Source organism: Providencia sp. PROV210 (assembly GCF_028479445.1).
GTDB classification, from domain to species: domain Bacteria; phylum Pseudomonadota; class Gammaproteobacteria; order Enterobacterales; family Enterobacteriaceae; genus Providencia; species Providencia rustigianii.
In genome coordinates, this window is sequence record NZ_JAMPNQ010000018.1 from 1 (window position 1) to 180,662 (window position 180,662).

Annotated in this window: 155 protein-coding genes and 2 pseudogenes; 110 read left to right on the forward strand and 47 right to left on the reverse strand. The window is 41.6% G+C overall.

The features are described from left to right. Window positions 1–420 precede the first annotated feature (420 nt). The 4 genes from metA (at window position 421) to aceK (ending at window position 6,562) form a co-directional block, all read left to right on the forward strand. On the forward strand, window positions 421–1,350 hold the full coding sequence (gene metA, locus PR761_RS14150) for a homoserine O-acetyltransferase MetA (RefSeq protein ID WP_006816093.1): 930 nt from the start codon (window positions 421–423) through the stop codon (window positions 1,348–1,350). 364 nt (window positions 1,351–1,714) lie between these two features. Then, window positions 1,715–3,313: a malate synthase A gene (aceB, locus tag PR761_RS14155; RefSeq protein ID WP_154610882.1), complete on the forward strand. Its 1,599-nt coding sequence runs from the start codon at window positions 1,715–1,717 to the stop codon at window positions 3,311–3,313. A gap of 73 nt (window positions 3,314–3,386) precedes the next feature. Continuing rightward, a complete protein-coding gene (gene aceA, locus PR761_RS14160) occupies window positions 3,387–4,694 on the forward strand; it encodes an isocitrate lyase (protein WP_006816091.1) in 1,308 nt (435 codons plus the stop codon). Window positions 4,695–4,819: 125 nt separating this feature from the next. Further along, window positions 4,820–6,562, forward strand: a complete 1,743-nt coding sequence (aceK, locus tag PR761_RS14165) for a bifunctional isocitrate dehydrogenase kinase/phosphatase (protein WP_154610881.1) — start codon at window positions 4,820–4,822, stop codon at window positions 6,560–6,562. Between the two features lie 45 nt (window positions 6,563–6,607). On the opposite strand, the gene PR761_RS14170 is transcribed toward aceK, so the two are convergent. Beyond that, complete coding sequence (locus tag PR761_RS14170) at window positions 6,608–7,249, reverse strand: bifunctional 4-hydroxy-2-oxoglutarate aldolase/2-dehydro-3-deoxy-phosphogluconate aldolase (RefSeq protein WP_126436286.1); 642 nt, start codon at window positions 7,247–7,249, stop codon at window positions 6,608–6,610. A 25-nt stretch (window positions 7,250–7,274) separates the two neighbouring features. After that, window positions 7,275–9,125 carry a phosphogluconate dehydratase gene (gene edd, locus PR761_RS14175; RefSeq protein ID WP_112836041.1) on the reverse strand — a complete coding sequence of 617 codons (1,851 nt, stop codon included), beginning with the start codon at window positions 9,123–9,125 and terminating at the stop codon, window positions 7,275–7,277. A gap of 316 nt (window positions 9,126–9,441) precedes the next feature. Here edd and PR761_RS14180 point away from each other — a divergent pair, with 316 nt between their 5' ends. From PR761_RS14180 to PR761_RS14190, 3 genes are all read left to right on the forward strand, one after another. Beyond that, window positions 9,442–10,236, forward strand: coding sequence for an N-acetylmuramoyl-L-alanine amidase-like domain-containing protein (locus tag PR761_RS14180; RefSeq protein ID WP_112836043.1), 795 nt, complete (start codon window positions 9,442–9,444; stop codon window positions 10,234–10,236). A 399-nt stretch (window positions 10,237–10,635) separates the two neighbouring features. Further along, complete coding sequence (locus tag PR761_RS14185) at window positions 10,636–10,899, forward strand: helix-turn-helix domain-containing protein (RefSeq protein WP_006816086.1); 264 nt, start codon at window positions 10,636–10,638, stop codon at window positions 10,897–10,899. Window positions 10,900–11,224: 325 nt separating this feature from the next. Next, a complete protein-coding gene (locus PR761_RS14190) occupies window positions 11,225–12,112 on the forward strand; it encodes an N-acetylmuramoyl-L-alanine amidase (protein WP_006816085.1) in 888 nt (295 codons plus the stop codon). Between the two features lie 39 nt (window positions 12,113–12,151). On the opposite strand, the gene iclR is transcribed toward PR761_RS14190, so the two are convergent. After that, window positions 12,152–12,982, reverse strand: coding sequence for a glyoxylate bypass operon transcriptional repressor IclR (gene iclR / locus PR761_RS14195; protein ID WP_006816074.1), 831 nt, complete (start codon window positions 12,980–12,982; stop codon window positions 12,152–12,154). Window positions 12,983–13,238: 256 nt separating this feature from the next. On the opposite strand from iclR, the gene metH reads away from it, so the two are divergent. The 4 genes from metH to PR761_RS14215 all read left to right on the forward strand — a co-directional run bounded on the left by metH (window position 13,239) and on the right by PR761_RS14215 (window position 19,902). Further along, window positions 13,239–16,922 carry a methionine synthase gene (gene metH / locus PR761_RS14200; RefSeq protein WP_112836047.1) on the forward strand — a complete coding sequence of 1,228 codons (3,684 nt, stop codon included), beginning with the start codon at window positions 13,239–13,241 and terminating at the stop codon, window positions 16,920–16,922. A gap of 51 nt (window positions 16,923–16,973) precedes the next feature. After that, a complete protein-coding gene (locus PR761_RS14205; protein ID WP_006816072.1) occupies window positions 16,974–17,564 on the forward strand; it encodes a hypothetical protein in 591 nt (196 codons plus the stop codon). Window positions 17,565–17,758: 194 nt separating this feature from the next. After that, complete coding sequence (locus PR761_RS14210; RefSeq protein ID WP_006816071.1) at window positions 17,759–19,321, forward strand: SEL1-like repeat protein; 1,563 nt, start codon at window positions 17,759–17,761, stop codon at window positions 19,319–19,321. Between the two features lie 347 nt (window positions 19,322–19,668). Next, a complete protein-coding gene (locus PR761_RS14215) occupies window positions 19,669–19,902 on the forward strand; it encodes a hypothetical protein (RefSeq protein WP_006816070.1) in 234 nt (77 codons plus the stop codon). A gap of 88 nt (window positions 19,903–19,990) precedes the next feature. Here the strand turns inward: PR761_RS14215 and lysC are convergent, their stop codons facing one another. Further along, window positions 19,991–21,358, reverse strand: coding sequence for a lysine-sensitive aspartokinase 3 (gene lysC / locus PR761_RS14220; protein ID WP_006816069.1), 1,368 nt, complete (start codon window positions 21,356–21,358; stop codon window positions 19,991–19,993). Window positions 21,359–21,746: 388 nt separating this feature from the next. Here lysC and pgi point away from each other — a divergent pair, with 388 nt between their 5' ends. The 3 genes from pgi to ubiA all read left to right on the forward strand — a co-directional run bounded on the left by pgi (window position 21,747) and on the right by ubiA (window position 25,115). Further along, window positions 21,747–23,393, forward strand: a complete 1,647-nt coding sequence (pgi, locus tag PR761_RS14225; RefSeq protein WP_006816068.1) for a glucose-6-phosphate isomerase — start codon at window positions 21,747–21,749, stop codon at window positions 23,391–23,393. Between the two features lie 290 nt (window positions 23,394–23,683). After that, on the forward strand, window positions 23,684–24,187 hold the full coding sequence (gene ubiC / locus PR761_RS14230) for a chorismate lyase (RefSeq protein WP_006816067.1): 504 nt from the start codon (window positions 23,684–23,686) through the stop codon (window positions 24,185–24,187). Window positions 24,188–24,260: 73 nt separating this feature from the next. Next, window positions 24,261–25,115, forward strand: coding sequence for a 4-hydroxybenzoate octaprenyltransferase (gene ubiA / locus PR761_RS14235; protein WP_006816066.1), 855 nt, complete (start codon window positions 24,261–24,263; stop codon window positions 25,113–25,115). An 82-nt stretch (window positions 25,116–25,197) separates the two neighbouring features. Here ubiA and plsB read toward each other — a convergent pair whose 3' ends face one another. Then, on the reverse strand, window positions 25,198–27,702 hold the full coding sequence (plsB, locus tag PR761_RS14240) for a glycerol-3-phosphate 1-O-acyltransferase PlsB (RefSeq protein ID WP_039855773.1): 2,505 nt from the start codon (window positions 27,700–27,702) through the stop codon (window positions 25,198–25,200). Window positions 27,703–27,827: 125 nt separating this feature from the next. Here plsB and PR761_RS14245 point away from each other — a divergent pair, with 125 nt between their 5' ends. Then, window positions 27,828–28,202 (forward strand): diacylglycerol kinase, encoded by a 375-nt coding sequence (locus PR761_RS14245; protein ID WP_126458423.1) that lies wholly within the window; start codon window positions 27,828–27,830, stop codon window positions 28,200–28,202. A gap of 118 nt (window positions 28,203–28,320) precedes the next feature. Further along, window positions 28,321–28,938, forward strand: coding sequence for a transcriptional repressor LexA (lexA, locus tag PR761_RS14250; RefSeq protein WP_006816063.1), 618 nt, complete (start codon window positions 28,321–28,323; stop codon window positions 28,936–28,938). 117 nt (window positions 28,939–29,055) lie between these two features. Here lexA and zur read toward each other — a convergent pair whose 3' ends face one another. Beyond that, window positions 29,056–29,571, reverse strand: a complete 516-nt coding sequence (gene zur / locus PR761_RS14255; protein ID WP_006816062.1) for a zinc uptake transcriptional repressor Zur — start codon at window positions 29,569–29,571, stop codon at window positions 29,056–29,058. 1,068 nt (window positions 29,572–30,639) lie between these two features. Between zur and PR761_RS14260 the strand changes: the two genes are divergently transcribed. The 9 genes from PR761_RS14260 to PR761_RS14300 all read left to right on the forward strand — a co-directional run bounded on the left by PR761_RS14260 (window position 30,640) and on the right by PR761_RS14300 (window position 39,742). Next, the gene (locus tag PR761_RS14260; protein WP_039855771.1) at window positions 30,640–31,197 is read left to right on the forward strand and encodes a fimbrial protein; all 558 of its coding nucleotides are present in this window, start codon (window positions 30,640–30,642) and stop codon (window positions 31,195–31,197) included. 72 nt (window positions 31,198–31,269) lie between these two features. After that, the gene (locus PR761_RS14265; RefSeq protein ID WP_039855769.1) at window positions 31,270–31,998 is read left to right on the forward strand and encodes a fimbrial biogenesis chaperone; all 729 of its coding nucleotides are present in this window, start codon (window positions 31,270–31,272) and stop codon (window positions 31,996–31,998) included. Continuing rightward, window positions 31,973–32,551, forward strand: coding sequence for a fimbrial protein (locus tag PR761_RS14270; protein WP_112836049.1), 579 nt, complete (start codon window positions 31,973–31,975; stop codon window positions 32,549–32,551). Before PR761_RS14265 ends, PR761_RS14270 begins: the two co-directional genes overlap by 26 nt. Window positions 32,552–32,566: 15 nt before the next feature. Beyond that, window positions 32,567–33,130, forward strand: coding sequence for a fimbrial protein (locus PR761_RS14275; protein ID WP_006816058.1), 564 nt, complete (start codon window positions 32,567–32,569; stop codon window positions 33,128–33,130). A 10-nt stretch (window positions 33,131–33,140) separates the two neighbouring features. Continuing rightward, on the forward strand, window positions 33,141–33,863 hold the full coding sequence (locus PR761_RS14280) for a fimbrial biogenesis chaperone (RefSeq protein WP_050767651.1): 723 nt from the start codon (window positions 33,141–33,143) through the stop codon (window positions 33,861–33,863). Between the two features lie 94 nt (window positions 33,864–33,957). Further along, window positions 33,958–36,513, forward strand: a complete 2,556-nt coding sequence (locus tag PR761_RS14285; protein ID WP_039855768.1) for a fimbria/pilus outer membrane usher protein — start codon at window positions 33,958–33,960, stop codon at window positions 36,511–36,513. 52 nt (window positions 36,514–36,565) lie between these two features. Next, the gene (locus tag PR761_RS14290) at window positions 36,566–37,774 is read left to right on the forward strand and encodes a hypothetical protein (protein ID WP_006816055.1); all 1,209 of its coding nucleotides are present in this window, start codon (window positions 36,566–36,568) and stop codon (window positions 37,772–37,774) included. A gap of 38 nt (window positions 37,775–37,812) precedes the next feature. Next, on the forward strand, window positions 37,813–38,589 hold the full coding sequence (locus tag PR761_RS14295; protein ID WP_006816054.1) for a fimbrial biogenesis chaperone: 777 nt from the start codon (window positions 37,813–37,815) through the stop codon (window positions 38,587–38,589). Window positions 38,590–38,680: 91 nt separating this feature from the next. Continuing rightward, window positions 38,681–39,742, forward strand: a complete 1,062-nt coding sequence (locus PR761_RS14300; RefSeq protein ID WP_154610879.1) for an isoaspartyl peptidase/L-asparaginase family protein — start codon at window positions 38,681–38,683, stop codon at window positions 39,740–39,742. A 123-nt stretch (window positions 39,743–39,865) separates the two neighbouring features. On the opposite strand, the gene PR761_RS14305 is transcribed toward PR761_RS14300, so the two are convergent. The 8 genes from PR761_RS14305 to PR761_RS14340 form a co-directional block, all read right to left on the reverse strand. Continuing rightward, entirely contained in the window at window positions 39,866–40,342 is a 477-nt protein-coding gene (locus tag PR761_RS14305; protein WP_112836055.1) for a FidL-like protein, read from the reverse strand. Then, a complete protein-coding gene (locus PR761_RS14310) occupies window positions 40,343–41,314 on the reverse strand; it encodes a winged helix-turn-helix domain-containing protein (RefSeq protein ID WP_112836057.1) in 972 nt (323 codons plus the stop codon). Window positions 41,315–41,764: 450 nt separating this feature from the next. Beyond that, the gene (locus PR761_RS14315; protein ID WP_112836059.1) at window positions 41,765–43,777 is read right to left on the reverse strand and encodes a TonB-dependent receptor plug domain-containing protein; all 2,013 of its coding nucleotides are present in this window, start codon (window positions 43,775–43,777) and stop codon (window positions 41,765–41,767) included. A gap of 138 nt (window positions 43,778–43,915) precedes the next feature. Then, a complete protein-coding gene (gene modD / locus PR761_RS14320; protein ID WP_154610877.1) occupies window positions 43,916–44,761 on the reverse strand; it encodes a ModD protein in 846 nt (281 codons plus the stop codon). Beyond that, the gene (locus PR761_RS14325; RefSeq protein WP_006816048.1) at window positions 44,758–45,576 is read right to left on the reverse strand and encodes a class I SAM-dependent methyltransferase; all 819 of its coding nucleotides are present in this window, start codon (window positions 45,574–45,576) and stop codon (window positions 44,758–44,760) included. The genes modD and PR761_RS14325 overlap by 4 nt, the downstream gene beginning before the upstream one ends. An 11-nt stretch (window positions 45,577–45,587) precedes the next feature. Beyond that, entirely contained in the window at window positions 45,588–46,355 is a 768-nt protein-coding gene (locus tag PR761_RS14330) for an ABC transporter ATP-binding protein (RefSeq protein ID WP_006816047.1), read from the reverse strand. Continuing rightward, window positions 46,352–47,356: a FecCD family ABC transporter permease gene (locus tag PR761_RS14335; protein WP_006816046.1), complete on the reverse strand. Its 1,005-nt coding sequence runs from the start codon at window positions 47,354–47,356 to the stop codon at window positions 46,352–46,354. The genes PR761_RS14330 and PR761_RS14335 overlap by 4 nt, the downstream gene beginning before the upstream one ends. After that, window positions 47,353–48,384 (reverse strand): ABC transporter substrate-binding protein, encoded by a 1,032-nt coding sequence (locus PR761_RS14340; protein ID WP_006816045.1) that lies wholly within the window; start codon window positions 48,382–48,384, stop codon window positions 47,353–47,355. The genes PR761_RS14335 and PR761_RS14340 overlap by 4 nt, the downstream gene beginning before the upstream one ends. 193 nt (window positions 48,385–48,577) lie before the next feature. On the opposite strand from PR761_RS14340, the gene gntR reads away from it, so the two are divergent. From gntR to gntU, 3 genes are all read left to right on the forward strand, one after another. After that, window positions 48,578–49,573, forward strand: coding sequence for a gluconate operon transcriptional repressor GntR (gene gntR, locus PR761_RS14345; RefSeq protein WP_039855762.1), 996 nt, complete (start codon window positions 48,578–48,580; stop codon window positions 49,571–49,573). A gap of 188 nt (window positions 49,574–49,761) precedes the next feature. After that, on the forward strand, window positions 49,762–50,304 hold the full coding sequence (gene gntK, locus PR761_RS14350) for a gluconokinase (protein WP_006816043.1): 543 nt from the start codon (window positions 49,762–49,764) through the stop codon (window positions 50,302–50,304). Further along, the gene (gene gntU, locus PR761_RS14355; RefSeq protein ID WP_112836061.1) at window positions 50,301–51,659 is read left to right on the forward strand and encodes a gluconate transporter; all 1,359 of its coding nucleotides are present in this window, start codon (window positions 50,301–50,303) and stop codon (window positions 51,657–51,659) included. The genes gntK and gntU overlap by 4 nt, the downstream gene beginning before the upstream one ends. 100 nt (window positions 51,660–51,759) lie before the next feature. On the opposite strand, the gene PR761_RS14360 is transcribed toward gntU, so the two are convergent. The 8 genes from PR761_RS14360 to PR761_RS14395 all read right to left on the reverse strand — a co-directional run bounded on the left by PR761_RS14360 (window position 51,760) and on the right by PR761_RS14395 (window position 60,902). After that, window positions 51,760–52,986, reverse strand: coding sequence for an SGNH/GDSL hydrolase family protein (locus PR761_RS14360; RefSeq protein WP_112836063.1), 1,227 nt, complete (start codon window positions 52,984–52,986; stop codon window positions 51,760–51,762). Then, window positions 52,937–54,121 carry an SGNH/GDSL hydrolase family protein gene (locus PR761_RS14365; protein ID WP_112836065.1) on the reverse strand — a complete coding sequence of 395 codons (1,185 nt, stop codon included), beginning with the start codon at window positions 54,119–54,121 and terminating at the stop codon, window positions 52,937–52,939. Before PR761_RS14365 ends, PR761_RS14360 begins: the two co-directional genes overlap by 50 nt. Then, window positions 54,108–55,526, reverse strand: coding sequence for an MBOAT family O-acyltransferase (locus tag PR761_RS14370; protein ID WP_112836067.1), 1,419 nt, complete (start codon window positions 55,524–55,526; stop codon window positions 54,108–54,110). Before PR761_RS14370 ends, PR761_RS14365 begins: the two co-directional genes overlap by 14 nt. Window positions 55,527–55,915: 389 nt before the next feature. Further along, a complete protein-coding gene (locus PR761_RS14375; protein WP_039855758.1) occupies window positions 55,916–56,722 on the reverse strand; it encodes a protein bax in 807 nt (268 codons plus the stop codon). Between the two features lie 471 nt (window positions 56,723–57,193). After that, on the reverse strand, window positions 57,194–58,345 hold the full coding sequence (locus PR761_RS14380) for a DUF4056 domain-containing protein (RefSeq protein WP_006816036.1): 1,152 nt from the start codon (window positions 58,343–58,345) through the stop codon (window positions 57,194–57,196). After that, window positions 58,345–59,490, reverse strand: a complete 1,146-nt coding sequence (locus PR761_RS14385; RefSeq protein ID WP_112836069.1) for a BamA/TamA family outer membrane protein — start codon at window positions 59,488–59,490, stop codon at window positions 58,345–58,347. Before PR761_RS14385 ends, PR761_RS14380 begins: the two co-directional genes overlap by 1 nt. Continuing rightward, window positions 59,490–60,476, reverse strand: a complete 987-nt coding sequence (locus tag PR761_RS14390) for a hypothetical protein (RefSeq protein ID WP_112836071.1) — start codon at window positions 60,474–60,476, stop codon at window positions 59,490–59,492. The genes PR761_RS14385 and PR761_RS14390 overlap by 1 nt, the downstream gene beginning before the upstream one ends. Window positions 60,477–60,719: 243 nt before the next feature. Next, on the reverse strand, window positions 60,720–60,902 hold the full coding sequence (locus PR761_RS14395) for a hypothetical protein (RefSeq protein ID WP_006816033.1): 183 nt from the start codon (window positions 60,900–60,902) through the stop codon (window positions 60,720–60,722). Between the two features lie 253 nt (window positions 60,903–61,155). On the opposite strand from PR761_RS14395, the gene PR761_RS14400 reads away from it, so the two are divergent. The 7 genes from PR761_RS14400 (at window position 61,156) to arnT (ending at window position 71,483) form a co-directional block, all read left to right on the forward strand. Then, entirely contained in the window at window positions 61,156–62,607 is a 1,452-nt protein-coding gene (locus PR761_RS14400; protein WP_112836073.1) for a DUF4026 domain-containing protein, read from the forward strand. Between the two features lie 53 nt (window positions 62,608–62,660). Then, the gene (locus tag PR761_RS14405; RefSeq protein ID WP_112836075.1) at window positions 62,661–63,116 is read left to right on the forward strand and encodes a regulatory protein RecX; all 456 of its coding nucleotides are present in this window, start codon (window positions 62,661–62,663) and stop codon (window positions 63,114–63,116) included. 236 nt (window positions 63,117–63,352) lie between these two features. Further along, window positions 63,353–64,771 carry a carbohydrate porin gene (locus PR761_RS14410; protein WP_006816030.1) on the forward strand — a complete coding sequence of 473 codons (1,419 nt, stop codon included), beginning with the start codon at window positions 63,353–63,355 and terminating at the stop codon, window positions 64,769–64,771. Between the two features lie 213 nt (window positions 64,772–64,984). Beyond that, window positions 64,985–66,343, forward strand: a complete 1,359-nt coding sequence (gene dcuC, locus PR761_RS14415; protein ID WP_006816029.1) for an anaerobic C4-dicarboxylate transporter DcuC — start codon at window positions 64,985–64,987, stop codon at window positions 66,341–66,343. 312 nt (window positions 66,344–66,655) lie between these two features. Continuing rightward, window positions 66,656–67,915: an aromatic amino acid transport family protein gene (locus PR761_RS14420; protein ID WP_006816028.1), complete on the forward strand. Its 1,260-nt coding sequence runs from the start codon at window positions 66,656–66,658 to the stop codon at window positions 67,913–67,915. A 228-nt stretch (window positions 67,916–68,143) separates the two neighbouring features. After that, the gene (locus PR761_RS14425) at window positions 68,144–69,418 is read left to right on the forward strand and encodes a bifunctional O-acetylhomoserine aminocarboxypropyltransferase/cysteine synthase (RefSeq protein WP_154610876.1); all 1,275 of its coding nucleotides are present in this window, start codon (window positions 68,144–68,146) and stop codon (window positions 69,416–69,418) included. Between the two features lie 418 nt (window positions 69,419–69,836). Beyond that, complete coding sequence (arnT, locus tag PR761_RS14430; RefSeq protein ID WP_006816026.1) at window positions 69,837–71,483, forward strand: lipid IV(A) 4-amino-4-deoxy-L-arabinosyltransferase; 1,647 nt, start codon at window positions 69,837–69,839, stop codon at window positions 71,481–71,483. Between the two features lie 63 nt (window positions 71,484–71,546). Here the strand turns inward: arnT and PR761_RS14435 are convergent, their stop codons facing one another. From PR761_RS14435 to PR761_RS14445, 3 genes are read right to left on the reverse strand one after another with little or no spacing between them, the layout of a single operon-like run. Next, window positions 71,547–71,732 (reverse strand): hypothetical protein, encoded by a 186-nt coding sequence (locus PR761_RS14435; protein ID WP_006816025.1) that lies wholly within the window; start codon window positions 71,730–71,732, stop codon window positions 71,547–71,549. Further along, window positions 71,729–74,827 (reverse strand): MexW/MexI family multidrug efflux RND transporter permease subunit, encoded by a 3,099-nt coding sequence (locus PR761_RS14440; protein ID WP_126436314.1) that lies wholly within the window; start codon window positions 74,825–74,827, stop codon window positions 71,729–71,731. The genes PR761_RS14435 and PR761_RS14440 overlap by 4 nt, the downstream gene beginning before the upstream one ends. Before the next feature lie 11 nt (window positions 74,828–74,838). Beyond that, window positions 74,839–75,948, reverse strand: coding sequence for an efflux RND transporter periplasmic adaptor subunit (locus PR761_RS14445; RefSeq protein ID WP_154610875.1), 1,110 nt, complete (start codon window positions 75,946–75,948; stop codon window positions 74,839–74,841). Between the two features lie 84 nt (window positions 75,949–76,032). Here PR761_RS14445 and soxR point away from each other — a divergent pair, with 84 nt between their 5' ends. From soxR to PR761_RS14485, 8 genes and pseudogenes are all read left to right on the forward strand, one after another. After that, window positions 76,033–76,530, forward strand: a complete 498-nt coding sequence (gene soxR / locus PR761_RS14450; RefSeq protein ID WP_112836083.1) for a redox-sensitive transcriptional activator SoxR — start codon at window positions 76,033–76,035, stop codon at window positions 76,528–76,530. Window positions 76,531–76,725: 195 nt separating this feature from the next. Beyond that, window positions 76,726–77,511: an SDR family oxidoreductase gene (locus PR761_RS14455; protein WP_039855798.1), complete on the forward strand. Its 786-nt coding sequence runs from the start codon at window positions 76,726–76,728 to the stop codon at window positions 77,509–77,511. Between the two features lie 35 nt (window positions 77,512–77,546). Next, window positions 77,547–78,794, forward strand: a complete 1,248-nt coding sequence (locus PR761_RS14460) for a styrene monooxygenase/indole monooxygenase family protein (protein ID WP_006816020.1) — start codon at window positions 77,547–77,549, stop codon at window positions 78,792–78,794. A 10-nt stretch (window positions 78,795–78,804) separates the two neighbouring features. Then, the gene (locus PR761_RS14465) at window positions 78,805–79,341 is read left to right on the forward strand and encodes a flavin reductase family protein (RefSeq protein WP_223844753.1); all 537 of its coding nucleotides are present in this window, start codon (window positions 78,805–78,807) and stop codon (window positions 79,339–79,341) included. A gap of 14 nt (window positions 79,342–79,355) precedes the next feature. Next, a complete protein-coding gene (locus tag PR761_RS14470) occupies window positions 79,356–80,138 on the forward strand; it encodes a cyclase family protein (RefSeq protein ID WP_006816018.1) in 783 nt (260 codons plus the stop codon). Window positions 80,139–80,141: 3 nt separating this feature from the next. Beyond that, window positions 80,142–81,755 (forward strand): phytoene desaturase family protein, encoded by a 1,614-nt coding sequence (locus PR761_RS14475; protein WP_154610873.1) that lies wholly within the window; start codon window positions 80,142–80,144, stop codon window positions 81,753–81,755. A 93-nt stretch (window positions 81,756–81,848) separates the two neighbouring features. Then, window positions 81,849–82,745: a SphA family protein gene (locus tag PR761_RS14480; protein WP_154610872.1), complete on the forward strand. Its 897-nt coding sequence runs from the start codon at window positions 81,849–81,851 to the stop codon at window positions 82,743–82,745. Window positions 82,746–82,889: 144 nt separating this feature from the next. Then, window positions 82,890–83,188, forward strand: a pseudogene (locus PR761_RS14485) (helix-turn-helix domain-containing protein). Between the two features lie 66 nt (window positions 83,189–83,254). On the opposite strand, the gene PR761_RS14490 reads toward PR761_RS14485, so the two are convergent. After that, window positions 83,255–84,262 carry an AraC family transcriptional regulator gene (locus PR761_RS14490; RefSeq protein ID WP_039855752.1) on the reverse strand — a complete coding sequence of 336 codons (1,008 nt, stop codon included), beginning with the start codon at window positions 84,260–84,262 and terminating at the stop codon, window positions 83,255–83,257. A gap of 721 nt (window positions 84,263–84,983) precedes the next feature. Between PR761_RS14490 and PR761_RS14495 the strand changes: the two genes are divergently transcribed. The 10 genes from PR761_RS14495 to PR761_RS14540 all read left to right on the forward strand — a co-directional run bounded on the left by PR761_RS14495 (window position 84,984) and on the right by PR761_RS14540 (window position 97,879). Next, window positions 84,984–87,182: a thiamine pyrophosphate-dependent enzyme gene (locus tag PR761_RS14495; protein ID WP_006816013.1), complete on the forward strand. Its 2,199-nt coding sequence runs from the start codon at window positions 84,984–84,986 to the stop codon at window positions 87,180–87,182. A 10-nt stretch (window positions 87,183–87,192) separates the two neighbouring features. Continuing rightward, entirely contained in the window at window positions 87,193–88,701 is a 1,509-nt protein-coding gene (locus PR761_RS14500) for an indolepyruvate oxidoreductase subunit beta family protein (protein WP_112836087.1), read from the forward strand. A 10-nt stretch (window positions 88,702–88,711) separates the two neighbouring features. Then, window positions 88,712–89,134: an acyl-CoA thioesterase gene (locus PR761_RS14505; RefSeq protein WP_039855749.1), complete on the forward strand. Its 423-nt coding sequence runs from the start codon at window positions 88,712–88,714 to the stop codon at window positions 89,132–89,134. Between the two features lie 29 nt (window positions 89,135–89,163). Beyond that, window positions 89,164–91,479, forward strand: a complete 2,316-nt coding sequence (locus PR761_RS14510; protein ID WP_154610870.1) for a bifunctional salicylyl-CoA 5-hydroxylase/oxidoreductase — start codon at window positions 89,164–89,166, stop codon at window positions 91,477–91,479. 29 nt (window positions 91,480–91,508) lie between these two features. Beyond that, window positions 91,509–92,636, forward strand: coding sequence for a cupin domain-containing protein (locus PR761_RS14515; RefSeq protein ID WP_112836089.1), 1,128 nt, complete (start codon window positions 91,509–91,511; stop codon window positions 92,634–92,636). Window positions 92,637–92,704: 68 nt separating this feature from the next. Then, window positions 92,705–93,616: a fumarylacetoacetate hydrolase family protein gene (locus PR761_RS14520; RefSeq protein WP_006816008.1), complete on the forward strand. Its 912-nt coding sequence runs from the start codon at window positions 92,705–92,707 to the stop codon at window positions 93,614–93,616. 18 nt (window positions 93,617–93,634) lie between these two features. After that, window positions 93,635–94,666, forward strand: coding sequence for a carbon-nitrogen hydrolase family protein (locus tag PR761_RS14525; protein WP_006816007.1), 1,032 nt, complete (start codon window positions 93,635–93,637; stop codon window positions 94,664–94,666). Continuing rightward, window positions 94,663–95,418, forward strand: coding sequence for a maleate cis-trans isomerase family protein (locus tag PR761_RS14530; protein WP_006816006.1), 756 nt, complete (start codon window positions 94,663–94,665; stop codon window positions 95,416–95,418). Before PR761_RS14525 ends, PR761_RS14530 begins: the two co-directional genes overlap by 4 nt. Window positions 95,419–95,503: 85 nt before the next feature. Further along, window positions 95,504–95,956 (forward strand): MarR family winged helix-turn-helix transcriptional regulator, encoded by a 453-nt coding sequence (locus tag PR761_RS14535; RefSeq protein ID WP_039855745.1) that lies wholly within the window; start codon window positions 95,504–95,506, stop codon window positions 95,954–95,956. 276 nt (window positions 95,957–96,232) lie between these two features. After that, the gene (locus PR761_RS14540) at window positions 96,233–97,879 is read left to right on the forward strand and encodes a Na+/H+ antiporter (RefSeq protein ID WP_115163934.1); all 1,647 of its coding nucleotides are present in this window, start codon (window positions 96,233–96,235) and stop codon (window positions 97,877–97,879) included. 2 nt (window positions 97,880–97,881) lie between these two features. Here PR761_RS14540 and PR761_RS14545 read toward each other — a convergent pair whose 3' ends face one another. The 3 genes and pseudogenes from PR761_RS14545 to PR761_RS14555 form a co-directional block, all read right to left on the reverse strand. After that, entirely contained in the window at window positions 97,882–98,457 is a 576-nt protein-coding gene (locus PR761_RS14545) for a PIN domain-containing protein (RefSeq protein ID WP_112836092.1), read from the reverse strand. After that, complete coding sequence (locus tag PR761_RS14550) at window positions 98,457–98,918, reverse strand: helix-turn-helix domain-containing protein (RefSeq protein ID WP_112836094.1); 462 nt, start codon at window positions 98,916–98,918, stop codon at window positions 98,457–98,459. Before PR761_RS14550 ends, PR761_RS14545 begins: the two co-directional genes overlap by 1 nt. Window positions 98,919–99,108: 190 nt before the next feature. Beyond that, window positions 99,109–99,729: pseudogene (locus PR761_RS14555) on the reverse strand (flavin reductase family protein). Window positions 99,730–100,479: 750 nt separating this feature from the next. Between PR761_RS14555 and PR761_RS14560 the strand changes: the two are divergent. The 9 genes from PR761_RS14560 to PR761_RS14600 all read left to right on the forward strand — a co-directional run bounded on the left by PR761_RS14560 (window position 100,480) and on the right by PR761_RS14600 (window position 108,032). Continuing rightward, window positions 100,480–100,824, forward strand: coding sequence for a helix-turn-helix domain-containing protein (locus tag PR761_RS14560; RefSeq protein ID WP_006815999.1), 345 nt, complete (start codon window positions 100,480–100,482; stop codon window positions 100,822–100,824). A 120-nt stretch (window positions 100,825–100,944) separates the two neighbouring features. Then, on the forward strand, window positions 100,945–101,496 hold the full coding sequence (locus PR761_RS14565) for a fimbrial protein (RefSeq protein ID WP_006815998.1): 552 nt from the start codon (window positions 100,945–100,947) through the stop codon (window positions 101,494–101,496). A gap of 24 nt (window positions 101,497–101,520) precedes the next feature. Continuing rightward, window positions 101,521–102,141 carry a fimbrial protein gene (locus PR761_RS14570; RefSeq protein ID WP_006815997.1) on the forward strand — a complete coding sequence of 207 codons (621 nt, stop codon included), beginning with the start codon at window positions 101,521–101,523 and terminating at the stop codon, window positions 102,139–102,141. 72 nt (window positions 102,142–102,213) lie between these two features. After that, a complete protein-coding gene (locus PR761_RS14575; RefSeq protein WP_006815996.1) occupies window positions 102,214–104,715 on the forward strand; it encodes a fimbria/pilus outer membrane usher protein in 2,502 nt (833 codons plus the stop codon). A gap of 35 nt (window positions 104,716–104,750) precedes the next feature. Then, complete coding sequence (locus PR761_RS14580) at window positions 104,751–105,470, forward strand: fimbrial biogenesis chaperone (RefSeq protein ID WP_039855738.1); 720 nt, start codon at window positions 104,751–104,753, stop codon at window positions 105,468–105,470. 17 nt (window positions 105,471–105,487) lie between these two features. Further along, a complete protein-coding gene (locus PR761_RS14585; RefSeq protein ID WP_039855736.1) occupies window positions 105,488–105,895 on the forward strand; it encodes a hypothetical protein in 408 nt (135 codons plus the stop codon). Continuing rightward, window positions 105,888–106,421, forward strand: a complete 534-nt coding sequence (locus PR761_RS14590; RefSeq protein ID WP_006815993.1) for a fimbrial protein — start codon at window positions 105,888–105,890, stop codon at window positions 106,419–106,421. Before PR761_RS14585 ends, PR761_RS14590 begins: the two co-directional genes overlap by 8 nt. Beyond that, entirely contained in the window at window positions 106,421–106,954 is a 534-nt protein-coding gene (locus PR761_RS14595; protein ID WP_006815992.1) for a fimbrial protein, read from the forward strand. Before PR761_RS14590 ends, PR761_RS14595 begins: the two co-directional genes overlap by 1 nt. Before the next feature lie 13 nt (window positions 106,955–106,967). After that, window positions 106,968–108,032: a hypothetical protein gene (locus PR761_RS14600; RefSeq protein ID WP_006815991.1), complete on the forward strand. Its 1,065-nt coding sequence runs from the start codon at window positions 106,968–106,970 to the stop codon at window positions 108,030–108,032. On the opposite strand, the gene PR761_RS14605 is transcribed toward PR761_RS14600, so the two are convergent. From PR761_RS14605 to PR761_RS14635, 7 genes are all read right to left on the reverse strand, one after another. Further along, window positions 108,012–108,809, reverse strand: a complete 798-nt coding sequence (locus PR761_RS14605) for an AraC family transcriptional regulator (protein WP_039855796.1) — start codon at window positions 108,807–108,809, stop codon at window positions 108,012–108,014. The two genes, PR761_RS14600 and PR761_RS14605, sit on opposite strands and share 21 nt — an antisense overlap. Window positions 108,810–108,928: 119 nt before the next feature. Beyond that, window positions 108,929–109,636, reverse strand: a complete 708-nt coding sequence (locus PR761_RS14610) for a fimbrial biogenesis chaperone (RefSeq protein ID WP_006815989.1) — start codon at window positions 109,634–109,636, stop codon at window positions 108,929–108,931. Between the two features lie 11 nt (window positions 109,637–109,647). Continuing rightward, window positions 109,648–110,079, reverse strand: coding sequence for a fimbrial protein (locus PR761_RS14615; protein ID WP_272519366.1), 432 nt, complete (start codon window positions 110,077–110,079; stop codon window positions 109,648–109,650). Further along, entirely contained in the window at window positions 110,046–110,723 is a 678-nt protein-coding gene (locus tag PR761_RS14620) for a fimbrial protein (RefSeq protein ID WP_272519367.1), read from the reverse strand. The genes PR761_RS14615 and PR761_RS14620 overlap by 34 nt, the downstream gene beginning before the upstream one ends. Before the next feature lie 11 nt (window positions 110,724–110,734). Continuing rightward, a complete protein-coding gene (locus PR761_RS14625; protein WP_112836102.1) occupies window positions 110,735–113,239 on the reverse strand; it encodes a fimbria/pilus outer membrane usher protein in 2,505 nt (834 codons plus the stop codon). 14 nt (window positions 113,240–113,253) lie between these two features. Then, window positions 113,254–113,946 (reverse strand): fimbrial biogenesis chaperone, encoded by a 693-nt coding sequence (locus PR761_RS14630; protein ID WP_006815986.1) that lies wholly within the window; start codon window positions 113,944–113,946, stop codon window positions 113,254–113,256. A 54-nt stretch (window positions 113,947–114,000) separates the two neighbouring features. Beyond that, on the reverse strand, window positions 114,001–114,594 hold the full coding sequence (locus tag PR761_RS14635) for a fimbrial protein (RefSeq protein WP_154610865.1): 594 nt from the start codon (window positions 114,592–114,594) through the stop codon (window positions 114,001–114,003). Window positions 114,595–115,296: 702 nt separating this feature from the next. Here PR761_RS14635 and PR761_RS14640 point away from each other — a divergent pair. Then, window positions 115,297–115,719 (forward strand): DoxX family protein, encoded by a 423-nt coding sequence (locus tag PR761_RS14640; RefSeq protein ID WP_006815984.1) that lies wholly within the window; start codon window positions 115,297–115,299, stop codon window positions 115,717–115,719. Between the two features lie 173 nt (window positions 115,720–115,892). After that, window positions 115,893–116,807, forward strand: coding sequence for a ribonuclease Z (gene rnz, locus PR761_RS14645; RefSeq protein ID WP_115163941.1), 915 nt, complete (start codon window positions 115,893–115,895; stop codon window positions 116,805–116,807). A 50-nt stretch (window positions 116,808–116,857) separates the two neighbouring features. On the opposite strand, the gene PR761_RS14650 is transcribed toward rnz, so the two are convergent. Together PR761_RS14650 and deoC are read right to left on the reverse strand one after the other, a co-directional pair. Continuing rightward, window positions 116,858–117,640: a DeoR family transcriptional regulator gene (locus PR761_RS14650; protein ID WP_039855728.1), complete on the reverse strand. Its 783-nt coding sequence runs from the start codon at window positions 117,638–117,640 to the stop codon at window positions 116,858–116,860. A 46-nt stretch (window positions 117,641–117,686) separates the two neighbouring features. Continuing rightward, window positions 117,687–118,355 (reverse strand): deoxyribose-phosphate aldolase, encoded by a 669-nt coding sequence (deoC, locus tag PR761_RS14655; RefSeq protein ID WP_006815981.1) that lies wholly within the window; start codon window positions 118,353–118,355, stop codon window positions 117,687–117,689. 183 nt (window positions 118,356–118,538) lie between these two features. Between deoC and rbsK the strand changes: the two genes are divergently transcribed. The 10 genes from rbsK to PR761_RS14705 all read left to right on the forward strand — a co-directional run bounded on the left by rbsK (window position 118,539) and on the right by PR761_RS14705 (window position 129,107). Further along, complete coding sequence (rbsK, locus tag PR761_RS14660) at window positions 118,539–119,459, forward strand: ribokinase (RefSeq protein ID WP_039855726.1); 921 nt, start codon at window positions 118,539–118,541, stop codon at window positions 119,457–119,459. A 162-nt stretch (window positions 119,460–119,621) separates the two neighbouring features. Next, window positions 119,622–120,929 carry an L-fucose:H+ symporter permease gene (gene fucP / locus PR761_RS14665; RefSeq protein WP_006815977.1) on the forward strand — a complete coding sequence of 436 codons (1,308 nt, stop codon included), beginning with the start codon at window positions 119,622–119,624 and terminating at the stop codon, window positions 120,927–120,929. Window positions 120,930–120,992: 63 nt separating this feature from the next. Beyond that, on the forward strand, window positions 120,993–122,009 hold the full coding sequence (locus tag PR761_RS14670; protein WP_039855794.1) for an aldose 1-epimerase family protein: 1,017 nt from the start codon (window positions 120,993–120,995) through the stop codon (window positions 122,007–122,009). Between the two features lie 227 nt (window positions 122,010–122,236). Next, window positions 122,237–123,250 carry a mechanosensitive ion channel family protein gene (locus tag PR761_RS14675; protein WP_006815975.1) on the forward strand — a complete coding sequence of 338 codons (1,014 nt, stop codon included), beginning with the start codon at window positions 122,237–122,239 and terminating at the stop codon, window positions 123,248–123,250. Window positions 123,251–123,522: 272 nt separating this feature from the next. Further along, window positions 123,523–125,682 carry an ornithine decarboxylase gene (locus PR761_RS14680; protein WP_006815974.1) on the forward strand — a complete coding sequence of 720 codons (2,160 nt, stop codon included), beginning with the start codon at window positions 123,523–123,525 and terminating at the stop codon, window positions 125,680–125,682. A 99-nt stretch (window positions 125,683–125,781) separates the two neighbouring features. Beyond that, a complete protein-coding gene (uriH, locus tag PR761_RS14685; protein WP_006815973.1) occupies window positions 125,782–126,717 on the forward strand; it encodes a uridine-preferring nucleoside hydrolase UriH in 936 nt (311 codons plus the stop codon). 287 nt (window positions 126,718–127,004) lie between these two features. Then, window positions 127,005–127,325, forward strand: a complete 321-nt coding sequence (locus tag PR761_RS14690) for a type II toxin-antitoxin system RelE/ParE family toxin (protein WP_006815972.1) — start codon at window positions 127,005–127,007, stop codon at window positions 127,323–127,325. 36 nt (window positions 127,326–127,361) lie between these two features. Beyond that, window positions 127,362–127,694 carry a HigA family addiction module antitoxin gene (locus PR761_RS14695; RefSeq protein WP_039855724.1) on the forward strand — a complete coding sequence of 111 codons (333 nt, stop codon included), beginning with the start codon at window positions 127,362–127,364 and terminating at the stop codon, window positions 127,692–127,694. A gap of 112 nt (window positions 127,695–127,806) precedes the next feature. After that, window positions 127,807–128,832, forward strand: a complete 1,026-nt coding sequence (gene dusA / locus PR761_RS14700; protein WP_154610863.1) for a tRNA dihydrouridine(20/20a) synthase DusA — start codon at window positions 127,807–127,809, stop codon at window positions 128,830–128,832. 101 nt (window positions 128,833–128,933) lie between these two features. Beyond that, complete coding sequence (locus PR761_RS14705) at window positions 128,934–129,107, forward strand: hypothetical protein (protein ID WP_006815969.1); 174 nt, start codon at window positions 128,934–128,936, stop codon at window positions 129,105–129,107. A gap of 45 nt (window positions 129,108–129,152) precedes the next feature. On the opposite strand, the gene PR761_RS14710 is transcribed toward PR761_RS14705, so the two are convergent. After that, complete coding sequence (locus PR761_RS14710; protein WP_006815968.1) at window positions 129,153–130,136, reverse strand: quinone oxidoreductase; 984 nt, start codon at window positions 130,134–130,136, stop codon at window positions 129,153–129,155. A 209-nt stretch (window positions 130,137–130,345) separates the two neighbouring features. Here PR761_RS14710 and dnaB point away from each other — a divergent pair, with 209 nt between their 5' ends. The 3 genes from dnaB (at window position 130,346) to PR761_RS14725 (ending at window position 134,353) form a co-directional block, all read left to right on the forward strand. Then, entirely contained in the window at window positions 130,346–131,755 is a 1,410-nt protein-coding gene (dnaB, locus tag PR761_RS14715; RefSeq protein ID WP_006815966.1) for a replicative DNA helicase, read from the forward strand. Window positions 131,756–132,009: 254 nt separating this feature from the next. After that, window positions 132,010–133,092 (forward strand): alanine racemase, encoded by a 1,083-nt coding sequence (alr, locus tag PR761_RS14720; protein ID WP_006815965.1) that lies wholly within the window; start codon window positions 132,010–132,012, stop codon window positions 133,090–133,092. A gap of 64 nt (window positions 133,093–133,156) precedes the next feature. Further along, window positions 133,157–134,353, forward strand: coding sequence for an amino acid aminotransferase (locus PR761_RS14725; RefSeq protein WP_039855722.1), 1,197 nt, complete (start codon window positions 133,157–133,159; stop codon window positions 134,351–134,353). Window positions 134,354–134,410: 57 nt separating this feature from the next. Here the strand turns inward: PR761_RS14725 and uvrA are convergent, their stop codons facing one another. Then, complete coding sequence (gene uvrA, locus PR761_RS14730) at window positions 134,411–137,245, reverse strand: excinuclease ABC subunit UvrA (protein ID WP_112836106.1); 2,835 nt, start codon at window positions 137,243–137,245, stop codon at window positions 134,411–134,413. A 302-nt stretch (window positions 137,246–137,547) separates the two neighbouring features. On the opposite strand from uvrA, the gene PR761_RS14735 reads away from it, so the two are divergent. From PR761_RS14735 to ilvN, 4 genes are all read left to right on the forward strand, one after another. Next, entirely contained in the window at window positions 137,548–138,069 is a 522-nt protein-coding gene (locus PR761_RS14735; RefSeq protein WP_006815962.1) for a single-stranded DNA-binding protein, read from the forward strand. A 265-nt stretch (window positions 138,070–138,334) separates the two neighbouring features. Further along, window positions 138,335–138,424 (forward strand): ilvB operon leader peptide IvbL, encoded by a 90-nt coding sequence (gene ivbL, locus PR761_RS14740; RefSeq protein WP_112837526.1) that lies wholly within the window; start codon window positions 138,335–138,337, stop codon window positions 138,422–138,424. Window positions 138,425–138,524: 100 nt separating this feature from the next. Then, window positions 138,525–140,222, forward strand: a complete 1,698-nt coding sequence (gene ilvB / locus PR761_RS14745; protein WP_154610862.1) for an acetolactate synthase large subunit — start codon at window positions 138,525–138,527, stop codon at window positions 140,220–140,222. Between the two features lie 2 nt (window positions 140,223–140,224). Then, window positions 140,225–140,509 carry an acetolactate synthase small subunit gene (ilvN, locus tag PR761_RS14750; RefSeq protein WP_006815960.1) on the forward strand — a complete coding sequence of 95 codons (285 nt, stop codon included), beginning with the start codon at window positions 140,225–140,227 and terminating at the stop codon, window positions 140,507–140,509. A gap of 44 nt (window positions 140,510–140,553) precedes the next feature. Here the strand turns inward: ilvN and PR761_RS14755 are convergent, their stop codons facing one another. Beyond that, a complete protein-coding gene (locus PR761_RS14755; protein WP_272519368.1) occupies window positions 140,554–141,111 on the reverse strand; it encodes a helix-turn-helix domain-containing protein in 558 nt (185 codons plus the stop codon). A 281-nt stretch (window positions 141,112–141,392) separates the two neighbouring features. Here PR761_RS14755 and PR761_RS14760 point away from each other — a divergent pair, with 281 nt between their 5' ends. After that, window positions 141,393–142,589, forward strand: a complete 1,197-nt coding sequence (locus PR761_RS14760; RefSeq protein WP_006815958.1) for an MFS transporter — start codon at window positions 141,393–141,395, stop codon at window positions 142,587–142,589. 50 nt (window positions 142,590–142,639) lie between these two features. Here PR761_RS14760 and PR761_RS14765 read toward each other — a convergent pair whose 3' ends face one another. Beyond that, window positions 142,640–144,325 carry an ArnT family glycosyltransferase gene (locus tag PR761_RS14765; RefSeq protein WP_154610860.1) on the reverse strand — a complete coding sequence of 562 codons (1,686 nt, stop codon included), beginning with the start codon at window positions 144,323–144,325 and terminating at the stop codon, window positions 142,640–142,642. Between the two features lie 532 nt (window positions 144,326–144,857). Here PR761_RS14765 and PR761_RS14770 point away from each other — a divergent pair. The 3 genes from PR761_RS14770 (at window position 144,858) to PR761_RS14780 (ending at window position 149,100) form a co-directional block, all read left to right on the forward strand. Then, window positions 144,858–146,204: an NCS2 family permease gene (locus tag PR761_RS14770; protein ID WP_154610858.1), complete on the forward strand. Its 1,347-nt coding sequence runs from the start codon at window positions 144,858–144,860 to the stop codon at window positions 146,202–146,204. A gap of 293 nt (window positions 146,205–146,497) precedes the next feature. Next, window positions 146,498–148,147 carry a Na+/H+ antiporter gene (locus PR761_RS14775; protein ID WP_112836113.1) on the forward strand — a complete coding sequence of 550 codons (1,650 nt, stop codon included), beginning with the start codon at window positions 146,498–146,500 and terminating at the stop codon, window positions 148,145–148,147. A 68-nt stretch (window positions 148,148–148,215) separates the two neighbouring features. Continuing rightward, the gene (locus PR761_RS14780; protein WP_006815954.1) at window positions 148,216–149,100 is read left to right on the forward strand and encodes a carboxylate/amino acid/amine transporter; all 885 of its coding nucleotides are present in this window, start codon (window positions 148,216–148,218) and stop codon (window positions 149,098–149,100) included. On the opposite strand, the gene metR is transcribed toward PR761_RS14780, so the two are convergent. Further along, entirely contained in the window at window positions 149,000–149,956 is a 957-nt protein-coding gene (metR, locus tag PR761_RS14785) for an HTH-type transcriptional regulator MetR (RefSeq protein ID WP_006815953.1), read from the reverse strand. The genes PR761_RS14780 and metR overlap by 101 nt on opposite strands. Before the next feature lie 108 nt (window positions 149,957–150,064). Between metR and metE the strand changes: the two genes are divergently transcribed. After that, window positions 150,065–152,344, forward strand: coding sequence for a 5-methyltetrahydropteroyltriglutamate--homocysteine S-methyltransferase (gene metE, locus PR761_RS14790; RefSeq protein ID WP_154610856.1), 2,280 nt, complete (start codon window positions 150,065–150,067; stop codon window positions 152,342–152,344). A 48-nt stretch (window positions 152,345–152,392) separates the two neighbouring features. Here metE and PR761_RS14795 read toward each other — a convergent pair whose 3' ends face one another. Further along, window positions 152,393–152,782, reverse strand: coding sequence for a YidB family protein (locus PR761_RS14795; RefSeq protein WP_006815951.1), 390 nt, complete (start codon window positions 152,780–152,782; stop codon window positions 152,393–152,395). A gap of 364 nt (window positions 152,783–153,146) precedes the next feature. Here PR761_RS14795 and ltnD point away from each other — a divergent pair, with 364 nt between their 5' ends. From ltnD to tatC, 17 genes are all read left to right on the forward strand, one after another. Continuing rightward, entirely contained in the window at window positions 153,147–154,043 is an 897-nt protein-coding gene (gene ltnD, locus PR761_RS14800; protein ID WP_006815950.1) for an L-threonate dehydrogenase, read from the forward strand. Then, window positions 154,040–155,317, forward strand: coding sequence for a 3-oxo-tetronate kinase (gene otnK / locus PR761_RS14805; protein ID WP_006815949.1), 1,278 nt, complete (start codon window positions 154,040–154,042; stop codon window positions 155,315–155,317). The genes ltnD and otnK overlap by 4 nt, the downstream gene beginning before the upstream one ends. Next, on the forward strand, window positions 155,310–155,954 hold the full coding sequence (gene otnC / locus PR761_RS14810) for a 3-oxo-tetronate 4-phosphate decarboxylase (protein WP_006815948.1): 645 nt from the start codon (window positions 155,310–155,312) through the stop codon (window positions 155,952–155,954). Before otnK ends, otnC begins: the two co-directional genes overlap by 8 nt. A gap of 10 nt (window positions 155,955–155,964) precedes the next feature. Beyond that, a complete protein-coding gene (otnI, locus tag PR761_RS14815) occupies window positions 155,965–156,744 on the forward strand; it encodes a 2-oxo-tetronate isomerase (protein WP_154610855.1) in 780 nt (259 codons plus the stop codon). Window positions 156,745–156,753: 9 nt separating this feature from the next. After that, complete coding sequence (locus PR761_RS14820) at window positions 156,754–157,521, forward strand: DeoR/GlpR family DNA-binding transcription regulator (RefSeq protein WP_006815946.1); 768 nt, start codon at window positions 156,754–156,756, stop codon at window positions 157,519–157,521. Between the two features lie 57 nt (window positions 157,522–157,578). Beyond that, entirely contained in the window at window positions 157,579–158,538 is a 960-nt protein-coding gene (gene denD, locus PR761_RS14825; RefSeq protein WP_115163951.1) for a D-erythronate dehydrogenase, read from the forward strand. 11 nt (window positions 158,539–158,549) lie between these two features. Continuing rightward, complete coding sequence (locus tag PR761_RS14830; RefSeq protein WP_006815944.1) at window positions 158,550–159,926, forward strand: GntP family permease; 1,377 nt, start codon at window positions 158,550–158,552, stop codon at window positions 159,924–159,926. A 268-nt stretch (window positions 159,927–160,194) separates the two neighbouring features. Continuing rightward, window positions 160,195–160,950 carry a uridine phosphorylase gene (gene udp / locus PR761_RS14835; protein WP_154610853.1) on the forward strand — a complete coding sequence of 252 codons (756 nt, stop codon included), beginning with the start codon at window positions 160,195–160,197 and terminating at the stop codon, window positions 160,948–160,950. Window positions 160,951–161,244: 294 nt separating this feature from the next. After that, window positions 161,245–162,027: a tyrosine-protein phosphatase gene (locus PR761_RS14840; protein WP_006815942.1), complete on the forward strand. Its 783-nt coding sequence runs from the start codon at window positions 161,245–161,247 to the stop codon at window positions 162,025–162,027. Between the two features lie 107 nt (window positions 162,028–162,134). Continuing rightward, the gene (locus PR761_RS14845; protein ID WP_126436344.1) at window positions 162,135–162,665 is read left to right on the forward strand and encodes a DedA family protein; all 531 of its coding nucleotides are present in this window, start codon (window positions 162,135–162,137) and stop codon (window positions 162,663–162,665) included. A 106-nt stretch (window positions 162,666–162,771) separates the two neighbouring features. Then, on the forward strand, window positions 162,772–164,127 hold the full coding sequence (rmuC, locus tag PR761_RS14850; RefSeq protein WP_126436346.1) for a DNA recombination protein RmuC: 1,356 nt from the start codon (window positions 162,772–162,774) through the stop codon (window positions 164,125–164,127). 75 nt (window positions 164,128–164,202) lie between these two features. Next, window positions 164,203–164,958 (forward strand): bifunctional demethylmenaquinone methyltransferase/2-methoxy-6-polyprenyl-1,4-benzoquinol methylase UbiE, encoded by a 756-nt coding sequence (gene ubiE / locus PR761_RS14855; protein WP_006815939.1) that lies wholly within the window; start codon window positions 164,203–164,205, stop codon window positions 164,956–164,958. Window position 164,959: 1 nt separating this feature from the next. Beyond that, entirely contained in the window at window positions 164,960–165,613 is a 654-nt protein-coding gene (locus PR761_RS14860) for a ubiquinone biosynthesis accessory factor UbiJ (protein ID WP_006815938.1), read from the forward strand. Beyond that, window positions 165,600–167,234 carry a ubiquinone biosynthesis regulatory protein kinase UbiB gene (gene ubiB, locus PR761_RS14865; protein WP_006815937.1) on the forward strand — a complete coding sequence of 545 codons (1,635 nt, stop codon included), beginning with the start codon at window positions 165,600–165,602 and terminating at the stop codon, window positions 167,232–167,234. Before PR761_RS14860 ends, ubiB begins: the two co-directional genes overlap by 14 nt. Before the next feature lie 113 nt (window positions 167,235–167,347). Further along, complete coding sequence (tatA, locus tag PR761_RS14870) at window positions 167,348–167,635, forward strand: twin-arginine translocase TatA/TatE family subunit (protein WP_039855708.1); 288 nt, start codon at window positions 167,348–167,350, stop codon at window positions 167,633–167,635. A gap of 3 nt (window positions 167,636–167,638) precedes the next feature. After that, window positions 167,639–168,175 carry a Sec-independent protein translocase protein TatB gene (gene tatB, locus PR761_RS14875; protein WP_006815935.1) on the forward strand — a complete coding sequence of 179 codons (537 nt, stop codon included), beginning with the start codon at window positions 167,639–167,641 and terminating at the stop codon, window positions 168,173–168,175. A gap of 3 nt (window positions 168,176–168,178) precedes the next feature. Then, on the forward strand, window positions 168,179–168,946 hold the full coding sequence (tatC, locus tag PR761_RS14880; protein WP_006815934.1) for a Sec-independent protein translocase subunit TatC: 768 nt from the start codon (window positions 168,179–168,181) through the stop codon (window positions 168,944–168,946). 76 nt (window positions 168,947–169,022) lie between these two features. On the opposite strand, the gene rfaH is transcribed toward tatC, so the two are convergent. Continuing rightward, a complete protein-coding gene (gene rfaH, locus PR761_RS14885; protein ID WP_006815933.1) occupies window positions 169,023–169,517 on the reverse strand; it encodes a transcription/translation regulatory transformer protein RfaH in 495 nt (164 codons plus the stop codon). A 175-nt stretch (window positions 169,518–169,692) separates the two neighbouring features. On the opposite strand from rfaH, the gene pepE reads away from it, so the two are divergent. The 3 genes from pepE to fre all read left to right on the forward strand — a co-directional run bounded on the left by pepE (window position 169,693) and on the right by fre (window position 172,715). Then, on the forward strand, window positions 169,693–170,418 hold the full coding sequence (pepE, locus tag PR761_RS14890) for a dipeptidase PepE (protein WP_006815932.1): 726 nt from the start codon (window positions 169,693–169,695) through the stop codon (window positions 170,416–170,418). Window positions 170,419–170,530: 112 nt separating this feature from the next. Then, a complete protein-coding gene (gene ubiD / locus PR761_RS14895; RefSeq protein WP_006815931.1) occupies window positions 170,531–172,003 on the forward strand; it encodes a 4-hydroxy-3-polyprenylbenzoate decarboxylase in 1,473 nt (490 codons plus the stop codon). A gap of 10 nt (window positions 172,004–172,013) precedes the next feature. Then, complete coding sequence (gene fre / locus PR761_RS14900; protein WP_112836119.1) at window positions 172,014–172,715, forward strand: NAD(P)H-flavin reductase; 702 nt, start codon at window positions 172,014–172,016, stop codon at window positions 172,713–172,715. A gap of 275 nt (window positions 172,716–172,990) precedes the next feature. On the opposite strand, the gene fadA is transcribed toward fre, so the two are convergent. Together fadA and fadB are read right to left on the reverse strand one after the other, a co-directional pair. Beyond that, complete coding sequence (gene fadA, locus PR761_RS14905) at window positions 172,991–174,157, reverse strand: acetyl-CoA C-acyltransferase FadA (protein WP_006815929.1); 1,167 nt, start codon at window positions 174,155–174,157, stop codon at window positions 172,991–172,993. Between the two features lie 4 nt (window positions 174,158–174,161). Continuing rightward, a complete protein-coding gene (gene fadB / locus PR761_RS14910) occupies window positions 174,162–176,354 on the reverse strand; it encodes a fatty acid oxidation complex subunit alpha FadB (RefSeq protein ID WP_112836121.1) in 2,193 nt (730 codons plus the stop codon). Between the two features lie 258 nt (window positions 176,355–176,612). Between fadB and pepQ the strand changes: the two genes are divergently transcribed. The 4 genes from pepQ to hemG are packed head-to-tail and all read left to right on the forward strand — an operon-like array spanning window position 176,613 to window position 180,601. Next, window positions 176,613–177,947, forward strand: coding sequence for a Xaa-Pro dipeptidase (gene pepQ, locus PR761_RS14915; RefSeq protein WP_115163957.1), 1,335 nt, complete (start codon window positions 176,613–176,615; stop codon window positions 177,945–177,947). Continuing rightward, complete coding sequence (locus PR761_RS14920) at window positions 177,947–178,561, forward strand: IMPACT family protein (protein WP_006815926.1); 615 nt, start codon at window positions 177,947–177,949, stop codon at window positions 178,559–178,561. Before pepQ ends, PR761_RS14920 begins: the two co-directional genes overlap by 1 nt. A 28-nt stretch (window positions 178,562–178,589) precedes the next feature. Beyond that, window positions 178,590–180,041, forward strand: a complete 1,452-nt coding sequence (gene trkH / locus PR761_RS14925; RefSeq protein WP_006815925.1) for a Trk system potassium transporter TrkH — start codon at window positions 178,590–178,592, stop codon at window positions 180,039–180,041. A gap of 35 nt (window positions 180,042–180,076) precedes the next feature. Then, a complete protein-coding gene (gene hemG / locus PR761_RS14930; RefSeq protein ID WP_006815924.1) occupies window positions 180,077–180,601 on the forward strand; it encodes a menaquinone-dependent protoporphyrinogen IX dehydrogenase in 525 nt (174 codons plus the stop codon). Window positions 180,602–180,662: the final 61 nt, after the last annotated feature.

Consider the following 180,662-nt stretch of genomic DNA (forward strand, 5'->3'; position numbering starts at 1 on the left):
GGGTGCTTGGTGACAGTTGAAGAGGTTCAATCGTTTTCCAATTTTAAGTTAGTGAAAGTACTGAAACTTATCCGTCATTGAGCCCCTAGGTGATTTTTTCTTTCGATTTCCTTTCTTTCTTACTTTCTTCTGTTCTTCCTTTTCTTTCTTGTACTTTTCCTGGCGTATATCTTCTTGTGCTGAGTCAGTTCTGATTAATGACGAAAAAATATAAGCGATTTGGAATATTAATGTGTAATAAAAATAAGAGAGATCAGTGAGTTATTACTTTGCTAGACTTTGAATTGTAAAACGACCATATGAATAGCTTGAATTTATTTCAACTAGCTTTGAAATGCTCGACAAACTTAGCAACATTGGTTAGATTATTTAGCATTCTAGAAGTCTAAACGTATAAAAGTATATTTAAGGGGATAAGGGATGCCTATTCGTTTACCAGATGAGCTACCGGCAGTTAATTTTTTGCGCGAAGAGAATGTTTTTGTCATGACAACGACAAGGGCAAGCCTTCAGGAGATCCGTCCCTTGAAAGTACTGATATTGAATCTGATGCCAAAAAAAATAGAAACTGAAAATCAGTTTTTACGTTTACTGTCTAATACACCACTACAGGTCGATATCCAACTTCTACGTATCGACCAGCGCGAATCTAAAAATACCCCAGCAGAGCATCTCAATAACTTTTATTGTGACTTTGAGGATATACAGAATCAAAATTTTGATGGATTGATTGTTACTGGCGCGCCACTAGGTTTAGTTGATTTCAGCGATGTATGCTACTGGGATCAGATCGAGCGAGTGATTGCATGGGCTAAAGAACATGTAACGTCGACCTTATTTGTCTGTTGGGCAGTGCAAGCTGCGTTAAAAGTACTCTATGATCTACCTAAATTTACACGCAAAGAAAAACTTTCAGGGGTTTATTCCCATGAAACGGTAAAACCTTTTGCGTTGTTAACTCGCGGCTTTGATGCCTCATTTTACGCTCCCCATTCCCGATACGCGGATTTCCCTGAAGATTATATTCGTCAAAATACAGATTTAGATATTTTAGCGAGCTCTTCAGAAGCTGGAGCGTATTTATTTGCCTCTAAAGATAAGCGGTTAGCATTCGTGACTGGGCATCCAGAGTATGATGCTGAAACACTATCTCAAGAATATTGGCGTGATGTAGAGGCCGGACTTACTCCCGAATTACCCTGCAATTATTTTAAAAATGATGATCCTAATAATGATCCAGAAGTTCGTTGGCGTAGTCATGGGCATCTACTATTTTCTAATTGGCTCAATTATTATGTGTACCAGATCACACCGTTTGATCTTACTCATATGGCACCGACGCTCGAGTAAAAAACGTATTTACTGCCAAGTAAAGATGAAATTTTAAAATTAAAGACTAATTAATAGCACATTTTTAGCCTATAAATCACAATATCCTCCCTATTTAAAGATAAAAAAGTAGCCGATAAACGGCTTCTTTTTTATTTATCTTTTCTGGAATGAAAAAATTCTTCAGCCTACAACTCTATGATTTAACTAATATTTAACAAATACATTTTATAAATAGAAATAAAAAACAAAAATGATTTTATTGAAAAAATCATAAATATCAATTCGATATATTGATTTTAAATTAAAATGGAAACCGTTTTTGATTTATTTTTGTTTTGGGCTTACTCTTAATTCATAGCCAGCCATGAATGAGGGTAAGACAATGGAACAGCAGTTATCTATATCAGATTTAACATTTACAAAAGATATTACTCAGCAAGATGAACAGGTTTTACATGCTGATTCTATTGCTTTTCTTTCTTTTTTAGTTGAAGAGTTTTTACCTCGTCGAGAACAATTACTGAAAGACAGAATTGAGAGACAAAAATCAATAGATGCAGGAATGTTACCGAATTTCATTATGGAATCGAATTCCATTAAAAATTCAGAATGGAAGATTCAAAATATTCCTGATGACCTCATGGACCGTCGAATTGAAATTACAGGCCCTGTAGAACGTAAAATGGTCATTAATGCTTTGAATGCAAATGTAAAAGTGTTTATGGCTGATTTTGAGGATTCACTATCACCTTCATGGGAGAAGTTGATCGAAGGGCAGATTAATTTAAGCGATGCGATCAAAGGTGAGATTTCCTACACCAATGAAAACGGAAAAGTTTATCAACTGAAATCAAATTCTGCGGTACTTATTGCTCGTGTTCGTGGCCTTCATTTGGATGAAAAGCATGTACTCGTGGATGGAAAACCTATTTCTGGGGGGCTGTTTGATTTTGCACTGTATTTTTTCAATAACTACCAAGCGCTACTCGCAAAAGGTAGTGGCCCTTACTTCTACATTCCGAAATTAGAATCTTGGCAAGAAGCACAATGGTGGAGTGACGTATTTAGTGCTGCTGAGGATTTTGTTGGGCTGCCAAGAGGCACGATCAAAGCAACTGTATTAATTGAAACGTTACCTGCGGTTTTCCAAATGGACGAAATTCTTTACCACATGCGACACCATATTGTAGGGCTGAACTGCGGTCGTTGGGATTATATTTTCAGCTATATCAAAACATTGAAAGAGCATGCTGACCGAGTACTTCCTGATAGACAAGTCGTCACCATGACGCAGGAGTTTTTAAGTGCCTATTCTCGTTTACTGATTAAAACCTGTCATCACCGTGGAGCATTTGCGATGGGGGGAATGTCGGCCTTCATCCCAAGTAAAGATGAGTTAGAGAACCAAGCTATTTTAGCCAAAGTTAAAGCAGATAAAGAGTTGGAGGCGAGAAATGGCCACGATGGTTCGTGGATTGCTCATCCTGGTTTGGCTGATACGGTGATGGATGTCTTTAACATGGCTCTTGGCGATCGTAAAAATCAGTTAAATGTACGCCGTGAGAATGATGACGAAATTACCGCTGAACAATTATTGAAGCCTTGTGCTGGGGAACGAACGGAAGCAGGAATGCGTGCCAATATTCGTGTCGCAGTGCAATACATTGAAGCGTGGATCTCAGGGAATGGCTGCGTCCCTATTTATGGGTTAATGGAGGATGCCGCAACCGCAGAGATCTCTCGTACCTCGATCTGGCAGTGGATCCGTCACGGTAAATCGCTATCAAATGGAATGAAAGTCACCAAAATCCTATTTGAAGAGATGCTAGATGAAGAGCTGCAAGTTATTCAAAAAGAACTCGGTGACCAGCGTTTTCAGAGTGGGCGTTTCCGTGAAGCCGCCGAATTAATGCGCCGAATCACTACTCAAGATGAGTTGATAGAGTTCCTGACCATTCCTGGTTATCAGTTATTAGATTAGTCATATTTTGTTTATTAAAACAATAAATACAACATTCGATGAATCCTACACATTATTAGAAAGGAAGTGAATCATGACCACATCACGTTTAGAACAAATTGCTCAGTTAGAAAACGAATGGAAAAAACCTCGTTGGAAAGGGATCACCCGCCCTTATACGGCAGAAGACGTGATTAAGTTACGTGGCTCTGTTAATCCAGAACACACATTAGCGCGCAAAGGGGCTGAGCGTTTTTGGGCTCAACTCAATGGTGGTTCGAAAAAAGGGTATGTAAATGCACTGGGTGCATTAACGGGTGGGCAAGCATTGCAGCAAGCTAAAGCCGGTATTGAAGCTATTTACTTGTCCGGTTGGCAGGTGGCTGCGGATGCGAATACGGCTTCTAGCATGTACCCAGACCAATCGTTGTACCCTGTAGATTCCGTTCCTGCGGTAGTTGAACGCATAAATAATACATTTCGACGTGCAGACCAAATCCAGTGGGCGAATGGAATTGGACCTGATAATAAAGAATATATCGATTTCTTCTTACCGATTGTGGCTGATGCTGAAGCTGGTTTTGGTGGTGTTTTGAATGCCTTTGAATTGATGAAACATATGATTGAAGCGGGTGCGGCAGCTGTTCACTTTGAAGACCAGCTGGCAGCCGTGAAAAAATGTGGTCATATGGGCGGTAAAGTACTCGTTCCAACCCAAGAAGCGGTTCAAAAATTATCTGCGGCGCGTTTAGCTGCCGATGTTTCCGGGATTCCGACCATTTTGATTGCAAGGACAGATGCCGATGCTGCGGATTTATTAACATCGGATTGTGACCCTTATGATGCTCAATTTATTACAGGGGAACGTACTGCTGAAGGTTTTTTCCGAACGAAAGCCGGTATAGAGCAAGCGATTAGCCGTGGCTTAGCTTATGCGCCGTATGCAGATTTAGTTTGGTGTGAAACTTCGAAACCCGACCTTGAAGCCGCACGTCAATTTGCAGATGCCATCCATGCAAAATACCCGGGTAAATTGTTGGCGTATAACTGTTCACCATCATTTAACTGGAAGAAAAACTTAGATGACAGCACGATTGCACGTTTCCAAGATGAATTATCAGCAATGGGATATCGCTTCCAGTTCATTACGTTAGCGGGTATTCACAGCATGTGGTTCAACATGTTTGACCTTGCTCACTCCTACGCTCAGGGTGAAGGAATGAAACACTATGTTGAAAAAGTTCAAGAATGTGAATTTGCAGCAATTAACAAAGGCTATACCTTCTCTTCTCATCAACAAGAAGTCGGAACCGGTTACTTTGATAAGGTCACAACGGTTATTCAAGGAGGAAGTTCATCCGTTACCGCATTAACGGGTTCAACTGAAGAAGAGCAATTTTAAATAAGTGAAATCGCTTAATTTGGTGTGACCGCTACATTTTGTGTGTGCTCTGTGTCTATGTTGACTTTGGTGTATCTATCTATTTTTCAGGCACGTAAGTGCCTGTTTTTTATTGGAGAGAGAAAATGACCCTAGAAACCGAACAGATTATCGCCCAAACTATTTTGCAGGGATTCGATGCCCAGTATGGACGGTTTTTAGAGATTACGTCAGGAGCGCAGGAACGTTTTGAACGTGGGGATTGGCATGCAGTGCAAAATGCCATGAAACAAAGAATCAAATTGTATGACCATCATGTAGGCTTGGTGGTGGCACAGTTGCAATGTATGGGACTGGTTCAATCTTTAAGCCCCTATAGTTTGGCGAGAATTAAACGGGTTTATACCACACTGTTACCCGATTATCCTCGATTTGAAATTGCAGAAAGTTTTTTTAATTCAGTCTATTGCCGCTTGTTTCAGCATCGAGAATTAACCCAGGATAACCTGTTTATTTTTACCTCTCAGCCTGCAAGGCGTTTTAATACATTACCTCGCCCATTAGCGCGTGAATATGCGCTAGAGGCAAATATAGAGGATGTATTGTTGGGAATTCTAAGTGGGCTACCCTTAAGATTACCGTGGAAAAATTTATCGTTTGATATCCAATGTATCGTTACCATCCTGACAGAAAAATTTCCAGACATCACTGAACAACCTGCACGATTACATGTTGCTAATGAACTTTTTTATCGAAATAAAGCGGCGTGGTTGGTAGGTAAATTGTATGTTAATCAACAAGTTTATCCATTTTTATTGCCAATTCATCATGATGAACAAGGTCATATGTATGTGGATACCTGTCTAACGGCATTGGATGAAGCCAGCATTGTGTTTGGTTTTGCTCGATCATATTTTATGGTTTATGCGCCATTCCCTGCGGGATTAGTTTTTTGGTTGCGGGAAATCTTACCAAGTAAATCTATTGCTGAATTGTATATGGCAATTGGCTGTCAAAAGCATGGGAAAACAGAGTACTACAGAGAATATTTGGCTTATTTGAATTTTTCACGGGAGCAGTTCTCACTGGCTCCGGGTGTAAAAGGGATGGTCATGCTGGTATTTACCGCCCCATCTTTTGATCGTGTTTTTAAGATTATCAAAGATCAATTTGCGCCACAAAAAGAGGTCACTCAGGAGCGGGTTCGCGAATGTTACCGATTGGTCAAGGAGCATGATCGCGTTGGGCGAATGGCCGATACCCAAGAATTCGAAAACTTTGTCATTGAAAAACGTTTTGTGAGCGATGAATTAATGAATGAATTGCTCACGGAAGCTGCATCCCAAGTGGAAGATTTGGGGGATAAAATTCTAATTCGCCATCTTTATATGGAACGTAAAATGATCCCACTAAATCTTTTCATTGATGGAGCAACGGACGAGCAGTTATACCATGCGATTGAAGAATATGGTTGTGCGATTAAACAGCTAGCCGCCGCAAATATCTTTCCGGGAGATATGCTATTTAAAAACTTTGGGGTGACCCGCCACGGGCGAGTTGTATTCTATGATTACGATGAAATTTGTTACATGACTGAGGTGAATTTTCGCCATATTCCTGAGCCTCTTTATCCTGAACAAGAACTATCGGGAGAGCCGTGGTATAGCGTGAGAGAGCAGGATGTTTTTCCGGAAGAATTTGCTCAATTTCTTTGCCAAGATACTAAAATTCGCCACTATTTACAGCAATATCATAGTGAATTATTTTGCGCAGATTATTGGCAGAAATTACAAAATCGGATTATTAGTGGGCATGTTGAAGATGTGTATGCATATCGTGAGGAGCTACGTTTTTGTCGACGATTTAGTGAAGTCGCTTCTGTCGCTTAGGAAAATCAAGTAGGTCACCTCAGTATTAGGTGACCTACCATTCAATTATGCGCTCGCGCCTTGCACCGCTTCTTGCGCTAACTGAGTAATTCTTTCATAGTCGCCAGCAGCCAGTGCATCTTCCGGTACTAACCAAGAGCCCCCGATACATAACACGCTATCGAGCGCGAGATAATCGCGGTAATTAGCAAGAGAAATTCCACCCGTTGGGCAGAAGCGAACTTGAGAGAATGGACCTGAAATCGCCTTTAACGCTTTGACTCCACCATTGGCTTCCGCTGGGAAGAATTTAAATTCTTTCAGTCCATAATTCATACCAGCCATCAGCTCTGATACGGTTGAAATACCTGGAATTAATGGAATAGTGGCTTTGGTTGCAGCTGCAAGTAGTTCTTCGGTTAGCCCCGGGCTGATAGCAAATTGAGCACCCGCTTTAGTCACTGCATCTAATTGTTGAGCATTGATCACGGTTCCTGCGCCAACAATCGCTTCTGGGACTTCTTCAGCAATTAAGCGGATCGCGTCAATCGCACATTCTGTGCGTAATGTGACTTCTAAAACTTTAACGCCGCCTTTAAGTAAAGCTTTCGCCAATGGAACGGCTTGTTCGAGTTTATTGATCACAATGACAGGAACAACAGGACCTTGTTTTAGAACATCTTCAGCGGTCATTTTCCAATTATTCATATTTAATCCTATTAAGCTTAGAGTGCTAAAAATTGAGACTACAAGCGCCTTCTTCAGCGCCTGATAAATGTGTTCTTAATGCACCAAATAATTCTCTACCGCAGCCGACACGCTCAGCGCTAAGGTCTGGTTGGTATGGTTGGCGAGCCGCCAGTTCATGCTCATCCACTAAGAGTGAAATCTCGCCAGTCAAAGCATCAACACGGATGAGATCCCCATCTTGGACTTTAGCAAGTAACCCGCCATTATAAGCTTCTGGAGTGACATGAATTGCAGAGGGAACTTTACCGGAAGCCCCGGAAAGTCGTCCGTCAGTCACCAGCGCCACTTTGTAGCCTTTATCCAATAATACGCCAAGGGGTGGCATCAATTTATGCAATTCAGGCATTCCGTTAGCAGAAGGGCCTTGGAAACGCACGACGATCACGCAGTCGCGATCTAATTCTCCGGCTTCGAAACGAGGTGCAATATCGTTCTGGTTATTGAATACGATAGCTGGCGCTTCAATCACTTGATTTTCGACTGGCACCGCAGATGTTTTCATCATTGCACGGCCTAAATTTCCGGACAGTAATTTCGTACCGCCATGGGCAGAAAATGGCTGATTGATATCAGCTATGACATCAAGATTGTAAGACGCTTCAGCACCTTCGCGCCATGCGAGTTGCCCATTATCTAGCCATGGCTCCATAGTATAGCGAGATAATCCAAATCCAACGACGGTATTGACATCATCATGTAATAAACCTTTCGAGAGTAATTGGCGGATCAATAATTGCACGCCGCCAGAGGCTTGGAATTGGTTAATATCCGCCTGCCCATTTGGATAAATCCGGCAAATGAGTGGAACAATCGCAGAAAGGTCAGAGAAATCATCCCAATTGATGATAATCCCCGCAGCTCGTGCAATGGCCACAAGGTGCATAGTTAAGTTAGTCGAGCCGCCGGTTGCTAGTAACGCAACAATCCCATTGACGATCACTTTCTCATCGACCAGCTGACCAATTGGCAAGTAGTTGCCAGATTGCTCAGTCAATCGTGTTATTTGACGAGCCGCAGCGATATTTAATGCATCGCGCAGTGGAGAGTCTGGTGGTACAAAAGAGGCGCCGGGTAGATGTAGCCCCATCACTTCCATCACCATCTGATTTGAGTTGGCGGTACCATAAAAAGTACAGGTTCCAATACCATGGTAAGAGGCAGCTTCGGCTTCAAGCAGTGCGCTACGATCCACTTTTCCTTCTGCGTACAGCTGGCGGATGCGAACTTTCTCTTTGTTTGGTAAGCCTGTACTCATTGGACCCGCAGGAACAAAAATGGCGGGAAGATGCCCAAAGGAGAGTGCGCCAATCATTAATCCGGGAACGATTTTGTCGCAGATCCCTAAATACAGTGCGCCATCGAACATATTATGGGATAACCCAATGGCGGTAGACATAGCAATCACATCACGGCTGAGCAATGAGAGTTCCATCCCATCCTGCCCTTGGGTCACCCCATCACACATCGCTGGAACCCCAGAAGCAACCTGACCGATAGCGCCATTTTCTAATAAGGCTTGCTTAAGTTTTTCTGGATAGCTGTCATAGGGACGATGTGCGGAAAGCATATCGTTGTAGGAGGTGATGATCGCGATATCTGAGCGAGTCATGCTTTTGAGAATTTGTTTTTCTTCACTTTGGCAGGCGGCAAAACCATGAGCCAGATTTCCACAGGCAAGTTCGGCACGATGAACGGTCGTTCTACGGGCATTCTCAATTCGCTCTAAATACGCTTTTCGTGTTGGTTGTGAGCGAGAAATTATGCGCTGGGTGATCTGCTGAATGACATCATTGACCTTACTTGAAGGCGTTACTTTTGGAATATTATTGCTCATGATAATGGCTCCACAATGCAGGCAGTATTGTTTCTATACGCTTGTATTAAGTGTTTTTTATTGATTCTTACCAATTCTCGTTATGGCATAGACCACTTTTTGTTACTTCGTATGTTACCGGTAACATTGTTCAATGAAAATACATGGGTTGCAATGATCAAATTGAATATTTCCACTTATCTGTGATCTGTGTCAAAAACAAACAGCTTGGGGGCTTTTGAGATTAGTCGCGAACATTTATCCATTGAGGTGGATAAATAATGGCTATAATGAGCTTATTCACTGAAATCATGATGGTATTTTGAGTAGGAAATGTATGAGCATACTGAAATCGATAAAGCGTATCGGGCTATTTTTTGTCTCATTCCTACTTTATTCAGGGTGTATTCAATCCAATGAGTTGAATGAAGTGGTGCTCACCGCGGGCTCTTATAAACTATTAGAAAATGTCATTTCAGCTGGGCAGAACCAGAGTACAGAGCAGAAGGTTATTAATGCGACTACAATCTTGTTAGGAACGCCTTATAACAATCGTACATTGAATATGAATCCATTATTACCGGAGAGATTAGTTATTGATTTAAAAGCGATGGACTGTATGACATTCATTGAATATAGCGAAGCTTTTAAGCATGCAGATAACCTTGAGCAGTTCTCCCAGCATTTAGAGAAAGTACGTTATATCGATGCTAAGGTCGCTTTCGATAGTCGCCGCCATTTTTTTACTGATTGGTCCCAGGAGCATGATCGCCTAGTAGATGATATTACTAGTCAGCTTAGCCCTCATACAATATCTATAAATAAGCAATTGAATTTAAAAGAAAATGGAGGTAAGTATATTTCAAGTTTAGACAGTAAATCACGGGTTATTCATTATATTCCGGTAAGATTTATTGACCATCGAGTATTATCGCAGTTAAAAACTGGGGATTATATTGGTATTTATTCACCGTCTTCCGGACTCGATGTTACCCATGTAGGGATTGTGATCCGTGAAAATAATAAAATCCTGTTTCGGCATGCGTCTTCACAGCACAAAAACTTTCAAGTTATTGATACTGAGCTTTCGCAATATTTGAAAGGAAAAGAGGGGATTTTAGTCTTTAGATAATCATGCTCGACCATAGAAGATTGAAGTTTAGAGCTATAAATCTTGTAAAATTGCAGGTTAGATCACTGATATAAATTAATTTATAAAAATTAAACTTCATTTTAAAGCGGTTTTTAGTTACGAATCATTTCTGGAACTAATGAAATTGTAAAATTTTATTAAAAATACAAAGTTAAAACTAAGATGTTAAATATGAATTTTAGTGTTTATGGAATGAGAAAAATATTAAAAAGCAATGAATTACAAATTAGACAAGCTAAAAAGACATTTTAATTATTTACTATCCACCTTATTCCCTATCAATTAATATACTTTCAATTGTTTATAACTATTTCAAAATGGATGAATTATTTTTATAATAATTAAAAGAGTTAATTTTTACTTATATAAGGGGTAAATATGTACGTAGTGGGAAAACAAAATATCTATGCAGTATTAGGTAACCATTTACGCAAAGCACGAGTAAGTAAAGGGTTGTCTGGACAAGAGCTAGCCGGAATTATTCAATTAAGTCAGCAGCAAATATCTCGTTATGAACTCGGTATTAATAAACTTAGTTTAGATAAATTAATCGAAATAGCGATATTTTTGGATATTGATATTAACGAGATCACAAAAATGATAATAAAACAATTTGAATGGGAAAGAGAAATTGCTGCATAAGCGGCATAATAATCAAATAGTCTTAATGTTAAAATATACTACGATAGCATTAATGTGATTTTTTATAGTGAAAATTAATTATATTATTAATCGTAATAATATAATGAGTTTATTGGTTGAAATAATAAAGTAAATAAAAACACTATTAGGTTAAAATATTTCACTAAAATGTTTTTATTTTCTCTATTTCTGATAATTCTATTTCATTATTTATTATAAATTTTGTTTATATTTAATACCTCTATTGAGAGACGTTTTGATAGTGTTATCGATAGCGGTGTGATTAAATGAGCGACAATTCAAGATGGAATAAGGGTCATTTCAAATGTATAGGGCGATATGGATATCTATTATATTCCTACTCGTTGGCTGTTCAACAACACCGTCAAAAACGGGTTACTTCCTAGACCAAAGCCACCCATCACGGAATACCAGTGAGCGCATTCAGTATATTGTTTTGCACTACACGGTTTCTGATGATGCCCATTCGATTAAGATTTTGACCAAAGGAAAGGTGAGTTCCCACTATCTTATCCCGAGCCAGCCTGAACAAAAAAATGGACAGCCTGTTATTTTACAACTCGTTCCTGAGCGTTTGAAAGCTTGGCATGCGGGAGATAGCCGTTGGCAATATCATCATAGTCTGAATGATAATTCGATAGGCATTGAAATCGTTAATGAAGGCTTAGTGAGAAAAAATGGTCAGGATATTTGGCAACCTTTCAATGATTCCCAGATTGATGCTCTGATTCCATTACTCAGTGATATTATGCAGCGCTATGGTATCCCGCCTGAAAATGTGATTGGACACAGTGATATTGCGCCATTACGTAAGCAAGATCCTGGGCGGGCATTTCCATGGCAAGCATTAGCATTGCATGGCATTGGTGCATGGCCAGATCCACAAACGGTGACAAAGCATTTAGCTGGACGTCAGGTTAACGCGCCTGCGAATGTCTTGCGTCTGCAAAAAGCTTTGAAATTTTATGGGTACGCAGGGATACCGCAAACGGGTAAGCTAGATGCGGAAACTAAAAGAACGCTGCGGGCATTTCAATTGCATTTTCGCCCAAGAGATATTGATGGGTTAGCCGATGCAGAAACTGAAGCAATTGCTTTGGCGCTGATTGAAAAATATCGCGATATGCCGAAATTTATGCACGTTTTGAAGTCGAATAAACCGGATAATTCATCTAATCAGCAAGGTGATTAGGATGTCGAGTGCGGGGGATCCCGCACTGTTTAGTCAGTCTTAGCGGTTTGCGCCATACTCATGGCTGATCTCTTTAGCGGCTTTGATCACCATCGCGCCTAATTCCGTAATACGATCGTCAGTGATCCGCGATAGCGGTCCTGAAATCGAAATCGCAGCAAATGCTTCTTTATGCTCATCATAAATACACGCACCGATGCATCTCAATCCTAGTGCATGCTCTTCATCATCATAAGAAAATCCCTGTTTTTTAGCTTGTTGTAGATTCTCTTTGAGCGCAGATGGATTAGTCAGTGTGTGTGGCGTATAGCTATGGAGACCTTTTTTACTAAGTAATGGAATTAATTGATCTTCAGGAAGATTGGCAATAAAGGCTTTTCCGGCTCCAGAAGCATGCAATGGTAATTTCCCACCAATCGGCGCAGACATTCGCATTAATGCATTACACTGTACTTGATCAACAATAACCGCATCGTATTCGGTGTAGTCTAAAATCGCTAAATTAACCGTTTCCCCTGATTCATCCATTAATCGGCGTAATATCGGGTGCACTAAGGCTAATAAATTACGACTCTCAAGGAAGCTACTGCCGATGATAAATGCATGGGAAGCGATGACCCACAAACCGAGATCCCCTGTTTGGCGCACAAAACCATGCTGTTCAAGCGTCATTAACAAACGGTGGGTTGTGGAGTTAGGAAGCCCGGCTTGTAATGCGAGGTCAGTTAAGGCGATCCCCCCAGTAGATTCAGAAATATATTCCAAAAGTGTCAGCCCGCGACTTAAAGATTGGACTTGCCCGGCTGCCGTGGCACCGCTAGCGGGACCTTTTGCCTTCTTTATTTTTTTAGTAATTGGTGAAGCCGCCATTAGTGTCTCCTGACAGGAATGAATATTCGTTTCTATTATGAATGATTTCACTGCAAAATACTCATCGGATCAGTGAAAAGTTAGATCTGCAACAACCTGAAAAAGTCTCATCATAAGCAAACATTTTATGGCAATAAGTTATGGTAGGATGTGATTTATACAAATTTAACTTATTTCTAATTCAATTAATCATCAGGTCGTTGACACTCTAGAGCTTATTGAGTCGAAGGATTTTAACTTTCAGGAGGACAGTGCAGTGTCCAGCAAGAAAAATCAATTAGAACAACAATTAAAAAACCGAATTTTAGTCCTAGACGGCGCAATGGGCACCATGATCCAACGCCATAAACTCACAGAAGAACAATTTCGTGGGGAACGTTTTGCCGATTGGCCCAGTGATGTAAAAGGCAACAACGACCTACTCGTCCTTACCCAGCCTGATATTATTCGCGATATTCATCATCAATATTTTGCGGCGGGTGCTGACATTATCGAAACCAACACATTCAACTCCACGACGATAGCGATGGCGGATTACAAAATGGAATCCCTTTCTGCTGAAATCAACGAAGTGGCAGCACGAATTGCCCGAGAATGTGCGGATGAATGGAGCCGTAAAACCCCTGAAAAGCCACGTTATGTTGCGGGTGTTTTAGGTCCAACAAACCGTACTGCATCGATCTCTCCAGATGTTAATGATCCCGCATTTCGAAATGTGACATTTGATCGGCTGGTGGAAGCTTATCGCGAATCTACTCGCGCATTGATCAAGGGCGGTGCCGACTTGATCATGATCGAAACCATTTTTGACACACTGAATGCCAAAGCGGCGATCTTTGCGGTAGAAACGGAATTTGAAGCGTTAGGGACTCATTTGCCTGTGATGATCTCAGGGACGATCACTGATGCCTCCGGCAGGACATTATCGGGGCAAACCACGGAAGCATTTTATAATTCATTGCGTCACTCTCAGCCGCTATCTTTTGGCTTGAACTGTGCTTTAGGTCCCGATGAATTACGCCAATATATTGCCGAGCTATCGAGAATATCGGATTGCTATGTGAGTGCTCATCCTAACGCAGGGCTACCAAATGCCTTCGGGGAATATGATCTTGATGCACAAAACATGGCACAGCAAATTCGTGAATGGGCGGAAGCGGGTTTCTTAAATATTGTTGGCGGCTGCTGTGGGACAACGCCTCTTCATATTCAAAAAATGGCGGAAGCCGTTGAGGGTATCAAACCTCGTCCATTGCCTGAATTACCCGTGGAATGTCGTCTTTCCGGTTTAGAACCACTGAATATTGGTGCTCAGTCTTTGTTTGTTAACGTAGGCGAACGCACAAACGTCACTGGCTCAGCTAAATTTAAGCGCTTAATTAAAGAAGAAAACTACCAAGAAGCGTTAGATATTGCGCGCCAGCAAGTGGAAAGTGGGGCGCAAATTATCGACATCAACATGGATGAGGGGATGTTAGATTCCCATGCCGCCATGGTGCGTTTCCTTAATTTGATCGCCGGTGAACCCGATATTGCCCGTGTGCCGATTATGATCGACTCCTCGAAATGGAGCGTGATTGAAGATGGACTGAAATGTATTCAAGGTAAGGGGATCGTAAACTCAATCTCTATGAAAGAGGGTGTGGATACCTTTATTGAGCATGCCAAATTAGTCCGTAAATACGGTGCCGCAATGGTAGTCATGGCATTTGATGAGGTTGGTCAGGCAGATACCCGAGAACGTAAAATCGAAATTTGCCGTCGGGCTTACCAAATCCTCACTGAAACGGTCGGTTTTCCGCCAGAAGATATTATTTTCGATCCAAATATTTTTGCTGTCGCAACCGGAATTGAAGAACATAATAATTATGCTGTTGATTTTATTGAGGTGTGTAAAGACATCAAACAGCAGCTTCCTCATGCGCTGATTTCTGGTGGTGTCTCTAACGTATCTTTCTCATTTCGCGGAAACGATCCCGTGCGCGAAGCGATCCATGCGGTATTTTTATACTATGCGATCCGTAATGGGATGGACATGGGGATAGTGAATGCGGGACAGTTGGCGATTTATGATGATCTTCCCGCAGAGTTAAAAGATGCGGTAGAGGATGTGATCCTTAATCGTCGAGAGGATGGCACCGAACGCCTGTTAGATCTTGCGGAAAAATACCGTGGAACGGGCGGGCAAGAGCAGCAAGTCCAACAAGCGGAATGGCGCAGTTGGGAAGTAGAGAAACGCTTAGAATATTCTTTGGTTAAAGGGATCACCGAATTTATTATTCAGGATACTGAAGAAACCCGTCAACGTGCCGCGAGTCCAATTGAAGTCATTGAAGGCCCGTTAATGAATGGAATGAATGTGGTGGGCGATCTGTTTAGTGACGGGAAAATGTTTTTACCGCAAGTAGTGAAATCTGCGCGAGTCATGAAACAGGCGGTTGCTTACCTAGAGCCTTATATTCAAGAGCTAAAACAGTCGGGAAGTAGTGCTGGAAAAGTGTTGCTTGCCACGGTTAAAGGCGATGTTCACGATATCGGCAAAAATATTGTCGGTGTGGTCTTGCAGTGTAATAACTATGAAATCATTGATTTAGGCGTGATGGTGCCTTGCGAAACAATCTTAAAAACAGCCCGTGAAAGAAATGTGGATATCATTGGATTATCAGGATTAATTACTCCATCTCTTGATGAAATGGTGCATGTGGCGAAAGAGATGGAAAGGCAAGGATTTACGCTGCCACTATTAATTGGTGGCGCGACAACCTCAAAAGCGCATACCGCGGTAAAAATTGAGCAAAACTATTCTGGCCCGACGACATACGTACAAAACGCCTCGCGCACCGTCGGTGTTGTTGCCGCTTTACTGTCGGATACCCAAAAAGAGGAATTTGTGGCGCGTACCCGCCGTGAATATGAAACCGTGCGCCAGCAATATGCACGTAAAAAACCAAGAACGCCACCCGTTGAGTTAGAAGTCGCTCGAGCAAATGGTGTAAAAATCGATTGGGAAAACTATCAACCACCTACGCCGAAGTTTTTAGGTGTGCAGGAAGTCACGGCTTCTATTAAGACGTTGCGTGAGTATATCGATTGGACACCATTCTTTATGACGTGGTCGCTGGCAGGTAAGTACCCACGTATTTTACAAGATGAGGTAGTTGGTGAAGAGGCGCGCAGAGTCTTGGCTGATGCGAACGCCATGCTGGATGAACTCGATCGCCAGAAATTGCTTACGCCGAGAGGTATTTTTGGTATTTTCCCTGCGAACCGAGTGCAAGACGATATAGAGATCTATGCATCATCTGCCCGTGATTCAGTGAAAGCAGTTTCCTTGAATTTACGCCAACAAACCTTAAAAACTGATTTTCCAAACTATTGTTTATCGGATTTTGTTGCACCAAAAGAGAGCGGAAAAGCGGACTATATTGGCGCATTCGCGGTTACGGGAGGGTTAGAAGAAGATGCGTTGGCTGAACAATATGAAAATGCTCATGATGATTACAACAAAATCATGCTCAAAGCGCTGGCGGATCGTTTAGCTGAGGCCTTTGCGGAATATCTTCATCAGCAAGTGCGCATCCACTATTGGGGTTATGCGGCAGAAGAAAGCTTAAGTAATGAAGAGTTGATCCGTGAAAATTATCAAGGGATCCGTCCTGCCCCAGGTTATGCGGCTTGCCCAGAACATACTGAAAAGGAAAAAATCTGGCAACTACTGAACGTTGAAGAGAACATTGGTATGCAGCTCACCAGTTCTTACGCAATGTGGCCGGGGGCATCGGTATCAGGCTGGTATTTTAGCCATCCTGATAGTAAATATTTTGCAGTTGCTCAGGTACAAAAAGATCAAATCGAAGATTATGCGAAGCGTAAGGGAATGAGTGTCACGGAATTAGAACGTTGGTTAGCGCCTAACTTAGGATATGATCCAGAGGATTGATTTTTAAATCATTCGCCTCCATCTTATAGGTAGTATATTTATTGGGAGCAAATGATGAGCTATGAATTTATAATTGAAGGAAAACTGCCATCATCGGTAGTTTATCCTTACCAGATCCAAAATAACGCTGCGCCAGATACCTTTATGATGAGTGAAAACGCAGTGAGCGCCATGATGAGTATTTTACAAATCATGGATAAATTGGATACTGATGATTCATTGACGGAACATTGTTTTAATCGGATTTGGTTGAAAAGCGAACTTACCCCTGCTCGAGCAGAAGAAGTTTATCTTTTCTTAGAAAATCAGGAAAGCGTCGAGCCGGTGCCTTCGGAAGAAGAAATTGCTGCTTTTCATCAAGCTCAGCAGGATGAAGACAAGTTATTGTCCCAAGAAAGTCCTAAAGACGGAATGGTTCCTGTCCATAAATTTGCTACAAATGATGGTTGGTTAGTGACAGCAAAAGAGTGTGCATTAATTGCTGAAGTATTTTCTGCGGAGTTGGTGAGTGAAAACCATTTTGTGGTTTCTCAAATATCGACCCTGTGTAAAATGAGCCATCAAAAATTAGAATTATTATTAATTGAATGGGGTAAATTTAATTTATTTGCCAGCAAGCATGGCGGATATAGAGTTAATTAAATATCTCGTTCAGATAATTCAATTATTAATCTTTGGGTGATCAGTTCATTTTATGACCAATGATGATGATCACCCAAATTATTTTCTTAAAATAACCCTTCAATTGATTATTTTCTGCTTATAGTCCTTATGATTTTTGTATGGTAATGATATCTTATATAGCTCTGGTCAATGCCAAGCTGTGAGTAAATGTCATGAAATTGCCTTCTCTATTATTCGGTATCTGCGCTATTTATATTCCCTATGTTAATGCAGAATCTGTAGAGATAAATATGACGAATGAGAAACTCTCAGCGGCATCGTCATCAATACCTTCCTCATCAACGATCTTACCTGTTGTTTTAGCGCCACAAACGGATGCTGTAGTGGTTGAACCATTACCCAAAGTGACAGAGCAAATAGATCAAAGCCATCTTCCTGTTGATTTTCAAAATAGAATTAAAGAAGCGAATAATGGAAAAGTCGACGCGATGATCGATGTGGGTGTGGCTTATTTAGATGGTGCAGAGTTTCTAGAGGCCGATGAGAAAAAAGCGTATTACTGGTTCAAGAAAGCCTCTGATTTAAATAGTACAGATGGTGATTATTATATTGGTATGTTAGCTCAGCGTAAAAATGACTATGAACAAGCTTCAAATTGGTATCGTAAGTGCGCAGAAAAAGGGGATGCATACTGCCAATATGCCATGGGATACCTGTACGAACGCGGTCTTGGTGTACCAAAAGATTATAAGCAGGCGCGGGCGTGGTATTTTGAAGCCGCAGAACAAGATCAAGAATATGCTCAGTTTGCTATCGGTTTATTTTATCACGATGGCTTAGGGGGCGATGTTGACTATGCTAAAGCCTATACGTGGTATGAGCGTAGCGCTCAAAATGGAGTCGCTTCCGCGGTCAATAACCTTGCTGTGATGTATGAAAATGGCGAGGGTATGGAAAAAGACGATGAGTCTGCCATTTATTTGTATCGCGAAGCAGCGAATATGGGGTCGTCAATAGCTCAAAAAAACATGGGAGACTTTTACCAAAAAGGTCATCCATTAATAGAAAAAAATAGCTATCAAGCGGTCTACTGGTATAAGCGAGCGGCGAATCAAGGAGAGCTAGGGGCTCAATATGCATTAGGGCAAGCCTATGAAAAAGGTGATGGCGTCGGGCAAGATTTGGCTGAAGCTTTCGCATGGTATCAGTTGGCAGCAGATAATGAATCGGCAGAAGCGGCAATGAGAGTTGCTGAGTTTTATGAAAAAGGCTTAGGCGGTGTCAAGCAAGACATGGCTAAAGCTATCCAATGGTATATGGAGTTGGCAGAATCAGACATTACTGCCGCTCAATTAAAAATGGCAGATTTATACCTTTCTGGTCAGTTAAAAAATGTGGATATTCAGCAGATTGTTAAATGGCTACAAATGACTGAAAAGGACAACATGGAGGCAAAAAATCAGTTAGCGATTTTTTACCTCACAGGAAATGGGGTTGCTCAAGATAGTCAAAAAGCGCGTGAACTTCTTGAAACCGCCGCATTTAAAGAAAATAGTGATGCACAGAATAACCTTGGGGTGATGTATGCCAGAGGGGAAGGTGGCACTAAAAATATTTTCCGGGCGATTATGTGGTTTGAGCGAGCGGATGCGTTGGGAAATATCACGGCCAAAAATAATCTCAAATTATTGCAAGAAGAGAGCGCCACTAAAGGAAGTATGTTGCAGTACACAGAAAGTGTGAAAAATTCCGTATCTACTCAATTGGTTCATTAATCAATAACATAATCATCCTAAGCCAGCAGTAATATTAAAATTGCTGGCTTCCAATCCATAAATTCATTATTTGATTTCTTATTAACCGCCTATAAATATCATTTTGATGCCATTTGTAAATATCTTTCTTTGATATTTTCTGAGGCGTTTTTTAGAATAAATCCGTAATAACCTTTGATGAAATAAGACTATCCATAAATTATGGCTTAAGGATATACGTTAAATTTATTTTCATAATGAAGTATAGTTTTATAAACTAGAAAGTCGTTGAACATTTATTGTAATTGTCTCCATTAGATTAATGTCATTAAAGTAGTCGTTACTGAGTATGAAAAATGAGGTGTTACATGAGCACTTATTGTTTTTTTACTAAATCCGATGAAGTTGTGGCTTTAGATGTTAGAAATACCGAGAGGGTCTCAGCGCTTCTCCAAGCGGGTTATCAACGTCAGTTTGAAGAGCTAGAAGCTAATTCGGAAGAGCTTGCGGTAAAGCGCTTTGCAAGTATTCGTAGCGGAGAAGAGCAGAGTGTCAGCGAGTCAGTGTTTCATGGGCTAATTACGTCGTTTTTAAGCCGATAGGTAGTTTATCTTCAGGAATAGCATCCCTTGCGGTTACATGTTTAACGGGCAATGACGCCATTGCCCGTATCCATCCTAAATCATCGTCTTATTCAAATAAATTACTGTGTAAAGTACGCACAATCTCTTCTGCATCGTCACCGGGGACTAATAAACAGATATTGTGGCTGCTGGCTCCATAACTGATCATGCGAATATTAAATGACTCTAAGACGCCAAAGATTTGTTTGCCTAACCCATTAACTTGAGATAGCTGGTTACCAATAATCGCGACTAGAGCGAGATTTTCTTCAACCTCCACACGGCACAGAGCAGACAATTCCGTCATTAATGCATTGGTCAGTAAGCTGCCATTGGTGCCCGTCGACCCTGTAGTATCTAAGGTTAGCGCCACACTGACTTCTGATGTCGTAATCAAATCTACTGAAATATTGTGGCGCAATAAGATAGTGAAAATCTCGGCTAAGAAACCACGGGCATGGAGCATTTTCAGACTATGCAATGTCAGTAATGTTTGTTTGCGGCGCAGTGCCAACGCTCTAAATTGTGGTGGGTTGACGGTTTGGTCACAGACGATAGTTCCACCGGCTTCAGGTGCTTTGCTCGATCCCACAAAAACTGGAATGCCCGCACGTACGGCTGGCAACAAGGTGGCTGGATGCAGAATTTTCGCGCCAAAGGTTGCCATTTCAGCGGCCTCATCAAAGGCGATTTCATCAATACGCTGTGCATTTGGCACGACACGAGGGTCGGTGGAGTAAATCCCTGGAACATCAGTCCAGATATCCACTCGGGATAGATTTAAAACTTCAGCCAATAGTGCAGCGGTGTAGTCACTGCCCCCACGACCTAATGTTGTGGTGCGTCCTTTGGCATCGCGACCAATAAATCCTTGCGTGATGACAACGGAATCAGGCAAACGAGGCAGTAAGTGTTGCTGGGCTAGCGCTTTAAGCTGTTCGAGATCAGGTTCCGCGCGACCAAACTGTTCATTTGTTCTCATGACTTTACGCACATCAAACCATTGCGAATGGCTATTACGCTGGCGCAGAACTTCGACAAATAGTAGCGTCGACATAATTTCGCCGTGGCTGACCATCTCATCCGTTAATGCATCGGATGTGGCTAAGGATGCGGAATCAGCTAAGTGGGCAATATTTTCCAGTAATCTATCGATCTCTTCGCGGATCACATTTGCGGTTTGCAGATGATCTATAATGTCATATTGGATCTGTTTAACTTTTTGCAGTAGCTCGTTGCGTTTGTCGGTATCGCAACCTTCCGCAAGCTCGATCAATAAGTTAGTCACTCCCGCACTGGCTGAGAGTACGACAACGCGAACATGGTTATTTGCCAGTACGATATCCGCACTTTTGTTCATAGCCTCAAAGTTGGCGACACTAGTTCCACCAAATTTCGCGATAACAAACTGATGACTGTCAGCTACTGTATTCATGATCCCAATCCCTTTAATTAAACCGCCTGCCTTAAATAATTTATGATCCCAATATAATTCATGTGGAACTTGCGGAATAAGTCGCTCATCAACAGCTTGAAATATGTTGGACTTATAGATTTATCCAGTTTGGCACTTATCGTCAATGATGAATCGAGGTAAATCAGTAATTCTAATGATGAGTAATAGATTATCGGTTTTTTCAATGTCGATCTTATTCATCTGACTAAATTATTGCAGAATGAATAATTTTGAGGACAGTTGCGGCGAGGTTTGGGAGAATAGGCCTAACAGCAGTAGATAATGAGAACGCAGAAAACCGATAAGCTTCGTTTTCTCGACGAGTTACAATCTATTTTAATTTGAAATCGTTTTGGGAGTGTTATCCATGAAAAGTATCAATCCAAGCCAAACGGCAGCATGGCGGGCGCTAGAACAGCATTTTGCACAAATGAAAGATGTGCATATGCGAGATTTGTTTGCACAAGATACACAGCGCTTTACGAAATTTTCAGCCACATTTGATGACCAAATCTTAGTGGATTTCTCCAAAAACCGCATTACACAAGAAACATTGGACAAACTTTTGGCATTAGCCAAAGAGACAGAACTTGAAGATGCAATCAAAAGTCTGTTCAGTGGTGAAAAAATTAACCGTACTGAAGATCGTGCCGTATTGCATACCGCACTGCGTAACCGTGATAACACACCGATATTTGTCGATGGCAAAGATGTGATGCCGGAAGTGAACGCAGTACTGGAAAAAATGAAGCAATTCAGTACCCGCATCATTAGTGGTGAATGGAAAGGCTATACCGGTAAAGCCATTACAGATGTGGTGAATATTGGGATTGGTGGTTCAGATTTAGGCCCTTTCATGGTGACTGAGGCATTACGCCCTTATAAAAACCATTTAAATATGCATTTTGTTTCTAACGTTGATGGCACACAAATCGCAGAAACGTTGAAAACGCTGAATCCAGAAACAACGCTATTTTTGATCGCTTCAAAAACATTTACTACACAAGAAACCATGACCAATGCGCATTCTGCTCGTGATTGGTTAATGACGTTTGCCAAAGATGAGAAACACATCGCCAAGCACTTTGTTGCGTTATCCACTAACAGTGAGCAAGTGGCGAAATTTGGTATCGATACCAACAATATGTTCGAGTTCTGGGACTGGGTAGGCGGTCGTTATTCTCTGTGGTCTGCAATTGGTTTATCGATTATTTTATCTATTGGTTATGATAATTTCGTTCAGTTACTGAGCGGTGCACATGCGATGGATAAACATTTCAGCCAAACGCCACTGGAAACAAATATCCCAGTATTATTAGCACTGATTGGCATTTGGTATAACAATTTTTTCGGTTCAGAAACTGAAGCGATTCTGCCATACGATCAATATATGCACCGTTTTGCTGCCTATTTCCAACAAGGTAATATGGAATCTAACGGCAAGTACATCGACCGTAATGGCAAGGCGGTGACTTATCAAACCGGACCAATTATCTGGGGCGAACCGGGAACCAATGGACAACATGCATTTTACCAGTTGATCCACCAAGGTACTAAAATGATCCCATGTGATTTTATTGCGCCAGCCGTGACCCATAACCCATTGGGAGATCATCACGACAAACTACTGTCTAATTTCTTTGCTCAGACGGAAGCATTAGCTTTTGGTAAAACCCGTGAAGTTGTGGATGCTGAATTTGCCGCTCAAGGTAAAAGTGCTGAAGAGATGGAATATGTTGCACCTTATAAAGTTTTTGAAGGTAATCGCCCAACCAACTCCATCTTACTGAAAGAGATTTCACCATACTCTTTAGGGGCATTGATTGCGATGTATGAGCATAAAATCTTTACCCAAGGGGCAATCTTAAATATTTTCACTTTTGACCAGTGGGGTGTGGAATTAGGTAAGCAATTAGCGAGCCGAATTTTACCTGAATTGGAAAATAGAGATTCAGTAAATAGTCATGATAGCTCGACGAATGGGCTGATCAATTGCTATAAAAACTGGCGTTAATGTTGGTTTTTTAATCCATTAACAGCCTGTGTTAAGCAGGCTGTTAGGATCCTAATAAAAAAGAGAAAATTCGCTAACTCATTATAAATAAAATAATTTTTACAAATTTTTTACAAATTGTGTTGAATTCACGAATTTTTATATAAATTGTTATCTATCTTTAACCTTGCTCTATGACAACGTGATATTCTATCGCCCAAGAATTAAGATGAACGCGACTGGAAACCTTTTCAACTCAATTGAATTGCAAGCAGTAGGTAACCATAAGTTCTATGGTGGAATCAGATTGAATGCATGAAACAATTTTTACCCATCATCCCATTGATTGGCTAAACGAGGATGATGAGTCAGTTCCTAACAGTGTACTAGATTGGCTGCAAGAGCGTGGTTCAATGACTAAACGGTTCGAGCAGCATTGCCAAAAAGTCACGGTAATTCCCTATTTAGAGCGCTATATCACTCCAGAGATGCTGAGCGCTGATGAAGCCGAGCGTTTACCCGAAAGTCAACGTTACTGGTTGCGAGAAGTCATTATGTATGGGGATAATATTCCGTGGTTGATAGGCAGAACATTGATCCCTGAAGAGACCCTCACCAACGATGATAAAAAGCTGGTGGACATTGGTCGTGTGCCATTAGGGCGTTACCTTTTTAGTCATGATAGTCTTACCCGAGATTATATTGATATTGGCACCAGTGCGGATCGTTGGGTGCGACGTTCTCTGCTGAGATTATCTCAAAAGCCCTTATTATTAACTGAAATATTTTTACCTGAATCACCTGCATATAGATAACTATCTAACATAATCAAATGACATTTATGGGTAAAATAGAAGCGTAAAGGAGCACGAAAACGTGGAGGGAAGTATGGCGCTAAGTAAATGGCATGCATACAGCCGTTTAATGCGTATTGATAGACCCATTGGTTCATTATTATTACTGTGGCCGACGTATTGGGCGCTGTGGATTGCCGCTCAAGGCACACCTAGTTTGCACCTTTTGATCGTCTTTACAGCCGGCGTATTCCTGATGCGCGCTGCGGGATGCGTAATCAATGACTTTGCGGACCGTAATTTTGACGGGTATGTGGAAAGAACCAAGCATCGGCCTTTGCCTAGTGGTGACGTCACAGAAAAAGAAGCAAAAATCCTATTTGCTTGTTTAGTGGGCTTCTCCTTCTTATTAGTCCTGACACTCAATTCGATGACTATTTGGCTATCCGTAGCGGGTTTAGCATTAGCGTGGATTTACCCCTTTGTTAAACGAGTCAGTAACTTACCGCAAGTTGTGTTGGGTGCTGCTTTTGGGTGGTCGATTCCAATGGGGTTTTCGGCAGTAAGTGAGTCCTTACCTCTTGTTTGCTGGTTACTGTTTTTGGTTAATATTATTTGGTCAGTGATTTATGATACCCAATATGCGATGGTTGATCGTAATGATGACTTAAAAATTGGCATCAAATCGACCGCGATTTTATTTGGAAATTACGACAAGCTGATCATTGGTTTACTGCAAGTTGTGATGGTTGGATTACTGGTGGTGATTGGGTTTCTTGCAAATTTAGGTATGGTTTATTATGCCGCACTGGTACTAACGTCAGCCTTGTTTGTGTATCAACAGCAATTGATGGTTAATCGCGAACGTGCACCCTGTTTCAAAGCATTTATGAACAATAACTATGTGGGTTTTATTCTGTTTATTGGCATGGTTATTAGCTATTTATAATCACTAAAATAGATGCGATAAAAAAGGGGTAATGCTTAGGCATTACCCCTTTTTGTTACGGTTAGAGAATCAACTCAATCAGTTAATCCTGCTTATCGTCTGACTCGCTAGAGGTATCTTTGAGTGTGTCTTTTGAACTTACCTTTGGTGCTGAAAGTTCCTCGGTTTGGCTCACACTTTCAATAGTTAAGCGAATCTCTGGTGACATTAAGCGAGCAAGCACGGCATACAGTTTTTTCGCATTTGTCGCAAAAATATCCGTCTCATCATTATCGATATAACCTTCTTCTTTCAAGGTATCGACCAGTGTTGAGAAGACCGCTTTATCAAAGAACTCAGGGGCATTAATACCATGCAGAACAGATAGACGCTGGGCAAGCATGCGACTCTCTTTTTCTAAAGTATTACGGCTGACTTCTGGGCTAGCATTGAGTAATGACAGCGTAATTGCATAGCGCTGTAAGGTTTCGCGTACGCCAGCAGCCAATAATTGCAGTGGGCGGATACGGTGTGGGTTTAATGCCACACGATCGCCATCTTTCAAGCTGATCAGTTTTTGGCTATTTAACTCGTCAATTAAGGTGTCCACGGTGCTGACCAGAGCATCATTGTCATAACGCATAAATAGCTCAGCTTTCAGGAATGGGTAAATCAGCCCAACCTGCTGGTGGATTTCTTGGCGACTAATTTGCTCATGATGCAGAACAATACTGGAAATCAGTGATGGAAGAACCAGTAAGTGGTGGATATTATTGCGATAGTAAGTCATCAAGACGGCATTTTCGCGAGGCAGAATAATAATATCCCCCATGCTGTCTTTTTCGACTTCGAATTTATCCATTTGCAGTGCATGTTCGAGAAGCTCTTCCGCCGTTTTATTTGGCGTCGTTGCATCTGCGGTATAAGGCACATTGCGCAGTAATTGCAGGTAGCAATCCACTTGTTCAATCAGCTGTTCACGAGTAAGTGAGCGCTGACGTGATGCCAATAATGCTGTCGCACATAAGTTGATTGCGTTAGCTGCGGCAGCATTATTGATATTGACCATAATGTTATCTGCTAAGCTACTCACGGTTGGGTTTAACCAACTTGGACGCTGAGGCTCAATAGGATCGATAGATTCACGCCAATTAGGTACGCGATTATTTAAGTATTGCGGTAATGAAATAGGTTGCCCAAAATTCACATAACCTTGACCTAAATTACGAAGTTTACGCAAACCACGGATCATCGAGATAAAGCCTTCTTTCTCTTTTTCCGCACCGCGTAATTCTTTGGCGTAAGTACCCACTTCCATAACATGTTCATAGCCAATATAGACAGGCACGATGGTAATTGGGCGAGAATCCCCGCGTAGCATGGCTTGCAAGGTCATCGATAAAGTACCGGTTTTCGGTTGCAGTAAGCGACCTGTGCGGGAGCGCCCACCTTCGACAAAGTATTCAATGGAATAGCCGCGAGCAAATAGCTCACTGAGATACTCACGAAAAATAGTCGAGTAAAGCTTATTACCTTTGAAAGTTCGGCGAATAAAGAATGCACCAAGGCGGCGGAATATCGGACCTGCTGGCCAGAAATTGAGGTTGATCCCCGCTGCGATATGTGGAGGAACTAGCCCTTGGTGATACAGAACATACGAGAGCAACAGATAGTCCATATGACTACGGTGAGATGGCACATACACAATTTCATGACCATCTTGAGCCAATTGGCGAACGCGCTCTGCATGCTGAACATTGATGCCTTGATACAGGCGATTCCAAGTCCAGCTAAGTACGCGGTCACTCAGACGAACAGCTTCGTAAGAAAAGTTGGCAGCAATTTCTTCCATCATCGCCACGGCATTTTGCTGGGCTTTTTGTAATGGAATTTTTTTGCTGCGGGCTTCATCTTCAACGGCTTTTTCAATCGCTTTTGAAGCGAGAAGCTTATTGAAGAGCTCATAGCGAACAGGTAGTTTAGGACCAACAGCAGCCAGACGCTGGCGAGAATAGTGGATACGAGCAACTCGAGCGAGTTTATTCGCAATAATCGTATCTGTACCATGCTCTTGCGCCATTTTCCCCAATGAGATACTGGGTGAAAAACGGACGAAGCTATCACGACCTAACCATAGGATAGCAAAGAATTTTTGAACACCATTTAGGAGTTTCAGTGGTGCGGGCTTATGACCTTCACGACCCGGTGAACGACCGAACATGACGGAGGCCGGTAGCATCTGGATATCAAGATTTGGGTTATTCTTATGTAAATCTAGATACGCATGGAATACTTTCACTGACTCTTTACGTGGATCTGGTGAATAGTAGCGAAAAACTCTCGGACCATCATCAATAAAGACGTAAGCTGGAAGTTTTGTTCCATTAATGTCGTTATCGACCAGCGGATCAGGAAGACCGATGGCTAAACATTGGTGTCGTAATGTTAGCAAGTCAGACTTTGAATGGTATGGCAATACGTAGAGAGTTGGCTTGTTAGTATCAAGCTGCAGCTCTGCGATTGGGTCTGACGGAATTAGTTTACTTTTTACCAATAATTTTAGTGGTAAATTCAACATGTTGTAATATATTTTACGCCATAGTGACATAAATGATTATAGCCTCTTGTTAAAAATGCTGCGTGATCATACCAGAAAGCAGCGTTCAGATCTGTTATCGATAATTCACTTTGACCGCAAAAGTTGATTATTGTTTAGAAATTTAAGGAAAAAATATGGCAAGTGAAACCAAGGGATTTACACGCGTTATTAAAGCAGCTGGATACTCTCTTAAGGGTTTAAAAGCTGCATGGGTCAATGAAGCCGCGTTTAGACAGGAAGCAGTTGCTGCTATCATAGCGATAATTATAGCTTTTTATTTGGATGTTAGCCAAATAGAGCGGATTTTATTGATTGGCTCGGTGGTGCTTGTTGCTATTGTCGAGCTAATTAATAGCGCTATTGAAGCGGTAGTTGACCGGGTGGGGACTGAATATCATGAACTCTCTGGGCGGGCAAAAGATATTGGTTCAGCAGCGGTTTTTGTGACTATCGGTTTAGCACTGTTTATTTGGGCAACCATTTTATGGTCACGTTATTTTGCCGTTTAATGATGAAAACACAGAAATATCAGTAAAAAATGCGGATATTGAGTGATTTAACGGTTCCCAATCCCTATTTACCTGTATATACTCACAGTCTGACTGTATAAACAAACAGGGGAATGGAATGAAAGCACTGACGGCTCGACAACAGCAGGTTTACAATCTGGTGCGTGACCACATTTCGCAGACAGGTATGCCACCGACTCGCGCTGAAATAGCAGCAAGCCTTGGTTTTCGTTCGCCTAATGCGGCAGAAGAACATTTAAAGGCCTTAGCGCGTAAAGGGGTTATCGAAATTGTCTCTGGTGCTTCCAGAGGAATTCGTCTGCTTTTAGAAGAATCTAATGATGATATTGGGTTACCTCTCATTGGCCGAGTTGCTGCCGGTGAACCATTACTCGCTGAAGAACATATCGAAAGCCATTATCACGTTGACCCAGAATTATTTAAACCACATGCGGATTTTTTACTGCGCGTGAATGGCATGTCAATGAAAGATATTGGAATTATGGACGGTGATTTATTAGCAGTACACAAAACTCAGAATGTCCATAATGGACAGGTTGTTGTTGCTCGTATTGAAGATGAAGTTACCGTAAAACGCTTTAAGCAGCAGGGTAATCGCGTTGAGCTGATTGCAGAAAATCCTGAGTTTGCACCTATTGTTGTTGATTTACGTCAGCAGAATTTTACCATTGAAGGTTTGGCTGTTGGGGTTATTCGCAACGGTGATTGGTATTGATGTTGAATGATTGAGTCTGGAAGCAGACTCAATAGTTTTTAAATTTCTCTTCTTCTATATAGCTTCCTTTATATAGAAAGACATTACTCCTATTTTTTCTCACTTATCTCTTCTTTATTACTTCTTTTTTAAATTTATCGGTATCTGATGGTCGTGACCACAATGTGCGTGATCTTGGCAAATTGCAGTTTCATAGCAATTTTTGCATAGGCCATGATTTTCAACAACGGTATGCCTTAGATGAAAATGATGCTTTTCCGCTAAATCCATAATCGCTTCTTCAATTGCCACGCCGTCACTTTCCGTTACATTCCCACAGTTATCGCAAATTAGCATTACAGAAGTATGGCTTGGATTATCAACGTGATGACAGACGATGTAGCTGTTGGTTGATTCAATTTTGTGGATAAAGCCTTGTTCCATCAGAAATTCAAGACCACGATAAACGGTAGGTGGCTTTGCTTGCGGTTCTATTTCACGTAATAAATCCAGTAGGTCATACGCACTGATAGCTCGAGACTGCTGAGCAATTAAACGTAATACCGTTTCTCTTTGTGGGGTCAAACGAACGCCTTTGGACTCACAAATACGTTTGGCTGTTGCAAGTAACATATCTGCACTCATTTTTTTCATTAACTTGACTCCATCTAATCTCAAGAATATGTCCAATGTTTATTAGTTTATCATAATTTTTTACTGATAGAGGGGAATGCATAGGATGAAACTAGATTTAAGGTGGTTATGTAAAAGCTAAGTTATTTTTTGTCGTCACTAAAAATCTAAAATAAACTTTAATGTAAGTATGGGTATCAGTATAAATACTCAAATAATGGAAAATTTAATTTAAGTTCCATTATTTTGAGATAGGTAAGTTAACAATATGAACACATATAATCCTTTATTCTAACAGGCTTTAACTCAAATTTTAATTAAGACTTATCTTAATTAGACTAATCCAATGTAGATTATAATATTTTCAATTTCCCGTTTATAGAATTAAATTCTGGATAATGACTTTAATTATGTTTTTAATGTCATCAGTAGAGTAAAATACATAATTATATATTTTTTGAATTTAATCGATAACTGTCATTTTTAAAGAAATTATGTAAGTGGTCGGATGTGAATTTATATAAATAATTCAAAAAAACAAATGTAAAGATATGATTAGATTCGTAATGTGAAATTAAAATCTATTGAATTTCGATTTTCATTTATTATCGACTGATTGATTGGCTGTATGTGCGTATTTTTGACAATATATATTGCCTGAGTGGAATTAACCGCAGAAAGTAACAGAAAGTAACAAGCGATATAAAAATTTAATGCAACGCTCAGTTTATTATTTAAAGTCAGTTTGAATTAAAGAATTAAATTAAGTTATTAAATAGTTCGTGATGCTTTCCAATGCTTTAATCTTTGTCCATTTAACTATTTCTATATTGGTGTTGGTCTCTAATGTGTAGGTATAGAAATAGTTTCTTTTTTAAAGTCAGTAATGGAAAACGGGCGACTTTAAAAAAGAGGATTAAAAGGATCTTTAATGCTCTCTAATGTTGGTTTGAGAAAGCCAACAAAAAATCCACCAAGCTTCAATGCATGAATTTAGGGACAACGATATAAGGATATTTTGGAACTTGGTACTTAATAAAAAAATTGTGTCTTTCACTACTACATGACATGAATACAGAGGTATTTAATATGTTATTCAATAAAAAATTAGCAACAATCGCAGTATTAGCAAGTTCAATGATCGCTGGTTCTGCATTTGCAGCTGATGAGCCAAGCAAACAAGGTACAACAGTAACTTTTAAAGCACAATTACGTGCAGCATCTTGTGATGTTAAATCATCTGCAGCTGGTTCTGTTGTTGATTGGGGTGTTTTCACTGCGGACCAAACTACGGGTAAAAACCCTAAAGATCAGTTAGGTGTTACTAAAAACTTTGATTTAGTTCTTTCTAACTGCTCTAAAGCAGCAGCGAAAGATGCTGCCATCTTCGTTCGTGCAGACGGTGATGCTTCTACTCGTTATAGCGAATTCTTCGCAAACGCAGCAGCAAATGCATTAGCAGTACAATTAACTTCTGGTGCAACTCCAATTTTGCCAAACACAGATAACGAACTGAAACTGGCTAACGATATTGCTGCTAACGGTACAGCTGCGATTCCAGTTGCTGCTAAATTAGTTCTGACTCAAATCGGTGTTCAAACTGATACTTTAAACGTACCAGTAACTTTCACTGTATCTTATAACTAATTAGTTTAGTTTTTATTGTGAAGAGGCTTTTTTAAAAGCCTCTTATTTAATCTTAGATATATGGATAAGATAATGAAAACAAAAGATGTAAAAAAGATCTCAGCAACAAAGATTTTAGGTGTTAGTTTAACTCTATTGTTTTCATTAACGACTCTTCCTGCCTATTCTAATGGTGTGGGGCTGAATGCGACTCGCATAGTTTATATACAGGATGAAAATAGTGCATCAATTGGTGCAAGAAATAAAACAGATATAAATTATTTAGCTAAATTTTCTGTAAGTCAAAAAGCTGATGGCACTGGTCCAGCCCCATTTACGGTTACGCCACCGTTAATCAAGATTGATGCTGGGAAATCTCAAGATATTCGAGTTTTTGCGCAGCAAAATTCATTACCAAGAGATAGAGAATCTGTTTTCTATTTTAGCGGCATTATGATTCCAGCAACAAATGGACCGGCAGATCGTACAGCATTAAATATTGGTTATAATAACGTAATAAAATTATTTTATAGACCAAGTCATTTAAAAGTTTCACCTCAGGAAGCTTATAGCCAGCTAATTATTAAATCAACATCAACCGGTGTCGTTGTTGAAAATAATTCACCTTACTATATCTCACTAAATGAATTAAAAATAAATGGTGTGAAGGTCGAGTTAAGTTTGAAAAAGAATAATACAATGGTTTCTCCATTTAATTCATTTAGTTATATAGTTCCTGCTAATGGACGTAAAGGTATAGCCACTTGGACGGTGATAAATGATTTGGGAGGCGAAGATGTTTATAGCGGGCAAGTTAACTAAACAATTAATGTGTAAAATTTATATTTTATTCTTTATATCCGTCAGTTATTTTGGTGTAATCAAAAATTCACAAGCTGCTGAAATGCAAGTAATTGGTAATGTTATTAAAGGAACTTGCGTTGTTTCAGTCGATAAAATGGAAGTACAGTTTAAACCTATTTTTATTCCTAATGTAAAAGAAGATATTAACGATAAAACATTTTTGAAGCCATTCTCATTGAGATATACCTGTTCTGAGTTTGATTTATCGACAGGAAGTGCTCCTTATTTAATGAAGGTTGCAGCAAGTACGGGAACTTCAGTAGATCCTAGTAATAAAATTTATCCGACAACTAATAATACAAAAGCTGCTTTTGTTTTAAGAAAATGTGATAGCAGCAAAGCAAATTGTAATATTGTAGACATTAATGGTGGTGGCGTTATTCCTTTTCAAGTTACGGCAAATGCTAGCTTAGAAAGCCATTTTGAAGTCAGTGTTGTTCAATTAGGAACAAGTCGACCAACGCCTGGAGAGTTAGTTGCTGCGGTTGATATTACATTGCTTCAACCATAATAAAAGGAATGAGTTATGAAAGCGTTACATTTATTAATCGGTGGAAGCTTATTTTTATTCAGTAGTATATTTAATAGTACTCAAGCTAGGGATGATGGTTTGCACGATTTTACATTTAACCTTACTGTTCCTAAGAATACTTGTGATATTAATATTGAAGGAACTTCAGCTAATAAAGTGGATTTTGGTAATATTCCAATTAGTAAATTTAAGAGTGACGTTCCAACAGGGAATTTGAAATTACCATTCAAAGTGACTATTCAAAATTGTAAAACTAAAAATCATGATGGTGCATATATTTCCCTTACGGGTAATTATAAAGCAGAGCAAAATGGATTTTTAGATGATGCTGGTAAAACATTTGCCATCAGAATATCGAATAAAAATAATGCAACTCAAGGTGATGCTGATTTTGTTACTGAGCAAAATAATAAATTATTTCCAAAAATAGAAGAAACAGCGTTATCAAAAACTTTTTATGCTTATGTTATGTGCAAAACTGGAACAACGGAATGTGCAGATGATGTCAACGTAGGCGGCTTTAAAGCAACATTAACATTGACTTATGTTTCTGATTAAGAGAAATAATATGTTACTTCGATTATTTATAATATTGATTACATATTCAATGACATTTATTGCACATGCGGATGGTGTGTCTTTGAATCAAAGCCGTATCATATATTCACAGAAAGATAAAAGTCAGGTTATGCAAGTTCATAACGATACTGCATCACCAATTTTAGTTCAAACCTCTATTTTAGATGATGTTGATGGTAAAATTGTTGATAATTTTATTTTAACCCCCCCGCTTTTTAGAGTTGATGCAAGAAGTGAGTTTGCAGCAAGAGTTTTACCCAATAACATTGCAAATTTGCCAAAAGATAGAGAGTCAATTTTTTATTTAAAAGCCAGAGCTATTCCTGCAATAAAAAAAGAAGAAGAGAAAGATAAGCCTAGCTTAGTATTTGTAACTGCATTTGTAATTAAATTAATTTATCGGCCGGAAATAATTAGTGAACCTAATCTAAATGATTATAAAAAAATCAATTTAGTTAAAAAGAATAACAAATGGCAGTTTGAAAATACAACTCCATATTATATGACGTTGGTGGGATTAACTATCGATGGGGAAATGAACCAAGAATCATTGTTATTAAAGCCATTTAGCCACTATGAAATTGGCAAAAATATTAATAATCCATCGACGGTTAGTTGGTATTTTTTAAATGACTTTGGTACCACAACAGAAAAGCAAGTAATAAAAAAAGAAACTGAAATAGTGAAGGACTCGAAGATTAAGGATAAATAGGGTCATAGCTAATACTTAGGTACATATATAACAGTTAATTTTTAATTAGTCTGTTGATGTGAAACCAATATAAAGATGAATAAAGGCTATAGAAATGGACAACAAATTATTTAAAATCAGCTTATTATCTTCATTGATATGTCTATCTCTATATTCTTATGGCGATGACTATTTTGATCCGAGCATGTTAGAGAGTCAACTAGGGGTAGATGCTAGCCAGTTAGACCTTTCTCAATTTAGTCGCTCGAATAGTATTCCAGCAGGGGAATACCATGTTGAACTTGAAGTGAATAGAAATAACTTAGGCGATAATCTACTTACATTCGCACCTAATAAGCAAGGGGATATTGTTCTTGTTGTTACTCCTGCGTTACTTGCTGAGTGGGGGGTGAATGTTAAAGCTATTTCAAGTTTAAATGCGCTAGATCCAAATACTAAAATTTTTAATCTTGATGAATATATTAAAGATGCATCTGTTACCACGGATATGTCTAAGTTAATCGTGCGTGTTGAAATTCCACAAATTGCAATGCTAACAAAAGCTCAGGGATACATCAGTCCCGAATTGTTGGATGATGGCGTTTCAGCTCTGTTTTTTAACTATTTTGTGAGTGGTAACAAAAATCGCTACGATTCCAATTATTCAGGCTCAAATACAACAGATAATATTTTTGCAACTGTGGCGAGTGGATTAAATATAGGGGCCTGGCGACTACGTTCGAATATGTCTTATTCTCGTAGCAGTGGTGACTACGGTTCACAATCTTCGACAGAATTTAATAACACTTATGTGATGCGAGCAATACACTCTATTCGTTCAACATTGATGATGGGTGAAATTACCACAGGTAGTGACGTTTTTGACAGCATTCCATTTAAAGGGGTTAAGTTAGCCTCTAATGAGGAAATGCTACCAAGTAGTGAGCGTGGCTTTGCGCCTGAAATTAATGGAATCGCGTCATCGAATGCACGCGTTACCATCAGACAAAATGGTTATATTGTTTATCAAACCTATGTTTCTCCCGGCGCATTTAAACTTAAAGATGTTTATGCAACAGGAAACGCGGGTGACCTTGATGTAACAGTAACTGAAGAAAATGGTACTGAAAAAACGTTTACAGTGGCTTATTCCTCTTTACCTGTCATGGTTCGTCCTGGTGGTTATAGATATGAAACCAGTGTAGGGCGTTATAATGGCGGCTATACGGTTAGTTCAAAAGAATCTGATTTCTTTTTAGGTTCATTTATTTATGGTTTACCAACAAATACTACGCTATACGGCGGCTTATTGATGGCGAAAGATTACGCCTCAGCTGCAGCAGGTTTAGGTATTTCTCTTGGTACTTTTGGTGCACTCTCTGCGGATATTACTCATGCTACAGCTGCTATGGGTGGAGACCTTGGGGATAAATCCGGTCAATCTTACCGGATTCGTTATTCAAAAAGTATGACCACAACAGGGACATCTGTTGACTTAACCGCTCTGCGTTATTCTAGTCGTACTTACTTTAGTTTTGCGGATTTTAATAACTATGATCGCCGTTTAAAAGATGATGTGGCGCCATGGCTGAATCAACGTCAGCGTGCAAGCTTTACGACTTCAATCAGCCAATCACTAGGTAAATACGGTAGTTTATTCTTATCTGGAAGCATTTCTGATTACTGGGAAATTGACCGTGAAGTACGTCAGATTGCATTTGGTTATAACGGAAGTTTAAATCAGATAAATTACTCGATTCGTTACAGTATCGACAGAATGAAAGGTGAGTCTTCCTGGCCTGAAAACCGCCAAATTTCGATTAACGTGAACATACCATTTAGTATTTTCTCTAACCATGAATTGGCTAGAAATATGAGTAGTAGCTATATATTTACTCAGGATAATGAACATAGAATGACAAATCAGCTCTCAGTTAATGGTAGCTTCTTAGACAATAAACTGGGGTATGGTATTTCTCAAGGTTATGAGAATAAAGGTGTAGGGAATAATGGGTCACTTAATGCGAGTTACTCCGGTTCAAAAGGCGATATCTCCGCAGGCTATAATTACAGTAAGGACAGTAATAGTGTTAATGCGAGTATGAGTGGTGGGATGTTAATTCATTCTGGCGGAGTATTGCTAGGTAAGCCAATGGGGAGCAGTTTGGCAATTATCGAAGCTGATGGTGCTACGGGTGCTGAGGTGGGAAGTAAAGATACCGTCATTAATAACTCAGGTTATGCACTTTATCCTTATACGTCCCCATATAATGCAAACATTATTAATATGGATGTGAATACGTTACCTCATGATGTGATCTTAAAGGAAACCAGTAAAACAGTTTATCCATCAGCAGGTTCGATCGTGAAAGTGAAGTTTAATACTAAGCTGGGTTTACAGGCCATCATTAACCTACAAACGCCGTCAGGTAAACCTGTGCCATTCGGTGCTGTGGCATCTTTGAATGGATCTGATGCAACAGAAGAGAATACTGGAATTGTCGGTGATAATAATCAAGTGTTCATGAGTGGATTACCGGCAAATGGTAAATTAAATATTAGCTGGGGTAGCAATGATAGCCAGCAATGTACCGCAACTTTCTCTGGTTTAGATGCTATGCAAGTTAGCCCATCACAGCCAGTTCGTACAATTTCGGCAGTTTGCCAGTAGATTTATAATAGCGAAATCTGTGTTTAATATAAAAAACATGTAAGGGTGTAATATGGCAGGTAATGATTCTAAAATCTATTGTAAACTCAGTATGTTTGCGCTTCTGACGGGGTTGTTTTCAGGCCAAGCCCATGCAGTGATGAATATTGTTTTAGAAGGGTTGCTGGACTTAGATACACCGGTAGCTTCTACTGAGCCCTATTTAGTTGAAGCGCGTTTGACAGGCACGACATCTTTAAGTACTTCTGGAACCTATGGAAACGGAGGGTTCTGGAGTTCAGAATGGGCACTTGTTGGTTTATCTGATGGTGATAGCTATTGCAAATCAGCAAATTCAGGATTTGTGGTCACAATACCCGGCACAAGTAAAAAAGGTTTTGCATTAGATTTTTTCCTTCCTGATGGAAGTAAACCTGCAGGATCACAAGCTTGGATTATTCCGACTATTAACTACAATGTAAGCATACTTGGAAGTGATGCTGATTTTAAAAAACAATGGCGTGGATTAGAGCGAAATTATACCGGAACTTTTTTTAGGCCAGCTACCGGACTCATTGATACTTTTAGTCGTGCTGATATCTGTATGTATCCTCCCAATGCATATCAGGAAGGGTATGACACCATGAGAAAATTTATTACGTTTAATACAAGTTCTCGATTTGAACTGTATACTAATTTTCAATTAGTACCCGGGCGCTTCCGATTACAAAAAAGAGTAAGTGTGATAACTCAAGGACCTCGTGTAAGCCCCAATGGTGCGAATTCTTCTGAGCGTATTGAATTTATCACCAATATTCGAGTGGTACGTATTTGTAAAATCAAAAATGTTACCCAATCAACATTTGATATCGTGATGGGGCGAAGCAATCAAGAAACGCGAGAATCTCGCTTTCAATACACCTGTACCGCAGATAATAAACCTATTTATATTACCGCAATTTCTCGTGAGGGGCGTGTAGATACCAGTAACCCAAGAAAATTGTGGTTTAATAAAGTTGATGGAACGGAAATTAATAATGCTAAAGCGCCTTGGTTATTAGCGCTGCCGTACAAAGATGGGGATGATTCAACTCTGTTATGTAGCAATGATACAAATACTAAGCTATTGAAATTTAATAATGAAGACCAAGAAATTGGTAAAAACTCAGTAGCAAATCAACAGGAAAGCCTGAATATTAAATGGGCTATTTGTGCCAATAATAATGTTGATCCTGGTAAATACCGAGCGCGTGTCGAAGTGGCGGTTTATACAAAAATTTAATCTATCCTCAGCATTTAATAAATTATAAAGGTTTATCAATGAAAAAATGGGCCAGCATTCTGATAACGGGTTTAACGCTATCATTATTATTCGGTGTAATGCCATCGTTTGCATCTGATTTCGAGAGTGCTAGCTCAGATACCATTGTTTTTCCCTATGAGCGTAAAACCTTTATTGAAGGGGAGAAAAGTGTTTCCTTTCGTTTGCGCAATGCAACCACTAAAACACCATATTTAATGCAAGCAAGTGTTGAAAAGTTAGATGAAGACACAGGGGTAAATACACTGGAAAGTACCGATAATTTTCCTTTTATGATTACTCCTCCTTTATATAAGTTAGAGCCCGGTCAGCGTTATGATTGGCGTGTAATGTTTGTGGGTGATACTGCTAAAATGCCAAGTGACCGTGAAACGGTCTATATTGCAAAATTTAGAGCGATTCCACCTTCAATACCTAATACAGAAGAAAAAAAAGACAGTGCTGAGTTTGATGCCATTCAAGCTTTGCACTTTAAAGTGTATTACCGCCCTAAGAACTTAGAAAGTTTAACGTTCGAAGAGGCACAAAAAAAATTAAGTTTTAGGCGTGAAGGCAATGAGTTAATTGTTATGAATAATTCTCCGATTTATCTTTCATTTGATAGTGTGAATGTCGGAGGGAAAGAAATAAACAGTAATGAGTTATTCAAACCACTAAAACCATTGAGTGAGCAACGCTTTAAATTACCAAGTGATATCAATGGTAATCAAGTGAAATGGGCTATTTTGGATGACTTGGTATTACCGATGGAAGAACAAGTGAGTACATTGCAATAAATTTATTTTTTATCAAATAATGAAATATTGGCTTAAGGGAAAAATAAAATCTTCGAGCCAATAAAACTTATTGCATAAAATAAGGTTAATCATGAATAACCTAGCTAAGAAAATAAAATCAACCAAATATACCTTTAGTATAATTTTTTTATCTGCAATTATTTTTTCCTCATCAACAACTGCACAAAAAAATAATTTCCGTTTAGTTATCCATGGTGGAGCTGGCGATATTACTGAAAAGCTGCTTTCTCCTGAATTACAAAAAGAGCATGAAGAGAAATTAAAAGAAGCACTTCAAGCTGGATACACTATTCTTGCTCAAGGTGGTGATAGTGTTGATGCCGTTCAAGCTGCGGTGATCGTGATGGAAGATTCCCCTCTGTATAACGCAGGTAAAGGCGCATCATTAACCACCGATAATAAGGTAGAGTTGGATGCTTCGATTATGGATGGGCGAACTCGTAAGGCAGGTGCTGTCGCTGGAGTGTCGAACGTCAGAAACCCAATAATGGCAGCTTACCGTGTTATGACGAAAAGCCCCTATGTGATGATGGGGGGAGCTGGTGCTGAACAATTTGCTAAATCAGAAGGGTTAGATATTGTTGACCCATCTTACTTTATCACTGAAAAACGAGCAGAACAGCTTAAAAAAGTGAAAGAAATCAGCCACAAAATAGATCAAGAAAAAGGGATTAATGCTGCTTTATTCGTTGATCCTCTGATGTTCGATTATAAATACGGTACAGTTGGTGCTGTTGCAATCGATAAAAAAGGCAATTTAGCTTCTGCGACCTCCACGGGAGGAAGTACAAATAAGCATTATGGCCGCATTGGTGACTCCCCTATTATTGGCGCAGGAACTTACGCTGATAACAACACTATTGCTATTTCAACGACAGGACTAGGGGAATTGTTCATTCGATCTGTTGCTGCTTATGATGTTGCCGCTCAAATAAAATATAAAGGTATCACGCTTTCTGAAGCATCAACAAATATCCTTAATACGGTGCATAATATGGGGGGAGCTGGTGGACTGATTGCGATTGATAAAGATGGAAATTATGTTATGGATTTCAATACGAAAGGTATGTTTAGAGGAACGATAGCTCAAGATGGTGTTCCTTTCGTAGAAATTTATGAACCTAAAAAATAATTAATACTTTGTTTGAATGTTATATCTATAGATTTAATACCCTTTAATTGCGCTTATATTATTCAAATTTTCCCATGTTGACGATTTTTACCTACTTAAACGTAATTGTTGGTAGGTATTTTTTTATTCAATAAAACAAGTGAATGAGGTATATGCTTCATCTTTAAGGATATAAATATTATCTTCCATTTTTTTCACTTGAATGTAGTAGTTTATTTTTTCTCTATCTACATTAAAAAAAGTAGAAAAAATATTATTTGGCGTATTATCTGAAGTCATTATTGAGGATGATTTGAATCTAATCGCATAATGTCCTTTATTATCCACAGGATTATATTCAAAATATACTGCTCTATCTAAGCGATACACTGTATCTTGCTCTTTTATATAGCCATAAAAGTTCATACGCCCACTATGGTTATCTGCAATTTGAAGGCTCATTTTAGATTTAAGAATAATACCATCAGGCGTGCCATTTTCTTTTATCCACACGATTTCCGAGTGACAAATTGTCATTTCGTCTTCTTTTTTATTGGTAAATACAAACGCAATCGAAACTATAGCAACGAGAAGAATCGAGGCAGCTATATACTTTTTCATTTAAATTCTCTGGTCATTAATGGACACGCATTCAAATCGGTTATTTTTTTCTTTACAAATACTTAGAGCAATATTTTTATCAAATGAGTAGGCTGAATTGACATCAGATAATAGGATGATTCGTTTGGGTTCATCACAAGAAATATTATATTTTTCAAGTTTTTTATTAACAAAGTCGATAGTGTCGCTAGTCGTTTTTTCACTCATCTCTATCGGTGTTTGTATAATACAATTCTCTCTGGTACTCACTGTATGGTATGTATTTTCTTGATTATTAATGTATTTGTTATTATTTGAGATTATATAAATTGAGATAAGGATGATAGCGATAATGAATGTGATAACTGAAAATTTAATTAATTTTTTATTTTTACTATCATTGTAGCCCTGAGAAATGGCATTTTTATTTTCTATGATTTCTTCTGTATTTAAAGATGTACTATCATTTAATAATGAACAGCTATTAATTAATGTATCTTCAGTAGGTTGGGAGGATGAATCAAATATGCTTTTATGATCATCTGCCAATACAAAATGAGATGGCACTAAAGAGGGGTGAAGAGAGTCATAATCATCTTTAGTGATAATTTCATTAGATATTATTTCAGCATCATCATCATCAATCTTAAATTTTGAAAGATGACTATCAATTCTAAAGCCTTTTTTAGGAACCGTAACGATAGTTTTTGGATCAATACCGACTTGCTCGAGTTTTTTTCTTATCTCGCTAATATAAGTATTTAAATTATTATTTGAACCAACAAGTCCATACTCTTCCCAAACGTTGGTAAGTAATTCATCACGAGTAGCAATCCCTTTTTTAAAATTTAATAAAAGGATCTCCCCAAATAAGCGTGCTGCTGGTTTTGATAATTCAACAGATTGATCTAGGTCACCTTTTAGGTAAATTAGACATTTTCGTTGCTCAAAAATAAATTTTTCATCAATAGTATAATCATGTTTTTCGATCATGGTTACCGCCAGTTCTCTCAAATTCAAATAATTCAATAAGCTAAGCCACCATTATTTATTGGCTAAGTAAAATTAAGTTAAATTTATTTAGGTGTTTTATATTTTTATAATTTTAATAATGTATATAGTCTAAATAGTGAAATGAATTACTGCAAGTATTGCTCGATGAGCTTTTTTGCGATCAATTAGCAAAATTATTGATTTGAATGTCTGGTTAGAATTTTTACCTGTACATATTGAAATTTACAGTCTAATTATATAATTTCGTCGCTTATTTTGAGTGTAAAAAGTTAATTAATCTATATTTTAAATGAGGGTTTAATTGAATTTATAGGATTTATCTTAGGTATAATTGCTTAATTTAATTTATGGATAAACCTAATTTATATAATAGATTATTTTTTATATTGTTAGGTAAGAACGTCAATTCTTACCTAACCTAATTAAGTACTAGTATTTATATTCAATACCTAACCAATAGTTACGACCTTCCTCTATATATCCATTGGTATATTCGTAAGATTTGTCGAATAGGTTATTCACTGAACTATTTACGGATAAGCCATGCCCGAGTTCGTAATCTAAGCGGATATCGGTTTTGGCAAAGCCGCGAACCTTATCTTCGCTATCTATATAGTTAAATGCCCAGCTTCTGGCCTCTTCGGTTACGGTAATACTCATTGGTTCATACGGTGTGAACTTGAGCCAAGCAAAGGCTTTATGAGTTGGTAACTCAGCGACATGGCGTACGCTATAGTGTTTTGGGTCTGCGTGAATATAGCTATAGTTTACGCCAGCTTCTAGCCAGTCGGTAATTTGCCCTGTGGTACCTAAGTCCATCCCCATATAATCCACTTTTCCACTATTACGGTTTTGCAGTAAATCGGCACCTTTTTTATTCACACCCACATGATGTGCCATGATGGCATCAGAAACTTGGTTATAGTAAGCGCTCGCCGTGTAGTTCCAAGCGGGAGTAAAATGACCTTTATAGGTTAAATCAAAGGTTAATGCGCGTTCAGCATCTAAATGAGGGTTAATGAGAAATGAATCATTATTCTTCATTTTATTTTCGGTATAACGCTCTTTTTGGGTTGGGAATCGCGTTCTTTCTGATACTGAGAATTGCACGGTATCTTCATTTTCTAAGTGATAGCGTGCCATGGCTTCCCAGTTAAAGGCATGTTGGCTATTATCATCGTAATGTTGGACCCCCTCCATAGCGCCACTTTTTTTATTATAAAGATAGCGCTTACCTTCATCGCTGTTACGCCAGTCATAGCCAATCCCGCCGATAATATCGAGTTTATCCGTGGCGACCCATTGGTATTCTGTTGCGACAGACCAAGTTTGATCTTTATAACGATCAAATGGATTGGTTTTATTGCTACGAGAACGATGAATATCTTCTTTCCAGTGAGCAGCGAATGACAGCATATCTAATTCACGTACAGTGAAATCAGCACGTAAATCTGCACCATTACTGTAGTCATCATAGCGGCTATAGTTAAAATCGCCTTTTTGGTAATCTTTGACAGATTTGTACTGATGCAGCGTATTTTTAAATGAGTCATGGTACACACGGCTTTGTAACGCGATTCCATCGGTTATCTGAGTCGTGCCATTAAAATAAATACTTTCTTTATCATAGGCTGGCCATTGCCAAATCTGTTGTTTATCTGTATTCACATTCGGCGCGCTGTTTTTGTCGCCATCCTGCTTAATATAGGTGAGGACATACTCATCGGTTTCTCGCGGCGTCCAGCCCATTTTTAGCATTAAGCGTTTATCATCGGTGGCAGAGTTCGTTCGGCGACCATGGCTTCCTGCCAGTGAATTATTATCTTCTGAACTCGGTAATCCCATAAAACGCTGTTTATACTGGCTACCACTGACTTGGATAAAACCGAGATCATTGCGCCCTCCAAGGCGTGCGCTGATGTTATGGGCATTATCAGCACCCCGAGCGAAACCTTGATTGAGACTAATATTGGCTTCAAGGGTTTTTTTTGGTGTCGCAGTGGTTAAGTTAATCGCGCCACCCATCAAGTTTGGGCCTTGCAATAATGAGGTGTATCCCGTGGACAATTCAACGCTAGCCAGCTCACTGGTCATAAAGCGCCCCAGATCGAGCGTGCCATCATAAGGAACATAAGTGGGGATACCATCGAAGAAAACAGGCACCTGACGGCTATCAAAACCTCGTACGTTCACTTGGGTTTCATTGCGATTACCAGATTTTTGAATTGCCACACCCGGTAAAGTGCTTAATGCCTGTGCGACGTTGGTTTTGTTGAGCTGCTTCATTTGTGATTCAGTGATCACATTGGCATCAGCCGCTAGCGGCGTACTCCATACTGACATGACATCACGGTTAGTTTCTGTTGAAGTTACCGAAGCCGCTTGCCCCTGCGTTGCGAATAATGCCATTCCTACAAAATAAGGTATTTGTTTTATTTTCATTATTAATGTCCAGTTAGTTTTTATCACGACAACCATCGTTATGTTTAATTTTATATAGCGATATCCGTCGTTTATGCCATAAAACACCATCCCGCTATTTTTCGCAGGACAGGTTTTAAATCTCTATTTTAAAGATGATTAAGATTTAAATAGGTGAACTTTGATATCTCTCGGTGCAGCGTAATAAGGGGCTGAAGTGACTAAAATCGACACGCCCGTTTGGGAATACGCCTCAATGGTCTGAAGATTAACTCCGCCCGCAATAGAAAGCCGGCAGGGTGAATTTTGCTGTTGGATATATTGCTGTAATGCTTGAATTTGCGGAATCGGCAATTTATCCAACTGAACAATATCGGCATTAGCTTTAATCGCTAATATCGCTTGTTGTTCATCATCAGCCTCTACAATAATGAGTTTCTCTGGTGCCGCCGTACGCAAAGTCTTTACATGGGACTGCCAATCATCAGGATTTGCTAAACAGTTGCGATGATTGGTAAACAGCAAGATTGTTTCCGCGCTGCCTGCGCGATGAATAATGGCGCCGCCAGCTAAAATTGCCGTGAGGGCAAGCGGCTTGGTCATTGGGATGGTTTTGCGAGTACAGGCGAGTTGCCCATCAGGTTGATATTTTTTCAATATCGATACCATCTGGTAAGTGTAATGACTGACTCCGCCACACCATTCAAGGACGTTTTGTACTGCTTTCCAGCCCTGATGTAAGGCTTCGCAGGAACCGGATGCTTTAATTAAGCAGCTCTGAGGTTCGACAATATCCCCATCATGGAATAAGCATTCACAAGTCACACCGAGCTTAGTTAGCATTCTCTCGGCGATATTTAACCCACTGACACAGCTACCTAGTTTTGATGTAAAAGTCATGGTGCCTTGTTGTGACTGTAAACCAAGGGCACGAGTTGTTAAATCGCCGTATTGAATATCGTCAAGAAGTAACTGATCAATCAGGGCATCCGGTAAGTAGATCATAAAATCAGTTCCGATTCATCGACTACATCCCATGACACCATCGCCCAATCTCTTGATGGGAATGGGAGAACTCTACCGGAAGCCGTTTGTTCATCATAGTAGTGACGGAGTTTTTCAATTTCGTCTTCGGTGAGATCTTTCAGTGACCAATTCACGCTATCTGCAAAAGCAGCAAAATTATCAAATCCCCCTTTATTAGGGCTTTTAATAAAATCGACTCGCGCATTGATCCCCATTTGATGCAGGATATTTACGGCATAAATATAGGTCGGTAGAGAAACAACGTTTCGTCCAATCGCCTTGATAACCTTTTCATCAATAAAAGTAGGGTTGATGGTATGGGTGGTATAAACCCGTAAATTAGTCTGGCGGTTCAACTTCAATAATGCGCCCTTCAAGTCATCGACCAGTGTAGAGCGAGAAGCCACCGAGATATCCACTTTCGGTAACGAATCCCAGTTATCTTCCCATGCCAATGGTTCGAAACGTGCATTGGTGATATTCATCTCTTTTGCGCGAATTTCTGCCATCTCTAGCATGCCTTGGCTATAATCGATACCGATAACGGATTCAAATTGATTGGCTAGCGCCAAACTGATAGAACCGGGGCCACAGCCAACATCCAATAATGTTTTAGCTCCGGTAAAATCCATTAATTGGCGGAAACCAACTAAGTAAGGATCGTTTGGATTGGCACAGGTTTGCGCCATTTGTTGTGCTTTTTTATCCCAATGTTCTGGCTCTTTTCGAGAGCGCTGAGCTTGTTGCATATGCTGTTGGTACATTTTTGCAAAATCGAGTTGATTGATAAGCATGACGCTTGCCCTTAACAAGTAAAATTGGATGGAAGCTGAAAATGAGCCATGATACTTGGCTCATCGATATTATAAAGCTCTGCCAAGTTAGTGAGTGTTAACATACTTTGAGCAGAGCCATGTCTGGCTTGCTGTTGCCTATCCAACAACACCACATGGTCAGCAATGGCCGCTGCATGTTGTGGGTGGTGGGTGGACATTAAAACCGTCATTCCATGCTGTTTTAGATTTTCTATTTGTTGTAATAAACGAATTTGATTACCAAAGTCTAAGCTAGCAGCCGGTTCATCCATAATCAGCAATTTGGGCTTTTGAATTAATGCTCTAGCAATGAGAACCAACTGTTTTTCACCACCACTCAAGGTGCTATATAAGCGCTCTCGGAGGTGATCAATACCTAACTGTTGGAGTTGTTGCATAGCGGCGATTTGTTCTTTTTCTCTTGGAAGTGAAAATACAGAGCGGTGGGGAGTTAGCCCCATTATCACCATATCCGTCACCGAGAAACTGAAGGGCGTATCGTGGGCTTGTGGTACGTAAGCAATTACTTTCGCAATATCTCTTGGTTTTAAGCCATTCAGGGATTTACCCTGTAGCAGGATCTCTCCCTGTATTGCGGGTAGCAACCCTAACAATGTTCTCATCAAGGTGGTTTTACCACATCCATTGGCACCCAGCAGACACGTTATCGCCCCCTCGGGCAGTGAAAAATTAATATGTTCAATAATGGCATGATGGTGATAACCAATCGCGAGGTTATTGAGTGTCAAAATACTCATTTGACCCGCCTTGTTTGCAACAAAATGGCTAAAAAGAACGGTGCCCCCACGGCTGAAGTTAGGATGCCCAATGGAAGTTCAATAGCCGCAATGGTTCTTGCTAGTGTGTCAGTGATCAAGAGTAAAATTGCACCAATTGCTATGGATGCCGGAAGTTGATGACGAAAGTTAGCGCCCACTATCATTCTAGTGATATGGGGCACAATCAATCCAATCCACCCAATAATACCCGCAATCGAGACGGTACTTGCGGTAATCAATGTGGCGCAAATAATAAAAATCCCACGGTTCAAGCTGACATTGACACCGAGGCTTTTGGCTTCCTCATCGGATAGGCTGAGCAAATTCATACGCCAACGTAGGAGCAGCAAAGGGATAATGCCTATAACCATAATGGGGAGAACAGAGAGTAAATCCTGCTGGGTAATGGAGGATAACCCTCCTAATAACCAAAATGTGATAGAGGGTAGCTGGGTATAAGGGTCGGCTAGAATTTTCATCAAAGAGATGGCGGAGCCACAAATCGCACTAATCGCCACGCCAACGAGCACCAGCGATAAAATAGGATCATGCTGGCGTGCCATTTTGGCAATCAAACACACGGCGGCGACAGCCAGTAATCCTCCAGCAAAGGCAAATAGCTGGATATACACCAAAGATTGCCCAAAAAATATGCCAAATACCGCCCCCACGCCTGCCCCTGCAGAAACGCCCAATATATCGGGAGAGACTAATGGATTACGAAACATGCCTTGATATGCTGCCCCAGCAACAGCTAATCCACCACCGATTAATATCGCAGCAAGTACTCGAGGGAAACGAATTTGCCAAAATACCGTGTTATTGCGAGGGTCACCCGTTGTATCTTGGAACACGAGACGATACAGCTCCCCCAAGGTTAGTGAGTATTTACCACTGGTTAACGCTATCAATAGGCAGGTCAAAAAGATCATTAACAACAACAGAGGCTTAGCTTTGTTATTCAGAAGCCCACGAGTCATGACATTTCCATCAACATATCAACCTGTTGTGGGCTTAATGGTGAATGATAAAACAGTTCAAAGAACTGTAAAATATCCTGTTTGATGGTTTCCTCGACACTCTTATCAAAGTGACTTTGTAGCCTTCTCATACCGAGTAAGCGATTAATACCGGGAGGTCCATCTAGCCAACCAAAAGGCATCCCGCTGAAAACAAATAAATTATTGGAGGTAATGGCGCTGAGTCCTTCCCATAACGGTGAGGTTGTCATTAATTCAACGGCTTCATCATATTGCGTAATAATAATGTCTGGCTCCCATTGATAAAGTTGCTCCATGGAGACATCCGTTAATCCGTGAAATCCTTTGATATCAACGACATTACGTAAACCTAGCATTTCAATAGCTTCAGTATGAATCGAGCCTTTTGTTCCCGTTTGCAACCCTTTAGCCCCCCGAGCCAGATAAAAACTTAGGGGATTTTGTTGGCGACTTTGGGCAAACAGTTGGGCATTTTTTAAATAGCGTTCTGCTAGTGCACTGAGTTTTTCTGCTTGCTGGTGGACATTGAGGATTTTGCCTAATTGGCGCAACTGCTGTGGTGCATCGGCAAGCCCCCCTTCCATTAATAAATAGGGGATCCCCGTCTGTTTAGACACTTTTTCTGCTTGAGAGCGATAAGTCTCATCGAGGTTTCCCGTATCTATAATTAAATCGGGGTGATAGGCCATCAACTGTTCTAGGGATAAGGTACTTCCTCGCCCAGCAAGACGACCATAAATGGGAAGCGAAAGCCATTGTTCGGAAAATAATCCAGTTTTCCCTTTATTGAGGGAAATCGATGCAAATCCCACCATTTTCTCAGGTGCAAGTGCAAATAAGAGTAAATCCGCGGGTGGTCCTGCGCTGATCACTCGCTGAAGGTTTTCAGCGGTTGGTAACTGACCGAATAGTGCTTCGGCGATTTTTTCACGGCTGAATGCAGGTAAATAGTAAAATACAGCCAGTGCCGCACAAGATTGTAGGAAGCGTCGTCGATTCATAGTCATAGCCGATGATTGAGTATCGTTATACTTATAATTATATAACGCGGAAATTAACGAACTCGGGGAAGAGAGTCAACTACTTTGAGGAAAACTCGATATTTATGTGATTTAAAGCAATAACAAGGGATTGCTATCCACCAACAGATCGCAGAACATAACGCAAGATAACTGCGTACATATTGAAAATATGGGATATATGAAGAATAAAAGACCCTCTTTGCAAGACGTTGCCGACCTTGTCGGTATCACAAAAATGACGGTGAGCCGCTTTTTACGCAACCCGGATCAAGTTTCTGAGTCTTTGCGTGGAAAAATTGCTAATGCGGTGGAGGATTTGGGATATATCCCGAACAAAGCACCAGATATTCTCTCTAATGCAACCAGTCATGCGATTGGGGTATTGTTACCTTCATTGACCAACCAAGTGTTTGCCGAAGTGATCCGCGGTATTGAAGCAGTTACTGACCGCCACGGTTATCAAACCATGCTCGCCCACTATGGTTATCGTGCTGAAAAAGAAGAAGAGCGATTAACCTCGCTACTTTCTTATAATATTGATGGCGTGATTTTGGCCGAGCGTACCCATACAGAACGCACACTGCGTATGTTGAAAACAGCGGGTATTCCCGTGGTGGAAATCATGGACAGTATTTCCCCTTGCCTTGATATGGCGGTGGGTATCAATAACTATGAAGCTTCTCGCCAAATGACCGAAGCGATGATCGCCAGAGGCTGTCGTAAGGTTATCTACTTGGGAGCTAGGCAGGATGAGCGAACCATTATCCGCTTAAAAGGCTACGAACAGGCAATGTTAGATGCCAAATTAACGCCTCGAAATTTAATGACTCAGGAAAGCTCCTCTTATTCTCTAGGTGCCCAATTACTTCAAGAGTGTCGCGAAAAATACCCTGATGCGGATGGGTTATTCTGCACAAACGATGACTTAGCAATAGGCGCTATTTTTGAGTGCCAACGTTTAGGGATCAAAGTGCCGACGGATTTAGCTATCTCAGGTTTCCATGGTCATGATGTCGGGCAGGTGATGACGCCAAAATTAGCAAGTATTTTAACCCCTAGAGATCAAATGGGGCGTAAGGCGGCTGAAGTCCTGCTGGCAAGAATGCGTGGAGAAAAATTAGCGCACAAACAGTTTGATGTTGGTTTTAAGTTACTGACAGGTGAAAGTATCTAGTTTGCTGCTATCGAGTCAGCTAAATATTATTGCGAGTATCATCACAATTCCGCTTTTTTCTTCACCGATCTAATTGCTAAAAAACCCTCAATACAGATAATGTTACCCGTAACCTGTTACCGGTAACATAAACCTAAATTTTAATAAAATATTCAGATAATTTCTTTTCAACACCCGAGGAGATTCCTATGAGTGATACCCAAAATCAAAACTATACATTTGTCCTAATGGGGGTATCGGGTAGCGGCAAATCAGCAGTCGCTAGCGGCGTTGCTCAGCAGCTACAAGCTGCTTTTCTTGATGGGGATTTTTTACACCCTAAAGCTAATATTATGAAAATGGCATCAGGACACGCGCTGAATGATGATGACCGTCGCCCTTGGTTAGAAGCACTGAACGGTGCAATTTTTGCTATGCAAAGAACGAATCAAATTTCATTAGTAGTTTGTTCTGCTTTGAAAAAAAGCTACCGCGATATTCTTAGAAACGATAATAAAAATCTCTATTTCATCTACTTGAAAGGGGATGCAATAGTGATTGAAGAGCGTTTGAGAGCGCGTCGTGGTCATTTCTTCAAACCAGAAATGTTGAAATCACAGTTTGAGGCATTACAAGAACCAAATGAACAAGAAACTGATGCGTATGCGATTGATATTCGTCCATCTTTGGATGTAGTCATCGATAATACGTGCTCAACTATTCGTCAAATCATGGCTGGGGATAAGGTATGAATGCTCCTGTAGAAACATTAAGTACCCTTACGTTAGTACTGACCGCTGTTGGCTCGGTAGTCTTACTATTATTCTTAGTAATGTATGCCCGCTTACATGCGTTCGTGGCATTAATGATTGTATCCATTGGCGCTGGATTATTTTCTGGGATGCCAATCCAAGATATCACCGCAACTATGCAAAAAGGAATGGCGGGAACACTTGGTTTCTTAGCGATAGTTGTCGCTCTAGGTGCCATGTTCGGGAAAATCTTGCATGAAACTGGTGCGTTGGATCAGGTGGCACATAAGTTACTGACAGCTTTTGGTGAAAAGCGAGCGCATTACGCTGTGGGCGTGGCAGGTTTGATTTGTGCATTGCCTCTGTTTTTTGACGTTGCGATCGTATTGTTGATTGGGGTGGTCTTTGCGGTAGCAAACCGTACTGGTCATAACGTGGTTCGTTTAGCTATTCCTCTATTTGCAGGTGTTGCCGCTGCGGCAGCATTCTTATTACCGGGTCCTACACCGATGCTAGTTGCATCACAAATGGGCGCTGATTACGGTTGGATGATCCTGATTGGTTTATGTGCAGCTATCCCAGGTATGATTTTAGCCGGACCACTGTTTGGTAACTTTATCAGCAAATTCGTCCATATCGATATTCCGGCTGACTACGAAGCACCTCAAGCAGCTAACGGTAAAGTACCAAGCTTTGCATTCAGCTTAAGTTTAGTGCTGTTCCCGCTGCTGTTAGTGGGATTAAAAACCATTGGTACCCACTTTGTTGAAAAAGGCTCTAACGTAGAACATTGGTTAGAATTTATTGGTCACCCATTCACTGCATTATTATTAGCATGTTTACTGGCAATTTATGGCCTCGGTTTCCGCTACGGCATGGATAAAGAGCGTGTGATGGCGGTATGTTCTGCGGCAATTCAACCCGCGGGTATTATCCTGTTAGTGACCGGTGCAGGTGGTGTATTCAAGCAAGTGTTGGTTGATTCTGGCGTTGGTCCTGCATTAGGCGACTCTTTGATTGGCGCTGGCTTGCCAATTGCCATTGCGTGCTTTGTCTTAGCGGGTGCGGTTCGTGTGATCCAAGGTTCTGCTACGGTGGCATGTTTAACGACGGTTGGCTTAGTCTTGCCTGTTATCGGTGAACTGGGCTATTCCGGAGCTCAATTGGCAGCGCTATCTATCTGTATCTCCGGTGGTTCATTAATTCTGAGCCATGTGAACGACTCCGGTTTCTGGCTATTCGGTAAATTTACGGGCGCAACAGAAGCTCAAACGCTGAAAACATGGTCTGTAATGGAAACTATTCTAGGTACCACGGGTGCCATTGTTGGGATGGTTTTCTTTAGCTTCCTGTAAGTTTTCTTCCTCAGCTCCACTCAAAAGAAAAAGCCAGCTTATTTCGATAAGCTGGCTTTTGTAGTTTTGACTGCTGCTCACACAATACGAGCTTTATTCATTACTTCAACATCTGATTAAACTGGCTGTAAAGAGCCTGAGCGCTTTTCTTATAGCCATCCGCAGAGAAATGCACATTGTCTGGGCGCGCTAAACCTTGGGCTGCCCACGAACGAATAGAGCAAGGACCGCCCATGTAGGCCTGCCAATCCCAAAATAGTGTGTGCTCTTGAGCTGCAACCGCTTTTTGAATGCGGATAACATTCATCAAATTCACAGGCATTTGTGCTGTACAGCCTGCGGCGCTACTAAACTTAATTGAGTCGCTTGGCCCCACTAACATAATCACCGCATTCGGCATTTGCTGGCGAATTTGACGAATTTTCTCTCTGAGGCTCTGCTCATAAGCCGTCAAGTTCAATGTATCGTTAAAGGCTTCATTGGTACCGAAAGCTAAAATCACCATGTCAGGAGATATTTCAGCTAATGTGGCACTCCATTGAGATTGCCATTTATCCAACATATTGATGGTGGCACCATTTAACCCTACCGCAGATAACATGACTCCCGGCTTGTTTGAACGCACTAACCATCCACCGACTTTCAGGTTACCTTGTTGGCTCATTGATACTTGAGAGGGTAACTGTGTATTCACTGGTGCCGAAAATTGCCAATTATTACCGGTCGCAGGTAATGTCACCATGGATGACGACGACGGTGATACCTTCATCTGGCTATTTGCCGAACTCTGATAAAGCGCTTGTAGACGGTAACTGTTCTGTACTGGTTGCAATGGTTTTAACAGTACATTGCTGCTATTGGAGTGTGGCTCGGCAATCAACCCACCCAGAGGGTAGTCAAATCGCTCATCTTTGCGACTCGATGCGAGTGTCCAATCAGCTTTATCACTCACCCGATTAATCGTGGCAGTACGTTGGCCGGGTACCGAAATAGGCGGTACAAATCCTGGCCCCGCATCACCATAGCGTTGCTGAAATAATGTGCGTAACTCCCCGCTGAAAAAATCTGCCGCTGTGTGCGAATCGCCGATTTGAACGATATGCACTTGTTGGCTACCTTGGCGTAATTTAGACGCCAAAAGACCCAGATTGGGTTCCCCATTATTCACCAATTGCCCTTGCTCTGTAGATGCAGACCATTTTGGTTGTGAGGTTTTACCACGTTGATTGTCAGGCGTTTGGCAAGAGATTAAACCTAATGCCAACAACGTGACGACGCTAGTCGAGAGTAGCTTGCTCTTGGCTTGACGCAAGTTGTTCAGTTTCATGAGGCTCCTTGTCTCCCTCTTCGAAATGGATCAGTGAAAATACACGTTCGGCAATCATTTGTTGCCCTTTACCACTGAAATGGATCCCATCACCACTGCGCAATTTTATAGCATTGCTGCCATCACCAATATAGTCAGAATAGTCGTCATTTTTATACTTAAAGACATCGTTGGCAGAAATGTACATTTCGCCATACTTTTCGACTTCGGACTGATAAAGACTGCGTAGGAACTTCATGCCATCGGACAGGTTATTTTTGCGCATATTCGGCGGACCGACCCAAATAACATCGACGTTATGTTGGCGAGCGGTGGCTAATATATCATTGATGCGCGAGCGGTACACTTGCTCCCACTCTTCACTCTTGAACTTCACATATTTATAGCCTGTCTGCGGCGGCATATCCCATGGGTCATTAGGCCCTAAAAAGACCACTAACACCTTAATATTGGGATTATCATTTAACGCTTTGGCGATAGTTTCTGGCCAGTTAAAGAAACGCGGGTAGGCAAGACCCGTACTCTGCTTACTCAAGTTAATGCTGTCTATATTATACTTTTTCAATAGCATGTTTTTAACATGGGGAGCGATACCCTGCATCATGGAGTCCCCTGCAAATAGCACTTGATCTCCCGCAGTAATCTTAGCGATATGTTTTGGGGTAATAGGTCCTTCTGGACTCGCCAGATTGACCCCAACGAAAGCGCGTGTTGAATTCTTGGCTCGTGCTTGTGGCCGTTTTAGCAATTCTGGAAACGTCACTGATAAACTTTCGGCTGGGTAGATATAGCCGTTAACAAAGTGTAGCCCAACCCGGAAATCATCAGGAAATTTTAACGCGTCATTACTGTCAGCTATTTGAGCGGCTTGTTTATCATCTGCGGCTTTTTGTCCAGAAGCGTGATAGGCAAAAGTGAGCCCCGCTTCTTGCACCCCATCGTGTAACGCGCTGCCGTAGTCCCAAACGGGATTGCCCATCATTTTCGACCATGGGGTATCTTGATGGTACTTTTGCTGCCAGAATCGTTCCAGTGAGCCTTGGTTCAACCAAATCAATAGCAAGCCCGTAATAAGGACGATAAAAAGGACTTTCCCTGTTTTTTTCAGGTTATTTTTAAACTCAGAAGTTAGCATAGATAAATCCTGGCATGCCTGAAGGTGAAAGCATAAACATAATAGTCAGAACAATGGCTAATGGGATAGGGTAATAATACCAAGCGATATCTTGATGTTTTTTGGCAACATATTGGTAGCCTTGAACAAAATAAGGATAGGCAAGGAACAATAGCCAAAATGGGATCAGTAATCCAAGGTTAGCGCTAATCGAGGCGATAAATCCGGGTTCAATAAATTGATTCAGCATCACCATCGCATCATCGAAGGACGGGCTACGGAAAAATATCCAAGCAAAACAGACAAAATGAAACGTAATAATACGTGATAACCAAGTTGATAATGTTTGATTTGGTAGCGACCAATTCCAACCTAGCTTTTGCATGCAGAAATTCTTAAGGCTCAGGAATACAATCCCTAAACCGTGAATCGCTCCCCATACAACAAACGTCATTGCTGCACCGTGCCATAAACCCGAAATCACCATGGCTAAGAATGCGTTAATGTTCATTCGGGTAAATCCCTTACGGTTACCACCCAATGGAATATACACATAGTCGCGAATGAAGGTCGATAAACTAATATGCCAGCGCTTCCAAAAATCTTGTAAGTTAGTCGCTAAATAAGGGGCATTAAAGTTTAGAGGTACGTTGAAACCTAACAGTAATGCAATACCGGTGACCAGATTGGTATAACCGGAAAAGTTAAAGTAGATATTCCACGCATAGGCATAGGTAGCAATTAATATTTCGCCCGCGCTATAGCCTGTTGGGGCATCAAAAACGGGGTTAACATAATTTTCAGCCAGATAAGAACTAAACAGAAAAAGCTTCACCAGCGCTAAGCTAATCAGCAAAATGGCGCGTCGAGAATCAAGGATGTTGCGACTTTCTGCCTGAATTTGTGGTAGAAAGTTTTTTGCGCGATTAATTGGACCCGCCACAATACTTGGGAAGAAAGCCAAATACAGTACCACATCAAAAAAATCTGCTTTTTCAATTTCTTTACGGCACACAGACACCGTATAACTTACCGAATGGAATGCGTAGAAAGAAAGACCTAACGGAGCCAATAATTCAAGGATCGGTAACCCAACACTGAATCCAAATTTATCGAGAGTCTGTTGTATGGTTTCTTGAAAGAAAGAATAGTATTTAAATGCGGTAAAGCAGCCAATGATGGCAATACCTAAAAGGGTGTAAATCCAGCGATTGGATAACCAAACGGTTGCCCAATTGGTTAGTAAATAGATAAATAATGTGTAGCCAAATAGAATATAAGCAAAATCAGGGCTAAAGGAATAAACAAAAAAATAGCTAGCGGTGATTAGCAACCCATTTTGTAATTTTGCGCTGGGTTGGCAGCCCCAATAAATAAGAAAAAAAACCAAAAACGAGCCAAGAAACTCAAATGAGAAAAAATTCATAATAGACTCAGATGTTAATTGTTATGGTGCACCATAATATTTATTCTTTTCCCCTATGCAATCGGAATTTCGTCATATTTCAATTTACTCGTCATACTTCGAATTCTAGGGGTGTTGGCTACGCTCAGCTACTCTAGTCACATACTTATGTATGCTCCTAGAGATATCTTCTCTTGCCGCCTACCTAAAATCCGAATTATTTAGAGTAAAACGGAGGATGAAAAGAAAAATAAACGATTCAAGATTCAAGATTCAAGATTCAAAGTCTAAGAAGTATAGCTGGGGTGGGGTGGGTTGTCATATTTCGAGTGGATGAGAAAAACTGCAAAAAAAATCCACTTCCGAAAAAGTGGATTTTTATATTGTTGTACCTGGTGTGTTGATACAAATTAACTGCGAGTCGCTGCTCTTTTTTGAGCTTGTGTAATCAATTCTTCGTTGCTCGCGTACATCTCTTTCAGATAGCGGTTATATGACGAACCTAATTCTGAGTACCCTTTCATGTCATTAATCAGCTTGACTGAGTCTAGCTCATCTTGCGATTTACGCTGCTTAGCGCGTGAATGACGTAATGACTCATACGCATTATGGGTATTCATGTTCTTCATATAGGCTGTTACTGTCTCTTCCACTGAAGAGTACGTTGAATAGCCTTTAATCTTTCCTTTCTTGGTCTGACAGCCGCTACCACAGCGCATCCCAAATAAATTTCCATTTTGTTGAGCAAGCTGAGATGTACCCCAACCAGACTCTGTTGCTGCTTGTGTCGCAACTAAATGTGTTGGCATGATATCAACACGACTTAACAGTTTATCCCAATTAATACGTTTTGGGTTGCTGCAGTTAATGCCATAGCTATCACAGATCTGAGTCAGGCGACGTAGTTCTTGTGCGCTCCATTTGGCATTTGTACGTACTGACAGTAGCCAGTTACGTTCTTCCATGATCTGTTGATTGACTTTTTCAATCACAGGGACAACCGTTTTTAAAAACGCTTTCTTACGTGCAGTACCAGACGGGTATTTACGCAAATCAGGCAATGGTGTTTGTGCTTGATTTGTACTTTGCGCTTGCTTCAGTGCAAAGTCTTTTTTCAGCATCGTACTAGTACTGGTTGAGCCAAAACTGAGACTCGAAAATAAAAGTAAAAATAAGAAAGCGAAGACGGCGTTTGTCCTCATCGTTCGAGAGGGCATTTGCTTCTCCTATGTATCTCTGAACAAAAATCGAGCGAATGGTATCAGAATAATTTTTCACGAGCTACTTTTATCCGACTCACATTAGCTAAACTTCTGTATTATTTTGTATTGAATGGTTTATTTTTATTAACTTATTGATTTTAATTGGGTGATTAATTTCTTTATTTATATTTTAGAATGTTTATTTATCACTTTTGGTTACTTATTTCAAAATGAAATCATCTGTTTTAAGCTAAATTCGTTTAAAATACAATCAATTAACTTTGTTTTTATAAGGTTATTATGGTTAAAATATAACCATTAAGGTGGTTATTTTTAGCTCAAATCACCCGTTTTCGCATTTTATGAACACTTATGGTTTGTATGAAAATCAAATGAAGGCAAACTATGATGACTAGAAATGGCCAAAAAATATGGGCTTTTTTGACCATAGATGACGAATAATGTGACAAAATTAGACTGGAAATTTTACTTTTTCAAAGTACGAGTTTGTTGTTTTTGATCTTCAATTTTAGCTTGTTCTGCGAGAGTCGAAAAATCATCAATCGTCCAATATTTTTCTGGAACAGGAAGTTGTGCCATTTTATCCGTAGGTACCAACCGGAACTGCGCTAATTTTGCTAATGAATATCCCGCATATTCGTCAGGTAAACTGAGTTTTAACCCTTTGTGAGGGATTGTTTGTGTGGGTAAAAATGGGTAACGGCTATCTGCCACATCATAATCCCGGGTTAATAACAAAAATTTATTTGGAACGCGTTTTGAACTATCCCACCATATTCCATCGACTCGATCAAAAACTTCTCGAGTTTTTTCTTTATTAAATGCGCCAAGCTCATTTAAAGCAACAGGGAGTATCGTTTCTAAGGAATGTGAGAAGATAGCTAAGGATTCTGCTCGCCCCTGTAATATCAATGAACTGGCTAAGCGAGCCCCAAGGAGGTTGGAATATAAATCTTCAGGAGAAAAAGCGGACACGCCTTCAGAAAAGCCAGGAACAGACTGATAGCCATACCATTGTGCGATTTCATGCCATGCCGCTAATTGAAAAGCCAGTTTCGCGGCAAGGTAAGTACTCAACGTATAGCGTTCTACCGCCGATTCAGGTGGGGTAAACGAGTTAAAGTGAATTTGCCGGCTAGCCAGTTCATCACTGAGTTTTAATGTCCATTCTTTACCCAAATTTGGGTAGATTTGGCTGAATAAGTATAAAGTATAGTCAGCGGTATCACGTACGTGGGCAATATCAATAAAGCCGCCGTCTGTGGTATAGACGAGCCCCACTTTTTCGCTATTTAACCCGACAATATCTGCCGTTGCGGCAAGGTAGCTATCATTATAATGATGCTCACCAAGTTTATTGGCCTCAACGATATTGTCGATAAGATAGAAAGGAACTGGGACGCCAGAGATCTCTGCTCGAATATTATAACCAAATGCACAACAAGCTCTTAGCCCTTGAGGGGCACCTAGAGAACTAAGAACTGGCCAAATTTGAGAGGCTTCCTCAATAGGAATACTGGCAAGGTCCGTCGTCGCGGTAGGGAGCTGAAGTTGTTCGCGGTTTTGACAAGCCACTAACGCGAACAAAATGCACGAGATAATAATGTATTTGAGCATTAGAAAGATTCACCTACTTGAAAATAGAATCCGGTACTGTTGCGACCGACACCAAAATCTAACCTAACATTCATTCGTGGTTTAAATTCAAAACGATAACCCACTCCCGCCGTGGGGAGCCAGTGACCACTGCCGAGTTCTGATGGCGAGTTACTCATGGTGCCTGTTCCTAGCCAACCTACAACACCATGGCGCCAATCTAATTTATGCCGCAACTCGACTTGGCTCGTCAAAATATTATTATCTCGATATCGTCCTTCGTAATAGCCACGCATGCGGTTACTATTACCTAATAAAGATAGCTGGTTCCATGGTACTTCACCTGTTGAGAAACGGGCATAGTTATCAATGGCAATGACCGTTTTTTCAGAAAGCTCATGGTAATAGGCATATTGCAATTGTGTGGTTTGAAAACGCGTATCACTACCCAAACTCGGTGCAAAATAAGTATAGATAACTTCGAGAGCTTGGCCATTATGTGCATTAGGTAAGAAATCACGCGTGTCATAACTGTAATAAGCACTCACGCCCGAATTAATGGTAGAGCGCCCCCCAGTGGATTGGGAAAAGTATTCTTTTGCGCCATCATCGGGATCGCTCGCATTAATTGATGAAAAATTCCAACCTAGGCCAACATAGGCGGAATCACCCAACTTATATAGGGCGCGGGGGGTAATCTGAAATTCTTGGGAATGATACTTTTCTTTATTGCTGTCTTTTTTGCCCGCGGTATAACCTTTGCCCCAATAATAGGTCGGAATATTATTGATAGTGCCGGAAACAAACAGACGCCATTGGTCGTTATCAATGAAATTATAATTGGTAAAGTTAACACCAAAGGCACCGGTTGAGGATGCAAAGCCACTCACGCCAATAGAGGATGGCTGAGTCAATGTGTCTTGTTTGTCGATACGGTATAAGCCAACGAGAGCAGTACCAATACCGATACCCATTTCAGGCGTATAAAATGGTCCGGGTAATACACCCCAGTCGATAGTTTTGCTCTCATCAAAGCTATTTTCACCGCCAAGCTCGCTTAACCAGCCATCGATGGTGTTACGCTCGGGAAGTATTTGAGCCTGTGGGGCGAAAGAAATAAAAAGGCTGAGTAATATCAGCCTTTCTAGACAGTGATGTCGCAGCATTAAAAACGGAATTCCCCAGAAATAAAGAAGCTATTACGGTTGTTAAAACCGATTTCTGTGAGGACGTTAAAGTTGCGAGTTAATTCCACTCGGGCGCCGACGGTATTATTCCATTTATGGGCGAGATGTTGTTCGACGTCGAATTTAGTGTCAGGAGGTGCTAATGCCATCCATTTATTTAATTCTGGAGGTAGATCTAATTTGCTTACATCACCTTTAAAGCGTTGGGTAATATCTTGGTACATGGCTCCAGTCCAAACCTGAATTTTGGTATTACCTTGCCCTGCAATCAATGGTTCAAATATAAATTCATAACCAATACGCGGTGTTACAACAAAAGCAGTAATATCACCATCTAGGATATCAAGGCTTGTTCGTGTGTAATTCATATCTAATGTACTGAAAAATTGGTTATAGCCACCTGCAAAAGTGACTCCACCACCATAAGATTTACCTTCATAATCTAATTCGAATGGAAGATTTTTTCCAATTGGAAGTTTAAAAGGACCTAATTTCGCTTCTACGTTAGTTAAGTTGGTGGTTGATGAACCTTTCGTTTTTCCATATACACCATAGACATTCATAAAAGGAAATACCCAAGTATCGAGTTTTAACATATGGGATTGGTTTTTACTGCGAGTATGGCCAGTTTCAATAGTTAGAATTTTACCTAAATCTAAGCCAGAGTTGGAACTAAAACCAATTTTATCCACTACGACATCTTGACGCAGGTTCATGTAGCCATAGCTCACCCCAAAAGGTTCTGGAATATCGTAACCTTGGGCGCGTGCCTCATCTCCCCAAATGGGTAACACTCGGGATTCCGTGCTGGATGAGCGAGTCACGCCACCTTCAGCATTATTTTTTGGAACACCCGATTCTGTCATACTGACAGAGAATAGGGGAGTATCGCTATCGGCAAAACTTGTTGGAATTACCAAGCAAGATGAAATAAGCAGCACTGTGCTGAGTTGATTGCGTGTCATAGTGGACTCAATTATCTAATAAATATAAAGGCGTGAATGATAAATAAAACGAAAGAATAAAACTTACAATAAACGCCAAAATTTTAGCATATATTGCGAATTTTAATATGTTCCATAATGCGATTCTAAAAAGATTATGTTTTAAATCAAATGATTCTTATTATCGATATAATAAAGGTAGGAAAATATGCAGGTAAAGATGCCGAGGCCCAAGAAGACATCGGCAGAGGGACAAGTTAAATATTATTTCTTATTATTTTTGTGAAATTGGACACGTTCATGGAAATAATTTTTTAAATGGGCTTCCAGATTATGAATTTTCTGCTCTAACGCGTTAACCAGTACATCATCATTATTCATATCAAAGACTTGTTGCATGGCGAGGTCGTCAACGTATTGTTTTTGCTTTTCGGTTAAATCAGTCATATTTCATAACCTATATATAAGAAAGAATGTGTTTCACTGCCAACCCAACATGGCAGAAATGTCATTCTCATTGTGCCTCAGAGGATAACGGATGAAAAGTAGAATAACCAACCGCAGAATAATGAGGATTGATTAACTTAGCAAAAATGAGGCGGATTAAATCACTATCTGAATTGGTTAAGAATATTCACAATATTCTTACGGAATATAAGCTGATATCCTCGATAAAGATAATAAATTACAGGGCAAAATAATGAGTAATAAACAACAATACCTTGATATTGCAAAAGGCGAAGGGGAAAGAGAAGCCTCGATGATGGTGGCTATCCCTGCTTCTGAACTGACTTCACTACAACTTGAGCAACGATTAGAAGAACAAACCTATTTTACTGACGGTGATATTGATTATGTATCTGAAGAAGATGGTGGCGGTTTTTTCTTCACCTGCAAAAAAGGTGAACAAGATTTACGCTTTTATATCTCTCTCGTAGAAAGTGATCCGGAATATACAATTAACCCTTATTTTGCCACCGATCCGATTAGCCAAGAGCTATACGCAGAAGCGACTGCTGCCCCCCAAGCGGTGGTCGTTGAATGTTTATTCCAAGACCAACCACTCGTCAATTACTTACAGCAACTGAAAATCATCCAAATTTTAGTCCCTGACTTATTATTAGGATTGGATATTTCGGCGGCGGGTAAAGTCTTTACACGTGAATGGCTAAACTTCCAATTGCTGGATGATTTGATGCCAAGTATTGATTCTTTGTATGTAGTGCATGCTATTTATGACCACGATAAAGACGCGGGCGAAGATTCTGCACCGACCATGTATTGGTTCCATACTCATGGTTTAGCGCGTTGTGGGCTATCCGAAGCAGAAATTATTATCCCACACCCGATTGCGTCTTATTATGGGATCCCTGAGCTATTCTGGAGTTTTGTGAATAACAGCATTACCCAAGGAAAAATTGACTTCAATGAGCCGATTTTCATTGGTCAAACCCAAACAGGTTATGAATATTTGGTGGCAGTCCCATTTGAAGAAGGACTACGCCATGTGGGGCAATCAACCCCTGTTGATAACTTAAAACCATTGGAAGAGATGAATTTTGAATTTGGTGATGCCAGTTCAGAGCGTTTTATGGGAGATTGGCATGATCGTGACGAATCTCACCAACATCCATCCGTGATGCTATTTCGCGTGACCCAAGAAAATCCAACATTAGAAAGCTTCTTTGAAGGTTTTGAAGATCAAAATGCGATGATGTTTATGCGTACTGATGAAGAAACCGCGGATATGTCTCGTAAAGCTAGGCTACGTTGGGAATATTTTACCCACATGCTGGATAACTACGGTCCAAAACCCGTCGCGCCGAAGAAAGGATTGTTTGCCAAGCTGCTCGGAAAAAAAGAAGACGAAACGGATTCAGAATGGCGCTTCCTTGTGAAATGTGGCATTAGTTATCAGGATGAAGACGGTGATGAAGGGCATGAACACATGTGGTTTGAGCCAATTTCATGGAAGGGTGACCAGTTTGAAGGCCGCTTAATCAACCACCCTTTCTATGTGCAAACCATGCAGGAAGGGGAAACTTACCCGCTTACTCGTGAAGATATCACCGATTGGACTATTTATTACCAAGATGGTAGCTATACACCTGATACAATCTATAAACTCTTAAGCGGTGCCCAAGTTCATTAATATAGATTGGGCACGTTAGTCAGTGCCCAATTTTAATGACCAACGAGTAGATAATGACACAGCCCGAACTCTATCAGTACGCTCTATTTCTGCTTTCCCGACGTGATTATGGAAAGGCAGAGCTATTCGCCAGAATGAAGCGCCGAATGTATGAAAAAAATGACGGCATTATTGATGAGGCGTTGATTGAAGGCGTACTCGATAAACTCAATGAGCAACATTTTTTAGATGATGACCGAGTGGTGGGGTTATTAATGCAAGGCTATGTTCGCAAAGGCTATGGTCCTTTGCGAATTAAACAAGAAATGCGCCAAAAAGGCTTTGCAGAAACCTTAGTGGACCACCACTTTTCGCAATTAGACGTAGACTGGTTTGATATCGCTTCAGAGGTTCGCTGTAAAAAATTTGGCGATGAAATTCCAAAAGATTTTAAAGAAAAAAGTAAGCAAATTCGTTATTTGCAATATCGAGGCTTTTTTGGGGATATGGTGTTTGAACTCTTCAAATAACGCCTTTCAGGCTCTCAATGATGAATAAATCCTCTCATCGTTCACCTCCCATTGTTTTCTAAATGATGTTCATAAAGTGTGACGCTTTTATCCTTTTAAAGAATATTTTGTTAACGTTAACATTGCGTGGGGATATACTGCGACAGTACTTAATTTGAGCATCTGCTCTAAACGCACCTTTAACGATTAAAAAATACTTAGTTGCTTTGCTTCGGTTTAATTCAACAGGATAAAAAATGAAAAAATTTTATTTATCAGCGATTGCGGTGGGATTCGCTGCCATTTCTCCTACTCATAGTCAGGCAGAAACTGATTTGAGTAAAATAGAAGCTCGGCTTCAAGCATTAGAAAAAAGAGCGGAGCAGGCTGAGCAACGGGCAAATGTAGCGGAACGTAAAGCGGAAAAGCTTGAGCAAATTATGATGGCGAATAGTTCCCCTGCCTTACCTCCCACCCAGCAAGTTGCGCTATCAAACTCGGAACCACCTGCTCTGGTCAATACACCAAGTAAGAATGCGCCGGGTATTCAATATAATCATGAATATGGTGAATTAAAACTTTATGGAGATGTGGAATTTAACCTTGATAGCGCAAGCCGAAAAGGACAAATTACCTCAGTTCGCACCGCATTAGGTAAAGATAAAGAACCCAATAAATCTGATAACTGGGATATTAATGGGCGGATCTTGATTGGACTGGATGGAAAGCGCATTAATGAAAATGGTAATTACGCAGGTTTCTCTGTACAGCCATTGGCGGATATGACGGGAAAAATGAATCTGGATGACGCGGCGTTTTATTTTGGTCAACAAAATAGCTGGCAAGCCAAAGTTGGGCGTTATGAAGCTTATGACATGTTCCCGTTAGGGCAAGACACCTTCGTTCAGTATTCGGGGAATACGGCCAACGATTTATATGCGGACGGTTTCGGTTATATTTATATGATGAAAGAAGGGCGGGGGCGCTCAGGGGATGGTGGGAGTATTCAATTATCTAAATCATTAAATGATTGGTATTTTGAAGTGAATGCGTTGGTGGAAGATGGTACTGCATTATTTGATAGTGGCTCATATCATGGGTATCAATTAGATAATAAAAAAAATGTCATTTATGTTAGGCCGGTCATTGCTTGGAAACCCAATGAATTTAAAGTGGCGGTGGCAATGGAGTCCCAAGTTATCAATAATGCTTATGGGGCTAATGTGGATGACAAATGGCAAAATATGTCAAAACGCAATGGCTATGGCATGACGATGGAATGGAATAGCCTAGAGAAAGATCCTGACGAGGGATTACAATTAACATTCAGTACTGCCTATTTAGATGCTTCATCGGAAAAAGATTTATCCATTGGTGGATATGGGCTTTGGAAGCGTCTGCAATTAGGCTATATCTATGCACATAATGATATTCAAGATTTTAATGCAGATAAAATATCGAATGATCCGAATTCAGTGTTAAATAGAGCACCCGGTAAATACGATATTCATACAGTATACACCTCTTATGAATTACCTCAGATTTTAGACTTAGACAATTATAAAATCTATTTAGGGGCATATTACTCAAAAATTAACGCTGATGATAATAACATGATTAATCATCACGATGATGATCGTTATGGTGTTCGTGCCCGCTTCAAATATTTATTCTAAAAATAAAACCCGTTAATTCCCTCTATTCTTTTGAGCAATAGAGGGAATTTGGCTTAAGTTAAATCGAAAAAATAATTATTAATTTTTAGCTTGTCTTTTTATCTATTTCTAGATTAAAAATATTGTCCAACATGATCATTATCAGAGTATTTCGCTTTTTTTTTAGGCAGAGTACCTTCAATAATTACAAAATGAGACGGGCAGGAAAAATAAATGATTGAGCTTTTAATCGGCGTGATAGTCGCCATTGGTGTCGGGCGCTATATAATAAAAGGCTACTCTGCGACAGGGGTGTTACTGACCGGCGGTATCTTACTTTTAATCATTTCTGCCTTAATGGGAAAAAGTATTTTACCCGATTCAGTAAAGCCTACGGGATGGCGCGTTACTGATATTCTGGAATACATTAAGTTCCTATTAATGAGCCGAGGTGGCGACCTTGGCATGATGATTATGGTGCTATGTGGTTTTGCGTCTTATATGACCCACATTGGTGCTAATGACGTGGTGGTGAAAATTGCGTCTAAGCCACTGAAAATGATCAACTCCCCTTACTTACTGATGGTTGCGGCTTATATTGTTGCCTGCTTGATGTCACTTGCCGTTTCCTCGGCTACGGGGCTTGGTGTGCTATTAATGGCGACGCTGTTCCCTGTGATGGTCAATGTCGGGATCAGTCGTGGAGCTGCTGCGGCAATCTGTGCTTCTCCGGCGGCGATTATTCTAGCGCCAACATCCGGTGACGTTATTTTAGCGGCGAAAGCAGCAGAAATGCCATTAATCGATTTTGCTTTTAAAACGACCTTGCCTATCTCGATTGCAGCCATTGTGGCGATGTCTATCGCACATTTCTTCTGGCAACGTTACTTAGATAGAAAAGAGCATGTTAAGACTGAAATGCTGGATGTAAATGAGATCAAAACTCATGCGCCAAGCTTCTATGCAATCTTACCTTTCACGCCAATTATCGGCGTTCTCGTTTTTGACGGTAAATGGGCACCAGAATTACACATCGTCACGATTATTGTCGGCTGTATCATTCTGGCGGCAGTGATTGAGTTCCTTCGTAGTTTCAGCGCTAAGCATGTCTATAGTGGCTTAGATGTTTGTTACCGAGGAATGGCTGATGCATTTGCGACGGTGGTGATGCTGTTAGTCGCTGCGGGTATATTTGCTCAAGGCTTGAGTACCATTGGTTTTATTCGTGGCCTCATCGATTTAGCCCAATCTTTCGGTTCTGGTGCCATTATCATGATGATTGCTCTGGTCGTGATTACGATGCTGGCAGCGATGACAACTGGCTCAGGTAACGCACCGTTCTATGCTTTCGTCGAATTGATCCCACACTTAGCGAAGCAAATGGGAGTCAACCCAGCTTACTTAGTGATTCCTATGCTACAGGCTTCCAACTTAGGTCGTACATTATCCCCGGTTTCTGGGGTGGTGGTAGCCGTTTCAGGGATGGCAAAAATTTCACCGTTTGAAGTGGTGAAGAGAACTTCCGTTCCTGTATTAGTTGGTTTAGTGGTCGTCGTGATAGCAACAGAAATTTTAGTCCCTGTTTATCTTTAAATTCGCCTTTTAAATAAAAAAATGGCTAGCAAAATAATGCTAGCCATTTTTTATGGATGTTTATTTTTGATGATAATTTGAGTGAAAAGTAAATAAATATGAATTCATTTTAATGGCATGAAATTTTTATTTTTAATCAATTGATAAACTTTTATTTGCGAATATTAACAAATTGTCATTATTTAACGTTCAGTAATGAGATCTACACCAAAAAGCCAGAAAGATTCTAAAAATTAAGCTAGGTGCTCTTCATCATTTCATGCAGAATTCGCCCATCTTTTTTATCCCTTTTTATAATCATTAAGCGACAATATGAGCACAATAAAAACCGCAGTAAGCACAACGGAAAAATCTGCTAATAAGTGGACCTACAAGGACTTCACTTGGGTGTTATCCCTTTTCGGTACCGCAGTAGGTGCTGGTGTTCTTTTTCTTCCAATTAAAGCAGGTGCAGGTGGTTTCTGGCCATTAGTGGTACTGGCTTTAATTGCAACACCAATGATTTGGTTAGCCCATAAAGGACTTGCGCGTTTCGTACTGTCAGCCAAAAAACCGGATGCGGATATTACTGATACCGTTGAAGAACATTTTGGTAAAGTAGGTGCAAACATCATCACGTTTGCTTATTTCTTTGCTATTTATCCTATCGTATTAATTTACGGTGTGGGTATCACCAATACCGTCGATTCATTCTTAGTGAACCAAATCGGTATGGATCCTATTCCTCGTTGGTTACTGTCGGGCGTTTTAATTGCGGCGATGACGGCTGGGGTCGTGTTTGGTAGGGATTTAATGCTGAAACTGACTTCAATGATGGTTTATCCATTAGTCTTGATTCTGCTAGCACTGTCTCTGTATTTGATTCCTGAGTGGAATACTTCGATGTTAGAAGTTGCACCAGACTGGAGCGCAATGCCGATTGTGGTATGGATGGCAATTCCTATTATCGTGTTCTCTTTTAACCACAGCCCAATTATCAGCCAATTTGCGAAAGACCAACGTCAACAGTTTGGTGACCAAGCAGTGATTAAAACTGACATGATCACCGGTGGTGCAGCATTCATGTTGACCGGTTTTGTCATGTTCTTTGTCTTCTCTGTCGTGCTGTCTTTAAGCCCAGCGGAATTAGAAATTGCGAAAAAAGAAAACATCAGCGTGTTATCTCATATTGCAAACACCAACCCATCTCCAATCCTGTCTTACTTAGGTCCAATCGTGGCATTTGCTGCTATCGTTTCGAGCTACTTTGGGCACTTCTTAGGAGCTCATGAAGGTCTGGTTGGGTTAATAAAATCTCGCTCTTCTGTTTCTGTGAAGAAGATTGAACTCATTTCTCTGTTATTCATTGTTATCACAACGTGGATTGTCGCAATCATTAACCCAAGTATCTTGGGTATGATTGAAACCATGGGTGCGCCAATGATTGCGGCAATCCTGTTTATTCTGCCTGTTGTTGCAATGCGTATGATCCCTGCGATGAAACCATTTAGTACCTCTAAAGCAGCGCAAATCTTTACGATGATTTGTGGTTTAGGGTCGATTACCTCTGTTATTTATGGCGCATTTGCGTAATTAAATTCAGTCGTAACGGAACCCATATTGCTTCGGCAGTATGGGTTTTTTTATATCTGTAGGTTGGAAAATAGATCGATAGATTATGTTGAATGAAATAATTTCAAGTTAATCCGGTTGTTTGATAACTCTACTTGGGGGATATTTATTGGCGTAACAGTGAGATAACAAAAACAAACCCTTGAATCTAGCAGTGCGGGTGTAGTGCATTATAACAAGGATAAAACAATGAAATTAGAAACATTATCGATCCACGCTGGCTACTCTCCAGACCCTACAACCAAGTCTGTTGCTGTTCCTATTTATCAAACGACATCTTATGCTTTTGATGACACACAGCACGGCGCTGATCTGTTTGACCTAAAAGTCGCGGGCAATATTTATACGCGCATTATGAACCCTACCAATGATGTTCTTGAGCAACGGGTGGCAGCGCTTGAAGGCGGCGTTGCGGGCTTGGCTGTCGCATCAGGTATGGCGGCGATTACTTACGCTATCCAAACTTTAGCTCAAGTTGGCGATAATATCGTTTCGGTTGCCAAGTTATATGGTGGAACCTATAACTTACTGGCTCATGCTCTCCCGCGTCTTGGAATTCAAACCCGTTTTGCTGAACACGATGATTTAGCCGCTCTTGAAGCCCTGATTGATGACAAAACCAAAGCTGTTTTTTGTGAGTCGATTTCTAATCCCGCAGGTTTTATTGTGGATATTGCTGCACTTGTACAAGTGGCTCATCGCCATGGTGTACCACTGATTGTCGACAATACCGTTGCGACTCCTTATCTCTGTCGACCCTTTGAACATGGTGCGGATATCGTGGTTCACTCATTGACTAAGTATATTGGTGGGCACGGAACGTCACTTGGGGGGATGGTGATCGACTCAGGTAAGTTCCCGTGGGCAGAACACCCTGAGCGTTTCTCGCTGCTGGTGGAGCCGGATGTGGCATACCATGGTGTCAGCTATACCGAACATTTTGGCGCTGCGGCATTTATTGCTCGTTGCCGAGTTGCTCCGCTGCGTGGTACTGGCGCGGCACTATCACCATTTAACGCATTTTTAATTCTACAGGGCCTAGAAACCTTGGCATTAAGAATGGATCGCCATACTGAAAATGCGTTAAAAGTTGCACAATATTTAGAGTCCCATCCGCAAGTGGCATGGGTTAAATATGCAGGGCTACCAACGAATCCAGAACACAAACTGGCACAGAAATACATGAATGGTAAACCCGCCAGTATTATGTCATTTGGTATCAAAGGTGGACTGGAGGCTGGCGCTCGTTTTATTGATGCGCTGAAGTTGATTGTCCGCTTAGTTAATATTGGAGATGCTAAATCCTTAGCGTGTCACCCCGCTTCAACTACCCATCGTCAATTGAATGATGCTGAGTTGGCACAGGCTGGTGTTTCTCGGGATATGATCCGCTTATCTATCGGAATTGAACATATTGATGATATTTTAGAGGACTTAACCCAAGCATTGGATGCGGCTAAGTAAAAACCGATAAACTAGAGGTAGTTTTTGATAAGTCGATTCATCAATAGCTGCCTTTAGTCTCAAATTTATTATTAAACTTTTCTCAATTTTGCCTTTCTAGAATTAATAACTATTCTCAAAGCTACAGAATGTTTCATTTACTTATTAAATTGTTAAAAATAAATGGAAAATGCTGAACTATTGTTTTTTAATCTAGTCTTAACTTTCGATTGATTTTTATATATTAAGCTAAAAAAGATAGTCTCATTTATCGATTATTTATCTAGGGCAGCGGTTGAGAAATTAAAAACGTTCATTGGTTTATGTTGGGTTTAGCTAATAACATGATAATAAAGCCAATTGAAGATTAATGAATGTTAGTCCGATGATTAAAAATAGATAATTATTAAATATTTATTACAAGAATGGTTGAGATTAAATGATGATGGCAAATAATAAAGTTGCCTACTTTAAGTGGTGCTTGTTATTCGGTTTTGTGCTTGTAACTTATTTCCTTCCACTCAATGGGCGCTTACTTTGGCAACCTGATGAACTGCGCTATGCTGAAATTAGCCGCGAACTAATTCTGAGTAGTCATTGGAGTGTGCCTGAGCTGCTAGGTATTCGCTATTTTGAAAAACCTATCTTTGGCTACTGGGTAGGCTCCTTCTTCCAATTGTTATTCGGCGAAAATAATGTTTCCGTGCGGCTAGGTGTGGTTTTTAGCACCTTAATTAGCGGGCTATTTGTTTATCTCAGCGCAAAAATGGCATGGAAAAAATCGGATATCGCATTTAATGCGGTATTAATCTATCTCTCCATGTTCATCGTGTTAACTATTGGAACTTACAATATTTTAGACCCGATAGTCACCGCATTTATTACGATGATTATCTTCTTTTTCCAATGGGGTATTACGACTACAAACTTCACCCACAAATTATATGCATATATTCTGATTGGCGTTGCATGTGGTTTAGGGGTGATGACAAAAGGCTTTTTAGTACTGGTGTTACCGGTACTGGTTTGCTCTGTTAGCGCCATTTACTTTAAACGTTTTAAAGAAGTTTGTGTGCTCGCGTGTTTATCCATTGTGACCTCGGTGCTGGTGTGTTTACCCTGGGGATTAGCCATTGCGAGTCATGAAGCCGATTTCTGGAATTATTTCTTTTGGGTTGAACATATTCAACGTTTTATGGCAGATAACGCCCAAAATAAATCCCCATTCTGGTTCTATGTCCCTATTCTATTAGTGGCAGTGATCCCATGGTTAGGCTACCTGTTTGGTGCAATTGTGCATGCCATACGTACAAAAGGCATGAATCTCTATTTCTTACTGTGGGCAGTTTTACCCTTCTTATTTTTCAGTATTACTAAAGGTAAATTACTAACCTATATTCTGCCTTGTATTGCTCCACTCGCCATTATTATGGCGTCCTATCTGAATCAAGTTTTAGAAAGTAATAAAGTGGCGATTATTCGCCTGAATGCCTTAATTAATATCACGATTGGCGTTGCTGCTGCGGGTGCATTTATCGTCTCCCCTTATTTTCCTAAAATGAACCTGTATCAAGGGGATGAGAGCTATAAGATCTGGCTTGCGGCTGGGGCTTTCTCATTCTGGGCATTAATGGGAGTTGTCTCCTTCAAACGGAAATATTGGTCTCTTGCTGCCGCTTGTACGCTGGTGCTGAGCTTATCAATTGGGCATGTGATCCCTAAATATATTGAAAGCAACAATACGCCACAGGGCGTGCTGACAAAATATAAAGATCAACTGCAAAACCGTGCAATATTGTTAACTAACAATGTAGGCTTAGGGACATCATTGGCTTGGGTGCTTAAGCGCAGCGACATTACGATGTTGTATCAAACCGGTGAACTGGGTTATGGGCTTAATTACCCTGATGCAGAAAATCGATTCTACCGTTTAGAGCAATTGCCAAGCCTGCTGGCGAGTCAGGGAAATCGAAATGTTGCGGTGGTGGTTGATGCATCACAAAATGAGGTGTTAGACGCCTTACCCGGTAACCCGATTATTATTAAAGAAGGCAAGTTAGTAATGGCTTTCTACGAAGGCCAATAACCAGTAAGTCAAATAAATAGTGAAAATGAGCCGCACATTGATGATGCGGCTCTTTTTATGGGGCTATTTATAGCATGAGCTTTCTGCACTTTTTTGCTCAGAACGCGCGGGGTAACAGTGGTAAATCATCATCATTGCGCTATTACTCATTGGGTTACCTGAAAACGCTTGCTGCTTATCTTCACGGTTACCGCGTTTATCTTTGCGATTGGTGGTTAATGAAATAGGGTTTAATGAAGAATAATTCATTTTGCATCTTCCTCTTTAATTAGACGATCCGCTTCTGCGAGTTCATAGCGTCTTGGGGTCAATGCATTTGCGCTATGGTTACGAGCCAATAATGAATAAATTGTTGGCAGTACAAATAAAGTAAACAGGGTACCAATCAGCATTCCTGTGACAATAACCAGCCCCAATCCAAAGCGGCTATTGGCGCCAGCGCCCGTGGCGAACAGCAATGGAACCAAGCCAATCACCATGGCGGCAGTGGTCATCAAGATAGGACGCAGACGAATTTGTGCCGCTTTCAAAATTGCTTGGCGTTTATCAAGCCCTTCATTAGCTTGCAGTTCATTGGCAAATTCCACCATCAAGATCCCATGTTTACTGATCAAACCAATCAAGGTGACTAAGCCTATTTGGGTATAAATATTCAAGGTGGCATAGCCCAATGCGAGTGGGATCAAGGCGCCGCAGATAGATAACGGAACGGTGATTAAAATAATCAATGGATCAACAAGGCTTTCATATTGTGCCGCTAATACCAGATAAATAATGACCAACGCAGCCATAAAGGCAAAGGCGAGCGTATTGCCTTCTTGCTTATATTGGCGAGAATCTGATTGCCAGTCATGGCTAAAGCCCGCGGGTAATTCGCTCGCAATCTCATCTAAGTAGGCGACCGCTTGCCCTAATGTCACCCCCGGTGCCGGAATAGCTTGGAAAATAGCCGCATTTTGTTGGTTAAATTGCGTCAGTTTATTAGGTTCAACTTGGGTTGAAATCTCAACCACCGTTGATAGCGGTATCATGCTGCTATCTTGTGCTTTCACATAGTGGCGAGAGAGTGCTTCCGGCGTTAAACGCTGATTGCGCAAACTTTGAGGGATTACATCGTAGGAACGGCCATCCATCCCAAAGCGGTTAATGTAGTTTTCACCGACTAACAAGGTCAGGGATTCCCCAATATCCTGCATACGGATCCCCAAACTGTTCGCTTTAGAGCGGTTAATTCGCACTTCAACGACGGGGTTGTTGTAGTCAAGATCGCTATCCACCACCATAAACAATCCACTTTCACGGGATTTTTGTTTGATCTCTTCCATGGTGCGATACAGGACAGGGTAATCTTGCGGGCTTTTTATCACCATTTGAACGGGCAATCCACCCGTAGAACCCGGTAATGCAGGGAGTTGGAACACAAAAATACTGTTGCCTTCTACCTCGCCGACTCGCGCTTGTAAGTCGGATTGAATTTCGGAGGCTGGGCGATTGCGTTGCTCCCAAGAAGAGAGATTGGTTCCCCCAAAACTGGCGGAAGGCCCATCTGTCCCGTTAATTATCCACGTACTTTCAGTTTCTGGTAGATCCATAAATACATCGTGTAACTTGCGAGAAAAACGCTCCACATACTCAAGATTGGCATGTTGTGGAGACTTAATCGCTGTTAAAACACTGGATTGGTCTTCAACAGGGGCTAATTCACGAGGGGCTGATTGATACAGCATAGGCAAGCTAATCACCACGCCCAACGCTAAAATGCCCGTGATCCAACGGTTTTTCAGGGAGAAATTTAAAACGGCGGTGTAGTAGTTGGCGAGGGTATTAAAAAAGGTTTCCGCCATGCGCGCCATACGCCCTTCATTTTGTTTTGAGTTCAGCATAAACGAACTCATGACCGGCGAGAGGGTCATGGCGACGACGCCTGAAACGATCACTGCACCTGCTAATGTTAACGCAAATTCTTTAAATAATGCCCCAGTTAGCCCAGACATCAATCCAATGGGCGCATACACTGCCGCTAGCGTGATGGTCATGGCGATAACAGGGCCTGCCACTTCACGAGCACCAATTAATGCAGCAAGTACGGGCGATTTTCCCTCTTCAATATGTCGATGGACGTTTTCTACCACCACAATGGCATCATCGACGACCAAGCCAATCGCCAGAACCATGGCTAATAGCGTCAATAAATTGATGCTAAAACCAAATGCCATCATCAGCGCAGCGGCACCCAACATGGATAAGGGAATGGCGAGAATGGGAATGATCACACTGCGGATGGATCCTAAGCATAAATAGATCACTGCGATCACGATCAGTAATGCTTCGACTAAGGTATTAATTACTTGATCAATGGAGGCTTTGATAAAACGAGAGGTTTCAAACGCCATCTCGATCTTGACTCCCGGTGGCAGGGTTTTGACGATATCAGGCATTAAGGCGTTCATACCATCGACAATCACCAGTGGGTTTCCTGTGGGGGTTGCGAACAGACCTAAATAGATTGCTGGTTCACCATTCATCAAGCCGCTGGTTTCAGTGGAAGATGCGCCGAGTTCCACGGTTCCAACATCTTTCAGGCGAACTAATCCATTTCCATCGTTACGGATCACTAAATCACGGAACTCTTCTACGTTGGTTAAATCGGTATTCACATACACGTTGGAAATAACATATTCACCTTTTACCTTACCGGGGGCGGCTTGGTAGTTATTTTGGCGTACGGCTTGCGCAACTTCAGCGGCAGAAATACCCCGTCCCGCAAGTTTATCCGCATCTAACCATAGGCGCATGGCAAGTTGCTGCCCACCAAAAACTTGCACTTTTGCGACGCCATCGATTGACGAATACATCGGCTCAACGACCCGAGAAATATAGTCAGTTAGGGCGGGTATTGATAATTCGGTGCTGGCGAATCCAATATAAGCAACCGCAGTGGATTCCCCTGAAGAAAGCTCAATCACGGGGTCATAGGCTTCTTTTGGTAGCTTATAACGCACCTGATTTACCTTTGCCATGACTTGGGTAAGGGCTTGAGTTGAATCGCGGTTTAACTCCATCCTGACGGTAACAAGGCTACTACCTTGAACGGAAGAAGAGGATAAATAATCCACACCTTCTACAGAAGAAACCGCTTGTGCAATAGGTTGGGTCACAAAGCCTTGCATCAACTTGGCAGAGGCTCCGGGGTATTGAGTACTAATCGTGATGGTGGCACTTTCTAACTGTGGGTATTGGCGAATAGGTAATTTACTCAGCGCAAATAAACCGATTAATACGATCAAGGCACTTACCACCAGCGCGAGAACAGGTCGACGTACAAACAGATCCGTGAATTTCATAGCGTCCTTCCTTATGACCCTTGAGCGGTATCTAACGTAGATTTAGCCAATGTATCTTGGGAAATTGGCGTAATCGCTGAGTCATTATTTAGGCGCAATTGACCGGATGTGACCACCTGATCGCCAGTATTTAAACCGTGCTCAATTTCAATTTTCCCATCAAACCGTTGACCCGTTTTCACAGAAATACGTTTGGCGGTCATCGCTTCACCGCTGCCTTCAGCGATAAAAACAGTATCGCCATAAGCGGTATAAGTGACGGCAGTTTCAGGAATGGTCAGCACTTGGTTATTGGCTTGGCGCACCACATTAACGTTGGCATACATACCCGCTTTAAGCTGACCATTGCTGTTATCGAGAGTGGCTTGCAAGGCGACGGTTCGGGATTTACCAATCAACGGATCAATCGCGGTGATCCGTGCAGGGAATGGGGTGTCAGGATAAGCGTCGACGGTAATATCGACCACTTGTCCTTGATGTAATTCCGGGGATGCTTGCTCATCCAATGAGAAATTCAGTTTCAGAGTTTGCGTATCGACAAGGCTGGCGATAGCTTCTCCCGGACTCAAATATTGGCCCTCATGGACTTGACGGATACCAATGGTGCCATCGAAGGGCGCATGAATGGCTTTTTGGGCAATTAACGCTTGAGTCTGTTGGATCAATCCTTGTGCCATATCTCGTTCGGCACGGGTACTGTCCACTTGCGCTTCAGCCACTAAATGTTGGGTAGATAATGAGCGTGTTCGCTCATGCAACCGAGATGCATTGCGGTATTGGGCTTGATAACGGGCGAGATCGGCACGCTCTACGGCGTCATTGAGCTGAACCAGTAATTGCCCTTTTTTAACCTGTTGCCCAGATTCAAAACCAATTTTAGTGATCCTCCCGCTGGTTTCCGCAGCTACAAACACTTGGCTTCCGGCTTCTAATTCTCCGACGCCATAAAACGTTCGTGGTGCATTATCGAGGGTGACAGGGGCTAGAGCCACTTTCACGGGTGGATATTGATAAGCGGCCTGTGGCTTATTATCAGTGTTGGCGTAAGTCGAGTAAATCACTGCGCCGCCGCCAACTGCAATGAGCGCAGCACATAGCAGAGTGAGGTGTCTTTTATTCATTATCATTGAGCATCTTAAATTGACAAACTGTGGCGGGCACTATAAAACCTTAAGTTAAGTTGAGGTCAATAGGGACAAGTGAAAATGGCAGATAAAGGCACGAAAACGATAAAAACGGGTAAAATCAAACAAGAACAAATAGATTTTACGCGTGCATTAACGGTGGGTGAGGTCGCTAAACGCTCAGGAGTCCCGGTCTCTACGGTGCATTTTTACGAGTCAAAAGGGCTGATTCAAAGTGCTCGAACTCAAGGAAATCAGCGCCGTTTTCCGCCTGTCGTTTTACGCTATATTGCAATTATAAAAGTGGCACAAAGCACCGGAATCCCTCTCAAAGAGATCCAAGATGCATTAGGCAAATTCCCAGCGAATAGCAAGTTAACGTCAGAGGAATGGAAAGGAATGTCGACAGAATGGAAAAGTTCATTAGATAGGCGAATCAAACAGTTAACTCGGTTACGCAATGAGTTAGATCACTGCATTGGTTGTGGCTGCCTTTCCCTTAGTGACTGCCCTTTGCGCAACCCTGAAGATGTCCTCGGCAATAAAGGCTCAGGAGCTCAGATCCTAGAACGTCCTTAAATCACACTTTTCATTATCTGGATAGTCACTGCAAAATGTGGCTATTTCTCCAATATTATCATTACCTTATTAATCAAATTGCCGCGCTGAGCGGATAATCTTTGCGCATATAGGCTACAGCTTTTTGCTGGTTTTGCGTAATGATGCTTCATGTTAATTTTTTGTGAATGCATTGTGAGCAAAGAGGGCACAGCGATGAAAGGTTTGAATAACAAAATTGCCATTGTCACGGGTGGCGCAACTAAAATCGGCGCAACAGTGGCAAAAATATTATGTTCTTATGGTGTCAAAGTTACCATTTTTGATATCGATAAGGTTAACGGTGAAAAGGTGGCTCAGTCAGAGCCTAATATCGATTTCTTACCGGTAGATATCACCGATGATCAGCAGCTCAAACAAGGAATTGACCGCGTTGCGCAAAAATATGGGCAACTCGATTTTTTGGTTAATCTGGCCGCGACCTATCTGGATGACGGTCAAGCATCTTCACGTCAAGATTGGTTAACGGCTTTAAATATCAATGTGGTCAGTGCAGTAATGGCCGCGCAGTTTGCTAAACCGCATTTAGCCAATGCTGAAAAAGGCGCCATTGTTAACTTTACCAGTATCTCCTCATCGGTTGCGCAAACAGGTCGTTGGCTCTATCCCGCATCAAAAGCCACTATGTTGGAAGTCACTCGCAGCCAAGCCATGGACTATGCGCCAGATGGCATCCGAGTGAACTCGGTTTCTCCGGGCTGGACATGGTCTCGCGTGATGGATGAAATTACGGGCGGCGACCGCCAAAAAACTGACCGCGTTGCAGCGGATTATCACCTTTTACAACGTGTTGGCGACCCTGAAGAGGTTGCTCAAGTTGTCGCATTCCTACTTTCTGATCTGGCGAGTTTCGTGACTGGCGCAGATTACGCTGTCGATGGCGGTTATTCCGCTATGGGGCCTGAACAGGCTAAACCCGCAATTCCCCGTCTTGCTGAATAAGACACCGTTATTTTAATCTCATCGAGGAAACAACTATGCGTCGTATAGCAATCGTAGGTGGTGGTCAGGCGGGTATGCCATTGGCATTAGGGCTATTAGATAAAGGCTATGAAGTTACTGTTGCCACCAATCGAACCCCAGATGATGTCAAAAATGGCCGCGTGATGTCCAGCCAATGCATGTTTGATATCTCGCTACAATTTGAGCGCGATTTAGGGATCAACTTCTGGGAAGACAAATGTCCACCTGTCGAAGGGATTGGTTTTACGGTTCCCCATCCAGAAAAACCGGGTGAAAAAGCCATTACTTGGCGCTCCCGTTTAGATAACTATGCGCAAGCGGTGGATCAGCGCATCAAAATGCCGTATTGGATGGAGCTGTTTGCTGCCCGTGGCGGTGATTTGCGTATCGAAGATGTTGGCGTTGCCGAATTAGAACGTTTAGCAGAAACCCACGATTTGGTGATCCTTGCGGGTGGTAAAGGGGAAATTGTGAAGCTACTAGAGCGCGATCCTTCTCGCTCGCCATATGATAAACCCCAACGTGCTCTGGCTCTGACCTATGTTCACGGCATGTTGCCAACCCCTGAATATTCCCAAGTTTCCTTCAACTTGATCCCAGGTGTTGGCGAATACTTTGTCTTCCCATCTCTGACCAACAGCGGCGATTGTCACATCATGGTATTTGAAGGTGTACCGGGTGGACCGATGGATCAATGGGGCGAGGCGCGTACACCGCAAGAGCATCTGGCATACAGCAAAAAGATCATTGAAACCTATTTACCGTGGGAAGCTGAACGTTGCAAGCATGTGGAATTAACCGATGAAAATGGCATCTTAGCCGGACGCTTTGCTCCAACGGTACGCAAGCCCGTATTGACTCTGCCATCAGGCAAAATTGTGTTTGGACTCGGCGATGCATTAGTCACCAATGATCCATTAACGGGCCAAGGTTCTAACAACGCCACTAAAGCCTGCAAAGTTTACTATGACGCGATACTCGCCCACGGCGACAAGCCATATACCGCACAGTGGATGAACGAAACATTCGAACAATTCTGGAAATACGGTCGCCATGTGGTGGAGTGGACAAATGCACTGTTAGCACCACCAGAGCCCCATGTTCTTAACGTGTTAGGTGCAGCGCAACAATTACCAGCTTTAGCTCACACTGTCGCAAACGCCTTTAACTACCCACCCGTACTTGCGCCATGGTGGCACGATGCCCATGCCTGCGATACTTATATTCAATCGTTGATGCAAGAAGAAGTTCGCGCTTCGTAGGAGAATCAGTATGTCGATGATTGCAGAGGATACGCTCATGTGTGATAGCGAATGGGGTCATACCGAATTTGAATCAAAAACCTTACGCAATTTATTGGGTTGCTACCCAACTGGGGTCGCAATTGTAACCACGCGCACGGCAGACGGGCGTGATGTGGGGCTAACCATCAACTCATTTGCATCACTCTCTTTGGATCCACCGTTGGTGCTATGGAGCTTAGTCAATCACTCTCCAAACCTTGCGGTATTTCGTGATTGCCAGCATTTCACCATCAATATTTTGGGGAAAGATCACCAAGAGCTTGCAATGCGTTTTGCTAACCCGCGCATTGAAAACAAGTTTGACGATGTGGCAATCCACATCACTCCAGAGGGTATTCCCGCATTACATGGGGCATTAGTGACCTTAGTTTGTGAAAACCACAAACAAGATCATATCGGAGATCATTTATTGATGGTGGGTCATGTTCGTCGCATCGGTAGTGAAACCGGTAAGCCTTTAGTTTTCCACAGCGGTTCATTTACCGCTCTACATGAAGCGCAATAAGCGCAGGAGAGAGTATGGAACAGCAAACTTTGATGTCATTCGCCAGTGAGTTACAAAAAGGCAATATTCAAATTATTGACCTGACGCAAACCTTATCGCCTTCATTTCCTGCGTTACAGCTACCTGCTGAGTTTGGGCAAGTATGGTCATTTAAGATGGAGCAAATCTCACGCTACGATGAAAATGGTCCGGGTTGGTATTGGAACAATTTTAGCTGTGGAGAGCATACTGGGACCCACTTTGATGCGCCTATTCACTGGGTTAGTGGCAAAGACCAACCCAATAATACGGTAGATACCATTCCGCTAAAAAACTTCATCGCTCCTGCTGTGGTGGTGGATGCGAGTAAAGAAGTGGCACAAAACCCAGACTGGGTACTGACGGTGGATTTTTTACAAAAGTGGGAAGAAAAACACGGCAAAATTCCCCAAGCGGCATGGGTACTATTACGCACGGATTGGTCTAAAAAATCTGACAATCCAGAAGCCTATGTGAACATGCGTGAAGATGGTGCCCATACTCCGGGTCCTTCACAAGAGGCGGTGGAATGGCTGATTCATCAGCGTAATGTTAAAGGTTTTGGCGTTGAAACAATCAATACGGATGCTGGTCAATCGTATGGCTGGCCAATTCCCTATCCATGCCACACCTTGATGCATGGTAATAATAAATATGGTCTGCAATGCTTAAAAAATCTCGATAAATTACCAGCCACTGGGGTCGTGATTGTCGCGGCACCACTGAAAATTGAAGGTGGTTCGGGTAGCCCATTGCGTGTGCTAGCGCTGGTGGGGTGAGGTATGACAACCTTATCTAACCCCCAAGTGATTGTCGTGGGTAGTGGGATGAATTCGCTGATGTGTGCCGCCTTATTAGCGGTGCGCGGAAAATCAGTATTGGTACTGGAACGTAATGACCGCCTTGGCGGCTGTATTCGTACCGAAGAACTGTTTGCCGGTTACACCCACGACCTCCTTTCCTGTTGGTATTCGCTGTTTGTTGGTAGCCCAGGTTATCAAGAGTTAGAACCGTATTTAAAACCCTATGGACTGGAATTTGCGCAATGTGACTATTCCACGGGATTGGTGCAGCCAAATGGTCAGTCTATTGCCTTAAAACGGGATATTGGCGAAGCCGCAAAACAGCTGGATGCTATTGCTCCCGGTGACGGTTTAGTGTTTCGCAAAATGGCAGAAAAACTGTTTAGCGAAGATGCGGCACTGACGTTTGGTTTACTCGGACAAAACCCGTACAGCGGCGGGATGTTCAAATTACTGTTTTCTGAGTGGCGTAAACGGGGCGTCGATGGGTTACTCGATTTCGCCAAATCGGGTGTGGAAAGCTTTCGTCGCTGGTCTGAGCGCGAATTACAGCACGATTTTAGTCGCGCATTAATGTCCCCATGGGTATTACATACGGGATTAGGGCCTGATGAAGCCAGCTCCGCATTAATTGGCAAACTGACATTTGCGGCAGTGGTCGCTGGTGGAATGCCGGTGGTGAAAGGCGGCAGTTATCGCATTGTTGAAGCCTTTGCCAAGGTCATTGAACAACATGGTGGAGAGTTGCGCACAGGAACCCATGTTGAAAAAATTATCACCCAAGGTAGTGGCAAAAATAGCCGCGCTGTCGGCGTTAGTGTTAATGGGCAAGTAATCCATGCCAACGAAAGTGTGGTGTGCAATGTGACTCCGACTCAATTATATGGATCTTTACTCGATGAGGTTTCTCCGCAAGTTCAGCAACGGGCGAAAGGCTACCGCTATGGACGTGGCGGAATGCAAATTCATTTTGCGCTGAGTGCGCCTCCACCATGGTGCAATCCTGAACTGCTCAACGTTCCATTAGTTCACTTTACCGAAAGCATGGAGCAAGTCTGCTTATCGGTCACTCAAGCCAACAATGGCTATCTACCCAATAAACCGACATTTGGTATTGGTCAGCCGACAACATTAGATCCGAGCCGCGCACCTGAAGGTGGATGGATTCTGTGGATACAAATGCAGGAACTTCCACGTCGCTTAAAAGGTGATGCAGCGGGAGAGATCGAAATTCCGGAAGATGGGCGTTGGAATGAAACGGTTCGTGAGGCAGTAGCCGACCGTATTCAGCGACGTCTGGAAACGGTGATGCCAGGTTTTTCTCAATTAATTATCGGTCGCAAGGCAATTTCCCCTGCGGATCTGGAAAATTACAACTGTAACTTGGTTGGTGGTGATCCTTATTCAGGAACCTGTTCCCCTGACCAATTCTTCTGGTTACGACCTTTTGCGGCATCAGGGCAAACCAAAGCCCATCAAACCGCGGTCAAAAACTTATTCCATATTGGAGCTTCAACGCATCCGGGTCCCGGCCTTGGCGGGGGTTCAGGGTATTTAGTTGCTGAGAAATTAGCAGCGAAAAAAAAGCGGTAATGGGCGTTACAACATCATTGGCAAGACAAACACAGTAATACATTTTTAACCATAAAAATAACTACCATAAAAACAACAATAGCGGCAGGTAACATGATGAATAAAGAAATGGTCAATAAGCTTCTCGTCGGCTCGTGCTTAGGTGCACTGTCATTTGGTGCTGTCGCAACGGAAGGGGGTGGTCTTGGGATCTACCCTGATGGGTTGGAAAACTTTATGTCAGGGGCGCTGCCACCGCAGGGTGTGCATGTCCTAATGTACGGTGGAAATGCCCATTACGACAGTGTTCGTGATAATAAAGGTGACAAAATTCCTATTCCCGGATTTAGCGTCAATGTTAACGTATTAGCACCACGCCTTATCTGGGTTACCGATCAAAAAGTGTTTGGTGGCGATCTTGCCTTTCATACCATTATTCCTTTACTGGATGTCACGGCAAAAGCCGCTGGAAATAAAGAAACTAGCCGAGGATTAGGGGATGTCACGTTCGGTCCCGCTTTAGGTTTTCATCCTTCTGCTGACTTACATTATGTGGTGGGATTGGATGCCTATGCGCCAACAGGAAAATACAGTAAAACTGACCCATCGAGTTTAGGTAAGAATTACTGGGCATTACAGCCAGTGTGGGCGATCAGCTATATTCCACCCGTGGGTGTGAATGCGGATTTAAAAATGATGTATGACTTTAACTTCCGCAATAACGATACGGATACACGTTCGGGGCAAGCTTTCCATGCGGATTATGCCCTAGGCTGGGGCTTCGGTAATGGCTGGGTCGCGGGGATTGGTGGATATGGGTTTATGCAAACTACCAATGATAGCGGGCCAAACTCGGCACAAGGCAAGGCACAAGCCTTTGCCGTCGGACCGTCAATTCGCTACGCAAATCCACAAGGCTGGCTGTTTACTGCCAAGTGGGAAAAAGATTTTGCAGTTGAAAACCGCCCTGAAGGTTCACAGATTTACCTCAAAGCTTCTATTCCGTTTTAATCTCCCTATCTTCAATTAGCAGCCGAAAGGCTGCTGATTTTTGAGTTGTTCGAGCTTATAAATTCGGTTTTTATCATTTTGAATTTGACATATAAGCTATGGCTTATATGTCTCGCATAAGCTAAAACTTATATGAGGGTAATAATGAAAAAGTTAAAACAAGCCATTGCTGAGCGTTCTCAAGAAAGCCAGGAAAGAATCAAAAATCTTACTGATACATTGGTGTTAGAGACGGGATTACAGCTTTAAGGGAAGAGCTAAATATTTCACAGAAAACGTTAGCAAATAATCTTGGCGTATCTCAACCTGCGATCACCCAGATAGAGCAAAGAGGGAATGATATTAAACTCTCAACGTTGAAGCGCTATATTGAAGCGATGGGGGGAAAAGTGAGTTTAACGATAGAGCCACCCACTGGAGATGACCGAGTTTTTCATATCTGAAAAGTAAAGCGCTGGGCGCAGACAACCAGCGCTGTCGATTTAATGACTGTGTATGATAGTTGTTCACTAAGCCTTTTTCATACTTTGGCTCGGTGTTTCCCCATAGCGTTGTTTATATTCCGCACTAAAACGGCCCATATGCGCAAATCCCCAACGCAACGCAACGCCAGTCACGCTGGTGGCTTCCCCTGACATCAATTCAGAACGGACTCGCTCCATGCGCAAATCCCGTAAATATTGCATTGGGCTGATATCCAAGAACTCTTTAAAGCCAGCGTATAAACTGCGCAAACTCACACCGGCAATATGAGCGAGTTGTTCAACCGTAATGGGCTCATGAGCATGCGCCTCTAAATATTCCTGAACACGGCGCACATGACGTGGGCGGATTGTGGCTCGGCGCATACCAGAATCTTCTAGATAGTTATGTTGATGGGTCGATAATAAGGTCACGGAAACTAACTGCTCAACTTGGGTGGTAATCAATTTATGTTGCAGCAAATCAGGGGTTCTCGTTGCGCACTCAATCAGATAATTCATCAAGGTGCGCCACGCAATGCAAGATTGCCACGCAAATCCCAATTCAAAAACTAAAGGCTTATCTAATGTATGCCCAAGCTGACCAACTAAACTACGTTCCAGTAAAGAACGCGAAATACGCAACATAAACTGGTCGTTATCCCCATTCCAGCGCATCACCGTTGACTCTTCAGGACTGAGCAAAGAAGCCATGTGTGGCGTAGATTCGATACTTTTCCCGCCACTTTCGATCGTGGCACTACCGGATAGCGGCATTTGCACGAGAAAAAAATCTTCGAGTTGCCCCGGAGTGATAGCGACATCGGCACCATAACGTAACCGACTGAGAGAAATATCCCCCATCGGAATGTAATGCATTCGGGCATCAAGCCTTTGATGTTGATTAAGTAATTTAAAATCATGGGGTTTCATCACTCTTCCCACCATGGATTTAATTTCTTCAGGATCCGTAGAACTAAACAATAATCGTTCAGAAGAGCAGAGTTGATTCTCTATCTGAGGTGCCGGTGTATAAGGCCATGAGTTGCTCAACATAAGGAGGTGCCTCCAAAGTAAACACAGTACCCTTGGTTGACCATGTTATTGGCGGTGTGGACTAACCGATTTCATGGTGCTTTGTGAGGGTATCTACGGGATATTTAAATATCTTATTGTTTTCATGATTTCCGACCTTCTTATACGGGTCGATTTGTTAACATTTTATTAAACTATCTGTAACTAATTGTGTTTCGAACATAGCATAAAGAAAATGGCTTACCTAGGTATATTTGTGCAAAAACTATCCAGATAATGCAAAAAATTATAAAGAGTTTACTGATTGTGATTTCCATAACAATATAAAAAATAAAGTGATTTTATTTTGATTTCAGCTCTAAATATATGATCTTTCATATTGTTATCTGTATTTGTCTGCTTATTTGTTAGTCATGACAATTTCTATCTGGTTATTGCGTTTTTTATTGGCATAATTCTCTAAATCCACTTGCATTGTAAGGATTTATTGAGAGTAAATACGAATTTTCAATTTTCATTTAAACAGCCATATCTAGCCTTAAATCACCGTTACTTGGGGCCGTGCGAATAATTTTTTCATTGTTTTACAATGATTTTGTCCATTACATGCATCTCCTATCCACTCTCTGCAAAAATCTAATATCCATGATTAATCATGTATTGACCGATTATTAACAAATGGGATACAAGAAAGAAACACAAAAAAGATAAAAACGGTCTGACGTTGACTGGTGAGGTTAAAATGGCTGAGCGCTCGTTTGTTCAAGAAGTTCAAAAATTACGGCAAGGCGAAGGTGAAATCTTCAGTGGCGAAGGGATCCTTGCTGTCACTAAAGCATTACTTGAATCTGGTGTTTCCTACGTTGCTGGATATCAAGGATCGCCGATTTCCCATCTAATGGACGTGCTTGCGGACGCCCAAGATATTTTATCCGAATATGGCATCCGTTTTGAAAACAGTGCCAGTGAAGCAACCGCAGCGGCAACGTTAGCGGCTTCAGTTAACTACCCATTACGCGGTGCTGTGACGTTCAAAGCCACGGTTGGGACAAACGTCGCTTCCGATGCGTTAGCAAACTTAGCGTCTGGTGGTGTGCTAGGCGGGGCTTTGATCATCGTCGGTGAAGATTACGGCGAAGGCTCCTCCATTATGCAAGAGCGCAGTCATGCTTTTGCCATGAAATCCCAAATGTGGTTACTCGATCCTCGCCCTAATTTACCGTCGATTGTTCAGGCGGTAAAAGATGGTTTTGATCTGTCTGAAGCCAGCAACACCCCCGTTATGCTACAAATGCGCATTCGTTCTTGCCATGTCCACGGACAATTTACATGCTCAGAAAACCAATATCCTAAATTTACGATAAAGGATGCGTTGGAAAATCCGACCAGAGATGTGAGCCGTATCGTACTACCTCCCGCCAGTTTCTTGCATGAAAAAGAGAAGATAGAGGCGCGTTGGCCAGCTGCGATTAAATTTATCCAAGATCGTAAACTTAATGAATTTTTTGCTGAAGGTGCTGATGATGTCGGCATCGCCTTGCAAGGAGGATGCTATAACACCTTAATTCGTGCGCTGAATAAGGTTGGACTAGCTGATGTGTTTGGCAATAGCAAAATTCCCTTATATGTCATGAATGTGGCATACCCACTAGTCGACGAAGAATTCGAACGTTTTTGCCGCAATAAAAAAGCTATTTTAGTTTTGGAAGAGGGGCAACCAAACTTTGTTGAGCAGAATGTGGCGAACATCTTACGCCAGCGGAATATTGATATCGCACTTCATGGCAAAGATATGCTGCCTTTGGCGGGCGAATACAATACCGCGACGGTATTAGCGGGGCTGCGCTCCTTCTTTGAACGCTACGGAAAAATTGAACCACAAGTTAAAGCTGCGACAAACCAAATTCGTATTCCAACCATTAATGTGGCCGCAGTAAAAGCTGACGATGATTTGCCTGAATATATTAACGCAGCAGAACCCACTTTAAATGAAACTGTACATGCGCGCCCACCCGGATTTTGTACGGGTTGCCCTGAACGACCAATTTTTACTGCCATGAAGCTGGTTGAGCGTGAATTAGGGGAACATCACATTAGCGCTGATATTGGCTGCCATCTGTTCTCTATTCTTCCTCCATTTAATCTCGGCAACACTACGATGGGCTACGGTTTAGGTGGTGCGGGAACTGCTGCATTAAATGCCAATGCAGGAAAGCGTGCAATTGCAGTGATGGGCGATGGTGGTTTTTGGCATAACGGTTTAACCAGCGGGATTGCCAATAGTGTTTTCAACCGCAGCGATAACTTAACTATCGTGATTGATAATAACTACACGTCAGCAACGGGTGGGCAAGATATTCTCTCTTCAACAGCCCTGAATCCAACGCGTAGCACAGGTCATGAAATTGAAAATGCGGTGAAAGGTGTGGGGGTCAGTTGGGTAAAAACGATTAAGCATACCTATGACTTAAAGACGATGACGAAGACGTTGCGTGAAGCGCTGACGACTACAGAAAAAGGCCCCAAAGTTCTGATTGCGCAAAGCGAATGTATGTTGAATAAACAGCGTCGTGAAAAGAAAAAAGTTCGTCATGATATTTCTACGGGTAAACGTGTTGTCCGTGAACGTTTCGGCATTGATCCTGATACCTGCACTGGGGATCATTCCTGCATTCGTTTATCGGGCTGCCCATCATTATCGATCAAGCCAAATCCAGATCCACTGCGTACCGATCCTGTCGCAACGGTGATGGACAGTTGTGTAGGGTGTGGTTTGTGCGGTGAAGTTTCCCACGCCGCAGTGTTGTGTCCATCATTCTTCAAAGCTCAAATTATTACCAATCCAAATGGTTGGGACAAATTGCGCCACCGTGTTCGCGGCTGGTTTATTGGCTTCTTACAGCGTCGTGATGCACGCCGCCGTGAACAACTGAGTTTCTAAGGGGCAGCAAATGACACAACCTTTAATGGCATTACAGCCGATAAAAATCGCCATTCTCGCCATGGGTGGCGAAGGTGGCGGCGTTCTAGCCGATTGGATTGTTAATCTTGGCGAAGAAAACGGCTATTTTGCGCAAACGACGTCGGTTCCTGGTGTTGCTCAACGTACAGGGGCAACAATCTATTATGTGGAGCTATTTCCCGGGGCTGATAACCCAGAAACTCCGGCGCCTGTGTTGGCATTAATGCCAATGCCGGGAGATGTCGATATCGTTTTAGCATCCGAGTTGATGGAAGCGGGGCGTGCGGTACAGCGTGGTTTTGTGACTCCTGAACGCACCACGTTGGTGAGCTCGACCCATCGGGTTTACTCCATTGCAGAAAAATCGGCAATGGGAGATGGACGTGTTGATAGCCAAGCATTGATACGCCATACAGGGCAAGCAGCGCGCCAATTTATTCATTTTGATATGGCTCAAGCAGCTCAAGACAGTGGTAGTGTGATCAGTGCGGTTCTGTTTGGTGCCCTGTTCGGTTCCGGTGTGTTGCCATTTAGCCGTGAACAATTTGAAGAAACCATTATGCGAGGCGGCGTCGGTGTTAAACCTAGCTTGCGGGCATTTTCTCTGGGGGCAGAAAAAGCTGCACAGCCCGAAGAAGCTTACCAAGCTGAAGTGGCTGAAAATGTAGTAAAAACACCCCAAAATAAGCATGTTATAGAACTCCTTTCCCGTATTGATAACCAATTCCCTGAGCATGTTCATTACTTAGCAACTGAAGGCGTTCGTCGCCTTATTGACTACCAAGACCCTGCATATGCTGAGCAGTATTTAGATCGGCTCGAGAGTTTGTTTGCGCAAAAAGGCGGTGATGACCCACGCCTGCAACGTGCTTTGGTGCGCCACTTAGCGTTATGGATGTCTTATGAAGACACCATCCGTGTGGCAGATCTCAAAATTCGTGATAGCCGCTTTGCTCGGGTTCGTAATGAAGTGCAAGCCAAAGATAGCCAACTGTTAGACATCAATGAATTTATGCATCCGAGAATTGAAGAGATTTGCGAAACGCTTCCCAAAAATTTAGGTAACTGGTTGATGAAGCCACATTGGGTTCACAAAGCCGTTCGCAAATTTGCCCAAAAGGGGCGCACGATCACTACCAGTTCATTATGGGGCTTCTTACAGTTATACGTGCTTGCAGCATGGCGACGGGGAAGACGCTCAACATTACGTTATCAACTTGAAAATAATCGTATTGAAAAATGGTTAGCGGTAGTGGTTGATGCGGCGAAAAATAATCCCGCTCTTGCGACTGAAATTGCGCAATGTCAGCGGGTGGTTAAAGGCTATAGCGATACTCATGCCCGTGGATTGCGCAACTTCCAAGTATTGATGGACATTGTAGAGCGCCAAGGCAGCCAGTTAGCCCCTATTAATCTGCGCGAATTACGTGAGGCCGCATTAGCGGATGAGCACGGAAAAGAGTTGCAAAAATGTCGCCAGCGTTTGGCGATGGAATAAGGACAACATCATGAGCTTACTGAAATTTTCACGGGAACATCGGATTCATTTTTCAGAATGTGACCCCGCAGGGATCGTGTTTTACCCACAATATTTCGTGATGTTTAACAACTTGATTGAACGTTGGTTCGATGAGCTGCTTCCTGAAGGATTTGCAGGTTACATTCTCGACCAGCGTTTTGGCTTACCAACTGTCCATTTAGAAGCCGATTTTAAAGCGATTAGCCGTATGGGGGATGATGTCCAGCTAGAGCTACAAGTTGAGCGTATAGGAAGTAAATCACTGACTCTATGCCAACGTTGTATCAGCCTCGACGGTGAATTACGTATGCAAGTGACTCAAACCTATGTCACGACATCCCTTATCACGCATCAGGCGATCCCTATTCCTGATGCACTGTATAGCGCCTTAACCCAGCAGCAACCTGTGTAATGGCAAAACGTCATTAAAGGAGAAATTCCATGAATATCGTTTGTATCGGCGGCGGTCCCGCAGGGCTTTACTTCGGGTTGCTGATGAAATTACAGAACCCAGAAAATCGTGTTGTGGTGGTTGAACGTAACCGCCCTTATGACACCTTTGGCTGGGGTGTGGTGTTCTCGGATGCCACATTAAGCAATTTACGCAAAGCAGACCCTGTTTCAGCAGAAACTATCAGCGCAGAGTTTAGCCATTGGGATGATATCGACATTCATTTTAAAGGTAGCTGTAATCGCAGTGGTGGACACGGTTTTATCGGGATCGGGCGTAAAAAATTACTCAATATTTTGCAAGATCGTTGTCTTGAAGTGGGCGTAGAACTGGTGTTCGAAACTCAAGTGACAGATGACCAAGAAATTGCTCGCCAATATAACGCCGATTTAGTCATTGCTTCAGATGGGATCAACAGCGCGGTACGCACTCGTTATGAAAATATCTTTAAACCGGATATCGATCAGCGTCGTTGCCGTTTTGTTTGGTTAGGAACTAAAAAGATTTTCGACGCATTTACCTTTATTTTTGCTGAAAATGAACACGGTTGGTTCCAAGTTCATGCTTATCAATTCCAAGATGGACTTTCTACATTTATCGTAGAAACGACGGAAGAAACGTGGTTAAAAGCCGGTATTGACCAGATGTCCCAAGAAGATGGCGTCGCTTACTGTGAAAAACTGTTTGCGCCATGGCTTGATGGGGAAAAATTGATGGCTAATGCGGCTCATCTGCGTGGTGCCGCCATTTGGATCCGTTTTCCTCGTGTTATTTGTGATAAGTGGGTGCATTGGACTCAACCAGCTGAAAACAAAGACGTACCTGTCGTACTGATGGGTGATGCTGCCCATACCGCACATTTCTCAATTGGTTCAGGAACTAAGCTCGCATTGGAAGACGCTATCGAGTTGTGTGAAAGTTTAAAAACCACTCAGGGTGATTTGCGCAAAGGCTTAGAGCATTACCAAAAAGTTCGTAGTGTTGAAGTATTGAAAATCCAAAATGCGGCACGTAACTCAACTGAGTGGTTTGAAAATGTTCAGCGCTATGAAAACCTCGACCCAGAGCAATTTGCTTATTCATTATTGACCCGCTCTCAGCGTATTTCCCACGAAAATTTACGCGTTCGCGATGGCAGTTGGTTAACGGATTACGAAAACTGGTTTGCCGAAAAATCAGGATTACCTACGAATATCACTAACCAAAAAATCGCCCCGATGTTAACGCCTTATCGTTTGCGTGATTTGGAATTGAAAAATCGTGTGATCGCCTCACCAACATTATTGTATTGCGCAACCGATGGGGTTGTCAGTGACTTCCATTTAGTCCATATCGGGAGCCGTGCTCTTGGCGGTGCGAGCCTGATCATGACTGAAATGACTGCAATTTCTCCAGAGGCTCGGGTGACAACGGGATGCCCAGGAATTTGGAACGATGAGCAAGTGGCTGCATGGAAAAATGTGACTCAGTTTGTGCATCAAAAAACGGATGCAAAAATTGGAATTCAACTCGGTCATGCAGGGCGTAGAGGTTCCACTCAACGTGGCTGGGAACAAGAAAATCATCCAATGAAACACGGTAATTGGCCACTGGTTTCTGCCTCACCATTACCTTACTTACCGAACATTTCAGATACGCCTGCGGAACTGACTGAAGCGCAAATGGCAATAATAATTGACCAATTTGTTGCGGCGGCAAAGCGCGCGGATCAGGCTGGATTTGACTGGTTGGAACTGCAAGCAGGGCACGGTTATCTATTATCCAGCTTTATTTCGCCATTGACGAACCAACGTACCGATGGTTTCGGTGGCTCACTGGAAAATCGCCTACGTTTTCCATTAGCTGTAGTGAGTGCAGTAAGAAAAGTATGGCCAGAGGGTAAGCCGCTTTCAGTGCGTATTTCTGCAACCGATTGGGTTGAGGGTGGCACCACGGTTGATGAAGCGGTCTTGATTGGGAAAGCTTTACACCAAGCTGGTGCTGACATCATTGACTGCTCGTCGGGCGAAGTTTCGCCTCTGCAACAACCTGTTTATGGGCGCATGTACCAAACCCCAATGGCAGATCGAATTCGTAATGAAGGTTCGGTTCCAGTGATTGCTGTTGGTGCAATCACTGATGCGGATCAGGTCAACAGCATTATCGCTTCAGGGCGTGCAGACCTTTGCGCTCTATCTCGTCCATTGCTTGCTGACCCTGCTTGGTTACTTCATGAATGTGCCCGCTTTGGATGGAATACCGTAAATTGGCCTGCGCCATATGAATATGGTCGCCAGCAATTGATCCAACAATCGAAAAGTCGCTAATTGTGCTAGCTATATAGGAGCTAAAACCGATGACAACTCAGTCCCATGAACAGTATAGAGAAAATGTCGCAGGACGCGCAGATGTGGCCGACACTCCTGAATTGTTGGCGTATTACAAGCAATTAGATGAATTAAAAACCGGCGCGTTATGGACGGTTGCTAACAAGATTGAGCCATGGCAGCCAAAATCCCAGTCGGTGCCCGTGTTATGGCGCTACCAAGATTTACGGGAACATGTTTTACGTTCAGTGGATTTAGTGACGCCAGAAAAAGCTGGCCGCCGGGTTATCTATCTCAATAATCCTGGTCGTCAAGATGTCGCGGCAGCGGTGGGTTGGTTGTATTCCGGATTACAAGTTATGCATCCAGGAGAAGCGGCCTCAGCACATGCGCATTCTTCATCAGCATTGCGTTTCATTATGGAAGGGCGTGGAGCTTATACCATTGTGGAAGGGCAAAAAATGATGCTAGAAGCCAATGATTTTGTGCTGACACCGAATGGAACTTGGCATGAGCATGGTGTTGCAGAGGATGGCTTACCGTGTATTTGGCAAGATGGGCTCGACATTCCACTAGTCAATGCGATGGAAGCCGGCTTTTATAAAGTGCATCCAGATTTAAACCAAGTACAGACTCGTCCGGTTGATTACCCAGTGGGTATGTGGGGCGGAACGGCATTGCGCCCACAGCATATTGGTTGGGATAAGCCTTATTCACCCCTGTTCAAGTATCAATGGGGACCGACTTATGAAGCGCTACAACGTGCAGTAAAAGTTAGTGAGGGCTCACCCTTTGATGATGTGCTGATGCACTACACCAATCCGCTAACCGGGGGACCAGTGATGCCAACGATTGGGGCGAGTATGCAGCTGCTGCGCCCAGGTTTTGTGGGTAAAGCCCATCGCCATACAGGCAGCTTTATTTACCAAGTAGCGAAAGGAAAGGGTTATTCGGTTATCAATGGGCAACGCTTTGACTGGCAAGAGCGGGATATTTTCTGTGTGCCGTCATGGATGTTCCATGAGCATGTGAATACCTCGCAAAGTGAGGATGCTTGCTTATTCTGTTTTAACGACCTGCCAGTGATGAACTCCCTTGGCCTCTATTATGAAGAGGCATTAGTGGAAAATGACGGGCACCAAAAAGTTATTGGCTAATTATTTATTCTAACTATTTACGTGAAGATTTCAGTCAGGCATATCGACCTGACACAAGGAGAAGAATTATGCGTCTTATTACTTACCGTTCAGATGTTACCGCAGCAGCACGTTTAGGTGCGATCGTTGATAACCAAGTAGTTGATTTAGCCAGACTTGCTGAAGAAAACGGCCAATATTTACCAGACAATATGTTGGAATTTATTGATTTAGGCCCTCAAGGGATCCGTGCAGGTACTGAATTATTAAACGCACATAAAGGTCAATTCCCTGCGGGAACTGCATGGCCAGTACAGAACGTAAAAATTTTAGCGCCAATTCCACGTCCAAGAAAAAATATTTTCGGGATCGGCCTGAACTATGTTGAACACGTTGCTGAGTCTAGCCGTACTTTGGATACCTCGAAAGAATTACCTAAAGAGCCTGTTATTTTCTCTAAGCCGCCAACAACGGTGATTGGGCCGGGTGATGCGATTGAGCATAACAGCCAGATCACGCAGCAATTAGATTGGGAAGTGGAATTAGCGGTGATTATGGGAACGCGTGCAAAAGGGGTTTCTGAAGCAGACGCACTGAATTATGTGTTTGGTTATAGCCTCATGATCGATATGAGTGCGCGTGATTGCCGCCGTGCAGGCCAATGGATTTACTCGAAAGGGCAAGATACCTATGCGCCGTTTGGCCCTTGCATTGTCACCGCAGATGAAATTCCCGATCCTCATTCCCTTAATTTGAGTCTGAAAGTGAATGGCGTGACTAAACAAGATTCCAATACTCGTCATATGCTGTTCAATGTTAACGCATTAATTGCAGATATCAGCAAAGGTATCACGTTAGAGCCGGGAGATATCATTGCTACGGGAACTCCTGAGGGTGTTGGTGCTGGGCGTTCTCCACAAGAGTGGGTATGGCCAGGAGATGTGATTGAAGCTTACGTGGAAAAAATTGGTGAGCTACGTCATCCAGTGGTTGCGGTATAACCCAAGGGAGATAAAAGTATGTTAAATCTACCTCAGTTTAAGGCGGCGGCGGTACAAGCCGCGCCTGTTTTCCTCGATACCAATGCAACGGTTGACAAAGTGTGCCGGTTAATCGAAGAAGCGGCAGATAACGGGGCTAAGTTAGTGGCATTTCCCGAGGTTTTTGTTTCTGGTTACCCTTATTGGAGCTGGGTGATGAACCCTATCGATGGTAGTCCATGGTTTGAAAAACTGTGCAAATCAGCGATTGAAGTTCCGGGGCCAGAAATTAAGCGCATTGCGCAAGCTGCGGCTCGTCACCATATTAATGTGGTGATTGGGGTGAATGAACGTAATCCCAACGGAATTGCTACTTTGTACAACACCCTTGTGACTATCTCGGATGAAGGGCGAATTCTCGGTCGCCACCGTAAATTAGTTCCGACTTGGGCTGAGAAATTAACGTGGGCAAATGGGGATGCGTCGTCACTAAAAGTCCACCAAACCAGTATTGGTCCTTTGGGCGCGCTGGCTTGTGGGGAGAATACCAATACGTTGGCACGTTTCTCATTATTGGCTCAAGGGGAGTTGGTGCATATCGCGAGTTATATCGCTTTACCCGTTGCGCCAAAAGATTACGACATGGCAGAGGCCATTCGCCTACGAGCGTCGGCACACTGCTTTGAAGGGAAAGTGTTCACCGTTGTTTCTTGTTCAACAGTTTCTGATGAAATTATTGAGGCGATGGCAGATTCTCATCCGGAATCTCGTGAATTGCTCGCGCGTCCTAATAGTGCATTTTCCGGCATTATCGGTCCAGATGGACGCGTAGTGGGTGAACCACTGATAGATAAAGAAGGGATTGTTTATGGTGAAATTGATTTAAATCGCTGTATTCAGCCACGTCAGATGCACGATATTACGGGGCATTATAACCGCTTTGATATCTTTGATTTACAGGTTAATCGTCGCCCACTGACTGCAGCTCGTTTTCATGATAGTGGGCAGAATGTGGATGAATTGAACCAATTTGCCGAAGCAGATGAGCAATCTTTGGAGAAAGGACTATGACTTTAGCGCGCACTTTTCGTATTGGGCAGATAGTGCCTTCATCCAACACGACAATGGAAACAGAGATTCCGGCGATTTTACGTGCCCGTGAAGCGATGTTTGCCGAACGTTTTACATTTCATTCCAGTCGTATGCGTATGCAAAAAGTGACCAAAGATGAGCTGGCAAAAATGGATTTTGACAGTGACCGCTGTGCGATTGAGCTCTCTGATGCAGATGTTGATGTTTTAGGCTACGCTTGCTTAGTTGCGATCATGAGTATGGGAAAAGGTTATCACCGTATATCGGAAAAGCGCCTTCACGAACGTACCATCGATAATGGTCATCCAGCTCCGGTTGTCACCAGTGCAGGGGCATTGGTTGATGGGCTACATGCGATTGGGGCGAAAAAAGTCTCTATCCTAACGCCATATATGAAGCCGTTAACTCAGTTGGTGATTGATTACATTGAAAGTGAAGGTATTGAGGTTGTTGACAGTATTTCTCTCGAAATTCCTGACAATCTTGAAGTGGGAAGACAAAATCCATTAGCGCCAGTGGAGATCACTAAAAAACTCAATACCAATGTGGATGTCATCGTTGCCTCAGCTTGTGTCCAAATGCCCTCTTTGCCGTCAATTCAATTAATTGAAGATAGAGTCGGGCTACCTGTTTTATCATCATCGGTAGCAACCACTTACATGATGTTGAAGAAGCTGGGGCTGGATACCCGCGTGGATGGTTTCGGTTCATTACTTAGCGGAAAGTTTTAGTTAAATTATGTTAAGAGTTAGGTTTCCTTCTGCTACTCTGCTAGCTTCCAGTGTGATTAAACTTGAAGCTAAACATGAGGAACTGATGCCTGAATCAAAAGTTTTCGTGGATAATTATCTGCCTGCCCTATTGGGGCAGGCGTGGATGCTTGTATCATCTGAATTTCATGCGGTGGTCGAAGCCCATGGGCTATCAGTATTGGAGTGGCGAGTATTGTCGACGTTGGCGAATAATGGGTCGATGGGGATAACTGAACTTTCCCAAAAAACTGTCAGTAAGCAACCGACTATCACACGAGTGCTGCAACGATTGGAACAGCAGGGGCATGTTATCCGTCATAATAACCATACAGGCAGCGATCGCCGGGTTACACTAGTCAGTGTGACATCAAGCGGAGTTGCTTTAGTGGAAGGATTATTAGTGGCGGCTGAAGAGCATGAAAAATTAGTATTAGCACCTTTAGGTACACGAAAAAGTAAAATGTTAAAACAGATTTTGCAGGAGCTTATTGATAGACACAGCCCTGAAGTTAAATGAGTAAATCACCATGAAATGGTAGGATTTATCTGTTTTTGATGTGTTTTAATCGTTTGCCAGTAAAGCTATTATTTAAGCCTTATAAAACATTGAGATATTCATTATTTCTATGACGTATTTTAAATTGAGTAATATCCTGTAACACAATGATTGATATGGTTGTTTTTGATTTTCTGGTTATTTTTAAAAGATTATAAATTGCTACTTTACATTGATTTGATTTATCTATTTACTGCAAGACAGAAAACTAATAGATAAACCATACTGGAGCACTCAATGTCAGTAGTGACACTTGTACTCGTTTTTTTACTTGCAGTGGTGGTGAGCGTTTTTGTTTCACGCTTACTTAAAGATATTATTCCGTTACCTATTATTCAAATAGCGTTAGGTGCAGCCTTATCGTTTTATGGGTTTACGGTAGAGTTCGAACCGCATTTATTCTTATTTCTATTTATTCCTCCTTTACTATTTCTTGATGGCTGGCGAATTCCCAAAGAAGCCTTATTTCAAGAAATTAAACCGATTATATCGCTAGCTATTGGGTTAGTCGTCGTCACCGTTATTGGGATGGGCTTCTTTATTCATTGGTTAATTCCGACATTTTCGTTAGCGGTGGCGTTTGCGCTGGCAGCAATTTTATCGCCAACAGACCCCGTATCGGTTTCTGCAATGACCGTGAATTCACCTTTACCATCGCGTATGGCGCATATTCTAGAAGGTGAATCACTGCTTAACGATGCAACGGGTTTAGTGTGCTTTAGTTTTGCAGTTGTTGCGGCGCTGACAGGGGAATTTTCACTGACATCCGCCGCTGGGCAATTTGTTTTGGTGGCATTTGGCGGGATCGCGATTGGCTTACTGGTGGCATGGGCGATTGGCTGGATTAACCAATTTTTGGTGAAACGGACCGGTGAAGAACCCTCGATTCAGATTATGATCAGCTTGTTAATGCCATTTACGGCTTACTTGTTAGCGGAACATTTGCATGTTTCCGGTATTCTTGCTGCTGTTGTTGCGGGTATTGCAATGCACTACGAGAAAATTGCAGGACGTATGCAAGCGGCAACTCGGATGCAGAGCAAGGCAGTATGGGATACGGTACAAACCGGTTTAAATGGGATGATCTTTATTCTATTAGGTGAGCAGCTACCGGGAATGTGGACTAATATGCCGGAGGTTGCAGAAGCGGCAGGAGCCAGTCATCCGTGGATGCTATTTGTCTATGTCGGTATTATTACCGTGGCATTAGGCGCGTTGCGTTTTGCGTGGGTATGGATTTCGATGACGTTAACGGTATTCCATAATCGTCGTCGTGGTAAGCAGGCGGATGAAGTTCGTATTCGTATGATGGCAGTGATGGCAACGGCAGGCGTGCGTGGTGCGATTACGCTAGCGGGTATTTTGACATTGCCATTATTGATGCCGAATGGCTCAATATTCCCTAACCGTGACGTGGCAATTTTCATTGCGATGGGGGTTATTCTATGTTCATTGCTTATTGCCAGCATTGCGTTGCCGATTTTAACTAAAGGTTTAGTGCAAGATTTACCCTATGATAATGATGAAATTCGTGCTCGTCTGGCACTGAATGAAGCCGCAATGGCACATATTCGGGAGCTAATGAACCACCCTTCAGAAGATGTTGATGAAATTGCGATGCGTACAGAAGTGGGAGCTCAGTTATTAGAGATTTATGGTCGACGTTTAGATAACTCTGATGAAACTGAATCTGATGTATTTGATTTACATAGAATGATTGAGATGGAGCGCTCAATGTCGGGCTCTGCATTGAAAGCGAAACGAGATGCGTTATATCAGATGCGTAAAGGGAAGAATATTAATGAGCGAGTGTATCACCGTTTACGTGATGAGCTTGATCTTAAAGAAGAAACCCTTAACCATAATAAGAGTTCGAAGCATTAGCTTTAAATCATACATTGATATTTTTCGAGTGCTTTGACTGTCATTGGTAGCCCTTGCCGTAGTAATGCATCAAAGTACTCGCGAGTATTTATCTTTGGTTTTTTTAGGTTGATTCGTTGTTTACGAACTGCTGATAAAGCTAGAGCATGATTTAAATCGAATAAATCTGAGATAAATTCATCAGGATGAAGCGCTTCCATATCTAGGCGCTTTAAATATTTTTTCGGAAAATCTTTCAAATTCAATGTAACGATAATTTTTGCATTGCTCTTTATTGCCGCCGCTACAACATGTCGGTCATCTAAGTCTGGTAATTCGAGTCCATCAATCAATGGTTCATATTGTTCAACTTTGGCATCGGGCAAAGCAATATTCATTAATGCACTGGTTCGATTTAATTGGCTTGTAGATAAATCAGGTCTATTAATTAGAAGATTACGTTGCCATTCATTATGAATTACATCTGTCCATTTTGCTTGATACAAACCTGCTATTGCTAGATGCATGAGTAAATCTCGTAGAAGCGATGGGTATAAAACACATGCATCTAATACAACAGGAAAAGGGGAATGGATCATCAGTAAAGACCAAGCTCCTGACTTTGGTCTGCCAACGCTTGCATGGCTTGCAAACTTTCTTCTTCTCTTTGAGCTTTGAACTGCATTAAATCAGCGAAAAGAATACGACGATGACGACCTGTTTTATGAAAAGGAAGTCTGCCTGCTTCTAAAAGTTTCACCAAGTGAGGGCGAGATACATTAAGAATATTAGCCGCTTCCTGCGTTGTTAATTCAGCATGCACTGGAACAATTTGTACTGCATTACCTGCGGCAAGCTCACCTAAAATTGCCATGAGTAATGTTAATGCTGATGTAGGTAATTCAATTTGATGAACTTTATTATCTGCATCTTTAATCGATATTTGTTGAGTTTCTAATTTGGTGGACAAGTAAGTTGCAAGTTCCCTTTGTCCTTTAACTGCCGCCTCAATCTCCTTTGGAGCCGGGAGGCTCATACCTTTAAGAATTGAGTATGTCATTGCTGTTCCTATCTATTAAGGTTGATTACTCTATTTTCAGCATTTCAGCTCATTACTGGCAGTCATAAACATTCGCCTGCACTGCTTTAATAAGTGTAAACGAAATAAACGAAATATTCAATATTCGAAATAAACGAAACTCAATGTGGAGATATAGCCTACTATTATCGTAGGCTAACTGAAAGAAAGGTTATTTAGGACGATACATTTCCAGTTTTTGTTGCTCTTCTATCCAATAGTAATCGGCAGGTCCCCCTGCGCGCATCAGCGGTTTTTGTCGAGCACTATTGTATAAGCCATTTTCTAGTGTCTCCTCCGCAATATGCACCATCACAACTTCGCCCATAACCATCTATGTATCCAATAGCGTGCCATCAGCGCGTTTTAATTGCTGATATTCAGTGACGATGCACTCCATAGCGACGGGGGTTTGTGCAATTCGCGGTGGCTTTATTAAGGTGGATGGCGTGGTAGACAATGCCGTTAAATCGAATTCGCTTTCTCCATAGGCTAAAGTCGCGCTACTCAAATTAACTTGCTCTCCCAAATCGAGAGTGGCGAGGTTGTAGACAAATTCTCCGGTTTCAATGGCATTGGTGACGGAGTCTTTTTTTCCAACACTGGAAAATACTAAAATTGGGGGCGAGTAATTAAAAATATTAAAAAAGCTATAAGGTGCGAGGTTGGTTCTTCCTTGTTTATCACAAGTAGAAATCCAGCCAATTGGGCGTGGACCAATTAATGATGGGATTGGATCATGGGGAAGTCCATGACCTTGTTTTGGTTGGTAGCTGTAGAACTGGTTTTTCATAATTAGCTCCTTTTTAGCACTATCCTAGCGGATAAATATTCTCGGTGTAAGGTAAGCAAATGAAAAATGCAGTATTTGTATAATCTCAGCGTGATATGGATAGAAAAGAATTATTTTAAAAGGATGATGATTTTTATTGGTAACTATTAAATACCTATTTTTGATGAGTTTTTGATCTCTACTAAAATGGATAATTCATTTTTAAGGTTTAATTCTATTTATTTTTAAAATTACGAATGAAATTTTAGCATACTCTTAAAGTGTGTTATTTAAGACTGATTGATAATTTTAGGCTAATACAAGGTTTATAGTTTTTATTATTTTATTTTTTTGGTTTAATTAATTTTTTATATTTAATTATATTATTCTTTTGATTTAATATAGTTTCAATTCAATAATAAAAAAATAAGGTTATTTTTATTCATTTTTTAATTTATAGTGCGTGATATTAATCATAATTAGCTAATTATATGTTTTCATGAAATCTATTTAATTATATGTAATTAATGAATATTTTATTTTTCAAATCAATCAATAGAAAACAAATAAATTAATTCGATAGGTATTAGCTATTGAATTATATAAATTCGATCGATATAAACGTATTTACAGTGTTATTCCTTGTATCTATATTTTAATAAATTATGTTTCCTGCAATTCGGATATATCCATTTTTATTGAGCTGTTTATTCATTGTTATTGACTCTCTGTGAATAAATAAAATTAAAGCTATCTAACGTTGGTTTTAATATGATTAAAAATAAAATTTTATTACGTAAAGAAGTGGGTTTGTTTTTACGAGATGCTAGAGTAAATAGTTCTTTAACGGGCGAGCAATTGGGTAAAATGCTTCATATTAGCCAGCAGCAAGTATCTCGATATGAAAGAGGGATCACCAGTATTAGTATTGAAAATCTTGATGCTTTACTAAATATGCTAGGTAAAGATTGGTCTGAATTTTTCTTTAAAGTTATTGCTAATTACTCTGATGAAATAGCAGAGATAAAGCGACAGGATAATTTTTTATTTCAAGATAAAAAATCAAAATATTCTTACTATGAAAAATTAAAATTAAGATCAATAAGTGAATTTTAATTTGCTTTTTATTCAACAGTTATGTCTTGAATTATTTTATTAAGATGTTGTTTATGCCATTAATTATTTTAATGGTGATATTTGTTTCCCTCATTTTTTAAATTAAAGGAAAGTCATATTATGAAACTAAATACATTGGCATTAGCCACAATTATGGCTGCCTCAGTCACATCTTTTGGTGTGATGGCAGAAAATACAGGCACAATTAATTTCATCGGAACCGTAGTAACGTCGCCATGTAATATTGGGCAATCATCACTGAAACAAACCGTAGATTTTGGGCAACTATCTCGTCGAGGGCTAGAAAATGGCCGCTCTGCCGAAGTGGATTTTAATATTGAATTTACGGGCTGTGATTTTTCTGACTTTACTAAAGATGATGCCGGTACTCCTGCTGTGGTGAAATCAATGGAGCTTGTGTTTACAGGGCAAAATTATGCCGATGCAACGAACACATTACTTTCAACTTCGCCAGGTAATCTCAATAACGTAGGTATTGCAATTGATGGCTTTGAATTTGGTAAAGCCAAAGATATCTTGTCACGTATCATCAATAAAAAAGGCGATAATACTTTATCATTCAAAGCACTAGCTAAGGCTATTGATACAACTAAAGATGTCACTGAAGGTAAATTCAGCGCCATCACGAATTTCCGAATTACTTATCAATAAGAGTGTGGAGATACCGTCAGCAGTGTGCTGGCGGTATCACTGATCGAATTGAGGGAGGGAATTGTGATTGTTTATCAACGGCTAGCTCGCCAATTAACACGATTGATAACCACAGTGATTTTGCTGTGTCCTGTGATATCGAGTGCCACCAGTAATAAAAAAATTGAGCTTAACGCGAGTACAACCTTCAAAGGGATCGTTGTCGCTACTCCTTGTTCTGTGGTGATAGAGAATCGTTTCCAATCTATTGATTTTTCTCCATTAGCATTAACGATGCTAGGAACTAAAATTCAGCGAGAGCAGCATAATCAACCTTTTGTTATTGAGCTTCGTGATTGTGGCAGTTTGCACTCTTCTCTCGATCCTAAAACCTGGTCAATTCGTTTTGTCGGTCAAGCCGCTGAGCATATTGATGCCTTTGTATTACAGGGAGCATCTCAAGGGCTTGCTGTTTCCGTACTAGATAATCACTTAAACACGCTGATACCGGGTCAATACTACCTCTTGTCAGATAATGTCTTACGACAAGACAAATCAGAAAAAGCACTTTTCTTACGTTATTTCTTACGGTTAGAGCTGACAGGACAGCCGATTCAGGCGGGTAGTTATCAAGGGCTGATTCGGTTTTTTATCGATTATCAATAGGTTGCAAATATATATGCTCTCGAAATCATTTTCGAGAGGGGCACACTTGTCGCATTTGGGATGGTATAGAGCATGGTGTTCAAACATAGCAAACTAAGACAGGCAGTTTTGTTAGCGCTGAGTATGGGCATAGGAAATGTGTATGCCGCTGAATTTAATACCGATGTATTAGATGCTAGCGATATTAATAATATTGATATGAGCCAATTCTCCGTTGCTGGGTATGTTCCTCCCGGCGATTATATTCTCACCGTTTTTGTCAATGGTCTGCGCTTAGGAGCACCTCGAGATGTGGCTGTTTATGAAGATAAAAGTGTACAGAAAATACAGTCTCAATTCGTGTGTATCGCACCGGAATTACTGGATTTGATGGGTTTTAAGCCATCATCAATAGAAAAAATAACCTTATCTCATGATGGGAAATGTTTAAATTTCTCAGCACTTGCGGGGGTACAAAGTAAAGTCGATTTACCCTCAATGTCCCTCAAAATGACCATTCCACAGATGTGGATGGAATACCGGGACCCTTATTGGGTGCCTCCGAAGTTATGGGAAGACGGTATCAACGGAGTATTTGTAGATTACAACGCAAATATTTCGGCGACTAAAGAAAGCGAAGGCAATAAGCGTATCTATTTATCCGGCAATGGAACTTCTGGTGTGAATATTGGTGCGTGGCGCTTACGTGGTGATTTTAATGGCACGTATCAAAAGCAGCATGGTGGGGATTATGACCAAGAAAAGCATAATTTTGATTTTAGTCGGTTATATGCCTTTCGTTCCCTAAAAGATTCTGCGGCGATCTTAACTCTTGGTGAAAATAACTTTTATTCGGATGTTTTTGAATCGTGGCAATACACGGGGATCTCGATTGAAAGCGATGATCGCATGTTGCCTCCTAAGTTAGTTGGTTATGCACCAGAAATTATTGGGGTGGCTAAAACGAATGCGATTGTGATCGTGCGCAGTCAAGATCGGATCATTTCAGAAACCTCAGTGCCACCGGGGCCATTTCGTATCCAGACGTTAGATAGTGGCGTTCGAGGCCTTTTAGATGTGATCGTGCGAGAGGAAAATGGTGAAGAGAATAAATTTAGCCTTAGTACCGCTTCATTACCGTATTTAACGCGTCCTGGAAGAGTCGTTTATAAGACAGCAGTAGGTAAAACACGTTATGACAATCGACATTTAACGGGGGAGCCGGTTATTAGTGGTGAATTGTCATACGGTGTCTCCAATGCATGGTCGCTTTATGGGGGGGCTCAGCTCAATGCCTATTATCAAAGCGCAGCACTCGGTATTGGGCGAGACCTGTTTTCTCTCGGGGCGATTTCTGTGGATGTCACTCAATCTTTTGCTGATTATTCAGATGATAAAGACCGCTTACAAGGGCGCTCTTATCGCGTCAATTATGCTAAATCATTTGATGATTTACGCACAGATATTACCTTTGCTGGCTATCGGTTTGCGGATAAAGAGTACCGCACTTTGACGCAATATATGGATGAAGATAGAACGGGCGCCACGCCAAGAGCGACCAAAGAAAACTACCAAGTTTACCTTAATAAGTATTTTGATAATTTTAATGTGTCGCTCAATTACCAATACAGTACGTATTGGCAGGATGATCCTCAAACTCAATATGGTTTATATGCCAATACTAATTTGAGTTTTCCATCTCTCTCTCAATACAACGGAAATATTGCGTTATCCGCGACACGTACAGAGCGCAGTAACGGCTATGAAGATGATTCCATCAATTTGTACTTAACGATTCCACTGTATAGCGGACATAGTCTGACATTCTCCGAGCTTTATTCGCGGTCAGCCAAAAAGAATCAATATAACCATAACGTGGGTTATAACGGCTATGGAGATAATGATAGCTATAGCTTAACTATGGGTTACAACCATGGGCAGGCTATGGATAGCCAAACCAGTTTCAGTGGTTTCTATTCCCGCGATCTCTCGGATGCCAATGTTTCATTCAACGGTAGTTATGTACCTCATCAATATCGCAGTGTGGGGGCATCTATTAATAGCGGTATTACTGTCACGGGTAAAGGTGCTGCATTACACCGTTCCGCGAATGGCGATACGCGCTTAATGGTAGAAACCTCCGATATTGGTGGCGTTCCCTTGAATAACGGTGTGACCAAAACTAACGCATTTGGGCTCGCAGTGATCCCGAATGTGAATAGCTATCGAAAATCAACAGCCACTATCAATACCAGTAAGTTACCTGAAAATATTGAAGCGTTGAGTTCAACCAGTGATATCACGCTGACAAAAGGTGCCATTGGTTATCGCAGCTTCCCTGTGATGAAAGGGGAAAAAGTGTTTGCCGTGATCACCCTGAAAGGAGGTAAAACACCGCCATTTGGTGCCAGCGTTCGTAATGAAGCTAACCAAGAGTTGGGGATCGTTGGGGAAGATGGGGTGACTTGGTTAGTTGGCGTTTCTGGAAAAGAGCCTTTGTGGGTGTATTGGCGTAATCAAAAACAGTGTCAGTTGATGCTGCCAGACACACCGAATGCCTCTTCTTCCATGCTGTTACTGCCATGTGGCCAATAATCTTTTCGTCAATAAATCATTCTATGAGGTTGATTATGTCTAATTTTCGCAGATCACTGATGGGGCTACTTGCCATCACTTCATTTGCATCTTATAGCGCAGTAACACTGGATAGAACTCGGATTATCTTTCCGGGTAATGAGAATTCAATCAATATTCGCATATCCAATGATAATCCAGAAGAAGCCTATCTAGCCCAAAGCTGGATTGAGGATTTACAGGGGAATAAATTAACCAAAGGGGCCATTTTAGCAACGCCACCATTGCAGCGTATTGAACCTAATAGCCACAGTTTAGTCCGTCTGAGTAAAACGCCTTTATTTAGTCAGTTACCCGATGATAGGGAATCAGTTTTTTATTTTAATCTACGTGAAGTTCCGCCGAAGTCGACGGAAGAAAATACACTACAAATTGCCCTCCAATCCCGTGTAAAGCTGTTTTATCGTCCCGCTAAAATTATCGGCGAATCCGAAACGAAATGGGCGCATAAAGTCACGTTGGTCAAAACACCAAAAGGCTATCGTTTAAACAATGTTACCCCATTTAATCTCACGATTATTGGGGTGGGAAATAATCGTAAACAGTCTGAAGAGAGTGCGTTTGAGGTGGTGATGATTGCGCCGAAGTCGACGCTGGATATTAAATCAAATCCACTTAATACCCCCCATCTTACCTACATCAATGACTATGGCGGTAAACCCACACTGGAATTTCGTTGCCAAGGGGATACTTGCACCGTTTCTGGGGAACAGTGAGTGATAGGGGAAAGCACATGAAAAATATCTCATTGTGGTTAGGGTTAGTCGCAATAAATCTAGTAGCCAGTGTAAATGTGGTGGGTGATGAGTTTGTGGGAAGCGTACCCATCAATGAACCCCGCTATGAATCATCGCAAACGGGATGGTTATTGGTCAATGCGACGGTATTTAATGCACCCTGTGATTTGCAGTTGGCGGGAAAGTTAATGCTGACTAATTGTGGTGCTGGTACCAGTTTTAGTGAGGTTGGAACATTTAACCATACAGCTAAAACTCCCATTATTTTGCAAGTAGTCGATCTTTCTACTGGGCAAAAAGTAGTGCGTTATCCAATGGCATTAATGAATGGCAATAACCTTATTCAGCTGCCAAATATCAGCGAAAGATCCCATCAATTCAGATTGGAGGTTAGCTATGAATAAGTCGCTTACCCTCTGTAGCACTTTGTTGATGGCTATTTTGTGGATCTTTTCAAGAGAAGCAAATGCTCAGGTTCTTGATGTCGAGTTCGGTGGAGAACTGATCAATTTATCTTGCCGGGTGAGTTCGACATCCGTGAATAAAGAAGTTCGTTTAGAAAACTTACGGTTACAGACTCTTAATCAAGAAGACCGTAGCGAAATTACGTCTTTTTCTATTGGCATCGATAATTGCCAGCCTAGTGATTTGGACAAGCTAATCAAAATGACATGGCACAGTTCCCAGCTAGTGAATATTGATGGGCACGATTATGTGGCGACTCAAGGGGAAAGTGGAGTTGTTTTAGGGCTATTGACCCATGACGAAAAACCCATCGAGTGGAATACCCCGATGGAGGTGGGAAAAGTGACCGAAGCGGATTGTGAACAAGAACTTTTCTTTGGTGTATTTGCTCGTAAACCACAATCTGGTTTAGTCAAAGAAGGTGATTTTTCTGGTTGGGTGACTTTTGCTCTGGAGTATGAATAGTGAAAAGAATCAATAGAATAAGTCTATATCTCTGGGGTTTTTTATTACTGAACTCCCCAGCGATATACGGGGATGTGCTGGTGGATGTGACAGCTACGATGGTTGATCCGGCTTGTAATCTCCGTGGTGAGGACGGCAATTCTCCATTACAAATCCATTTTGGAACCATCGAGACCCACAATCTAAATGAAATTTCATTGGCAAAAGATTTTCCGGTGTATATCAGCGGGTGCAATGGTGGAAAGGGGTTATCGATATTGCTAAATCCTAAAGGGTATGGAACTCAAGAATACAGTGGCAAGCAGATCCTATCCACCAGTACAAAAGGGCTTGGTGTTAATCTCTATGATGTCACTGGGGGAAAAACAGATTCTCTGGGGCTTAATCAGCTTCAGCCGATCAATCCGGAGCTAATTAGTGAGACAGAGCACCGAATTAATCTACAGGCTCAGTTGGTTAATACCTTGCCTGTCAGCCAGTTATCTGTAGGGAAATTCACATCTGCGATGATGATTTCAGTCACTTACAACTAGTGAGAACACCGGTATGTTGAAGATTAAACCCATAGCTAAAGTATTTTACTTAGCTGGGAGCCTATTATTACCTATGACGGTACATGCGGATTATGCCGCTCAGATTATTGATCCGAGCTCAGGGTACGTGCTTAAAGTCGATAACAATAGTACGGTAGATCCGACTCCCTACAAAGGCAGTGATGGTCAAAATTATTATCAGGTGGGAGACCCAATTACCTTAGATAGCACCTCCGCTCAAGCGTCGGGAATGGTTAAATGTGTCGGGAGACGCTGGGGGGGGAACAGTACACAAATTCTATCCACCAATTCGTTTCATCGATTATTTATGTATGTCCCAACCACTGGCATTTCCATTGGTGGAAAAGAGACTTACCGCATTAACAGTAACGTAGTGATGACCGTCGAAGCGGATATTATGCAGTGGACAAATCGAGGTGCGGGGGTTTGTTCTCTGGCTTATGAAGATACCAAGTACGAAGTTCCTATGTTTAATAGTCAGTTCCCCATTACGATGACTTTCTATATTAATGAGCGAATTATTGATGGTCAGTTGATGATTTATGGTATGGATCTCGCGGGGTATGTGCGTGCATTTACCGATCCCTTGTCGACGCCACCCTTTAATAGCTGGCCGCTGAATGAAGTTTCAGTGCCACTGCGATTAGCAACATCACAAATCAATGTGGGAGCCATGTGCTCAACCAGTACTAGCTCGGGTGATAAAGCGGTATTGAACTTACGTCATGGGCAATTAAACAGTTTGAATTATGACAGTCGAACTAACGGACAAGTGACTTACAGTTGCTTATTTAGCTCCTCAACGAAAGTGCGTTTGCGCCTAGATTATGCTTCAGATGAAGATCCTCAAAAGCGGCTACCAATGACCAATAATGCCAATGATAAAATTTATAGCGCGCTCACGATTATAGATCAGGAGACCGGTCAATCGGGTCAAGAGTTAAGGACAGAAATTTATGCCAACAAAACATTTGAAATTATTAGCCACCTACAAGGGGAAAATGCCGCAGCCGGTGATTATCATGGGTCTGCGTGGTTAATTGCAACCTATGAGTAGGGATGACTCATCAATTTGCTGGATAAAGCTTGATGGGGGTTGTCCTAACCATTTTTTGAACATGGTTGAGAACGAACCCACGTTACAATAACCGAGATCAAAGGCGACTTCGGTTATTGATTTGCCCGCAGATATATTTGTAATTGCGTTTAATAGGCAGGCTTGTTGTCGCCAATTGGAGAAAGATAAGCCTGTCTGCGCGCTAAAAAAACGGCTAAATGAGCGCTCACTTTTATGCAGTTTTTTCGCCCATTCTTGGGGAAGGGACGTGATATGCGGAGCCGTTAAAAACTCACGACACAGTGTTGCTAAATGCGTATCACGGGGAATGGGAGCAAAGAAAGGCAGCGGTTTGGCTCGTGCTACCTCATGTAATATTAACTGAATTAAAATTCCCTCTCGCCCATGAAGGTCGTATTCCAAAGGAATATCGACAGCTTCCAGCAATAATTGACGCAGTAGCCTAGAAACCCGCAGAACTTCACACTTACGGCTTTGGCGAGGTGCGACAGTAGGTTCAATATATAAGCTGCGAGTACTGACGTTGAGCATACGTGTTTCATGGAGTGTTTGAGCCGGTATCCACACGCCACAATCAGGGGGAATAACCCATTCTCCATCAGCAGTACTGACCTCTATAAGCCCAGTAGCCCCATATAAAAATTGCGCTCTGCGATGTTCGTGAGCACTTAATAGCACATTCGGGGGGTAATCTGTACCGATGGCTAAAACATCACGAGGCACAGCATCAATTGTGTTCAGTGAAATATTTCGCATGTGGGTTCTACTTGGCTGAGATTCAAACATCATTATCTATTTTTTGAAGTTTGGCAATTCAGGGCCGTTCTTAATATTAGATCAACATAATTCACAGGTTTTACGGACGGCAAAGTTTATCAGAGAGACGCTCTTTTTATTTTATGGCTAATAAGGTTTCCTTGGTCATTAATAAATACAACCACAATATCTTGTTTGTATTCGTTATTTTCATGGATATTTTGTTCCGAAAATGGTGCAACCATAACGCTTTTTGCTATTGGGTTCTGTTGATTTTTTTCATAATAAACTTCTGAAATATTTAAAAAATAAGGCGTTGGATTTTCAATAATGAGTTGTTTATCAGAAGATGAAAGTTTCACGAGGTCAATAACAGATTCAATGTTACCCGAGAGTATTGTGGGGCGGTAAAAAAGTTTAATGCGTATTTGTAATGCGAGCTGTATCAGATTCATACCCTGTTTATTTTGGGGTTTGGGAGAAATATCGAGAACGTTCAAGTAAAATACGGACTCCCTATCTTGCGGGAGATCTTCTCCAATATATTGAATGCGCAGTTGAGCCCCTTCATTGGCCGCAATCTTGGCAACGGGTGGGGTGACAATAAACGGCGCTTTTGTTGTTTCTGGTGTTGAATGAATATCGCCTTCATCAATCCAACTCTGAATCAAACTGGCTTGCTCGCTATCATTAACCGTTTGAATGCTAATCCGTTCCTTGTCGCCTGGATAAATAATTCGAGTGCCTTTTAAGATTAAACTTGCGTGGGTTTGATGGCTCAACAAGAGTAGCACTAAGCTGTAGATGATTTTCTGGATATGCCTCATGATGTTAACCCTCAATTATATGACATGACAACAGTCGCAGTGCTAGAAACGGCGCCTTGAGTGACGCTGTTCGCGTTATAAGGATAATAATAAGCCCCCATGTTGATGGAAAATGAAGGGGCTATTGGGTTGCCTTTGTTCACACTAAAAATTGAAGTGGCATTACTTTGAGCTGAGGTACTATTAGACAAGGTTAATGGTGTATTGATATTGCTTGCTGTAACGAGCCTAAAACCAACACCCGCAGCACCTTGATTTGCTGTGTTATTTAATACTGTTTTATCGCCCGCGAGTAAGCTATTACTGGATAAAAATATAGAAATATCCCGTGAGGCATTACCACCCGCAAGGAAATCTTTGCAGGCAAAGTTAAGATTGAATGGGGTATAACCCGCTCGAGGGGTATTTTTTACTGTATTGATACTAACTGGAGGAAGAGACACAACCAAACCTTGGTTAGAAAATTACAGGTGGTTAGTATGGGATTATAGGTAATTTGGACGGGTTGTAAGAAAATATCATCGGGTTGGGTTGTCCATACAAATCCCAGTAAAAATGCAAGAAGCCTTGCAACAACGTCAATGAGCCATTCAACGAGCCCGAGTGTTGAAGCATCAGAGGCAAAAACGACAGGGGTAATTGTGGTGGTACTACCTGGCACTTCAATGTAATTTGTCGCAGGCTTGCTATCAACTAAAGTAAATTGCATCGTAAAATTAGCATCAAGATCTGACGCAGGATGTGACCCCGCAGTAATATTAGATACATTATTTTTCTCCAAAGTGGTTACTGTAATAGACACAAACTGCTTTCCGCCATTGAACCCTACGGTTGCTGTTCGGTTTTGAAACGGTGATGCTATCCCAACGGTATTTGGGAAAACACCACGTGGAGTACACGTAAAATTACCCGGATATGTCGTGCGAGTCGCTTTCGATATAGGCGTAGATGTGCTGGTTAGTTCCGTTGATAAATCAAAAGAAATCGCAGGTGCTGTCACGGTTGAGGCCTGCCGACAATTTGCAGATGCATATTGACTTGTTGCTAGTAAGGCTGAAAGCAATAATGCCAATTTCGTTGTTTTCATCATTTTTTCCTTTATCGGCAGAGATTTTTGTTTTTATCCATCGTATTCACTGGATGGTGGATAACACATGTTTTATTCCCTTTAAGTTTGATATAGATAGCCGATGGGAATTGATCGCTTTTTAGGTACAGCACACCTGATTGCCCGACATAGCCAATGCTTTGTTGTTGTGCATCCATAATTTCAGTGCCGAACGGTAGATTTTTTCCATCTGCGAGTTCACCGCGTAAAATAAAGGTTTGTCGAGTATCCGTTTCTAGCTGGATATAATTAACGGCGCCTTGGTATGGACTGATATTGGCCATATTACCAATGACTTCAGCTCCAGAGGTTTTTTCGGTATCAGATAGGGTATAAGTATTTGCTCTGTATGGCGTGGTGTTAGTCAGCAGGACTACACCTTGTTGATTAGTTAGCGCTGTTTTATCCGAGTTAACCATCATATTATTCGCCATTGGGGCATCAATAATGGTGTAGGTCTGCCCGGTATCACCGGATAAGGCAATATGTCCGGGGATTGCCACAATCGTGCCTCTCATACCTAATCCAGCTTGGCGATAATCATTGGCTTCGGTATAAGACCCGGACAGGGTTGTATCAGGGTGCTTATAGCTGACATTTCCACCGACTAAATTATTACCACCAGATTGATTGGTACCATTAACAGTATAATTAGTTTGATTATTTTCCCCTGCAATACCACTGATACTCAGTGTGGCTTGTTGATAGCGTGAATCGGTAAAGTAACTGCCCATACTGATGTTTGCGCGTTTTTCAAATAACTGAATAGGGACGCTCACATTCATGTATAAGCGAGTTTCTTCATTGTTATCATAATTACGAATACGTGATACGGAGACACTGTAGGAAATATCATGATAGTTGTTTGAATAACCGACTTGATACTCGCGGCTATTACCGTTGGTATTCCAGTAATCGCGGTGGGTACCGGAGACGAAAATGGAGCCAAAATTTTCACCCAGTTGCTGATTCAAGTTTATGGTAAAGGTATTTTTAGCTCGGGAACCACGTAGTGCATCGAACGTACTTAATGAGATATCTGAATTATTGTTATTACCAATTTGATTTGAGTTTTCATCTTGATATCTTTTCCATGCTTGGTAGTTATCATGGGAATAAATAGAATCAGTAAAGCTATAATAGCCACTGGTTGAATAACGATAAGTGGCAAGGGTTAAATTGGTTGAGGTTGAATTAATAAATTTACTATAGGTTAGCCGATAGCTTTGCCCACTTTTATCGCCACTATCGAGAGTGGTATTTGCATGGGTAATATCCGCAGAGATAGCCCCAAAACGAAAATTCCATCCACTGCCGATCACAGCAGAACGATACTTTTCACTAAACAAAATACCGGAATAGAGAGTGACAAGATTATTTAGCCCGTAGTTAATTTCACCTTGCACAAATTTAGGTTGATAGGATGTATTATCAATTTTTGATTGCCCAGCTAAAAGGTTGTAATTGTAAATCCCCTCTTTGAGCATATTTGGTACCGTTGAGTATGGGACTGTAAAAGTCTCTTTTCTGCCATTAGCTTCTTGAATAACCACCAATAAATCACCGCTCCCTGCACTGGGTTGAATATCATTAAATGAAAATTCACCAGGAGGAACATTTTCCTGAAAGACTAAATAGCCATTTTGGTAAACGGTAACGAGGGCGTTAGTCTGCGCCACTCCTCGAATAATCGGCACAAAATTCTGGCTGGAATTGGGGAGCATCCCCATTTCAGTTGCTAACATCATGCCTCGAATGCGAATACTGTTAAATAAAGCACTGGGGGTATAGAAGTCACCCACTTTCAAGCCCGAATTAATTTGGCTGATGGGGCGATAGCCATAGCGAGTGTTATTTGTCCATTTTTGAGCGCTGTGGGAAGTATAGCGATAGCTGGATTCATCACGAAATTGCCATGCACCTAAGTTGATGCCCGAGTTTAATGTTGCATAAAAACTGTCATTATTACGCTTCTCATTTTGTTTTTCTTTATAGCTGTAATAGTTTGTATTATAAGAAAAAATAATAGCAGGAACACCGTAGTTCCATAAGCTAGGGTCAACGTAACCTGATTCAGATTGTTTGAGCGATGCTTGTGGAACCATCATATCTAAACGTAATTCGTTGATTTTGAATTTGTAATGAATATTAGATGCGAGTGAATCAATTAATACATAGTGATTATCTTGTACTGGCTCAATGTTTCTCGGTGATGGTTTCAAGCCTAATTTGGTGATATCGCTTTGTGGAATACTGATTTTTTTACCATTATCTTCGATGCCAATTTCAAATTGCCCTCGCCAAACCTGATTAACATAGACATCTGCCAATTGTTTTCCTGATGGTATTTTCCCTTCAGCGTAGAATCGAGAAATATCCCCTTTTCCAGATTCACCCACCAATAAAGAGGTATCAAATTCATCTGAAAGTGAGTTTTTTGAATATGTTTGTAGCCCTATTAAGATCAGGATGTAGAAATAGTTTTCTCTTTTCATGATGATTTCTTCTATTAAGGCTGAATATTTTTAGATCTGAAAACACCATAGTCGTCAACATAGCTGAGTATGAGATTGTGATTTTTTAACTTTCCTTTTAAAGGTAACTCTTTTGATGATAAAGGCGGGATCATTTCTGAATCAACAAGAGCTAGGTTTTTATCTTCAGGTGTTGTTATCGTCACAATAGTAAAATGGTATTGTGAGTTGTTTTTAACTAATACATTATTGCTATTTATTTGATAACTGATTTTTTCCGTAATATCTTCGGATCTTTCAGTTAAGGCTTTTGGACGATAAAATATTTTAATTCTTGAACGTGTAGCTAATTGAATCGTATTTTTTCCTATCATTGAATCAGGTGTTTTAGGAATATCTAAAATATTTAAATAGAAAACGCTTTCAACATTATTAGGAAGTTTTATATCAGTTTTTTTAATTTTCAATTGCTGCCCTTGTAAACCATCTACTTTGACTATGGGAGGATAAAGATAAAAAGGGGCATTTGAATTTTCTGGTGTTGAATTTATATCTCCACTATCAATCCATGACTGAATTAATGAAGGTGATGTACTGTTATTGGTTAATTGAACTACCATGCTATCAGCTGCTTCTGGATATATAACTCGAGTACCCGTGATAATTACATTTGAAAATGTTTTTAATGGAAATGATAAAGCAAGTAAGAATAAGAGTATTATTTTCATCGTAATTTCTCACTAAAAGCTAGGCTCAGAGAGCCTAGCTTTATTCATTAGTTGTTATAGATATGAAACGGTATAAATTACGTTTGATTGCAAAGCTCCAACTTGGGCAGCAGTAGCATTTGTTTTGTAGTAGCTAGCGATTAAGCTTAAGGTTGAACCCGCGGCTGATGTTGTATTTGTAGCGGTTAACTGAGTGTCAAAGGTTGAATTTAATGGAATCGCAACGGTTGGTGTCGTTGTTTGTGACAGGCTGAAACCAACGTTTCGTGCGACTGATGGGTCGTTTTCATTTGCGGTTGTATTCATTAAATACAAACCAGAGGGAGAAATAGTACTTGATGAGAAATGCAGTTTTAATGTGCCAGTTGGTGTTCCTGCACCAACAAGTGCGCAATTTGAAAATGTAAGAGCAAACGTTTTTTGGTTTTTAGTTATCACCGTATTAGCCGATGTACCAGCATCAGCTGGGACAATTGGATCTAATGCGATCGCCATGTCAGCACTATTACCACCATTAATCGTGCAGGTAGTATCACTAATAGCACCTGAGAAAGAAATAATGCCTCCAGGGCTATTCGTTGCTGCAAGTACTGAACCCGATATCATAGATAAAGAAAATATCGACAGAGAAAGTATATGTCTAGGCATAATTAATCCCATTGAGGTTATGTATTAGTAAAATACAGATGCGATTTAGCTAGTAGAATTACTTAGCTTTGTTAAGCGTAGTTAATGAATTAAGAACTTCAAGATTAATCTTATTTAATTTAATAGAATATTTATCTAATAAAAAAGGGAGTAAAAGAATAAATGATTAAAGATGCTAGTGATATTGTCAGGTGTATCTAGTAAAGATAAAAATAATAAATAAAATTATTAAGATATAAGTTTTATATTGTTTATGAAAAATATTCATCTCTACTGTTTGTTTTTTAAACTGCCGCTGTTTCTATTTTTAGAATAAATTAATTTAAAATTAAAAAAATAATCAAAACGATTAATAACATTAATTATCATGAAAATGATTTCATCAGATTTAATTTAACTAACGTTACAGTTTCATGAAAAACATTTTAAAGGCACCAATGTAGTGCAATTTAATACTGAATGTTTAAATTTAAGGATAAAAATGCTTATTAGTTTTTAGTGATAATTTTAAAAATTGAGACTTGTTCAGTTTTTTTGTTTATATATCGAATTAATAAACGCTATTTTTGAATAAGTGGTTATGATTTTTTTATTATTGAAATAACCTTGATATAGATGTGGTAAATCTAAATTAAAATAATTCTCATTTTGAATTTCTCGGTCATAATGATAAATAACGTAACTTAATAGGGCGGGTATAAAATGATCGGACTATTCAACCGTTGTTTGTCACATGAAGATGCAGGAAAATTGCTATTGCGCTTAGCTGTGGGTGGATTAATGCTATTTCACGGAATGAGTAAGCTATTAACGGGGGCTAGTGGTATCAAAGGATTGTTAGCCTCATACGGTTTGCCCGAATTCATTGCCTACGGCACAATTGTCGGTGAAGTTATTGCGCCTATTTTTATTATTTTAGGGATTCTGACCCGACCTTCTGCTTTGCTGGTCGCATTCACAATGTTTATTGCATGGCTAATGATTGGGCTAGATAAAACGTTTATACTCGATAAAACGGGTGCATGGGCAATTGAAAGTATTGTGTATTTCTTTGTTAGTGCGATTGCTATCGCACTAATGGGGGCAGGAAAATATTCTGTTATGAAAAATGAATGCTGGCGGTAGGCATTGATCGATAAAGAATGCATAGGGCATCAATCTTGATGCCCTATTTTACTGTTTCTCGGCAGCCGTAAAGACAGCCTAATGATGCTGATCGATTACGTAACTAGTTGGTGAAGTTCGGGTTAGATTGGGGGCATATCTAATAAAAAGAACAATATAAATAAGGAATGGGAATGGAATTAACGTTTCTAGGAACCAGCGCGGGTGTACCGACAAAAGATCGAAATGTCACCAGTATGCTGCTGGATTTGATTGGAATTCGCAAAAATTATTGGGTATTTGATTGTGGGGAAGGAACTCAGCACCGAATTTTAAACAGTCCATTTAAACCCTCAAAAATTGAAAAAATCTTTATTACACACTTACATGGTGACCATATTTTTGGGCTACCGGGGTTGCTATGCAGTCGCTCTATGGGGGGATCAACTGACCCATTGACGATTTATGGGCCTAAAGGATTGAAACAGTATATAGAAACCGCATTGTCGCTCAGTAGCTCCTATATGACTTATCCTCTTGAGATTATTGAAATCGAAGAGGGGCAGTTATTTGATGATGGAAAACTGATTGTGACGGCATATTCTCTCGATCATCGGGTGGAATGTTATGGCTATCGCATTGAGGAATACGCGAAACTAGGAGCTCTAAATGCTGACAAACTGGCTCGAGATAATATCCCCCGAGGGCCATGGATGCTGGCGTTGAAGCAAGGGAAGCAGATTCAATTAGATGATGGGCGAGAGGTTAATGGCACCGATTATCTGGAGGAACCAAGAAAAGGTAAAGTCGTTGCCATTTTTGGAGATACTATCCCAACGCCGAATGCCTTACTGTTGGCCAAAGATGCGGATGTCATGGTCCATGAAACAACCTTAGAGGCTGAATTTGAAGATAAAGCCAATGAGCGTGGGCATTCAACAACTCGCCAAGCAGCATTGCTTGCTAGGCAGGCAGGAGTAAAACGCTTTATCGCCACCCATATAAGTGCACGTTATGGGCCTCAAGACATCCCCAGATTATTAGCCGAATGCCAAGCTGAATTTCCGGCAACAGAAATAGCGGAAGATTATCTGACGATTAAAATCTGAAAAACGTGTCGATTTTTGTTATCAAAATCGACACATAAGGAAATCCCATTTTAATAAATCACCTTCACAAACCCATTTCGGCAATACGTTTCATACTCATCAGTAAGTTGTCGATTAGTCACAATCACATCAAACTGGGATAACTCCCCCATATTGGCTGTCGCAACTTCATCGAACAAATTATAAGGCGCCAACAAAATCTTCCGGATAGATTTTTCCATTCCTTTCTTTTTCATCGGCAAATCATCGATATTGTAGCAAGTTACGCCATAGGTGCTGTGGACTCCAGTGGCGGACATAAAGGCTTTTTTGGGATTAATTGAATCCAGTAATGAAGGCAGTGTTGGGCTATAAAAAGAGTCACTTTTAGGACGATATTCCCCACCACAGAGCAGTGCAGTAGCATTTTTTTTCTGGCTCAGAGCAAGAAAAACGTTATGGGAATAACAAATTCCGGTGAAACTGATCTCTTCGGGGATTAGGGAAATCAAGGTTGCCATTTCGATCCCATTATCAAAAAAGATCACATCGTCTTCACTGACCATACTGGCTGCGAGATTAGGGATGTAGAGTTCTTCTGTTTGATCGGGCGTGAAAATATCAGCGTGGTGTTCGGTTGGTGATAGGTGGGAAGTAGGTTGAGTGACAGAAACAATGTAGCCACCAAGCAGTGACATAGGGATCGGGCCTTCAGTATCCGCATTGAGATCTCGGCGAATGGTCATTTCAGAGACTTCAAGTATTCTAGCGGCTTCTTTGAGATGAATGCGTCCTGAACGTTTGATACATTCACTTAAGCGGCGAAGGCGTTCTTTTTGTTTAGTTTCTATCACCCTACAATCCTTTTTATAATGGCGCGGACGAACCGCGCCCCGTTGTTTAGTACTCACTTGGAGTGGTTTCATCTCCAGTCACAATTGAGACACTTGCGCTTGCGCCAACACGGTTAGCACCGGCTTCAATCATTTTAATCGCTGTTTCACGAGTACGAACACCGCCAGAGGCTTTGACGCCGATTTCGTTACCAACGACTTTACGCATCAATGCGACATGATGCTCAGTTGCACCCATTGTACTGAATCCTGTTGAAGTTTTCACAAAACCAACTTTCATTGTGCGGCAAATTTCACAAACTTGTGTGATTTCTTCATCAGTTAACAGGCAATTCTCTAAAATAACTTTCAAAGTGGCATTTCCGCAAGCGGCAAATACAGCTTCAATATCACGGCGAACGAATTCTAAATCACCACTTTTAAGCATACCAACGTTGATAACCATATCGACTTCATCGGCACCACGGCGAACAGCTTCTGCTGCTTCAAATGCTTTTGCTTCTGTTAAGCATGCGCCTAAAGGAAAGCCTACCACACAGCAAACTTTTACATCACTGTCTTTTAAGCATTCGCTTGCAAGAGGCACATAGCCTGTATTAACACAAACAGAGGCAAAGTGATATTGTGCAGCTTCTGCACATAACGTTTTGATATCATTAACAGTTGCGTTTGCTGCGAGTAAGGTGTGATCAATATATTTCGCTAAATCTTGCATTTTAAACCTTCCTATATGATGTGAATTAGGATAAACGTGGGTTAGGTAACAAAGAATGAGGAAATGTGGCAGATATAACACTTGATCATTCGTTATTCGAGATCCTAATCACAAATGATATTTTTGCAACATGATAATGTTAGTATTATATCATTATGTGATTTATTTAACACGAGGGACATTATGGATATAGCAGTTATAGGTTCAAATATGGTCGATTTGATCACTTACATCGATCAAATGCCAAAAGAGGGGGAAACCCTCGAAGCGCCAGCGTTCAAAATTGGTTGTGGCGGTAAAGGTGCTAACCAAGCGGTTGCTGCGGCAAAACTGAACTCAAAAGTGATTATGTTAACCAAAGTCGGTGACGATATTTTTGCTGATAATACCATTCGTAATCTTGAGTCTTATGGCATCAATACCCGTTATGTAGAAAAAGTGCCTTGTACATCCAGTGGGGTTGCGCCAATTTTTGTGAATCAAAACTCCTCTAACAGTATTTTGATCGTCAAAGGTGCGAATAAATTCTTATCTCCAGAAGATATCGATCGCGCTGCTGAAGATCTGAAAAAATGTAAGTTGATCGTACTGCAATTAGAAGTACAGCTGGAAACGGTGTATCACGCAATTGCATTCGGGAATAAGCATAACATTCCTGTGTTGCTTAACCCAGCCCCAGCTCAGCGTTCATTGGACTTAGATTTTGCGTGTCGTTGTGACTTCTTTGTACCGAACGAAACGGAGCTGGAAATTCTCACCAATATGCCAGTAGATACCTTGGATAATGTTCGTCGCGCAGCCCAATCTTTATTAGATAAGGGACTGAAAAACCTGATTGTTACATTAGGTGATAAAGGCGCGCTATGGATGACTCGTGACAGTGAGTTGTTAATCCCTGCAATCAAAGTGAATGCTATCGACACCAGCGGTGCAGGTGATGCCTTCATCGGTTGCTTCTCCCATTACTATGTTCACACCGGAAATATCGAAGAAGCAATGAAAAAAGCCGTTCTGTTTTCTGCATTTAGCGTAACAGGCAAAGGTACTCAATCCTCTTATCCGAGTATTGAGCAATTTAGTGAATTTGTTCAGTTAAGTAATTAGTCCTTATCGTCTTTCAAGCACCAGATGCATTGCCTGTACCCGCAATATTTGCTCTGAATTTGAATGATGTTGAGCATGACCGGTTGAAATGAATGCCGCCAATAGAGCGATAAAGCAACGTTTAACCGGTTAAAAATATTATAAAAATTATTAAGGGTTACCATGAACATTAAGAACATCACTCAGTTACCTGATGGGTACCTGAATAAGACACCTCTATTTCAATTTATCCTACTTTCCTGCTTATTCCCGTTATGGGGATGTGCAGCTGCACTTAATGACATTTTAATCACACAGTTTAAAAGCGTTTTTGAACTCAGTAACTTTGCGTCAGCATTAGTGCAAAGTGCGTTCTATGGTGGCTACTTTTTGATTGCGATCCCGGCTTCACTCGTGATCAAAAAAACCAGCTATAAATATGCGATCATGATTGGATTGATCTTGTATATCGTGGGTTGCACCATGTTCTTCCCAGCTTCACACATGGCAACCTACACCATGTTCTTAGCGGCGATCTTTGCGATCGCAATCGGTCTAAGCTTCTTGGAAACCGCAGCGAATACCTACAGTTCGATGATTGGTCCAAAACAGTATGCGACCTTGCGTTTGAACATCAGCCAAACTTTCTACCCAATCGGTGCCGCTGGCGGGATCTTGCTGGGTAAATATTTAGTGTTCTCAGAAGGTGAAAGCTTACAAAATCAAATGGCGGGTATGGATGCGACGCAGCTTCATGAATTCCGTCTGGCAATGTTAGAAAATACCCTCGAACCTTACCGTTATATGATTATGGTGTTGGTCGTGGTAATGATTCTGTTTTTAGTGACTAAATTTCCAAAATGTAAAGTGGCTGAAACGGTGGAACATAAACGTCCATCAGCGATGGATACTCTGAAATACTTAGCGAAAAACAGTCGTTTCAGAAAAGGCATTATCGCTCAGTTCTTATATGTGGGGATGCAAGTTGCGGTTTGGTCATTCACCATTCGTTTAGCGCTTGAAATGGGCGATATCAACGAGCGTGATGCCTCTAACTTTATGGTGTACAGCTTCGCTTGCTTCTTTATTGGTAAATTTATTGCCAACATTCTGATGACCCGTTTCAATGCGGATAAAGTGCTAATTATCTATTCTATTATCGGCGTGCTGTTCTTAGTGTATGTCGCCTTTATGCCAAGCTTTACCGCTGTTTACGCTGCTGTATTAGTGAGTATTTTGTTCGGACCATGTTGGGCAACTATCTATGCAGGAACCCTCGAGACTGTTGATAACGAACATACTGAAATGGCGGGAGCGGTGATTGTGATGGCGATAGTCGGCGCGGCAGTGGTTCCAGCGATTCAAGGCTATGTTGCAGACCTCACTCATTCACTCCAGCTTTCTTTCTTAGTTTCTATGTTGTGCTTTGTATATGTGGGCATTTACTTCGTTGGTGAACGCCGCTTCAAAGCAAAACAAGCCGCTAAATAAACCAAAAAGTATATTGGGTAGGCTTGCCTGCCCAATTCTCATTATCAAACCGTGAGTATGACCATGAACACAATGATCCCGTTACATAAAAGCTTATTTACGGAAAAACCGACATTAATCGTTAAAAATAGCCAGTTTTCCGTTTCCGCATTTGTTTATCACTCTGGGGTTCAAGGTTTACGCGTTGAAAACCAGCAAGGTCACCTGACAATTTTGCCATTTTTAGGGCAGATGATTTGGGATGCGGAGTTTTGTGGGCAAAACCTGAAAATGGAAAATATGTTTTCAGAGCCTAAACCCGTCCCCACCGTGATTGAAACGTATGGATGTTTTGCATTCCATTCCGGCTTAATCAGTAATGGCTGCCCATCACCAGAGGATAATCATCCATTACATGGAGAAATGCCTTGTGCATCCATGGATAGCGCATGGCTTGAACTGACTGAAAATAGTCTGAAAGTGTGTGGCGAATATGAGTATGTGATGGGGTTTGGTCATCACTATCGCGCAGCACCTTCCGTGCAATTACATGCTGGCAGCTCGCTATTTGATATTCATATGTCGGTGACGAATTTAGCATCGGTGCCAATGCCGCTTCAATATATGTGCCATATGAATTATGCCTATGTGGATAATGCAACACTGACGCAAAACATCCCAGAGCAAGCTATCAAGCTACGTGAGTCTATTCCTGGACATGTCCATCCAACCCAAAAATGGCTCGATTTCAATCAAGCATTGAAATCAGGCGAAATCACCTTGAATCAGCTTAACCAGCCACAAATGTGCGACCCGGAAATTGTCTTCTTTATGGATAATTTGAGCCAATATACGGCTAATCCAGAGTTTAGAATGACATCTCCTGCGGGTAATACTTTTGTGACTCGCTTTAAATCAAATGAACTTAATTATGCGACTCGCTGGATTTTATATAATGGCGACCAAAAGGTTGGGGCGTTTGTACTACCAGCAACATGCCGTCCTGAGGGGTTTCTTGCTGCAAAAAATAACCAAACATTGATTTGGTTAGATGCGGGGGAAAATCGTCAATTTACAGTGACGACGGGTGTAGAAAAGTAATTTTTAATTATTCTTTTCGTGAAGGCTGCTGATTAGTAGCCTTTTTTATTGCTGAATAACGGCAATACTCAGTATTGTTTGTCATGAATAATTCATTATTGGACTATATGAAAAGTAATTGATAATTATTAGGAAACTTAAGTGAATAATTGCTATCTTAGCGATTATTCACTCATAATTTAGAGTGTTATTTTTCATACAGCAAGTTGATTTTAGGGCAATAAACCATGATTCAAACACTACTCGAAAAATATGCTGTCGGTATGACTATCATTACCGTCTGTTTGGTTGTGTATTTAATTTTCGAGATTTTACATAAAAGACATAAACATAAAAGAAAAAGTATTCTGGTTCATGTAATCCAAACTATTGTGTTGTGTGTGATTGTTTTAGCCATTGCTCAGACCGTGGATATGGCAGCCAGTGATTTCGAGCTCAGCTTTATTTCTACACCATTAATTAATTTAGTGGCGATATCGGCGATTACATTAATTATTATGCGAAAGCTGTTTCAGTTAGCAAACCGCCTTGAAAAACAACAAATTAAAAAAGGTAGTGACCCAACTTCAGCACGAATTATCGCTCGTATATTTAAAACCACCGTTTTTGTCATCATCGTCCTATTGTTTGGTGAACACTTTGGCATGAGCCTCTCAGGCTTAATGGCATTTGGTGGGTTAGGTGGTATCGCGATTGGTATGGCGGGTAAAGATATCCTGAGTAACTTTTTCTCTGGGATTATGCTCTACTTTGATCGCCCCTTTAATATTGGGGACTGGGTGAGTTCTCCAGATAGAAATATTGAAGGTACAGTAGTCGAAATTGGCTGGCGGTTGACCAAAATAGTCACTTTTGACCATCGTCCTTTATATATTCCCAACTCGTTATTTTCATCAATTAGCGTAGAAAATCCTGGGCGCATGACCAACCGACGAATTAAAACGGAAATTGGTTTACGCTATGAAGATTCTGACAAAATTAGTGCCATAGTGGATGATATCCGCACGATGCTGAAACAAGATGAAAATATCGATACAGGGCAAACGTTATTGGTTTATTTTGATGCTTTTGCAGATTCATCATTGAATATTATGGTGTACTGTTTTACCAAAACAACTGTGTGGGCTGAGTGGTTAGATGCACAGCAAACGGTCTACTTAAAGATTATTGAGATCGTTAAAAAGCACGGTGCAGACTTTGCTTTCCCATCTCAAACGTTGTATGTGGAAAAAAACCAGTAACTTCCCAATCCTGTAAAATTAACCGACTCATTCACTGTAATATAAATGTGAATTAGTCGGTTAATCTGCAAACTATTTCTATGTTATGTTTTAATGCTGATGAGTCGTGAGTCCTCCTTTGAAATTTTTATGCTATTAACCAGCAAGTTATAAAAAAGATTCAACTTAGGTCAATTTGAATTTTTCTGCTCACGCTTCGATTGTTTCAATCTCGTTATCTATCAAGTATATTGACCGCCTCTTTACCTCAGCTAACCAAGAGCCAGACTGCTATGAAGAAAATCAATGTGGCATGTAGCCAGGGGGTCGCTATCTATTTTACTGGTGCTTTTCAGTGGGTAGATATTCGCGATGCACAGTTAAACAATATTGCTGCGGTTGTGCTATCTGAACAAGATGCCAACCAAGGGCTGTGGAAGAGGGTTGCTGATAGTAAGCTCAGTATTCCACTGTTTATCATTAGTGATAAACAGCTACCAGAACATGGAAATAAACCACCCTATTTAACCGCATTATTGCCACCAGCCCCTGCGGCTCGTGAAGAAAATAGCCGTCAGTTACGTGAGGCGGCGAATCAATATCTTGAGCAGTTATTACCCCCATTTTTTGCTCGAATGATGGATTATGCTGCTGGGCACAATGTGACTTTTGCATGTCCGGGGCATCAAGGCGGACAATTTTTCCGTCGCCATCCTACCGGAGAGCAATTCTATCAATTCTACGGTGAAAACTTATTTCGTACTGACCTGTGCAACGCCGATGTCGCTATGGGAGATTTGTTGATCCATGAAGGAGCGGCAAAAGAAGCACAAAAATTTGCAGCGAAAGTGTTCAATGCCGATAAAACCTATTTTGTGCTCAATGGTACTTCATCATCGAATAAAGTGGTTCTGAATGCCTTGCTCACACCGGGAGATTTAGTGCTCTTTGACCGAAACAATCACAAATCAAACCATCACGGGGCGCTTATTCAAGCAGGAGCAACCCCCGTTTATTTGGAAACTGCCCGTAACCCATTTGGGTTTATTGGCGGCATTGATGCTCATTGTTTCGCGGAAGAGTATCTGCGTGAGTGCATTAATGAAGTGATGCCAGAAAAAGCGCAAGCTGAGAAGCCATTTCGTCTGGCAGTGATCCAGTTAGGAACCTACGACGGTACGGTCTATAACGCAAGGCAAGTGGTCGATAAAATTGGGCATCTTTGCGAATATATTTTGTTCGATTCTGCATGGGTTGGTTACGAACAATTTATCCCAATGATGCGCCAATGCTCCCCATTATTGCTGGAATTAAATGAAAATGATCCAGGAATTATGGTTACGCAGTCGGTACATAAACAACTCGCTGGTTTTTCCCAAGCCTCGCAAATTCATAAAAAAGATAATCATATTAAAGGGCAGCAGCGATTTGTATCCCATAAAAAACTCAATAATGCCTTTATGATGCATGCCTCGACTAGCCCATTTTACCCGTTATTTGCCGCTTTGGATGTGAATGCACGTATGCATCAAGGAGAGGCTGGAGAAATGATGTGGATGGAGTGTGTGAGACAAGGGATTGAAGTCCGTAAATCCATAATTAAGCATTGCCGTTACTTTAAACCGTTTGTGCCTGAATTCGTCGATGGTAAACCGTGGGATGAATACCCTACCGAGCAAATTGCTTCGGAACAGCGTTTCTTTAATTTTATTCCAAAAGAACGTTGGCATGCCTTTGATGGATACGCACAAGATCAATACTTTGTTGACCCTTGTAAATTAATGCTGACCACTCCGGGAATTGATGTGGAAAGTGGTGAGTATGAGTCTTTCGGGGTTCCAGCCACCATTCTGGCGCACTTCCTGCGTGAGCATGGGGTGATCCCTGAAAAATGCGATTTAAACTCCATTTTGTTCCTGTTAACCCCCGCAGAGTCACAAGAAAAGCTTGAGCTGCTGGTTTCTCATTTGGTGCGTTTTGAGCAACTTTTAGATGAAGATGCGTTATTAGAAGAGGTTTTACCTTCAGTTTATCAGCGTTATCAAGAACAATACCAAGGCTATACTTTACGTCGCTTATGCCAAGAAATGCACCAGTTAAGTGTGGATTTCAATATTAAACAGCTACAAAAACAGATGTTCAGGAAAGTGCATTTCCCGCAAGTGAAAATGAACCCACAACAGGCTCACGTTGAATTTATTCGTGGAAATGTGGAGTTATTGCCATTGAATGAATTAGAAGGGCGCATTGCCGCAGAGGGAGCATTACCTTATCCTCCGGGAGTACTGTGTGTGGTGCCGGGAGAAGTGTGGTCAGGCCCTGTCCTGCAATACTTCAAAGCGTTGGAAGCGGGGATTAATGCGCTACCGGGCTTTGCTCCTGAACTACAGGGTGTCTATATCTCGAAAAATGAAGATGGGCCTAAACGCGTGTATGCGCATGTTTTGAAATAATTTTCTTCGTATTCAGATACTAATCATAGATTTTGCCTTATGAGATAGCTAAATTGGGATCAGTAAAATGCTGATCCCAATTAACGACAAGGTAACGCTATGACAAAAAAGATTATTCTTGATTGTGACCCAGGGCATGACGATGCTATCGCCATGTTATTGGCTTACGGTAATCCGGAGATTGATTTACTGGCTGTCACCACGGTAGCTGGCAACCAAACCCTCGAAAAAGTCACCTATAATGCTCGAGCGATTGCCAAAATGGCAAATATTTGCGGCATTCCGTTTGCGGCGGGATCGGCTCGTCCATTAGTGCGTGAAGTTGAAGTTGCACCAGATATTCACGGTGACTCAGGGCTTGATGGACCTGAGCTTCCAGTTCCCACATTACAGTTAGATGAGCGCCATGCTGTCGCGCTAATCATTGAAACGATTATGGCCCATCCGCCAAAAACCATCACATTAGTGCCAACAGGCGCGCTGACCAATATTGCTCTAGCGGCGAGATTAGAACCCCGCATTGTGGAGAGAGTGAAAGAAGTGGTATTGATGGGTGGCGGTTACCACGTGGGTAATTGGAGTCCGGTCGCGGAATTTAATATCAAAATTGACCCTGAAGCAGCACACATTGTTTTTAATGAAACATGGCCGTTAACCATGGTGGGATTGGATCTTACTCACCAAGCCCTAGCAACCCCCGAAGTTGTCGCAAAAATTGCAGATATTGGGACTAATTGCTCGCAATTTGTTGTCGAACTATTAGATTTCTTTGGAAAAATGTACAAGCAGGCTCAAGGCTTTGATGCACCCCCAGTTCATGATCCTTGTGCAGTTGCATATGTCATTGATCCGTCAGTCATGACGACTCAGAAAGTACCTGTGAATATTGAATTAACCGGTACATTGACTCTCGGTATGACGGTGGCGGATTTTCGTTATCCTATTCCTGAAGATTGCCATACCCAAGTCGCGGTGAAATTAGATCGTGATAAGTTTTGGAAAATGGTCATTGATGCACTGAAAAATATTGGTTAATAAAAATCGTATTCTGATCTAGTCGTGAATAAGTCAAACGCCCTTTTTATCATTGATAAAGAGGGTGCTTCATTCAACCTTTTCAAATTAATGATTAGCTTCCTAAGATTTATTAGGAAAAAGTGTTTTTCTAAATAGCCTATATTTCTCCATCTCATCAATTAATTTATTATTTTCCTATAGGTCGCTATTAATAAAAATGGTGCGCATCTATGCACTGTGCTATTGTGCATTCAATGCCGTAATGCTATTTTAGTCATTGCTACCTACAGGATCATAAATGACTCATGGAGGAGGTTTATGTGAATGAAGATAATGATTGTCGTTTAATTTTTAGAGATGAGTATTTACGACTATTTTATGTCTATGGCAAGTTACATCGTCTAATTCCGTCTATCATCTGCACTGTTTTAGCCCGAAAGTTAGACATGCTAAATGCAGCAAAAACATTACAGGATTTTAAAAGTCCCCCAGGAAATCGGTTTAAGCAGCTGAAACCACCGTTGGAAGAATTTTACTCAATTAGAGTTAATGGGCAGTATCGGCTTATATTTAAATGGAAAGATACAGTCGAGGGATTGTATTTGGATCCTCATAAAGATGTTTAGCTAGATGATTTATTTGGAATAGAAAAACCGGAGGATTTGATGCAAGCGACGAGAAAACCTGCAAGTGTGGGGGATATTTTGTTATATGAATACTTACTCCCTACAGGGATGAAAATTCATGAGCTGGCAGAATTATTAGGTGTTCATAGAAACACGGTAAGCTCTTTGATTAATAATAATCGAAAGTTATCAACTGACATGGCATTTAAGCTCGCAAAAGCGTTTGGAACCAGTAAGCAATTTTGGATAAATTTACAACAGGCTCTAGATATCTGGGAGGTTGAAAATGATCCTCGATTGCAGGAAGAAATTAGTCATATTTTGCATTATGAAGATTTTCTAAAACAAAAATCACAGAAAGTCGCCTAAACAACCGCACAGTTTATTATGACAAAAGAAAGCTAGCTGCTAAAATGCGGCTTTCTTTTGCTATTTCACAAAGCATAAGCCTTAAATTCGATACCAACACCAAAAGACCAGCATGCAACAAAATCAAACGTTAGAACAAAATACCCCATCAACAACCGATGGTGACAAAAATCTTAACCGCTTCTCGGTTGCGCCGATGTTAGATTGGACAGACCGTCATTGCCGTTATTTCCATCGCTTACTGACTAAAAATACGTTGTTGTATACCGAAATGGTGACCACTGGTGCGATTATTTTTGGTAAAGGTGACTATCTTGCGTATAGCGAAGAAGAGCATCCAGTTTCCTTACAGCTTGGTGGTAGTGATCCTGCGGCACTGGCTCAGTGTGCCAAGTTGGCGCAAGAGCGCGGTTATGATGAAATCAATCTTAACGTGGGTTGCCCGTCGGATCGCGTACAAAATGGGCGTTTTGGTGCTTGTTTGATGGCTGACGCCCAATTAGTGGCAGATTGCGTGAAAGCGATGCGTGATGTGGTGTCGATTCCCGTGACAGTCAAAACTCGTATTGGTATCGACGAGCAAGATAGCTACGAATTTCTCTGTGATTTTATCGATACAGTTTCGACCAAAGGTGACTGCGATACATTTGTTATCCATGCTAGAAAAGCATGGCTATCAGGTCTTAGTCCGAAAGAAAATCGTGAAATCCCGCATTTAGATTACCCGCGAGTTTATCAACTAAAACGTGATTTTCCTCATCTGACAATGGCGATAAATGGCGGCGTTAAAACCCTTGAAGAAGCCAAAGAACATCTCAAGTATTTAGATGGTGTGATGATGGGGCGCGAAGCCTATCAGAATCCATCAATTTTAACGGCGGTTGATAATCAACTGTTTGATGAAACAATGCCAATTGTGGACAGCATTGAAGCGGTACGTCGCATGTATCCGTACATTGAAAAAGAGCTGTCTAATGGTGCCTACTTAGGGCACATGACCCGCCATATGCTAGGGATTTTCCAAGGTATTCCGGGAGCTCGTCAATGGCGTCGTCATTTAAGTGAAAATGCTCACAAAAAAGGGGCAGACTTGACGGTAGTTGAACAAGCATTAGCCTTTGTCACTCGAGGCGAGTAAATACCAATTAAACGAAATAACAGTTTCTGTATTTACACCAAGGTATCAGATTATCTGCATGCTATGCTTAAAATAATGTTGATAAATAAAATAGGTGGTAAATGAAACTGTTATTAATGGCTTCATTAATTTTAGTTGTTGCTGGTTGTTCAAATACAGGTGGTAAACCTGCTGATCCTCCAAAACAAGATCCCTATGAGGGCAGTGTACTGAATACCATCAAAGAAAATCAGCAGAGATATAAAGAGCAGCAAGCTCGCAAAGGTATTTACTAATCAAAAAAGCGCCGAGTTATCAATCGCTCGGCGCTTTTTTATTGCTTAAGGGATTAGCAGGCTAGAACCTTGCGTTTTTCTCTGTTCCAGCGTTTGGTGTGCTTTTTGTGCATCTTTTAGTGCAAAGATTTGTGATGCAGGAACATCCACATTGACCTTACCACTTAGAATCATATCAAACAGTGCATTACTGGCTTGATCTAACTCAGCTCTGTTAGTCACATAGACGCCGAGTGATGGGCGGGTAACATATAGCGCGCCTTTTTGGTTAAGAATACCAAGGTTTACACCAGTTACTGCCCCCGACGCATTTCCAAAACTCACCATTAATCCTCTGCGTTTTAGTGAGTCTAAAGAAGCTAGCCAAGTGGCTTGCCCGACCGAGTCATAAACCACATTCACTTTTTCGCCGTGAGTGATTTCTTTAACTCGCTCTGCAATATTTTCAGTTTGGTAGTTGATCACTTCCCAAGCACCCGCAGCTTTGGCGCGTTGTGCTTTCTCTTCTGAGCCAACAGTGCCAATCATTTTTGCGCCTAATGCTTTTGCCCACTGACAGGCAATTAATCCCACACCACCCGCTGCGGCATGGAATAAAAACACTTCATCTTTTTGAATTTTATAGGTTTGATTTAGGAGGTAGTAGACGGTCATTCCCTTGAGTGAGCTGGCGGCAGCTTGTTCGAAGGAGATATCGTTTGGCAAATGAGCCACTGCATTAACCGGGACATTATGGACTTCACTATAGGCACCTAAAGGGCTTTGAGCATAAACCACTCGATCTCCTGGCTTGAAACCAGTGACTTGAGAGCCTGTCTTGACGACCACACCCGCCGCCTCGGTTCCTAAACCACTCGGTAAAGCTGGCACTGGGTACAATCCACTGCGAACATAGGTATCGATAAAATTTATACCAATGGCGCGGTTTTCGATTTGGATCTCGTGCTCGGCGGGCTCTTTTGGGGAATAGTCAACAAAATTGAGAACTTCAGGACCACCATGCTGCGAGAATTCAATACGTTTTGCCATGATTATCTCCAATGCTTTAGTTTATTTTATTCACAGTACCAATTGCGCCATCATAACGCGATGCTTTAATAATAAGAATTATCGGTTTGTGCGTTGTGTTGGTGATGATGGCAATAATATCTTGTTGAGAGATTGATAAAGACGCCACACGACATCACAGATTGGCGTATACTAACTGTTGGTTAATTATAGACGTGGATATTTTAAGTATGGCTAAAAAACCCTCCTCAGATTACAAGACAAATACACCGCGAGATCGGCAAATGGAAGGGCTCAAACTTCCACCGCACTCTATTGAAGCGGAGCAGTCTGTTTTGGGGGGACTGATGTTGGATAATGAGCGCTGGGATACGGTTTCAGAGCGCGTCACATCGGCAGACTTTTTTAGTCGTCCTCACCGTACTATTTTTTCGCAAATGCAATTTTTGCTGGAGCAAGGCAAGCCCATTGACTTAATCACGCTTTCTGAATCCCTTGAACAACAAGGGGAATTAGATGGTGTTGGCGGCTTTGCTTATTTAGCCGAATTATCAAAAAATACGCCAAGTGCGGCGAATATTAATGCTTATGCTGATATCGTTCGTGAACGTGCAGTTGTTCGCGATATGATTTCTGTGGCAAATGAAATTGCCGATGCGGGTTATGATCCGCAGGGGCGCAGTAGTGAGGACTTGCTTGATTTAGCAGAAAGTAAAGTTTTCCAAATCGCAGAATCTAGAGCAAATAAAGAAGATGGTCCAAAAGGGATCGAAGCGATTCTGTCTGAAACGGTAGAGAAAATCGAACAGCTATATCAGCAGCCCCACGATGGGGTAACCGGCGTCTCGACGGGTTATCAAGATTTGGATAAGAAAACCGCGGGATTACAGGGCTCTGACCTGATAATTGTGGCTGCGCGTCCATCAATGGGTAAAACGACTTTCGCGATGAACTTATGCGAAAACGCAGCGATGACGGAAGAAAAACCGGTACTCATTTTCAGTTTGGAGATGCCCGGTAACCAGATCATGATGCGTATGTTAGCGTCCCTTTCTCGCGTCGACCAAACGCGTATTCGTACGGGGCAATTAGATGATGAGGATTGGGCGCGTATCTCCAGCACCATGGGGATCTTGATGGAAAAACGCAATATGTACATCGATGATTCGTCTGGTTTGACACCAACGGAAGTTCGTTCCCGTGCACGACGTATTTATCGTGAACATGGTGGGTTAAGTCTCATTATGATCGACTACCTTCAGTTAATGCGAGTGCCCGCGTTATCGGATAATCGTACATTAGAAATTGCAGAAATTTCGCGTTCATTGAAAGCGTTAGCAAAAGAACTCAATGTACCCGTTGTAGCACTATCTCAGTTAAACCGTAGCCTTGAGCAACGAGCAGATAAACGCCCTGTGAACTCCGATTTACGTGAATCTGGGTCTATCGAGCAAGATGCTGACTTAATTATGTTTATCTATCGTGATGAGGTTTATCACGATAATAGTGACCTCAAAGGGGTTGCAGAGATTATTTTGGGTAAACAGCGTAATGGCCCAATAGGGACGGTGAGGTTGACGTTTAATGGGCAGTGGTCGAGGTTTGATAATTATGCCGGGCCGGCCTATCAGGACGAGTAACCTTGGTCACCTCGTCATATTTTGAGCTGTAACTGTGTTGGTTTCTCTCAGCTACCCTAGTCACATACTTATGTATGCTCCTAGGGATAGCTTCGTTTACCGCCTTGCTACAGTTCAAACTATTTAGAGGCTGGTAATCTCGTCATATTTTGAGCTTATAGAAGATTAAAGATTAAAGATTAAAGATTATTTCGGTTAATTTAAGTTTTGGCAGTTGGTTGATAAATTTTAAAATGAATAATTAAGAGGAAGAAATGAAAGCGGCAACAGCATTAATAAACCGCCGCGCTCTGCGACACAACCTGCAACGAGTTAGAGAGTTGGCACCAAATAGCCGCCTGATTGCAGTTGTTAAAGCAAACGCTTATGGTCATGGGTTAGTGGGAGTGGGCACTGAAGTTCAAGAGCTTGTGGACGGGTTTGGTGTTGCGCGTTTAAATGAAGCTTTGCTCCTGAGACATCAAGGTATCAATAAACCGATTGTTTTACTTGAAGGTTTCTTCGAGCAATCGGATTTACAGCTGATGGTAGAGTACAATATCGATACGGTAATCCACTGTGTTGAACAGCTGGAAATGCTAGAAAGTGCTCAGCTTGCCAAACAAATCAAAGTGTGGATGAAGTTGGATACCGGCATGCATCGTTTAGGCGTACTTCCTCAACACGCTGAAAGTTTTTATCAACGTCTACAAAGCTGCCAGAACGTTGACCTGCCTATCAATATTGTCAGTCATTTTTGCCAAGCAGATGCTCCTGAACTGCCTACTACCGCGAAACAAATCGAATGCTTCCAACAGTTTGTATCCGATAAACCGGGTGAAAAATCGATCGCGGCTTCAGCTGGGATCCTACTATGGCCAGAAGCACATTATGACTGGGTTCGCCCGGGAATTATGATGTATGGCGCATCTCCTCAAGAAGGCAAAAGTGCCGCAAGCTTCGGTTTACTCCCCGTTATGACCTTAAAATCGAGCCTGATTGCCGTGAGAGAGCATTCTGCTGGGCAGTGTGTGGGTTATGGCGAAACATGGCGCAGTGAACGCAATACTCTCTTGGGCGTGGTCGCAATTGGTTACGGAGATGGTTATCCACGTAATGTTCCATCAGGTACGCCAGTGCTGGTTAATGGAAGAAAAGTCCCAATTATTGGGCGAATTTCCATGGACATGACTGTGGTGGATTTAGGTCCAGATTCCACAGATAAAGTGGGTGATGATGTCATTCTATGGGGTAATGCACTGCCAGTGGAAGAAATTGCAGCGCAAACGGGCATTATTAACTATGAGCTTCTCACTAAGCTCACCTCGCGAGTCGCAATGGAATATGTAGACGAATAGATCATAACGGGTTATTTTCACAAGACAAAAAGTAAAAAGATAACCTACAAGTGGGAGATATCCTGTGTACCAACATGTTGATGCTTATCCGGGCGACCCAATTTTATCGCTGATGGATGAATTTAATAAAGATACTCGTGAAGGCAAGATTAACCTGAGTATTGGTCTTTATTATGATGCAGAAGGGAAAACCCCTGAGCTGGAAACCGTCGGCACAGCGAAAGCTGCACTGCGTAAACTCCCAGCGAGTGCTTCACTATATCTGCCAATGGAAGGTTTGAAAGACTATCGTACTGAACTGCAAAAGTTAGTATTTGGTGAAGATTGCCCGCTGATTGGCCAAGAGCGTATTGCAACAGTCCAAACTATCGGTGGTTCTGGTGCATTAAAAATCGGTGCAGACTTTTTACATCACTATTTCCCAAACTCTGAAGTCTGGTGCAGTGACCCAACATGGGAAAACCATGCATCTATTTTTTCGGGCGCAGGAACCAAGGTTCACTATTATCCTTACTTTGATGAAAAAACCAAAGGTGTGAAATTTGATGAAATGCTGGCAACTTTTAAGAAGTTACCAGAAAATAGCATCATTTTAATGCACCCTTGCTGCCATAACCCAACAGGTTCCGATCTAACGCCTGCTCAGTGGGATGAAGTCACCAAAGTCGCATTAGAGCATAAACTAATTCCATTCTTAGATATCGCTTACCAAGGTTTTGCTGAAGGTATCGATGAAGATGCTTATGCCATTCGTACGATGGTTAAAGCTGGTTTACCGGTATTTGTCAGTAATTCATTCTCTAAAATCTTTGGTATTTATGGGGAGCGTGCTGGCGGTTTATCCGTTATCTGTAAAGATAAGGATGAGCGTGACCGTGTGTTAGGTCAGTTGAAAGCGGGTGTTCGTCGTCTATATTCAAGCCCACCATCAAATGGTGCAAAAATTGTTGCAGCGGTGCTCACTGATAGCCAACAAAAAATGAAATGGCTGGAAGAAGTTGAAGCAATGCGTTTGCGTATTTTAGAAATGCGTACCGTATTAGTGGATGAATTGAAGAAAGCCCTGCCAAATAAAAACTTCGACCATCTGTTAAAACAGCGCGGTATGTTTAGTTATACCGGTTTTTCTCAGCAACAAGTTGACCGTTTGAGAGATGAATTTGCAGTGTATTTGGTAGGAACAGGACGTGTCTGTATGGCTGGAGTTAACCGTCATAACGTGAAACGTATTGTCGAAGCGTTCACGGCTGTAAGCCAATAATGCATTATTTTTGATATAAAAGGGGAACTCAGTTCCCCTTTTTTAATACGATTTTGCTTAGTATCCGCGTTCTAAAATTGGTTTTAAGAATCGAGCTGTATGTGATTTTTCACATTCCGCAACCTGTTCTGGTGTACCGGCAACAAGGATCTCACCACCGCCGCTACCACCTTCTGGGCCTAAATCCACAATCCAGTCAGCAGTTTTGATAACATCGAGGTTGTGCTCAATCACAACAATAGTATTGCCCTGATCACGTAGTTGATGAAGCACCACTAACAGTTGTTGAATATCGGCAAAATGTAGGCCAGTAGTCGGTTCATCCAGAATATAGATGGTTTGCCCAGTCCCGCGTTTAGACAATTCACGCGCTAATTTCACACGCTGTGCTTCACCACCCGAAAGGGTTGTCGCAGATTGCCCTAAACGGATGTAAGACAGACCAACATCCATCAGTGTTTGTAGTTTACGCGCCAGTGCAGGAACCGCATCGAAGAATTCACGGGACTCCTCAATAGTCATATCCAACACTTCGTGAATACTTTTACCTTTGTATTTAATTTCCAAGGTTTCACGGTTATAGCGCTTCCCTTTACATTGGTCACAAGGCACGTAGACATCCGGTAGGAAATGCATCTCAACCTTAATGACTCCATCACCTTGGCAGGCTTCACAGCGACCGCCTTTGACGTTAAAACTAAAACGTCCAGGATTATAGCCTCGGGTACGAGACTCTGGAACACCTGCAAATAACTCACGAATCGGTGTAAATATTCCAGTGTAGGTCGCAGGGTTAGAACGTGGTGTCCGCCCAATTGGGCTTTGGTCAATATCGATGACCTTATCAAAATGTTCTAAACCTTCGACTTCTAAATAAGGCGCTGGGGTAATTACCGTCGCACCATTCAGTTGGCGTTGTGCAATGGGAAAAAGTGTATCATTGATCAGTGTTGATTTGCCTGAACCGGAAACCCCTGTAATACATGTAAATAAGCCAACAGGAATATCTAAGGTGACATTTTTAAGGTTATTGCCTGTCGCACCAACGACGGTCAGCATTTTATCTTTATTGATTGGCACGCGTTGCTGAGGGATCTCAATTTTGCGTTCACCACTTAGGAACTTACCGGTCAGTGAATCTGGATTTGCGACGATATCTTCCAGTTTACCTTGTGCCACAATTTGCCCACCATGAACCCCTGCACCGGGACCAATATCAATCACATGGTCAGCAGCACGGATAGCGTCTTCATCATGCTCGACGACAATCACGGTATTACCTAAATTACGTAGGTGGATTAAGGTTTCTAATAGGCGATCATTATCACGCTGATGAAGCCCAATTGATGGCTCATCCAATACATACATAACACCAACTAGACCTGCACCAATTTGGCTTGCAAGACGAATACGTTGAGCTTCACCACCCGACAATGTATCTGCGGAGCGAGAAAGGCTTAAATAATTTAGTCCTACATTGACTAAAAATCTCAAACGCTCACTGATCTCTTTTAGGATTTTTTCGGCAATTTGAGCACGCTGCCCGCTTAATTTTAAGTTTTGGAAGAACTCCATCGCATGACCAATGCTGTAATTAGCAATTTCTGGCAATGTGGTATTTTCAACAAATACAAAGCGTGCTTCTTTACGTAAGCGAGTTCCATCGCATGTTACGCAAGGACGGTTACTAATATATTTCGCTAACTCTTCACGTACCGCAGTAGATTCGGTTTCTTTATAGCGGCGCTCCATATTATTCAGAACGCCTTCAAACGGATGGTGACGAACAGTGATATCACCACGATCATTACGATATTTGAACTCAATGCTCTCTTTGCCAGAGCCATATAAAATAACTTTGTGTATTTCAGGGTTTAATGTATCAAAGGGAGCTTCAACATCGAATTTATAATGCTCCCCTAAGGACATCAGCATTTGAAAATAATAAAAATTACGACGATCCCAACCGCGAATGGCTCCACCTGAAAGGGAAATTTCGGTATTCTGGATTACACGCTCAGGATCAAAAAATTGTTGAACGCCTAAGCCGTCACAGCTTGGGCAAGCCCCCGCTGGATTGTTAAAGGAAAATAGGCGCGGTTCCAATTCCATCATGCTATAGCCACAGACTGAACAGGCAAAATTGGCAGAAAAGATTAATTCTTCCGCTTTTGGATCGTCCATATCGGCGACGACAGCAGTTCCTCCCGAGAGCTCTAATGCGGTCTCAAAGGATTCGGCAAGGCGCTGGGCAATATCATCGCGGACTTTAAAGCGATCGACGACCACTTCAATAGTATGCTTTTTCTGTAATTCGAGTTTTGGTGGATCGGAAAGATCACAAACCTCACCATCAATTCGCGCGCGAATATAGCCTTGGCTAGCTAGGTTATCGAGTAATTTAACATGCTCACCTTTACGATCTTTCACGACAGGCGCAAGTAACATCATTCGACGATCGGTCGGTTGTGCGATCACATTATCTACCATCTGACTGACAGTTTGTGCCGCTAACGGAATACCATGGTCAGGACAGCGCGGCTCACCCACACGGGCAAACAACAATCGCAAATAATCATGAATTTCCGTGATTGTCCCCACCGTTGAACGTGGGTTATGGGAAGTGGATTTTTGCTCGATAGAGATGGCTGGAGATAGCCCTTCAATATGGTCAACATCCGGTTTTTCCATTAAAGAAAGAAACTGGCGAGCATAAGCCGATAAAGATTCAACATAACGACGTTGACCTTCAGCATACAAGGTATCAAAGGCTAAGGATGATTTACCTGAGCCAGATAACCCTGTAATAACTATCAGCTTGTCTCGGGGGATGATGAGATTGATGTTTTTTAGATTATGTGTGCGAGCACCGCGGACTTCGATATTCTCCATTTACCACTTCCCGAATGAATTGATAGTGAACAAGCGGAGAAGTATGACATATTTTTCCCTGAATGAATATACAGTATATGTGCTGTTTCTATTTCGTCGTCTCGTTAGATTATCTGGAAGTTATCTGCAATTTAGATTAATTAGTGTCTATACTAAAAACCAGTAATGCAGATTTCACTTAAATTTGGAAAGCCCTTCGCAACTTCAATTAAGCAATTTCAATTTATGGTGCAATACAGATAGGTCGTGGTAAACTTCACGGCTAGTCCAGAGATTAAAATTCAATGCATCAGGAGTAATAAATGGCCAGCAGAGGCGTAAACAAAGTAATTCTTATCGGTAACCTAGGACAAGATCCAGAAATCCGTTATATGCCTAACGGCGGAGCTGTAGCTAACCTGACTCTGGCGACTTCTGAAAGTTGGCGTGACAAGCAATCCGGTGAAATGCGTGAAAAAACAGAATGGCACCGTGTTGTGATTTTCGGCAAATTAGCTGAAGTTGCCGGTGAATATCTGAAAAAGGGTTCACAAGTTTATATTGAAGGTTCATTGCAAACACGTAAATGGCAAGACCAAAGCGGTCAAGATCGCTACACCACCGAAGTTGTTGTGAACATCGGCGGTTCAATGCAGATGCTGGGTGGTCGTGGTGGTGATGCGCCATCACAAGGTCAAGGTGGGCAAGGCGGTTGGGGTCAACCACAACAGCCAGCAGCGGCTCAACAGTTCAGTGGCGGCGGCGCAGCTCCTGCACGTACTCAAGCACCTGCACCTCAAACTAATGAACCACCAATGGATTTCGATGACGATATTCCGTTCTAAAATTGATTTTAGATAACTGATATCATTGATTAAAGCCCTTAATTTTAAGGGCTTTAATTTTTTCTACTGAAGATTATAAAGTTAAAATGACATTCTTACATGAGCATGTGATGAATGTCTCGTTTAGCATTCACAACCAAGAAAAATAGAAAAAAGGGTTGTGGGGATTAGTTTTTTATGGTTTCTTAGATGCAGCAAACACAATAATGAAAAAATCAGACAGAATTTAGCTAGACTAATTTAATTACAGGAAGATCCCGTGAAAATGACCGCTAACCGTTCAAACCTACTACTTACCGCGCCACTGGCCGCGGTAGTCGTGCGTGTGGTGGTGGTCGTGGGCATAGCGCCGTAACGGGAACAAATCACACGATTTAGAAACCCCGCCGGCGCAAACCGAGCGGGGTTTTTTATGACCCAAAGCTCAGTTCCGCAGGCTAGTGAAGGAAAAAATTATGAGCGAGTCGGGCAATACATCATCACAAAAAACCTGTTACACAGGTGCAGAATTAATCGTCCATTTGCTGGAAAAACACGGAATTACAATCGTCTCCGGAATTCCCGGTGGCGCAGCATTGCCTTTCTATGATGCATTAGGTCAAAGTAAAAAAATCCGCCACATATTGGCTCGTCATGAGCAAGGTGCTGGTTTTATCGCTCAAGGCATTGCTCGTACAACGGGAAAGGCTGCGGTATGTATCTCTTCCAGTGGCCCCGGTGCGACTAACTTAGTCACGGCCATTGCAGATGCAAAATTGGACTCTATTCCACTAGTTTGTATCACGGCTCAAGTTTCTTCCTCTATGATTGGTACGGATGCATTTCAGGAAGTCGATACCTACGGAATTTCAATTCCAGTGACTAAACATAATTATTTAGTCCGCAGCATTGAAGAATTGCCGGGCGTTATTTGTGAAGCTTTCCGTATTGCAGAGTCAGGGCGTCCCGGTCCGGTATGGATTGATATCCCTAAAGATGTTCAAACCGCGACGATTCAATTAGAGGCTTTACCTGATGTCATGCCGAAGGATAAAACACCAAGTTTTGATATGGAAAAAGTTATCCAAGCGGCAGAAATGATTAACCACGCTAAGCGTCCTGTACTTTACTTTGGCGGCGGTGTTATTAGCTCTAACTCTACGCAAACAGCGATAGCATTTGCAGAAAAAGCCTCTTTACCGACCACGATGACATTGATGGCATTAGGGACGATCCCGATGCGTCATCCGCTGTATTTGGGAATGTTAGGAATGCATGCGGCGCGCAGCACGAATATGATCATGGAGGAAGCGGATTTATTGATTGTTATCGGAGCACGCTTTGATGATCGTGCGATTGGTAAGGCGGAGAAATTTTGCTCGAATGCAAAAATCATTCACGTTGATATTGATAAAGCTGAAATCAGTAAAATTAAGCGCCCAGATATCGCTATTCATGCAGATGCAGGGCAAATTTTAGAATTATTATTACCTTTGATTGAACGCGATGACCGTGAAGAGTGGATTACACAAGTTAATGACTTAAAGAAAAACTATCCATTAAATTTAGCGAATGCAGAAGATCCACTGGATCATTATGGTTTGGTATTAGCAACCGCGCGTGCCGCGGGTGAAGAAGCGATAGTGACCACCGATGTTGGACAGCATCAAATGTGGGCGGCTCAGGTGTATCCGCTATCGCGTCCACGCCAATGGTTAACGTCGGGGGGATTGGGAACCATGGGATTTGGTTTACCAGCGGCAATTGGAGCCGCATTGGCCAATCCCGATAAAACGATTGTTTGTTTTTCAGGTGATGGTAGCTTGATGATGAATATTCAGGAATTAGCCACCGCAGCTGAGCATCAATTAAATATCAAAATTGTTTTAATGAACAACCAAGCCTTGGGAATGGTACATCAGCAGCAAGATTTATTTTTTGAAAATCGTATTTTTGCTGCGGCTTATCCATACCAAACTGATTTTATTAAAATTGCAGCGGGTTTTGGTTTACAAACTTGCGATTTAAATCATGAAGCCGACCCTGAGATGGCGTTAGACGCGGTGATGAATACTAAAGGCCCTTGTTTAATTCATGCCCTGATCGATGTGAATCAGAAGGTATATCCAATGGTTCCTCCTGGAGCTGCTAACATTGATATGATCGGAGCGTAATTATGGAATTTGAAAATCACCCAATCGCCTTAGAATTAATTGTTCGTAACCACCCAGGCGTCATGTCCCACATTTGTGGGCTATTTGCGCGTAGGGCTTTTAACGTTGACGCTATTTTATGTTTGCCAATTAAGGGCAGAGATGAAAGCCGCATTTGGCTGTTAGTTGAAAAAGACGACCGTTTATCTCAGATGGTGAATCAGGTAGAAAAGTTGGAAGACGTGCGTGAAGTGCGTTTTAGTGATGACCTCAGAGTCTTCGAAACCATGCAGAATTATTTGCAGTAATTCTTAATTGAATTTATCAGCCTACAATCGTTGTGGGCTGATAATTAAACACCATCACTTAAATGGGAATAGGTCATCACAACCGTTGCGTGTAAATCCCCTTCAATGCATAAATAAGAGTGGGGCAAGTCGCCACTAAAAGCATAAAAATCCCCCGCATCTAAAACCATATTCTGCTCATTATTAAAACGTAACATTAATGAACCGGAATGCAGCATGATGTGTTCATGAGTTCCGCTCATATGGGCAGGGCTATTAATAATCGCCCCTCTTTTCATACTAAGTTTCCAAATTTCGGATACATTTCCCATGCTAATGCGAAATTTAAATTGCTCTAAGTAATCCCCTTCTTGCGGTATTGCTTTGACAAAATAAGGGTAAGATTCATTTTGACGAGTAAATAAGTCACTGAGTGGAAAACGCAGCGCGGCAGCAATAGATTCCAGAGTATCGATACGCGGGTTTGAATCGCCGGACTCCAGTTTTGACAGGGCAGCTTTAGATATCCCGGAGAGCTGAGAAAGTTCATTTAGGGAGAGATTCCTCGCTTGACGAAGCAATCGTATTTTCTGTCCAATTTTTATATTTATTTTGTTACTCACAATAAACCTTCCGTGATATCTAAATTATGCTGATAATTCTATCATTTTGAAAATGAAATGTCAGAAATCAGCTAATATGGAAATAATGTTTTGTTGATATAGGTTAAGCTAAAAATAATTTGGTTTTTCAGTCTGTTATTATTATCGAATAAATACATGGTATAATCATTTTTGCATTATTCTATTATCTGAATTTTCAATAATATTTTATTTCAATCAAATAATAAACTTCCGGAGTTTATATCTGTTAATTAATTTAAATTAAGCAGATTAATACAAAAATGAGCCCTGACAATCAGCGTTTTCAACACTTTCGACGTTCTGCTTCCTTTGCTATTTTTACGATTACAACCAGTATTGCGGTCATCGGCATTGTTATCGGTCTTAGCATTCCAATGGTCGCCCTGAGATTAAATAATTTTGGGGTCAGTGAGTTATATATTGGCGTTATATCCGCGGCACCAGCTTTAGGGATGTTTTTGATTGCCCCTATGGTGCAGCGAATTGTGCAATGGTGCGGTAAACGCAAAGCGATGTTGATTGCGACAATTATTTCCGCTATCAGCCTGTTGCCGTTATTAAGCTCTTTACCGCTATGGTTACTGTTTCCTCTGCGTTTAATTACTGGCTTAGCAAGTGGGGTCTTGATTTGTTTGGGTGAGACGTGGATCAATGAATTATCATCTGAAAATAAGCGCGGACGCATATTGGCGATTTACACTACCGTATTTACAGTTAGCCAATTATTAGGACCTTCGTTTATTGCGTATTACGGCGTAGAAGATAAATCGCCTCTATTTATTTGTACATTGATTCATTTAATTTCAGTGGCACTATTTTTAGTGATGGATCAGAAAATTGGAGACCGTCTTGCAGAAACGGCTTCAAAATCGAATTTTTCTATTATTCAATTTGTTAAAGTGGCTCCCGGTATCTGTGGTGGGATACTATTTTTTGCTTTTTTTGATGGCACAATTTTATCCATGTTCCCGATTTATGGTATGGGGATGGGTCATACAGAAGCGATAGCTGCGCTAATGATTAGCGCCATATTAGCGGGTGATGCCATTATGCAGATGCCGTTTGGGTGGTTAGCTGACCATATGAATCGAGAAAAATTGTATCGTATCTGCGGTGTTATTACGCTAGGTGCGAGCATGCTATTGCCGTTACTCATTACCCACACTTATTTAATTTGGGTGTTACTGTTCGTACTCGGCGCAACGGCGGGGGCAATCTATACCATTGCCTTGGTACAAATTGGTCAATACTTTAAAGGTAACGAGCTAATTATTGCGAACGCAGCAGCGGCTATGTTATGGGGAATTGGTAACCTTTCAGGTCCATTATTGGCCGGTGTTGCAACGACAATTTCGCCGTCGGGATTACCCGTATTATTGATCTCAGTCGCTGGGCTATTTCTATGGTTTACACGAGAAAAATACGGTGCTCAGGCAATTCAGCAACAATCGCAATAAATTTCAATGAAAAAAATCCCCGAATAGTCTGTCGGGGATTTATCAAGCAGTTATTCAATGACACGGTAAACCACTAAATTTTCACGAAATTCATCAGGACGATGGTTAGCCCAAAATATTTTCATACCTTCTGGGGCCGGTTTTATCTCTTTCGAGTGCACAATCAACCAGCGGCAGTGGGCGGGTTTTTCAAAGGTATCCTGCCGTTGATGTAATACGCCGGTGTAGTAGTACAACATGGGAGCTTCAGATTCGCCGATGTTATCGGATGCCATACAATCCTGTGCGGTAAATTGCCCCGTGAGATGTTGGTTGAGGTCAGTAAACACCCCTTCATATCCTTTCGAATAGTCCACCCAGCCGACGAATAAACTTAAAATAATTCCCCATACTGTGACCATGCCAAGTAACCAATTTTTCATGCTTTGCAAGGCTGTCTCTGAGGTAGGAATTATGGTGTTACGAAAGCACCAAATTAGCGTAATGAATAACGCCCAAATAAATGCAATTGCAGAAAAATGCATCTGATAGGTCATGGGAAGCCAGCGAGAAAAAATCGTTAGCCACTCTCGATGATGGTTAGATAACGCAATGAAATAGCAAACCCACAGGATAATTATCAGTAAAGACCAAAAAATGGTAGCAAAGTGCGAGAATAGCCGAAGAAGTCTATCTGAAAACTGCTGAATAACCAGTGAGGCTAAAATGGCTATTGGTGCAATAAACGGCAATAAATAGAGTGCTCGACCACTGGCGGATAGCTGTAAAAATACAATACCCAGTAATGGAAAAATAGTGACCAAATACTCATTTTTATCGAAAAGGCGTTTGAGTGGATTTCGAAGAAAATAAGCGGTCGCTAACAGACCTGAAGGTAGGGCAAAAAAGGTAATCGCCGCAGGTATTCGGGTATGGTTGGCTTTTGCGCCTAATTTTTCAACAGAAAAGCCCAAGAAACGCCCAATATTATTTTCCCAAAACCAGGTTACGAATAGCTCAGGGTGCTTTAGATAAAGAATAATTGGCCATGGAAGAATTAATACTAATGCGACAGCTCCCGCAATTATGGTGGGTATCCAAAATTGTTTTCGTCGACATTCAGTTAGGAATATGGGGGCTAAAAATAAGCTAATCCATAGCACTCCGGGAATAAATATCCCTTTTGACAGCATTGTAATAACTGTTCCAAGAGATAACCAGCAAGTAGATGCGATAATTTTTTGTTGTTGAATTAGCCCTAATAACCCATATAAACCGATGGTTGCTCCCGCCATTAATGCCACATCAGTGAACATTTCATGGGAGTGACGTAATATTCCTGGAGCGCAGGCATATAAAGCAAATGCAATCCAAATTCGTGAGTCGGATAAATTTTTTGCGTTAAAAAAACGACGAGCAAGTAAAACAAAAAATGAAAAATTGATTATGGAGAAAATGAGTGTTGCGCTTCTAGCGGCATCATAAAGTGGCATGATACCGGAGAATAAATGTGCAGTCAGGGTCGCTACCCAATAGTATATTGGGGGCTTCTCCATAAAAGGTTCACCTGCGTTCGTCGGGACTAGCCAGTTTCCTGTTTCATACATCGTTTGGATAATACCAAAACTGTAGTTTTCATCTTGCTTCCATGGGCTATGAGCATAAATCCCAGGTAAAAGATAAATGAGTAGAAATAGGAAAAAAAGAATTACAATTCTTTTTTCGGATGCTTTAAATAATGAAGTAATAATTGACATTTTTATTTTAAAAATTAAATGGATTAATAAAAGCGTTATTGTTTATATAAAGTAATATTATTTTTAATTTTTATTTAATAAATATTAAAAATAATACGTTATAAAAATGATTTATTTAAATAAACAAATTTGGATTGAGAATACTAGCAAGATAATCAAAATTGTATTTAAACAAAGAGTATATAAGGAAGAATAATAAGTATATTTGCTTGTTTTTTGTGAGGGATAGTCGCGTTGTTTACGTTTTTAGTCGCTGTTATGGGCATCATAAAACACTTGATTAACCCACCGCTTTAGAACGATAATTACGCCCTTCACAATTTGCCGCATTTTATTCAAAAAGCCAAACGATTGCGCGCTGTATCCAGTACATGATTTTGTATCGAAAAATATGTCGGTTCAGTTAACTTTATTAAAAAAGTAATCGTTTACGTGGTTTTTAGTGAGTCGGTGAAAATAACTAGACAATAAAAATTGTATAGTAAAATTAGTGGCATAGATTACTTTCGAAAATTAATAATAGAGGTAGACCATGGCAAGCCAGCAGGCGTCATCCAATTGCAAGTTGGATTCATATTTTAAGATAACAGCGCGTGGCTCATCAGTACGCCGCGAAATCATTGCGGGATTAACAACATTTTTAGCGATGGTTTACTCGGTTATTGTCGTACCGGGTATGTTAGGACAAGCAGGTTTTCCTCCAACAGCGGTATTTATTGCAACCTGTTTAGTGGCAGGTTTCGGTTCCCTATTAATGGGCTTGTGGGCAAATCTGCCGATGGCGATTGGTTGTGCAATCTCATTAACAGCATTTACCGCGTTTAGTTTGGTTCTGGGTCAGCACATTAGTATTCCTGTGGCCTTAGGCGCGGTATTCTTAATGGGGTGCTTATTCACTCTTATCTCTGTAACAGGTATTCGTAGCTGGATTTTACGCAATATGCCAATGGGGGTTGCCCATGGTACGGGTATCGGTATCGGGTTATTTTTATTGTTGATCGCAGCAACCGGTGTGGGCTTAGTAATTAAAAACCCAAATGCCGGCTTGCCTGTGGCGCTGGGTGAATTTACCTCCTTTCCTGTTTTAATGTCATTGATTGGCTTAGCGGTTATTTTTGGCTTAGAGAAACGCCGTGTTCCAGGTGGGGTTTTATTGGTCATTATTGCCATTTCAATTATCGGTTTGATTTTTGATCCGGCAGTAAAATATCAAGGCTTTTTCAAGTTGCCATCGTTGGGTGAAGATGGCTTGTCTCTGATGTTTAGTATGGACATCATGGGCGCATTACAGGCAGCGGTATTACCAAGCGTATTGGCATTAGTGATGACGGCAGTTTTCGATGCGACGGGAACTATTCGTGCAGTTGCAGGACAAGCGAATCTGCTAGATAAAGACGGCCAAATTATTGATGGTGGAAAAGCATTAACTGCGGACTCAGTGAGTAGCATTTTCGCTGGTGCTATCGGGGCTTCTCCTGCAGCGGTATATATTGAATCCGCCGCAGGTACCGCAGCAGGTGGTCGCACAGGCTTAACCGCGGTTGTTGTTGGTATTTTATTCTTATTTATCTTGTTCTTATCACCGTTATCTTATTTGGTTCCAGCTTATGCAACGGCACCTGCGTTGATGTATGTTGGTTTGCTGATGCTGAGCAATGTGTCTAAGTTAGATTTTGACGATTTCGTTGATTCTATGTCTGGCTTACTGTGCGCAGTTTTCATCGTATTAACTTGTAATATTGTTACGGGCATCATGTTAGGTTTTGCTGCACTCGTTATCGGGCGTATTTTTGCTGGTGAATGGCGCAAGCTGAACATCGGAAGTGTTGTTATTGCGGTTCTTTTGGTAGCGTTTTATGCTGCGGGCTTAGCGATTTAAAGGTAATTCTAGTTATGGGGTGGCAGCATTTGCCACCCTTTAATGGATTATGGCGATTAATCTCAAAGTGCAAATTATTTTCCCGTCAGATAGCTGGTTGAGGATAGAATATAGATAAGGCTGTAAATTAGGTGAAATAACATGTATTCGGCTACTTACTGCCTTGATTGAAAACATCATGGTCTGGACGGTGCTATCTCTTACTATGCGGCGGCAGGCAAAATTTGGGCTATCGCGTTATACTTTAAGTTGCATTATTTAGGGTATGCATTGAGTCAATAAGTAAGGGCAACATGGAAATTTTCTTTACTATTCTTATTTTGATCTTGGCTGTCTCTGTTTCTGGCGTTGTGACGAAAGTCCTTCCCATCCGTATTCCCCTTCCTCTGATTCAAATCGCCATTGGTGCTTTATTAGCATGGCCTCAATTTGGGTTGCATGTCACTTTTGACCCTGAACTGTTTATGGTTCTGTTGATCCCGCCATTGCTGTTTGTTGACGGATGGAAAACCCCAACTCGCGAGTTTTTCCAAAATGGGCGGGAAATATTCATTTTAGTTTTGGTTTTAGTTCTTGTGACCGTTGTGGGGATTGGCTATTTAATTTATTGGTTGATGCCGGGTATTCCGTTAATTGCCGCGTTCGCATTGGCAGCGGTACTTTCACCAACGGATGCGGTTGCTTTATCCTCTATTGTCGGGAAAGGGCGCATTCCTAAGCGCATGATGAGTGTGCTGGAAGGTGAAGCATTAATGAATGATGCTTCAGGCCTAGTCGCACTAAAATTTGCGGTAGCCATTGCTATGGGAACCATGGTCTTCAGTGTATCTGAGGTCACTATTGAATTCTTTAAAGTAGCTGTCGGTGGCTTGCTAGCCGGGGTTGCAGTTACTTGGCTATACAGTAAATCACTTCGTTTAATGAGCCGTTGGAGTGGGGATGATCCTGCGACTCAAATTGTTTTTATGTTACTGCTGCCATTTGCATCCTATATGATTGCAGAGCATATCGGTTTTTCTGGTATTTTAGCGGCAGTCGCCGCAGGTATGACAATTACAAAATCCGGCGTGATCCGCAATGCGCCTTTAGCTATGCGTTTACGAGCGGATAATGTGTGGTCGATGCTTGAATTCGTTTTCAACGGATTAGTCTTTATCATGCTCGGTTTACAATTGCCGGGGATCTGGGAAACGTCAGTTATTCAAGCTGAGTTAGACCCGAGCGTTGAAACGTGGATGCTGTTTGCGGCGGTAGTAATTATCTATTTTGCTTTGCTACTTTTACGCTTCTGCTGGCTGTGGCTGATGAAGAGATTCAGTCGGCTCTTTTTGAAGAAAAAGCCATTACAGTTTGCTAACTATACGGTTCGTGAATTATGGCTTGCCTCTTTTGCAGGCGTTCGTGGTGCGATTACTCTCGCCGGTGTGCTATCGGTGCCTTTATTCCTTACGGATGGGTCACCGTTCCCTGCTAGGTATCAGTTGGTATTTATTGCGGCAGGGGTCATTTTATTCTCTATCTTTGCTGGGGTAGTGGCTTTACCGCTGTTGCTACGAAACTTCCAAGTGGGTGATAAAGAAGCCGATATTAATGAGATCCGCATGGCTAAATCCGCAATGGCGGAAGTCGCCATTGTCAGCTTAAACAAAATGCAAGAGCGTTTATCTGCGGATGTTGAAGAGAAGTTGGATTCGGAAGATATCAATGAGGTGGCGACACGCGTCATCGGTTATTTACGACGCCGAACAGCAGGCCAAGATGAGATTGAGCATAATCTACTGATTGAAGACCTTGAGCGCCGTTTCCGCTTAACGGCACTGCGTGCTGAACGTGGTGAACTTTATCACTTACGTGCAACCCGTAAAATCAGCAATGAGACTCTGCAAAACTTGCTGATGGATTTGGATTTGCTAGAAGCAGTATTGATTGATAAAGAGCATTAAGCGGAAAAAACGCGTATTCTACTGAGCATTCTTGTGTGAAATATAATTGTGCTTGAGATTGAATAATAATGTGGCTACTGGTGATAACGACGCTGCTATGGGCAGCGTCTTTTAGTCTAATTGGGGAATACCTTGCAGGGCAGGTGGATAGCTGGTTATCTGTCTTAATTCGCGTTAGCCTTGCGGCCTTAGTCTTCCTTCCTTTTCTACGTTGGCGTAACTTCAGCGCTAAAGTCATTTTGCTGTACATGCTGGTGGGTGCTTGCCAACTGGGGATCATGTATTTCTTTGTTTTCCAAGCCTATAAATACCTTAGCGTTGCAGAGTTTTTACTCTTTACGGTATTAACACCGTTGTATGTGACATTGATTTATGACCTCTTAGAGCGTCAGCGCCTACGTAAAGGGTATTTATTTAGCTCTTTGCTGGCAGTAATTGGGGCGGCGATCATTCGTTATGACCATTTAAGTGAGTCATTCTGGTTAGGTTTATTATTTGTACAGCTCGCGAATATTTTCTTTGCGATTGGTCAGGTCGGCTATAAGCGCCTGATGGAAATACACCCTATTCCTCAGCATCAAGCTTTTTCGTGGTTTTATATTGGGGCAACATTGATTGCGCTGATTGGATGGTTACTATTTGGTAATAAAGCGTTAGTTCCAACCTCGAATGCACAGTGGATTGTGTTGTTATGGTTGGGGATAGCGGCGTCGGGAATTGGCTACTTTATGTGGAACTATGGTGCCACGAAAGTGGATGCCGGAACCCTTGCTATTATGAATAACATGATGGTTCCAGCTGGTTTATTAGTGAATTTTGCACTCTGGCAACAGCATCCTGATTGGCTAAGTTTTACCATAGGCTCGAGCCTGATAATTGCGTCTCTGTGGGTGCATAAGCGTTGGATCCTCGCACCGACTTCACGTAAGACAAATTCTCCACTGCGTGATTAGTCGCGGTATTGATAAATGTCTCAATCGCTGGCTGGCGCTGCTCCCCCTCACGGCATGCAGCGTACAGTCGGCTCCATAACCCACTGCCTAAGGTTTTTGTCTTAATTAATCCTTGTTTTTCAAAGGAGTCTACCGCCCAGTGAGGCAGTGCGGCAATGCCCATTTTAGCGGCCACCATCTGTATTAAAATCAGCGTGTTATCTACGGTTTTTACATTCGGTGAAATCCCCGCTGGTTGTAAAAAATGGCGCCAAATATCAAAGCGTTGACGCTGAACAGGATAAAGAAGCAAGGTATCATCAGCCAGATCCTGTGGCTCAATTAACGGTTTTTTTGCCAATGGATGGTCATTGGCAACCACTAATTTCACTTCATAATCAAACATTGGTGTGTAGTGTAGTTCTTGCTCTGGCAGGATATCTGAGGTCATGACGATATCGAGCTCCCTTGAGAGCAGCTCTGGCTGCGGCTCAAAAGTGACACCAGATTTAAAATCTACATTTACTTGCGGCCATGTTTGCCTAAATTGCTGTAAAGCCGGTGTTAGCCATTGGATGCAACTATGGCATTCAATCGCAATGCGCAGCGCACATACGCTGGGTTCATTACAGACACGAATGGCATCTTTTACCATTGGCAAAACTTTCTGTGCTAGCTGAAGCAGCACTTCTCCTTGCGGTGTAAAACGAACAGGTTGGCTTTTACGTATAAACAGTTTGTAGCCTAAGCGATGCTCTAAATCACTAAATTGGTGAGATAGCGCAGACTGAGTCTGATGCAGGTAGGTTGCGGTGGCGGCTAATGATCCGTGTTGGCTTAGCGCCTGCAACGTTTTTAAGTGTTTTAATTCGATCATGAGAAACCTTCAAGTTTGCGATGAATAATTTGCGCTTGTGCTTTATACAGTACCTGTTGATTATGGATGTGTAAACATCTAGACGGCTAAATATTTTAAGGGGTCAATATGTCTGTTATAAATCATATACTTGGTTTTCCACGTGTCGGACTGAAAAGAGAGTTAAAGCGTGCTCAAGAGGATTATTGGGCAGGCAAGATTGATCAACGTGCTCTTCTTGAAACGGGATATCAATTACGTGCTCGTCACTGGGAACAACAAAAAAATGCGGGCGTTGAACTGCTACCCGTTGGTGATTTTGCATGGTATGACCAAGTATTAACCACCAGTTTATTACTGGGGAACGTGCCGCCTCGCCATCAAAATGAAGATGGCTCTATCGATTTAGATACGTTATTCCGTGTAGCCCGCGGTCGTGCACCGACGGGGACTCCCGCAGCAGCCGGAGAAATGACGAAATGGTTCAACACTAATTACCACTATATCGTGCCAGAATTTCAACAAGGGCAAACATTCTCACTGTCATGGACGCAATTGTTTGATGAAGTGGACGAGGCGTTGGCATTAGGACATAAAGTAAAACCCGTGTTGATTGGACCGATGACTTATTTATGGCTAGGAAAAGTAAAAGGACCGGCTTTTGAGCGATTATCATTACTTAATGAATTACTTACGGTATATCAGGAAATTTTGTCTCGTTTGGCACAAAAAGGTGTGGAATGGGTGCAAATTGATGAGCCTGCATTGGTGCTTGATTTACCGATTGAGTGGCAACAGGCTTATCTGCAAGCCTATCAGGCTCTATCAGGTAAAACTAAGTTACTACTGACCACTTATTTTGATGGTATTAGTCATCATCTGGATGTCATTAAGCAACTTCCTGTACAAGGTTTACATGTGGATGTTGTGGCTGGCAAAGATGATATTGAGAAACTGCATCAAGCTTTACCTGCCGATTGGGTATTGTCTCTCGGGCTGATTAATGGACGTAACGTGTGGAAAGGGGATCTTGGCGAGAAATTCCAACGTGTGAAGCCGTTACTTGGTCTGCGTGAATTGTGGATTGGTTCATCATGTTCACTGTTGCATAGTCCAATCGACTTAAATGGTGAAACTCGCTTAGATGCGGAAGTGAAAAGCTGGTTTGCATTTGCGCTACAAAAATGTGAAGAGCTAGCCTTACTGACGAAAGTGCTGAACCAGCCTACGGCGGATAATATTGCCAAACTTGAAGCTTATAGCACGCCAATTCGTGCGCGTAAGACATCTTCTCGCGTCAATAATCTAACCGTTTCTCAACGCTTAGCCGCAATTCAACAGAATGATGTGGAGCGTGCTAGTGCATACGAAAGTAGAGCAGAGCGTCAGCGTCAACGCTTTAATTTACCATTATTACCAACGACGACGATTGGCTCATTTCCTCAAACGAGTGAAATCAGAACGTTACGTTTAGATTTCAAAAAGGGAAATGTGGATAAACTGAGTTATCGCACCAACATTAGTGAACACATTAAGCAAGCCATTAAGGAACAAGAGATTTTAGATATTGATGTTTTGGTGCATGGAGAAGCCGAACGTAATGACATGGTGGAATATTTTGGGGAACATTTCGATGGCTATATTTTTACGCAAAATGGCTGGGTGCAAAGCTATGGCTCCCGTTGCGTAAAACCGCCTGTAATTATTGGTGACATTAGTCGCCCCGAAGCCATTACGGTTGAGTGGGCCAAATATGCACAATCCTTAACGGAAAAACCGGTCAAAGGGATGTTAACTGGCCCTGTCACGATATTGTGTTGGTCATTCCCTCGCGAGGATGTTAGCCGTGAAACTATCGCGAAGCAGATTGCATTAGCCTTACGTGATGAGGTGGATGATTTACAGAAGGCGGGAATTGGGATTATCCAAATTGATGAACCTGCGTTACGTGAAGGTCTACCATTACGCCGTGATGAGTGGGCAGAATATCTGACTTGGGCTGTGGATGCTTTTAAACTAAGCGCTGCTATCGCCGAAGATGACACGCAAATTCACACCCATATGTGTTATTGCGAGTTCAACGATATTATGGATTCTATTGCTGCGCTGGATGCGGATGTTATCACCATCGAAACTTCACGCTCTGATATGGATTTATTGGATGCATTTGAACACTTTGATTATCCAAATGAAATTGGGCCGGGGGTTTATGATATTCATTCACCAAACGTACCAAATGTGGAATGGATTGTGGCATTACTGCGCAAGGCTGCGAAACGTGTACCTGTGGAACGTTTATGGGTGAATCCTGATTGTGGATTAAAAACGCGAGGTTGGGAAGAAACTCGCCAAGCGTTAGCCAACATGGTGGAAGCCGCGAAAAAATTGAGAAATGAGTATCAGCGTTAATGAAGGAAGCAAAAGCCCACGAATGAGTGGGCTTTCATTATATAAAACTTAGCCAAACAGTTTTTGTTTAAGTAGATTCATGCCAATAGATGCTAAGTCAATATTCTCAGGTAAGACGCCATCTGGCGTTGCACCGTCGACTAATGTAGGCAGGTATTTAGCAACTAAATCAGATGTTTGTTGCGGGTCTAACCCGACATGCTGTGCTAATTCTTCAATTCCTAAATTGCCGAATACTTCAGTTAATTGGCTAGCATCAATCGGTAAATTTTCACCTTCACCAATCCACGATGCTGCAATATTGCCTAACCCTTCTTGGTTAAACTTATCGACCACACCTGAAAGTCCACCTTGGTTTTCAACCCAATCAATAACAGATTGAAACTGCTGCATTTTATCACCAGCAACCAGACTTAACATTTGATCAAACAGACCCATTTAGATTCCTCGATAAGGTAATTATGTGCTCAATACAAAGTATGGAACATTTTATAAAAATTAATAGGCGGCTATTTTGAGTAATTTGTATCACACGTCAATGAAAATAAAGAATTAGGTGAGAATAAAACTGGAGGAAAAGCGCGATATTAGAAAAACGGTATGAAGATCACAAATTTTATCACATGACGTTGTGAATGTTATTTGGTTGTCCTGTATTTAAAATGCCATTAAATATCAATATGTTGAGGTGTTTATTGTTGATTTTTATATTCTCGTCAATGTGATGATTGTCATATGTTTGTGAATTTTGTTATGTGAAAATTCACAACATTCACGAGAATTAACAATGTCAGGGGTCACAATGAAAAATATTGGTGTTATTGGCCTTGGTTCCATGGGGATGGGGATAGCTCAGTCTCTTATAAGAAAAAATATTCCTACCTATGGATTCGATTTAAATCCACAAGCTTGCAATGCGTTACTTGAGTATGGCGCTAAAGCTGCTGGAGCCAGTGCAATTGAATTTGCTCAACAACTTGATGCGTTGCTGATGGTGGTCGTTAATGGTCGCCAAGTCGACAATATTCTATTTGGTGGAGAGAAGCCGCTGGTTGAGCAGCTTCGTCCAAATACCATTATTGTATTGCATAGCACCTTAGCCGCTGAGCAAACTAAAAATATTGCTGCGCGCCTTGCACCATATCAGTTACCGCTTGTTGATGCGCCTATCTCCGGTGGAGCCGTTAAGGCAGCTGAAGGTAAGTTAACAGTAATGGCATCCGGTGAGTCGCAGCTATTCGATCAACTTGCTCAGGTATTCGATGCAATTTCAGAGCGTTTATATCGCGTGGGCGATGAGGTTGGCTTAGGTTCTACAGTAAAAACTATCCATCAGCTTTTAGCGGGGGTGCATATTGCTGTAGCAGCTGAAAGTATGGCTCTTGCCGCTAAGGCAGGCATTAATTTGGATGTGATGTATGACATTGTTACCCATGCTGCGGGCAATTCATGGATGTTCGAAAACCGAATGCAGCACGTTCTTGATGGTGACTACACACCAAAATCCTCGGTTGATATCTTTGTGAAAGACCTTGGTTTAGTAATGGAAACAGGCAAAGCATTGAATTTTCCATTACCTCTAGCAGCAACAGCACATCAAATGTTTATTTCAGCCAGTAATGAAGGTTTTGGCTTACAGGATGATAGTGCGGTGATTAAAACCTTTAAAGGCATTACTTTACCGGAGAAAAAGGCATGACAGTGAAATTAGGTGTGATTGCTGATGATTTTACCGGAGCCACCGATATCGCAGGTTTCATGGTTCAAAATGGCTGGAAAGTGGTTCAGTTACTGAATGAACCCACTGAGCATACCCAAGTACCACACAATGTGGATGCAATTGTTATCAGTCTAAAAAGTCGTTCTTGCCCAGTAGATGAAGCGGTAAATGCGTCGGTAAATGCGTGTGATTGGTTGAAGAATAAAGCGAATTGCCAGCAAGTATTTTTTAAATATTGTTCTACGTTTGATTCAACGGAAAAAGGCAATATTGGCCCTGTGACTGACGCGCTAATGAAGCAACTTGGTACCGACTTAGCGTTAGTTTGCCCTGCTTTACCCGTAAATGGTCGTACCGTTGTGCATGGTCATTTGTTTGTTAATGGGCAGCTACTTAATGAAAGTGGCATGCAGCATCATCCTGTGACGCCAATGACAGATGCAAATCTGATGAGAGTGATGGAAAAGCAGTCATCAGGAAAAGCAGGACTGATCAAATTAGTGGATGTTCAAGCAGGAAGTGCGGCAATTAAAGAACAATTAGATTCGTTACGTCAGCAAGGTGTGAGTTATGCCGTCGTTGACACGCTGACGATGGATGACTTACTGCCAATTGCTCAAGCGACTAAGTCAATGCCGTTATTAACAGGAGGGTCGGGTTTAGGTGCTGCAATAGCCAATATTGATAGTCAATCAACTTGGGGGGCAGGAATAAGCCATGGTAGCAAACCTACTGGGCAACATCGTAAAACGGTGATTTTGTCAGGTAGTTGCTCGTTAATGACTAACAAGCAAGTACAACATTACCTTCAAGTTGCGCCAAGTAAGGCTTTGGATGTTGGTGAGTGCTTGAATAACCTAGAGTATGCGAAATCACTGGCAGCATGGGTTATGTCCCAGAAAACAACGGGTTTAGCCCCTTTGCTATATGCGACTCAATCACCAGAGCTATTGAAGCAAACTCAAGAAAAATACGGTGCATCTCAATCCAGTTTAGCGGTAGAAAACGTCTTTGGTGATGTGGTCAAGTTACTCGAAGAACAAGGCTATAACACGTTCATTATTGCTGGTGGAGAAACCTCAGGAAAAGTGGTTCAAAGCCTTGGGACTGAACAATTAAGTATTGGTTCGCCTATCGCACCGGGAGTGCCATGGGTACAGGATTTAGCAAATGGTAACTGGTTAGCACTGAAATCCGGAAATTTCGGTCAGGAAAATTTTTTCCAGTTAGCACAGGAGATGTTTAATGAGTAGTCACGAACAGACGCTACGCCAAGAGCTAGTCGATTGGGCTAAATCGATGTTTAACCGAGGCTACAGCAGTGGTGGTGCAGGCAATATTAGTGCTCGTTTACCTGATGGTTGCATTATTGTCACGCCAACCAATTCAAGCTTTGGCGACCTTGTTCCCGAGCGCCTGAGTAAGCTTGATGCGCAAGGAAATTGGATTGATGGTGATAAGCCCACAAAAGAAGTTTCCATGCATATGGCGATGTATTTGCAGCGTCCAGATTGCCAAGCCGTGGTGCATCTTCATTCACCTTGGCTAACGGCGCTATCCTGTTTACCTAACTTGGATGCAACAAATTGCCTACCACCGATTACACCGTATTACGTGATGCGCGTAGGAAAATTACCGCTCATTGAATATTTACCTCCAGGGGACGATCGCATTGGAGAGGAAATTGCAAAATTGGCACCTAATCATAATGCCGTTTTGTTATCTAACCATGGTCCTGTTGTGGGTGGGAAAACCTTAAGACAAGCATTTTTTAATGCTGAAGAATTAGAAGATACGGCACGCTTGTATATCACATTGCGTCCACATGGTTTTACCACGCTAACGCCAGAGCAAGTTCAAGAGCTCGAAAGCCGTTATCCACAGAAATGAGGGCATAGAAATGGCTAAATTTGCAGCAAATCTCAGTATGATGTTTAACGAAGTTCCATTTATGCAACGTTTTGAACGTGCAGCTAATACTGGCTTTACGGGTGTTGAGTATCTTTTTCCTTATGAAGAAGATGCAGAGGCTATCGCCGCCGAACTTAAAAAACATCATTTAACCCAAGCTCTGTTTAATATGCCAGCCGGAAACTGGGGGGCAGGGGAGCGAGGGATGGCATCAATTCCGGGTCGTGAAGATGAATTCGCTCAAGGCGTTCAAACGGCACTGAAATATGCCAATGCACTCGGCTGCAAGCAAGTCCATGCTATGGCTGGAAAAATGAATGAAAAATTCACGCCAGAACAGCAAAAAGCCTGTTTTATTCAGAATATTCAATATGCTGCTGATGTGATGGCGGAGCATGGAATTCGTGTACTTATCGAGCCAATTAATACTCGTGATATGCCGGGGTATTTTTTAACAACTCAAAAGCAAGCAGAGTCACTATTACCCGAAATTGATCGCGATAACGTCTTTATTCAGTTGGATTTATATCACTGCCAAATTATGGAGGGTGATTTATTGAAAACAATTGAGCGTCTATGGGGTAAATTTAGTCATATTCAGATAGCGTCAGTTCCTTTTCGTCATGAGCCTGATAGCGGTGAAGTCAATTATCCATGGATTTTCAATCAATTAGATGAAATGGGATATGAAGGTTGGCTTGGATGTGAATATCATCCCGCAGGGCGTACAGAAGATGGTTTGGGCTGGCTAAAGCAAGCTAATCTCTAGGAGAACCTTATGATCCCTTCCGAACGTCGTGATTTTATTTATCGTTATGTCTATGAACATCAGACTGTGTCTATTGGTGACTTGGTCGAGTTAATGAATGTATCTCACATGACGGTAAGACGCGATATTCGCATGCTGGAGGAAGAGGGTAAGGTCATCGGGATTAGTGGTGGTGTGAAACTTAATGACGCATTACGCCAAGAGCTCCCATGGAGTGAGAAAGCAAGATTACATCATCGAACTAAGCGTGAAATAGGGCAATTCTCCAGCTCATTAGTTGAAGACGGTCAAGTGGTTTATCTCGATGCAGGAACCACCACGTTTGAAATCGCGAAAGTGTTAGGAGAGCGTTTTAATTTAACGATAGTGACGAACGATTTTTCCATCATGCAGTATCTGATGAATAAATCGCAGCTCAACTTGTATCACACGGGTGGACAAGTGGATAAGCGTAATCATTCTTGCGTGGGAAATACTGCCGCATCGATGTTACGAACACTGAATGTGGATATTGCTTTTATTAGCACCAGTTCATGGGATTTACTCCATGGGGTATCAACTCCACATGAAGAAAAGGTGCAAATTAAACAGACATTACTTGATGTTGCTCGCCGTTGTGTACTCGTTTCAGATAGCAGTAAATTCGGTAAATATGGCATGTTCCGTGTTTGCCCATTAGATCAGTTGCACGACATTATTTGTGATAACCAACTGCCTGCTGATGTTGTGCAGCAGATAATCGAAAAAAATATAAAACTTCATTTAATAAATACATAAAAAAACATCTTACCTAGTGATGCATAGCTCTTAAGAGTTATAGCAAGGAGAATGACAATGAAAGTTATTATTACTGGTGGCGCAGGTTTTCTGGGCCAGCAGCTAGCCGCTGCTTTGCTTAAAAATAACCAAGGATTAAAATTTAACCAACTTATTCTAGTGGATATTCAATGCCCTACATCGCCTATTGAAGATCCTCGAGTAAGTTGTATCGCATTAGATTTAACTCAATCTGGCGCTGCAGATAAATTAATTGATGCTGAAACTGATGTTATTTTCCATCTTGCAGCCATTGTTAGTAGTCATGCAGAAAGTGATTTTGATTTAGGCATGAAGGTTAACTTTGAAGCAACTCGCCAGTTGCTGGAAGTTGCTCGTGCAAAAAATCCAGCAATCAAATTCTTATTCACTAGCTCACTGGCAGTATTTGGTGGTGAATTGCCGGATGTGATTACTGACTTATGCGTTGTTAATCCGCAGTCATCTTACGGCGCTCAAAAAGCCATGTGCGAACTGATGGTGAATGATTACTCACGCAAAGGTTATGTTGATGGGCGGGTGATGCGTTTACCAACAATCAGTATTCGTCCTGGAGTTCCGAATAAAGCCGCTTCTTCTTTCGCTAGCGGCATTATTCGTGAGCCATTAAATGGCATCGAAAGTGTTTGCCCTGTTTCTCCTAACTTAGCTCTATGGCTATCAAGTCCTGAAACGGTCATTAATAACTTTATCCATGCAGTCAGTATTCCTGCTCAACAATTTGGTCAATCTCGCACCGTTAATTTGCCGGGAATTACCGTTACGGTACAAGATATGATTGACGCACTGCGTGATGTTGCTGGGCAAAAAGCGGTGGATTTAATCCGTTTTGAGCCAGATGAAGCAATTAATCGTATTGTGGCAAGCTGGCCGGGTAAATTCGATATTACCCGTGCTTTGAGCTTGGGTTTCCGCGCGGATGGATCATTCAGTGATGGGATCCGTTCGTTCATTAAGCATCATGGCTCGGCCAAATAGGAGATTAAATAATGTCCTATATTCCTATTATTGGCCTAGCGGTGGCCATATTTGTCCTTATTTTCTTAGTATTACGAACGCGTGTACACGCACTGTTAGCGATGTTGATCGCTGCAGCCATTGCTGGGATTTCGGGGGGATTAACGGCTGCGGAAACGGTTACCGTGATTACAAAGGGTTTTGGTTCAACTCTTGGTAGCATTGGTATTGTTATCGGTCTTGGGGTCATGATGGGAAGAGTGCTGGAAGTTTCCGGCGCTGCTGAGCAGATAGCCTACAGTTTTATTAAATGGTTGGGTAAAAAACGTGAGGAATGGGCGCTGGCAATTACCGGTTATATCGTCAGTATCCCTATTTTCGTCGACTCCGCTTTTGTTATTTTATACCCACTAGCAAAAGCATTAGCTAAGAATGGAAAGCGCAGTATATTAACGCTTGGGGTTGCATTAGCGGGTGGCTTAGTTGTCACGCATCATACAGTGCCACCCACTCCGGGTCCTTTGGGTGTTGCGGGTATTTTTGGTGTTGATGTTGGTGCGATGATTCTAGCAGGTATGGCGCTGGCTATTCCTTGCGTTATTGGTATTGTTTTCTATGCAAAATGGTTAGGCAAAAAATACCCAGAATTTATTCCAGATGAAACGGGTAATGATGATTTAAAAGACGTGCATGCTCGTTATATGGAAGAAAAAGCTAACAAACCATTACCCAGCTTATTCTTATCATTATTACCGATCATTACACCAATTCTGTTAATTTTTATTAATGCCATCAACGGATTATTACTAAAAACTTCAACATTCCAAGGTATGGATGACAATTGGTATTTCCAATCATTCCAATTCTTGGGGGCACCAATAATCGCGCTTTCTATCAGTGTACTGATTTCAGTTTATACATTGATGCCAAAAGCTTCTAAAGAAGAAGTCATTGACCGCATGGAAGAAGGTTTGCAGGCGGCGGGAATTATTCTTTTAGTCACGGGGGCTGGTGGGGCATTAGGCGCAGTTTTACGTGATAGTGGAACAGGCAATATTTTGGCGGAGCATGTGGCAAACCTGCCAATTACGCCAGTATTGATTCCATTTATTATCGCAACATTAGTGCGTTTAATTCAGGGATCTGGAACGGTTGCAATGATTACCGCGGCATCTATTTCAGCACCGATTATTAGTGAAATACCGGATATTAACTTATTAGTTGCTGCCCAAGCGGCAACGATGGGATCGCTGTTCTTCGGTTATTTTAACGACAGCCTTTACTGGGTTGTGAACAGAATGATGGGGATTAAGGACGTTAAGCAACAAATGATTGTTTGGTCTATTCCAACCACAATAGCTTGGGGTATCGGATTGATTGGTGTTCTGATCCTTGATGTTGTGCTCTGATTTTACAAGATATTTCTATTCTGCCTATCTAAAGCGCCCTTATGGGCGCTTTTTTTCGATAATCGCATGCATTCATCTATACTGGTTGTATCTCATTCTTGGGCTTAAAGTTTTGCAGCCTTTTTTATGATCAAGATCTCGTTTTACTGAAAATGAATCAGTTGCGTTTTCATTAAAAGAGACATTCATCACTAAATGAGTCCGTATTAAACGCTATATTAACCCTAATGTACTAATTCAATGATGCCATTGTGTAAAGGAGTTTTATATGTCTGACGTTTTCCACTTAGGTTTAAAAAAGAGTGACTTACAGGGCGCTACTGTTGCAATTGTTCCTGGGGATCCTAACCGTGTTGATAAAATTGCACGTCTGATGGATAACCCTGTACATCTTGCTTCATTACGTGAATTTACGTCATGGCGTGGTGAGCTGGATGGAAAAGCGGTTATTGTTTGCTCTACGGGTATCGGTGGCCCATCAACGTCTATCGCAGTTGAAGAGTTAGCTCAACTGGGTATCCGCACGTTCTTGCGTATTGGTACAACTGGCGCCATTCAAGAAAATATCAATGTTGGTGATGTACTCGTTACCACTGGTGCGGTGCGTTTAGATGGTGCTAGCCAGCATTTTGCACCAATCGAATTCCCTGCGGTTGCTGATTTCACCTGTACTAATGCATTGTACGCAGCAGCGAAAGATGCGGGAGCGACAGTTCACGTAGGTGTTACCGCATCTTCAGATACTTTCTACCCAGGTCAAGAGCGTTATGATACCTACACTGGTCGTGTTATGCGCCATTTCAGAGGCTCGATGAAAGAGTGGCAAGATATGGGCGTGATGAACTATGAAATGGAATCTGCAACACTGTTAACAATGTGTGCAAGCCAAGGTTTACGTGCAGGTATGGTTGCTGGTGTGATTGTGAACCGTACTCAGCAAGAAATTCCAAATGAAGCATTACTGAAAAAGACAGAAGGCAACGTATTGAGCATTGTTGTTGAAGCTGCTCGTCGCCTCCTCTAGTTTTCTAATTAACTGACCCGCTTACTTATTTCACTCGGTTGTGGATAACGAGTAAGCGGGTTTAGTTATCTATTTACGTTATCAGAACGCGTTTTTTTCTTGGAACTCATACCTCGTCGCTTTATTAAAACCCTATTTCTTTTCTCATTTTTTCTTATTCACTTAGTCGATGAATCTGTTATTGTCTTTTTAATCAGACTCACAAAAACTCCTTAACTTACTCAAATTATAGGTAATTGCCTTAACTCTCTTACTTGTTAATTTGGTTGGTATAGGAATGGAAAGGGAAAATACATGTCAACAAAACCTTACCTTCATCCTTCTGTACTTCCTTTAAAGGGAGGGATAAATTTTCGTGATTTAGGCGGCAAGAAGTTAGCAAATGGTGGGAAAATTAAGCCTGGAGTACTGTTTCGCTCGGGGGCTCTCGACCGCTTAACGCAAGATGACGAGAAAGTTTTACAGTCACAAAATCTATTTCAAATCATTGATTATCGAGATGAAGCTGAAATCATAGATAAGCCAGATATCGTCTGGAACGGTGCCCATTATGTTCATGCACCGGCAAATCCATTGGCAAAAGAAGTGAGTGCAAATTTAGACAAACTAACGCCGGAAGTGCTAGAACAGTTTGATCCTCAATCCTTTATGTTCCGCCTTTATGAATTGCTACCGCTTAATAATGCGGCTTATCATCAGTTAGTCAGTATGTTGAAACAGCCTGAAAAGGGGGGGCTGGTGCAACACTGTGCCGTAGGTAAAGATCGTACAGGAATTGGTTCTGCATTAGTCTTATTTGCACTTGGGGCCGATGTAAATACGGTTATGGACGATTATTTATTAACCAATGAAACATTGGCGCCATTCCGTAATCACCTACTAGAAGAATTTTCAAAAACCATGAGCGAAAATGTGCTGAAAAAATTTGAGTATATTTTTTCTGTACGTGAAGAGTTTTTACTCACCGCGTTGAAAAGTATCGATACAAATTATGGTAATGTGGACAAGTGGTTAGAAAAAGATTTTGGGCTAGATAGTGCCCAACGAAGCGTGCTACAGAGCCATTTTCTCGAATAATACTGTCTGATTATTTCAAGTTGCAACCCTGCGGTTTCGTTGCAACTTTATTTATTTCAATTCACTATAATAATGTTATCAAACTAATTAGTGATAGGACATCGCCTTTGACCCTCAATGAAATCGTTACTCTCATCACGGATTTTACACGCGAGCATGAAGTGTGGGCGTGGCCTATCATTTTCTTTCTCGCTTTTGGTGAATCTCTCGCTTTTTTATCTTTATTATTGCCCGCAACGGTTATTTTACTGGGGTTAGGGGCATTGATTGGTGAGAGTGAAATTGCCTTTTTCCCAATTTGGATCGCCGCAGCATTAGGGGCTTTCTTTGGGGACTGGGTATCATATTGGTTTGGTTTTCACTACAAAGACAAAGTGCGTGAGATGTGGCCACTTTCCCGTAACCCTGAAATGATTGATAAAGGACATCGCTTCTTTGAGCGTTGGGGTGTTTGGGGAATATTCTTTGGTCGTTTCTTTGGCCCTATTCGGGCTGTTATCCCCCTTGTTGCGGGTATTTGTGAAATGCCACAACGTTATTTTCAGTTGGCGAATATTGGCTCTGCGATGGTGTGGGCTTTTGGGATCCTCGCTCCGGGGGCTTTAGGGATTCGCTGGTTTGCGAGTTGGATGGGATAAGCTGCGAAGCGGCTCGCAAAAAAGTCGCAGTATAGTGATTTCCCTCTGGACACTTATACAGTATCCCATTACCTTACTCTAGGTTCTGTAAAGTAAGGGTTTAACTGTGGATACCTCTCTTTTATATGCAATTATTGGCGCCTTGAGTGGCATTTTGACTGGTGGTTTAGCGGTCTGGTTTTCTATTGCTCAAAAAGTAGTCGTAAAGGAAAGAGAGTTACAAGAAGCTTATCGTCAAATAGCGGTAAGTGATGAAAAAAGCAGTCATCTCGCTCAATGGAAAGATGAGTGTGACCGATTGGATCAAGAACTCAGAACACAGCGAGATATTAATCGTGAGCAAGAAGCCGAATTACGGGAAGTTATGACCCGCTTCGAACAAAGCCAACTAGTGAATGAAGAAAAACAACGCATACTACAAAATAGTGAACAGCGTCTCACGGCACAATTTGAAAACCTAGCTAATCGTATTTTTGAACAAAATGAGCGCAGGGCATCAGAACAACATCAAAAAAATTTAATGGCCATGTTGTCACCTTTTCGTGAGCAATTGGAAGGTTTTCGCCAACAAGTCCAGCAAAGTTATGGTGAAGAAGCCAAAGAGCGCCATACTCTGGCTTATGAAATTCGCCAACTTCAACAACTGAATAATCAAATGACCAAAGAGGCGATAAACCTGACTCGCGCACTCAAAGGCGATAATAAAATTCAGGGAAATTGGGGTGAAACAATTCTAACCCGTATCTTAGAAGTTTCTGGTCTACGTCAAGGAAGTGAGTTTGAAACGCAAGTTAGTATAAATACTGGCTATAATAGTCGATATCAACCGGATGTGATTATCCATCTTCCAGAGGGTAAAGATGTTGTTGTCGATGCGAAAATGTCATTGGTCGCGTATGAACATTATTTTAACAGTGACGATCCTGAGCAACAAAAACAAGGGATTAAAGATCATGTGGCATCAATTCGTAACCACATGAAAATGCTAAGTCGTAAAGACTACCACCAATTACCGGGTGTACGTTCACTGGATTATGTTTTGATGTTTATTCCCATTGAACCAGCGTATTTGCTGGCGCTGAAAGAGGCGCCTGAGCTACTTGATGAAGGGTTGAAACTGAATATTATGTTGGTTTGCCCATCCACATTATTAGTGGCAGTACGCACAATTAATAATTTATGGCGCTATGAACGGCAAGAGCAAAATGCACAAGAGATCGCAGATAGAGCAGCTAAAATGTACGACAAGCTACGCTTATTTGTTGATGACATGCAAGTTTTGGGCTCTAGCCTAGATAAAGCCAATAATACTTATCTATCAGCGATGAAACGTCTTGCTGATGGGCGAGGTAATTTACTCGCTCAGGCGGAAAGTTTTAAAGAGTTAGGCGTAGAAGTAAAGCAGTCTATAGACACTCAACTCATTGAGCGAGCTCAGAAGTCTAATTGTGCGGAATCTTAGACTTCTAATAGGGTTTTACCTCAAAGGCTGGTACACTTCTCAAAAAAGTTTGAACGATTAACAGGCATAATAGAAATGACCGAACCAAATAAAGAAACCATTGATTTTGGTTTCCGTACTGTAGAGAAAGAAGAAAAAGAGAGCCTAGTTGCGAATGTTTTTCACTCTGTAGCTGCAAAATATGATCTGATGAATGACTTGATGTCATTCGGTATTCATCGTATTTGGAAACGTTTCACAATTGAAGCGAGCGGGGTACGTCGTAATCAACGTGTTCTTGACCTTGCTGGTGGAACCGGTGACCTGACCGCAAAATTCTCTCGATTAGTAGGCGAAAAAGGTGAAGTCGTTCTCGCTGATATCAATGATTCAATGTTAAAAATGGGTCGTGAGAAACTGCGTGATCTCGGTATTGTAGGTAATGTAAATTACGTACAAGCTAATGCAGAAGAACTGCCATTCCCAGATAACTATTTTGACTGTATCACCATCTCTTTTGGTTTACGTAATGTTACCGATAAAGATAAAGCGCTGCGCTCGATGTTCCGCGTATTAAAACCAGGTGGACGCTTATTAGTTCTTGAGTTCTCTAAACCTATTATTGAACCGCTAAATAAAGCTTATGACGCTTATTCATTCCATATATTACCTCGTATAGGTCAGGCGATTGTGAATGATCCGGATAGCTATCGCTATTTAGCAGAGTCTATTCGTATGCATCCAAACCAAGAAACCCTAAAAGGGATGATGGAAAATGCAGGTTTTGAGCAAGTGTCCTACGACAATATGACTGGCGGTATTGTAGCATTGCATAAAGGGTTTAAATTCTAAGATGGAAGCACCATCAACACATAGTGAAAATCCAAATACGGTCTTGTACTCCTTGGTTACCGCAATGATGGAAACCTCTTTAAACCATATGTTGTTTAAGGAGAAAGTTCTGCAACCTGCAAGAATGCGTCTGGCAGGCAAAGTCATGGCGATTGAGTTGAAAGAGCTGAATAAAACGTTAACCCTGATTTTTGCTGAAAATCATGTGGATGTATTGAGTGAATGGCAAGAACCTGCCGATTGCACGATCAAAACATCCCTGTTTACGTTGATTAAATTGAAAGATAAACAGCAACTTTCTCAGTTGATCAGTCGTGGTGACATCGTGATTGAAGGCGATATGCAGATTGTTCAGCATTGGTCTTCATTATTGGACTTGGCTATTTGGAATCCTGCCCATTATTTATCACCTTATATTGGTGATGTTGCGGCTGAAGGGATTAGCAAGGTGTTGAGTAAAGGTGCTTGTCTGGCCTCTCGTTTAGTCAAAAGCCAGAAAACCTATGTGAAAGATGTCATCCTTGAAGAGTGGAAAATGGCGCCTAGCCAGTTAGAACTCGTCTACTTTAGTGATGAAGTTGAACAGATATCAAACACAATGAGCCAATTAGAACAACGGCTCAATCAGTTGGAGGAGAAGAATGACTCCCGGTGAAATAAAACGCCTTTACTTCATTATTCGGGTTTTTCTCTCTTACGGGTTAGATGAGCTGATCCCTAAAATTAAGTTAACACTGCCGTTAAGAATTGGGCGGTTAGGCTTTTTTTGGATCAGAAATAAACATAAAGATAAAGATGTCGGTGAAAGACTTCGCTTAGCATTGCAGGAACTCGGTCCAGTATGGATCAAATTTGGTCAAATGCTGTCAACTCGCCGAGACCTTTTTCCACCAGAAATTGCCGATCAGCTTTCTTTATTACAAGATAAAGTCGCAAGTTTTGATGGTAAATTAGCGCGTCGTTACATCGAAGAGTCGCTTGGTGGTCCCCTAGAACAATGGTTTGATGATTTTGATGAGCAAGCATTAGCTTCTGCCTCTATTGCCCAAGTGCATACGGCAATTCTGAAAGAAAATGGTAAAAATGTTGTATTAAAAGTAATTCGACCTGATATTTTGCCCGTCATCAGAGCAGATATTAAGCTGATGTATCGTATTGCTAATTGGATTCCCCTTCTTCCTGATGGGCGACGCTTACGTCCAAAAGAGGTTGTGCGTGAATACGAAAAAACGCTAATTGATGAGCTAAATTTATTGCGTGAATCGGCTAATGCAATTCAGTTAAGACGTAATTTTGAAAATAGCTCAATGCTATATATTCCAGAAGTATATCCAGATTATTGCCGTGAAAACGTCATGGTCATGGAACGTATTTATGGTATTCCGGTATCGGATATAGCGGCACTAGAAGCGCAAGGTACTAACATGAAGCTATTAGCAGAAAGAGGGGTAAAAGTCTTTTTCACGCAGGTGTTTCGTGACAGTTTCTTCCATGCTGATATGCATCCGGGCAATATCTTTGTAAGTCGTGAACATCCTGAAGATCCGCTCTATATTGGGATTGATTGTGGAATTGTTGGCTCATTGAACAAAGAAGATAAGCGCTATTTAGCGGAAAACTTTATTGCCTTTTTTAACCGTGACTACCGTAAAGTCGCAGAGCTACATGTCGATTCTGGTTGGGTTCCCCCTGATACCAATGTAGAAGATTTTGAATTTGCTATTCGTACGGTATGTGAGCCAATTTTTGAAAAACCACTCGCTGAAATTTCCTTTGGGCATGTGTTATTAAATCTCTTTAATACCGCCCGCCGCTTTAATATGGAAGTTCAGCCACAATTGGTGCTACTACAAAAGACGCTGTTGTATGTTGAAGGACTGGGGCGTCAACTGTATCCACAATTAGATTTATGGAAGACGGCAAAACCCTTTTTAGAAGATTGGATTCACAGTCAGGTCGGTATTCCAGCGATCACAAAAGCTTTAAAAGAAAAAGCCCCTTATTGGGCTGAGAAAATGCCAGAAATTCCTGACCTTATATACGGAGCACTAAAGCAGCACCGATTTTTACAATCTAATATTGAGCAGCTTACTCAAGAATTAAAGCATCAACGTGCTAAGCAGCGTAAATCTCAGTACCTTTTAGGTATCGGAGCAACATTTATTCTTTGTGGTAGTTTATTCTTTATCTCTGACTTAACTCGAATTGCAGCAGTATTTATGACTGTGGGGGCATTATCGTGGCTTGTGGGTTGGTGTAAAGGAGACGATAATTAAGTAGACTTTGTTTTGCGACAAGTTTATAAGGCTGTGAACATTTCCGTATTTAGAGTAGGTTGTATATAATAGAGTTAGATACAATTGATCCCAAAACTATAGAGGTATTAACAATGGAATCAACTTTTGCAATGGCTTCTTTCGGCAGCCCTTGGCAATTAATTATTATTGCTTTGCTTATCATTTTGATTTTCGGTACCAAAAAACTACGTTCTTTAGGTTCTGATTTAGGTGAATCACTTAAAGGCTTTAAAAAAGCCATGAATGATGATGAAGCTGCGAAAGCGAAAGCAGAGCAAGAAAAGCAAGATGCTGATTTTGCAACGAAAAATATTACTGAACAACAGGCTTCTGAAAAGAAAGACAGCCCAGTTGAGAGCAAAAATAAAGAGCAGGGATAAACCGTGTTTGACATAGGTTTTAGTGAACTACTGCTTGTTGCTATTATTGGTCTTGTGGTACTCGGTCCTCAGCGCCTTCCAGTAGCAGTGCGAACTGTTGCTGGTTGGATTCGTGCTATGCGCTCTATGGCGACAAATGTACAGAATGAGCTATCACAAGAACTAAAATTGCAAGAGCTGCAAGAGACTCTAAAAAAAGTTGAAGAGAAGGCTGGTCTAGAAACACTTTCTCCTGAACTTAAAAAGTCGATGGATGATTTGCGTCATGCTGCCTTGTCCTTACAAAGCGGTTATCAAGCAACGTCCAATGGTGTTCAATCTGAGTTGAACAAAGCAAAAGAGCTCACAGAAAACTACGATGCTGCGGTAAAGGAATCCCATGCGAGTTCTCAGCAAATTCAAGAATCAGATCCTGATCCTGAGCATGCTGCTAAAATGGCTGCGGTCGTTGAAGAAAAACCTGCTTCAACAACATTAACAGACACCAAGCCACTCGATGCTAAAGTAACAAACTCCAATCAAACAGAAAGTGAAAAATAACACATGGCTGTCAATGATACTCAACCACTTATTAGCCATCTAATTGAACTTAGAAAGCGGCTATTAAACTGTTTGATTACAGTATTAATCATATTTGCGGCACTCGCTTATTTTTCAAATGACATCTACCGGTTGGTCGCTGCACCTTTGATTGATAAGCTACCTGTTGGCTCTCAAATGAGTGCGACAGATGTTGCTTCAACGTTTTTTACCCCAATTAAATTAACAATGATGGTATCTGTGTTTGTCTCGATACCGGTCATTTTGTACCAAATTTGGGCATTTATCGCACCAGCGCTATATAAGCATGAACGCAGGTTGATGTTGCCACTGTTAGTTTCAAGTAGTTTCTTATTCTATCTGGGAATGGCATTTGCTTACTTTGTGGTGTTTCCGTTAGCATTTGGTTTCTTCGTAAAAACGACGCCAGACAGTGTTAACTTCATACCTGACATCAGTAAATATCTCAGTTTTGTCATGACGTTGTTTATGGCGTTTGGGGCTGCGTTTGAAGTTCCGATTGCTATCATTTTACTGTGCTGGACTGGTGTAACAACGCCAGAATCTCTCAGACGTAAGCGTCCATATATATTAGTCGGTGCATTTATTGTGGGGATGTTCTTAACCCCTCCTGATGTCTTATCTCAAACTTTATTGGCAGTGCCTATGTATCTGTTATTTGAGCTTGGGGTTTTACTCTCGAATTTCTATGTTGGTAAAGGTAGAAAAGGTCGAGAAGAAAATGAAGAAGACGCTGAAACCGAAGAATAATCATCATTTTTAAAATGATTTAGACATTAAAAAGCCCATTTTATAATGGGCTTTTTATATCTCGCTAACGATTAAATTATTCAGTCAATTTTTTAAATTGAGTATTATCAATTACTTTAACAACATTAGTGTTTAAAATATTGAGTAATAATATAGAGCGAGACTCGCCATCTGGTTCGTCAAAGATGGCTTTTACGCCAGCAAATATCCCGTCAGTAATAATGACACTATCCCCGTGAGCAGGAAGGTCTGGAGCTTTAGAATGACCAATAGGAGCTTGCTGTAGAAGCTCCATAATTTCTTCAGGGACCTCGACGGGAAGTTTACCAAAGCGTATAAAGTGGCTAACTCCACGAGTAGATTGGACCGTGGTCGTGTGGATTTTTTCATGGTCGAATTTTACAAATAGATAATTTGGGAAAAGCGCTTCAGTAACAATAACTCTCTTACCTCGAACGACTTTTTCCATTTCTGTCATGGGAGTCATGCAAGTGACATATTGTCGAGTTAAGTGCTCAATCGCTCTATCAAGCTGACCGCGTTTGCAATACAGCAAATACCATTTTTCCATTTTTTGATCCCATCCAACAAAATTATGCTTATGATAACAAATTAAGGCATAACAATGTGACTAATGATGAGCCACGCAATATTATTCATACCCACAAGTATAGATTAATTCAGTAGTTACAAAACTTGGGTACATTATAATCACAGCAACAAATACACTTTTTGTAGGAGACACCATGGATATCTTTTTATTGAGTAATGGCAAACTTTCGGGCAATCCGGTATGGCTGAGTTATGCATTACCACGTATTAATGAAATGATTGAGCGTAAAAAAATTAAGTCAGCGGTATTAGTCCCGTATGCTGTTTTACGTGGCTCTCATGATGAAAGAGCAGCTCAGCTCTCTGAAGCTCTAGGTATCGAAGTCACTTCTATCGAACATTTCTCAAGTCCAGTCGAAGCAATTGAACAAGCAGAATGTATTTTGGTGAGCGGTGGTAATACATGGTGGCTGAATAAATGCCTGCATGAAAATGGATTGATTGTTGCCATTCAGCGTGCAGTACGTGAACGTGGCGTTCCTTATATTGGCTGGAGTGCGGGTTGTAATGTGGCAACTCCAAGTATCCGTACGACTAATGATATGCCAGTAAGCAATGCGGTTATTATGCCATCGCTGGGATTGTTCCCGATGCAAATTAACCCTCACTACATCGATGCTCACATTTCAGGGCACATGGGCGAAACTCGTGATGAACGTTTGCAAGAATTTTGTGTAATTAACCCTCATGAGGTTGTTGTTGCGTTACGTGAAGGTAGTGGCTTACAAATTAAAGGTAATGAATTGAGCTACTTTAGTGGCAAAAACGAGGGTTTTAAATTGTTTCAGCACAACAAAACATTCCCTGAACAATTCGATACCGTATCATTGACGGATTATGTCCCGTTTGATTGTAAGTAAAGTGATACACTTAATCTCAAGAATACTGATTATTAAGCATGTTTAACAGTAACTTGTAACCTTGGCTGGGAGCCTTATAATGAGGTTCCCCCTGTAATTGTAAAAGAAGATAATGAAATACCGTGACCTTAGAGATTTTATCGCGCAGCTTGAAAAGCAAGGCGAACTAAAACGCATTACGATGGAAGTCGATCCTTATTTGGAAATGACTGAAATCGCAGATCGTACGCTAAGAGCAGGGGGACCAGCCTTACTATTTGAAAATCCTAAAGGCTATAAGATGCCTGTTTTGTGTAACTTATTTGGAACTACCAAACGGGTTGCTATGGGGATGGGACAAGAAGATATTAAAGCGCTTCATGATGTAGGCAAGTTACTCGCTTTTCTTAAAGAACCTGATCCTCCGAAAGGTTTCCGTGATCTAATGGATAAGCTTCCTAAGTTTAAACAAGTGCTTAATATGCCAGCTAAACGTTTAAACTCAGCGCCATGTCAGGAGCAAATTTGGGCTGGGGATGACGTTGACCTGACCAAAATTCCTGTAATGCACTGTTGGCCAGAAGATGCCGCACCGTTGATTACTTGGGGTTTAACGGTGACTAAAGGTCCTCATAAAGAGCGCCAAAATTTAGGCATTTATCGCCAGCAAGTCCTGGGGAAAAACAAGGTTATTATGCGTTGGCTTTCCCATCGTGGTGGAGCTTTAGATTTCCAAGAATGGTGCCAACAACACCCAGGAGAAAAATTCCCTGTAGCGGTTGCTCTTGGTGCAGATCCTGCGACAATTCTAGCGGCAGTGACCCCGGTACCTGATACGCTCTCAGAGTATGCTTTTGCTGGGTTACTCCGTGGCAATAAAACTGAGGTCGTAAAATGTATTTCTAACGATCTCGAAGTTCCTGCTGGCGCAGAAATTATTCTTGAAGGTTATATTGAACCTGGAGAAATGGCGCCTGAAGGACCTTATGGTGACCATACTGGTTACTATAATGAAATTGATGATTTTCCTGTTTTCACCGTCACTCATGTTACTCAGCGCCGTGATGCGATTTACCATTCTACCTATACTGGACGCCCACCCGATGAGCCCGCGGTATTAGGTGAAGCCCTCAATGAAGTCTTGGTGCCTATTTTACAAAAGCAGTTCCCTGAAATTGTCGATTTCTACTTACCTCCAGAAGGATGTTCATATCGTTTGGCTGTGGTAACCATGAAAAAACAGTATGCAGGACACGCAAAAAGAGTAATGATGGGGGTCTGGTCTTACCTGCGACAATTCATGTACACTAAGTTTGTGATTGTTTGTGATGATGATATCAATGCCCGTGATTGGAAAGATGTCATTTGGGCAATCACTACCCGTATGGATCCAGCCCGCGATACGATAATGATGGAAAATACGCCAATAGACTATCTCGACTTTGCATCTCCGATTTCTGGCCTTGGCTCAAAAATGGGACTTGATGCGACAAATAAATGGCCGGGAGAAACGAGTCGTGAATGGGGGCGCCCAATTGTGATGACTGAAAGCGTTAAATCCCGCGTTGATGATATTTGGGAACAATTGAATATTTTTGAAAAGTAAGAGGAAATCCATGGCAACTTTGAGCTGCAAAGTCACATCTGTCGAGTCCATCACGGATACGGTTTATCGGGTTATTTTGTTGCCAGATGGTCCTTTTCATTTCAAAGCCGGTCAATATCTCATGGTTGTTATGGATGAAAGGGATAAGCGTCCATTTTCGATGGCTTCAACACCTGAAAATAAACAGTCTATTGAGCTGCATATCGGAGCTTCTGAATTCAATCTATATGCGATGGCCGTGTTAGATAGAATTTTAGAACAACAGCGGATTGATATCGATATCCCTCATGGCAAAGCATGGTTCCGTGAGAATAGTCAAAATCCAATCATTTTAATTGCAGGGGGGACGGGATTTTCTTATACCCATTCCATCCTGCTTGCCGCCCTTGCAGAAAATCCTCACAGAGATATTACGTTCTATTGGGGGGGCCGCCAGTTAGAGCATCTATACGACTTGGGTGAACTGCAAGCTCTCAGTGAACGTTATTCTAATCTCAAAGTTATCCCTGTTGTTGAGCAACCTGATGAAAATTGGCGAGGCAGAACAGGGACTGTATTGAGTTCGGTGCTGGAAGATTTTGGCGATCTATCTGAACACGATATTTATATTGCAGGTCGGTTTGAGATGGCGAAGATTGCGAGAGATCGTTTTTGTGGCGAGAGGAATGCTAAGGCGGCTCAGTTGTTCGGCGATGCCTTTGATTTCCTGTAACTCGTCATATTTCAAGTTGTAGGGGTGTTGGCTGCACTCGGTTACCCAAGTCACATACTCATGTATGCTCCTAGGGATATCCTCATTAGCCGCCTACCTACAACTTGAACTATTTAGAGCTATTAAGTATGTCGTAAAGGATTGGTGGAGTTGTTTTTAAAATTATGATGTGTTGAGTTTTACTGAGCTAGTTTGACTGTTTTGTGGATAAAAAAAATCCCGCCCCTGACTAGGCGGGAACATTGACAAACATGACAATGTAACGGCAAAACTTCTTAAATTCTTTCAATGATTGTGGCGATACCTTGCCCAAATCCAATACACATAGTCGCTAATCCAAACTGCTTATCTTGCTGTTCTAGCTGGTTTAATAGTGCCGTTGTTATTCTTGCTCCAGAGCAACCTAATGGATGACCTAATGCAATGGCGCCACCACTTAGATTAACTTTTTGATCAATTTGGCTTTCTGGAATTCTTAAACCTTTCATACAGGCAATCGACTGGGCTGCAAATGCTTCATTCAGCTCAATAATATCGATATCATTTAAAGATAATCCCGCTCGTTTTAAAGCTAGCTCGGTGGCAGGAACTGGTCCGAACCCCATAATTGAAGGGTCACAGCCGACAACTGACATGGCACGAATCTTGGCTCTAGGCTTGAGGCCATGCTGATTTGTGTAGGATTCACTAGCTAATAGCATGGCTGAGGCACCATCTGAAAGTGCGGATGAATTTCCTGCGGTAACGGTGCCACTGACAGGGTCAAAAGCAGGTCGTAAGGAAGCTAAACCCTCTAAGCTTGCATCAAAGCGAATGACTTCATCGTATGTAACTGAAACTAAATTACCATCAGCATCATGGCCTAAAATAGGGACGATCTCCTGACCAAATTTGCCACTTTTTGTTGCCGCAGAGGCACGTTGATGAGATCTCAATGCAAAGGCATCTTGCTCTTCGCGACTTATTTTATACATCTTAGCCAGCATCTCTGCAGTTAATCCCATCGCGCCAGCGGCTTTAGCTACACGCAAAGTTAGCTTCGGATTAAAATCAATACCATGGGTCATAGGCACATGCCCCATATGTTCAACTCCGCCAATTAAGACTGAATGCGCATCCCCAGTCATGATAAAGCGGCTAGCGTCATGGATCGCTTGCATGGATGAGCCGCATAAGCGGTTAATTGTTACTGCGGGAACGGTATGAGGAATATCCGTTAAAAGGGCTGCATTTTTGGCAACATTAAACCCTTGCTCTAAGGTTTGCTGGACGCAGCCCCAGATGATGTCATCAAGCTCTTTCTTTTGAGCATTTGGATTGCGTTCAAAAATCGCATTCATCAGTTGTGCAGAGAGGTCTTCTGCTCTTACATGACGAAATACACCACCTTTGGAACGCCCCATTGGAGTGCGTATACCATCAATAATGAAGACATTTTCCATAGGATTAACCCCTCACAACTTTTTTGACATCGATAGCCACAACGGGTGGCTGCGGATAATATCTGGCATTGGTTGCCGCTTTCTCTTTTAATCCATTTGGCACTTGATAAAGCGGGCTTAAGTGGGAATAAGATTCTGCAGTTTTGACATAAGATTGACTGCCGAGGGTATCAAGGTAACAGAATACGCCTCCTCGGAATGGTGGAAAGCCAAGTCCGTAAACCAATGCAATATCAGCATCTGAAGGACTTTGAATAATGCCTTCTTCTAAACACCGAACCACTTCATTAACCATTGGTGCCATCATGCGAGCAATGATTTCTTCTTTGGTAAACGAACGTTTATTTTGGCGAATAGCGAATAATAACTCGTCTGTATGTGGGTCATCGATTTTTTTCGGTTTGCCTTTTTTATCTGTTTCATACAGATAAAAACCTTTACCATTTTTCTGACCAAAGCGTTGCTGTTCAAACATAATATCGATGGCATTTTTACCCACTTTTTGCATACGTTGTGGAAAGCCTTGAGCCATGACTTGCTCTGCATGAAATGCAGTATCAATCCCGACTACATCAAGTAAGTAAGCAGGTCCCATCGGCCACCCAAACTCTTTCTCCATGACTTTATCGATTTCTCTAAAATCGGCACCATCTTGAATCAATAAATTAAAGCCCGCGAAGTAGGGGAATAAAACTCGGTTAACAAAAAAACCAGGGCAATCATTAACAACAATCGGGGTTTTTCCCATCTTGTTTGCGAATGAAACAACTTTGGCTATGGTCTCTTCGGAGGTCTTTTCTCCACGTATAATTTCGACCAAAGGCATACGATGGACTGGATTAAAAAAATGCATCCCGCAGAAATTTTCTGGGCGCTTTAATGAGTTAGCGAGCTCTGTAATTGGGATCGTAGATGTGTTTGACGCAAGTAGAGTCTCCGATGTGATTAATGATTCAACTTCGGATAATACCGCAGCTTTAATTTTGGGATTTTCAACAACAGCTTCAACAATAATCTGTACGTTCTCAATACCAGAATAAGATAACGATGGATGAATAGAGGCTAACGTTGTCGCCATTTTATCGGCAGTAATCTTGCCTCTTTCAAATTGGCCATTGAGTAATTTTTTGGCTTCATTGATGCCAAGATCCAGAGATTTTTCGTTGATATCTTTCATTAAGACCGCAACGCCTTTGCTGGCAGATTGGTAGGCGATACCGCCCCCCATGATTCCCGCTCCCAGAACAGCAGCTTGTGTCGGTGCTGTTACTTTGCCAGCAATTTTTTTACTGGTTGCTTTAACTTGTTGATCATTAAGAAATATACTAACTAATGCACGGGCAACATCACTATGTGCGAGAGGTACAAAGGCAGCTGTTTCATGTTTTAATGCTTCTTCACGAGTACAGTTAGCGGCTTTTTCAATTGTATTTACGGCTGTCATTGGGGCTGGATAATGTTTACCAGCGACTTGGTATACCATTCCTTTAGCAACACTAAAACTCATCGTCTGCTCAATAGGAGATAGTTTGAGAGCTTCGAGTTTTGGCTGACGTTTTTGCTTCCAATTAATAGCACCAGCAATAGCTTGCTCGATAATTTGTAATGCCGCTTGTGGCAGTTTTTCTGTTTCTACAACAGCATCAACGAGACCGAGTTTAAGTGCTTGTGTACCGCTAACATCTTTTCCTGCGGTAATAATCTCTAATGCGCTATCAAGCCCAATTAAACGAGGTAATCGAACGGAACCGCCAAAGCCGGGCATAATACCTAATTTTGTTTCAGGTAAACCAATTCTGGCATCTGGAGAAGCAATTCTAAAATCAGTGGCTAAGATACATTCGCAACCACCACCGAGAGCATAACCATTGATTGCGCTAATAGTTGGAACGGGAAGGTCTTCGAGGCGATTAAAAATATGGTTAGCGTAAGATAACCACTCACTTAAAGTCTCTTTTGAAGCTTCAAAGAGAGATAAAAATTCTTTTATGTCAGCACCGACAATAAATGCGGGTTTATCTGAACGCAGAATAACACCTTGCAAATCAGATTGCCGTTCAAGAACGGTAACAGCTTCATCAAGTGAAGCAACGGTATGGGTATCCAATTTATTGATTGGACCTGATGCATTAAACACCAATTCTGCAATACCTTTTTTCAACCATTGAATATAGATTGTTTCACTTTGATAAAGCATGCTGTTCTCCTTTAGATAACTGAGTTATCTGGTATGACCAGATGAAATTTAGTGTGACTAGAATGTTAATTAATTGCAAATGCTTAATAACAAAAGTGGAATGCTGCTCACAGGAATAAAGTGAAATAACGTAATGTTAATATGGTATTTTTGTTAATTATCAATATATTAATAAATGAATATAATAGAGTGCATACACGTTAATATCAGAACGTGATAAGCTCTATTTTTCTAACGAATACTGTAAGGTTGAATGAAATGGAAAAACTGGCTGGACTCTACGCTGAACACATCAAAACACTACAAAAAACAACTCAGCAAGTTTTACAACGCAGTAAATTAGATGCCATCTTAATTCACTCAGGGGAGCCGATTCGCATCTTCCTTGATGACAGTGATTACCCATTTAAAGTTAACCCACACTTTAAAGCTTGGGTGCCGGTCACCGATGTCCCGCACTCTTGGTTATTAGTTGATGGTGTTAATAAGCCTAAGCTATGGTTTTATTCGCCAGTAGATTACTGGCACAGTGTAGAACCATTACCAAATAGTTTTTGGACGAAAGAAGTTGAATTAATTCATCTGAAAAATGCAGATGAAATCAAAGGTTTTTTAGCTAATCTGCCAAAAGAGCATCTCGCTTATATTGGTTCTGCGACAGCGAAAGCAGAATCTTTAGGTATCTCCTCTCACAATATCAATCCAAAACCAGTGCTGGATTACTACCATTATCACCGTTCATATAAAACAGATTATGAATTGTGCTGCATGCGTGAAGCGCAAAAAATGGCTGTGAATGGTCATCTTTCTGCATTTGAAGCATTCCAAGCAGGTGCTAGCGAATTTGATATTAATATTAGTTATCTAGAGGCTACGGGGCACCGAGATACTAATGTTCCTTATGGTAATATTGTGGCTCTTAATGAAAATGCCGCAGTACTTCACTACACGAAATTACAGCAAACTGTTCCCAATGAAGTTCGTAGCTTCCTGATTGATGCAGGTGCTGAATATAATGGTTACGCTGCGGATATTACTCGTACTTATGCCGCCAAAAGTAAAAGTGAATTTGCTGCATTAGTCGCGGATTTAAATGCAGAGCAGTTAGCGTTAATTCATACGATTAAAGCTGGCGTTCGTTATACGGATTACCATGTTGATATGCATCACCGTATCGCCAGATTATTGGTTAAACATGGGATAGTTAAAGGAATTAGCGAAGACTCAATGGTAGAACATGGGTTAACGACGCCATTTTTACCTCATGGTTTAGGTCACCCTCTTGGATTGCAAGTTCATGATGTCGCTGGTTTTATGCAAGATGAGGATGGTACACATTTAGCTGCACCAAAAATGTATCCTTTCTTGCGCTGTACTCGAGTATTAGAGCCAAGAATGGTGCTAACAATCGAACCAGGTCTCTATTTTATTGAATCTTTATTATCTGGCTGGCGCGCTGGAGAGTTTAGTCAACATTTCAATTGGGATAAAATCGAGCAATTCAAACCTTATGGTGGTATTCGTATTGAAGATAATATCGTTATCCATCATAACCATATTGAAAATATGACTCGAGATTTGCATTTACCGTAATGAGACCCTATTCAATTCCGGCAGAAACGATCTCTTTTGCGGAAGAGATCAAAAAAAGCCGTTTTATTACTTATATAGCGCATACCGAAGGTATTGATGCCGCGAAAGATTATATCCAATCAATCAAAGCTCAATACCCAGATGCTCGGCACCATTGCTGGGCATTTGTTGCTGGTCGACCCGATGATTCTCAGCAGTTAGGATTTTCTGATGATGGGGAGCCAACAGGAACGGCCGGCAAGCCTATCATGGCACAATTACTTGGAAGTCATTTGGGTGAAGTTACCTGTGTTGTAGTGCGCTATTTTGGCGGGATAAAGCTAGGAACAGGAGGGCTGGTTCGTGCTTATGGAAGTGGCGTACAGCAAGCGCTTAAAATCCTGCCCACAAAAATAAAAGTTCCTCAAAAGATCTTTAATTTGATATGTGATTACTCCCTTATCAATGGAGTTGAGCAATTATTGGCTCAGGTAAATGGTATGATTCTACACAGTGATTATAATGAGTCTGTATCTTTGCAAATTTCTATTCCTGCTAGCTGTGAGCAGGAGGTCAATGATAAATTACGCGATATTAGCCGTGGTGAATTAAAACTCATCGAACAATCGCAATAGTAAATAGCCTAAGCAAGGAACTGGCCGAATGCACTTTCGCGCAATAACCCGTATCGTTGGGTTACTCGTCATTATTTTCTCTTTTACGATGGTCATTCCTGGCATTGTTGCGCTTATATATCGCGATGGTGCGGGGCGAGCTTTTAGCCAAACATTCGTAACTGCCTTATTAATCGGTCTTTTTCTATGGCTACCGACTCGCAATAGTCGACATGAGTTAAAGGCAAAGGAAGGATTTCTTATTGTTGTCTTGTTCTGGACAGTACTAGGCAGTGTTGGGGCGTTGCCGTTTATCTTCTCGGAAAAACCAAACTTATCAGTCACTGATGCATTTTTTGAATCATTTTCCGGTTTAACCACCACAGGAGCCACAACCTTAACGGGGTTGGATTCGTTACCAAAAGCCATTTTATTTTATCGTCAAATGTTGCAATGGCTGGGTGGTATGGGGATCATTGTATTGGCAGTTGCCATCTTGCCTCTATTAGGTGTAGGGGGAATGCAGCTCTATCGAGCTGAAATGCCTGGGCCACTAAAAGATAATAAGATGCGTCCTAGGATTGCTGAAACGGCGAAAACACTTTGGTTGATCTACGTTCTATTGACTATCGCGTGCGCAATAGCTTTGTGGATCGCGGGTATGGATGTGTTTGATGCAATCTCTCATAGCTTCTCTACTATTGCTATTGGAGGGTTTTCTACCCATGACGCCAGTATTGGTTATTTCAATAGCCCAGCAATTAATACCATTATTGGTATTTTTTTAATTATCTCCGGCTGTAACTTCGGTTTGCACTTTGCAGTATTAACAGGACGAAGCCTTGGTATTTATTGGCGTGACCCTGAATTTAGAATGTTTATTAGCTTCCAATTTGTGCTGGTGGTGATCTGTACCGCAGTGTTGATGTTCCACTCTGTGTATGCTGATTTTGGGCAAACATTAGATCAGGCCTTTTTCCAAGTGGTTTCTATGGCAACCACCGCAGGCTTCACAACGGACAGTTTCTCTGGATGGCCACTATTCTTACCGATGCTTTTATTATGTGCGGCATTTGTTGGGGGATGCGCGGGTTCAACAGGAGGAGGATTAAAAGTTATTCGTATCCTTCTTTTATTTCTACAAGGCTCCCGTGAACTGAAACGACTAGTACATCCCAATGCGGTATATACCATTAAATTAGGCCAAAGAGCTTTACCAGAAAGGATTATTGAAGCTGTTTGGGGATTCTTTTCTGCATACGCCTTGGTATTTGTAGTGAGTTTACTGCTACTTATCGCAACCGGTGTTGATGAGTTCTCCGCGTTTTCTGCAATTGCTACCACATTGAATAACCTTGGGCCTGGGTTAGGAACGGTTGCCGAGAACTTCACAAGTATGAATCCGGCTGGGAAATGGATTTTAGTGGTGACAATGTTATTTGGTCGTCTTGAAGTCTTTACTTTATTAGTTTTATTTACGCCAACGTTTTGGCGTGAGTAAACAATGGATAGCAATGATTAGGAATTTTACAGAAGATGAGTTATCTACTTTTACACTCCAGCACTGATGGGCAAACGAAAAAAATCATTTTAAAGATAGCAGACCAATTACGTCGCTCTGGGTGTGAGTGTGACATCCGTGATTTAAATACGGATAAAAACTTCAATTTATCGGCTTACAATAAAGTATTGGTTGGCGCATCTATCCGTTACGGTCATTTTAATAAGCAACTTGAACGCTTCGTAGCAACACATCAAACCCAACTCAATTCGATGAAGAGCGCCTTTTTTGCTGTAAACCTAACAGCAAGAAAGGAGGGGAAAGATACCGCTGAGACAAATGTTTATACTCGCAAGTTTTTAGAAAAATGTCCGTGGCAGCCAACATTGAAGGCGGTATTTGCAGGAGCGCTGTTTTATCCTCGTTATAAGTGGCTTGATAAAGTAATGATCCGGCTAATTATGAAGATGACGGGGGGACCAACAGACCCAAAAACAGAAATTGAATATACTAATTGGGATAGTGTTGCTGCTTTTGCTATAGAGTTTGAGAATTTATAGTACTATTTTTCAACAAAACGTGGCTGTTTTGCACGATTTGTTGAAATAATCGGCGGTTGAT

Coding starts and splice junctions, on each gene's coding strand:
- PR761_RS14540 (WP_115163934.1), top strand. CDS start 96,233: ATGTCAGTAGTGACACTTGTACTCGTTTTTTTACTTGCAGTGGTGGTG.
- metE (WP_154610856.1), top strand. CDS start 150,065: ATGTCTGTTATAAATCATATACTTGGTTTTCCACGTGTCGGACTGAAA.
- rnz (WP_115163941.1), top strand. CDS start 115,893: ATGGAATTAACGTTTCTAGGAACCAGCGCGGGTGTACCGACAAAAGAT.
- denD (WP_115163951.1), top strand. CDS start 157,579: ATGAAAGTTATTATTACTGGTGGCGCAGGTTTTCTGGGCCAGCAGCTA.
- otnC (WP_006815948.1), top strand. CDS start 155,310: ATGAGTAGTCACGAACAGACGCTACGCCAAGAGCTAGTCGATTGGGCT.
- PR761_RS14465 (WP_223844753.1), top strand. CDS start 78,805: ATGTCGATGATTGCAGAGGATACGCTCATGTGTGATAGCGAATGGGGT.
- PR761_RS14410 (WP_006816030.1), top strand. CDS start 63,353: ATGAAAAAATTTTATTTATCAGCGATTGCGGTGGGATTCGCTGCCATT.
- ltnD (WP_006815950.1), top strand. CDS start 153,147: ATGAAAAATATTGGTGTTATTGGCCTTGGTTCCATGGGGATGGGGATA.
- PR761_RS14550 (WP_112836094.1), bottom strand. CDS start 98,918: ATGACATACTCAATTCTTAAAGGTATGAGCCTCCCGGCTCCAAAGGAG.
- PR761_RS14425 (WP_154610876.1), top strand. CDS start 68,144: ATGAAATTAGAAACATTATCGATCCACGCTGGCTACTCTCCAGACCCT.
- lexA (WP_006816063.1), top strand. CDS start 28,321: ATGAAAGCACTGACGGCTCGACAACAGCAGGTTTACAATCTGGTGCGT.
- PR761_RS14265 (WP_039855769.1), top strand. CDS start 31,270: ATGAAAACAAAAGATGTAAAAAAGATCTCAGCAACAAAGATTTTAGGT.
- aceK (WP_154610881.1), top strand. CDS start 4,820: ATGACCCTAGAAACCGAACAGATTATCGCCCAAACTATTTTGCAGGGA.
- PR761_RS14840 (WP_006815942.1), top strand. CDS start 161,245: ATGTCAACAAAACCTTACCTTCATCCTTCTGTACTTCCTTTAAAGGGA.
- PR761_RS14830 (WP_006815944.1), top strand. CDS start 158,550: ATGTCCTATATTCCTATTATTGGCCTAGCGGTGGCCATATTTGTCCTT.
- ubiC (WP_006816067.1), top strand. CDS start 23,684: ATGCATGAAACAATTTTTACCCATCATCCCATTGATTGGCTAAACGAG.
- PR761_RS14335 (WP_006816046.1), bottom strand. CDS start 47,356: ATGACTCGTGGGCTTCTGAATAACAAAGCTAAGCCTCTGTTGTTGTTA.
- ubiB (WP_006815937.1), top strand. CDS start 165,600: ATGACTCCCGGTGAAATAAAACGCCTTTACTTCATTATTCGGGTTTTT.
- PR761_RS14780 (WP_006815954.1), top strand. CDS start 148,216: ATGTGGCTACTGGTGATAACGACGCTGCTATGGGCAGCGTCTTTTAGT.
- PR761_RS14670 (WP_039855794.1), top strand. CDS start 120,993: ATGAACACAATGATCCCGTTACATAAAAGCTTATTTACGGAAAAACCG.
- PR761_RS14675 (WP_006815975.1), top strand. CDS start 122,237: ATGATTCAAACACTACTCGAAAAATATGCTGTCGGTATGACTATCATT.
- PR761_RS14455 (WP_039855798.1), top strand. CDS start 76,726: ATGAAAGGTTTGAATAACAAAATTGCCATTGTCACGGGTGGCGCAACT.
- PR761_RS14170 (WP_126436286.1), bottom strand. CDS start 7,249: ATGAATAATTGGAAAATGACCGCTGAAGATGTTCTAAAACAAGGTCCT.
- PR761_RS14495 (WP_006816013.1), top strand. CDS start 84,984: ATGGCTGAGCGCTCGTTTGTTCAAGAAGTTCAAAAATTACGGCAAGGC.
- PR761_RS14400 (WP_112836073.1), top strand. CDS start 61,156: ATGAGTAATAAACAACAATACCTTGATATTGCAAAAGGCGAAGGGGAA.
- aceA (WP_006816091.1), top strand. CDS start 3,387: ATGACCACATCACGTTTAGAACAAATTGCTCAGTTAGAAAACGAATGG.
- trkH (WP_006815925.1), top strand. CDS start 178,590: ATGCACTTTCGCGCAATAACCCGTATCGTTGGGTTACTCGTCATTATT.
- modD (WP_154610877.1), bottom strand. CDS start 44,761: ATGATCTACTTACCGGATGCCCTGATTGATCAGTTACTTCTTGACGAT.
- PR761_RS14375 (WP_039855758.1), bottom strand. CDS start 56,722: ATGCCCTCTCGAACGATGAGGACAAACGCCGTCTTCGCTTTCTTATTT.
- PR761_RS14635 (WP_154610865.1), bottom strand. CDS start 114,594: ATGCCTAGACATATACTTTCTCTGTCGATATTTTCTTTATCTATGATA.
- PR761_RS14205 (WP_006816072.1), top strand. CDS start 16,974: ATGATGAGCTATGAATTTATAATTGAAGGAAAACTGCCATCATCGGTA.
- PR761_RS14315 (WP_112836059.1), bottom strand. CDS start 43,777: ATGAAAATAAAACAAATACCTTATTTTGTAGGAATGGCATTATTCGCA.
- pgi (WP_006816068.1), top strand. CDS start 21,747: ATGAAAAGTATCAATCCAAGCCAAACGGCAGCATGGCGGGCGCTAGAA.
- aceB (WP_154610882.1), top strand. CDS start 1,715: ATGGAACAGCAGTTATCTATATCAGATTTAACATTTACAAAAGATATT.
- PR761_RS14525 (WP_006816007.1), top strand. CDS start 93,635: ATGTTAAATCTACCTCAGTTTAAGGCGGCGGCGGTACAAGCCGCGCCT.
- hemG (WP_006815924.1), top strand. CDS start 180,077: ATGAGTTATCTACTTTTACACTCCAGCACTGATGGGCAAACGAAAAAA.
- PR761_RS14580 (WP_039855738.1), top strand. CDS start 104,751: ATGTCTAATTTTCGCAGATCACTGATGGGGCTACTTGCCATCACTTCA.
- ilvN (WP_006815960.1), top strand. CDS start 140,225: ATGGAATTTGAAAATCACCCAATCGCCTTAGAATTAATTGTTCGTAAC.
- PR761_RS14440 (WP_126436314.1), bottom strand. CDS start 74,827: ATGAAATTCACGGATCTGTTTGTACGTCGACCTGTTCTCGCGCTGGTG.
- zur (WP_006816062.1), bottom strand. CDS start 29,571: ATGAAAAAAATGAGTGCAGATATGTTACTTGCAACAGCCAAACGTATT.
- PR761_RS14710 (WP_006815968.1), bottom strand. CDS start 130,136: ATGGCAAAACGTATTGAATTCTCGCAGCATGGTGGTCCTGAAGTTCTC.
- PR761_RS14500 (WP_112836087.1), top strand. CDS start 87,193: ATGACACAACCTTTAATGGCATTACAGCCGATAAAAATCGCCATTCTC.
- PR761_RS14365 (WP_112836065.1), bottom strand. CDS start 54,121: ATGCTAACTTCTGAGTTTAAAAATAACCTGAAAAAAACAGGGAAAGTC.
- PR761_RS14475 (WP_154610873.1), top strand. CDS start 80,142: ATGACAACCTTATCTAACCCCCAAGTGATTGTCGTGGGTAGTGGGATG.
- PR761_RS14185 (WP_006816086.1), top strand. CDS start 10,636: ATGTACGTAGTGGGAAAACAAAATATCTATGCAGTATTAGGTAACCAT.
- ilvB (WP_154610862.1), top strand. CDS start 138,525: ATGAGCGAGTCGGGCAATACATCATCACAAAAAACCTGTTACACAGGT.
- PR761_RS14530 (WP_006816006.1), top strand. CDS start 94,663: ATGACTTTAGCGCGCACTTTTCGTATTGGGCAGATAGTGCCTTCATCC.
- PR761_RS14280 (WP_050767651.1), top strand. CDS start 33,141: ATGTTACTTCGATTATTTATAATATTGATTACATATTCAATGACATTT.
- PR761_RS14515 (WP_112836089.1), top strand. CDS start 91,509: ATGACAACTCAGTCCCATGAACAGTATAGAGAAAATGTCGCAGGACGC.
- deoC (WP_006815981.1), bottom strand. CDS start 118,355: ATGCAAGATTTAGCGAAATATATTGATCACACCTTACTCGCAGCAAAC.
- PR761_RS14690 (WP_006815972.1), top strand. CDS start 127,005: ATGGAGGAGGTTTATGTGAATGAAGATAATGATTGTCGTTTAATTTTT.
- PR761_RS14625 (WP_112836102.1), bottom strand. CDS start 113,239: ATGAAAAGAGAAAACTATTTCTACATCCTGATCTTAATAGGGCTACAA.
- ubiE (WP_006815939.1), top strand. CDS start 164,203: ATGACCGAACCAAATAAAGAAACCATTGATTTTGGTTTCCGTACTGTA.
- PR761_RS14585 (WP_039855736.1), top strand. CDS start 105,488: ATGAAAAATATCTCATTGTGGTTAGGGTTAGTCGCAATAAATCTAGTA.
- ubiA (WP_006816066.1), top strand. CDS start 24,261: ATGGCGCTAAGTAAATGGCATGCATACAGCCGTTTAATGCGTATTGAT.
- edd (WP_112836041.1), bottom strand. CDS start 9,125: ATGAGCAATAATATTCCAAAAGTAACGCCTTCAAGTAAGGTCAATGAT.
- PR761_RS14480 (WP_154610872.1), top strand. CDS start 81,849: ATGATGAATAAAGAAATGGTCAATAAGCTTCTCGTCGGCTCGTGCTTA.
- PR761_RS14305 (WP_112836055.1), bottom strand. CDS start 40,342: ATGAAAAAGTATATAGCTGCCTCGATTCTTCTCGTTGCTATAGTTTCG.
- otnK (WP_006815949.1), top strand. CDS start 154,040: ATGACAGTGAAATTAGGTGTGATTGCTGATGATTTTACCGGAGCCACC.
- rbsK (WP_039855726.1), top strand. CDS start 118,539: ATGGATATAGCAGTTATAGGTTCAAATATGGTCGATTTGATCACTTAC.
- dcuC (WP_006816029.1), top strand. CDS start 64,985: ATGATTGAGCTTTTAATCGGCGTGATAGTCGCCATTGGTGTCGGGCGC.
- PR761_RS14245 (WP_126458423.1), top strand. CDS start 27,828: ATGGCAAGTGAAACCAAGGGATTTACACGCGTTATTAAAGCAGCTGGA.
- gntU (WP_112836061.1), top strand. CDS start 50,301: ATGAATGCTCCTGTAGAAACATTAAGTACCCTTACGTTAGTACTGACC.
- metR (WP_006815953.1), bottom strand. CDS start 149,956: ATGATCGAATTAAAACACTTAAAAACGTTGCAGGCGCTAAGCCAACAC.
- PR761_RS14210 (WP_006816071.1), top strand. CDS start 17,759: ATGAAATTGCCTTCTCTATTATTCGGTATCTGCGCTATTTATATTCCC.
- PR761_RS14760 (WP_006815958.1), top strand. CDS start 141,393: ATGAGCCCTGACAATCAGCGTTTTCAACACTTTCGACGTTCTGCTTCC.
- PR761_RS14470 (WP_006816018.1), top strand. CDS start 79,356: ATGGAACAGCAAACTTTGATGTCATTCGCCAGTGAGTTACAAAAAGGC.
- lysC (WP_006816069.1), bottom strand. CDS start 21,358: ATGAATACAGTAGCTGACAGTCATCAGTTTGTTATCGCGAAATTTGGT.
- PR761_RS14640 (WP_006815984.1), top strand. CDS start 115,297: ATGATCGGACTATTCAACCGTTGTTTGTCACATGAAGATGCAGGAAAA.
- PR761_RS14445 (WP_154610875.1), bottom strand. CDS start 75,948: ATGAATAAAAGACACCTCACTCTGCTATGTGCTGCGCTCATTGCAGTT.
- PR761_RS14300 (WP_154610879.1), top strand. CDS start 38,681: ATGAATAACCTAGCTAAGAAAATAAAATCAACCAAATATACCTTTAGT.
- pepE (WP_006815932.1), top strand. CDS start 169,693: ATGGATATCTTTTTATTGAGTAATGGCAAACTTTCGGGCAATCCGGTA.
- otnI (WP_154610855.1), top strand. CDS start 155,965: ATGGCTAAATTTGCAGCAAATCTCAGTATGATGTTTAACGAAGTTCCA.
- arnT (WP_006816026.1), top strand. CDS start 69,837: ATGATGATGGCAAATAATAAAGTTGCCTACTTTAAGTGGTGCTTGTTA.
- gntR (WP_039855762.1), top strand. CDS start 48,578: ATGAAGAATAAAAGACCCTCTTTGCAAGACGTTGCCGACCTTGTCGGT.
- PR761_RS14600 (WP_006815991.1), top strand. CDS start 106,968: ATGTTGAAGATTAAACCCATAGCTAAAGTATTTTACTTAGCTGGGAGC.
- PR761_RS14630 (WP_006815986.1), bottom strand. CDS start 113,946: ATGAAAATAATACTCTTATTCTTACTTGCTTTATCATTTCCATTAAAA.
- PR761_RS14395 (WP_006816033.1), bottom strand. CDS start 60,902: ATGACTGATTTAACCGAAAAGCAAAAACAATACGTTGACGACCTCGCC.
- PR761_RS14405 (WP_112836075.1), top strand. CDS start 62,661: ATGACACAGCCCGAACTCTATCAGTACGCTCTATTTCTGCTTTCCCGA.
- PR761_RS14605 (WP_039855796.1), bottom strand. CDS start 108,809: ATGCGAAATATTTCACTGAACACAATTGATGCTGTGCCTCGTGATGTT.
- PR761_RS14505 (WP_039855749.1), top strand. CDS start 88,712: ATGAGCTTACTGAAATTTTCACGGGAACATCGGATTCATTTTTCAGAA.
- metA (WP_006816093.1), top strand. CDS start 421: ATGCCTATTCGTTTACCAGATGAGCTACCGGCAGTTAATTTTTTGCGC.
- PR761_RS14920 (WP_006815926.1), top strand. CDS start 177,947: ATGAGACCCTATTCAATTCCGGCAGAAACGATCTCTTTTGCGGAAGAG.
- dusA (WP_154610863.1), top strand. CDS start 127,807: ATGCAACAAAATCAAACGTTAGAACAAAATACCCCATCAACAACCGAT.
- iclR (WP_006816074.1), bottom strand. CDS start 12,982: ATGGCGGCTTCACCAATTACTAAAAAAATAAAGAAGGCAAAAGGTCCC.
- PR761_RS14545 (WP_112836092.1), bottom strand. CDS start 98,457: ATGATCCATTCCCCTTTTCCTGTTGTATTAGATGCATGTGTTTTATAC.
- fucP (WP_006815977.1), top strand. CDS start 119,622: ATGAACATTAAGAACATCACTCAGTTACCTGATGGGTACCTGAATAAG.
- PR761_RS14285 (WP_039855768.1), top strand. CDS start 33,958: ATGGACAACAAATTATTTAAAATCAGCTTATTATCTTCATTGATATGT.
- PR761_RS14295 (WP_006816054.1), top strand. CDS start 37,813: ATGAAAAAATGGGCCAGCATTCTGATAACGGGTTTAACGCTATCATTA.
- PR761_RS14775 (WP_112836113.1), top strand. CDS start 146,498: ATGGAAATTTTCTTTACTATTCTTATTTTGATCTTGGCTGTCTCTGTT.
- PR761_RS14275 (WP_006816058.1), top strand. CDS start 32,567: ATGAAAGCGTTACATTTATTAATCGGTGGAAGCTTATTTTTATTCAGT.
- tatC (WP_006815934.1), top strand. CDS start 168,179: ATGGCTGTCAATGATACTCAACCACTTATTAGCCATCTAATTGAACTT.
- PR761_RS14435 (WP_006816025.1), bottom strand. CDS start 71,732: ATGAATTATTCTTCATTAAACCCTATTTCATTAACCACCAATCGCAAA.
- PR761_RS14180 (WP_112836043.1), top strand. CDS start 9,442: ATGAGCATACTGAAATCGATAAAGCGTATCGGGCTATTTTTTGTCTCA.
- PR761_RS14360 (WP_112836063.1), bottom strand. CDS start 52,986: ATGAAACTGAACAACTTGCGTCAAGCCAAGAGCAAGCTACTCTCGACT.
- fadA (WP_006815929.1), bottom strand. CDS start 174,157: ATGGAAAATGTCTTCATTATTGATGGTATACGCACTCCAATGGGGCGT.
- PR761_RS14765 (WP_154610860.1), bottom strand. CDS start 144,325: ATGTCAATTATTACTTCATTATTTAAAGCATCCGAAAAAAGAATTGTA.
- PR761_RS14575 (WP_006815996.1), top strand. CDS start 102,214: ATGGTGTTCAAACATAGCAAACTAAGACAGGCAGTTTTGTTAGCGCTG.
- uriH (WP_006815973.1), top strand. CDS start 125,782: ATGACAAAAAAGATTATTCTTGATTGTGACCCAGGGCATGACGATGCT.
- PR761_RS14735 (WP_006815962.1), top strand. CDS start 137,548: ATGGCCAGCAGAGGCGTAAACAAAGTAATTCTTATCGGTAACCTAGGA.
- gntK (WP_006816043.1), top strand. CDS start 49,762: ATGAGTGATACCCAAAATCAAAACTATACATTTGTCCTAATGGGGGTA.
- pepQ (WP_115163957.1), top strand. CDS start 176,613: ATGGAAAAACTGGCTGGACTCTACGCTGAACACATCAAAACACTACAA.
- PR761_RS14260 (WP_039855771.1), top strand. CDS start 30,640: ATGTTATTCAATAAAAAATTAGCAACAATCGCAGTATTAGCAAGTTCA.
- PR761_RS14270 (WP_112836049.1), top strand. CDS start 31,973: ATGTTTATAGCGGGCAAGTTAACTAAACAATTAATGTGTAAAATTTAT.
- PR761_RS14325 (WP_006816048.1), bottom strand. CDS start 45,576: ATGCTTATCAATCAACTCGATTTTGCAAAAATGTACCAACAGCATATG.
- PR761_RS14460 (WP_006816020.1), top strand. CDS start 77,547: ATGCGTCGTATAGCAATCGTAGGTGGTGGTCAGGCGGGTATGCCATTG.
- PR761_RS14820 (WP_006815946.1), top strand. CDS start 156,754: ATGATCCCTTCCGAACGTCGTGATTTTATTTATCGTTATGTCTATGAA.
- PR761_RS14590 (WP_006815993.1), top strand. CDS start 105,888: ATGAATAAGTCGCTTACCCTCTGTAGCACTTTGTTGATGGCTATTTTG.
- uvrA (WP_112836106.1), bottom strand. CDS start 137,245: ATGGAGAATATCGAAGTCCGCGGTGCTCGCACACATAATCTAAAAAAC.
- PR761_RS14330 (WP_006816047.1), bottom strand. CDS start 46,355: ATGAGTATTTTGACACTCAATAACCTCGCGATTGGTTATCACCATCAT.
- tatA (WP_039855708.1), top strand. CDS start 167,348: ATGGAATCAACTTTTGCAATGGCTTCTTTCGGCAGCCCTTGGCAATTA.
- PR761_RS14535 (WP_039855745.1), top strand. CDS start 95,504: ATGCCTGAATCAAAAGTTTTCGTGGATAATTATCTGCCTGCCCTATTG.
- PR761_RS14795 (WP_006815951.1), bottom strand. CDS start 152,782: ATGGGTCTGTTTGATCAAATGTTAAGTCTGGTTGCTGGTGATAAAATG.
- PR761_RS14290 (WP_006816055.1), top strand. CDS start 36,566: ATGGCAGGTAATGATTCTAAAATCTATTGTAAACTCAGTATGTTTGCG.
- rfaH (WP_006815933.1), bottom strand. CDS start 169,517: ATGGAAAAATGGTATTTGCTGTATTGCAAACGCGGTCAGCTTGATAGA.
- PR761_RS14385 (WP_112836069.1), bottom strand. CDS start 59,490: ATGCTGCGACATCACTGTCTAGAAAGGCTGATATTACTCAGCCTTTTT.
- PR761_RS14610 (WP_006815989.1), bottom strand. CDS start 109,636: ATGAGGCATATCCAGAAAATCATCTACAGCTTAGTGCTACTCTTGTTG.
- PR761_RS14380 (WP_006816036.1), bottom strand. CDS start 58,345: ATGCTCAAATACATTATTATCTCGTGCATTTTGTTCGCGTTAGTGGCT.
- fre (WP_112836119.1), top strand. CDS start 172,014: ATGGCAACTTTGAGCTGCAAAGTCACATCTGTCGAGTCCATCACGGAT.
- ubiD (WP_006815931.1), top strand. CDS start 170,531: ATGAAATACCGTGACCTTAGAGATTTTATCGCGCAGCTTGAAAAGCAA.
- PR761_RS14770 (WP_154610858.1), top strand. CDS start 144,858: ATGGCAAGCCAGCAGGCGTCATCCAATTGCAAGTTGGATTCATATTTT.
- PR761_RS14680 (WP_006815974.1), top strand. CDS start 123,523: ATGAAGAAAATCAATGTGGCATGTAGCCAGGGGGTCGCTATCTATTTT.
- fadB (WP_112836121.1), bottom strand. CDS start 176,354: ATGCTTTATCAAAGTGAAACAATCTATATTCAATGGTTGAAAAAAGGT.
- PR761_RS14215 (WP_006816070.1), top strand. CDS start 19,669: ATGAGCACTTATTGTTTTTTTACTAAATCCGATGAAGTTGTGGCTTTA.
- PR761_RS14520 (WP_006816008.1), top strand. CDS start 92,705: ATGCGTCTTATTACTTACCGTTCAGATGTTACCGCAGCAGCACGTTTA.
- soxR (WP_112836083.1), top strand. CDS start 76,033: ATGGCAGATAAAGGCACGAAAACGATAAAAACGGGTAAAATCAAACAA.
- PR761_RS14420 (WP_006816028.1), top strand. CDS start 66,656: ATGAGCACAATAAAAACCGCAGTAAGCACAACGGAAAAATCTGCTAAT.
- alr (WP_006815965.1), top strand. CDS start 132,010: ATGAAAGCGGCAACAGCATTAATAAACCGCCGCGCTCTGCGACACAAC.
- PR761_RS14560 (WP_006815999.1), top strand. CDS start 100,480: ATGATTAAAAATAAAATTTTATTACGTAAAGAAGTGGGTTTGTTTTTA.
- ivbL (WP_112837526.1), top strand. CDS start 138,335: ATGACCGCTAACCGTTCAAACCTACTACTTACCGCGCCACTGGCCGCG.
- PR761_RS14510 (WP_154610870.1), top strand. CDS start 89,164: ATGAATATCGTTTGTATCGGCGGCGGTCCCGCAGGGCTTTACTTCGGG.
- PR761_RS14565 (WP_006815998.1), top strand. CDS start 100,945: ATGAAACTAAATACATTGGCATTAGCCACAATTATGGCTGCCTCAGTC.
- PR761_RS14860 (WP_006815938.1), top strand. CDS start 164,960: ATGGAAGCACCATCAACACATAGTGAAAATCCAAATACGGTCTTGTAC.
- PR761_RS14705 (WP_006815969.1), top strand. CDS start 128,934: ATGAAACTGTTATTAATGGCTTCATTAATTTTAGTTGTTGCTGGTTGT.
- PR761_RS14490 (WP_039855752.1), bottom strand. CDS start 84,262: ATGTTGAGCAACTCATGGCCTTATACACCGGCACCTCAGATAGAGAAT.
- PR761_RS14340 (WP_006816045.1), bottom strand. CDS start 48,384: ATGACTATGAATCGACGACGCTTCCTACAATCTTGTGCGGCACTGGCT.
- PR761_RS14310 (WP_112836057.1), bottom strand. CDS start 41,314: ATGATCGAAAAACATGATTATACTATTGATGAAAAATTTATTTTTGAG.
- PR761_RS14620 (WP_272519367.1), bottom strand. CDS start 110,723: ATGAAAACAACGAAATTGGCATTATTGCTTTCAGCCTTACTAGCAACA.
- PR761_RS14370 (WP_112836067.1), bottom strand. CDS start 55,526: ATGAATTTTTTCTCATTTGAGTTTCTTGGCTCGTTTTTGGTTTTTTTT.
- udp (WP_154610853.1), top strand. CDS start 160,195: ATGTCTGACGTTTTCCACTTAGGTTTAAAAAAGAGTGACTTACAGGGC.
- PR761_RS14190 (WP_006816085.1), top strand. CDS start 11,225: ATGTATAGGGCGATATGGATATCTATTATATTCCTACTCGTTGGCTGT.
- dnaB (WP_006815966.1), top strand. CDS start 130,346: ATGGCTAAAAAACCCTCCTCAGATTACAAGACAAATACACCGCGAGAT.
- PR761_RS14390 (WP_112836071.1), bottom strand. CDS start 60,476: ATGACACGCAATCAACTCAGCACAGTGCTGCTTATTTCATCTTGCTTG.
- plsB (WP_039855773.1), bottom strand. CDS start 27,702: ATGTCACTATGGCGTAAAATATATTACAACATGTTGAATTTACCACTA.